This window comes from Pseudomonas vranovensis, assembly GCF_040438935.1.
Lineage (GTDB): Bacteria > Pseudomonadota > Gammaproteobacteria > Pseudomonadales > Pseudomonadaceae > Aquipseudomonas > Aquipseudomonas vranovensis.
In genome coordinates this window covers 4,043,854-4,272,508 of record NZ_CP159259.1, presented here as the reverse complement: position 1 = coordinate 4,272,508, position 228,655 = coordinate 4,043,854, and the positions used below count along the sequence as shown (strand labels likewise).

The following is a 228,655-nucleotide window of genomic DNA, read 5'->3' as shown; positions in this document are numbered from 1 at the left end:
GAAGCACAGGGCATTGGCGACGATCACCGCGTTGTCACGGGTGATGATTTCCTGCTGCTGCACGTCGAGGATGATGTCTTTGGTCGGCAGACGGTAGGCAACCACGTCGACGTAAGGGATGACGATGTTCAGGCCAGGCTTGAGGGTGCTGTGGTAGCGGCCCAGACGCTCGACGATCCACTCCTCGCCCTGAGGCACGATGCGTACCCCCTTGAACAGGGTGACGAACAGGAACGCGGCGAGCGTGGCGACGACGATGAGGCTGGTCATGGTTCAAGGTTTCCTTTTGATCAGGCCCGGGTAACACGGGCGGTATTGCCTTCGATGGCGGTGATGCGTACGCGCTCGCCGGGAAGAATCTCGGTATCGGCGACGCAGATCCACTCCTCATTGCCGAGGATCGGCTTCTGGAAGCGCACACGACCCTTGTGGAACTCGGAGACCGTGGCAGTGAGCAGGCCGACTTCGCCAATCACGCTGGCGGCCGTCCAGCGGTTATCCGGTTTTTTGCGGAACACCTTGAACCACAGGGCGGTGGTAATGGATGAGAAGATCACCCAGAGCAGGACCTGCATGTCGAGTTGCAGGCTGGGTGCGAGGTAAGCGATGAGCGACACCAGCACGGCGCCAATGCCGAACCAGAGGATGAAGAACGTCGGCAGCATGAGTTCGAGCACGACCAGCGCGAAGCCGAACACCAGCCAGATCCACCATTGCATTTCCATATGGGCGAATTCTTTTGCGGGAGAAAGGGTGCAGTGTAGGGCAGAGAGATGGCGATGGGCTATTGGGGAAGATCTGTGAAAGTTGTAAGGACTATCCCTCAGGAAAACTTGGACGCGGTGAAAGCCGCGTCCAAGCTTAAATGTGTAAACCATGTCTGCGGTTTACTGTGTAAAGGATGTCTCCGGTTCTACCCCCGCGATCAACGCCGCCAATAATTGTCCAGGACTGAAGAACTGTCTGTCGACTTCCGGCAAAACCGGCCGCTTCAGAATCAGCACCGGCACGCCTCGTTCACGGGCAACCTCCAGCTTGGGCTCCGTAGCCCCACTGCCACTGTTCTTGCTGATCAGCACATCGATCTGCCTGCGCTCGAACAGCTCGCGCTCGCCCTCCAGGTAGAACGGCCCGCGCGCACCGATTACTTCGCATCGCTCATTGCCACGGCAGGCTTCCAGGGCGCGCAAGGTCCAGAACTGTTCGGGCGGGATTTCATCCAGGTGCTGCAATGGCTCGCGGCCCAGCGTAAACAGCGGTCGCTTGAACGGCTTCAGGGCCTGGATCAGCGCTGCCCAGTCCGCCACTTCGCGCCAATCATCACCCGGCTGTGGCTGCCAGGCAGGACGGCGCAGGGCCCAGCAGGGAATCGCGGCCAGCTGAGCAGCCTGGGCGGCATTGCGGCTGATCTGCGCCGCGTAGGGGTGGGTGGCGTCGATCAACAGGTCGATGGACTCGCTGCGCAGGTAAGCCGCCAGACCCTCGGCACCGCCAAAGCCACCGACTCGCACCTGGCAGTTCAGGTCGCTCGGCACCCGGCCGATACCAGCCAGGCTATAGACGTGTTCAGGGCCCAGAGTGCGGGCAATGGCCAGGGCCTCGGTGACGCCGCCCAGCAGCAGGATATGTTTCATGCAAACGCTCCCGCATGGCCGACGATGCCGCCTTGCCGGTCGATGGCAAACACCTCCACCTGTACCTGCGCCGGCACCACGCTACGGGCAAAGGCCAGGGCGTGGGCGCACACGGCATCACCCAGGGCAATGCCGGCGGCACTGGCCAGGGCCAGGGCTTGCTGGCTGGTGTTGGCCTGGCGGATGGCGTCTTGCAGGTCGCTGTCGGCGCCGATGGCCGCAGCCCATTCAGCCAGTTGCGGCAGGTCGATGCTGGAGTGACGGCTATGCAGGTCCATATGCCCGGCGGCCAGCTTGCTGATTTTGCCAAAGCCGCCACACAGGCTGAGCTTATCCACAGGCACCTTGCGCAGGTGCTTGAGCACGGCGCCGACAAAGTCGCCCATTTCGATCAGGGCGATTTCCGGCAGGTTGTACACCCGGCGCATGGTGTCTTCGCTAGCGTTGCCGGTACAGGCGGCGATGTGTAGGTAGCCATTGGTCCTGGCAACGTCGATGCCCTGGTGGATGGACGCAATGTAGGCCGAACAGGAGAAGGGCCGGACGATACCGCTGGTGCCGAGGATCGACAGGCCGCCGAGGATACCCAGGCGCGGGTTCATGGTTTTCAGCGCCAGGTTCTCGCCGTCCTCCACGTTCACCGTGACTTCGAAGCCGCCACCGTAGCCGCACTCCGCGGCCAGCTGTTGCAGGTGTTCGGTCATCATTCGCCGCGGCACCGGATTGATCGCCGGTTCGCCCACCTGCAGTACCAGGCCGGGACGGGTCACGGTGCCGACACCATTGCCCGCCACAAAGCGCACACCGGGCTCGGCTTGCAGGCGTACGCGGCTATAGAGCAGGGCGCCGTGGGTGACGTCCGGGTCGTCGCCGGCATCCTTGAGGGTACCGGCCTCGGCCCCATCGTCATGCATGCGGCAGAACTCCAGGCGCATCTGCACCTGCTTGCCCTTGGGCAGGGTGATCTGCACCGCGTCGTCGTGCATGCCCGTCAGCAGCAGTCGCGCCGCCGCAAGGCTGGTGGCGGTGGCGCAGCTGCCGGTGGTCAGGCCGCTGCGCAGAGGGGCGGGTTGTTCCTGGGTCTCGTCACGCATCGAGGGGCTTGACCGCTTCTAGCAAGGTGATCGGCAGGGCCTGGCGCCAGGTGTCGAATTCACCCAGGGGTTGGGCCTGGGCAATGTGGATGCGGGTCAGCTCGCCGCCATGCTGCTCGCGCCAGTTGACCAGCGCCAGCTCGCTTTGCAGGGTCACGGCATTGGCCACCAGCCGCCCGCCAGGGCGCAGTTGTGCCCAGCAGTGTTGCAGCACGCCTTCGCGGGTCACGCCGCCGCCGATGAAGACGGCATCCGGTTGCTCCAGCCCTTCGAGCGCCTGCGGGGCACGGCCGCGAATCAGTTGCAGGCCGGGCACGCCCAAGGCGTCGCGGTTGTGTTCGATCAACTGCTGGCGGCCGTTATCGGACTCGATGGCCAGCGCCCGGCAACTGGGGTGGGCGCGCATCCACTCGATGCCGATCGAGCCGCTGCCGGCGCCGACATCCCACAGCAGTTCGCCCGGCTGGGGGGCCAGGCGGGCGAGGGTGATGGCACGCACGTCGCGCTTGGTGATCTGGCCATCGTGCCGGAAGGCGTTGTCTGGCAGGCCGGCCAAGGGCGACAGGCGCAGCGCATCGGGCGCGGCACGGCACTCGATGGCGACCAGGTTCAAGGCGGCAATGTCGTGGTGTTGCCACTGCTGGGCGGTTCCTTCAAGACTGCGTTCGGCGCTGCCACCCAGGTGCTCGAAGACGCGCATGCGGCTCGGCCCGAAACCACGTTCGCACAGCAGTGCGGCGATGGCGGCAGGACTACTGCCGTCGTTGCTCAGCACCAGCAGGCGCACGCCGCTGTACAGATGGGCATTGAGGGCGCCGAGCGGGCGGGCCACCGCCGACAGCGTCGTCACCTCCTGCAGGGGCCAGCCCAGGCGGGCGGCGGCAAGGGCACAGGAGGACGGCATCGGCAGCACGTTCATTTCATCGGCATCGAGCTGGCGGGCAAGGCTGGCTCCCACGCCATAGAACATCGGGTCACCGCTGGCCAGTACGCACACCGGTTCGCCGCGCAGGGCCAGCAGTGGCGCCAATGAGAAGGGGCTGGGCCACAGCAGGCGCTCGCCACTGATGCAGTGAGGCAGCAGATCCAGCTGGCGCTGGCCGCCAAACACTTTCACTGCACCCAACAGCACGCGCCGGGCGTTCTTGCCCAGGCCACTGAAACCGTCTTCACCGATGCCTACTACTGTCAGCCAGGGCGACATGCATTTTCCTCAATACCAGCAATCCGACCGGCAGGCTTTTCATGCCTTCGGACAAAGCAGGCATAATACCGCGCCTTCTACACTGAAGTGCCTTTTCACGATTGTCGGGTGACCCTTTGAACGAGCCTTTCCCGGCCCGCCAGCCCCATGTTGCGCTCCGCCCCTCGGCTTGCCCGGGGTTGTTGCGTATCGTCCAGGCACTGGACGGCGGCATCTGCCGGATCAAGCTGGCCGGCGGCGCGCTGACAGCCGATCAGGCCGATGCGGTGGCCACGGCAGCCGAGCGCTACGCCAGCGGCGTCATCGAAGCAACCAACCGCGGCAACTTGCAGATTCGCGGCATCAAGGCTGATCGGGCCGGGATGATCGAGCTGCTGTTGGCAGCGGGCCTGGGCCCGCGCGATGCCGCTGGTGACGATGTACGCAACCTGATGCTCAGCCCCGGCGCCGGGCTGGACCGGCACATGCTGTTGGATGCCCGGCCGTTGGCTGACCGGGTGCTGCAGGCGCTGGAAACGACACCGCGCTTTCATCAGCTGTCGGCCAAGTTCGCCTTGCAACTGGACGCCGGGGAAGCCCTGGCGATGCTCGAGCATCCCCATGACTTGTGGCTGTCGGCCCTGATGCTGGATGACGAACCCTGGTTCGCGTTCGGCCTGGCAGGCAGCCCTGGCCTGGGTTCGCCGCTCGGTGCAGTGCCGGCGGCACAAGGGTTCGACTTGGTGATTGCAGTACTCAATCGCTTTCTTGACCTGGCCGGGCCTGACCAGTCACGCATGCGCCATCTGCTTGGCGACGTCGGTCCGCAGGCTTTCATTGACGGGCTGGGCCTGCCGGTGCGCCGTGATGCTGCGGTACTGCAATGGTGTCGTCCGCTGACCCCGTGCAGCCACCTGGGCATTTATCCACAGCGCCAGAGCGGCCTCGGTGCGTTCGGTGCTGCGCCGCCCCTCGGTCGGTTGACCTCGACAATGCTGCGTGGCGTGGCCCAGCTGGCCAGGGAACAGGGCGATGGCAACTTGCGCATGACCCCCTGGCAAAGCCTGTTGTTGCCCAACATTGCACAGCCGCAGCTGACAAGCGTGGCTGCCAGCTGCGCCCGGCTGGGCTTGCTGTGTTCCGCTGCCGAGCCGCTGGCGCGCATGGCCGCCTGTACCGGTTCGGCGGGTTGCGCCAAGGGCCTGGCCGACACCAAGGGCGATGCCGTTCACCTGGCCACCTTGCTGGCCTCGGGCGCCTCGGCCAGTGTTCACCTGAGCGGTTGTTCCCGTTCCTGCGCCGTGGCCCACGTTGCCCCGGCGACTCTGCTGGCCCGAGCCCCGGGCCGTTATGACCTTTATTTGCGCGACGCGCGCCAGGCGGGTTTCGGTGCCCTGCGCGCGTGCGACCTCACACTAGAAGAAGCGGGCGCACTGCTCGATGTCCGCTCACGGAGCACCCTTGATGATTGATTACATCCGCGATGGTCAGGAGATCTATCGCAATTCCTTCGCGATCATTCGTGAGGAAGCGCGGCTCGATCGTATTCCTGCCGACCTTGAGAAACTCGCGGTTCGGGTGATTCATGCCTGCGGCATGGTCGATGCCATCGACGGCCTGCAGTTCTCGGAAGGCGCAGGCACGGCCGGTCGCCAGGCACTGGCCAACGGCGCGCCGATCCTCTGCGATGCACGCATGGTGGCCGAAGGCATCACCCGTGCTCGCCTGCCTGCCAATAACCAGGTGATCTGCACCCTGCGCGACGAGCAGGTGCCGGAGCTGGCCCGTGAACTGGGCAACACCCGCTCGGCGGTGGCGCTGGAGCTGTGGCGCCCGTACCTGGAGGGCAGCGTGGTGGTCATCGGTAATGCGCCAACGGCGTTGTTCTACCTGCTGGAGATGATCGATGCTGGCGCACCCAAGCCTGCGTTGATCCTCGGCTTCCCGGTGGGCTTTGTGGGTGCGGCCGAATCCAAGGCGATGCTCGCGGCCGATAGCCGCGGCGTGCCGTTCGTGATCATGCAGGGTCGTCTGGGCGGCAGCGCCATGGCGGCCGCTGCGGTCAATGCCCTGGCCACGGAGGTCGAATGATGCAGGCTCGTGGACGTTTGCTTGGCCTGGGCGTCGGCCCTGGCGATCCGGAACTGATCACGGTCAAGGCCTTGCGCCTGCTGCGTGAGTCGCCGGTGGTTGCCTATTTCGTGGCCAAGGGTAAGCGCGGCAATGCCTTCGGTATCATCGAAGGCCACCTGCAGGAGGCGCAGACTTTGCTGCCGCTGGTGTATCCGGTGACTACCGAAGCGTTGCCGGCACCGCTCTCCTATGAACAAGTGATCAGCGACTTCTACGACGAGGCCAGCCTCGAGGTCGCCGCGCACCTGGATGCCGGTCGCGATGTCGCGGTGATCTGCGAAGGTGACCCGTTCTTCTATGGCTCCTACATGTACCTGCATGATCGCCTGGCCGAGCGTTACGAGGCCCTGGTGATTCCGGGTGTCTGCTCGATGCTCGGCGGCGCCTCGGTACTGGGCGCGCCACTGGTCTATCGCAACCAGAGCCTGTCGGTACTCTCGGGCGTGTTGCCCGCTGATGAACTCAAGCGGCGCCTGGCCGATGCCGATGCGGCAGTGATCATGAAGCTTGGGCGCAACTTTCCCAAGGTGCGCCAGGTGCTGGGCGAACTGGGGCTTGCCGAGCGTGCGCTGTATGTCGAGCGCGCGACCATGGCCAACCAGAAGATCGTCGCCCTGGATGATGTCGATCCGCAGTCCTCGCCGTACTTCTCGCTGATCATCGTTCCCGGTGAAAGGTGGCAAGGTTGATGACCCGTAAAGCACCGGCCATTGTCATCCTTGGCAAAGGCAGCCTGGCCACTGCCCGCAAGATCCAGCAGCTGTATCCCGACGCGTTGGTCCATGGCCTGGCAGGTCGGGTCGAAGACGTCGACTGCAGCTACCGGGAGTTTGGCGCGACCCTGCGTCAGCTCTATCAGCAAGACACGCCGATCATTGCCCTGTGTGCGGCCGGGATCGTCATCCGCACGCTTGCCAGCGAGTTGCTGGAGAAGGGCGTCGAGCCGCCGGTGCTGGCGGTGGCCGAAGACGGCAGCGCCGTGGTGCCACTGTTGGGTGGCCTGGGCGGGGTCAATGTCATGGCGCGGGAAATTGCTGCAGGCCTTGGGGTGGCAGCGGCCATCACCACCAGCGGCGAATTGCGATTCGGCACCTGCCTGCTCAATCCACCCAGCGGCTATGCCCTGGCGGACCTGGAACTGGGCAAGCGTTTTGTCAGCGACCTGCTGGCCGGTGAAACGGTGCGCATCGACGGCGAGGCGCCCTGGCTGGCCCAGGCACAGCTGCCGCAGAGCGAGCAGGCGCAGTTGGCCATCCATGTTGGCTGTGACGCACGCGCGGTCTCTGACAATGAACTGGTGATCTATCCGCGTTGTGTCATGGTGGCGATCACTGCAGTTTCGGCGCAGTTGGCAACGACAGTGCGTGAGGCGCTGGCCAGCGCGCAGATCGCCGAGCCGGCCCTGGCGTGTTTGCTGGCGAGCGAATCGCTGATGGCGGACCCTGCGTTGCACGCTGCAGCGGCCGAGCTGGGCGTTGCGTTGCGGTTTGCCGTGGATGCCAAGAGCGCCAGCGCACTGGCGGCACAGGCAATGCCACAGTTGTTACCGCCGCAAGCACTCACCGAAAACCTGGCCATCGTGGTCTCCAGCCAACCGATCGATCCCGTGCAGATAGGCCGTGCCCGCGGTCGACTTGCCGTGATCGGCCTGGGGCCTGGTGCGGCCGAGTTCATGGTACCGGCCGTCAAGGCCGAGCTCGCCCGGGCAAACGATATTCTTGGCTACGAAACCTACGTGCGCATGGCCGGACCGTTCCGCGCGGACCAGGTCATGCACTGCACCGACAACCGCGAAGAGATGCAGCGCGCCCGCCATGCCTTCGAGCTGGCTGCCCAAGGGCGTTCAGTGGTGGTGGTGTCGTCTGGCGATCCTGGCGTATTCGCCATGGCCGCTGCCGTGCTTGAGGCCTTGCACGAGTCGACCAACCCGCGCTGGCATGCCGTCGACCTGCAGATGCTGCCCGGTGTTTCCGCATCGCTGGCCACCGCTGCCCAGGCCGGTGCGCCGCTGGGGCATGACTTCTGTGTGTTGTCGCTGTCGGACAACCTCAAGCCCTGGTCGATCATCGAGAAGCGCCTGGACCTCGCCTGCCAGGCGGACCTGGCGCTGGCTTTCTACAACCCGATCTCGCGTTCGCGACCCTGGCAGTTGGGGCGGGCCCTGGAAATCGTTCGCCAGCACCGTACCGCTCAAACGCCTGTCGTGCTTGGCCGCGATATTGGCAGGCCAGGGCAGACGCTCAGGGTGGTCACGCTCGGCGACTTGCATCCTGAAATGGTCGATATGCGCACGATGGTGCTGGTGGGTTCGTCCACCACCTGTCAATTTGCGCGGGCACATGCCGAGCCTTGGGTCTACACCCCTCGGTGGTACCCGGTACAGGACTGAACCTGGCGGGGAAAGCTTTCGATCCTGACTCAGGCACGCCTCTCGAATAGTGTGAAGCCCCCGTCGATGACGTGCGGGCTTTTTCACGAGAAGGATATTCGAGATGACAGCAACCCCTGAAATTATGAGCAACAATACAGCGGCTATCGTCGATCAATCGCTGATGGCGTTTGGCGCGGGCATGTCGTTGCAAAGCCGTACCGACGTAAAAAACGCCTATCACTTCGCTTCGCTGGTAGCGAGCAAACGCTTTGATCAGGAAGGGCAGGGCGAGGAGTGGTTCAAGGCGTTTCTCAAGGTCATGCACGATTGCGGCTGGGTGACTGCACGTCGTTGCTATGAACAGGTGAGTGAAGGCTCGCAGTCCCTCAAGGTCGGTGCCATCGCTGCCAAGGCGGTGAGCAGTATCGGCACTGCATTTCTAGGCGGGCCGGTGGGCGCTGCCCTGAACAAACTGGCCGAAAGTGCGCTTGAAAAGCTTGGCATGGTCAATGAAGCCCAGCAACTGCTCAAGCGCAACCTCACAAACAAGGCCAATGCCTCGGTCGGCCTGGCCTCCTGCATCGAAACCCAAAGTGGCGAAGTGGTCCTGGTCATGAGCGCGGTGCAAGTCGCCGCCGCGACTCACGACCTGGACCTGGCTGTATTCGAATGGAACAGCAGTGCCTTGACGTCCTATACAGGCTCCGCGGCGTTGTCGTTCAACAAGTCCCTGTACGACCATGTCCGCCCCACTATCGAGCTCAAGTTGGGCGAGCGGGCCATCAATAACGTACTCGACTACGACATCTGAAATTACGGGATGGCGCGTTCCTCGCGTCATCTCGTGGTTCTTGAGCACGTCATGTTGGCAGTGGATACGGCGCCAGGAGGCTCCCATGAACAAGCCACAGGCAGCAGTCATCGGCGCGGGGCTGATGTCTTTTTCGTCGGGACTGACACCGGGCCAGCAAGCATCCGTGAAACTGGCGGCCTTGATCGCTGAACGAGACACCCGTGATGCCCTGGATAACCATCTGATCCAGGATTGGTACAGCTACTACAAGCGCAAGCTGATGTTCTACGGGTGGGATGCATTACCGGCCAGTGAGGTGCATTGGCCAGGTCAGGAGAGGCCGGATATTGTTGATAGCGCCCTGCGCACGATATCGGCAACCGCTGGCAGTGAATACGCGACGACAATGGGGCTGGCAATGGCTCGGCTCAAGCTCGCCCCTGCAGCGCTGGCGCATTTCGAGCAGCGAACGAAAGACACCGGGGTTTTCCAGTTGCTGCCCTGTTTGCCTGCTCGCAACGGTTGCATCGACATGGTGCTTTACCATGAGACGTTGGCGCGAGTGGATGTCACTGCCGGCTTTTTATATCGTCAGCGGCGCCAGCTGACCGTCAAGGCTGAACTGGTACGCTTCAATACGCGCCTGTTCGATCAAAAGTTTCGTCAGCGGGTCGAGGCCAATCTGCAGGCGGTAGCCCTGCGCGAAATTCACCAGCTGGTGCTCTAGGGCACCAGATAGCCCTTGATCCCGGTAAGGATGATTTGCGCAGCCAGGGCGCAGACGAACAATCCCATCAACCGGCTGACGATCTGCAGGCCCTGGTCGCCAAGAATCCGCTCGATTCGGTGGGAGAGGTACAGCACCAGCCCGACGGTGAAGCTGGCCAGGGTGATACTGACAATGGCCAGCAACTTGTCGTCCCAATGCGGCTGGCCGACCCCCATCACCAGCAGGGCACCGATGGTGCCGGGGCCGACGGTCAGGGGAATGGTCAGGGGCACGATGGTGACGTCCTGCTGGACGTTGTCGGTCTGCACGGCCGACTTGCCCTGGGCCATGCCCAGCGCTGAGATGAACAGCACGCTGCCGGCACCGATGCGAAAGGCATCGGAGGTGATGCCGAACACGCCGAAGATGACCCGGCCAAACAGGTACAGCAGCACGCTGGAGATCAGTACGGCGATGGCCACTTTCCACGCCAGGTGCTTGCGCTCCTTGCTGGAGTAGCCGCGGGTCAGGCTGATGAAGCAGGAAAGCACGAAGAACGGGCTGTAGAGCACGAGCATTTTCAGGTAGACGCTGAATAACTCATGGAGCATGGTCGGGGCTCGCGACGGCAGGGGAACGTGAAGGAAGTGTATCAGGCGTGCGCGGGTTTACGGGGTGGACACCTGGGTGGACTCGGCCTCGCGACGGGCAACCCAGTGTTCGATCAACTCACGCAGTTGTGACAACTCGACGGGCTTGGCCATGTGGCCGTCCATGCCGGCAAGGCGCGCGCGCTCCTTGTGCTCGGCCAGGATATGCGCGGTCAGGGCGACGACCGGGGTACGCTTGCGGTGGTTGGCAACTTCCCAGATGCGCAGCTGTTGGGTGGCCGAGAAACCATCGAGCACTGGCATTTCACAGTCCATCAGTACCAGGTCGTAGTGGTGGGTCTTCATCGCCTGCAGGGCTTCTTCACCATTGCTTGCGGTATCCGGTTCCAGGCTGAGCTTGCCGAGCATGCCGCGAATGACCTTGGTCGAGATGCTGTTGTCTTCGGCTACCAGGATGCGGAAGTCGCTCGGCAGGTTCAGCGGTGTCGCCAGGCTTACCGGTGCCGGCATGACGGGCTGGCCCTTGCTGCGCTGCGCCAGCTCTTCGGCGAGGGTGGTCTTGAGGGTATAGCCGGCCACGGGCTTGGCCAGGATTCGCTTAACCCCGGCATTGCGCGCGATGACTTTGCTCGGTGCGTTGCTGATGCCGGTGAGCATGACCAGCAGAATGTCATGGTTGAGGCTTGGGTCTTCCTTGATCTTGGCCGCCAGTTGCATGCCGGTCATGCCCGGCATGTTCTGGTCGAGCAGGACCGCATCGAAATAGTCGCGCAGATGTGCCTTGGTGCGCAGCAGGGCCAGTGCCTCCTTGCCCGAAGGCACGGCACTGACGTTCATGCCCCAGGCACTGCATTGCTGTACCAGCACTTTGCGGCATGTGTCATTGTCATCCACCACCAGCACACGGGCGCCGCGCAGCGGGCCATCGAGGTCGGCCGGGGGTTGTTCCAGGCGTTGCGGGTCGAGGGGCAGGGTGAGCCACAGGGTGTTGCCCATGCCATGGCTGGTCTTGATGCCGAACTCGCCTTGCATCAGGCTGATCAGTTGCTTGGCGATCACCAGGCCCAGGTGACCGCCCAGCTTGTTGCTGGAGAGGAAGTGCTTGCTGTGCAGCTCGGCCTGCAGCAGGGCTTCGCGCTCACCCGGGGAAATGGCTTCGCCACTGTCCTGCACGGCGATGCGCAGGCGCGGCGCGCTGCCACGCTGGTCGACCGCCACCACCAGCAGTATTTCTCCCTGCTCGGTGTTTTTCAGGGCGTTTTCCAGCAGGCTCAGCAGTGCCTGGCGCAGGCGTGTGGGGTCGCCACTGATTACCCGCGGCACCTGAGGCTGGGTGAAGCTGATCAGCTCGATGTTCTGCTGCTCGGCCTTGGCGCGGAAAATACTCAGGCAGTCCTCGATCAGGGCATTGAGGTCGAACTGCACATCGTCCAGCTCGATTTGCCCGGACTCGAGCTTTGAAATGTCGAGAATCTCGTTGATCAGCGTCAGCAGTTCATTGCCGGCACTGTGGATCGTCTGAACATAGTCGCGCTGCTTGACCGACAGCGGTGTGCCGAGCAGCAATTCGGTCATGCCCAGCACGCCGTTCATGGGGGTGCGGATTTCGTGGCTGATCTTCGCCAGGAACTCGGCCTTGGCGTTGATCTCGGCATTGCTGGCCGCCAGTTCGCGGCTGGCACTGAAACGTTCCTCACTGATGCGGCGCAGGCGCTCGCTGACGGCAAGGTTGAGCAGCAGGCCGCTGAAGCTGGCCATGCCCAGCAGAATGAACAGCAGCCATTGGGTTGGCGTGCGAGTCAGCCCGAGCAGGGCGGGCAGCACCACCAGGCAACCGATATTGAACGCCAGCATCGACAAGGCAAACAGACGCGCCGGTTCATAGCCCTTGTACCAGTGGTAGCTGGCCGTCAGCAGCATGGTGAGGCTACCAACGGCGAACAGGACGTAGGTCATCAGGTTGAGCGGCAAGGTATCGACGAACAGCAGCAGCAAGCCGCTGAGCCCGACCACGATCATTTCTACCTGTAGCACGCGCGCCAGGCGTGGCTGGCCGCAGGGGCGGAAAAACCGCAGGGTGAAGGTCAGGCCGGCAAGGCTGGCGAGCAAGGCGGTCAGGTAGGCGGCAGGCGTCTGTGCCGAATGCCACATGCTCCACCATGGGCCGCTGAGATTGAGCAGGATCAGCGCACTGAGCAGCATCAGCCCGTGATAGGCCGCCAGGCTCAGGCTGGTGGAGGAACGCGAATAAGCGAAGCGGATCAGGTTGTGCAGCATCAGCATCAGCAGGCAGCCGAACAGCAGGCCGAACAACAATGCCTGGCGCTGGTCGGCGGCTACGTTGACGGCCGGCTCGAGGCTGATGGCCGGGCGTAGTTGATGCTCGGAGACCAGCCGCAGGTAGATATCCAGGGTGTGGGCACTGTTGGGCAGGGCCAGGATGTGATCACTGCTGCGCACGCTGGGAAAGCCGTTTTCCGAGGGGCGGCCGTTGTGCATCTGTTTGACCAACTGGTCGCCATCGAGGGCGTACAGGTCAAGACGGGAGAGGTCGGGCGCGAAGATCCGCAGCAGTTGTTCGTGCTGCCCGGGTTCCAGGCGGTAATGCAACCACAGCGCCTGGTCTGGCGTTGCGGCATTGAGTTGGTCCAGTTCGAGGGGGCTGAACTGGTTGCGGTAGCGTTCGGAACGTACGTCGCTAAGCTGCAGGCTGGCTTGTTCGTCGAGCAAAACTGCCCACCCACTGCCGTGGTCCGCCGAAACCGGGAACAGGCAGAGCAGGGTCAGCAGGCTGACGGTGAGGCCTATGGCGATCCTGAGCCAACGCACGACGAGATCCCTTCTTAGCAAAAGTGCCGAATGTTAACTATGCGCGGCGCGCCAAGGCGAAGGCAAGGCCCAGACGGGCCCTGTCGACGAGCCGGAGGCAGCGCGCCGATGGCGTCGCTGCTTGCGGGCGCTTTATTACTCTTGATGCTCGCCACGTTCACGGGCAATGGCGCGGTAGCCGATGTCCGTACGGTAGAAACTGCCTTCCCAGTTGATTTCGGCAGCCAGGCGATAGGCTTGCTGCTGAGCGGCCTCGACGGTTTCACCCAGGGCAGTGGCGCACAGCACCCGACCACCGGTGGCAACCACGTGGCCGTCCTTGAGGGCGGTACCGGCATGGAACACCTTGCCGGTCAGCTTGGCCGCAGCGTCCAGGCCGTTGATGGCCGCGCCCTTGCTGTAGTCACCAGGGTAGCCGCCTGCCGCCAGGACCACGCCCAGGCTTGGTTGCGGGTTCCACTGGGCTTCGACTTTATCCAGGGCCTTGGCGAAGGCGGCCTCGATCAGCAGGACCAGGCTCGACTCCAGGCGCAGCATGACTGGCTGGGTTTCCGGGTCGCCGAAGCGGCAGTTGAATTCGATCACTTTCGGGTTGCCGGCTTTGTCGATCATCAGGCCTGCGTACAGGAAACCGGTGTAGACGTTGCCTTCTTCGGCCATGCCGCGCACGGTCGGCCAGATCACCTGGTCCATGACACGCTGGTGTACCTCGGCAGTCACCACAGGCGCCGGGGAGTAGGCGCCCATGCCGCCGGTGTTGGGGCCGGTATCGCCGTCGCCGACGCGCTTGTGGTCCTGGCTGGTGGCCATGGGCAGCACGTTCTGACCGTCGACCATGACGATGAAGCTGGCTTCTTCGCCGTCGAGGAACTCTTCGATGACCACGCGCGAACCGGCTTCACCAAAGGCATTGCCAGCGAGCATGTCGCGGACGGCATCTTCGGCTTCACCCAGGGTCATGGCAACGATCACGCCCTTGCCCGCGGCCAGGCCGTCGGCCTTGATCACGATGGGAGCACCTTTTTCGCGCAGGTAAGCCAGGGCCGGCTCGATCTCGGTGAAATTCTGGTAGTCGGCCGTCGGGATCTTGTGGCGAGCCAGGAAGTCCTTGGTGAACGCCTTGGAGCCTTCCAGCTGGGCAGCGCCCTTGGTCGGACCAAAGCAGTCCAGGCCGCGACTGCGGAACAGGTCGACAACACCGGCGACCAGCGGTCCTTCAGGGCCGACGATGGTCAGGGCAACGTTCTGTTCGGCGAAGTCGGCCAGTTGCTCCAGGGCAGTGACGTCGATGTCGACGTTCTCGCACTTGGCTTCGGTGGCGGTACCGGCGTTGCCCGGGGCTACGAAGACTTTCTCGACCCGCGGGTCCTGAGCGACTTTCCAGGCCAGGGCGTGTTCACGACCGCCGCTACCGATAATCAAAACTTTCATGTCAAAACCTCGATGACGCTAATTCGGAGGGCGCGGCTCTTTGTGGGAGCGGGCTTGGCCCGCGATGCGCTGCAATGGATAAAGCGCGATCGCGGGGCAAGCCCGCTTCTACATCAAGCCTGCGCGTATCAGTGGCGGAAGTGGCGCATGCCGGTGAAGACCATGGCGATGCCGGCCTCGTCGGCTGCGGCAATCACTTCGGCGTCACGCATCGAGCCGCCTGGCTGGATGACGGCAGTGATACCCACTTTAGCTGCATTGTCGATACCGTCACGGAACGGGAAGAATGCGTCCGATGCCATGACCGCACCCTGTACCTGCAGGCCCGCATGCTCGGCCTTGATTGCAGCAATGCGAGCAGAGTTCACGCGGCTCATCTGGCCGGCGCCGACACCGATGGTCTGGCGGTTCTTGGCGTAGACGATGGCGTTGGACTTGACGTACTTGGCCACTTTCCAGGCGAAGATCAGGTCGTGGATCTCTTGCTCGGTCGGAGCACGCTGGGTGACCACTTTCAGGTCGCCTTCGGTGATCATGCCAATGTCGCGGCTCTGTACCAGCAGGCCGCCGGTGACGCGCTTGTAGTCCCAGGCAGCGGCACGTTCGGCCGACCACTGGCCGCAGGCCAGCAGGCGCACGTTGGCCTTGGCGGCAACCACGGCGCGGGCTTCTTCGCTGACGCTAGGGGCGATGATCACTTCGACGAACTGGCGCTCGACGATGGCCTTGGCGGTTTCGGCATCCAGCTCGCGGTTGAAGGCGATGATGCCGCCGAAGGCCGACTCGGTGTCGGTGGCGTAGGCCAGTTCGTAAGCCTGGCGGATACCGCCTTCGGCATCCGGGCTTACCGCCACGCCGCACGGGTTGGCGTGCTTGACGATGACGCAGGCCGGCTTGACGAAGCTCTTCACGCATTCCAGCGCAGCGTCGGTGTCGGCCACGTTGTTGTACGACAGTTCCTTGCCCTGCAGTTGGACTGCAGTGGCGATGCCGGCTTCGGCAGGCTTGGACTCGACATAGAACGCCGCGCTCTGGTGCGGGTTCTCGCCGTAGCGCATTTCCTGGGCCTTGACGAACTGGCTGTTGAAGGTGCGCGGGAACTCGCTGCGGCCGGAAGTCGACAGGGTTTCAGCGGCTTGGTTCACGGTGCCCATGTAGTTGGCGATCATGCCGTCGTAGGCGGCGGTGTGCTCGAACGCCTTGAGCATCAGGTCAAAGCGCTGGGCGTAGGTCAGGCCACCGGCCTTGAGGCTTTCCAGCACTTGGCCGTAGTCGCTGGCGTTGACCACGATAGCGACGTCTTTGTGGTTCTTGGCGGCCGAGCGGACCATGGTCGGGCCACCGATGTCGATGTTCTCGATGGCGGTCGGCAGGTCACAGCCTGGCTTGGAGATGGTCGCTTCGAAGGGGTACAGGTTGACGGCAACCAGGTCGATCGGCTTGATGCCGTGCTCGGCCATGATGGCGTCATCAGTGCCACGGCGGCCGAGGATGCCACCGTGGATCTTCGGGTGCAGGGTTTTGACCCGGCCATCCATCATTTCGGCGAAGCCGGTGTAATCGGCAACTTCCACCGCGGCAACGCCATTGTCCTGGAGCAACTTGAAGGTGCCGCCGGTGGACAGGATCTCGACGCCGAGCTGTTGCAGCTCACGGGCGAATTCAAGGATCCCGGTCTTGTCGGAGACGCTGATCAAGGCGCGGCGGATCGGCAGGCGGGTAGTCTGGTCGGTCATTTCAGATTCCATAACGCGGTGGAGTCAGCAAAAAAGGCGACCTCATCGAATGGGAGCCGCCTTTTCTGGTTTGGATGCTGGCTTACAACAAATCGTACTGCTTGAGTTTCTTGCGCAAGGTGCCGCGGTTGAGCCCGAGCAGCTCGCTGGCCTTGGTCTGGTTGCCCTTGACGTAATTCATCACGCTTTCGAGCAACGGCGCCTCGACTTCCGAGAGCACCAGGTTGTACACGTCCGTGACGGCCGCGCCCTCCAGATGGGCGAAATAGTTGTGCAGCGCCTTTTCCACACTGCCGCGAAGGGTCTGACCTTCTTCGCTCGGTGTATTCAGGTGCTGTTTCAAGTTGACGTTGTCGCTCACGGGCGTTGTTCCACTCACTAAAGTCTCGGTCATCATCGTCATGCGGCCACCCCTTGTCCGTCCTCTGTCTCAAGGCTCTGTTCACGTTCGCGGAAAAAACCACGAACGTTGGCGCACTGCGCTTGCGTATCTTCCAAACGATTGAACTGGGCGCGAAACTCCCTGGCGCCCGGAAGCGTTGCCAAGTACCAGCCGACATGCTTGCGGGCAATGCGTACACCCATCACATCGCCATAGAAGGCGTGCAGGGCGGCCAGGTGCTCAAGCAGAATGCGTTCCACTTCTTCCAGCTGTGGCACCGGCAATTGCTCGCCGGTGCGCAGGTAATGCTCGATCTCGCGAAAGATCCAGGGCCGCCCCTGGGCAGCCCGGCCAACCAGCAAGCCGTCGGCTCCAGTCGCCTGGAGTACGGCCCGGGCCTTTTCTGGCGATGTGATATCGCCGTTGGCAAAAACCGGAATCGACACCGCCTGCTTGATCGCAGCGATGGTGTCGTACTCGGCTTCGCCGGTGTACAGGTCGGCGCGGGTTCGTCCATGGACCGCCAGCGCCTGGATGCCCGCCTGTTCGGCAATCTTCGCCACCGTCAGGCCGTTCTTGTTCGCCCGGTCCCAACCCGTGCGGATCTTCAGCGTGACCGGTACGTCCACGGCGGCAACCACCGCGTGGAGGATCTCGCTGACCAAGGCTTCATCTTTCAATAAAGCAGAGCCTGCAGCCTTGTTGCAGACTTTTTTTGCCGGGCAGCCCATGTTGATGTCGATGATCTGGGCGCCCGCCTCGACATTGGCCCGGGCCGCCGCTGCGAGCATCTGCGCGTCACCACCGGCGATCTGTACCGAGCGTGGCTCGGGATCACCTTCGTGAATCATGCGCAGGCGCGACTTGCGGCTGTTCCACAGGCTCATGTCGCTGCTGACCATCTCCGACACCACCAGGCCTGCACCCATTCGTCGGCAGAGCTGACGGAATGGCTGGTCCGTGACCCCGGCCATCGGCGCGAGGATCAGGTTGTTCTGCAGTGTGTATGGGCCGATGCGTACCGCCGACATAGGAGTTCCCTGTTGTGGGGCCGGATCATTAGAGTTCGAAAAAGGGTTGGCATGATACCCGCTCTCGGTGACCGGATAAAGATGGATTTGGATAAAATCTGAACAGCTGCGGCGTTATGCCCGCCAGTTTGGTGGGACGGGCATGCGTGCTCGGGACTATTCGGGGGAGCGGAAGCTGAGGCTGTAGTTAACGGCCTTGGGGCCCGGGTCGAGGATGTCCAGGGCGATGTGGATCGGCACCTGGCTGGGCATTTCACCCTTGCCGGCCAGTTCGCCGCTCAGGTATTCGGCGGGTTTGAAGCGCCGGCTGGCGATCAGTTGGCCGTTGAGGTCGGCAAAGCGCAATTCCAGCAGCGGGAACGGCTGGGTGAACGGTGCCCGGTTGTAGATGATCGCATCGACGATCAGGGCGCCGTTGAAGTCCGGATGGCTGCGGACCACCAGGTTGCTGCTTTTGATGCGGTCGATGTCGACCCGGGACGGGACCTTGCAGCCCACTTGCGGGCACAGCTGCTGGAACCACGGGCGGTACTGGTCCTGGCGGGCGAGTTCGTCGAAGTGGTACCAGATGTACTGGCCGGCCAGGGCCGCGGCGGCCAGCAGCACCAGCAATATCCACAGCAGACGCTTGCCCCAGTGGGCCTTGGGTTTCTGCCAGTCCAGTTGCAGTGGGTCGTCGACCAGATCGAGCAGGGGCTCTTTGCGTGCGGGGCGGCTGGAGGTCGGGCCCAGTCCGGGTTCACGGCGGTCGTCGTCCGCTTGCGGGGCGTCGAAGTCGTCTTCGGGCTCCTTGGCCGACAGGCGCTCCCCTGGTGGCTCATCGAGCTCGACGGCTGCTGGGCGCGTGGCTTGCGCGGGTTCATCGAGGTCTGCGTCCAGCGACTGCAGAGACAGCGAAGGCTCGGTGCGTTCGCCTGGGGCGGGGGCAAGATCCAGCGGCTCTTGCTCGATCAATGGCGGCAAAGGCTCATCCAGCACCTCGCCAGGGGCTTCGCGCTCGTTGGCAGGGGTGCTGAACAGGCTGTCAGGCCAATGCTGGTCGTCGGTTTCCGGTTCGTCGCGGTGAGCGCTGAGGCTGTCCTCGCGGGCGGCACCCGCCTTGAACTCGGTGGTCGGCTGGATTTCGCGCTGCTCGAGCCGAGCCAATTCCTGATCCAGGTCGAGCTGGTCGAGATCAAGCTCGGCAGCGCTCCACTCGCGTTGGCTGGCAGGCGCCGGTTGTAAGGGAGCGGGGGGTTCAACGACCGCAGGCTGGCTGACCGGATTTTGCGCCGCACTTTGTTCCAACAGCTGCTTGGCGGCGTTGAATACCTGGAGGCAAGCGCCGCAACGCACCACGCCGCGGGCCACGCTCAACTGATTGTGGTTGACGCGAAAGCTGGTCTGGCAATGCGGGCACTGGGTGACGAAACTGTCGGTCATGCGGCGGTCCGGGTTGTGCAGAAGGTTATTCTAGGCCCACTTAACGGCGGCGACCACTGATGCGTACCCAGCCGTCACGGACGGTGATCGGGTCCAGGTCGAAGTCCTTGGCATAGGCTGCGGCCACTTCTTCGCCCTGTTCGGCGAGGATGCCCGACAGTGCCAGCAAGCCGCCCGGGCGAACCAGGGTGGACAGTTGCGGGGCGAGGGCTACCAGCGGACCGGCCAGAATGTTGGCCACCAGCACATCGGCCTGCATCGCCGGCATGTGTTCGGGCAGGTACAGGGCAAAGTGCTCGTCGGCGATGCCGTTGCGTCCGGCGTTGTCGCGGGAGGCTTCCAGCGCTTGCACGTCGATGTCGGTGCCGACCGCTTCGCGGGCGCCGAGCAGCAGGGCAGCGATTGCCAGGATGCCCGAGCCGCAACCGAAGTCGAGCACCTGGGCGTCGTTCAGGTCCTGGCCGTCCAGCCATTCCAGGCACAGGGCGGTGGTGGGGTGGGTGCCGGTACCAAAGGCCAGGCCCGGGTCGAGCAGCAGGTTGACTGCCTCAGGCTCGGGCGCGGCGTGCCAGCTCGGCACGATCCACAGGCGTTGGCCAAAACGCATTGGCTGGAAGTTGTCCATCCAACTGCGTTCCCAGTCCTGGTCTTCGATGACTTCGGCCTGGTGTTCCGGCAGCTCGGCGCCGGTCAGCAGTTGCAGGTGGGCGAACACGGCGGCGGCATCGGTATCGGCCTCGAACAGCGCCAGCAGGTGGGTGTGCGACCACAGCGGGGTGGTATTGAGGTCCGGTTCGAAAATCGGTTGGTCTTCGGCGTCCATGAAGGTGACCGAAACCGCGCCTACTTCGAGCAGGGCATCTTCATAGGTTTCGGCTTGATCCGGGCTGATGGCCAGACGTACTTGCAGCCAAGGCATGGTGGGCACCTTTGGGAAAATCTACAGGGGCAGCCCAGGGCTGCGAGAAGCCCGCCAGTTTACTTGAGTGCGAGGGGTTTGTGGGAATGGTTCGTGGGGGCTTTGGGGATGCATCTCGGGTGCGGCCCGCTCCTGCGGGGAGCAAAAAAAGACCCCGGCATTGGCCGGGGTCTTTTTGCATCACTGTGGAATCACTCCTGGTTGGCCAGTTTGTGTTCCAGATAGTGAATGTTGACGCCACCTTTGCAGAAACCTTCATCACGCACCAGGTCACGGTGCAGCGGGATGTTGGTCTTGATACCGTCGACGACGATTTCGTCCAGGGCATTGCGCATGCGCGCCATGGCTTCGTCACGGTCCTTGCCGTAGGTGATCAGCTTGCCGATCAGCGAGTCGTAGTTCGGTGGAACCGCGTAACCGCTGTACAGGTGCGAGTCGACGCGAACGCCGTTGCCACCCGGGGCGTGGAAGTGCTTGACCGTGCCTGGGCTCGGAATGAACTTCTTCGGGTCTTCGGCGTTGATCCGGCACTCCAGCGAGTGACCGCGGATCACGACGTCATCCTGGGTGAACGACAACTTGTTGCCAGCGGCGATGCTGAGCATCTCCTTGACGATGTCGATACCGGTGACCATCTCCGAAACAGGGTGCTCCACCTGAACACGGGTGTTCATTTCGATGAAGTAGAAGCGACCGTTTTCGTAGAGGAACTCGAAGGTGCCAGCGCCACGGTAGCCGATCTCGATGCAGGCATCGACACAGCGCTTGAAGACTTCCTGGCGGGCTTTTTCATCGATGCCCGGGGCCGGCGCTTCTTCCAGTACCTTCTGGTGGCGGCGCTGCAGCGAGCAGTCGCGGTCACCCAGGTGGATGGCGTTGCCCTGGCCGTCGGACAGTACCTGGACTTCCACATGGCGTGGGTTGGTCAGGAACTTCTCGAGGTAGACCATCGGGTTGCCGAACGCAGCACCGGCTTCGGTACGGGTCAGCTTGGCCGAGGAGATCAGGTCTTCTTCCTTGTGCACAACGCGCATACCGCGACCACCACCGCCACCGGCGGCCTTGATGATCACCGGGTAGCCGACTTCGCGAGCAATCGCCAGGGCGGTTTCTTCGTCTTCAGGCAGCGGGCCGTCAGAACCCGGTACGGTCGGTACGCCGGTCTTGATCATCGCGTCCTTGGCCGAAACCTTGTCGCCCATCAGGCGAATGGTGTCGGCTTTCGGGCCGATGAAGGCAAAGCCGGAGTTCTCCACCTGCTCGGCGAAGTCGGCGTTTTCAGCGAGGAAGCCGTAGCCTGGGTGAATGGCGGTAGCGCCGGTCACTTCGGCAGCGGCAATGATCGCCGGGATGTGCAGGTAGGAATCCTTGGACGAAGCAGGACCAATGCAGACCGACTCGTCTGCCAGGCCCAGGTGCATCAGTTCGCGGTCTGCCGTGGAGTGCACGGCGACGGTCTTGATGCCCAGCTCTTTGCAGGCACGCAGGATCCGCAGGGCAATTTCCCCGCGGTTGGCGATCAGGACTTTTTCCAGCTTCGCAGACATCGTTGGCTCTCCGCGGTTCAAACGATGGTGAACAGCGGCTGGTCGAACTCAACCGGCTGGCCGTCTTCTACCAGGATGGATTCGATCACACCGCTGGCTTCAGCTTCGATGTGGTTCATCATCTTCATGGCTTCGACGATGCACAGGGTGTCGCCTTTCTTCACGGTCTGGCCGACTTCAACGAAGGCTGGGGAGGAGGGCGAGGCCTTGCGGTAGAAGGTGCCGACCATTGGCGAGCGGGCAACGGTGCCGTTCAGTTTCGGTGCGGCGGCTTCGGCAGCAGGTGCGGCTGCAGCGGCGGCAGGCGCCGGGGCTGCGACAGGAGCGGCGACTGGAGCCGGAGCGTAGTACTGCTGGGCTGGGGTCTTGCTGTGACGGCTGATCCGTACGGATTCCTCGCCTTCCTTGATCTCCAGCTCGTCGATGCCAGATTCTTCCAGCAGTTCGATCAGTTTCTTGACTTTACGGATATCCATTAATCATCAACTCCCAAGGTTCGGTCAGGGGCGTAAATATAAAAACGTGTTTTCTAACGTTTCTTGTGAGCCCCGGCCTGCTGGCCAGGTGCTCGGTATCAGGGTTTGGCGTTGGCAGCCAGGTGTTCCAGGGCAGACTCCAGGGCCAGGCGGTAGCCGCTGGCACCCAGGCCGCAAATCACCCCTACAGCGACATCGGAAAAGTAGGAGTGATGGCGAAACGGCTCACGCTTGTGCACGTTCGACAGGTGCACTTCGATGAATGGGATGCTCACTGCCAGCAATGCGTCACGTAATGCGACGGATGTGTGTGTGAAAGCGGCCGGATTGATCAGGATGAAGTCGACGCCTTCGCTGCGCGCGGCATGGATGCGATCGATCAATTCGTACTCGGCGTTGCTTTGCAGGTACTGCAGGTGATGGCCGGCGGCGCGAGCGCGCTGTTCCAGGTCCTGGTTGATCTGGGCCAGGGTGACGGCGCCATAGACGCCCGGTTCGCGGGTACCGAGCAGGTTCAGGTTGGGGCCGTGCAGCACCAGTAGCGTTGCCATCTGTGGTTCCTTTTATCGTTAGGCACAAACGTTGCGCGGCGACTATGCCGTAAACCGGCGGGCAGTGTCCAGTTGCCGACAATAGCCAGCACGATGACCGAGATTCACGCCAAATATGTGACTAATTTATTAATTTCGGTCATCGATAATGACTTTTTGGCGGGCAGAAGAAGTTATAGACCCAGATCGGCGCGAATGCGCGTCAGATGCTCGGCAAATTCGCCGGCGTTTGTCTCGCCAACCACCCGGGCGCTGGCTTTTTCGCTGCCGTTCGCGGCAAAGAACAAGAGCGCAGGAGGACCAAACAGTTGATAGCGGTCGAGCAGGGCGCGCTGTTCGGCATTGCTTTGGGTGATGTCGAAACGCAGCAGCTTGTAGCCAACCAGCTGGCTTTTGACCGCAGGCGCAGCCAGCACTTCGTGCTCAATGACCTTGCAACTGATGCACCAGTCGGCATACCAGTCCAGCACCACAGGTTGCCCGGCGGCCTTGGCCTGGGCCAGGGCGCTGTCGAGGGCGGCCGGGGTGGTGATGGTTTGCCAGTCGCTTTGTGTCGCGCTCACGGGCTGGGCGCCAGAGGTTGGCGGCGGCAGGGGACGCAGCGCGTCGCTCTGGCCGCTCAGTGCGCCGTACCAGCAGGCCAGGGCATAGACCAGCAGGGCCAGGCCAAGCAGTTGCGCCAGGCGTTGCAGCGGAGTTTTCACCGTGAACTCCAGGGTGCCGAGGAACAACGCCACGCCGGCGCTCAACAATCCGACCAACAGCAGGGTCACCGGCCCTGGTAGTACCCGGCTGAGCAGGCCGATGGCCAGGCCCAGCAACAAAACGCCAATGGCATTCTTGACGGTGACCAGCCAGGGGCCGCTTTTTGGCAGCCAGGCCGCGCCGCCGGTGGCGACCAGCAACAGCGGGGCACCCATGCCCAGGCCCAGGGCAAACAGCTTCAAGGCCCCGCCCACGGCATCACCGCTGGCGCTGATATACAGCAGTGCGCCGGCCAAGGGTGCAGATACGCAAGGCGAGACCAGAAGGCTGGAGAACACCCCCAGGATCGCTGCGCCAATCAGCGAGCCGCCCTTGGTCCGGCCCACCAGCCGCTCCAGGCGCTGGCTGATGGCGTGGGGCAGTTTCAGCTCGAACAGGCCGAACATGGCCAGGGCGAAAACCACGAAAAACAATGAGAACGGTACCAGTACCCAGGCGGATTGCAGCCGCGCCTGCAGGTTCATGCCTGCACCAAACAGGCCCATCAGCGCACCCAGCAGAGCGAAACAGGCGGCCATCGGCAGGACATAGGCCAGCGACAGGGCAAAACCACGTAGCCCACCGACCTGGCCACGCAGCACCACACCGGAGAGGATCGGCAGCATCGGCAGAACGCAAGGGGTAAAAGTCAGGCCGACACCTGCGAGGAAGAACAGCAGCAGTTGTTTCCAGGTCCACCCCTGTGGGGCTGCAGGTGTATTGGCATCCGCCGCCGCAGCGCTGCCGTCGATGCTCAGGCGTACCGTTTCTGGCGGGTAGCACAGGCCTTTGTCGGCGCAGCCCTGATAACCCACGACCAGGGTAAACGCTCGGGGGTCGTTGGCTGGACGGGGGATATCGATATCGACAATGCCGTGATAGACCTCGACGTCGCCGAAGAACTCATCATGCTTGGCTTCGCCCGGCGGAATCTGCGCAGCGCCCAGGGCAATGTCGGCAGGTTCGGCGCGGAACTGGAAGCGGTGGCGATACAGGTAATAGCCGTCGGTAGCGACGAAGCGCAGCTTGAGGGTCTGGGCGTCGCTTTGTACCAGGCTCAGCTTGAAGGCTTCGTGTACGGGCAGGAAGTCTGCACTGTTGTTCAGTGAAGGCGCGCCCAGGGTGGCGCTGGGACGGTTGTCGAGCAGGCCGGCGCTGGCGGCGGGCAAGGCCAGAAGCAGGAACAGAAGGCAAAGCAGGCGGCGCATGGCGGTCTCGCAGTACAGATGTGGCTGCATGATAGCGGACTTTATGGCCATCGCGGGGCTGACGGGCATAACTGCCGTAGCCGCTGCCGCGAGGCTGCGATCGACTGCAAAGCAGTCGCCATGCCCCCTCCACGAGGGCTATGCGCCGATCGCCGCCGGGCGGCAGCGTCTACGGAGCGATGGGCTTCAAAGCCGAAACGCCCGTACTGCGGTGTTCAGCGCGCCTCCCAGCCTGAGTAACTGCTCGCCCTGTTCGCGGCCTTCGCCAATGCGCTGGAGGTTGTCTTCCCCCAGGTCATGAATCCGCTCGCTGTGATCGCGAATCTCGCTCACCGCACCACTCTGCTGGGCCGTCACATCGGCAATGCGCACGGCGGTGGCCGAGATGGTCTGGATCGCCGCAACGATCTCATCCAGCGCGCCGTCGGCGGCCTGTGCCTTGTCGGCGGTGGCTTCGGCATGTTCAAGCTGGGCGCGCATGCCTTCCACCGATTCGCGGGCGGCCTGCTGCAGGCGCCCGATCAGGGTCTGGATCTCGCCGGTGGCACCGGTAGTGCGCTGGGCCAGGGAACGCACCTCTTCGGCGACCACGGCGAACCCGCGGCCCATTTCGCCAGCGCGGGCCGCTTCGATCGCGGCGTTGAGGGCCAGCAGGTTGGTCTGTTCGGCAATCGAGCGGATCACCGTGAGCACGCCTCCGATGGTGGCTGACTCTTCGGCCAGTTGCTCAATCATCTGGGCATTGCCCTGGACTTCATCGACCAGTGTGCGCAGGCCGGTCAGGCTCTGGCCGATCACCGCCTGCCCCTGTTCCACGGCGCGACCGGCGTCGCGGCTGGCATCGGCGGCCTGGCTGGCATCGCCGGCCACCTGCTGGATTGTGGCCTCCAGCTCACCCAGGGCATCGCGGATCTGTGCGGTGTCGCCTGCCTGGCGTTCGGCGCCGTCGTGCAGGGCGCTGCTCATGCCAGCCAGGGCATGGCTGCTGCCTGCCACCTGTTCGGCATTGTTGCGGATGGTCCCCACCAGCTCCACCAGATAGCGTCGCAGACGATTGAGCGAATCCTGGATGTCGTGCATTTCGCGGTTGCTCTTGCCCAGCGAGATGGCTTCGGCGAAATCGCCCTCGGCCCAGCGCGACAAGGCCGGTGCCAGGTTGGTCAGCACCCGGGCGAGGCGGCGTTGCAAGGTGTCGATTAGCAGGGCGATCAGCAGGATCAGACCGATCATCAGGCCCTGGAGAATCCGCACCTCGCCCTGGATGGTCGCGTGCTGGCTGCGCACCGCCGGTTCCAGGGCGGCAATGGCCTGTTGCACGGCGTCGATCTGCTGGTGGGTGCTGTCGGCCAGTTCGCTGCGACGCTGGATCTGCTCACGGGTGCGTTGCAACTCGGCGGGATAGCGATTGAGCAGGCTGTTGAGCTCGCGTTTGAGGGCGATCCCGGTGTCTTCTACAGCCTGGCTGGCTTGGGTCTCGAGGCCCATGAGGGCGGCAAAGTCGTCGGCATTGGATTCGCGGGCAGCCGTTACGCCGAGCAGGGGCAGGCCATCGAGTACCTTGGCCTGGTCGACGATCAGTTGCAGTTCGCGCTCCACCTCATCGGCCAGCGCGCTGCGTCCGCTGCTGACCAGTTTGTCGCGGGCCAGGGAAAGCCGTGACAGGTGCAGTGCCGCCTTGAACAGCACAAGGCTATAGCGGTCGGCCTCCGGGTTGCCGCTGGCCTGGGCGTAATTGGCCAGTTGCTCCAGGCTTGCGCCCAGTTCACGCTCGGCCTGCAGCAGCAGTGCCTGTGGGTCGCCGGCCGACTTGCCGGCTGCCAGCAGTTCATTGCCGGCAAAGCGTTGCAGGTTGTCCAGGCTGGGGCGCAGGGGCGCGGCAAGCTCATCAGGCAGTTGTTTGAGGGCCTCCTGCAAAGTCGCCGTCGCCTGCACCGCGGTGGCATGGCGCAATGCGTCGCCGCTGCTGAGGTAGTCGCCGATATTGCGTGCCGCCTGGTTCTGGAACTGCTGCGACAGCGACAGGTAGCGCTCCATCATTTGATAGGGACGCTCCAGCGCACGCTGCGACCACCACAGGGTGGCGCCCAGTGCGATGCAGACGGTTACCAGCAACAAGGTATTGAAATTGGTGAGCAGCTTCAGGCGCATGTGCAGGGTCTACCAACGGCCGAACGGTAAGCGCCTGAAGTTATTGCGTTTTTATGACCGGGTTATGACGAGGGAGGTCGTCCTGTCAAAAAAAGTGGCACTTTGCCTTGATCAGTCGGCGCGCAGCACACAGTTGCGTCCCGCGCCCTTGGCCCGGTACAGCGCGACGTCTGCGGCGGTGGCCATGCTCAAGGCGTCAAGCCCATCCTTGAGTTGCACCACGCCGGCACTGAAGGTGCAGAACAAGTCCCGGGGCTGGGCGGGGTAGTGGATTTCAGCGAAGCGGCGGCGAATTTCATCCAGCACTTTTTGCGCGGCGCCAAGGTCAGTGTTGGGCATGACGATGGCGAACTCTTCTCCACCGTAGCGGCCAATGAAGTCGGTCTTGCGCAGGCGTTGCTTGAGAAACAGGGCCAGGCTCTTGATCACCCGGTCGCCCATGGGGTGGCCGTGGCTGTCGTTGACTTTCTTGAAGTGGTCGATGTCGAGCATGGCAAAGCTCAGCGGCTGTTCTTCGCGCCGTGCGCGAAAGCTGCAGTCCTCGAGCAGTTGCAGGATGTGGGTGTGGTTGTACAGCCCGGTCAGGCTGTCGCGCACCATCCGCGCCTTGAGATTGCGGGCGCGGGCAGCGCGGTTGCGCACGGTGGTGATGAGGTGGCGCGAGCGGATCGGCTTGGTCAGGAAGTCATCGCCGCCTTCGCTCATGGCGTCGAGTTGTTTGTCCAGGTCGTCTTCGGCCGACAGGTAGATGATCGGCACGCTGACGTAGCGATCGTTGTGGCGGATGACCTTGGCAAGCTCAGTGCCGGTGCAGTCAGGCATGTACATGTCGAGGATGATCAGGTCGGGCTGGAAATCCGCAAGCTCGGCCATGGTGCGGATCGGGTCGGTCAGGGTTCGGGTAACGATACCGGCACTGTTGAGCAGGCGCTCGGTGTGCATGGCCTGGGCCCGGGAGTCATCGATGATCAGCACTTTGAACGGCTCGTACTGGGTGACGCTGGTCAGCAGCTCGACCTTTTCCAGCAGGCTGGAGGCTTCCAGGGTGCCGGTGAGGAACTCCAGGCCGCCGGCGCGCACTGCGGCCAGGCGTGTTGGCGTGTCGGTTTCATCGAGGCTGAAGAACAACAGCGGTACCCGCTGCTCAAGGCCTTGCTGGGCCTGGGCCGCCAGATGCAAGCCGACACCCGTGCCGGTGAAATCGACATCCATGACGATGGCCGACGGCAGCCGTTCGATCATCGAGGCGCGAAAGGCATCGGCGCTGTACAAGGCTTGTACACCCAGGCCGAAGAACTCCAGCTGCTGGGCCAGGCGCTCGGCCCGATCGTGATCCTGGAGCATGATATACACGGGTTTGCGCAGCGGCGGCAAAGGCACTTGCTCAAGCTGGTCGCCCTGGCGCAGGCCCGTGCGTGACAGGCGCTGCATCAGGCGATTGAGTTCGCTGATCAGCGGGCTGCTCAGGCGCGCGCTATTGGCTTCGACCGCTGCCAGGGTCTGGCCGATGGCTTCAGCCAGCAGGCTGTGCTCCGGTTGCTCGAAACGCTCGGCATAGCGCTGCAGGCGCAGGTTGGCTTCGCACAGTTCACCCAGGTCACTCGTCGACCACTCGCTGCGCTGCAGGCGTTGCCAGATCTCGAGTATCTGCCGAGCCTGATGAATGACCCGCTGGGCAAAGTGTTGCTTGAGGCGCTCACGATTGGGGTCTTCTGGCTCGGTCATGTCCTGACTACTTATAAGAGGGTGAGGCAGTTCGAGTGATGGCTCTATGCTAGCACCACTTGCTGGACAATCGAGTGCCTTGTATCAATTTACTGTACAAGTCTGTTTATTCAGTTGCCGACCCGCTAGTCGCTTATGCGAACCGGCGCGCTTGATTTATAGTGCTGCGATACTTGCCCACCCCGGCAGGCGGCGCGCTGCACAAAGCTCGCATAGCGCTGGCACGAAGCCCGGGGGTTGCGGTCGAACCCCTTGAACCGACGTGACATAAAGGACAACGCCATGCTGGACTGGAAAAACCGTACAGGCAAAGCCGAGGCGCGCGAGCGGGTCGAACCCCGCGGTGCCGCTACCCGCAGCTATTTCGGCGGGTTGTTTTTCAGCCGCGCCCTGGGCTCGCTGATCGGCATCTACCTGCTGGTGTGCGTGGGCCTGGGGTGGTACTGGAGTGCAGAGCCTGACCTGTTCCCGGTCCAGCAGAACGCGCAGATCGCCGCCGAACAGACCGGCAAACAGATGGTAGTGGGCTACACCACCGTCGAAACCCTCAAGACCGTTGCCGGCACCCTGCTGCACAAGCCGGGCGGCTACATTTCCAACGACCGCTTCCCGCCGGGCCTGTGGATGGACAACATGCCCAGTTGGGAATACGGCGTGCTGGTCCAGGTGCGCGACCTGAGCCGTGCCATGCGCAAGGACTTCGCTCGCTCGCAGTCGCAGTCCACTGAAGACGCCGACCTGGCCAAGGCCGAGCCGCGCTTCAACTTCGACAACAAGAGCTGGATCCTGCCATCGAGCGAGTCCGAGTTTCAGGAAGGCATCAACTCCCTGACCCGCTACCAGAACCGCCTGGCCGCACCGGACCAGCCGGGTGCGCTGTTCTATACCCGGGCCGACAACCTCAACAACTGGCTGGGCGATGTCGCCACCCGTCTGGGTTCGCTGTCGCAGCGCCTGTCGGCCAGCGTTGGCCGGGTCAAGCTCAACAGCACCCTGAAAACCGAAGTCGTGGTTGCAGGCCAGGCGCCGCAGCTGGACGAGGAAGTGGTCGAAACGCCATGGCTGCAGATCGACAACGTCTTCTATGAAGCCCGCGGCCAGGCCTGGGCCCTGTCGCACCTGCTGCGTGCCATTGAAGTGGACTTCGCCGACGTGCTGGCCAAGAAGAACGCCACTGTCAGCGTGCGCCAGATCATTCGTGAACTGGAAGCGTCCCAGGAGCCGCTGTGGAGCCCTATGGTGCTCAATGGCAGCGGCTTTGGCATGTGGGCCAACCACTCGCTGGTCATGGCCAACTACATTTCTCGCGCCAACGCTGCAGTGATCGACCTGCGCCAGCTGCTGTCCCAGGGCTGATTGATGGCCATCTCCAAGCAAGAGGCGGCGCATCGCGCTGCCTCCGACGCCGAACTGATCGCCTGGGTAGACGAACACGACCAGCCGCTGGGGGCCTTGCCCCGGGTCGAGTTGCGCGAGAAGGGCCTTATCGGTCGCGGGACCTACATCCTGTTATTCAATCCGGTCGGTGAGCTGTGCGTACACCGGCGCACGGAAAGCAAGGCGATCTATCCGGGTTATTGGGACGTAGCCGCCGGCGGCATGGTGCAGGCCGACGAGAGCTTTGCCGAGTCGGCTGCCCGGGAGCTGGAGGAGGAGCTGGGCGTGGCCGGGGTCGAACTGACCTTCCATGAGCGGTTCTTCTTCGACCAGCCTGGCAACCGACTCTGGTGCGCGGTGTTCTCGGCCGTCTGGGACGGCCCTTTGCGCCTGCAGCCAGAGGAGGTCAGCGAAGCGCGCTTCCTGCCGCTCGAACAGGCCCTGGCCGACAGCCGGCAGCAGCCGTATTGCCCCGATTCGCTGGCTGCCCTGCAGCGCTACATCGACCGTCAAGCCTGACGTCGCTAAACCTGTGCAAAATGGCGCAGTTTTGTACTTAGCAATCGCGGCATTTATCGTTACACTGCGCGGCCTTTTAAGGCTGCCGCACCCTGGTGTGGCAGTTGCGCTGCCCCTGCCAGAGTGGGGCTTCGCGGTCGGTACCCTGCCCGGGGCGTCGACCAGTTTTTGTCCTCACCTTACGAGGATCAAAAGTGGCCAAGAAAGCCGCATCATTCGCCGCCCTCGGTGGCCTGGTGTTCTCCACTGATGCAGGTCGGCATTGTCCGGACTGCAGCAAACCCATAGATGCCTGCATCTGCAAACAGACGCTCATCCCCGAAGGCGATGGCATTGCTCGCGTGCGCCGCGAAAGCAAAGGCCGTGGCGGCAAGACGGTGACGACCATCAGCGGTGTTCCGCTGCCCCTGGAACAGCTCAAGGACCTGGCCAGCACGCTCAAGCGCCGCTGCGGTACCGGCGGCGCGTTGAAAGACGGGGTCATCGAAATCCAGGGCGATCACGTCGAGCTATTGTTGGCAGAGCTGATCAAGCAAGGCTTCAAAGCGAAAAAGTCCGGCGGCTAGAGACCGCATCGCGATTTTTTGCAATTCGCTTTCTAAACTCGTTCCCGTAGGAAGGGTCTATCCCTGAACACGGAAAATCGTCATTTCCAGGTTTTACACTGCGCCCGCCGATTGCTGGCCGGTGTTTTTCGACTTTTTATATAGGGGACTTCAATGTCCGTACGACGCACACGCAAAGACGATGGCAGCCAATGGACAGTTGCGGACAGCCGCAGTGTTTACGGGATTCGCCATTGGGGGGCCGGTTACTTCGCAATCAACGAGGCCGGCCGCGTCGAAGTTCGCCCCAACGGGCCAGGCAGTGCGCCGATCGATCTGTTCGAGCAGGTCGACGAGCTGCGCAAGAGCGGCCTGTCGCTGCCGCTGCTGGTGCGTTTCCCGGACATCCTGCAAGACCGCGTGCGCCAGCTGACCGGCGCCTTCGATGCCAACATCGCGCGCCTTGAGTACCAGAACGTGTACACCGCCCTGTACCCGATCAAGGTCAACCAGCAAGAAGCGGTGGTGGAAAACATCATCGCCACCCAGAACGTGTCTATCGGCCTTGAGGCCGGCTCCAAGCCCGAGCTGCTGGCCGTACTGGCCCTGGCACCCAAGGGCGGCACCATCGTCTGCAACGGTTACAAGGACCGTGAGTTCATTCGCCTGGCGCTGATGGGCCAGAAGCTGGGTCACAACGTATTCATCGTCATTGAGAAAGAGTCGGAAGTGGCGCTGGTGATCGAAGAAGCGGCCGAGCTGAAGGTCAAGCCGCAGGTCGGCCTGCGCGTGCGCCTGTCGTCGCTGGCGTCGAGCAAGTGGGCCGACACGGGTGGCGAGAAGTCCAAGTTCGGCCTGTCGGCTGCGCAGCTCATCTCGGTCGTGCAGCGCTTCCGTGATGCCGGCCTGGACCAGGGCATTCGCCTGCTGCACTTCCACATGGGCTCGCAGATCGCCAACCTTGCCGACTACCAGCACGGCTTCAAGGAAGCGATCCGTTACTACGGTGAGCTGCGTGCCTTGAACTTGCCGGTCGATCACATCGACGTCGGTGGCGGCCTGGGTGTCGACTACGACGGTACCCATTCGCGCAACGCCAGCTCCATCAACTACGACATGGACGACTACGCCGGTGTCGTGGTCGGCATGCTCAAGGAGTTCTGCGATGCCCAGGGCCTGCCACATCCGCACATCTTCTCGGAAAGCGGCCGCTCGCTGACTGCCCACCACGCCATGCTGGTGGTGCAGGTGACCGACGTCGAGAAGCACAACGACGAAGTGCCGGTGATCGAAAACAAGGAAAGCCTGCCGGAAACTGTGCAGTGGCTGGCTGACCTGCTGGGCCCGACCGACATCGAGATGGTCACCGAGACTTACTGGCGCGCCACCCACTACATGAGCGACGTGGCAGCCCAGTATGCCGACGGCAAGATCACCCTGGCCGAAAAAGCCCTGGCCGAGCAGTGCTACTTCGCGGTCTGCCGCCGCCTGCACAACTCGCTCAAGGCCCGCCAGCGTTCGCACCGCCAGGTGCTGGATGAGCTCAACGACAAACTGGCCGACAAGTACATCTGCAACTTCTCGGTGTTCCAGAGCCTGCCGGATACCTGGGCCATCGGCCAGGTACTGCCGATCCTGCCGCTGCACCGCCTGGACGAAGAGCCCATGCGCCGCGCCGTGCTGCAGGACCTGACCTGTGACTCGGACGGCAAGATCAACCAGTACGTCGACGAGCAGAGCATCGAGACCAGCCTGCCGGTCCACGGGATCAATGAGGGTGAGGACTACCTGCTGGGGATCTTCCTGGTGGGTGCCTACCAGGAGATCCTGGGCGACATGCACAACCTGTTCGGTGATACCGACTCGGTGAACATCTACCAGAACCCCAACGGCAGTGTTTACCACGCAGGCATCGAGACCCACGATACCATCGAGGACATGCTGCGCTACGTGCACCTGTCGCCGGAGGAGTTGATGACGCACTACCGCGACAAGTGCGCCAGCGCCAAGATCACTGCGCGTGAGAAGACTCAGTTCCTGGATGCGTTGCGCCTTGGGCTGACCCGCTCGTCCTACCTGTCGAGCTGATGTGATCGGGGCTGGTGGGCATCTCCATTTTTGTGGTGATGCCACTGGCCATCGCGGGGCAAGCCCGCTTCCACCGAGGATGGATAGATTCGGTGGAAGCGGGCTTGCCCCGCGATGCTTTTCAGCGCTTCACAAACCACCCATCGATCCGCTGCAGCCGCCACCCCATCAGCGCCAGTGTCACTGCCCTCAGCGCCATGAACAGCAAGAATGCCATCCACAGCCCATGGTTGCCCAACCCCGTGGCCAGCCAGGCGAACGGCAAGGCGATGGTCACGCTGATCAGCATGCCGTTGCGCATTTCCCGCGCCCGTGTCGCGCCAATGAACAAACCATCGAGCAAGTAGCTCCAGACCGCCACCAATGGCAACAGCGCCAGGTACGGCAGGTACTGGTACGCCGTTTCGCGCACGCTGGCGATATCGGTCTGCATATTGATGAACAGGTGTCCGCCAAACAGGAACAGTACGGCAAAGCCGCTGCTGGCCAGCAACGACCAGCCGCAGGCCACGGTCAATGAGCGACGCAATGCCTGGCGATCCCCGGCGCCGATGGCGTGACCGCACAAGGCCTCGACCGCATGGGCCAGGCCATCGAGGGCATAGGCGGTGAGCAGCAGGCCATTGAGCAGCAGTGCATTGGCCGCAACCGTGGATTCGCCCAGCCGCGCACCTTGCACGGTGATTAGGAAGAACACCGCTTGCAGGGCCAGGCTGCGAATGAAGATGTCGCGGTTGACCGCCAGCAACGGCCGCCAGCTCTGCCAGCGAGTCAGCAGGGCCCAGGCGATGTGACCGGGGTAGGCGCGCAGGGCTGGGCGGGTGAGGGCCAGGCCCAGCAGGGCAGCGCTCCATTCGGCGATCACCGAGGCACGGGCCGAGCCCAGGACGCCCCAGTCCAGGCCCAGCACGAACCATAGGTTCAGGGCGATGTTGAGCAGGTTGGTGGTCAGCAGTATGGCCAAGGGGGCCCGGGCATTCTGGGTACCGAGGAACCAGCCCACCAGGGCGAAGCTGGCAAGCGCTGCCGGCAGGCCCAGCAGGCGGGTCTGGAAGAAGTCCTGGGTGGATTGCTCCAGCGCCGCCGACGGTTGCATCAATTGCAGCGCCAGGTGGCTGAAGGGCACGGCCAACAAACCCAGCAGCAAGGCGAACAGCATCGCCAGGATCAAGCCCTGCACCAGCACCTGACGCAATGCAGCGCCATCGGAGCGCCCGGCCGCCTGGGCGGCGAAGCCGGTGGAACCCATACGCAGAAAACCCATCACCCAGGCCAGGAAGGTGTACAGGCTGGCGCCCACGGCCACCGCCCCAAGCTGGTGGGCATGGGGCAAGTGGCCGATGACGGCGCTGTCGACCAGGGCCACCAGCGGTACGGAAATATTCGAAAGAATCATTGGCGCGGCCAGGGCCCAGACCTTGGTGTGGGTCGGGCGGTCGCGCCAGTCGCTCAGCAATCGGGACATGTCGGCTCCAGGCAAGCCGCACATTGTAGCCGCTACGGGCACCAAATCATCGGATTGCGGTCTGAGCCGGGTTGCCACGCTCGGATGCGGCGTGGGTGATATATAGTTCTTCCTTCAGATCTGCTGCCAAAGAGTGATTTCCATGCTCAACAAAGGATTGTTGCTGGCCTGCGCGCTGGCCTTGCTCAGTGCCTGCGACTCGTCTGCGCCGGACAAGCCCGCCACTGCGCCAACGCCCACCCTGACCCAGGAGGCCGCACCGGCACCCAAGCCTGCGCGGGAAAGCGCCGAAACCCTGGCCAAGCGTTATGCCGGTCGTGAGTTGAGCGTGGTGGATGTTTCCGAAGTCCAGGTCGATGGTGCCAGTGCATTGTCTCTGACCTTCTCGGTGCCGCTGGATGCCGAGCAGAATTTTGCCGACCGAGTGCACCTGGTCGACACCGTCAAAGGCAAGGTCGATGGCGCCTGGGAACTCTCCGACAACGGCATGGAACTGCGCCTGCGCCACCTTGAGCCGCAACGCAAGCTGGTGCTGACGGTCGATGCCGGCCTGCAGGCCGTCAACGGCAATCGCTTGGCGGCAGAATCGGTGAGCCGTCTGGAAACCCGTGACATGCAGGCCACCATCGGTTTTGCCAGCCGTGGCTCGCTGCTGCCGACCCGCCTGGCCGAAGGCCTGCCGGTAATCGCGCTGAACGTCGACAAGGTCGATGTCGAGTTCTTCCGCATCAAGCCAGAATCGCTCGCCACCTTTCTCAGCGCCTGGGGCCGCAACAGCAGCCTGTACTACTACCAGTCGAAAGAAACCCTGGACATGGCCGAGCTGGTCTACAGTGGCCGTTTTGACCTCAACCCCGCTCGCAACACCCGCGAAACCGTGTTGCTGCCGATCGCCGGCATCAAGCCGCTGCAGGAGCCGGGGGTGTACCTGGCAGTGATGCGCGCCTCCGGCACTTATGACTATTCGCAACCGGCGACCCTGTTCACCTTGAGCGACATCGGCGTGTCGGCCCACCGCTACCACAACCGGATGGATGTGTTCACCCAAGGCCTGGAAGGTGGCAAAGCCCTGAGCGGCGTTTCCCTGGAACTGCTCGATGCCGAAGGCCGGGTACTCGGCCAGGGCCAGACCGACAGCGACGGCCATGCGCAATTGCCGATGCCACCCAAGGCCGACGTATTGCTGGCCCATCAAGGCGTACACACCACGATGTTGCGCCTGAACAATGCGGCACTGGACCTGGCCGAATTCGACATCACCGGCCCCCAGGCCAATCCCCTGCAGTTCTTTGTGTTCGGCCCGCGCGACCTCTACCGTCCGGGTGAAACCGTGCTGCTCAATGGTTTGCTGCGCGACCAGGATGGCCGTCCGCTCAAGCCACAGCCGGTGACTGTGGAAGTGCGCCGACCGGATGAGCAGATCAGCCGCAAGTTTGTCTGGGAACCAGGCAGCAACGGCCTGTATCAATACCCGCTGCAATTGGCCAGCGAAGCCCCGACTGGCCGCTGGCAGCTGCTGTTCGACCTGGGCGGTGGCAAGAAGCAGATCTATGAGTTTCTGGTCGAAGACTTTCTGCCCGAGCGCCTGGCGCTGGAGCTCAAGGGCAGCGATGCACCTCTTGGACCGGAGCAGGCCGCTGAAATCGAAGTGAATGGCCGCTACCTCTATGGCGCCCCGGCCTCGGGCAACCGCTTGAGCGGCCAGGCCTATCTGCGTCCGCTGCGTGAGGCGGTGCCGGCGCTGCCGGGCTATCAGTTCGGCTCGATCACCGAGCAGGAGCTGAGCCAGGACCTGGAGCTGGAAGAAATCACCCTGGATGCCGAAGGCAAGACCACGCTGAGCATCGAGAGCAAATGGGCCGAGGCCCGCTCGCCGCTGCAACTGACCGTGCAGGCCAGCTTGCAGGAGTCCGGCGGCCGCCCGATCACTCGGCGCCTGGAGCAGCCGATCTGGCCAGCCGAGCGCCTGCCGGGGGTGCGCGGGTTGTTCGATGGAGAAGAAACCGACAGCGATGGTCCGGTGGAATTCGAAGTGCTGGTCGCCGATCGCGACGGCAACAAACTGGCTGCCGACAACCTCAAGGTGCGCCTGATTCGCGAGCGCCGTGATTACTACTGGAACTACTCCCAGAGCGACGGCTGGAGCTACAACTTCAACGAAAAATTCCTCACCCAGAGCGAAGAGACCGTCAGCGTCAAGGCGGGCGGCACCGCACGGCTCAACTTCCAGGTCGAGTGGGGGCCGTACCGCGTCGAGGTCGAAGACCCGCAGACGGGCCTGGTATCCAGCGCCCGCTTCTGGGCCGGCTACCGCGCCCAGGACAACGCAGACGGGGGGGCGGTACGGCCGGACCAGGTCAAACTGGCGCTGGACAAACCCTCCTATGCCGATGGCGCAACGGCCACTATCACCGTGACCCCACCTGCGGCCGGCACGGGCTATCTGATGGTCGAGTCCAGCGATGGGCCGCTGTGGTGGCAGGAAATCGACGTGCCGGCCGAGGGCAAGACCTTTGCCGTGAAGCTCGACCCGAAATGGGCTCGCCATGACCTGTATGTGAGTGCCCTGGTGATTCGCCCGGGCGAGCGCAAGGTCAATGCCACACCCAAGCGCGCCGTGGGCGTTCTGCACCTGCCGCTGGACCGCGCCGAACGCAAGCTGGCCGTGACGCTTGCCGCGCCGGAAAAAATGCGACCCAAGCAGCCGCTGACCGTCAAGGTACAGGCGCGCAATGCCGACGGCAGCGTGCCCAAAGAGGTCCATGTGCTGCTGGCGGCGGTGGACGTGGGTATCCTCAATATCACCGAATACCCGACCCCGGACCCGTTCACCGGCTTGTTCGGGCGCAAGGCCTATGGTGCCGACCAATTGGACATTTATGGCCAGTTGATCGAAGCCGGGCAGGGCCGTCTGGCCAGCCTGGCATTTGGTGGCGATGCGGCCATGGCCAAGGGCGGCAAGCGTCCCAATACCAGTGTCACCATCGTTGCCCAGCAGAGTGCCCCAGTGACACTCAACGAAAATGGCGAGGGTGAAGCCACTGTCGACATTCCCGACTTCAACGGTGAGCTGCGTCTGATGGCCCAGGCCTGGACCGATGAGCGCTATGGCGTTGCCGAAGGCAAGACGGTAGTTGCCGCCCCGCTGATTGCCGAACTGTCGGCGCCGCGCTTCCTCGCCGGTGGCGACCGCACCACCCTGGCGCTGGACCTGTCGAACCTCTCGGGGCAGGCGCAGAAACTCACTGTGCGCGTAAGCACCGAAGGCCAACTGAGCCTGTTGGGCGCCGCCGAGCAGAGCCTGGATCTGACCCAGGGCCAGCGCGTCACAGTGCTGGTACCCGTGCAGGCCAATGGAGGCCTGGGGCAGGGCAAGGTCAAGGTCGAGGTCCTGGGCCTGCAACTGCCGGGCGAGCAGGCCGCAGCCTTCAGCCGTGACTGGACCCTGGGCGTGCGTCCGGCCTATCCGGCGATGCTCAAGCAGTACCGGGTAGCGCTCAAGGATCAGCCCTGGAGCCTGCCCGAGGGCGATCTGGCCGCGTTCGAGCCGCAAGGTCTTGAAGCCATGCTGGCGTTGTCGAGTCGGCCACCGCTGAACCTGGCCGAGCAGATCCGCGCCCTGGAAGCCTATCCGTATGGCTGCCTGGAGCAGACCGCCAGCGGCCTGTACCCCTCGCTCTACGCCGATGCTGCAACGCTCAAGCGCCTGGGCATCACCGGCGAGCCGGCCGAGGTGCGCAAACGCAAGATCGAAATGGGCATCGAGCACTTGCTGGGCATGCAGCGCTACAACGGCAGCTTCGGCCTGTGGAGTTCGGATGACGAGGAAGAGTATTGGCTGACGGCCTATGTCACGGACTTCCTGCTGCGTGCCCGCGAGCAGGGGTATGCCGTGCCGGCCGATGCCTTGAAAAAAGCCAGCGAGCGTCTGCTGCGCTACCTGCAGGAGCGCAACCTGATCGAGGTCAGCTACAGCAAGAATGCCGAGCACAGCCGCTTTGCCGTGCAGGCCTATGCCGCACTGGTGCTGGCGCGCACGCAACAGGCGCCGCTGGGTGCGCTGCGCAGCCTGTTCGAGCGGCGCAGCGATGCCCGTTCCGGCTTGCCGCTGGTACAACTGGCCATCGCCCTGGACAAGATGGGCGACAAGCCACGGGCCGAACAGGCCTTGCAGGCGGGCCTGGCGGTCAGCCGCAGCAGCGACGACTGGCTGGGAGACTATGGCAGCCCGGTGCGTGACCAGGCGTTGATCCTGGCCTTGCTCGAAGAGAACAACCTGGCCAGCAATACCCTCGATGCGCGGTTGTTCGAACTGTCGGATGAGCTGGCGGCCAATCGCTGGCTGTCGACCCAGGAGCGCAACGCGCTGTTCCTTGCCGGCCGTGGCCTGCTGGGGAAGCCGGAGGGTAAATGGACGGCACGCCTGGATAGCGCGGGTGAAGTGCGGGAACTGGATGCGGCGCAATCGGGATTGAAACTCGAAGGCCCGCTGCTGGCCTCGCCGCTGACCGTGCAGAACCAGGGCAGCGACACACTGTTCCAGCAACTGACCGTGTCTGGCTACCCGCGTCAAGCGCCGGCGGCCAGCAGCAACGGTATGACCATCCGCCGTGAATTCCTGGGCATGAATGGACAGGCGCTGGACCTGCGTACTCTCAACAGCGGTGACCTGGTGCTGGTGCATCTGGCATTGACGTCGACAACGCGGGTGCCGGATGCCCTGGTGGTCGACTTGTTGCCGGCGGGCCTGGAGCTGGAAAACCAGAACCTGGCGCAAAGCGCGGCCAGCCTTGAGAACGCCAGCAGCGCCGTGAAGCAGTGGCGTGAATCGATGCAGAACGCCAACGTGGTGCATCAGGAGTTTCGTGATGACCGCTACGTGGCGGCGCTGAACCTTGAAGGCTATGGCACCACGCACCTGCTGTACCTGGCGCGAGCCGTTACGCCGGGCACCTACCGGGTGCCGCCGCCGCAGGTGGAGTCGATGTACCGACCGAATGTGCAGGCGGTGGGTGAGACAGCGGGAGAGTTGGTGGTCAAGGCCCGCTAGCGCGATATAGCTGCTGCCGTCAGGCTGCGATCGGTCGCGAAGCGACCGCAAATGGCGACTGCTATGCAGTCGATCGCAGCCTTGGGCAGCGGCTACGGGTAGTCAGTCGTTCCCGGCGATCAGTGAATGATCCAGCTCAACACCCACAACCCCAGCAGCAACCAGATAATGCCGAGGATGATCGAGGCGCGCATGAAGGCACGGATGGCCGAATACAGCAGCATCAGGCCGATGATCAGGGCGATGATGCTGACCAGTGAGGTGTCCATGCCCAAGGTCTGCGCCAGGCCATCGATGAAGTTGCCCCCGGCGTTGGCCAGCAGGTTGAACAACCCGCTAAGACCATCGACGACAAAGCGGATCAGCGCCCCCAGTGCCTGGCCAAGCCACTCGAAAAAACCTTCTACATGCATAGTTGCTTCCTGATGATCGATTCGGCGAGTCTGCCGTTGCCAAGCCTTTGGCCATTCACTGGCCAGGTCAGTTCCCTGTTCACTGTCAGTCACAGGGTTGCCCGATGCACATCTTAGCTTGCCCGCGCAGTCCGATGGCAAAACGGCTGAGTGCTGTGGCAGGTGCCGTGTTGCTGGTGTGTGCCGTGCTGTGGGGCGCTGATCGCCTGTGGCCATTGCCCCTGCCGGCTGATGATCTGGCGCGGGTGGTGCTCGCGGAGGACGGCACGCCCCTCTGGCGTTTTGCCGATGCCGAAGGCGTGTGGCGTTACCCAGTGAGCAGCGATCAGGTGTCGCCGTATTACTTGCAGGCGCTGCTCACCTACGAGGATCGCTGGTTCTATCACCACCCCGGGGTCAATCCCCTGGCCCTGGGCCGGGCAGCCTGGCAGAACGTGCGCGGTGGACGCGTGGTGTCGGGGGGCAGCACGCTGTCGATGCAAGTGGCGCGCTTGCTCGATCCGCACTCGCGTACCTTGCCCGGCAAACTGCGCCAGTTGTGGCGCACCGCGCAGCTGGAATGGCACCTGTCAAAGGCGCAGATTCTGGAGATCTACCTCAATCGCGCGCCTTTTGGCGGTACCTTGCAGGGCGTGGCTGCCGCCAGTTGGGCCTACCTGGGCAAGTCGCCGCTGCACCTGACCCCGGCAGAGGCAGCGTTGCTCGCGGTGTTGCCCCAGGCACCGAGCCGCTTGCGTCCTGATCGCCATCCGGCGCGCGCGCAAGTGGCCCGCGACAAGGTGCTGCAACGTCTGCTCGACTACCAGGTGTGGCCACAGCAACGGGTGGCCGAGGCGCTGGAGGAACCCTTGCTGCTGGCGCCCAGGCAAGAGCCGGCTCTCGCCCCCTTGCTGGCCCGGCGCCTGAACAGACCACACAGCCCACCGCTGATCCGCACCACCCTCGATGCTTCGTTGCAGCGCCGCCTGGAGGACCTGCTGCTGGGCTGGCGGGCGCGCCTGCCGGAACGCACCTCGGCGGCGATCCTGGTGGTGGAGGCACAGAACATGGCGGTGCGAGCGTACCTGGGTTCGGTCGATTTGAATGACGAGCGCCGCTTTGGCCATGTCGACATGATTACTGCACTGCGTTCGCCGGGCTCCACGCTCAAGCCCTTCCTTTACGGCATGGCCATGGACGATGGCCTGATCCACTCCGAATCCCTGCTCCAGGATGTGCCCCGACGCTATGGGGATTACCGGCCAGGAAATTTCTCCATGGGGTTCAGTGGCCCGGTGGCGGCCAGCTCGGCCTTGGCGCTGTCATTGAACCTGCCGGCGGTGCAGTTGCTTGAAGCCTATGGGCCCAAGCGCTTCGCCGCGCAGATGCGCAGCGGTGGTGTACCTCTGATCCTGCCGCCCCTTGCCGAGCCCAACCTGTCGCTGATTCTCGGTGGTGCCGGCAGCCGCCTTGAAGAATTGGTAGCCGGTTACGGTGCCTTGTCGCGGGGCGGCCTGAGTGCGCCGATCCGGTTGCAGCCGGGCGCGCCATTGGCCGAGCGCCGATTGTTGTCAGCAGGCAGTGCCTGGATCATCCGGCGCATTCTCAGTGGTCAGGCGCGGCCGGATCGCGACCCCCATGCCGAGCTGGTGCAGCGCCCGTTGCTGGCGTGGAAGACCGGCACCAGTTATGGCTTCAGGGATGCCTGGTCGATTGGTGTCGGGCCGCGTTACCTGATCGGTATCTGGATCGGCCGGCCCGACGGCACGCCGGTGCCCGGGCAGTTCGGCCTGGCTTCTGCGGCGCCGCTGATGCTGCAGGTTCACGACGTGTTGAGTAACCGCGACAGCCAGCGCGGCATTGCCGCTCCGGTGGCGGCGGTACCGGCCAATGTCGGCGTGGCGGCGATCTGCTGGCCGTTGGGGCAACCGCTGGCGCGGCAGGACACCAATTGCCGGCGCCAACGCTTTGCCTGGACCCTGGATGGCACCACGCCGCCCACCCTGCAGGCGGCCGATCAGCCCCTGAGCGTTGGCCTGCGTGAAACGGTCTGGGTCAACGCCCAGGGGCTGCGGGTCGATGCCAGTTGTGCAGGTGCCGCGGCCCGGGAGATTGCCCTGTGGCCCGCGCCACTGGAGCCCTGGTTGCCACGGGTGGAACGGCGTGAAGTGCGCCTGCCCAGGGTCGATCCCGCTTGCCCACCGCACGTGCCGGCCAGTGCGCCACCGTTGTCGATAGTCGGCGTTCGCCAGGGCGATGAACTGCGCCGTCCAGCCACCAGCAGCGAGCCGCTGCGTCTGGAGGTGTCGGCACTGGGGGGCAGCGGCAGGCGCTGGTGGTTCCTCAATGGCGCGCCGCTGGGTGAATCGGTTGGTCAGGAGCGCCTGAGTGCGCGTTTCGAGCAGGCCGGTCGGGTCGAGTTGAGTGCGCTGGACGAGAGCGGGCAAACCGCCCGGGTCGAGTTCCAGATCAATGAATAAGGGGCCTGATGCCCCTTCAATTAGTGATAGCGCCAAAGTGGAGTGTGCCTGGATGCTGCCTTTCGGCTCACCCAAGTCATTGATTGGATGGCCGATATTTTTACCGGCTAAAGGTATAGAAGGGGTTAATACCAAGTTCTGGATTGTTTGCCGTCGGTGCCCGCGCTCAGATGTTCGTAACGGAGAATGGCGCTGCGTGTGTCGTTCTCTTACAACGAGCAGCGGCAACGGAGTCGCCCATGAAATCTCAAGCGTGGAAAGCAAGTACAGCCCTGGTCCTGGCCCTGGCGGTCAGTCTTGGTGGCTGTAGCAGCGGCGGCGGTGGCTCCAAGAGCCATGTCGACAGCTCGACACCCACCGAAGCCGGCACCGACGCTGGAACCGGGGGCAGCGGTGATGGCAGCGCAGGTGGCGGCACGGGCGGCACGGGCGGCACCGGGGATGGCGGCCTAGCGGGTGGCGGCGCGGGTTCAGGCGGAACCGGCGGTACGGGAGGCACTGGAGGTACAGGTGGGACGGGAGGGACAGGTGGCACCGGCGGCGGCGAGGGTGGCACCGATCCGGGCACCGGAAACCCCGGCACCGGCAATCCCGGCGGTGGCGATCCGGGCAGCGGTGCGACCACACCTCTGGTCACCGGCCAGGTGGTCGATCAGGTGGGTAACGCCGTGGCTGGTGTCGGCACTGGCGTTGCAGGCGTAGGGACGGCCGTCGATACCCTGCCCGTAGTGGGCAGCACTGGTGCCGGAGGCCTGGTGACCTCGACAGGCAACGCGGTGAACAGCATCGGCACCGGGGTGAGCGCCGGCCTGGGCCAGTTGGGTACCGGCAACAATGCCCTCGGCACCACGGTGGCCGGTGTTGGCAACGGTGTGTCCGACCTTGGCGGCGGCGTCCAGCAATTGGGCGGCAGCGACTTGATTGAACACATTCCGGTGGTGAACACCGTGGTAGGAAATGTCGGGCAGGCCGTGACCATGCTCGGCGATACCCTGAGCACCCAGAGCACCACCGGCCCCTTGGGCAGTCTCAACGACAAGTTGAGTAACCAGGTATTGGTACCGGTGGTCTCGCTGGTAGAGACCACTACCGGCAATCTCGGCAACCAGACCAAGCTTGGTGGCCCGCTGGATTCAGTACTTGGCAAGGTGGGCGGCACACTCGATGGCGTGGGTGACAAGGTCGCCGGCGCTGGCGGTGGCAATCCGTTGACCACTGCGGTAGGTGGACTGGTCAGCAATGTCGGTGGCGCGGTCGACACGTCCGGCGGCCTGGTGAACGGTCCTGGCGGCAAGCCGGGCCTTCTGGAAACGGTGGGCGGCGCGGTGGCTGGTGTCGGCACTGGCCTTGATGCAGGCAGCAACAATGCCTTGCTCGGCACCACGGGCGGTGCTGCGGTGGCGGTGGGCAACACCGTGGCCTCAGTGGGCACGCTCGTGGGTGGCAACGGCGTAGCCAGTGCCGGCGCGGCTGTGCCGACAGCGGCACTGACCACCAACGTAGGCGCTGCGGTCACGCCTGTGGTGAGCAGCGTCGCCAGCGTTACCGGTCAAGTCGGCGCGGCCACCGGTATCGGTGCGCCGGTCGACAACCTGGTGAGCAAGGTGGGTGGGGCGGTGAGCGGCCTGGGTACCCAGGTGGATGCGGCCAGCAGCAACCCGGTGGTCAGCACCGTGGGGGCTACCGTCAACGAAGTCGGTAAGACAGTCGATCAGGTGGGCGGCTTGCTCACCCCAGGTGGGCAGCAGGGCGGAGGCCTGGGCGGAGCACTCAATGGATTGGTTGGCGGCCTCAAGAATGGACTGACCGGGGCGCAACCTTGAAGCACCCGCCTTCATTAGACGATTGTTCGGGCAACACCTACGCTTGAGTCTGACGAGGGAACCACTTGGGTTCCCTCGTATTTTCGGGATCATGGAGCGTCCAATGCGTCCATTGGTGGTTGCGATTCTGGGGTTGTCCTGGGCAAGCGTGCTAAGTGCCGAACCCCTGCCAAGCTTCCTCAACAGCAACGATGTCGAACGCAGCCTGCCGGCGCCCAACCTGCCCGCCGATGCCTTTCGGCCCTCGACGCCTGACCTGCAAACGCCAGCGCCCGTGCCCCAGCAGCAACCGTTGCTGATGAGTACCCGGGTGATGGTGCGCAAAGTGCGCATCGAGGGCGGTACGATCTACCCCTTGAGTGACCTGCGTGACAACTACCGGGACCTGGTCAACCGCGAAGTCACCCTGGCCGAACTGATCGAGGCGACCCGCCGTCTGACGCAACGTTACCAGCACGATGGCTACCTGCTTTCGTATGCCTACCTGCCCCCTCAGGATTTTGCCGATGGACGTGTGCGGGTGGTGCTGGTCGAAGGCTATATTCGTGACTTCGAACTGCGCGGCGATATCGGCCCGGCATCGGCGTACCTGGACAAACTGTTCAGCAAGCTCAAGGCCGAGCGCCCCCTCACGCGCCAGTCGTTCGAGCGCTACACCTCGTTGATGAGCCGGGTACCGGGCATCACCTTCCAGGCGCAAGTGCCGCCGCCGGCAACCACCGATGGCGCGACCAAACTGGTTGCCCAGGCTTCACGCAAGCCGTTCACTTCGACCCTTAACCTGACCGACGGCAGCCGCGAGGACATTCAGGCGCTGCTGGGGGTGAGCAGCAACGCCCAGACCTCACTGGCCGAGCAGGTGAGTTTCAGTGCCCTGTTCCCGCCGGGAGATGATCACGAACACTACTATCGCCTGGACTACGCCCAGTACCTGGACAGCGAGGGCAGCCAGTTGACCCTGTCGGCCTCGCAGTACCGCAGCGACCCCAGTGCCCTGGTGCGCCTGAACAACGGCATCAACCTGAAGCAGCACCGCGAGAACGATCGCTATTCGATTGGCCTTGGCCAAACACTGATTGCCTCGCCCAACGAATGGCTCAGCGTTGCTGCACGCTTGTATGCCGTCAATGACAACACCGATTACCGAGTCGTCGGCTTCCCGCTCAAGATCAGCAGCCGCACCGACTTGAGGGCCCTGGCCTTCGAGGGGGACTGGCGCGTGGCGGATGCCCGGCAACTGCGCATCGTCAGTGTCGGAGCCTATCAGGGGCTGGATTACCTGGGGGCCAAGACCGACAGCGACATCGACCTGGATTTTTTGCGCCTGCGCCTGTCGGGGGTGCAGAGTGACCGGTTTTTTGACAACTGGCAGGGCGTGGCCTCGGCAGCGTTGTACTGGAGCGGCGACAGCCTGCCGGACAGCGAGCGGGCAGTGTTCGGTGGGCAGAGTTTTGGTCGTGGATATCCCAGTGACCAGGCGTCGGGCGACAAGGGCTGGGGGGCAGCCTATGAGGTCAACTACAGCTTCAAGCGTGAGGGCGACTGGCTGAAGATCCTGCAGCCTTATGTGGTGCTGGATGCGGCGCGCAGCTGGTTCAACGAGCTTGAGGTGCGCGATTCGAAGCTGTCGTCGGCGGCGCTGGGGTTGAGGTTTGGTGATGCCCGTTACTACAACATCTCGCTGGAGGCGGCCAAGCCGATGTCGGACATTGCACTGGACAGCTTCAACCGCCGGCCGCGGTATACCTTGAGTTTCAGTTACCAGCTGTAATTGCGATAGGGATCACGACCGCTGCGCGGCCGATCGCAGGCTATCGCCAGCGGCTACAGGGCCTGCAACCTGTAGCCGTCATCAAGGCAGAACTGGCCAACGCGGGGCAAGCCCGCTCGTGCCGGGGAGGGGGACCCGGTAGGAGCAGGCTTGTCCCGCGATGAAGGCTTGGTCAGTTCACCAGGTGCAGGCGTGGTTGAGGGAAGAGGTTGTCGAGGGTTTCCAGCAGGCGGGTGTGGTAGATGGGCTTGCGGAACAGGTCCAGCACCTGCAGGCGCAGCAGGTCGCTGATGTCGTCCATGTCGGCATGCCCTGAGGTGACGATCACCGGCAGGTGCTGGCGGGCAGTGTGCTCGCGCAGGCGCTTGATCAGTGAAATGCCACTCTCTTCGGGCATGCGCAGGTCGGTGATCACCAGTGCCACGTCCGGGTGGCGGGTGAGTTGTTGCAGGGCGAGTTTCACCGAGGTAGCCGTGTAGCAGCAAAAACCCTCGCCCTCCAACAGTTCGGCCAGTTCCAGCAAGGCATCCTGTTCGTCATCCACCAAGAGTATCTGTTGACGTGACATTGACATGGTCATTCCTTTGGCGGTGGTGGATGTGGTTAACACAGCCTCATCGTACGATTACGCACCACCACTAGGAGCAGGAGTAGGCTTGAGAGATGTTTCGATTGTTTCGAACGTCGTTTTGACATGTCCGGAGATATCCCCAACGAACCCCGCCAATACCACCGCAACCATCGCTGCAATGATGGCGTACTCGATACCGGACGCCCCGTCCTTGCGATAGAAGAATTCTTTGCAGCTCTTGAGAATCCGGGATACACGCATGGCACTTCTCCTTGCGCACAAGGGCGCAGATGGCAGGGGCGGGTCGATGATTCCCCTTTGCCATCACAGCATCGTCAACCGCTGAAAAACCAGCAAATGTAAGAAGGCATTAATACGAAAGTGATAGTGCGGAAACTGACGCCAGTAAGTCGTTGATTCAGAGGGTTGTCAGTATTACGACGGAAAAAATTCTGGCGGGTAATGGCGTTTTGTCTTCGCTGCGCTACCTTCAAATAGCGAAATAGTTGCTTTCAGGGCAACGCTGTTGGCCGGTTCAAAGGCGGTTGCAAGGGACGGGCAGTGCAAAAGGAGTACCGGCATGGGCAGTCGCTTAACCATCATTCTTGCGGGACTCTTTTTGCTCGGCGCTTTGCTGGCAGGCTATTGGGGGCTGGAACTCAGCCGTCCTGCCCAAGCCCCTGTCGCAGCCCCCGTTACGGCCCCTGTGGTGCAACAGGTCGTCACCAGCGCCACGGACGAAATGCGTCAACCCGTGGTGGTCCTGCGTCGCGATGTGGCGCCCTATACCCCACTCACTGCCGACGACCTGCTGCTGGAGCGCTTGCAGGTAGCACCAGCGGGCAGCTTCCAGACTTTCGAGCAAGTGCTGGGGCGCAGCAGTTGGCGGGCCCTGCCAGCCGGTACCTGGCTGGAGGCGGGCAGCTTCGAGGCCGGCGGCCCGCTGGCCCGCATGATCCACCCGCATGAACGTGCGCTGGCCGTGGCGGTTGACGAGGTGGTCGGTGCCGCCGGCCAGTTGAGCCCGGGCGATTACGTCGATGTACTGCTCTATCTGCGCGAAGCGGAACATAATCCCCAGGCCACCGCCCAGGTGGTACTGCCCGCCCTGCGCCTGCTCAGCGTCGGCACACAATTGGGGTTGGCCAATGACGGCAAGCCGGTCAATCCACCGGTCGATGAAAAGGCGCGCCAGGAGCAACAACGCAGCGCCGCCCGCACCGTGGTCCTGGCCGTACCCGAAGCATTGGCCAGCCGTTTGATGCTCGCCGCGCAGACTGGCAGCTTGCGCCTGGCGGTACGCAGCGCCGAAGAAAAACTGCTGGCGCGCTACGGGTCCGATCCACAAAGCCGCGTGGCGGAGATGGACAAAGCCAACCGCGAACTCTACCGCTTCAGTCAGTTGGCCCAGGCACCGGTGCCTCAGGCTGTTGCCGGTACCTCGGCGCGTCGCGGCATGGAAATCATCCGAGGCAATCAATCCGGCCAACCTACTCCCTGACTCAACCAGCTAGGATGCCCTTCAATGAGCAGTCGTTCCGTGCGGGTAACTCAACAAGTGCTGTGCGTGTGGCTGTGTGCCGCCGCGCTGGTTTCTCAGGCCCGGGCGGCCAACACCGGGTGTGCAGCGATCGAGCGGCTGCCGGCAGCGATCGAGATCGACCAGGGCCTGCAACAAGAGGTGCGGGTGCCGGTGCATATCACTCGGGTGGCCGTGGGTGATTCGAAAATCGCTGATGTACAGGCCAGTGGCGACGACGCTGTTCTGTTGACGGCGCTCAACCCCGGTGCCACCAGTCTCATGCTCTGGACCGCCTGTTCGAAGGCCCCGCGCCAGGCCATGGTGTTCGTCAAGGGCGTGGCCACCGCCGACATGGCCGAGAGCGCCTTGCCGCCGTCGCAAGACCCTGCATTGCCCAGTCAGGTGCAAGCGGATATCCGCTTTGTCGAAGTCAATCGCACCAAGTTCAAGGAAGCGGGGGCGCGACTGTTTTTCAAAGGCTCCAATAATGCCCTGTTCGGCTCGCCGGGCACGGTGCCCAATACCTTCGTCAGGCCCGACCATGTGCCGGGGGTAATGACCGCACCTGGCCAGTACGCCGACATACGCCCGGGTATCCCGCTGGACAACGATGTATTCAACATTGTCTTTGGCGGCGGCAGCAGCCGATTTCTCGCCGCCATCAATGCCCTGGAAAACAGCGGCTTTGCCTACACCCTGGCGCGTCCCAGCCTGGTAGTGCTCAGCGGTATGACCGCAAGCTTTCTGGCCGGCGGCGAAATACCCATTCCGGTGCCCAGCAGTGGCAGTGACAGCGTGTCGATCGAGTACAAGGAATTTGGTATTCGCCTGGCCTTGTCGCCCACGGTGATCAGCCGCGACCGTATCACCCTCAAGGTGGCGCCAGAAGTAAGCGAGCTGGATTACGGCAAGGCAGTCAACATTGCCGGCACCCTGGTGCCGGGGCTTACGGTACGACGCACCGACACCAGTATTTCCCTGGCTGATGGCGAAAGCTTCGTGATCAGCGGCCTGATCAGCAGCACTACGCGCTCGGCGGTCGACAAGTTCCCGGGACTGGGCAACCTGCCGATCATCGGGGCGCTGTTTCGTCAGTCGTCTGTGGCGCGCGATGAAACCGAATTGCTGATGATCGTCACCCCGCACCTGGTTCAGCCCCTGGCGGCCAATGCCCAATTGCCGTCGTTGCCGGGCGAAGGGCTGCGCAATTACGACCCGAGCTGGGGCCGGCTGTTCTTTCTGGAAAACGGCGACTTTGAAGGTCGCAGCGGGTTATCCCAATGAGCGAAAGCCTGAGCCAGACGTTTATTGCCATCACGCGAAACGACGAAGACCTGCAGTGGTTGCAAGGCGCCCTGGCGCCGCTGGGGCAGGTGGTCGGTACCGGCCGTGGCAGCCTCGATGAGCTGTTGGCGCTGATCGACGTCACCTTCGCCAACCTGATCTTCGTGGGCCTGGACCGCGAGCAGGTGGTCAATCAGTGCGCCTTGATCGAAGGGGTGCTGGAAGCCAAGCCGATGCTGGCGATCGTCGCTCTGGGCGATGGCATGGACAATCAACTGGTGCTCAACGCCATGCGCGCCGGCGCCCGGGACTTTGTCGCCTACGGCTCGCGCTCAAGCGAAGTGGCCGGGCTGGTGCGGCGCCTGAGCAAGCGCTTGCCGGCGGTTGCCAGCAACCCGAGCCTGGGTGGCTTGACCGTCCTGTATGGCAGCCAATGTGCCTCCGACGGTGCCTTGCTCACCACCCACTTGGCGCGGGTGGTGCAGGGCAGCGGCCAGCAGACCTTGCTGCTCGACCTGGGCTTGCCCCGGGGCGACAGCCTGGCCCTGCTGGGACTTGAAGCCTCGTTTCATTTTGGCGATGCGTTGCGGCATTTGCGGCGCCTGGACAACACCCTGATCGACAGTGCCTTCACCCGGGAGAGCTCGGGCCTGCGCCTCCTGGCCTACGGCGAAACCGACGAACCGCTTGAGCGCACCAGCGCCGCCGAGCTGTACATGTTGCTCAGTGCCTTGCGCCAGCATTTTCAGCACATTGTGGTGAACCTCACCGGCCAGTCCGATTGCGAGGCCCTACGTACCTTTGTCAGTCATTGCGACAAGCTGGTCTGGTACACCGACCAGAATGTCATGGAGTGCAGGCGCAACCTTGATGTGCTGACCCTGTGGCGGGAAAAAGGCATGAAGCTTGAACATGCAAGCTTGCTGGTGGACCGCTACCTCAAGGGTGTGGCCCCGGATTCCGAAGCCTTGAGCAAGCGCTATGGCCTGCCGCTGCTGGTGGTGTTGCCCTACAGCCCCGAGGTGCGCCTGAATGCCAAGAACCAGGGCCTGACCCTGTTCGAACTGGCCCCGCGGGAAAGCCTTACCCACCACCTCAAGGCCCTGGGTGAGCGGCTGGCCCGGCGCTCGGAGCACAGCAAACCACCCTCGGGGAGCTGGCTCAACAGACTCTGGGGGCAAAAATGAGCACGGCTGATGAGCTGTTCGGTGGCGCCCGGCATAACCTGGGCAATGACCCTCAGGGGCTCAAGCGCGCCTTGCACCGCTTCATCATCGATGCCATCGAAGACAGCGGACGCAATCTGCTGGAAGGGTCGCGCCCGGCGCTGGCGCAGTTTGTGGTGGAGCAGGTGGGTGACTACATCGCCCGGCTGCACCTGGCGCTGTCACGCTACGAGATGGAGCGCCTGGCTGAAGAAATCGTCGATGAGCTGACCGGCTTCGGTCCGCTTGAGGTGCTGCTGCGCGATGCCAGCGTCACCGAAATTCTGGTCAACGGTCCGCACCGGGTGTTTATCGAGCGGGCCGGGGTGCTGCAGCAGACGGACCTGCGTTTTATCGATGCCCACCATGTGGAGCGGGTGATGCAGCGCATTCTTGCGCCCCTGGGGCGGCGCCTGGATGAGTCCTCGCCGATGGTCGATGCACGCATGCCCGACGGCAGCCGGGTCAACGCGATCATCCCGCCGGTAGCGCTGGACGGGCCTTGCCTGTCGATTCGCAAATTCCGCAAGGACATGCTCAAGAGCGCCGACCTGATCGCTACCCGCACCATCGATGCAGACATCCTCGACTTCATTCAACTGGCGGTGTCCAAGCGCTGCAATATTCTGGTCAGCGGCGGCACCGGCACCGGCAAGACCACCCTGCTCAACATACTCAGCCAGTTGATCACCCCCAATGAGCGGTTGGTGACCATCGAGGATGTCGCCGAGCTGCAGCTGGACCATCCCCATGTGGTACGCCTGGAAACCCGCCCACCCAATGCCGAGGGGCATGGCGAGATCAAGGCCAGCGAACTGATCCGCAACGCCCTGAGGATGCGTCCCGACCGTATCCTGCTGGGTGAGATCCGCGGCGTCGAAGTGCTCGATGTGCTGACGGCGATGAACACCGGTCATGACGGCTCGATGAGCACCGTGCATGCCAACTCCGCTCAGGATGCCCTGTTGCGCCTGGAGACGCTGGTGGGCCTGACGGGTCGCCAGGTGGCCGAGAAAACCCTGCGCCAGATGATCTGCGCAGCCCTGGATGTGGTGATCCAGCTGACCCGGCTCGCCGATGGCCGTCGCTGTGTCAGCGAGGTGCTGGAAGTGGTCGGGGTGCGCGACGATGTGTACGTCACCAACACCTTGTTCCGCTTTGACCGGCGCACCGGCGAAGGTTTTGTTCGTGAGGCACCGAACCCGGCCAGCGCCAAACTGCGGCGCGAATTTTCGGAGCCTCATCCGTGATCGCACTGGTGCTGGCTTTGATCTGCCTGGCCTTGCTGGGGGTATCGGTTCGTTTGTTCTACGCCGGTATGCGCAAGTCGGCGACCGAGCGCATCCTGCAACGGCTTGGCCAGGCACAGGATGTGTCGTCTGCGGTGACGGCGCCTCGGCGCGACTGGCTCGACAGCCTGCTGCAACGCGCCGGTCTCGAGCGGCACAACGAGCGACTGTTATCGTGGCTGGCGATCTGGGCGCTGCTATCGCTGATGGCGGGCCTGGCACTGAGCTGGGTGGCGGGAGTGGGGTTGCTGCTGCTCGGGCCGCTGCTGTTTCGCCTGTACCTGGGCTGGCGCTATCACCGTCGGCGCCAGCGCATGATCGAACAGCTGCCGCAGTTGCTCGACCATAGCGTGCGCAGCCTCAAAGCCGGTCGCACCCTGAGCGATGCTGTGCTGGGGGCGATAGATGCCGCCAGGCAACCCTTGCAGGGTGTCATGCAACGGGTTCGGCGCAACGTGCAAATGGGCGTGGGCCTGGACGACGCCGTGCAGGACTTGGCCGAGCTGTACGACCAGGACGAACTGCGTTTGTTTGCCCTGGGCCTTCGGATCAACCACCGCTATGGCGGCAATGCCAGCGAGCTTTTGGAAAACCTCATCAAGACCATCCGCGAGCGCGAGCAGGGCGCCCGGCAATTGCGCGCCATGACCGGAGAAACGCGCATGACTGCCGTGGTGCTCGGGGCGTTGCCGGTGAGCATGGCGGCCTACTTTCTGTTCAGTAATCCCAAGTACCTGTTGAGCATGTGGCAAGACAGCAGTGGCCAGATCATGTTGATCAGCGCCTTTGCCTTGCAGGTGTTCGGCTGCCTGGCGCTGTGGCGCATGTTGCGGAGTCAATGAGATGGCCTTGATGCTCTGCGCCGTGCTGTTCTTCGCCGCCTTCGTGCTGTTGTGCGGGCACCTGCTGCGCCAGCAACGCCGGCAACGCCTGGTGGCGCAGCGGCTGCAGGGGCAGTTGGCCCGGGACAATCGTCTGGACAACTGGCTGCATCAACTGGGTAGCAGTCACCTCGCGCAACGGCTGCAGACCCTGGACGGCGAAACCCGGCAATTGCTCGATCGCATCGGCTGGCGTCGCAGCCGCCAGCGGGCGGTGTTCGCCGCCTGCCAGGTGGGCGTGCCGTTGCTGGCGCTGGGCATTGCCGTGGTGGTCGAAGAAACCTTGTACCGCGACAGCCCCACGGCCTGGCTGGTGATGCCGATATTTGCACTGGGTATCGGCTACCTGTTGCCCAAACGGTTGTTGGCATGGGCGGCGTCCAGGCGCCAGCAACAGGTTGCCCGCGAGGTGTCCACGTTTATCTCCTTGCTGCGCATCCTCTTTGAATCGGGCCTTGCGGTAGAGCAAGCGCTGCGGGTGCTGAGCCAGGAAGGCCGGCAATTGCTGCCGGCGCTCAGTGAAGAATTGCGCGGCGTTTTACTGCGGGTCGACTCGGGCCTGGCCCTGGTGCCGGAGCTTGAGAAAACCTCGCAGCTGCTGGCGGTGGATGAGTTCAGCGACACCTGCGTGATCCTCAAGCAGTTGCTCACCCAAGGTGGCGGGGCAATGAAGTCGCTGCTGGCACTCAAGCAACTGCTCGATGATCGGCGCCTGACGGGGATGCAGGAACGTGTCTCGAAGATGTCCGGGAAAATGTCGGTGGTGATGATGGTGTTCTTGTTTCCGGCCTTGCTGATTGTGCTCGCCGGTCCCGGTCTTACGGCATTGGCCAAGGCCTTGGCTTCGTCATGAAGGGAGATGCATGCATGAAAGCAGTCGTGGTGATCATCAGCCTGATGGTGCTCGGCGGTTGCGCCACGGCCGGCCGCGCGCCCTGGTCGGCCCTTGCCGGGAACACGGCCAGTTGTGCCAAGCTCGATTCGAGCCAGGAGCTGGCATTGAGTATGGCCGACGAGATGCTCGGCGAAGGCCGGCCCCATGCCAGCCTGGCGCATCTTGAGGCCTTGCCCGCGGACATGGCCCAGGTGCGTCTGCGCAAGGCCAAGGTGTGGCGTCTGCTCGGTCGTAGCGAGGCCGAGCCCTTGTACCGCAGCTTGCTGGGCAGTTGCCTGGCAGCCGAAGGCGAGCATGGCCTGGGTCAGCTGGCTTCGGCACGCGGTGACAACGTCCAGGCTGAGCGTCATTTGCTGCGGGCGGTACGTCTGGCACCGACCGATGAGAAAATGCGCAACGACCTGGGGGTGGTCTACCTTGACCTTGGCAACGTCGAACAGGCCCGCTTCGAGTTCCTGACTGCCATCGAGCTCAAGGACAACAACTCCCTGGCGGCGGTCAACCTGGTCAGCCTGCTGCTGTACCAGGACAAGTGGCAGCAGGCTGCAGACCTGGTCTCGCGCTTCAAGTTGAGCCCGGCGCAGTTCAGCGAGGCGAAGTATCGTGCCGAGCAGCTCAAAAAGCCAAACACGTCAGCGCCGGCCAGGATCGATCAGGTCGCGGCGGTACAACAGTGAGGTGGGTATGAAACCTGGATGGATACTACTGCTGGCATTGATCAACCTGCCCTTGGTTGCACAGGCCATCGAAGAAGGACCGTCGTCGCAGGCGCAGAAGGGGACTGAAACCTGGCTGCAACTGCAGGCGCGCAATCAACAGGCATCGAAGATACCGCAGACGGCAACACCCAAGGAGCGCGAGCGCAGCATGCAGCGCTGGCTCGACAGCTACAAGTATGAAATTCCAGAACACTTTGACTACGACAGCATAGGCGCGGGCGACAAATAGCGGCGCGTGTCAGTGTGCCGTCAGCCGCTGGTGCTGCGGCGCATTGCCCGGCGAAAGGGCCAGCGCCAGCTGGGTGCGGTTGCGCATGTGGGTCAAGCGCAGCACCTGGGACACATAGAGCTTGACGGTGTTTTCGGTGATACCCAGTTCACAGGCGACCTGGTAATTGGTCTTGCCCTTGCCGACCAGGCGCGCCACGTCCAGCTGGCGTGGCGACAGCTGCTCGAAGATTACTGGAATGGGGTCATTGTCGAGCTCGCCGTCGAAGTCTGTGGCGCGACGCAGCACGCCGTGCCCTCGGGCCTTGCCCAGGTCCTGGCAGAGGTCGTCGATGGACTCGGCCAGGTACTGCAGCTTCTGGTTCAGGTGACCCAGGTGCTGGTAGTTTTCCCGACGTATCTGCAACGCCGCTTCCTGGCGTTGAATGCCTTCAAGCAACTCGTTGAGATCGACCGGTTTCTGGTAGTAATCGGCAAAGCCTTCTCGCAGCGCCTTGATCACGTCCTGCTTGTCGGCGCGCCCGGTGAGCATGATGGCCTCGAAGAGCCGCTGCTGTCCGGCAATGATCTTCAGCGCCCTGACCAGTTCGATGCCGTCACGCTCTGGCATGGACAGGTCACACAGCACCAGGCCAATGGCCGGGTCGGCGGCAAAGCGCTCGATCGCCTGGGTGCTGGACTGGCAGGGGACGCAGCGGTAACCGCTGCTTTCGAGAAATTCGCACAACTCTTCCACGATCAGTGGCTGGTCATCGACGACCAGCACCTTCACTTCGCTCACAGGCTTGTTCACGCGCGACTCCCTGCTTGAAGTGCCCTTGCTTCCGAGGTTTGGACGGCCTGGGCATCGACCGACAACACTGTAGAAAGTAGTCGTACTTGAGCACGATGTACAAGGTTTGTACGCCCGGAAAAGGCACTCAGGCGACTAGTGGACCCATACAGCCGCAAGTAGAAAGCCGGCCAATATGAAGGGGGCAAAGGGTTGTTTTTTTGACGATTCTTCCAGTACTTGCTTGAGTCGGCTCTTAACCTTTTGACTTAGCAGGGACCACAGCCAGCGCCGTGTCGACAGCCACACCAGCACGGCAATACCGGCGCCGATAAAGGTTCCCAGGACGTACATTCGGTCAGTGGCCAGCGCCAGCGCAGCAAGCAGCTTGACGTCACCTGCACCGAAGCGCCCCAGCATGTAGCCGGGCAAGGTCAGCAGCATGACGATGGCCAGCGCCCAGCCACCTTCACTGGCGTCGGCGCCGATCCAGGTGTGTCCGGTCATGAACAGGTAGACCAGCGCGCAGGCTGCGGCGCCGAGGGTCAGGGTATTGGCAATCTGGCGCTCACGCACATCTTGTTCAGCGCATAAGGCAAGCCACAACAACAGGACAATGCTTTGCATCGTGAAATGCATCCCTTTGTGGTGAATGATTCTATGCTGTCAGACAGGTGTCACTGTCAGGGTAGACGCGATCATGAAAGCAAGCCTGTGCAATCGGCAAAAAGGCGCTGCGGCGCTGGAGTTCGTGGCGGTATTCGTGATCTTCTTCGCAGTGTTCTATGGTGTGGTCAGTTATGCCCTGCCCATGCTCATGTTGCAGTCCTTCAACCAGGCCAGCAGCGAAGCGGTGCGTCGTTGCGTGGCACTGGACCCCACCAGCAAGACCTACGGTGCCGACGTCGACACGCTGGCCAGGCAAGTGCTGAACCAGCAGCTGGCGTGGATGCCCAATTCCCTCGGTTTCGAGGCCAGCGACGCCACGGTGACGCTGTCGCCAACCCATCTGTTGACCGTAAAAATAGATTACGCCCGAGACAAACTGACCTCCGTGATACCGGTACTCAACCTGCCGGTGATCGGCCAGGTACCGCGATTGCCGACCAGCCTCAAGGCTGAAGCGAGCCTGCAACTGTGAGTGTGGGGCAGCGCTTGTTGGCGCTTTGGGGCGGGCGTGCCGCCACCCCCCCGGAGGCGGAGCCAGAACCCTTGGCTGTACCCGTCTCGGGGTTGCAGGTGTGGCTGGATGACAACGCCCGGGTGCTGCGCCTGGCCGGTCCCTTGCGCTCGGCCCTGGCTTTGCCTGCGCAAGCCCAGGGGCGCCTGCAGGATTATGTGCAGCCCTGCAGCCTGCTGGTACTCGAAGGTGAGCCCATGGACTGGCAGGGCCAGCCCCTGGACCTGGACTTCAAGGCCGCCGGTGGCACTACCTTGCATACCCGTGGCTGGCTGCAGCAGCACGCCGGGCAATGGTTGCTGCAGGTGTTCGATGTCGGCGACCTGTTGCAGCATCGCCAGCAATCACTCATCGCCGAGCGACAGCGTCACCTGACCAGCCACCTGGCCTGTGCGGTGCGTGACTGCAGCATCGAATGCCTGGAGGCGGTGGCAAAGGAGCAACTGCAATGGCTGGCGCGGCATTGGCAGGCCTCAGCCGTACAGGTTTTGCTGCAGGGGGCCGAGGGGTGGCAAACCTATGTCGCCAGCGGCGAGATCGTACACGGGATTGCTGACTCGGTACTGAGCCCGCTGCTCGACCACATGGCGCCGGGCCAGGTGTATTCAAGTGCCGCGCATCCGGACTTGCACCTGCTGTTTGCAGCCAGGCCAGCGTCGTTTGTGCCCTATGCCTCCGGGCTGCAGGTCAAGGCCTGGCTGTTATGTGGCGGGCCCGGTGCGCCGCTGGTGGGGGCCGAGGCATTGAGCATTTTTGGCGCTTACGCCGAGCCGCTGGTGAGCCGGCTGGTGGCGTTCGAGCTGGAACAGCAGAGCGAGCGTCTGGACAGTCTGCAAGTACAGTTGCGCGCCGGGTGGTGGCAGTGGCGATTGATTACCCCCAACTTGCAGTTGGACCCAGGATTGGCCCAGCGTCTTGGCGTGCCTGCGCAATTGACCCTTAGCCAGTGGCTGAGCCGGGTACACCCCGCTGATCGCGAGGCAGCGCAATTGGCCCTTGGGCAATTGCAGTGCGAGGGGCGTGACCTGGAGCTGACCCTGCGCTTGCTCGACAACAATTTGCAAGCCAACCCGCGTTGGTATCGGTTGTGCGGGCAAGTGCGCGGCAACGGGCCACAGCGTCGCCTGCAAGGGTTGATGCTCGACATCAGCGACAGCAAGGCACAGCAACTTCAGGCCGCTGCCGCCCAGGCCCGGCTGGAGAACCTGATCGCCAGTTCTCCCGCCGTGATCTACATCCAGCGCTACAGTGAGGGCGCGCTGTACGCCGAGTTCTTCAGTGCCAGCCTGCAGCCGATGCTGGGTTGGGAGACCCCACAAGAAGGTGTGTTGCAGCCTGGGCAATGGGTCCACCCGCAGGATCAGTCGCTGTGGCTGGAGCGCACCCGCACCTTGTTGCGCGAGGGGCAGGTGCGCAGCCGCTACCGTTTGCGTGACCGCCAGGGCGACTACCACTGGGTGCTCGATGAAGCTCGACTACTGCGTGATGACCTGGGTTTGCCGGTGGAAGTGGTGGGTATCTGGCTGGATGTCAGCGAGGCCACTGAAGCCGCTGAAAAAATGCGTGAGAGCGAGGAGCGCTACCGGGTGCTGGTGGAGGATTCCCCGGCGATGATCTGCCGCTACACCCCCTCGCTGGAGCTGGTATTCGGTAACCAGCCGCTGGCCGATTACCTGGAGTGCAGCCCGGCACAATTGCCTGGCATCAACCTTGGGCAATGGATGTCGCAGACTCAACGTGTGGCGTTTGTCGAGCGCCTGGCCAGCCTTACGCCAGAGCAACCCGTAAGCACGGCCGAGATCTGCCTGCAGCTACCTGGCCGCGAGCATGCGTGGTGGGTGTGGTCCGACCGCGGTTTGTTCGATGAGCACGGCAAGTTGCTGGAAATCCAGGCGGTGGGGCGCGACAACACCCAGGTACGGCGTACCCGTCAGCAACTGGTGCAGAGCGCGAAAATGGCTACCCTCGGCGAGATGGCCACCGGACTTGCCCATGAGATCAACCAACCCCTGAACGTGATGCGCATGGCCGTGGTCAACGCTCTGAAACGCCTGGAAAATGGCGAGGCGCAGGTGGACTACCTGCAGGAAAAGCTCACCCGCATCGATGCCCAGGTGCAGCGTGCTTCGCGGGTGGTGGAACACATGCGTGTGTTTGGCCGCCGCTCGGAGGTCGATCAGCAATTGTTCGCGCCGTGGCAGGCGGTGGAGGGTGCCTTGTCGCTACTTGCCGACGGCTTGCGTGGCAAGGGCGTGGACCTGCGCGTCGATGCCCCGCAGGAGCTGCTGCAGGTCAGCGGTCATCAGGATCAATTGGAGCAGGTGCTGATCAACCTGCTGGTCAATGCCCGTGATGCCTTGTTGGCGCGTCGTGAGGGCGGGTTGCTGGAGCCCTGGATCGCATTGCGCCTCGAGCAGGATGAGCGCCAGGTTCGCCTGCTGGTCGAAGACAATGGCGGCGGTATCGACCCTCGCCTGCTGGAACGGATTTTCGAGCCGTTCTTCACCACAAAGCCGGTGGGCGTCGGCACGGGCCTGGGCTTGTCGGTGAGCTACGGGATCGTGGACGCCATGGGCGGTTGCCTGAGCGTGGAGAATGCCGCCGAAGGGGCGCGCTTCTGCATCGAACTGCCGGTTCACAGCACCAGTTGAGCGCGGGTGCTGGAGCAGGTCAGGTTGGCGCTGACTTCGGTGGTGTTGAGGTCGATGCCCAGGACTTTGAGGAGTGAGTTGATCAGGGGGTCGACCAAGGGGCTGAGCAGGTTTTTGATCATCGGTTTGAGAATCTTGGTTACGTCGGCCAATACGCTTGCAGCGACGTCTAGCACGCCCCCCAGAATGTCGCCGTTCTGAGGCTTGTAGACGTGAAGGGGTAAGGTGTCGATGGTGGTATTCAGGCTCGCGATGATGTTGTTGGGTTGCATGGCGAGGTAGGGCGAGGACTTTCCGACCTCCAGCAGGTTGGCGCCCTGGAAAAGCATGTCTTCGTGGCGCGCCAGTACTACCAGTGGATCAGGTTTGATACCCACGCCTCCGCCAACGAAGGGGACGCGGGTGCCACAGGTTTTGCCAAGTCCCAGAAGGCTGCTGCAAATATTGGTGCCGATATCGATCAGTGGAATCGGGTTGATTGCGCCGGTGCCGTCATTGAGAAATGCGTTCGGCGAGTCGATTTTGCCAATGGATATCTGCGCGCCTGCGCTGTCAGTTGCAGCGGTCAGTTGTCTGTCGGGCGTACACCTGAAATCGCTGACTCTGCTGGTCGCCTTGACGGTACTGACACTGATAGTGAATTCCGCCGCTTGGTCGAGCGCTTTGATATCGCTGACTTTGCAGGGTACGCCGAGTGCACAGAGCAATGAGTCGACGGTCCCTTTGAGGTTCAGGTGCAGGAGGTTGTTCAGGATATTGGTCAGTGGCTCCGCCAGTTCTGCTACGGCATTGACGATACCGGCCAGGCTTTTGATCACCGGCGAATTGACCGACACCATGGTCCTGATCTGCGCCGTTTGCACGCTGATGTCGTCGGTCTGAGGGTTACCTATAGCAGAGACTTTCGGCGGCTCGATGACCTTGATCTGAATCTTTCCATTGACCAGGCCCAAGAGCTTGATCGGCAACTCGACCACCGCCGCATTCTCCTTGTTCGACAGCAATATCACCCCTTGCACCAATTGCAGCAGCTGCAGGCTGGTGTCCAGCCCGGCCTTGGGCGTACCCGCATTCACCTGAAGGATATCGGCAAGCTTGAGCACTCGGTCGTCGTCGGTCGCAACGGTGAGTTTGGCCAGGTTGCTGGCGACATCCAGGACTTTGTTGCTGCCGTTCTTCATGACCTCGGCTGCCGCCTCGATCAGGTCGGTTGCCGAGACGTTGGTGTTCAACAGCTCATCGTAATTGCCGGCCTGCACGCCGACCTCGATCGCCAGTTGATCCAGGTATTCAAGCAGGTTGATGTCGGTATTGGCCAAGCCTCGCCATCCCAGTACATCCAGATTTATCCGGGCACCCAAGGGGTCGGCCAGCGCATTGAGCAAGGCGGATTTTTGCGAGTCGATGGTTGCCAGTGTGGTGCGGATCCTCAGCATGGCCAGCGGCGGCCTGGGTGTTGCCGCCACGGCTGTGGCAGTGAGGGTGACGGTGGTGGGCAAGTCGTTGCCTTTGGCCAGGGCCAGCACGCCGGCTGCAACGCTGGTGGCCACATCGCGGTGGACGATCACTCGGATGGCTTCATTGCGGGTGGCATCGACACTGAAGCGGCGCAGGCTGTTGGCGCCGGTCTGCAAGGTGCCGCAGGCGGTCTCAAGACGCCCGGCCGCATCGAGCCCGTTGCGTTTTGCCCCCAACTTGGCCAGTGCATCGGCCGACGGCCCGACGCCATTGCAGGTGCCCAACTGCCCCGCGGCTTCCAGCGCCGACATATCGGCGACCCGTTGCAGCTTTCGCTGCTCCAGATACAGCCTGCCGCTGTCGACCACCATCAACAGAAACAGCAGCCCCATGCCCAGGGTCAAGGCCGCCATCAGTCCGATTGCACCGCGTTGCCGTGCGGGAAAGCGTGAAGACACGAGCACTCCTTTGCTGCCCATGGCCACGCAGGGCAACAGCTGCAAGAAGTGTAGACAAGATAATGGCCAGTCGCCTTCAAGGCGACCGGCCATGGCAGGGATCAGTGTGGCGGGTAGTTGGCCAGCACTTTGGCCACGGTGTTGCGGATCGCCGTGTTGCGCTCTTCCGGGCTTGGCGGGTAGTTGTTCATGATTTGTTCGGCACTGCCGCGCCATACCAGCTTGCCGTCGCGGCTGTCGAACAGGTCGACCTGGATGGTTGCCACCTTGTAGTCGACACTGCGGGTTTCGTTGTACATCGGCCCGCCCCAGTAGTTGCCCCAGTAACCGCCCCAGGCACCACCATAGTTGGTGGTGATCTGCTGCTGGCGGTTTTCGACGATCAGGTAGGTCTGCACTTTCAAGTCAGCCGGGGTGTTGCCCTGAGCCGGGCGCAGGCCGCGTTGATCGAGCTGCCCGGCCACGGCCTGGCGAATGCGCTGTTCAGTCAGGTCGCTCTTGATCCGCGGATCATCCGGGCGGTATTGCAGCGCCGGCTCCTGCCACACCCAGCTGCGGTAGCCGGCAAAGTCGCGGCTGGCATCGAAGTCCTGGGTCGCGTTGTTGCTTGAGCAGGCGCCCAGCAACACCACCATTGAGAGTACAGCGAGACGGCGCAACATGATGGATCTCCAATTGCCTTTAGCTGGGAGGATAGCCGTTGAGGGCTTTTTTAACGGATTCGCGCAGGGCATCTTCGCGCTCGCCCTGGGAGCCCTGGCTACTGGTCTCGGCGCTGGCGCTCCACACCGGTTGGCCGTCGCGGGCGTCATACAGGTCGACCTGTACCACCATCACCTCGACTTCATAGGTGCGTATCAGCGGCACGCTGGCGTACGCCCCGTAGCCGTTGCGGTAACCGCCCACGCCGCCATAGGCGCCATAGCCTCCATAGGGATAGCCGCCATAGGGGTAAGCGCCGTAGGGGTAGTAGTCTTCGCGCACCTGGCGCAAGCGACGCTCCAGGCTGAGGTTGGCAGTGACCAGCAGATCGCCCTGGCCATTGCGCGCCGGTCGCAGGCCGCGCTGGTCCAGGGCGTTGCTGACTGCATCGGCCAGCTGTGCAGGTTCGGTCAGGGCGACACCCGACGGCAACTGACCGTCGCGCCAGGTCCAGCTGCGGTAGCGTCCATAGTCGCGAGGCGGTGCCGGGTAGGCGCTGGCGTCGAACGTAGTCGCCGCCTGGGGCGGCGCCGGTGGCAGCGGGAGGGAGCTGGCGACATACGGGTTCGGGCTTTGGCACGCCGCCAGGCTCAGGCACAGCAGGCCCAGGGTCAAACGGTACGGCATGTCACCCTCCAGGCAGGTGTCAGCGGGGTCGGCAGATCCAGTGCAGGTAGCGCCCAAGGCCGGCAAAGGCTGGATGACGCCGATGGGCCAGCTCCATTTCCAGCAGGTCGAGCAGCTCGGCCCTGGCCTGGAACTCACTGGGCATGTAGTCGTGGAAAACGCGCACGCCGCTCTCTGTTTCGACCTGCCACAGATCTTCAAGTTGCGCCCTGAGCGTGCGCGGATCAAGTGGTTTTTGCGGGGTCAGGCTCTGCTTTTCGCCGGCCATGTCGTTGCGCCGCAATTTGCGGAAATGGCCCTTGAGCAGGTTGCGGTAAACCAGTGCATCGCGATTGTAGAAGGCCAGTGACAGCAGGCCATCGCTGCGGGTCAGCTGGTGCAGCACAGGCAGGATGGTTTCAGGTTCGGCCAGCCATTCCAGCACGGCGTGGCACAGCACCAGGTCGTAGGGCTCGGTCAGCTGCCCGAGCAGTTCCTGCCAGGGCGCCTGGATGAAGATCGCTGGCTGACCGGCCTGGGCGAAGCGCTCGCGGGCACCGGCGAGCATGGGCTCGGCAGGTTCGGCCAGCGTCACCTGATGCCCGCGTTCGGCCAGCCACAGGGCCATGTGGCCCAGGCCGGCGCCGATATCCAGGACCCGCAGGGGACGGTCGGGAAGGGCTTCGGCGAGGTCCGCCTGCAGGACCGCGAGGCGGATGGCACCCTTGGCGCCGCCGTAGATCTTTTCTGCGAAGCGGGTGGCCAGGGCATCGAAGTGACGGTCGTTCATCGGGCAAACCGCCGTTCATTGTCGGCCAGCTTGCTGCGTACCACCTGCTCCATGTCCAGGCCCAACTCACTGCACAGCAGCAACAGGTACAGCACCACGTCACCGACTTCCTGGCCGGCGTGCTCCAGTTGCTCGGGGGCAAGCGTGCGCGATTGGTCTTCGCTCAGCCACTGGAAGATCTCGACCAGCTCGGCCATTTCCACACTGGCGGCCATGGCCAGGTTCTTTGGACTGTGGAAGCCACGCCAATCGTTGTTGTCACGGATGCGGTGCATGCGTTGGGTCAGTTCGTGCAGGTTCATCAAGACTCTCCTCAAGTCGCATAGCTTCAGGCGGGCGCCGTCGCAACGCAAGAGGGCCTTGTCAGTCCAGCCGCCGCCAGGTTCCGCGCATGTGCTGCAGGTCACCGTGGCCGTCCAGTTGCAGCTGTCCTTCGGCTGCAGTCGGGCTTGCGTTGAGGATGACTTCACTGGGCAGGCGCACGGGTTTGAGGAAGTCCACGGCAATCTCGTAGCCGCTGACCGGCAAGTGCCCGCGCAATGCGGCCAGGGTCATGGCTTTGCTCCACATGCCATGGGCGATAGCTGTAGGGAAGCCGAACAGTTTTGCGCTGGTGGCGCTGAGGTGGATGGGGTTGTAGTCGCCGCACACCTTGGCGTAGTGCCGGCCGATATCGCTGTCGGCGTACCAGCGGGTCAGTTCGCTCAAGGAAGGAGTGGCAGGTTCGACATCCGCTTCGGGCTCGCCCGTCAGTTTCAGCCCGCGGCACAGCATGCGGCTGGTCTCGGCCCAGATCAGCCCCAGGCCGTCCGAGGCTTCGGTGACCAGATCGAAAGTGCCCCCCTTTTCATGGGGCTGCAGGTTCTGCACATGTACGCTGAAGCGCAAATGGCTGATACCGCCCAGCGGCCGCACCACACGGATGCTGTTGTGCAGGTGGACGAGGCCAAGCAAGGGGAAGGGGAAATCCTTGTCGGTCAGCAGTTGCAACTGCAGGGCGAACGCCATCACATGGGGGAAGGTGGGCGGCAGGCGCCCATCGTCACTGAAGTGACAGAGCTTGCGGTAGTCCTCGAGTTGCTTGGGGTTGACCTCAAGGTAACTGCGCAAGCCCTGTTCGGGCAGCGTATCGCCGGTGATCTTGCGTTTGCGTGCCGCGCGCAGGTACAGGCCGGACAACGCAGCGGTGCTACTCAGATCGTGCCACTGTCGTGTCATGTTCAAGCCCCCATCACGGCCTGGCCACATACCCGCAGCACCTGGCCATTGACTGCACCGGTACCGGGTTGTGCCAGCCATGCCACGGCTTCGGCGACATCCTGGGGCAAGCCACCCTGGCCCAGGGAGCTCATGCGCCGCCCGGCTTCGCGCAGGGCAAAGGGAATGGCGGCGGTCATGCGCGTCTCGATGAAACCGGGGGCCACGGCGTTGACGCTGCCGCCGCGTTCGGCCAGCTTCGGTGCCCAGGCCTGAGCCAGGCCAATCAGCCCGGCCTTGCTGGCGGCATAGTTGGACTGCCCGCGGTTGCCGGCGATGCCGCTGATCGAGGCCAGCAACACAATGCGCGCGTTGTCGTGCAGGGCGCCGCTGTCGAACAGGGCCTGGGTCAGGAGCTGGGGGGCCTTGAGGTTGACCGCCAGGACCGAATCCCAGTATTCCGGGGTCATGTTCGCCAGAGTCTTGTCGCGGGTGATGCCGGCGTTATGGACCACGATGTCGATGCCATCGGGCAGCCCTTCGATCAGTTGCGCCGGGGCATCGGCGGCGCAGATGTCCAGGGCCAGGCTGCGACCGCCCAGGCGCGCGGCCAGGGCTTCGAGGTCGGCCTTGGCCTGGGGTACATCGAGCAACACCACCTCGGCACCGTCGCGGGTCAGGGTTTCGGCAATAGCCGCACCAATGCCACGGGCGGCGCCCGTGACCAGGGCCTTGCGTCCGGCCAAGGGGCGGGTCCAGTCCTGGACGCTGCTGGCGCACGCGCCAAGGCGCAGCACTTGCCCGGAGATAAAGGCGCTCTTGGGCGACAGGAAAAACCGCAGGGCGCCTTCGAGCTGGTCTTCGCCGGTGTCGCTGATGTACAGCAACTGCAGGGTGGCGCCCGCTCGCAGTTCTTTGGCCAGGGAGCGGCTGAAACCTTCGAGGGCGCGTTGGGTCACCTGGGCCAGCGGGTCATCGAGCTGTTCCGGTGGCCGTCCAAGAATCACCACATGGGCGCTGGGTGCCAGGCTGCGCAGGAGCGGCTGGAAGAACTCGCGTAATTGCTTGAGCTGGTCGGTGTCTTCCAGTTCGCTGGCATCGAACACCACGGCCTTGAGTTTGGGGCCAAGCCCGGCAACCCATTCGGTCGCGCCCAGCTCGGGACTGGCGAAGCTGTAGACGTCGTCGGTCAGGCGCTGCGCGAATGCCTCGACCCTGTTCGCCAAAGGCCCGCCTCCGAGCAGCAGGGCGCCGTCCACAGGCCGCAGGCGACCGGCCTCCCAGCGTTCCAGGCGCGCTGGGCTGGGCAGGCCCACGGCCCCCACCAGGCGCCGGCCGAGGTCGGAGTTGGCGAAGTCGATATAGCGGTCGCTCATGTGCGCGTCTCCCTGAAATAAGCTTCAAAGTGTGGACCATGATTGGCCGTTGGTCGTTCGACCGCGCAAAAAACACCTACGCTGTAGCGGACTGTTTGCTGATAAAGAGGACATTACGCATGCGTTCATTGCGCCGGGTCGCGATCATTGGCGGCAATCGGATTCCCTTCGCCCGTTCCAACGGCGCCTACGCCACTGCCAGTGACCAGGCGATGCTTACCGCAGCCCTCGAAGGGCTGATCGAACGCTATGGCCTGCACGGCCTGCAACTGGGCGAGGTGGCGGCCGGGGCTGTGCTCAAGCACTCCCGGGACATGAACCTCACCCGTGAATGCGTGCTCGGCTCGCGTCTGTCGGCGCAAACGCCCGCCTACGACCTGCAACAGGCTTGCGGCACAGGGCTTGAGACGGCGATACAGGTGGCCAACAAGATCGCCCTGGGGCAGATCGACAGCGGGATTGCCGGTGGTGTCGACACCACTTCAGATGCGCCCATCGCCGTCAACGAGGGCTTGCGTCGCATTCTGCTCCAGGCCAATCGCGGCAAGACCACGGCCGACAAGCTCAAGGCCTTTCTCAAGCTGCGCCCGGGTCACCTCAAGCCCGAACTGCCACGCAACGGCGAACCGCGCACTGGGCTGTCGATGGGGCAGCATTGCGAGCTGATGGCGCAGACCTGGCAGATTCCCCGCAACGAGCAGGACGCACTGGCGCTGCTCAGTCACCAGCACCTGACGGCCGCCTATGCCGAAGGCTGGCATGATGACCTGCTCACCCCGTTCCAGGGCCTGACCCGCGACAACAACCTGCGCGCCGACCTGTCCCTGGAGAAACTCGTCAGCCTCAAGCCAGCGTTTGAGCGCAGCGAAAAAGGCACCCTGACGGCGGGCAACTCCACGCCGCTGACCGATGGTGCCTCGGTGGTGTTGCTGGGCAGCGAAGACTGGGCTCGTGAGCACAATCTTGAGGTGCTGGCGTATCTGGTCGATGGCGAAACTGCGGCGGTGGATTTCCTCAAAGGTCAGGAGGGGCTGTTGATGGCGCCGGCCTACGCGGTCCCCAGGTTGCTGGCGCGCAATGGCTTGAGCCTGCAGGATTTCGACTACTACGAGATCCACGAAGCCTTCGCTGCCCAGGTGCTGTGTACCCTCAAGGCTTGGGAAGACCCCGACTACTGCCAGCGCAAGCTGGGCCTGAGCGAGCCACTGGGGGCCATTGATCGCAGCAAACTCAACGTCAAGGGCAGCTCACTGGCAGCCGGGCATCCGTTCGCTGCCACCGGCGGGCGCATCCTGGCCAATATGGCCAAGCTGCTGGCCACTGCAGGCAAGGGCCGTGGTCTGATTTCTATCTGCGCCGCCGGTGGTCAGGGCGTTACGGCGATCATCGAGCGCTGACCAGCGCTGGCTCTTCGACCGTGGCCGGGCGATTGGCATAGTGCTCGGCCATGATCGAGCAGACGATCAGTTGCAGCGGGTGGTAGATCATGATCGGCAGCAGGATCAGGCCCAGGCCCGGGTGGGCACCGAAGATCAGCGCAGCCATCGGCGCACCGGCGGCCAGGGACTTCTTGCTGGCACAGAACACCGCGGCCACTTCGTCGGCCGGGCTCAAGCGCAGGGCTCGCGCGGTGCGGGTGGTCATCCACAGAATCAAGGCCAGCAGCATGGCGCTGCCCACGAACGCCGTGACCAGCACCCCGTTGCCTTGCTGCTGCCACATGCCCGACACCATCGAGTTGCAGAACGCGGCATACACCAGTAGCAGGATCACCAGCTTGTCCATGATATTGGTGTAGCGCTTGTGCCGAGCGAAGAAGCGGCCCAGCCACGGGCGCAGCAGCTGGCCTAGCAGTAGCGGCAACAGCAGCAGGGCGCAGAGGTCGAGCAGGGTGGCGGCCAGGTCGATGCCGCCGCTGCCGCTGCCCACTACCAGGCTGACCAGCCAGGGGGTGATGAAAATGCCGAGGACGCTGGACAGGCTGGCATTGAGAATCGCCGCCGGCACATTGCCGCCTGCGCTGCCGGTAAGGGCCACCGAGGATGAGATGGTCGAGGGCAGGGCACACAGGTAGAAAAAGCCCAGCATCAACAGCGCTGGGACCTGGCTGCCGAGTACGCGGTCGGCCAGCCACCAGATCAACGGAAAGATCACGAAGGTGAAACCCTGCACCATCAGGTGTAGGCGCCCGTTCCGTAGACCATGGCGAACCTGTTCGCTGGAGAGGTTGATACCGTGCAGGAAGAACACCAGGAATACGCCGGTATTGATGACGTACTCGGCATGCATCGCGCCGCCGCTGCTGCCGAAACTTGGGAACAGCCAGGCCAGGAAAGTGGCGAGGAACATGCCGCATAGGAACCAGTCGGTAACCACGCGTTTGAGGTGCTTGAGCGCTTGCATGGGCGGGCCTTTGAATCATTTTGCAACCAATGAGGCATGAGGCTACCCTGCCCGGAATAATGCCGTCTTGCGATATAAGGCCAACCGATGCCGACAAACGGACAAAGACAGGGCCCTCGTCCGATCCCCGCCCTGACGCAACTACCCAGGCCTGTGTACGCACGGGCCGAAAGCTTGAGCGCCGGTTCCTGGACCACCCGCCACCAGCATGATTGGGTGCAGTTTTCCTATGCGATCAGCGGGGTGCTTGGGGTACGCACTGCCGAAGGCAGCTATTTCGCCCCACCACAATGGGGGGTGTGGATACCGGCGGGCGCCGAGCATGAGGTGGAAACCTCGATGCGGGCCGAGATGCGCAGCCTGTATGTTCACCGCGACGCTTGCCGTTGGGCGCCGGAGCAGTGCCGGGTACTGGAAGTCACCCCACTTGCTCGCGAGCTGATCAAGCAGTTTTGCCTGTTGCCGGTGGACTATCCCGAAGACGACAGCCCCGAGGCGCGGCTGGTCGGCGTATTGCTTGATCAGTTGCAGGCGTTGCCGCAAGTGGGCTTTTCCTTGCCCCTGCCGCAAAACCCGCGCTTGCTGGGGCTGTGCAACGAATTGCTCGCGCATCCCGAGGAGGGGCAAACCCTCGGCCAGTGGGCGCAGCAGCTGAATACCTCGGAAAAGACCCTGATGCGCCTGTTCCAGCGAGAAACCGGCCTGAGCTTTCGTGGCTGGCGCCAGCGCATGCGCCTGTTATCGTCGCTCACTGCCCTCGAAGCGGGACAAAGCGTTACCGACGCCGCGCTGGGCTGTGGCTATGACTCGACATCGGCCTATATCGCCGCCTTCAAGAGCCTGTTCGGCATGACCCCGGGGGGCCTGCGCCTGTGAGTGGCAACGTATTCTGATGATTTTTGTGAACGATTGTGCTCCGAGAGATACAAAAACAATGGCAAGTCGGACGGTTTGTCGTTACAACGCAGAGCGGTCTTGATACAGCGACAATCCGGTGCAGCACCGGTGACCTACAAAAATCCATGTGTCTGGCAGAACAGGACCCCCGACAAAAGCCGATGAAGACTCCAAAACGCATTGAACCACTGGTTGAAGATGGACTGGTCGACGAAGTACTGCGACCACTGATGAGTGGCAAGGAGGCCGCCGTGTACGTGGTGCGCTGCGGTCAGGAACTGCGTTGTGCCAAGGTCTACAAAGAGGCCAACAAACGCAGCTTCCGCCAGGCCGCCGAGTACCAGGAAGGGCGCAAGGTGCGCAACAGCCGCCAGGCCCGGGCCATGGCCAAGGGTTCCAAGTACGGGAAAAAGGAAGCCGAAGACGCCTGGCAGAACGCCGAGGTTGCCGCCCTGTTCCGCCTGGCCAACGCCGGTGTACGAGTGCCGCGGCCCTACGACTTCCTTGACGGTGTGCTGCTGATGGAACTGGTGGCCGACGAGTACGGCGATGCCGCGCCACGGCTCAACGATGTCCACCTGGAGCCAGAGCAGGCGCGCGAATACCACGCCTTTGTGATCCGCCAGATCGTGCTGATGCTCTGCACCGGCCTGGTGCATGGCGACCTGTCGGAATTCAACGTGCTGCTAGGCCCCGACGGTCCGGTGATCATCGACCTGCCACAGGCAGTGGATGCGGCGGGCAACAACCACGCCTTCAGCATGCTGGAGCGAGATGTCGGCAACATGGCGGCCTATTTCGGCCGCTTTGCCCCGGAACTCAAGCAGACCCGCTATGCCCGGGAAATGTGGGCCCTGTACCAGGCTGGCGAGCTGCTGCCAGAGACCGAGCTCAGCGGCCAGTACCAGGACGATGAGCACACCGCCGATGTCGACGGGGTCATGCGCGAGATTGATGCCGCCCGTCTGGATGAGGCCCGCCGGCGTGCCGCCAGGGACGACGCCGAACGGGGCCCCAGCAAGGAAGAGGAGCCCGCGCCGCCCTGGCTGCAGTAATGCTTCAGTGACAGCAACTGCTGCCGGCTGCCAGGTCCTTGAGGATCGGGCAGTCAGGGCGGTCGTCGCCCTGGCAGTGGGCGACCAGCTCGCTCAAGGTATCGCGCAGACTCACCAATTCTTCAATTCGCCGGTTCAAGTCATCAATGTGCTGGCTGGCCAGGGCCTTGACGTCGGCACTGGCACGCTGACGGTCTTGCCACAGGGTCAGCAGCCTGGCGACTTCCTCCAGAGAAAAGCCCAGATCACGCGAGCGCTTGATGAATGCCAGGCTGTGCAGGTCGTCTTCCGAGTACAGGCGATAGCCGCTGTCGCTGCGCAGGGGCGGCTTTAGCAGGCCGATGGACTCGTAGTAGCGGATCATCTTGGCGCTCAAGCCGGAACGGCGAGCGGCTTGTCCGATATTCATGGGGTGTCGTCCTGTGGCGGGGTTTCGGGTTTCCAGGTTTTGAGCATCAGGGCGTTACTGACCACACTGACACTCGACAGGGCCATCGCCGCACCAGCCAGTACCGGGCTGAGCAGTCCGAAGGCGGCCAGGGGAATGCCGATCAGGTTGTAGATGAACGCCCAGAACAGGTTCTGGCGGATCTTCGCATAGGTCTTGCGACTGATCTCAAGTGCGGCCGGTACCAGGCGTGGATCTCCGCGCATCAGGGTGATACCGGCAGCCTGCATGGCCACGTCGGTACCTCCGCCCATGGCGATGCCGATATCGGCGGCGGCCAGGGCCGGGGCATCGTTGATACCGTCGCCGACCATCGCTACCACTCCCGATTGCTTGAGCTCGGCGACTTTCGCCGACTTGTCGCCGGGCAGCACCTCGGCATGCACGTCGGTAATACCCAGGGCCAGGGCCACTACCTTGGCGCTGCCGCGGTTGTCACCGGTCAGCAGGTGGCTGCTGATGCCCCGGTCGGCCAGTTGACGCACGGCCTGGCCGGCACCTGGCTTGAGGCTGTCGCCAAAAGCGAACAGGCCCAGTACACGCGGTTGCGGGCTGCGCTCGATCAGCCAGGACAAGGTCCGGCCTTCGGCTTCCCAGGCATTGGCATCGGCTGCCAGCCCGCCCGGTTGCAGGCCGCTCTCGTCGAGCATCCGACGGTTGCCCAGCGCCAGGTCGCGACCGTCCAGGGTGCCGGCGATGCCGCGACCGGTAAGCGACTGGCTGTTGCTGATGTCGGCCACGGCCAGGCCTTGTTCTTCACAGGCATCCAGCACCGCCTTGGCCAGCGGGTGTTCGCTGCCGCGCTGCAAGGCGCCGGCCAACTGCAACAGTTGGGCCTGTTCACCGACCGCCGCTTTGCTATGGACAATGCGCGGGCTGCCGGAAGTGAGGGTGCCGGTCTTGTCGAATACCACGCGGTTGACGGCGTGGGCGCGTTCCAGGGCCTCGGCGTCTTTGATCAGGATGCCGTGGCGGGCGGCGACACCGGTACCTGCCATGATTGCCGTCGGTGTGGCCAGGCCCAGTGCGCAAGGACACGCGATGACCAGCACGGCGACCGCGTTGATCAGGGCAGTTTCGATCGGCGCACCGGCCAGCCACCAACCCACCAGGGTAATCAGCGCTATCACCAGCACCGCCGGGACGAACACCTGGCTGACCCGGTCCACCAGCTTCTGGATCGGCGCTTTGGCGGCCTGGGCGTCTTCGACCAGGCGGATGATGCGCGCGAGTACTGTTTCAGTCCCCAGTGCCAGGGTACGTACCAGCAGGCGGCCTTCACCGTTGATGGCGCCGCCGGTGACCTTGTCGCCCGGTTGCTTTGGCACCGGCAGGCTTTCACCGCTGATCAGCGCTTCGTCGGCATGGCTCTGGCCTTCTATCACTTCACCGTCGACGGGGAGGCGCTCACCGGGCTTGACCACCACCAGGTCATGCAGGCGCAGTTCGCTGATGGCCACGTCACGCTCCTGGCCATCGACCAGCAGCAGCGCGCGTTCAGGGCGCAGGGCCTCGAGGGCGCGGATTGCGCTGGCGGTCTGGCGCTTGGCGCGGCTTTCCAGGTATTTGCCCAGCAGCACCAGGGCGATCACGACGGCAGACGCTTCAAAGTACAGGTGCGGCGTAACGCCGGGCGCCGCCTGGGCCCATTCATAGAGGCTCAGGCCATACCCGGCGCTCGTGCCGATGGCTACCAGCAGGTCCATGTTGCCGGCACCGGCGCGCACGGCTTTCCAGGCAGCCACATAAAAGCGTGCACCGAGGATGAACTGCACCGGTGTGGCGAGCACGAACTGGGCCCAGGCCGGCAACATCCAGTGGATACCGAATGGCTGCAGCACCATCGGCAGTACCAATGGCAAGGCCAGCAATACGGCCAGCGCCACCGACCAGCGCTCCTTGCGCAGGCGGCGTTCGGCATCGTCCTGGTTGACCTTGGCGCTTTGCGGCAGGGTGGCCGAGTAACCGGCATGGGTGACGGCATCGATCAGCACGCTGCTGTCGACAGCACCGAGCACTTGCACATGGGCGCGCTCGTTGGCGAGGTTGACGCTGACGGTCTGCACCCCCGGCACTTTGCCCAGGGCACGCTCGACACGGCCTGCGCATGAGGCGCAAGTCATGCCGCCGATCTGAAGTTCCAGCGACTGGCTGGGAACACTGTAGCCGGCCTGTTCAACCGCCTCGACGAGGGCCGGCAGGCTATCGGCCGGGGCCTGGATGCGGGCTTGTTCGGTGGCCAGGTTGACGCTGACCTGTTCGGCACCGCTGACCTTGCGCAGGGCGCGCTCGACGCGGCCAGCACAGCTGGCGCAGGTCATGCCGGCAATTGGCAGATCGAACGTGGTAGATGCAGACATGGGCACTCCTCCTTGGACAGGCCATTAGCATCAACCTTGCCATGCGGGTAAGGTCAATAGCCCAGGCCGGCCCTGATCAACGTGAGGCCATTCTGATCGACTGCAATGCGGTATTTATTGATCTGGCCAGCCGCAAGCTGCAAACGAGTGCTGCGCTGGTTCTCGATACCTGGCTGGCAGCCCGGCACTTGTCCGGGCAGGTAGCGCAGGCGCACATCGAGTTCGCCCGGCGGCAAGTTGAACGAGGTGGATTGCTCCTGGAACAGCCGGCCTGCCAGTTGATCATTGATGTACACGCCGATCTCGCACGAAGTCGCCACTTCAAGGCGCTCACGCGAGATGATCAGAATGCTGTAGTCGCTCGGCCCTGCGGCGTGGGCCTGGGGAAGCAGGCCGACAATACCCAACAAGCCAAAAAGGCCGAAAGCTGCCCTGCGCATGAAATGAAACTCCTGCATCGTCAATCATCAGGCTCGCAGCTTGGCCGACACGGTGAATGATTTCCAGCCCGGCAGCGTGGCGAAAGTCTTGACCTTGTCCCGATGGCAAGCTTGAAACTGCGTTCAAACCCACAGGAGGCAAGCACCATGCAAGTGTTCAACGTTCAAGGAATGACCTGCGGCCATTGCGTCAAGGCCGTTACCCGTGCGGTACAGGCTCAGGATCAAGACGCGATTGTGGAGGTCGACCTGGCCCAGAAGCAGGTGAAGGTACAGAGCTCGCTGCAAGCCCCGCAGATTCTTGAGCTGATTCGCGAAGAGGGCTATCAGGCCGAAGCGGCCTGACCCGGTGGCCCGCGCCATGAATGAAGTTTCGTGCGCGGGCCAACTCTTCGCAGCGCAACCCTGGCAGGGCGGTTAGACTAGCAGACTTGCTTAGCCTGCTATGGATTTCCGATGAACCTGCGAACCATCCTGATTCTGGGCGCCCTCAGTGCGTTCGGGCCCCTGGCAATCGACTTCTACCTGCCAGGTTTTCCGGCCATGGCGTTGGCCTTTGGTACCGATGAAAAACACATCCAGACCACCCTGGCCGCCTATTTCCTGGGCTTGTCCATCGGGCAACTGGCCTACGGTCCGGTAGCCGACCGTTTTGGCCGCAGGATTCCGCTGCTGGTGGGGGTTACCCTGTTTACCCTGGCTTCGGTGGCCTGTGCCTTTGCCCCCAATCTCGATGCGCTGATCGTGGCACGCTTCGTCCAGGCCCTGGGCGGCTGCGCCGGTATGGTGTTGTCGCGGGCGATTGTCAGTGACAAATGCGATGCGGTGGCCTCGGCCAAGGTGTTCTCGCAGTTGATGCTGGTGATGGGCCTGGCGCCGATCCTGGCGCCGATGCTCGGTGGGGTAATGGTCAACCTGTATGGCTGGCAGTCGATCTTCCTGGCGCTGACCGTGTTCAGTGCGCTGTGTACCCTGGCGGTCGCCATGGGCCTGCCGGAAAGCCTGCCGGCCAACCAGCCGCGCCAGCCACTGTCCGGCGCGCTGCGCCAGTACGGGCGCTTGCTCAAAGACCGGATTTTCGTCGGCCATGCGTTGACCGGCGGCATTGCCATTGCCGGCATGTTTGCCTATATCGCCGGCTCGCCGTTTGTCTTCATCAAGCTGTACGGCGTGCCCGCCGAACATTACGGTTGGCTGTTCGGCAGCAACGCGGCGGGGTTCATCCTGGTGGCGCAGGTCAATGCGCGGTTGCTGGCCAAGCGCGGGCCGGCGTTCCTTCTGGCACGTACGGTTTGGGTCTATCTGGGGGCGGGGCTGGCGCTACTGGCGGTGACGGCACTGCATCCGGCGGTGCTCTGGCCGTTGTTGATTCCGCTGTTCATTTGTGTGGCGAGCCTGGGCTGCATCATCCCCAATGCCTCGGCCTGCGCCATGAGTGGTCAGGGCGCCCGCGCAGGCAGCGCCTCGGCACTGCTGGGCTGTATACAATTCAGTATTGCCGCCGGTGCGGCGGCTCTGGTGGGGGTGCTGCACGATGGCAGCGCCGTGCCGATGGCCCTGGTCATCAGCCTGTGTGGCCTGGGAGCGGCGGCGGTGGCCATGGGCACGCGTCGCTTGCAGCTCAGCCGGCCCGTTTGAGTGGGTGCGGCGCCTGCAGACGGGTTTGCAAGGTGTTGACGAAGGCGCGGGCTTCGGCCTCGCTACGGAAACTCACCACATGTTGGTCCAGTCGAACCTGCCACGGGCAGCCTGGTTTCTGGCCTGATGCACTGACTTGAATGATCATCGCTGCATACCTGCGATTGGCGTTGGCTGAAGAATTGTAGCGCTGCCTGCCAGCAGGGAAATGACCTGCGTCAGTTGTCGGACTGACGGTCACGCCCACCCCGAAATTGGAGTGGGCGTTTTATTTCAGAACCCTTCAAGGACAATCTTGCCCTTGGCTGCACCGCTTTCCAGCAGGGCGTGAGCACGGCGCAGGTTGGTCGCGTTGATGGTGCCGAAGTGCTCACCCAGGGTGGTCTTGAGGGTCCCGGCGTCGATCAGTTCGGCGACTCGATTGAGCAGCTTGTGCTGCTCGATCATGTCGGCGGTTTCAAACAGCGAGCGGGTGTACATGAACTCCCAGTGCAGTGACAGGCTCTTGCGTTTGAGCAGGCCGACGTCCAGCTGTTTGGGGTCGTCGATGAGGGCCAACTTGCCCTGCGGGGCTAGCGCCTCGACCAGTTGCGCGAGGTGCTGGTCGGTCTGGGTCAGGCTGGCCACATGGGTGACCTGATCGATGCCTTGCGCCCTGAGCGCCTGGGCCAGCGGTTGGCTGTGGTCGACCACATGGTCGGCGCCCAACTGGCGCACCCACGCCTGGGTCTGCTCGCGTGAGGCGGTACCAATCACCATCAGGCCTGTCAGTTGGCTGGCCAACTGGGTGAGGATAGAACCCACACCGCCGGCGGCGCCGACGATCAACAGGCGTTGGCCCAGGTTGTCTTGGCCTTGCACAACCTGCAGCCGTTCGAACAGCAACTCCCAGGCCGTGATAGCCGTCAGTGGCAGGGCAGCGGCCTCGGCAAAGCTCAGGGACTTGGGCATGTGGCCGACGATGCGCTCATCGACGACGTGCAGTTCGCTGTTGCCCCCGGCACGGGCGATCGAGCCGGCGTAGTACACCTTGTCGCCTGGCTGGAACAGGCTGACGTCACTGCCCACTGCCTTGACGATACCGGCGACATCCCAGCCCAGCACCTTGGCTGCGCCCGCCTCCGGCTGGGAGTTCTGGCGCACCTTGGTATCCACCGGGTTTACCGAAATGGCACGGACCTCTACCAGCAGGTCCCGCGCACCCGGCTCGGGGGCAGGCAGCTCGATGTCTTGCAGGGAGGCCGGGTCGGTGATGGGCAGGGAGTGATAGTAGGCAATAGCTTTCATGACGGTCGTCCTCAGGGAGAATGGATGGACGCCATGATTGGTGCTTTCACTCTTGGTTAAAAGCCGATAAAACCACAGATACTTTCAATATTTTTTTGTTAATGGGGGCCGCGGTGCGACTTGATGACGTGCTGTTGTTTGTCCGTGCAGCGGAGCTGGGCAGTTTGTCGGCGGCGGCACGTTTGCTCGACCTGTCTCCGGCAGTGGCCAGTGCAGCGCTCAAGCGCCTGGAGGCGCAATTGGGCGCCCGGTTATTGGCGCGGTCCACCCGCAACCTGCGCCTGACGGCCGATGGCGAAGGCTTTCTTGGGCACGCCCGTGCCGCCCTGGCAAGCCTGGAGGAGGGGCAGCGCCTGCTTGCCCAGGGCCAGGACCAAGTGAGCGGGGTGCTGCAGTTGTCTGCACCGTCGGATTTCGGTCGCAATGTATTGCTGCCCTGGCTCGACGAGTTGCAGCGTGAGCACCCGCAACTGTCGGTCCGCCTGCTGTTGGGGGATCGCAATGCCGACCTGTTTCGCCAGGCCGCCGATGTTGCCGTGCGCTATGGCGCACCGGAAGACTCCAGCCTGGTGGCGCTGCCGATATGTTCCGACAATCGCCGGGTTCTTTGCGCTTCGCCCGCCTACCTGGCGCGTCATGGCGAGCCAAGGGAAGTGGCGCACCTGGCGCAGCACAATTGCCTGCTGTACCAACTGGGTTCTCGGGTGCATGACCACTGGTGTTTTGGTCAGGGCTCAAGCGAAGTAGGCCTGACCGTTCGCGGCGATCGCTTCTGCGACGATGCAGACGTGGTTCGCCGCTGGGCCCTGGCCGGCCAGGGCATCGCCTACAAGTCATGGCTGGATGTGGCGATGGATATCCAGGAGGGACGGTTGAAACTGTTGCTGGGGCATTTGCCGGGTGAGCCCGCGCCCTTCAACCTGATGTGTACGCATCGCGCTCAGTTGGGTAAGCCGGTCCAGCTGCTGCGCAACATGCTTCGGGTGCGTTGCCAGGCCCTGCTTGAACAACGTGCGCGGGCAGTGTGATTGAGGGTGCGGAACTTGCTATTTAGTGTGTGGCTTGTAGTTAAGTTCGTTGTAGGTTTTATCGCTTATTTTTTGATACCAATTATTGGGTGCGCGAAGAATAGATATAGCCGGCGCGGCTCGAGACAGTTTTTTCAGATTAAACATTTTGTGGCCTCGAAGATCAGGGTGTCCGAGGTTTGCAATAACAGGCTTTGTTTGACGTCCCCGGCGTCGGCGGGCTCGATAATCGCACACGTAAAGCGGCTTATAATCGCTGCAGCAGTCATTTCCAGCGAGAGACACTTCCATGCCAAAGGTCGGTAAGTAACGCTACTCACTCGAATACTGTCTGAGCTGCAATACGGGCTGCTTGTTTGGCCAACCGTTCGATTGCTGCACGCGCAGCCGGCGTCTGTAACTTCAACTTCCTGCTGGCATTGGGCACCTCGCAGTAAGTGCTGCTGGCATGGTTATTCAATCGACATCTGTCGTGATCTCTCAGGGAGTTGAGATATGAAACCTGTAACAAGCATCAGCCAGATCGCCAGCCTGCTCGCCGACCCCAAACGCAGCGCAATGCTCTGGGCCTTGATCGACGGCATGGCGCGGCCGTCCGACGAGCTGGCGAACCTGGCCGGACTGACCCCCTCTTCGGCGTGCGCTCACCTGGCCCGACTGTCAGCCAGCGGTCTACTAAAGCTCGAACCTCGGGGGCGAAAGCGTTACTTCAGGCTGGCCGGTCCGGAAGTCGGCGCTGCTGTGGAGGCCCTGGCCAGTGTTCAGGTGACTTCACGGGAGGCCAGCCTGGAGCAGGGCGTGACCGGCATACCGCTGTCCATGCGCAGGGCACGATTGTGCGGCGATCATCTTGGGGGAGAGCTGGCCGCGGACCTTTACCTGCGGTTGTTCGAGGCCGGGTGGCTGGAGGGGCTGGAACAGCAGATCGAGGTGACACTGGAGGGGCGGGCCCAGTTTGCCCGCTACGGCATCTACATCGAGGCGCTGGCCCAGCATCAACGCCGAAGCTTCAGCAGTTGCCGTTGTTGCAGCGAGTGGAACGATCACCGTCCGCACCTGGGCGGTGCGCTGGGCAGCAGCTTGTTGAAGCTGTTCATGCAATCGAGCTGGATTCGCGAGAGCGAAACTTCGCGCATGCTGCACATTACTGCGATCGGCTTGCACCAGATCAACCGGATCGCCGAACCGAGGGCGCTCAAAACCGCCGGCTGAAACCCGCAGGAGCGGGCTTGCCCCGCGATGCGACTATTGCATCGCGGGGCAGGCCCGCTCCTGAATTGGGGTCTACGGTTTGACCAAGCGCGCATCCAGGCTGTTCTGGGCCAGGCGTCGGGCCTGGTCCTGGGTCATGCCCAGATGGGTATGCAAGGCATGGAAGTTCTCGGTGACGTAGCCACCGAAGTAAGCCGGGTCATCGGAGTTCACCGTCACCTTCACGCCGCGCTCGAGCATGTCGAGGATGTTGTGCTGGCTCATGTGGTCGAACACGCACAGCTTGGTGTTGGACAACGGGCACACGGTCAATGGAATTTGCTCGTCGATGATGCGCTGCATCAGACGCTCATCTTCGATGGCGCGGACGCCATGATCGATGCGCTGAATCTTGAGCAGGTCGATGGCTTCCCAGATGTACTCGGGCGGGCCTTCTTCACCGGCGTGGGCAACGGTCAGGAAGCCTTCGCTGCGGGCGCGGTCGAACACGCGCTGGAACTTGCTCGGCGGGTGTCCCATCTCCGAGCTGTCCAGGCCGACGGCGATGAAGGCGTCGCGAAACGGCAGGGCCTGGTCGAGGGTCTGGTGTGCTTCATCTTCGCTCAGGTGGCGCAGGAAGCTCAGGATCAGGCCGCTGCTGATGCCCAGTTGCTGCTGGCCGTCCTTGAGGGCGCGGCTGATGCCGTTGAGCACGACTTCGAAGGGGATGCCACGGTCGGTGTGGGTCTGCGGGTCGAAGAACGGCTCGGTATGTATCACGTTCTGCGCCTTGCAGCGCTGCAGGTAGGCCCATGTCAGGTCATAGAAGTCCTGCTCGGTGCGCAACACGTCGGCACCCTGGTAATACAGGTCGAGAAACTCCTGCAGATTGTTGAACGCATACGCCGCGCGCAGGGCTTCGACGTCGTTCCAGGGCAGGGCGATCTTGTTGCGTTCAGCCAGGGCGAACAGCAGTTCGGGCTCCAGCGATCCTTCCAGGTGCAGGTGCAATTCTGCCTTGGGCAGCGCGTTCAGCCAGTCGTACATAAAGTCTGTTTCTCATCAGGTGCGGATGGCGCCATTCTACAGGGTTGCCGGGAACTGGCGCACAAAGCAGACCAGCCGGACCGGCGCCGAAACCTTCTACAGTGACTACAGTCTCCTAGCCTCTAGCCAATGGATGCAACCTGCCGATGCTTGCCCTGATCAACCAGGAAAAACCCCTGTTGCTCGCATTGCTGCTGGCGATTGTGGCCTGGCCGCTGCAGGCGCAACTGCTGGGCCATGGCCATGCGGTGGCGCTGTTGTCGGGCATGGTGCTGGTGGCGGCGATCATCTGTGCGTCGATGCGGGTGGCCCAGCATGCCGAGCAACTGGCGGAAAAGGTTGGCGACCCCTACGGCACCATGATCCTGACCCTGTCGGCGGTGATGGTCGAGGTGCTGGTGCTGGCCATCATGATGAGCAACCAGCCGTCGCCCACGCTGGTGCGTGACACCATCTATTCGGCGGTCATGCTCGATATCAACGGTATTCTCGGGCTGGCTGCCTTGATGGGCGGCCTCAAGCACGGCGAGCAGCCGTACAACGATGACTCGGCGCGCACCTACAGCGTGATGATCATGACGGCCATGGGCGTGTCGATGGTGGTGCCGGAGTTCATCCCGCGCGCCGACTGGAAGCTATATTCGGCCTTCACCATTGCTGCGATGTTGCTGCTGTATGCCTTGTTCCTGCGTATGCAGGTTGGCCCCCACAGCTATTTTTTCAGTTACAGCTATCCGCAGAAAAAACGCCGCAATCCCTTGTTGGTGCCGGTGAGCAAGTTCCGCTCGATCTTCATTCTGGTGGCCGGGGTGGTGATTATCGGGGTACTGGCCGAAACCATGTCGCATCCACTGGGGTACGGACTGGAGGGCAGTGGCGCGCCACCGGTATTGATGGCGATTGTGGTGGCGGCGATTTCTGCCGCACCGGAGATTCTCACTGCGTTGCGTGCGGCGCTGGCAAACCGCATGCAGTCGGTGGTCAATATCGCCCTGGGAGCGTCGCTGTCGACGGTGATATTGACCGTCCCGCTGATGGAGGCAATGGCGTTGTACACCGGCCAGCCCTTTCAGATGGCCATGACGCCGGTGCAAACGGTGATGATCTTCATCACCCTGATCGTCAGCGCCATCAACCTCAACGATGGCGAAACCAATGCCATCGAGGGGATGACGCATTTTGTCCTGTTCGCCACTTTCATCATGCTGGCGGTGCTGGGCCTGTGAGGGCTTTACCAGATCAGCGTTTCGCCCTTGTAGTTGATGAACGCCAGGCCACCTTTCCCGGCTTGGGCCTTGACCTGTTCGAGCATGCCGCGGGTGCTGGTGGCCACATCAATGTCGGCGCCGTCGCCGCCCATGTCGGTTTTCACCCAGCCCGGGTGCATGGCCAGTACCGTGAGATCAGTTTCGCCAAGTTGCACGACAAAACTGTTGATCATTGAGTTGAGCGCCGCCTTGCTGGCTTTGTACAGGGCCATTTCCGGGGCATCGGGGATAGTGATGCTGCCCAGTACCGAACTCATGAAGGCGATCACGCCGCCCACCGGATTCACCTGCGAAGCAAAGCGCTGGGCAACACGAATCGGCGCCACGCTGTTGGTCATGAACAGGTCGCCGACATCGGCCAACTGTGCATTTTCAGGGTTTTGATCATTCGGGCCCTTGACCCCGGCGTTGACGAACAGCAGGTCGAAGGTCTGGCCGGCGAGTTGCTGTTGCAGAGTGTCGAGTTGTTCGGTGCTGTTCATTTCCAGTGTCTTGACCTCGACCCCTGGCACTGCCGCCAGTGCGGGTGCTTTTGCCGGATCGCGGACCGTGGCCACGACATCCCACCCGTCGTCGCGCAGGCGTTGCACCAGTCCAAGCCCGAGGCCGCGTGAGGCGCCGATGATCAGGGCGGTTTTGTTCGAGGGCATGGGGGAACTCCTTTCAGTGGGTGACTCATTGATCAAAGAATAACCAGTCTAGCCAAGCCGTGGCCGAATGGGGCGCTGGCACAGGGGTGCACGGCTTATCCACAACTTGCTCCACAGTTATTGTGAGCAAGCGTTGGGTGTGGATATAAACACTGGAGGGTTACTTTTCGCGGGCTATGAATGGGGATAACTGACTGATTTTCGGGCAGTTCGAGCGCTGTCATCAAATCTTGATCAAAATATGATCGTTTGCCTGGAACCCACGGATTCAAAGGCGTGCAGGCGAATGCCCAGAGCTTATCCACAGCCGGGCCCACAGTGAATGTGGGCAATTGATCAGCGCCGCTCCAGCAGGATCCGCCCACGGCTCAGATCGGCCAACTGCCGTTGCAGCGGCTCGATCTGTTCTTCACCCAGGGCCAGGCGTAAATCGACGCCATTGGCGGTGAAGTCTTCCGCCAACACCAGGCCATCGGCTTCGGCTACCCGAAGCTTGAGCAGGGCCAGTTCACTGAAGCTGCAACTGCAACTGATCTCGGTGCGGCTGACCAGCAGGCGTTTTTCCGCCTGCTGCAGGCATTTGTTGGCGCCGCCGCCATAGGCGCGGGCAAGCCCACCGGTACCCAATTGAATTCCGCCATACCAGCGAATCACCAACACCACGACCTGATCGCAATCCTGGGCCTCGATGGCCGCCAGAATGGGTCGCCCGGCGGTACCGCCAGGCTCGCCGTCGTCACTGCTGCGGTACTGCGCGCCGATCTTCCAGGCCCAGCAGTTGTGGGTGGCAGCCAGGTCGCTGTGCCGGTCGATGAAGTCCATGGCCTCGGCGGGGCTGTTGATTGGCGCCGCCAGGGTGATGAAGCGGCTCTTGCGAATCTCTTCGCGAAACTCGCAGGTGTCGAGCAGGGTAAAAGGCATAAACGCAGGTTCAGTCGGGAAGTTTCAGGCCACAGCCTTTGAGAATGATGTGGATAAGATTGTTGCTGGCATCTTCCATGTCTTGCTTGGTCAGGCGGCTACGGCCGGTGACCTGGCAGATCTGGGTGGCGAAGTCGGCGTAGTGCTGAGTGCTGCCCCAGAGCAGGAAAATCAGGTGCACCGGCTCGACCGGGTCCATCTTGCCGGCGTTGATCCAGGCCTGGAATACGGCGGCGCGGCCCTTGAACCAGTCGCGGTAGTCCTGGCTGAAGTAATCGCTCAGGCACTGGCCACCGCTGATGACCTCCATGGCGAAGATCCGCGAGGCCTGGGGGTTGCGCCGGGAGAACTCCATCTTGGTGCGGATGTAGCTGCTCAAGGCCAGGGCTGGGTCGTCCTCGACGCTCAAGGCGTTGAAGGTGCTGTCCCACAACTCGATGATGTTGCTCAGTACCGCTACGTACAAGCCAAGCTTGTTGGTGAAGTAGTAGTGCAGGTTGGCTTTGGGCAGCCCGGCCTTGAGGGCGATGGTGTTCATGCTGGTGCCCTTGAAACCGTGCCGGGCGAACTCGTCTTCGGCGGCCTGGATGATGGCTTGTTCGTTCTTCTGACGAATGCGGCCGGCGGGCTTGCCCGGGGCGTTGAGGCGATGCGCAGGGACTTCAAGGGACATGGACGGTTCCAGACAAGGCAATGGGTATCACTTGTGACTGGCTAACCTACCAGCATTAGTGCTCAGCGAGTAGCCGCCAGGGCTTCGAGAAAACTCTCCAGCACCAGATGCGGGCGGCGACCCTTGCGCGTAACCCAGCACAGACTCAGGTCGTAGAAACGCTGCGCGGGCTTTAGCGCGCGCAACCGGCCCTGTTGTACCCAGAAACTGGCGTAGTGGTCGGGCAGGTAGCCGATGTAGCGACCGGTCAGGATCAAAAAGGCCATGCCCTCGCGGTCCGAGGCACTCGCGGTACAGTTCAAGGCCTGGTAGTGGGCCTGGACATCGGCCGGCAAGCGGAAGGTCGGGGCGATGGCGTCCTGGGTATTGAGGCGTTCATCGTCGAGTTGGCGATCGTCGGCATAGAACAAGGGGTGGCCGACAGCGCAATAAAGCAGCGAGCGTTCGCTGTACAACGGTTGGTACTCCAGCCCCGACAGTGGGCTGGTCTGCGGTACCACGCCAACGTGCAGGCTGCCGTCGAGCACGCCTTGTTCGACCTGGCTGGGGGCGATCATGCGGATCTGGATGCGCACATCCGGGCCACGGTCCTTGAGCTGGGCCAGGGCGTGGGTGATGCGCATGTGCGGGAGGGTCACCAGGTTGTCGGTCAGACCGATGTTCAGCTCGCCCCGCAGATGCTGGTGCAGGCCGTTGACCTCGGTGCGAAAACTCTCGATGGCACTGAGCAGTTGCAAGGCCGAGTGATACACCTCGCGGCCTTCCTCGGTGAGCGAGAACCCGGCGCGCCCCCGTTGGCACAGGCGCAAGCCCAGGCGTTGCTCCAGGTCGCTCATTTGCTGGCTGATGGCTGAACGGCCAATACCCAGGACGTTTTCCGCCGCCGAGAAGCCGCCACACTCCACCACGCTGCGGTAAATCTTCAAAAGGCGGATGTCAAAATCGCTGACTTGGGCCAGGGGATCGGGACGACGGCTCATAGTTTAGTGATCGCCTATCTGAAGATTAGAAAAGTTGAGTTTTCCAGACTTTATCGCCGTGACAACTTAAGCACAACAACAACGGTTGCTGCTCAATTGCCACGCGAGGACTTGTCCGATGAATCTGCCTGAAAACGCTCCTGTCGGTCTGGCCAGCCAGCTCAAGCTGGACGCCCACTGGATGCCTTACACCGCCAACCGCAATTTTCAGCGCGATCCACGGCTGATCGTCGCCGCCGAAGGCAGCTACCTGACCGATGACAAAGGTCGCAAGATTTATGACGCACTGTCTGGCCTGTGGACCTGCGGCGCGGGCCACACCCGCAAGCAGATCCAGGAAGCGGTGTCGCGTCAGCTCGGCGTGCTCGATTACTCGCCAGCCTTCCAGTTCGGTCACCCGCTGTCGTTCCAGCTGGCCGAGAAGATCACCGACATGACGCCGGGCAACCTCAATCACGTCTTCTATACCAACTCCGGTTCCGAGTGTGCCGACACCGCGGTGAAGATGGTTCGTGCCTACTGGCGCCTGAAAGGCCAGGCCACCAAGACCAAGCTGATCGGTCGTGCCCGTGGCTATCACGGTGTGAACATCGCCGGTACCAGCCTGGGCGGCGTCAACGGCAACCGCAAAATGTTCGGCCAACTGCTCGACGTCGACCATATCCCGCACACCCTGCTGGCCAGCAATGCGTTCACCAAGGGCATGCCGGAGGAGGGGGGTATTGCCCTGGCCGATGAAATGCTCAAGTTAATCGAACTGCACGATGCCTCGAACATCGCCGCATTGATCGTTGAACCGCTGGCAGGCTCGGCAGGTGTGCTGCCACCGCCGAAGGGTTATCTGAAGCGTCTGCGCGAAATTTGCGACCAGCACAACATCCTGCTGATTTTCGATGAAGTGATCACCGGCTTCGGCCGCATGGGCTCGATGTTCGGTGCCGACGCGTTCGGTGTGACCCCTGACCTGATGTGCATCGCCAAGCAGGTTACCAACGGTGCCATCCCGATGGGGGCCGTGATTGCCAGCAGCGAGATCTACCAGACCTTCATGAACCAGCCGACGCCTGAGTACGCCGTGGAATTCCCGCACGGCTACACCTACTCGGCTCACCCGGTTGCCTGTGCTGCGGGTATCGCCGCGCTGGATCTGCTGGAGAAGGAAAACCTGGTGCAGGCCGCCGCGGAACTGTCGCCGCACTTCGAGAAAGTGCTGCACGGAGTCAAGGGCGCGAAGAACATCATCGACATTCGCAACTACGGCCTGGCCGGTGCGATCCAGATTGCTGCCCGTGACGGCGACGCCATCGTGCGTCCGTACGAGATCGCCATGAAGCTGTGGCAAAAGGGCTTCTACGTGCGCTTTGGTGGCGACACCCTGCAGTTTGGCCCGACCTTCAACAGCCAGCCGCAGGAACTTGACCGCCTGTTCGACGCTGTCGGCGAAGCCATCAACCAGGTCGTTTGATTCCTACCTATATATAAGCAGCGGACGCGAGGGCTCTTGCGTCCGTGTACAACCTCTTACTGGAGTTCTGCATGAGCACTGTTCAACACCTGATCAACGGCGAGTTGATCGCTGCCGACGCACGCACTGCCGATGTCTTCAACCCGTCGACCGGGCAGGCCATCCACAAGGTCGCACTGGCCAGCAAGCAAACCGTGCAACAGGCCATCGACTCGGCCAAGGCTGCATTCCCGGCCTGGCGCAATACACCACCGGCCAAGCGCGCCCAGGTGATGTTCCGCTTCAAGCAACTGCTGGAGCAGAACGAAGCACGTATCTCCCAGCTGATCAGCGAAGAGCATGGCAAGACCGTCGAAGATGCTGCCGGTGAGCTCAAGCGCGGTATCGAGAACGTCGAATTCGCCTGTGCTGCGCCAGAAGTGCTCAAGGGCGAGTACAGCCGCAATGTCGGCCCGAATATTGATGCCTGGTCCGACTTCCAGCCGCTGGGCGTGGTTGCCGGTATCACCCCGTTCAACTTCCCGGCCATGGTGCCGTTGTGGATGTACCCACTGGCCATCGCTTGCGGTAACTGCTTCATTCTCAAGCCGTCGGAGCGTGACCCGAGCTCCACCTTGCTGATTGCCCAGCTGTTGCACGAGGCCGGCCTGCCCAAGGGCGTGCTGAACGTGGTTCACGGTGACAAGGAAGCCGTGGACGCGCTGATTGAGGCGCCAGAGGTGAAAGCGTTGAGCTTCGTGGGTTCGACTCCGATTGCCGAATACATCTATGCCGAAGGCACCAAGCGCGGCAAGCGCGTTCAGGCCCTGGGCGGCGCGAAGAACCATGCGGTATTGATGCCTGACGCTGACCTGGACAACGCAGTAAGCGCACTGATGGGCGCGGCCTATGGTTCGTGCGGCGAGCGTTGCATGGCCATCTCGGTTGCCGTGTGTGTGGGCGACCAGGTTGCCGACGCGATGATTGCCAAGATCGAACCTCAGATCAAGGCGCTGAAAATTGGTGCCGGTACTTCCTGCGGCCTGGACATGGGTCCTCTGGTTACCGCAGCTGCGCGTGACAAAGTGGTCGGCTACATCGACGACGGCGTTGCCGCAGGTGCGAAACTGGTGGTGGACGGCCGTGGCTACCGTGTCGCCGGTAACGAGGATGGCTACTTTGTCGGTGGCACCCTGTTCGATCGCGTGACCCCGGAAATGCGCATCTATAAAGAAGAGATCTTCGGGCCGGTACTGTGTGTTGTTCGGGTCAACAGCCTGGAAGAGGCCATGCAGCTGATCAACGATCACGAATACGGCAACGGCACCTGCATCTTCACTCGTGATGGTGAAGCCGCGCGTCTGTTCTGTGATGAGATCGAAGTGGGCATGGTTGGTGTCAACGTACCGCTGCCGGTACCTGTTGCCTACCACAGCTTTGGTGGCTGGAAGCGTTCTTTGTTCGGCGACCTGCATGCCTATGGTCCGGATGGTGTGCGCTTCTACACCCGTCGCAAGGCAATCACCCAGCGCTGGCCGCAACGCGCCAGCCATGAAGCCTCGCAGTTCGCCTTCCCGAGTCTGTAAGGGCGGTAGCGGCAAGCTATAAGCTGCAAGAAGCAGGGGGCGCGTAGCGCCCCCTGCTTTTTCTTGCCGTTTGAAGCTTGCTGCTTATAGCCAAATTGCTTCTTCTGAAACAAAGTTGAAATAAGTCCTTGACGCCCCTGTGGATCTGTCTATAATTCGCCCCACTTCCGGCGTAGTCGGAACCGAAAACTCCTTGAGTTTCAAAGAGTTAGCGGTTTCAGGTGGTGCTGGAAGTGCTTCGGTCGAAAGATCGGCAGCGGTGAAAAAGGTGGTTGACAGCGAATTGAAACGCTGTAGAATTCGCCTCCCGCTGACGAGAGATCGCAGCGAGTTAAGCGGTTGAAGTTGAAAGAGAAATTCTGAAAAACTTCAAAATAAACGCTTGACACACTCTGAGGAAAGCGTAGAATGCGCGCCTCGGTTGAAGCGAAAGACTTCAGCCAACGCTCTTTAACAATCGAATCAAGCAATTCGTGTGGGTGCTTGTGAGCTCAGACTGATAGTCAAAAAGATTATCAGCATCACAAGTGACTGCACGAGAAGTCGAAAGACTTCGAATAAGTCATTTGAGATTGCTGAGCCAAGTTTAGGGTTTTCTCAAAACCCAAGCAGTATTGAACTGAAGAGTTTGATCATGGCTCAGATTGAACGCTGGCGGCAGGCCTAACACATGCAAGTCGAGCGGATGAGAAGAGCTTGCTCTTCGATTCAGCGGCGGACGGGTGAGTAATACCTAGGAATCTGCCTGGTAGTGGGGGACAACGTTTCGAAAGGAACGCTAATACCGCATACGCCCTACGGGGGAAAGCAGGGGACCTTCGGGCCTTGCGCTATCAGATGAGCCTAGGTCGGATTAGCTAGTTGGTGAGGTAATGGCTCACCAAGGCGACGATCCGTAACTGGTCTGAGAGGATGATCAGTCACACTGGAACTGAGACACGGTCCAGACTCCTACGGGAGGCAGCAGTGGGGAATATTGGACAATGGGCGAAAGCCTGATCCAGCCATGCCGCGTGTGTGAAGAAGGTCTTCGGATTGTAAAGCACTTTAAGTTGGGAGGAAGGGCATTAACCTAATACGTTAGTGTTTTGACGTTACCGACAGAATAAGCACCGGCTAACTCTGTGCCAGCAGCCGCGGTAATACAGAGGGTGCAAGCGTTAATCGGAATTACTGGGCGTAAAGCGCGCGTAGGTGGTTCGTTAAGTTGGATGTGAAATCCCCGGGCTCAACCTGGGAACTGCATCCAAAACTGGCGAGCTAGAGTAGGGCAGAGGGTGGTGGAATTTCCTGTGTAGCGGTGAAATGCGTAGATATAGGAAGGAACACCAGTGGCGAAGGCGACCACCTGGGCTCATACTGACACTGAGGTGCGAAAGCGTGGGGAGCAAACAGGATTAGATACCCTGGTAGTCCACGCCGTAAACGATGTCAACTAGCCGTTGGAATCCTTGAGATTTTAGTGGCGCAGCTAACGCATTAAGTTGACCGCCTGGGGAGTACGGCCGCAAGGTTAAAACTCAAATGAATTGACGGGGGCCCGCACAAGCGGTGGAGCATGTGGTTTAATTCGAAGCAACGCGAAGAACCTTACCAGGCCTTGACATGCAGAGAACTTTCCAGAGATGGATTGGTGCCTTCGGGAACTCTGACACAGGTGCTGCATGGCTGTCGTCAGCTCGTGTCGTGAGATGTTGGGTTAAGTCCCGTAACGAGCGCAACCCTTGTCCTTAGTTACCAGCACGTTATGGTGGGCACTCTAAGGAGACTGCCGGTGACAAACCGGAGGAAGGTGGGGATGACGTCAAGTCATCATGGCCCTTACGGCCTGGGCTACACACGTGCTACAATGGTCGGTACAGAGGGTCGCCAAGCCGCGAGGTGGAGCTAATCTCACAAAACCGATCGTAGTCCGGATCGCAGTCTGCAACTCGACTGCGTGAAGTCGGAATCGCTAGTAATCGCGAATCAGAATGTCGCGGTGAATACGTTCCCGGGCCTTGTACACACCGCCCGTCACACCATGGGAGTGGGTTGCACCAGAAGTAGCTAGTCTAACCTTCGGGAGGACGGTTACCACGGTGTGATTCATGACTGGGGTGAAGTCGTAACAAGGTAGCCGTAGGGGAACCTGCGGCTGGATCACCTCCTTAATCGACAGACATCAGCTGTCTCATGAGCTCCCACACGAATTGCTTGATTCATTGAAGAAGACGATATCGGTAACAGCTCTTAACTGGGTCTGTAGCTCAGTTGGTTAGAGCGCACCCCTGATAAGGGTGAGGTCGGCAGTTCGAATCTGCCCAGACCCACCAGTTTCTTGTTGGGGCCATAGCTCAGCTGGGAGAGCGCCTGCCTTGCACGCAGGAGGTCAGCGGTTCGATCCCGCTTGGCTCCACCACCCCCTTGCTACCGTGTCAAAGCTTAGAAATGAATATTCGGCTCGAATATTGATTTCTGAACTTTTTCAGAATCGTTCTTTAAAAATTTGGGTATGTGATAGAAAGATAGACTGGACAGCACTTTCACTGGTGCCTGTTCAGGCTAAGGTAAAATTTGTGAGTGACTCTTAAGAGTTTTGCGAATTTTCGGCGAATGTCGTCTTCACAGTATAACCAGATTGCTTGGGGTTATATGGTCAAGTGAAGAAGCGCATACGGTGGATGCCTTGGCAGTCAGAGGCGATGAAAGACGTGGTAGCCTGCGATAAGCTTCGGGGAGTCGGCAAACAGACTTTGATCCGGAGATCTCTGAATGGGGGAACCCACTCAGCACAAGCTGAGTATCTTGTACTGAATACATAGGTGCAAGAGGCGAACCAGGGGAACTGAAACATCTAAGTACCCTGAGGAAAAGAAATCAACCGAGATTCCCTTAGTAGTGGCGAGCGAACGGGGACTAGCCCTTAAGTGGCTTTGAGATTAGCGGAACGCTCTGGAAAGTGCGGCCATAGTGGGTGATAGCCCTGTACGCGAAAATCTCTTAGTCATGAAATCGAGTAGGACGGAGCACGAGAAACTTTGTCTGAATATGGGGGGACCATCCTCCAAGGCTAAATACTACTGACTGACCGATAGTGAACCAGTACCGTGAGGGAAAGGCGAAAAGAACCCCGGAGAGGGGAGTGAAATAGATCCTGAAACCGTATGCGTACAAGCAGTGGGAGCCTACTTTGTTAGGTGACTGCGTACCTTTTGTATAATGGGTCAGCGACTTATATTCAGTGGCGAGCTTAACCGAATAGGGGAGGCGTAGCGAAAGCGAGTCTTAATAGGGCGTTTAGTCGCTGGGTATAGACCCGAAACCGGGCGATCTATCCATGGGCAGGTTGAAGGTTAGGTAACACTGACTGGAGGACCGAACCGACTACCGTTGAAAAGTTAGCGGATGACCTGTGGATCGGAGTGAAAGGCTAATCAAGCTCGGAGATAGCTGGTTCTCCTCGAAAGCTATTTAGGTAGCGCCTCATGTATCACTGTAGGGGGTAGAGCACTGTTTCGGCTAGGGGGTCATCCCGACTTACCAAACCGATGCAAACTCCGAATACCTACAAGTGCCGAGCATGGGAGACACACGGCGGGTGCTAACGTCCGTCGTGAAAAGGGAAACAACCCAGACCGTCAGCTAAGGTCCCAAAGTCATGGTTAAGTGGGAAACGATGTGGGAAGGCTTAGACAGCTAGGAGGTTGGCTTAGAAGCAGCCACCCTTTAAAGAAAGCGTAATAGCTCACTAGTCGAGTCGGCCTGCGCGGAAGATGTAACGGGGCTCAAACCATGCACCGAAGCTACGGGTATCACTTAGGTGATGCGGTAGAGGAGCGTTCTGTAAGCCTGTGAAGGTGAGTTGAGAAGCTTGCTGGAGGTATCAGAAGTGCGAATGCTGACATGAGTAACGACAATGGGAGTGAAAAACTCCCACGCCGAAAGACCAAGGTTTCCTGCGCAACGTTAATCGACGCAGGGTTAGTCGGTCCCTAAGGCGAGGCTGAAAAGCGTAGTCGATGGAAAACAGGTTAATATTCCTGTACTTCTAGTTATTGCGATGGAGGGACGGAGAAGGCTAGGCCAGCTTGGCGTTGGTTGTCCAAGTTTAAGGTGGTAGGCTGAGATCTTAGGTAAATCCGGGATCTTAAGGCCGAGAGCTGATGACGAGTTGCCTTTAGGCGACGAAGTGGTTGATGCCATGCTTCCAAGAAAAGCTTCTAAGCTTCAGATAACTAGGAACCGTACCCCAAACCGACACAGGTGGTTGGGTAGAGAATACCAAGGCGCTTGAGAGAACTCGGGTGAAGGAACTAGGCAAAATGGCACCGTAACTTCGGGAGAAGGTGCGCCGGTGAGGGTGAAGGACTTGCTCCGTAAGCTCATGCCGGTCGAAGATACCAGGCCGCTGCGACTGTTTATTAAAAACACAGCACTCTGCAAACACGAAAGTGGACGTATAGGGTGTGACGCCTGCCCGGTGCCGGAAGGTTAATTGATGGGGTTAGCTAACGCGAAGCTCTTGATCGAAGCCCCGGTAAACGGCGGCCGTAACTATAACGGTCCTAAGGTAGCGAAATTCCTTGTCGGGTAAGTTCCGACCTGCACGAATGGCGTAACGATGGCGGCGCTGTCTCCACCCGAGACTCAGTGAAATTGAAATCGCTGTGAAGATGCAGTGTATCCGCGGCTAGACGGAAAGACCCCGTGAACCTTTACTATAGCTTTGCACTGGACTTTGAATTTGCTTGTGTAGGATAGGTGGGAGGCTTTGAAGCGTGGACGCCAGTTCGCGTGGAGCCATCCTTGAAATACCACCCTGGCAACTTTGAGGTTCTAACTCAGGTCCGTTATCCGGATCGAGGACAGTGTATGGTGGGTAGTTTGACTGGGGCGGTCTCCTCCTAAAGAGTAACGGAGGAGTACGAAGGTGCGCTCAGACCGGTCGGAAATCGGTCGTAGAGTATAAAGGCAAAAGCGCGCTTGACTGCGAGACAGACACGTCGAGCAGGTACGAAAGTAGGTCTTAGTGATCCGGTGGTTCTGTATGGAAGGGCCATCGCTCAACGGATAAAAGGTACTCCGGGGATAACAGGCTGATACCGCCCAAGAGTTCATATCGACGGCGGTGTTTGGCACCTCGATGTCGGCTCATCACATCCTGGGGCTGAAGCCGGTCCCAAGGGTATGGCTGTTCGCCATTTAAAGTGGTACGCGAGCTGGGTTTAGAACGTCGTGAGACAGTTCGGTCCCTATCTGCCGTGGACGTTTGAGATTTGAGAGGGGCTGCTCCTAGTACGAGAGGACCGGAGTGGACGAACCTCTGGTGTTCCGGTTGTCACGCCAGTGGCATTGCCGGGTAGCTATGTTCGGAAGAGATAACCGCTGAAAGCATCTAAGCGGGAAACTTGCCTCAAGATGAGATCTCACTGGAGCCTTGAGCTCCCTGAAGGGCCGTCGAAGACTACGACGTTGATAGGTTGGGTGTGTAAGCGCTGTGAGGCGTTGAGCTAACCAATACTAATTGCCCGTGAGGCTTGACCATATAACACCCAAGCAATTTGCGTCGAATGACCAGATTGCGGTGTTGTGAAGACGAAACGAACCGAAAGTTTGCAGCTCACAATCATCACATACCCGATTTGCTGGAGTGTCGAAAGACGGTCCGGTACACAGAATTTCTTGACGACCATAGAGCATTGGAACCACCTGATCCCATCCCGAACTCAGCAGTGAAACGATGCATCGCCGATGGTAGTGTGGGGTTTCCCCATGTGAGAGTAGGTCATCGTCAAGATTAAATTCCGAAACCCCTATCTGCACACGCAGGTAGGGGTTTTGTCTTTTATGGCCCTGCAGCCGCAGCGCCGCTCCCTCATGATATCGTTTCCCCCTGCCCGCACGCTCAAGGATGTCCAATGCCGCACGTAAATCCATTGCTTCCAGGATTCATGGTGGTCCACGGCAATCGCCTGGACGAATTGCGCAGTCTGGTTGTCAGTTGGATGCGGCGCTACCCTCTCAAGCCGCTGGAAAACGAGATTGCCCTGGTGCAGAGCAACGGCATTGCCCAGTGGCTGAAACTGGCCCTGGCTGAAGATCCCGAAGACGATGATTCAGGCGGCTGCGGTATTGCGGCAGCCATCGAAGTGCAACTGCCTGGTAGCTTCATGTGGCAGTTGTACCGCCGAGTGCTGGGGCGCGACGAGATCCCGGAAGTTTCCCTGCTCGACAAAGCCCCCCTGACCTGGCGCCTGATGCGCCTGCTGCCGGAAGTCATCGACAAGCCGCATTTTGAACCCCTGCAGCGCTTCCTCAATGACGACACCGATCTGCGCAAGCGCTATCAGTTGGCCGAGCGCCTGGCCGACCTGTTCGACCAATACCAGGTCTACCGGGCCGACTGGCTGAAGGATTGGGCTGCTGGCCGGCATGTGCTCAATACCGCCCGGGGCGAGGCCAAGCCACTGCCTCTCGCCAACTGCTGGCAAGCCGAGCTTTGGCGAGCACTGTTGGTGGATGTCGGGGAAGAGGGTATGGCCCAGAGCCGTGCCGGGGTACACCAACGGTTTGTCGAACGCATCAACAGCCTCGAAACAGCCCCGCCAGGGCTTCCTTCACGGGTGATCGTCTTTGGGATTTCATCGCTGCCGGCACAAGCGCTGGAAGCGCTGGCTGGCCTGGCCCGTTTCAGCCAGGTGCTGCTCTGCGTGCATAACCCCTGCCGTCACCACTGGGCCGACATCGTTGCCGACAAAGACCTGCTCCGCCACCAGTACAAACGCCAGCAGCGCAAGCAAGGCATGCCCAACCTGATCGACGCCCAATCCCTGCACCAGCATGCTCACCCGCTGCTGGCCGCCTGGGGCAAGCAAGGGCGCGACTACATCAACTTGCTCGACAGCTATGACGACCCCGGCAGCTACCGCGCAGCTTTCAGCGAAGGTCGCATCGACCTGTTCAGCGACAGCGACCCCAAGACCCTGCTCAATGAGTTGCAGGACGACATCCTGGAGCTACGTCCGCTGGCCGAAACCCGCGAGCGCTGGCCAGACGTCGATCCTGCCAAGGATCGCTCGGTACGCTTCCACATCGCCCATAGCCCGCAGCGCGAGGTCGAGATTCTTCACGACCAGCTGTTGGCTCGCTTCAGCGCCGACCCGCACCTGCGGCCTCGCGATGTCATCGTCATGCTGCCGGACATCAACACCTACGCGCCGCACATCCGCGCCGTGTTCGGCCAGCTGGAGCGTGATGACGCCCGCTACATTCCTTACACCCTGACTGACCAGGGCCAGCGCGGGCGCGATCCGTTGCTGATTGCCCTGGAGCACCTGCTCAAGTTGCCGGACAGCCGCTTCTCGGTCAGCGAAGTGCTCGACCTGCTCGACGTCCCCGCCTTGCGGGCTCGGTTCGCCATCAAGGAAAGCGATCTGCCGACCCTGCATCGCTGGATCGAAGGGGCCGGCATCCGCTGGGGGCTCAATGCCGAGCAGCGGGCAAGCCTTGGCCTGCCTTCGGACCTGGAACAGAACAGCTGGCGATTTGGCTTGCGCCGCATGTTGCTGGGCTATGCCGTCGGTGTTGGCGAAGCCTGTGACGGTATCGAGCCCTACGATGAAATCGGCGGTCTGGATGCGGCATTGATCGGCCCGCTGGTGGCCTTGCTCGATGCCCTTGAAGTGGCCTACCAACAGCTCTCTGTACCGGCCACAGCCAGCCAGTGGGGCGAGCGCCTGCATGCCCTGTTGCAAGTGTTCTTCCTCGCCGAGAATGAACACGACGACTACCTGCTGGTGCAGCTGCACACCCTGCGCGAAACCTGGTTGCAGACCTGCGAGTCGGTTGCACTGCAAGACCAGTTGCCGCTGACAGTCGTGCGGGAAGCCTGGCTGGCCGGGCTGGATCAAGGACGCTTGTCCCAGCGTTTCCTGGCCGGCTCGGTCAACTTCTGCACGTTGATGCCGATGCGGGCGATTCCGTTCAAGGTGGTGTGCCTGCTGGGCATGAACGATGGCGATTACCCGCGCGCGCAACCGCCGCTGGACTTCGACCTGATGGGCAGCGATTACCGCCCTGGTGACCGCTCGCGCCGCGAGGACGATCGCTACTTGCTGCTCGAAGCGTTGCTCTCGGCGCGTGAGCAGCTGTATGTCAGTTGGGTCGGACGCAGCATTCGTGATAACAGCGAGCGACCGGCTTCCGTGTTGATCGGGCAGTTGCGCGACCACCTGGCAGCCGGTTGGCGTCTGGCCCGTGCCGATGCCAGCAGCAAACTCGATGCGGGTGAGCAACTGCTCCACGCACTGACCGTCGAACATCCACTGCAGCCCTTCAGCAGCCGCTACTACCTCAAGGGCAGCAACCTGTTCAGCTATGCGCGCGAATGGCATTCACTGCACCAGCCTGGCGAGGACAAGGTGAAGCCGGAAGATGAGCTGCCGCCTTATGTCGGTGACGAGGCGTTGAGCCTGAACCTGCTGCAGGACTTTCTGCGTCGTCCGGTGCAGCACTTCTTCAGCCAGCGCCTGAAAGTCTTCTTTGAATCGGCCCAGGCCCCGCTACCCGACGAAGAACCTTTCGTGCTTGATTCCCTCGAGCGCTACAGCCTCAGCGCAAGCCTGCTCGATGCCGCACTGGCAGCACCGGACGATGCAGCTCAGGCGTTGCACGCCCAGGCTCGCCGCTTGCAGGGTAGCGGCATGCTGCCTCTGGCAGGTTTCGGTGAGTGCCTGCAGGCAGAGTTGATCGAGCCCCTGCCAGACCTGCTGCAGCGCCACCAACAGTTGTTGCGCCAATGGCCCACGCCGTTGGACAGCGCCTTGCCGATTCGCTTCGAGCACCGCCAGCTTACGCTTGAGGGGTGGCTTGGCCGGGTATACCAGGGGGACGATCAGTCCTTGTTGAGTATTACCACCGTTCCCAACACCATCAGCAGCGGCCGGACCCGCAAGTGGCATCGGCTGACGGCCACCTGGGTGACACACCTGGCTGCCTGCGCCGTGGGCCTGCCACTGCATAGCGCCGTAGTGGCGACCGACGTCACCTTGCTGCTTCCCCCTCTCGAGCAATCGCAGGCCGCCGAATTGCTGGGTTACTTGCTGTTGGCCCGCCAGACCGGGATGTGCGCGCCGTTACCGGTGGCGGTCAAGACGGCCTTCGCCTGGCTGGCCCAGAGTGATCCCGACAAAGCGCAGGCGGCAGCGCTCAAGCAATACGAAGGCGATGGTCGCAACAGCGCCGGCGAGCGTAGCGAAAGTACTGCGCTGGCCCGTCAGTTCCCCGATTTTGCCGCCCTGAGCGCCAGCGAAGAGTTCGAAGGCTGGTGTGAGGCGTTGTACCGTCCGATGTTCGATGCGCCCTGGCAGACCTTGGGCAATGAGGAGGCCGGCCAATGAGTCGCGCAGCACCCCTGGCACTGACCTTTCCCCTGCATGGCAGCCAGTTGATCGAAGCCAGCGCCGGTACCGGCAAGACCTTCACCATCTCTGCCCTGTACCTGCGGCTGGTGCTCGGCCATGGCGGCGAACAGGGCTTTGGTCGTGAGTTATTGCCGCCGCAGATTCTGGTGGTGACCTTCACTGATGCCGCGACCAAGGAGCTGCGCGAGCGTATCCGCACCCGCCTTGCCGAAGCGGCGCGGTACTTTCGCGGCGAGTTGTCGGAAGCCGATCCGCTGCTCCAGCAACTGCGCGACGATTATTCACCCGAGCTCTGGAGTGCCTGCGCCAATCGACTGGACGTGGCGGCCCAATGGATGGATGAAGCCGCCGTATCGACCATTCACAGTTGGTGCCAGCGCATGCTGCGCGAACATGCGTTCGACAGCGGCAGCCTGTTCACCCAGCGTCTGGAAACCGACCACAGCGAGTTGCTCGGGCAGGTCATGCGCGATTACTGGCGCCGGTTCTGCTACGGCATGCAAGGTGAGGCACTGGCCTGGGTTCGCGCCCACTGGGTCAGCCCCCAGGACTTGCTGCCGCGAGTGCGTGCGCTGTTCGGCCGCCAGCGCGTCCTGAGCAACGATGAAGAACCCCAGGCCTTGATCGAAGCGGTCTTGCAGCAACGTGCGGAGCAACTGCGCGCGCTCAAGGCACCCTGGGCCAAATGGTCGGATGAGTTGCTGCAGATTTGCCGTGACGGCGTGGCCACCAAGCAGGTCGATGGCCGCAAGATGCAGGCACGCTTCTTCGAGCCCTGGTGCGAAAAACTGGCGACCTGGGCAACGGATGAGCAAGCGCTGGATCTGGACCTGGGCACAGGCTTCACCCGCCTGACCCGCGCCGGTATGGCCGAGGCCTGGAAGGGCGGGCCGCCCGAGCACCCGGCATTGCAGGCGATGGAAGGCCTTGCCCAGCAACTCCAGGGCTTGCCAACGGCAGACGCCTGCCTGCTCGAACATGCGGCGGTCTGGGTCGGTGCGCGCTTTGAAGCGGAAAAGCGTCGGCGCGCCGAAATGGGCTTCGATGACATGCTGCTGCGCCTGGATCACGCCCTGCACAGCGACACCGGTGAGCGCCTGGCAGGCTTGATTCGCGAGCAGTTCCCGGTGGCCCTGATCGATGAATTCCAGGACACCGACCCGGTGCAGTACCGGATTTTCCAGCGTATCTATCGCATCGAGGAAAACCTACACGACACCGGCCTGTTCATGATCGGTGACCCCAAGCAGGCGATCTACGCCTTCCGTGGCGCCGATATCTTCACTTACCTGGGCGCTCGCCGCGCCACCGCCGGGCGCCTTCACAGCCTGGACACCAACTACCGTTCCAGCCAGGCCATGGTCACGGCCGTCAATCACGTGTTCATGCAGGCCGAGGCCCGGGCGCTTGGGCGTGGCGCATTTCTGTTCCGGGAGGGGGATGACAACCCGGTACCCTTTGTCGAAGTCAAGGCCAAAGGCCGTAGCGAGCACTTGCAGATCGACGGGCAACCGGTCGCGGCGTTGAATCTCTGGCAGCTGGCAAGCGAAGAGCCGGTGTCCGGTGCGGTCTACCGACAACAGCTGGCCGCCAGCTGTGCCAGTCAGATCGTTGCCTTGCTCAATGGCGGGCAGCAGGGCCGCAGCGGTTTTGTTCAGGCCGATCAGACCGTGCGTGGTTGCCTGCCGTCGGACATCGCCATTCTGGTGCGCGATGGTCATGAAGCGCAGTTGATTCGAGCCGAACTGGCGGCGCGCGACGTGCGCAGTGTGTACCTCTCGGACAAGGACTCGGTGTTCGCCGCCCAGGAAGCCAGGGACCTGTTGAGCTGGCTCAAGGCCTGTGCCGAGCCGGATGCCGAGCGCCTGCTCAAGGCCGCGCTTGCCAGCGTCACCCTCGACTTGCCGCTGACCGCCCTGGAGCAACTGAATCAGGATGAGCGGGTCTGGGAGCGCTGGGTCATGCAGTTTCGCCAGTACCGGATGATCTGGCGCAGCCAGGGTGTGTTGCCGATGTTGCGCCACCTGCTTCACGATTTCGACCTGCCTCAGGTGCTCATGGCTCACAGCGACGGTGAGCGTGTGCTGACCAACCTGCTGCACCTGGCCGAACTGCTGCAGCAGGCAGCCACCGAGCTTGATGGCGAGCAGGCATTGATCCGTCACCTGGGCGAACACCTGGCCAACGCAGGTCAGGCAGGTGAAGAGCAGATTTTGCGCCTTGAAAGCGATGAGCAGTTGGTCAAGGTAGTGACCATCCATAAGTCCAAGGGCCTGGAATACCCGCTGGTGTTCCTGCCATTCATCTGTTCCAGCAAGCCGGTGGATGGCCAGCGCTTGCCCCTGGGCTGGCATGACAGTGACGGCCAGGCACACCTGACCCTTACCCCGGATGCCGAACAGATCGCCCTGTCCGATGACGAGCGTCTGGCTGAAGATCTGCGCCTGCTCTATGTCGCCCTGACCCGTGCCCAGCACGCCTGCTGGCTGGGCGTGGCCGACCTCAAGCGCGGCAACGTAAAAGGCTCGGTGCTGCACCGCTCGGCTCTGGGCTATCTGCTCGGAGGGGGCGCGCCACTGGCGTCCTCGGAGCAGTTGAGTGACTGGCTGAAAACCTTGCAAGCCAATTGCCCGGCCATCGCCAGCAACGTCATGCCCGATGCGGATGACCACGTCTTCTGCGCCACGGCCAATACGGCTGAGTTGCTGCCTGTACGCCAGCCGAAACGCCGGGCCGCCGAAAACTGGTGGATCGCCTCCTACAGTGCGTTGCGTATCGGTGAAGAGTCACTGCCGCTGACCGCCGACAGCTCCCAGGCGCAGCACCTGCTCGACGACGAGCGGCCTGACCCGCAACAGCTGCGCGAAGTGGCGCCTGGCAGTGGTGATATCCACCGATTCCCTCGCGGCCCGAATCCCGGGACCTTTCTGCACGGCCTGCTTGAATGGGCGGGGCACGAAGGTTTCGACCCGGTGACGGCCGACCCGGAAAAACTGCAGCGCACCGTCGGCCAACGCTGTAACCGCCGAGACTGGACAGGCTGGATCAATACCTTGACCTCATGGCTGCAGGCGCTGTTGGTGCAGCCCATGAGCCTGGCGCCGGACAGTCCGCCAGCGGCCCTGAATCAATTGTCCGAGTACCAGATCGAAATGGAGTTCTGGTTCGCCAGCCACAAGGTCGATGTAGGCCAGTTGGACCGATTGGTCTGCGAGTTCACTCATCAGGGCATGAGTCGGGTCGCTGCTCAACCGGCCCAGCTCAATGGCATGTTCAAAGGCTTCATCGACCTGGCCTTCGAGCATGACGGGCGCTATTACGTGGCCGACTACAAGTCCAACTGGCTAGGGCCGGATGACCTGGCCTACAGCGAGCAGGCGATGGAAGCGGCGATCCTCGCCCACCGCTACGACCTGCAATATGTGTTGTACCTGCTGGCCCTGCACCGCCAGTTGCGGGCGCGCCTTCCGGACTACGATTACGACCTGCATGTAGGCGGGGCACTGTTCGTGTTTCTGCGCGGCGTGCATGCGGCGTCGGGCGGCCTGTACTTCGTCAAGCCGCCACGGGAGTTGATCGAACGCCTCGATGACCTGTTCCGCGGCGCGAGCACCTTGCAACAACACGACCTGTTCCTGGGAGATGCATCATGAGTCGTACCCTCGACGACCTGCTGCCTACACCGTTGGATGCCCGGCATCTGGCGGCGCTCGAGCCGTTGAGCAACAGTGCCGACCTGCTGTCCCTGCTCGATCGATGGGTCGAGCGAGGTTGGTTGCGGGCACTGGACCGCGCGTTTGTCGGCTTCTTGCAGGAGCGCGAGCCGGGCAGTGATTCGCTGGTACTGCTGGCCGCTGCCCTGGCCAGCCATCAGTTGGGCCATGGGCATGTATGCCTGGACTTGGGAGAAACCCTGGCCGAGCCGGATTTTGCCCTGTCCTTGCCGCCGGAAGGCGATGCCCTGGCCGGCCCGTTGCTGCTGCCCTCGCAGTTGCTCGAACGCCTGGTGCTGGGCACCTGGTTGCAACGGTTGGCCAACAGCGGCCTGGTAGCCGACGCGGATCACCCCACACAGGCCTCGAGGCCCCTGGTGCTCAGCGGCCAGCGCCTGTATCTGCGTCGCTACTGGGCCTACGAGCGCAGTATCGACCAGGCCCTGCATCAACGCCTGGAGCAGGTCGAACCCAGTCCGGCGGACTTGCCGGTGCGCCTGGCGCAATTGTTTGCAGGTGGCGGCCCGGCGGGGCAGGTGGACTGGCAGAAGCTCGCCTGTGCCCTGGCGACCCGGGGGGCGTTCAGCATCATTACCGGCGGGCCCGGGACCGGCAAGACCACCACCGTGGTGCGCTTGCTGGCCTTGCTGCAGGCCCCGGCCGTGGAGGCCGGGCGTCCTTTGCGCATTCGCCTGGCGGCACCCACCGGCAAGGCGGCGGCGCGCTTGACCGAGTCCATCGGCCAGCAGGTGGAACGCCTGGCGGTTGACACTCAAGTGCGCGAAAACATTCCTACCGATGTGTCCACTGTTCACCGTTTGCTCGGCAGCCGCCCGGGTTCACGGCATTTTCGTCACCATGCCGGCAATCCATTGCCCCTGGATGTGCTGGTGGTCGACGAAGCGTCGATGATTGACCTGGAGATGATGGCCAACCTGCTGGCAGCGCTACCGCCCCATGCGCGCCTGGTGCTGCTGGGTGACAAGGACCAGTTGGCGTCGGTGGAGGCCGGCGCGGTACTGGGCGATCTGTGCCGGGATGCCGAGGCCGGGCGCTACAGTGCGCAGACCCAGGCGTGGCTGGAGCAGGTCAGCGGCGAAACCTTGACCGGTAGCGGGCTCGAAGCGGGTACGGCCGAGCAATACCCGTTGGCCCAGCAAGTGGTGATGTTGCGGTTTTCCCGGCGTTTCGGTGAAACCAGCGGTATCGGTCGGCTGGCGCGCCTGGTCAACCAGCAAGATGCCGAGCAGGCGCGGGCTTTGCTCAAGGACAAACTGGACGATGTGTTCGGCTTGAGCCTGCGCGGCGAGCAGGATCGCGCCCTGGATCGCCTGCTGCTGGAAGGGTTGGGCCGTGGGGAGCAGGGTCCTCAGGGCTATCGAAGCTACCTGCAGATCATCGGTCGGCAGCGCCCGCCCGTGGGTACTGCTGCCGATGATCCACGCTGGGAAGCCTGGGCCATGGCGGTGCTGCAGGGCTTCGAGACCTTCCAGCTGCTGTGCGCGGTGCGCAAGGGGCCGTGGGGGGTCGAAGGGCTTAACGCGCGGGTCGGCCGGGTGTTGGCGGCGGCCGGCTTGATTCCGGCTGACCAGCCCTGGTACGAAGGCCGTCCGGTGCTGATGACACGCAACGACTATGGCCTGGGGCTGATGAACGGCGATATTGGCATCGCCCTGCGCCTGCCGGACGAGCAGCATCCCGGGCACACTGTGCTGCGCGTCGCCTTTGCCCGCAACGATGGTCGTGGTGGCGTGCGCTTTGTACTGCCGAGCCGGCTCAACGAGGTGGAAACGGTGTATGCCATGACCGTGCACAAATCCCAGGGCTCGGAGTTCACCCATACCGCGCTGGTACTGCCCGATGCGTTGAATCCGGTGCTGACCAAAGAGCTGATCTACACCGGAATCACCCGTGCCAAGACCTGCTTCACGTTGATCGAGCCACGCCAGGGTGTGTTTGAAGACGCTGTGCGGCGCAAGGTCAAGCGGATCTCAGGGTTGATGCTCAAGCAGGTATAAGCGTGGCGGTCCGGTAAATGACCGGACCGCCCCCGGCTTGCCCCCTCGCTGGCAAATCGCCCATTGTGCTATCGTTGCGACAGTATCCTGCAGTACTCCAAGAGATTTCCTTCATGAAAGTGGCCGCCCCGACATCGGGACGTGTGACGAACCGGGGGCGTTCGCTGCTGGTCGCGTTGCCGTTGATGTTCGGAGCGCTGGCCCATGCCGGGACGGATTCAGCCTCGACCCTGGCAGAGCAACGCGCCAAAGCCGTGACCGAAGTGGTACTCGGCATCCTCAGTTATGCGCGTTGGCCGGTGGAGCCCGAGCAACTGCGCCTGTGCCTGGTCGGCCCTACCGAATACGCCGACGACCTGGTTAAGGGCACCACCCAGGCCAGCGGACGCCCGGTGGCAGTGCGCCGACTGCTGGCCAACGACCCACGAATCGTCACCGAGTGCGACGCCATGTACCTGGGGCAACTGAGCCAGGATGAACGTACACAGCTGTTCAGCGCTGTGACGGGCCACCCGGTGTTGAGCATCAGTGAGGCCAATGATCCCTGTACGGTCGGTAGCGTGTTCTGCTTGCGGGTCAGCGACCAGCAGGTGGCCTTTGAGGTCAACCTCGATTCGGTGGCGCGCAGCGGCGTGCGCATTCACCCCAGCGTGCTGCAGTTGTCGCGGCGTCGGGCGGCGCAGCCATGATGGGCCTTAAATGGGTGCGCCAGCGCCCCACCCTGCGATCTGTCCTGGGCCGCCGACACTTGAGCGTGGCGCTGTTGGCGGTGGGTCTGGCCGGCATCTCGCTGACCGTACTCGGCGTACTGGCGCTGCGGGTGTATGCCAACCACAACTTGCACCTGATCGCCCGATCGATCAACTACACCGTCGAAGCCGCCGTGGTGTTCAATGACAGCAGCGCCGCCAATGAAGCCCTGGCAATGATTGCCTCGACCGAAGAGGTGGCCGACGCCAAGGTATTCAACCACCGTAATCAACTGCTGGCCCGCTGGCAGCGCAGCGAAGACACCTTGATGGCTCAGATCGAGCAACAGGTAGCCCGAGCACTGTTGGAAGAGCCGATCATCCTGCCGGTATTGCACCAGGACCGACAGGTCGGGCGCATCGAGTTGGTGGGGCAGGGCGGCAGTCTGTTGCGCTTCATGCTCAGTGGTCTGGCCGGCATCATGCTTTCCACGGTGTTGAGTGCGTTGGGGGCGTTGTACCTGTCGCGGCGCCTGTTCGGCGATATTGTCGGGCCGTTGCGCAGCCTGGCCACCGTGGCCCATGCGGCACGCCGCGAGCGCAGTTTTGACCGGCGCGTGCCACCCGCACAGATCGCCGAGCTCAATGAACTGGGCAACGACTTCAATGCCTTGCTCGACGAACTTGAAAGCTGGCAGAACCACCTGCAGAGCGAGAACGAGAGCCTCGCCCACCAGGCCAGCCACGACAGCCTCACCGGGCTGCCCAACCGGGCCTACTTCGAAGGTCGGCTCAACCGCTCCGTGCGCAACGCCAACAAGCACCAGGAGCACCTGGCGCTTTTGTTCCTCGACAGCGACAACTTCAAGGACATCAACGACAACTACGGGCATGCGGCCGGCGATGAAGTGCTGGTCAGCGTCGCCGCGCGGGTGCGTTCGCAACTGCGCGAAAACGACCTGGTCGCGCGTCTGGGCGGTGACGAATTCGCTGTATTGCTGGCTCCCCTGCACAGCCGCGAGGATGCCCAGCGCATCGCCGAGAAGATCATCATCAGCATGCGCCAGCCCATCGGCTTGGCCGAGGGCAAGAGCATCGTCACCTCATTGAGCGTCGGCATCGCCTACTTCCCGGATGACGGCCGCAATCCCGCCGATTTACTCAATGCCGCCGATGCGGCGATGTACCAGGCCAAGCGCACTGCGCGCGGCCAGTGGCAAACGGCAGAGACGGAGTGCTCTGCCCATCAAAAAAACAGGAGCTGAACCGTGACACACTTGAGTCGATACCTGCGTTTTCACTTTACCTTCCTGGTCTTGGCGTTGTTGGCCTTGACCGGTTGCCAGAGTGTGCCGCCCAAAGGACTGACGGCTGAGCAGATTGCCGTACTCAAACAGGAAGGCTTTCGTCTGACCGACGAGGGCTGGGAATTCGGCCTGTCCGGCAAGGTGCTGTTCGGCAGCGACCTGGACTCGCTCAACAGCCAGAGCCAGGCCATTGTCGAACGCATTGGCAAGTCGCTGTTGTCGGTGGATATCCAGCGCGTACGGATCGACGGTCACACTGACTCCACCGGCAAGGCAGCCTACAACGAGCAACTGTCGCTGCGCCGGGCCAACAGCGTGGCCAAGGTCCTGACCTTGGTTGGCATGCGCCCGGAAAATGTCGAAACCCGAGGCCTGGGCAGCAGTGAGCCGGTGGCCAGCAACGCCAGCCGTGCCGGGCGCATGGAAAACCGACGGGTGGCCATCGTCGTCGCCTCCGACTAATCGGCAAAACTCATCGAGCGCGACGTGCCCATCAACAGGGGCGCGTTGCGCTCGGTGACGTTGCGGATGTAATCCCACAACAGGGTGATCCGCTTCAACTTGCGCAAGTCCTCGCGGCAGTACATCCAGAACTGCCGGGTAATCTCCACTTCCTCCGGCAATATCGCCACCAGGCGTGGATCCTGCGCGGCCAGAAAACACGGCAGAATCGCCAGGCCACGTCCCTGCTGAGCCGCCACGTACTGGGCGATCACGCTGGTGCTGCGCAGGTTGGCGCTGGCTGCCGGTATCACATTGGCCAGGTACAGCAGTTCGGAGCTGAAGGCCAGGTCGTCGACATAACTGATGAACTGATGTTGGGCCAGGTCGCTGCTGCGAGTGATCGGCTCGTGGTTGTCCAGGTAGTCCTGGGTGGCGTAAAGCCGCAGGCGGTAGTCGCACAGTTTGCAGCACACATAGGGCCCGTGTTCCGGACGCTCCAGGGCGATGACGATGTCGGCTTCGCGCTTGGACAGGCTGATGAAGTGCGGCAGCGGCAGGATATCCACCGAGATGGCCGGGTAGGCATCGACGAAGTGGCTCAACTGCGGAGTGACGAAAAAGCTGCCAAAGCCCTCGGTACAGCCCATGCGTACATGCCCGGACAACGCCACGCCAGACCCCGACACCTGCTCGCACGCCATGTGCAGGGTGCTTTCGATGGACTCGGCATAACTGAGCAAACGCTGGCCCTCGGCGGTCAGGACAAAGCCGTTGGTCCGTGATTTTTCAAACAGCAACGTTCCCAGCGACACTTCCAGTGAACTGATGCGACGCGACACTGTGGTGTAGTCCACGCCCAGGCGCTTGGCGGCTGCGCTGGCCTTGCGGGTACGGGCCACTTCGAGGAAAAACTTGAGGTCGTCCCAGTTCAGCGACCCCAGCGAGGTGATGTTTTTTTGCATGTTGGTCCGGTTTTTATGTGCGTTCTTATTGGATCTTTGCACATCTATACTCCAAAACAAGCCCCAGACCCAAGCGTCCGTCGTGGCAAACCCGGCGGCGTTCTCTTCCTAACAACAATTTCAGGAGAGCCCACATGAACGCATCCCTCACTCCCGGCCAGACCAAGGTCGAGCAGGTCAAGCTGCTGATCGACGGTCAGTGGGTCGAATCGAAAACCAGTGAATGGCGCGACGTGGTCAACCCGGCGACCCAGCAAGTGCTGGCCCGTGTACCGTTCGCCACCGCCGAAGAAGTCGATGCCGCTATCGCCGCCGGCCAGCGTGCGTTCAAGACCTGGCGCGACACCCCGATCGGCGCCCGCATGCGCATCATGCTCAAGCTCCAGGCCCTGATCCGTGAACACTCCAAACGCATCGCCGTGGTGCTCAGCGCCGAGCAGGGCAAGACCATTGCCGACGCTGAAGGTGACATTTTCCGTGGCCTGGAAGTGGTCGAGCACGCCTGCAGCATCGGCAGCCTGCAAATGGGCGAGTTCGCCGAGAACGTCGCAGGCGGTGTCGACACCTACACCCTGCGCCAGCCTATCGGCGTGTGCGCGGGCATCACCCCGTTCAACTTCCCGGCGATGATTCCGCTGTGGATGTTCCCGATGGCCATCGTCTGCGGCAACACCTTCGTGCTCAAGCCGTCGGAGCAGGACCCGCTGTCGACCATGATGCTCGTCGAGCTGGCCCTGGAAGCCGGTGTGCCAGGCCGGCGTGCTCAACGTGGTACACGGCGGCAAGCAGGTGGTCGATGCCCTGTGTACCCACACCGACATCAAGGCGATCTCGTTCGTCGGCTCCACCGAAGTAGGCACCCACGTCTACAACCTGGCCGGCCAGCACGGCAAGCGCGTGCAGTCGATGATGGGCGCCAAGAACCACGCGGTGGTGCTGCCTGATGCCAACCGTACCCAGACCCTCAACGCCCTGGTTGGAGCAGGCTTCGGCGCGGCTGGCCAGCGCTGCATGGCGACCTCGGTAGCAGTGCTGGTGGGCAAGGCCCGCGAGTGGCTGCCAGAACTCAAGGAGCTGGCCTCCAAGCTCAAGGTCAACGCAGGCAGCGAGCCCGGCACCGACGTCGGTCCGCTGATTTCCAAGCGTGCCAAGGAGCGTGTCCTGGGCCTGATCGAGAGCGGCATCAAGGAAGGCGCCACGCTTGAGCTCGACGGTCGCGAGGTGAGCGTGCCGGGTTATGAGCAAGGCAACTTCGTTGGTCCGACCCTGTTCTCCGGGGTGACCACCGACATGCAGATCTACACCCAGGAAATCTTTGGCCCGGTGCTGGTGGTACTGGAAGTCGACACCCTCGATGAAGCCATCGCCCTGGTCAACCGCAACCCCTTCGGTAATGGCACTGGCCTGTTCACCCAGAGCGGCGCGGCGGCGCGCAAGTTCCAGAACGAGATCGACGTCGGCCAGGTCGGTATCAACATCCCGATCCCGGTACCGGTTCCTTACTTCAGCTTCACCGGTTCGCGCGGCTCCAAGCTTGGCGACCTGGGGCCGTACGGCAAGCAAGTGGTGCAGTTCTACACTCAGACCAAGACCGTCACCAGTCGCTGGTTCGATGACGACAGCGTCAACGACGGTGTGAACACCACCATCAGCCTGCGCTAAGGAGCTCAACATGCGTATTGCATTCATCGGCCTGGGCAACATGGGCGCGCCCATGGCGCGCAACCTGATCAAGGCCGGGCATCAACTGAACCTGTTCGACCTGAACAAGACCGTTTTGGCCGAGCTTGCCGAACTGGGCGGGCAGATCAGCAGCTCGCCACGCGATGCCGCGCAGCAGAGCGACATGGTCATCACCATGCTGCCGGCCGCCGCTCATGTGCGTGGTGTGTACCTGAGCGAAGACGGTGTGTTGGCTGGTGTGCGCAAAGGCACGCCGGTGGTGGACTGCAGCACCATTGACCCACAGACCGCCCGCGATGTATCGGTAGCAGCGGCCAAGCAAGGTGTCGACCTGGCCGATGCGCCGGTATCCGGTGGCACCGGTGGTGCAGCGGCCGGCACCCTGACTTTCATGGTCGGCGCCAGTGACGAGCTGTTCGCCACCCTGCAGCCGGTGCTGGCGCAGATGGGCCGCAATATCGTCCATTGTGGTGCGGTAGGTACCGGGCAGATCGCCAAGATCTGCAATAACTTGCTGCTGGGCATCTCGATGGTCGGAGTGTCTGAAGCCATGGCCCTGGGTAACGCCCTGGGCATCGACACCAAGGTACTGGCCGGGATCATCAACAGCTCGACCGGCCGCTGCTGGAGTTCGGACACCTACAACCCGTGGCCGGGCATTATCGAGACGGCACCGGCCTCACGCGGCTACACCGGCGGCTTTGGTGCCGAGCTGATGCTCAAGGACCTGGGGCTGGCGACCGAAGCGGCGCGTCAGGCGCACCAGCCAGTGATCATGGGCGCCGTGGCCCAGCAGCTGTACCAGGCGATGAGCCTGCGCGGTGACGGCGGCAAGGACTTCTCGGCGATTGTCGAGGGCTATCGCAAGCCGGAGTAACACCGCATCGCGGGGCCAGCCCGCTCCTACCGCAGGAGCAGGCTTGCCCCGCGATCAACTCACTCAAGCAAAGACAAAATACTTGCGTACCGTCTCCACCACCTCCCAGGTCCCCTTCATCCCCGGTTCGATCACGAACACATCCCCCGCCTTCAGATGCACCGGCTGCTCACCTTCAGGGGTGATCACGCAGTAGCCGTCGAGAAAGTGGCAGTACTCCCATTTTTCATAATTGACCTCGAACTTGCCTGGCGTGCAGATCCAGGTGCCCATGATCTTGCTACCGTCTTCGGACAGGTAGGCGTTGAGGTTCACGGTGTGCGGGTCGCCACCGATGCGTTTCCACTGGGTCGCGTTCAGCACGGGGGTTGGGCAGGTGTCTCGCAGCACGGTGATGAAATCAGACATGTGAACTCCATGGGATCGGCTCAAAGGTCCGTCACCATAGGCCCGATCTACGGGGTGGAGTTGTCTGGGTTCGACGTCGAGCGCTCGATCTGCGCCTTGCAGTGGTACACAAAAGCGCTAACCTGCTCGAGATCATCAGCCAGGCTGTTTTCGACATGGCCAAGGTAGGCATCGCGCGCCTGTCTCAATACGGCCTGTTGCTCTGGAGGCAGGCGCTCCAGCACCCAGGTCGCGGCCACGTCCTTGGGCGCAATGGCGCCAGTCTCCATGCTGTACCAGATACGCGCCAACGCCAGAACCACAGTCAGTTCATCACCCCGCCAGTCGTCGGGTGTCTGCCATTGCGCAAGCGTATCGGCGAAGGCCTGGGCCAGGTCTGCCTTTGGTACAGGCTCGAACCAGGCCGCCGCCGCCACTCCCAGCAGGCAGAAGCTGTGCTGTCGGGCCTTGGTCAGCAGGATTGCCAGGTCCGGGTCGAGCTGGGCGGGCTCGATCTGGCCGGCCAGCACCTGGTCGCGCAGCCATTCGCCAAACTGCAGTTCGCGCCGTGGCGGGTAGTGCCAGGGCCGCACATCAACCTTGGCCACAACCGTCACTTCCAGGGCGCGTACCGGGCCACCGGGTGGCGCCGAAACTGCGAGCAAGGCAGACATCAACGTCCGCCTGAGTGGCTCGGGCAGCGGCGCACTTACGGTAACCAGCAGGTCAAGATCGCTGGCCGGCTTGAGCCCGCCAACGGTAGCCGAGCCGTACAAGTGAACGGCTTGCAGGGTATCGCCGAGGTGGCGTTCGAGTACAGCGCAGGCCGCTGCCAACTGCTCTGCAACAGCGCTGGAAAGGCTGGCTGGGAAGGTGAAGTCCACTGTCGTTCTCCTAAGGGCGCAGGTGTTGCACCAACGCCAGGCCATGGCCCGGCAAGGTGCTGAAGTCGCGGGCGCACAACAGCAGTTGGCGCTGGCCCCAGGGTTCCTTGAGGGCCACGTTGTGCAAGGCCAGCACGCCCTGCCAGCGGTGTACCGCTGCCAAGGGCACCACGCCCAGCCCGGCGCCATGGGCGACCATGCGGATCATGCCGTCGAAGCCTTCGGCCCGTACCCGGATCTGCAAGCGCCGCCCCAGGTGCAGGGCTTGTTCTTCCAAGTGCAGGGTCAGGGCACTGTCGCTCGACAAGCCGACAAAACCATAGTCCAGGGTGTCTGCGAAGCGCAGGTCGGTGCGCGTCGCCAGTGGGTGCGCTGGCGGCATGATCAGCACCAGCGGGTCGTCGTGAAAGGGCAGGGTCTGCAGGTGCTCGCTGGTGACAGCGGTGGAGATGATGCCGATGTCCGCCGCGCCCTGGGTGATGGCCTGGACGATGCGCAGGCTGGGCAGCTCCTGGATGTCGAGGGTGATAGCCGGGTAGTTGGCGAGGAAACCTGCCAGCCGTTCGGGCAGGTATTCACTGAGGGCTGCGGTGTTGCACAACAACCGCACCTGGCCTTGCAGGCCCTGGGCATGCTGGGCCAGGTCGAACTGCAAGCGTTCGACCTGCTGGCCGATCAGGCGTGCATGCTGCAGCAACGCCTGGCCGGCCGGAGTTGCCTGCACCCCGCGGCGGTTACGTTCGAGCAGGGGCGTGCCGAGCGATGCTTCCATGGCGCGGATACGCGCGCTGGCGGCGGGCAGCGAGAGGTGGCTGCGCTGGGCGCCGGCGGTGATATTGCCGCACTCCAGGGTGTGCTTGAACAGTCGCAGGTCGATCAGATCAAAATGCATGAGCCTCTGCCTGGGCAATAGTCTGGCTCAGTATATGGCAGATTTTCAGCCACCCGCATTGCAGGCAGCATGGGCCCATGACGACCTTACTCGGCTTTTATCAGGATATCGGTCCGGCGCTGACGCTGCTGGTGGTGTTCACCTTTTTGCTGGCGGGGGCGGTGAAGGGCGTGATTGGCCTGGGCCTGCCGACCATCGCCATGGGCCTGCTCGGGCTGGCTATGGCCCCGGCGCAGGCTGCAGCGCTGCTGATTGTGCCTTCCACCCTGACCAACCTCTGGCAACTGGCGGCCGGCGGGCACTTGCTGGCCTTGTTGCGACGGTTGTGGCCGATGTTGGTGATGATCTTCGCTGGCACCTTGCTGGGCAGCGTGTGGCTTGGGATCGACAGCGGTCAGTGGGCGGCACATGCCTTGGGTGGCGCGCTGCTGGTGTATGCCGTCTACGGACTGTGCGGGCCTGGGCTGCGACTGGCGCCGGGCCGGGAGTCCTGGCTCGGGCCGTTGTGTGGGCTGGTCACCGGGGTGGTGACGGCGGCCACCGGAGTGTTCGTGATCCCGGCGGTGCCCTATCTGCAGAGCCTGGGCCTGAACCGTGACGAAATGGTCCAGGCCTTGGGCCTGTCGTTCACGGTCTCGACCCTGGCCCTGGCGGTCGGCCTGGCCGGTCAGGATGCGCTTGGCGCCGAGGCGCTGGGGGCATCACTGCTGGTGCTGGCGCCGGCGCTGTTGGGCATGCTGTGCGGCCAGTGGCTGCGTCAGCGCATCAGTGCGGTGCTGTTCAAACGCTGCTTCTTTATCGGCCTGGCGGTGCTCGGTGCGCACTTGTTGCTCAACGGCTAGCCGAGGACGGGCTGAGCATCTCGACCAACTGGATGTCGAAGTCGCGCTCCAGGTACTCCATGCGCGTTTCGAAAAACTGCTGCATATGGGGCAGGGCCGAGTGTATGTCCAGTGCGGCCTTGCTGGCCCAGATTTCGTAGAACACGAACAGGCTCGGGTCTTCCTTGTCGCGCAGCATGTGGTATTCGATGCAGCCGGGTTCGGCACGGCTAGGCTCGACATAGGCACGAAACAGCGCCTCGAACGCTTCGGCTTTTTCCGGGCGGGTCTTGGCTTTGAGAATGAAGCCGTAGGGTTCGCTCATGAGGTGGACCTCTGGTAGGGAAGCCTGATTTTATTTCAATAATGAGTGCTAGATTCGTGCTTTTTAGTCAAAAGCCTTTTGCCTGCGAGGTGGTTTTTCCAACGCTCGCGAACCCCTAATCTGCCGCCATCCAAATTCACCCGATCCCAGCCGCCATGAGACAGCAACGGATCGAACGACAGATGAGGCAAGTGATGAAAAAGGTCCTGTTGCTCAACGGCGGTAAAAAATTCGCCCACTCCGACGGTCGCCTGAACGAGACCCTGCACGAGGCCGCACTGGCGTTCCTCGACCGTGCAGGCTTCGACGTCAAGACCACCTATATCGACGGTGGCTACGACAATGCCGAAGAAGTGCAGAAATTCCTCTGGGCCGATGTGATCATCTACCAGATGCCCGGCTGGTGGATGGGCGCGCCCTGGACCGTCAAGCAGTACCTGGACGAAGTCTTCACCGCCGGCCACGGCAGCCTGTACGCCAACGATGGCCGCACCCGTTCCGATGCCTCGCAAAAGTATGGCAGCGGCGGCCTGATCCACGGTAAGCAGTACATGCTGTCGCTGACCTGGAACGCGCCGCAGCAAGCCTTTGACGACCCCAGCGATTTCTTCGAGGGCAAGGGTGTGGATGCGGTGTACTTCCCGTTCCACAAGGCCAACCAGTTCCTCGGTATGAGCGGTTTGCCTACCTACCTGGCAGTGGATGTAATGAAGCGCCCGAACGTCGAGGCCGCCGTGGCCGCCTACGAGCAGCACCTGGCCCGGGTTTTCCAGACACCGGCCTGATGAGTCCTTGCGTTGGCCGCGCCAAGCGGCTATCTATCACGGCTGTTGCTCACCCCAAGGTACAGCCGTGAAAGCCAGGTCCGATGAATTGCAGGTGTTCGTCTCGGTGATCGAGTGCGGCTCGATCTCCGCTGCCGCCGAGCAGGGCGGGCAGACGCCTTCGGCAATCAGCCGGACCCTGTCGCGCCTGGAGACCAAGCTGGGCACCACGCTGATCAACCGCACCACCCGGCGCATGGACCTGACCGAAGAGGGACGGTTTTTCTTCGAACGGGCCAAGTCGATCCTGCAGCAGATGGACGAACTCGAAGAGCACCTCTCGGTGCACCACCAGACACCTTCCGGCCGCCTGCGCATCAATGCTGCCTTGCCTTTCATGCTGCACGCCATTGTGCCCTGGGTGGGCGAGTTCCGTGCGCTGTATCCGCAGATCCAGCTGGAGCTCAACACCAGCGACCTGATCATCGACCTGATCGAGCAGAGCACCGACGTCGCCATTCGTATCGGCGAGCTGGCCGACTCCAGCCTGCATGCCCGCTCGCTGGGATGCAGCCCGTTGAATGTGCTGGCCAGCCCCGCCTACCTGGCGCACCATGGCACACCCGAGCGGGTCGAAGACCTGCAGGCGCATGCGCTGCTTGGTTTCACCCAGACCGAAACCCTCAACCACTGGCCGCTGCGCCATGCCGAAGGTGACCGCTTGCTGATACGCCCGAGCCTGTCGGCGTCCAGCGGCGAGACCCTGCGCGAACTGGCCCTGGCCGGTGAGGGCATCGCTTGCCTGTCGCACTTCATGACCCATGAAGACATTCGCGCCGGCGGCCTCCAGGTGGTGCTCGGCGAGTACAACAGCGGCTATCGCCAGCCGATCAATGCGGTGTACTACCGCAACTCGCAGTTGGCGCTGCGCATCCAGTGCTTTCTCGATTTCATCCAGCACAAACTGGCGGTCTACGCCTGCTGACTACTCCGGCTGCGACAAAACCTGCCTGCCTGCGGCGCATTTTCTTGCGGTGTTTGATTAGTTTTCGGACATAAGCCTTAATGGCTGTTCAACGAAAACAACACCAAGGAAGCTCTCATGCGCGTTGTGATGTTCCGAACCCTGGGCCTGAGTGCCGCGATAATCGCCAGTTCATCGGCTTACGCCGTGACGCTGGAAGGTGGCGCGGTAGCCGCACCTGATCAATATGGTGCACAGGTGGCCGCCGAAATCCTGAAAAAAGGTGGCAACGCGGTCGATGCCGCTGTAGCCACCGCGTTCACCCTGGCCGTGACCTATCCCGAAGCCGGCAACATCGGCGGCGGCGGTTTCATGACCTTGTACATGGACGGCAAGCCGTACTTCCTCGACTACCGCGAAGTGGCGCCAAAAGCCGCCAGCCGCAACATGTACCTGGACGAAAAAGGCGAGATCATCGAGAACCTGAGCCTGGTCGGCGCCCGCGCCGCCGGTGTACCGGGTACAGTGATGGGCTTGTGGGAGGCGCATCAGAAGTTCGGCAAGTTGCCCTGGGCCGAGCTGATCACCCCGGCGGTGGGCTACGCGAAGAACGGCTTCAAGATCGCTGAAAAGCAGTACCAGTACCGCGAAGATGCCCTGGGCCTGTTCAAGGACAGCACCAACTTCAACGACTACTTCGGCAACATGAAAGTCGGCGAGACCTTCAAGCAGCCGGAGCTGGCGCAAACCCTGGAGCGCATTGCCGACAAAGGTGTTAGCGAGTTCTACCAGGGCAAGACCGCCGACCTGCTGGTGGCGCAGATGCAGGCTGACAAAGGCCTGATCAGCAAGGAAGACCTGAAGGACTACAAAGCGGTATGGCGTGACCCGATGGGTATCGAGTGGCGTGGCAACGTGGTCTACACCGCACCGCTGCCAAGCTCTGGCGGCGTGGCCCTGGCCCAACTGCTGGGTATCAAGGAAAACCGTGCGGCCGACTTCAAGGGCGTTGACCTGAACTCGGCGCGCTACATCCACTTGCTGGCCGAAATCGAAAAGCGCGTGTTCGCCGACCGTGCCGACTACCTGGGCGACCCGGCATTCTCCAAGGTGCCTGTGGATAAGTTGATCGCCAAGGATTACCTGGCCAAGCGTGCCCAGGAGGTCAACCCGACAGCCATTTCCGAAACCGAGAAAGTCCGCCCGGGCCTTGAACCACACCAGACCACCCACTTCTCCATCGTCGACAAGCAGGGTAACGCGGTCAGCAACACCTACACCCTGAACTGGGACTACGGCAGTGGCGTGGTGGTCAAGGGCGCAGGCTTCTTGCTCAACGACGAGATGGACGACTTCAGCTCCAAGCCAGGTGTCGCCAATGCCTTTGGTGTGGTGGGCGGTGATGCCAACGCCATCGAGCCGGGCAAGCGCATGCTCTCATCCATGGCCCCGACCCTGGTCACCCGTGACGGCAAGGTCACCCTGGTGCTGGGGACGCCGGGTGGTTCGCGGATCTTCACCTCGATCTTCCAGGTGCTGAACAACCTGTACGACTACAACCTGCCACTGGAGAAAGCCGTGGCGGCGCAGCGGGTTCATCACCAGTTGCTGCCTAAAGACACTATCTACTTCGATGCCTATGCACCGCTCACCGGCAAGGTGGCGGACGAGCTGAAAAAGATGGGCTACACCCTGGAAGACCAGGGTTGGGAGATGGGTGACATCCAGGCGATCCGGGTCAATGGCACGGCGCTGGAGACGGCATCCGACCCGCGTGGGCGGGGAGTGGGACACGTCGTTAAATAAACACTGGCGGTTGATCGCGGGGCAAGTCGCACCGCCGCTCCACAGGTTTTGTGTAGGAGCGGCGGTGCGACGTCTCGACTTGCCCCGCGATGCGTTTACACCCGGAAGTGGCTGACCATGGTCTGCAGCTGGTTGCCCAACCGGGCCAGCTCGACACTGGAGGCCGCAGTTTCGTCACTGGCCGCCGCGGTCTGTTCCGACACATCGCGCACGTTGAGGATGCTGCGGCTGATTTGTTCGGCCACTGCGCTCTGCTGTTCGGCCGCAGCGGCAATCTGCTGATTCATCGACTGAATGTTCGAAACCGTGCGAGTGATGCTTTCCAGCGAGGCGCCAGCCTTGCGGGTCAGTTCGACGCTGCTGTCGGTCAGGTTGCGGCTGCCGAGCATCACATTGGCCACTTGCTGGGTACCGCTCTGCAGGCCGGCCACCAATTCTTCGATCTCTTCGGTGGACTTTTGCGTGCGCTGAGCCAAGCCCCGGACCTCGTCGGCCACCACGGCAAAACCGCGTCCGGCTTCACCGGCCCGGGCCGCTTCGATGGCCGCGTTCAGGGCCAGCAGGTTGGTTTGCTCGGCCACTGACTTGATCACGTCCATGACGCTGCCGATCTTCTGGCTTTCTTGCTGCAGCAGCCCCATGGCCTCGGTCGAACGGTGTACTTCTTCGGCCAGGCGTTCGATCTGGCTGATGGCTTCGGCGACGACCTGATCACCGGCACGGGCTTGCGAGTCGGCATCGGTGGCGGCGGCCGAGGCATGTTCGGCGTTGCGCGCCACTTCCTGCACGGTGGCGGCCATTTCGTGCATGGCGGTGGCGACCTGGTCGGTCTCGACTTTCTGGCTGTTGACCCCGGCGCTGGTTTCTTCGGTCACGGCCGAGAGTTCTTCGGCGGCGCTGGCGATCTGGGTGACGCCGTCGCGGATGCCGCTGATCAGGTCACGCAGGGTCTCGCCCATGCGCTGGATGCCTTGCTGCAATACGCCCAGTTCGTCGCGGCGAGTAACGCGCAGGTTGTGGGTGAGGTCGCCGGCGGCGATTTTTTCCACCACGGCCAGGGTCTCGCGCAGCGGACGGGTGATCTGGCGGGTGATGACCACCGCAGCCAATACACCCACCAACAGTGCCAGCAGGGTGGCGGTCAATTGCAGGGTACGGGCCTGGGCGCTTTCGCTGTCGCGGCGTTCGAGCTGGATCTTGTACAAGGCGTCGCTGATCTTGACGATGGTGGCGCCTTGTACGGTCATTTCCTGGCGGGCCACGGCAACGTCGGCGGTGGCATCGCGGAACTGACGCACGGCATCGCGGTAGGCCAGCACTGCGCTTTCAAACTGCTGGATGCGAGCGGCTTCGTGCGGCATCTGGCGGTTCAGGCTGGCAATTTCGGCCAGGGCGCCATCGAGCTGGCGCAGGGCCAGTTGCTCGGCTTCGCTGCTGATGTCGGCAATGTAGCTGCGCACGGCCAGGCGCACCTGGAACAGCTGCTCCTTGGCCTGGGTGATGGTGCGGAATTGCTCCAGACGGCTGGCGTCGCCTTCGGGCAGGGCAAGGATGTCGCGGTTGATCGCCTCGACCAGGTCGATGGCGCGCGCGGCGGCCAGGTTCATCGCATCACGGGCGGCCAGGCTGGTTTTGTAACCGGCGCGCATCTTGTTGATCGACACCTGGTATTCGCTGATGGTCTGGCCCAGTTCCTGAAGCAGCTTGACGTTTTCCGGGCTCTTGAAGTTCTTGAGCAGCTTTTGCTGTTGTTCGCTGAAGGCATTGAGCTTGACCTGCACGGTGCCAGCGGTGGCATCGTCGCCGTTGGTCAGCATGTATTGCAGGCGCGTGATGCGCAGGTTGGTCAGGTCGCTGTTGAGCTGGGTGATGTCGCTCATCCAGTTGCTGCGGTCGATCAGCCCACCCATGCTGTTCCAGCCGGTCAGGGCCAGCAGGCTGGTGAGCAGCAGCACCAGGCCGAAGCCCAGGCCGAGTTTCAGGTTGACGCTGATGTTGGCAAACCAGCTATTCATGCAATCCCTCCAGGAACGTTGTGCGTCTTGATCCGTATCGCTGGAAGGTTGTTGTTGTAGCCAGTCGATGTACTTGAGCACGGGTTATCGGCGGCTCGGCGCGGAGCTGAAACGCTTTTTCGGCAAAAATGACCGGCGGTCGTAACCAGGTATGTAAACGGCAGCCTGAAGGGGCTGCCGTGCATCAGGGACGAGTGTTCAGAGGGCGCGGCTGGTAAAGGTATCGCACTGGTTGATGTCGCCCTTGGCGAAGCCGGTCTTGAACCAGCGCACGCGCTGTTGCGAGGTGCCGTGGGTGAAGGAGTCCGGCACCACCCGGCCTTGGCCTTTCTGCTGCAGCCGATCATCGCCGATGGCATTGGCAGCGTTCAGGGCCTCTTCAATGTCTCCCGGCTCCAGCCAGTTCAGGCGTTGTTGCGCCTGGTAGGCCCAGACGCCGGCCAGGCAATCGGCCTGCAGTTCCTGGCGTACCAGCAAGCCATTGTCGCCTTCCATGCGTTCGCCCCGCTGGCGTGCCGCCTGGACCTTGGCCGACACGCCGAGCAGGGTCTGCACATGGTGGCCGACTTCGTGGGCAATCACGTAGGCCTGGGCGAAGTCGCCGGCGGCGGCGAAGCGCTGCTCCATTTCACGAAAGAAGCTCATGTCCAGGTAGACCTTCTGGTCGGCTGGGCAATAGAACGGCCCGACCGCCGAGGAGGCGAAGCCGCAGGCCGAATTGATCTGGCCGCTGAACAGGGTCAGGGTCGGGTCTTTGTATTGGCGGCCGGCCTGGGCAAAGATCGCCCGCCAGGTGTCTTCGGTATCGCCGAGGATCGAGGCAACGAACTCGGCCTGCTCATCGTTGGCCGGAGGTGCCTTGGCAGGGCCCGTGCTGACCGGAGCACTTTGCTGGTCCATCTGCCCGGCCAGTTGGCCGAGAATCTGCAAAGGATCTTGCCCGGTGATCCAGCCGATACCGACGATCAGCAGGATCGCACCGATGCTCAGGCCCTTGCCACCGCCGAAGCGCATGCCGCCACCGCCCTCGCCTCGGGCATCGACCACATTGTCGCTACGCCTGCCTTTTCGCCATTGCATGAGTGCTCTCCCGAGCTTGGAAACATGAGCTCAAAGATTAGTTCACCGGGCCTCGCTCTGTCAGATTCCTGATGCTCACATAACCATATGGTTATGATTGTGAGGGCTCTTTTCAATATCGCCGATGCCGGACATGCCGGAAACTGCAAGCTCGCCTGCCACGCCCAGGTGTTCCAATAATTCCAAGACAGGAGAACGGCATGTCTGCACAAGACAACAGTCGCTTCGCTATCCGTGATCGCAACTGGCACCCCAAGGCCTTGACCCCGGACTACAAAACCTCCATTGCCCGTTCGCCGCGCCAGGCACTGGTGAGCATTCCCCAGTCGATCAGTGAAAGCACCGGACCGGACTTCTCGCACCTGAAATTCGGCGAGCATGACCACGACCTGCTGCTCAATTTCAACAATGGCGGCCTGCCGATCGGAGAGCGGATCATCCTTGCCGGCCGTGTGTGCGACCAGTACGGCAAGCCGATCCCGCATACGCTGGTGGAGATCTGGCAGGCCAACGCCGGTGGCCGCTACCGCCACAAGAACGACCGCTACCTCGCCCCGCTGGACCCCAACTTCGGTGGTGTCGGCCGTGCTTTGACCGATAGCGATGGCTACTACAGCTTCCGCACCATCAAGCCGGGCCCGTACCCATGGCGCAACGGCCCCAACGACTGGCGGCCAGCGCATATTCACGTGTCGATCAGCGGCCCGTCGATTGCCACGCGGTTGATCACCCAGCTGTATTTTGAAGGCGATCCGTTGATTCCGATGTGCCCGATCGTCAAGTCGATCGCCAATCCCGAGGCGGTGCAGAGCCTGATTGCCCGGTTGGACATGAGCAACGCCAACCCGATGGACAGCCTGGCCTATCGCTTCGACATCGTGTTGCGCGGCCAGCGCAAGACCCACTTCGAAAACCGCTGAGGAGGTGACTATGCCCATTCAATTGCTGCCGGAAACCCCTTCGCAGACGGCCGGCCCGTATGTTCACATCGGCCTGGCCCTTGAAGCTGCCGGCAACCCGACCCGTGACCAGGAAATCTGGAATCGCATGGCCCGCCCGGATGCGCCGGGTGAGCACATCCTGGTGTTTGGCAACGTCTACGACGGCAATGGCCACCTGGTGCGCGACTCGTTCCTGGAGTTCTGGCAGGCCGATCACAATGGCCAGTACCAGGGCGACTTCGACCTGGAGCAGCCATTCAACAGCTTTGGCCGTACGGCCACCACCTTCGATGCCGGTGAGTGGACGTTGAACACCATCAAGCCTGGCGTAGTGTGCAACGCGGCCGGTGTGCCGATGGCGCCGCACATCAATGTCAGTCTGTTTGCGCGGGGGATCAACATTCACCTGCAGACGCGGCTGTACTTCGATGACGAGGCGCAGGCCAATGCGCAGTGCCCGGTGCTCAACCTGATCGAGCAACCGCAGCGTCGCGAGACGTTGGTGGCGACACGGTGTGAGGTGGATGGGAAGCTGGCCTATCGCTTTGATATCCGGATTCAGGGGGAAGGCGAGACGGTGTTCTTCGATTTCTGAGTTGATGCACTCTTGCTCTTGGTAGGAGCGGGGCAAGTCGAGACGTCGCACCGCCGCTCCTACAGCCATCATTCGTATTCGGTAACTCCCGCAATATGCCGTCCGGCGATGTAGCCGAAGGTCGCCGCCGGGCCCAAGTTGATCCCCCCCGCCGGGTAGTACCCACCCATGATGCTGGCCATGTCGGTACCCGCCGCGTACAACCCGGCAATGGGCTGGCTCTGGTTGTCGAGCACTTGCGCATGCTCGTTGGTCTTGAGCCCTGCAAAGGTGCCAAAGCATCCCGGCTCCACCTTCACTGCATAGAAAGGCCTCTGTTCGATGGGTGCAACGCAAGGGTTCGGCCCATGCAGGGCATCGCCCTGTTTGCGGTTGTACGGCGTTGAGCCGCGGCCGAACGCCGGGTCTTCGCCCAGGCGGGCGTGGCGGTTGTATTCGGCCACGGTGTCGCTCAAGCCCTGCGGGTCGATTCCACACGCTTGGGCCAGGGCTTCGAGGGTGTTGCCGACCTTCAAGTAGCCCGAGTCGATAGAAGGTTGCAGCGGCAGCGGGAAGGGCCGGGAAATGCCCAATCCATAACGACGCTGGAAGACATGGCTGCAGATCAGCCACGAGGCCACCTGCTCGCCCGGCGCCTGGGCGACCATGGCACTGACGTAGTCGTAGTACCCGTCGGCTTCGTTGACGAAGCGTTTGCCGCTGGCCAGCACGCCGATGATGCCGGGCTTGCCACGTTCGATGATGTGCGGGAAATGCCCGAAGGTGCCGTCCTTGTACGGCACCCGCGACACCGGCGCCCAGGCCACCGGGCTGTGCAGGTCGTCCGCCACCTGGCCGCCGACGCTTTCGCCCAGGCGCAGGCCATCGCCGTTGGCGCCCAATGGCGGCAAGGCCAAGTGTTCATGCCCGGTGGGCGTGCGTGGAAACAGCGCCTTGCGCCGCTCGATGTCGTTGGCAAAGCCACCGGCCGCCAGCACCACCGCCTTGCGGGCATGAATGGTGACCGGGCCGCGGACAGTGTCGACCACGGCGCCACTGACCCGGCCCTGTTCATGCACCAATGATTTGGCCGGGGCCGACTCCCACAGCAGTACGCCCAGGTCTTCTGCCGACTTGGCCAGGCGTGCTACCAGCGCTACGCCATTGACCAGCTGCAGGGCGCGGCCATGCACGGCCAGGTCGAGCAGGTGACGGCTGACGCGTTTACCCACATGCCACAGTGAGCGCCACGAGCGGGTGAGGGTGAGGAAGGCGCCGAGGTCTTTGCCTGCCATGATCGGCATGCCGACAAAGGACGTTTCGCGCAGGGTCTTGCGCAACCGCTTGATCAGCTTGCCCACCTGGCGGCCGTCATAGGGCGCGGCGATCACCGAGCGTCCGCCGGTGCCGGCACCCGGTGTCTGCCCATGGATGTCGGCGATAGCGTTGCCGTCGGCAAACTGCAGGGCGGTGTGGCGCTCGAAGAACGACACCATGCGCGGCGCGGCGTCGAGAAAGGCGTCGATCATCGGTGCGTCGAAACGCTTGCCCAGTTCGTGTTCAAGGTAGGTGCGCGGTTGCGAGCGGTCTTCGATGATGCCGGCCCGTTGCGCCAGCGGGTTGCACGGCACCCACATCCAGCCGCCCGACCAGGCGGTGGCGCCACCGAACACGGCCTCCTTTTCCACTACGATGACCTTCTGCCCATGCCAGGCGGCGGTTACCGCCGCCGACAAACCGGCAGCACCGGAACCGATGACCAGTACGTCGCACTCCACGCGGAAGGACGTGGGGGGGGTGGGCAGCCATGGCAGTGTCTCCTCGAACAATGGGTTTTGTTATATTCTGGAACTTGATTCTATATTCTATGATTCGAGGTCGCTCGTGGCCAAGGGGTCGGGCAGACAAAGTGGGCGAAGATCGGACAGTGATTTGCGCTTTGCCCGTGGCTCTTTAGAATCGGCACAATTTTCAGGGACCGTGACCATGGCCGGCAGTCAGATCGAACGCGCGTTCAGCCTTGTTGAACGCCTTACCAGCGAACCCCGCGGCCTGCCGTTGCAGACCCTGGCCGACGAGCTGGCTATCCCCAAAAGCGCTACCCACCGCATGCTCGCCGAGCTGATGCGCCTGGGCTATGTGCGCCAGAACCCGGAGAGCAGCCGCTATCACCTGAGCACGCGGCTGGTGGCCATGGGCTTTCGCTACTTGGCCAGCAGCGGTGCCGACGTCGTTCAGCCGATCCTTGATCAGTTGGCGCAACAGACCGGTGAACTGGTGCGCCTGGGGGTGATCGACGGTGACCGTCAGACCTGGATCGCCAAGGCCCAGGGCGCCCGTTCGGGCCTGCGCTACGACCCGGACATGGGCCGTGATGCGCCGCTGTTCTATACCGCCTCCGGGCATGCCTGGTTGTCGAGCCTGAGCGATGCCCAGGCCCTGGTGCTGGTGGAGCGCCAGGGCATTGCCCGGCGTGAAGACTTCGGCCCCAACGCCCCAGCCTCCAATGCCGAATTGCTCGAACGCCTGCGTTTGGCGCGTGAGCACGGTTATGCCTGGGTGGTGGAAAGTTCGGCGGTGGGTACTTCGGCATTGGCAGCAGTGGTGCGCAACCCCGTCGATGGCCATGCGGTAGGCGTGCTCAGCGTGGCCGGGCCCAGCGCGCGGATGAGCGAGGCGCGCATGCATGAGCTGGCGCCGGTGCTGCTGGCGGCGGCGGCGGAGTTGTCGGCGGCGAGTCCTGCTTCCGAGTTGTTTGTTTGATTGTCTCGACGTGCTCGGCGATGCTTTTTATTTTTCTTGCATTAAAAATGGAACTTGGTTCTAAATAATCAAAACCCATTCTGCGAGATAACAACAATGAGTCAACGCGTGATGTCCCTGGCTGCCCTGACAGTGCTGGAGCTGTCACCCGACGCAATGGTCGAGGTCGCCGCCCGGGCCGGCTACAGCCATGTGGGCCTGCGCCTGGAGCCCGCTACCCCTGAGGAGCATCACTTTCCGCTGGTGGCCGACGCCGGCCTGCGACGCCGCACCGCCGCCCGCTTGCGCGACACCGGCATCCAGGTGCTGGACGTGGAAATCCTGCGGCTCACGCCAGACACCTGTGTAGCCGATTTTGAAGCCTTGCTGACCGTTGGCGCCGAGTTCGGTGCCAGCGAATTGCTGGTGGCCGGCAACGACCCTGACGAGCGACGCCTGACGGATAACTTCGCCGCCCTGTGCGACCTGGCCTTGCAGTACGGCTTGCATCCGCACCTGGAATTCATGCCCTGGACCGACGCGAAGAACCTTGCCCAGGCCCTGCGCATCGTCGAGCAGGCCGGGCGTGACAACGGCTGTGTGCTGGTCGATGCCTTTCACTTCGACCGCTCGGCGTCGTCGCTGGATGAGTTGCGTCGGGTCGCGCCTGCGCGTCTGCGATATGCTCAGCTGTGCGATGTCGCCGGCCCGCGGCCTGACGACATGACCGAGATCTTGCGTCAGGCCCGCAACGAGCGGCGCTTTCCGGGCGACGGTGATTGCGACCTGGGTGAGCTGCTGAACAGCCTGCCGGCGTCGATCCCCTTGAGCCTGGAGATCCCCACCCGGCAGTTGTATGAACAGGGCGTGAGCGCCCTGCAACGGGCACAGATGGCCCTGGACAAGACCCGTCAGCTGCTTGTGCAGCACTAACCTGCGAGCCGATTACATGCCCCGTCCCACCGCGCTTACCGATGCCAGCCAGCCATTGCGGGGCATTTTGCTGGTGGTGCTGGCCACCTTCCTGTTTGCCAGCCACGACGCCCTGTCCAAGTACCTGGCCGGGTTCTATCCGATTCTCTGGGTGGTCTGGGCACGGTACCTGGTGCACACCCTGTTGATGATGGCGATCTTCCTGCCGCAGTCGGGGCTGCGGGTGTTGCGCACCCGCCGACCAGGGCTGCAGGCGCTGCGGGCGTTGTGCCTGCTAGGTACGAGCCTGCTGTTCACCACCGCGCTGCAATTCATCCCGCTGGCCGAAGCCACGGCGGTGAACTTTCTCGCGCCTTTGCTGGTGACGGCACTGTCGCTGCCGCTGCTGGGCGAAAAGGTCACCCGCGGGCAGTGGGTGGCGGTGCTGGTGAGTTTTGTCGGCGTCACGGTGATCATCCATCCAGGCGGTGCGTTGTTCACCCCGGCGGTGCTGCTGCCGTTCGGTTCGGCGTTGTGCTTCTGCTTCTACCAACTGCTGACCCGCAAGCTCAGCGGTATCGACAGCCCGACCACCAGCAACTTCTTCACCGGCGTGCTCAACACGCTGATCATGAGTGCCATCGTGCCGATGTTCTGGCAGACCCCGACCCTGGTCCACGGCCTGATGGCCGTGGCGCTGGGCACCTGCGGAATGACCGCACACCTGTTCTTGACCCAGGCCTTCCGCCATGCGCCGCCGGCGATGCTGGCGCCATTCAGCTACTGCCAGATCGTGTTTGCCGGGGTGCTTGGCCTGGTGCTGTTCGGACACAGCCCGGACATGGCCGGGCTGGTGGGGATTGCGCTGATCTGCCTGAGCGGGCTGGGCGCTGCCTGGTTGCAGCGCAAGCCTTAGGCTTCGACCTTGGGCACTTTGCAGGGGGCCATCAGGTACATCCAGACCAGGGCGATGAAGTACATGGCCGGAATCATGGTGAACAGCAGGGTGTAGTTGTTGTTGGTGGTGGTCAGGATGTAGCCCACCAGCTGGGTCATGAACATCCCGCCGATGGCCGCGCACATGCCGCCAAAACCGAACACCGTGCTCATCATGTGCTTGGGCGTGTAGTCCATCACCAGGCTCCAGATGTTGGCGGTCCAGGCCTGGTGAGCCGCGATGGCCAGCGAGATGGCCAGAACCGCGACCCACAGGCTGCTGGCACCGGCAGCGAAGATCACGCTGACGATGGTGGCGGCGAACAGCAGCATCGACAGCAGGCGCGCCTTGACCGGGGCCATGCCACGGCCGATCAGGAACGAAGAGAGAATGCCGCCGCCGACGCTGCCGAAGTCAGCGCTCAGGTAAATGACGATCAGCGGGATGCCCATCTGGGTGACACTGATACCGAGGTTGTACTGCTGGTTGAGGAACGGCGGCAGCCAGTACAGGTAGAACCAGAACACCGGTGCGGTGATTGAGTAGGCCAGGGCGAAGGCCCAGGTGCCACGCATGCGCAGGATCCGCGAGAACGGCATGCGGGCCTGCTCCGGTTCCACTTCACTTTGCACATACGCCAGCTCTTCCTTGCTGACGCTTGGATGGCTCTCGGGGTTGTAGTACTTCAGTCCCCAGAACACTACCCACACCAGGCCCAGTGCCGCCATGCCCATGAAGGCCGCCTGCCAGCCCCACACGGTGAGGATCAGCGGCAGCAGCATCGGGGTGAACATCGCGCCAACGTTGGTTCCGGCGTTGAAGATGCCGGTGGCCACCGCTCGTTCTCCGGCCGGGAACCACAGGCGTGTGGTCTTGACGCAGGCGGGGTAGTTGGCCGCTTCGGTCAGGCCGAGGATGAACCGGCAGACCATAAAGCCCACCGCCGAAGTCGCCAGGCCATGGGCGCCGGTGGCCAGGCTCCAGAGCAATACGGCGCAGAAAAACACGCGCTTGACGCCGATACGGTCGATCAGCCGGCCCTGGAGGACGAAGCCGATGGCGTAGCCCACCTGGAACCAGAAGTTGATGTTGGCGTAATCCATCGCCGTCCAGCTCATTTCCTTGGCCAGGATCGGCTGCATCACGCCCAGGGCGGCGCGGTCGATGTAGTTCAGGGTGGTGGCGAAGAACACCAGGGCAAGCATGACCCAACGGGTCTTGCCCACCGCCATGGCGCCACGGATCTTGTCGCCGATGCCGGCGTGCGGGGTGTTGGCCAGCGGCTGGGCCATGCGGGTGCTTTGTGAATGGATCATGGGAGGGTTACCCGTATTTTTATGTTTATGGGTCAAGCCTTGGGTCACGCAACACTACGGTCGCCGGGGTGCTCGGCGGTCGATTCAGCGGCAGGGGTCGATGGGCTTTTGGCCGGAGCAACACTGCCTGGTGTCGAAATGGTGCGCCTGTGGTCAAAAAAGGGTCAATTCGTAGAACGCTATTATGGGCGATAATCGAACACAAAACTAACCGGTTCGTACATATTGCGTTGAGCATTTTTTGTTCACCGCCAATACTTGCAGCATCCGGGTTTTGCCTGCCCATCGGAGCGAATAAAAATGCAGCGTTCGATTGCCACTGTGTCCTTGAGCGGTACCTTGCCTGAAAAACTCGAAGCCATAGCCGCCGCGGGTTTCGACGGGGTCGAGATCTTCGAGAATGACTTGCTGTACTACGCCGGCAGCCCGCGGGAAATCCGCCAGCGCTGTGCCGACCTGGGCCTGGCAATCACCCTGTTCCAGCCGTTCCGCGACTTCGAGGGCTGCCGCCGTGACCGCCTGGCCCGCAACCTGGACCGCGCCGAGCGCAAGTTCGACCTGATGCAGGAGCTGGGCACCGATCTGGTGCTGGTGTGCAGCAACGTTGCCGCCGACTCCCTGGGCGAGCGCCAGGTATTGGTCGACGACCTGCGCCTGCTGGCCGAACGGGCCGGGGCACGGGATCTGCGCATTGGTTACGAGGCGCTGGCCTGGGGTCGTCATGTGAACACCTGGGAGCAGGTCTGGGATATCGTCAAGGCGGGCGATCATCCAAGCCTGGGCATGATTCTCGACAGTTTCCACACCTTGTCGATCAAAGGTGATCCGCGCGGTATCGCCCAGGTTCCGGGCGACAAGATCTTTTTCGTGCAAATGGCCGATGCACCCGTGCTGGCCATGGATGTGCTGGAGTGGAGTCGGCACTTCCGTTGCTTCCCCGGGCAAGGCGAATTCGACTTGGCCGGGTTCCTGGCGCCGATCCTGGCCAGTGGTTATCGCGGGCCGTTGTCGCTGGAGATCTTCAATGACGGCTTTCGCGCTGCGCCGCCACGGGCCAATGCCGCCGATGGCCTGCGCTCGTTGTTGTACCTGGAAGAGAAGACCCGCCAGCGTCTTGAACTGGATACCCCGCAGCCGCTGGACGACCTGCTGTTCGCCCCACCGGCCGCCAGCGCCTACGACGGCATCGAGTTCCTTGAGTTCGCCGTGGACGACGCCCTGGGCGCCAAGCTGGGCAACTGGTTGGAGCGCCTCGGTTTTACCCGCGCCGGTGCGCACCGCTCGAAGAACGTCAGCTTGCTGCGCCAGGGGGATATCAACCTGATCCTCAATGCCGAGCCCTATTCGTTCGCCCATAACTTCTTTGAAAGCCATGGACCGTCGCTGTGTGCCACGGCTATACGGGTCAAGGACAGCGCCCAGGCCCTGGCCCGGGCAGTGGCCTATCACGGCCAGCCGTATCGCGGCCTGGTCGGGCCCAACGAACGTGAATTGGCCGCCGTGCGTGCGCCGGATGGCAGCCTGATCTACCTGGTCGATCAGGACGCCGAAGGCCGCACCATCTATGACACCGACTTCAGCCAATTGCAGCCGTCGGGCAACAGTCTGGGGCTCAAGCGTATCGACCACATGGCCCTGGCGCTGCCGGCCGATGGCCTGGACAGCTGGGCGCTGTTCTACAAGAGCCTGCTGGACTTCACCGCAGACGACGAAGTGGTGCTGCCCGACCCTTACGGCCTGGTGAAAAGCCGTGCACTGCGCAGCCGTTGCAGCTCGATCCGGCTGCCGCTGAACATCTCGGAAAACCGCAATACCGCCATTGCCCACGCGCTGTCGCACTATCGTGGCTCGGGTGTGCATCACATTGCGTTCGACTGCGACGACATCTTCGCGGCGGTCAAGCAGGCCAAGGAGGCGGGCGTGGCGTTGCTCGACATCCCGCTCAACTACTACGACGACCTGGCCGCGCGGTTCGACTTCGATGACGAATTCCTCAGCGAACTGGCCTACTACAATGTGCTCTACGACCGTGATGCCCAGGGCGGCGAGCTGTTTCACGTGTACACCGAGCCGTTCGAGGAGCGCTTTTTCTTCGAGGTGCTGCAGCGTCGCAATGGCTACAGTGGCTACGGCGCGGCCAACGTGGCCGTGCGTCTGGCCGCCATGGCCAAGGCGCGGGCAGGAGCGCCGGCGCAGGCGCGTTTGTAGGCAGGCTTTCTTCCTTATCCCCCGGGGCTCATAATCACCGGGTTAACCGTTGGCCACGAGTCCCGTATGACGACTACCTCAGCACTTTTCGCAGCCCCGGAACCGGCGGTGCGCAAAGGCCGCAAGAACAACCCGGAAAAAACCCGCGAGAACATTCTTCAGGCGGCGATCAGCGAGTTCGTCCAGCAGGGGCTGGCCGGGGCGCGGGTCGATGCGATCGCCGAGCGCACCCAGACCTCCAAGCGCATGATCTACTACTACTTCAACAGCAAGGAGCAGTTGTACGTCGAGGTGCTTGAGAAGCTCTACGGAGATATCCGCAACACTGAAAGCAGCCTGAACCTGGCGGAGCTGGAGCCGCGCCAGGGCATTCGCCGGTTGGTGGAGTTCACCTTCGATCACCATGATCGCAATGTCGATTTCGTGCGCATTGTCTGCAACGAGAACATGCACCACGGCGAGTACGTGAAGTGCTCCTCGACCATCCGCTCGATGAACAAGACGGTGCTTACCGCGCTGGACGAGATCCTCCACCGCGGCGCCGAGCAGGGCCTGTTCCGCCAGGGTCTGCAGGCGCTGGACGTGCATTTGTTGATCAGTTCGTTCTGTTTTTACCGGGTATCGAACCGGCACACCTTTGGTGAGCTGTTCCAGGTCGATTTCGAGGACGAGGCGATCAAGGATCGCCATCGCGAGATGATCTGCGAGTCGGTGTTGCGGTACCTGCAGGCCTGATCGCGGGGCAAGCCCGCTCCTGCAGGATTTTTGCCAATCTGTGGGAGCGGGCTTGCCCCGCGATGCTTTCAGCCGCCCAGGCTGTTGAAGTGCGCGATCATCCGTGAAGCGTCCGGTGTTACCCCGCTGAACAACTCGAACGCCTTCACCGCCTGGAACACCGCCATGTTCGACCCATCCAGGGTCCTGCACCCCAACGCCCGTGCCTCGCGTAGCAGCTCGGTTTCCAGCGGGAAATAAACAATCTCCGCCACCCACAACGCAGGGCGCAGCAATGCCTTGGGTACCGGCATGCCCGGAAGCTTGGCCATGCCCATTGGCGTGGTGTTGACCAGCCCGTCGGTGGCGGCGAGGGCACTTTCCAGGTCATGGCCGACGCGGGCGCGGCTACCGTTGAAATGCTGATTGAGGTTATCCACCAGTGCCTGCGCTCGGGCTGTTTCGACGTCGAACACCGTCAGTTGTTCAACGCCTTCGGCCAGCAGTGCGTGGGCTACCGCAGCGCCTGCACCACCGGCGCCCATCTGTACCACCTCGGCACGCGGCGCATCGGCCAGGCCCCGGCGAAAGCCTTCGGCAAAACCCAGGCAGTCGGTGTTGTGGCCGATGCGCTTGCCGTCCTTGAGCACCACGGTATTGACTGCACCAATGCCCCGCGCTTCAGCCGAGAGATCGTCCAGCAACGGCAGGATCGCCTGCTTGCACGGGAAGGTAATGTTCAGGCCGGTGTAACCCATCGACTCGGCTGCGGTGAGCAGTTGCTCCAGCGCGGTGCTGTCCAGTTGCAGGCTGTCCAGGTCGATCAGCCGGTACAGGTAATTCAAGCCTTGGGCACGGCCTTCGTGCTCATGCAGCGCAGGGGTGCGCGAGGCCTGGATGCCTGCGCCGATCAGGCCGGCGAGAATACCGCCGGAGGTGGCCGGATTCATGGGGGGACTCCATTGTTGTTCTTGGAAATGGCGTTCAGTGAAAATGTACCGTTTGGTTAACAAGGTCAATTGTCGGAACCGAAGCCCCGTGCTTTTCTGTGCGCTGATCGCACAGCCTGTGCTACACCTGTTGTTTTGACCTGCCTGCGGAGGGAGACATGGCAATGCCGTTCAACGACTCACAGTTGATGGGTGAAACCTGGCCGGGGCTGGCCAGCCTCACTCAGTCGATCTTCGCGGGCCTGGGTGGACAGGGCTTTCGCAACAGCTTTCACCTCGACCGCTCGCAGGCTGCCTGCCTGCTGCTGATCGACGGCCTGGGCTGGAACCTGTTGCAGGCACATGCCCGCCACGCTCCGTTTCTGGCTTCACTGGCGCAGCCGGACTCCCGATTTCGCGTTGGCTTTCCCGCGACCACCGCAACCAGTCTGGCATCGGTCACTTCAGGGTTGGGCAGTGGTGCCCATGGCATTGTCGGTTGCAGCTTTGCCCTTGATGAACACAGCGAGCTTTCGCCGCTGCAGTGGGCCACCGCTGCACTGCAGCCCGGCGCGCAGCCTTGTGAGGCCCCGGCGCCCGGGTCGTTCATCGTGCCACCCGATGCCTGGAGCCTGGCCGCTGAACAGGGTATCGCCATCAGCACGGTGATGCTCGGGCGCTTTGCCAATTCGGCGTTCAGCCAGGCGATCTACAAGGCCGGGCAGATATTGCCTGCGCCGGCCTATGACGCCTATCCCGCGCTGGTAAACGCGGCGCTGGACGCACCGGGGCCGGCGTTCTGCTTTGCTTATTTTGGCGACCTGGATTTTGCCGGGCACTTGTTCGGTCCGGGGTCGGACGGCTGGATCAATCAGCTGCAGATTGCCGATCAACTGGCCCAGGCCATTGCTCGCAGGTTACCGGAACGCGCCCAACTGATGATCATCGCCGACCACGGCATGCTGGCGCTGGACAGCGAGCAGGTGCGGGACTTCGATCTCGAACCTGCCTTGCAGGAAGGTGTACGCGCCATCGCAGGCGATATCCGGGCGCGCTACCTCTACACCCACGAGCACCAGCAGGACCGCGTGCATGAACGCTGGCAGAACCGCCTTGGCGACGACTACCGGGTATTGAGCAAGGCCCAGGCGATTGCCAAAGGGTTGTTTGGGGATGTAATGCTGAGCCAGGCCGAGGCGCGGATCGGCGACCTGATCGTGGTGCCGAACGGGGCAGGGGGGATTATTCGCAGCGAGGTGGAGAAGCATGCCAGCCAGTGGCGTGGGCACCATGGGGCGTTGACCGATGAGGATCAGTTGGTGCCGTTGTTGATGTACAAGTGAAGCTGTTGCCGGTGTAGCCGTTGCCGCCAGGCTGCGATCGACTGCGCAGCAGACGCCTTGGCTTTTTACGACCGCTTCGCGGCCGATCGCAGCCTGGCGGCAGCGGCTACACCGATGGTTTCAGCGCCGGACCAGCAACACCCCACTCTCCATGTGATGCGTGTACGGGAACTGGTCGAACAATGCACACCGCTCGATACGGTGGGTGTCGTGCAACTGGGCGATGTTGGCTGCCAGCGTTTCCGGGTTGCAGGAGATATACAGGATGTTGTCGAAGCGCCGGGTCAGTTCGCAGGTGTCCGGATCCATGCCGGCGCGCGGCGGGTCGACGAACACGCTACCGAATTCATAGCTCTTCAGGTCGATGCCTTCCAGACGGCGGAACGGACGCACTTCGTTCAGCGCCTCGGTCAGCTCTTCGGCAGACAAGCGAACCAGGCGCACGTTATCCACACCGTTGTCATCGAGGTTGTGCAGTGCGGCATTGACCGAAGTCTTGCTGATCTCGGTGGCCAGCACCTTGCGCACCCGGGTTGCCAGCGGCAGAGTGAAGTTGCCGTTGCCGCAGTACAGCTCCAGCAGGTCGTCCTGGCGCTCGCCAAGGGCCTCGTAGGCCCAGTTGAGCATCTTCTGGTTCACCGTGCCGTTGGGCTGGGTGAAGGCGCCTTCCGGCTGGCGGTAGCGGAAGCTGCGTCCAGCAACCTGCAGCTCTTCGACCGCGTAGTCGCGACCGATCACCACGCGCTTGCCCTTGGAGCGGCCAATGATGCTCACGCCCAGGTCGCTGGCCAGTTGTTGCGCAGCCGCCTCCCAGTGCTCGTCCAGGGGACGGTGGTAGCACAGGGTGATCATCGCGTCGCCCGCCAGGGTGGTGAGGAACTCCACCTGGAACAGCTTGAAGCTCAGGGCTGAGCTCGCCATCCAGGCGGCCTTGAGGCGTGGCATCAGTTCATTGATGCGCAGGCTGGCGATGGGGAAGTCTTCGATCAGGATCGGCGTGTGCTTTTCGCCCGGCGCGAACATGGCGTAGAAGCGCTGCTCGTTCTCGCGCCACAGGCGAAACTCGGCGCGCAGGCGATAGTGCTCGCGCGGCGAGTCGAACACCGCAGGTTCCGGGGCATCGAACGGCGCCAGCAGCTCACGCAGGCGGGCAGCCTTGGCGTCGAGCTGCTGGGTATAGGACGAAGGATCGAGGACAGCACTCATGCGTTGAACCAGCCCAGCTTGATGACGAACAGGATCGAGAGGATCACCAGTGCCGGGTTCAGGTCACCACGACGGCCGGAGATCAGCTTGATCGCGGTCCAGGAAATGAAACCGAAGGCGATGCCGTTGGCGATCGAGTAGGTAAGCGGCATGGCCAGGGCAGTGATAACCACCGGTGCGGCTTCGGTGACGTCGTCCCAGTTTATTTCTGCCAGGCCCGAGGCCATCAGCACGGCGACGAACAGCAGCGCCGGGGCCGTGGCGAAGGCCGGCACGCTACCGGCCAGCGGGGCGAAGAACAGCGCCAGCAGGAACAGGATAGCCACCACGATGGCGGTAAGGCCGGTGCGCCCGCCCGCACTCACGCCGGCTGCCGACTCGATGTAGCTGGTGGTGGTCGAGGTACCCAGCAGGGAACCGGCCATGGCCGCGGTACTGTCGGCGATCAGGGCGCGGCCCATTTTCGGCATGTGGCCATCCTTGCGCATCAAGCCGGCGCGTTTGGCAACGCCGATCAGGGTGCCGGAGTTGTCGAACAGGTCGACGAACAGGAAGGCGAAGATCACGCTGATCAGGCCCACATCCAGCGCACCCTTGATGTCCAGCTGCAGGAAGGTTGGCGCCAGCGATGGCGGCATCGAGACCACGCCGGCGAACGGAGTGAAGCCCAGCACGATAGAGGTCACGGTCACGGCCAGGATGCCGATCAGTACCGCACCACGGACCTTCAGGGCCTCCAGCGCGACGATCAGGAAGAAGCCCAGGGTGGCGAGGATGGGTGCCGGTTGCTTGAGATCGCCCAGGCCCACCAGGGTCGCCGGGTTGTCGACCACGATACCGGCATTGTGCAGGGCGATCAGCGCCAGGAACAGGCCGATACCGGCAGCAATGGCCGAACGCAGCGGCAGGGGGATGCTGTTGACGATCCACTCACGAATTCGAAAGATCGACAGCAGGAAGAACAGCACCGCCGAGATGAACACCGCCCCCAGTGCCACCTGCCAGGTATGCCCCATGTGCAGGACCACGGTGTAAGTGAAGAAGGCGTTCAGGCCCATGCCCGGCGCCAAGGCGATCGGGTAGTTGGCGATCAGGCCCATGGTGGTCGAACCGATGGCCGCTGCCAGGCAGGTGGCAACGAACAGCGCGCCCTTGTCCATGCCGGTCTCGCCGAGAATGCTCGGGTTGACGAACAAGATGTAGGCCATGGCCAGGAAGGTGGTGACGCCCGCGAGAATCTCGGTACGCACAGTGGTGTTGTGTGCTTTTAGTTGAAACAGCCTTTCCAGCATGCCTGCTCCCCGTGGCGCGCCCCGGCGCCGTGAATGTATCGACCCCATCAGCAAAGCACAGACCGTACCGGGTGGTGTGTGCAATTTGAATGAGCCGGAAAAAAGCCGCGCATCATACCAGCATGCTCGCCGAGCGGTAATTAATGTGTGGATACACTGCAGATGTACGCAGTTTCAGGGCGTTTTTCCGATCAACTACGCTTGAAAGATACTCACAGGAGAACGCCCATGAGCCATAGAGCCCTGATCGTTGTTGCCGAAGGCGTTGACGACCTGCAGTGCGTGACCTTGATCGATGTCTTGCGCCGGGCCGAGGTAGAAGTGGTGGTAGCCAGTATCGAGGGCAGGCGGATGTTGACCTGTGCCCGGGGTACACGCCTGACCGCCGACGGCATGTTGGTGGACATCCTCGCCCAGCCCTTCGACCTGATCGTGTTGCCAGGGGGCGAGAAGGGCGCGCAGCATATGGCGGCGCATCAACCGCTGGAGCAGCAGGTTAAGGACCAGGCCAAGGCCGGAAAGTTTTTTGCCGCTATCGCCGAGGCTCCCGCGCTGGCCCTGCAGGCATTCGGTGTTTTGCGCCAGCGCCGCATGACCTGCCATGTCGATGTCAGTCAACAGCTTTCCGGTTGTACGTTTGTCGACCAGCCGGTGGTGGTGGACGGCAATTGCATCACGGCGCAAGGGTCGGGTGCGGCATTGGAATTTGCCCTGGTGCTGGTCGAGCAGGTGGTGGGCAGGGCCGCTCGCAAGCGAGTGGCGGGGCAGTTGGGCGTCTAGGTATCGCGGGGCAAGTCGAGACGCCGGTGCGACGTCTCGACTTGCCCCGCGAAGAACGCTCAAGACCGATGCATATGATCCCGGCCCGCCAGCGTCGGAAACAGCTTGATCCACACCCCGGTCACCACCAGCGTACCTACCCCGCCCAGCACCACCGCCGGCACCGTACCGAACCAGTGCGCCGTCACCCCGGATTCGAATTCCCCCAACTGATTCGAAGCACCGATGAACAACCCGTTCACCGCGCTCACCCGCCCGCGCATTTCATCCGGGGTTTCCAGCTGCACGAAGGCACCGCGGATCACCATGCTGATCATGTCGGCCGCACCGAGCACGGCCAGTACCGCCAATGAGAACCAGAACGAAGTCGACAGGCCAAACGCGATGGTGGCCACGCCAAAGACACCGACCGCGGTAAACATCACCCGGCCCACTTTGCGCTCCACCGGAAAGCGCGCCAGCCACAGTGACATCAGCAATGCGCCCACCGCGGGCGCCGAACGCAACAAGCCCAGGCCCCAGGGGCCGGTGAGCAGAATGTCCTTGGCGAATACCGGCAGCAGTGCCGTGGCGCCGCCCAGCAATACGGCGAACAAGTCCAGCGAGATGGCGCCAAGGATGTCCGGGCGGCTGCGGATAAAGCGAATGCCGGCCAGTAGCGAGTCCAGGCTGGCGCGGCCGGTCTGTGGCACTTGCGGCCGGACGCTGAGGCTCAGGGTCAGCAGGCAGGCGGTCACGTACAGCAGGACCGTCGGACCATAGACCCAGACACTGCCAAAGGCATAGAGAAAGCCACCCACCGCCGGCGCGACGATGGTCGCCGACTGCATTGCCGAGGCCGAGGCGGCCACGGCACGGGGGAACAGCCCCGGTGGCACGACGTTAGGCAGCAGCGCCTGGGTGGCGGGCATTTCAAAGGAGCGGGTGGCGCCCAGCAAGAAGGCCAGGATAAAGATCATCTCGCGGCTGACGTTGTCGGTGCTGCTGCCGATCACCAGTGCCACCGCGATCAACGCCTGGATGCTCTGGCACAGCGCGGCGACCCGGCGGCGGTCATAGCGGTCGGCGACGTGGCCGGTGTGCAGCATGAACAACACCCGTGGCGCGAACTCCACCAGGCCGACCAGGCCCAGGTCGAGCACGTTGCCGGTCAATTGGTACAGGTGCCAGCCGATGGCCACGGTGAGCATCTGGAAGCCGCTGGCGGTACACACCCGGGCCAGCCAGAACTTGAGGAAGGGACGGTGGTGGCGCAACAGCTGCGGTTGGTCTGACATCGGCGAAACAGAGCCTCGGCGAGGGGAGCGGGGGAGCAGATTATCATCAGTTTGTAACAACAGGTTGCAGGGATGGCGGCTGTTGGGCGGTCAGCGCACCGTTTGGGAGCGTCGTAAAGGGGGTGAGACAACCGGTCACGCGGCAATCAACCACACAACTGCGCAGGGCTTTCAGGACTATCCTTTCTGGCAACCGTTGATCTGGATCAATAGTTTCATTTGCAACGGTTGGGCCGTACGGCCGAATTCCCTGCGATGTGATGTTTTTAGAACAATTCCAACCAGCCGCACTCAACTACCGTGGGGGCAGTTGGCGCCAAGGCGCGTTGCCTGACGCCGGATTACCTGACAGAGGAAGCACTATGTTCGGATTAGAGGCTCTAGATCTCGCCCGAATTCAGTTCGCGTTTACCGTGTCGTTTCACATCCTGTTTCCGGCCATCACTATTGGCCTGGCGAGCTACCTGGCGGTACTTGAAGGGCTGTGGCTCAAGACCAACAACAGTGTCTACCGTGACCTTTATCACTTCTGGTCGAAGATCTTTGCCGTCAACTTCGGCATGGGGGTGGTGTCCGGTCTGGTCATGGCGTACCAGTTCGGCACCAACTGGAGCAAGTTCTCCGACTTTGCCGGCTCCATCACCGGCCCGTTGCTGACCTATGAAGTACTCACCGCCTTCTTCCTCGAGGCCGGTTTCCTCGGCGTCATGCTCTTTGGCTGGAACCGTGTAGGCCGTGGCCTGCACTTCTTCGCGACAGTCATGGTGGCCATTGGCACCATCATTTCCACCTTCTGGATTCTTGCCTCCAACAGCTGGATGCAAACCCCGCAGGGCTACGAGATCGTCAATGGCGTGGTAATCCCGGTGGACTGGTTCGCCGTGATCTTCAACCCGTCGTTCCCTTACCGCCTGGCACACATGGCCACTGCCGCGTTCGTGGCCACCGCGTTCTTCGTGGGTGCTTCTGCGGCCTGGCATTTGCTGCGCGGGCGTGACAACCCGGCCATTCGCAAGATGCTTTCGATGGCCATGTGGATGGCCTTGATCGTTGCCCCTATCCAGGCGGTGATCGGCGACTTCCACGGCTTGAACACCCTCAAGCACCAGCCGGTGAAAATTGCCGCGATCGAAGGGCACTGGGAAAACGTCCCGGGCGAGGCGACGCCGCTGATCCTCTTCGGCATTCCCGACATGGAAGCCGAGACCACCCGCTTCAAGCTGGAAATCCCGGCCCTGGGCAGCCTGATCCTGACCCACAGCCTGGACAAGCAAGTGCCGGCGATGAAGGAGTTCCCGAAGGAAGACCGGCCAAACTCCACCGTGGTGTTCTGGTCGTTCCGGGTCATGGTCGGACTGGGGATGCTGATGATCTTCGTCGGCTTGTGGAGCCTGTGGCTGCGCAAGAGCGACAAGCTCTACAGCTCGCGCCCCTTCTTGTACCTGACCTTGTGGATGGGCCCCTCCGGCCTGATCGCGATCCTGGCCGGCTGGTTCACCACCGAGATCGGTCGTCAGCCGTGGGTAGTCTATGGCCTGATGCGCACCGCCGATGGCGTCTCGAACCATAGCTACACCCAGCTGGGCGTGACCCTGGTGATGTTCGTGGTGGTTTATTTCGCCCTGTTTGGCGCGGGCCTTGGCTACATGATGCGCCTGGTACGCAAAGGGCCGAAAACCGGCGAGGGTGACGAAACCAACCCCGGTGGTCCTGGCCAGAAACGTACGCCTGCACGGCCGCTGTCGGCTGCCGGTGACGATCATGACGATGGCGAGCACGCCAGCCTGAGCAAGGGGAACTGAATCATGGGTATTGATCTTCCACTGATCTGGGCCGTGATCATCATCTTCGGCATCATGATGTACGTGGTCATGGATGGCTTTGACCTGGGCATCGGCATTCTCTTTCCCTTCGTCAAGGCCGAGCAGGACCGCGACGTGATGATGAACACCGTCGCGCCGGTCTGGGACGGTAACGAGACCTGGCTGGTGCTGGGGGGCGCGGCCTTGTTCGGCGCCTTCCCGCTCGCCTATGCCGTGGTGTTGTCGGCGCTCTACCTGCCGCTGATGCTGATGCTGATCGGCTTGATCTTCCGGGGCGTGGCCTTCGAATTCCGTTTCAAGGCCAAGGCCGACAAGCGTCACCTCTGGGACAAGGCCTTCATCGGCGGCTCGCTGGCAGCCACTTTCTTCCAGGGTGTGGCCCTGGGCGCCTTCATCGAAGGCTTCAAAGTGGTTGACCGCAGCTATGCAGGCGGCTCCCTGGACTGGCTGACACCGTTCAGCCTGTTCTGTGGCGTGGGACTGATCGTGGCTTATGCGCTGCTCGGCTGCACGTGGCTGATCATGAAAACCGAAGGCAAGCTGCAACTGCAGATGCACGACCTGGCCCGCCCGCTGGCGCTGGTGCTGCTGGCGGTGACCGGTATCGTGAGCATCTGGACGCCGCTGGCGCACCCGGACATCGCCACCCGCTGGTTCAGCCTGCCTAACCTGTTCTGGTTCCTGCCGGTGCCGATCCTGGTACTGGTGACCCTGTACGGTCTGCTCAAGGCTGTGGCCCGCAATGCCCACTACACCCCGTTCCTGCTGACCCTGGTACTGATCTTCCTTGGCTATAGCGGCCTGGGCATCAGCCTGTGGCCGAACATCATCCCGCCGTCGATCTCGATCTGGGACGCTGCCGCACCCCCGCAGAGCCAGGGCTTCATGCTGGTGGGGACGCTGTTCATCATTCCGTTCATCCTTGGCTACACCTTCTGGAGCTACTACGTGTTCCGCGGCAAGGTGACCCATGAGGACGGCTATCACTAGGAGCCCTGGCGATGACTGGCAAGCACACGTATGACGAAGAGAAAAAGCCGCTCTGGCAACGGCTGGGCTGGCTGGCGGTGATCTGGGCCGGCAGCGTGGCGGCCCTGGGCATCGTGGCCTGGCTGATGCGCATGTTCATGGCGGCAGCCGGCCTGAGCACCCACTGACTGACATTCCCATCCCGCCTCGCGGCGGATTCTGCGCCCTTCGCAACCTCGGTCGCGAAGGGTTTTTTTTTGCCTGTGGAGGAGCGGCGGTACGACGTCTCGACGTGCCCCGCGAAAGCGTTCTGTCAGCCACGCCGCATCCTGGGGCAAGCCCGCTCCTATTGTGTGGCGGCTATTTACGGGCCTTGAGCACCACGAACTTGGGGGTGGCCGCCACTTGCTCGACGCCCCGGAACAGGCGCGCCAGCTTGCTGTGGTAACCCAGGTGGCGGTTGCCGACGATGTACAGCGAACCCCCCACCACCAACGCCTCACGGGCCTGCTGGAACATGCGCCAGGCGAGGAAGTCGCCCACCACTTGCTGCTGGTGGAAAGGCGGATTGCACAACACCACATCCAGCGATTGCGCCGGTTGTCCGGCCAGGCCATCGTCGGCACGCACCGTCATTTCACGATCCCCCAGTGCCGCCTGCCAGTTTTCCAGGGCCGACTGGGTGGCCATGTAGGATTCATCCACCAAGGTGTAGTGCGCCTGCGGGTTGTTCAGGGCGCTGGCAATGGCCAGCACGCCGTTGCCGCAGCCAAGGTCGGCGACCCGGGCCGTGCCCAGGTTGGTTGGCAGGTGGGGCAGGAAGGCGCGGGTGCCGATATCCAGGCCTTCGCGGCAGAACACGTTGACGTGGTTGACCAGCTCCAGGCGCGGCGCCTCCAGCAGGTAGCGGGTTGGGTACGGGGAGGTGAAGGTGCCTTTGTCCTGGACGGTGGCAATCAACAGACGGGCCTTCTTCCGGGCCAGCGAGGCTTGCACCGGGCCGATGTATTTCTCCAGCAAGTCGCCGGCGGCGCGTGGCAGGTGCTTGATCATCGCCCCGGCGATGACCTGGGCACCTGGGGCCAGGTGTCCCTGCAGGCGGATCAATTGCTCTTCGAGCAGGGCCAGGGTCTTGGGTACACGTACCAGCACTCGGTCGAATGGGCCCTGCCATGGGCTGTTGGCCGGAATGAAGGGTACTGCGTCGAACGGCTGGCCGTTGCGCACCAGGTTCTTCTCCAGCGCCAGGTGAGCCAGGTGCGAGTCACCGCTGCTATGGAGCGGGAAGTGCCGGTTCAGGCTGATCGCCAAGGCCCCGAAACTGTCATTGAGTACCAACACCCGGGTCGAGGCAGCCGCTGCCTGCTCGGCCAGGTGTTCCAGCAAGTATTCGTCGGCGGCGTCGAACGCTTGCAAGGGATCGTTGGCTTGCTCGGGCTGGCGTAGCAGGTCGAGTTCGGCAAAAGGGCTGGTCAGCAAGGGCATGGTGTAAGGCTCTGGGGCAATGGCGCGCCGTGCATTCGACGGCGAGTGACAGGGTGGCAATTCTACAAGGGTTTTGCCGGCCAGGGGATGTCACTACAATCCTGCGGTGTTTATCCGGGCCTGTTTGCGCGACACTGGGCACATCTGTTCTATGGAGTAAGTCATGACTGCCAGCGCTGAAAAGTTCACTCGCCAGACGTTGCTCGACGTCCAGCCGCTGACCCCCAGCCTGTTCAGCCTGCGTACCAGTCGCGATTCGGGGTTTCGCTTCCGGTCCGGCCAGTTCGCCCGCCTGGGTGTGACCAAAGCCGACGGCAGCGTGGTCTGGCGCGCCTATTCAATGGTTTCGGCGCCCCATGACGAGCATCTGGATTTCTTTTCCATCGTGGTACCGGGCGGTGAATTCACCAGCGAGCTGAGTCGACTGCGCGAGGGCGATAGCCTGCTGATCGATCGCCAGGCGTTCGGCTTCCTGACCCTGGATCGCTTTGTCGATGGTCGTGACCTGTGGTTGCTGGCCACCGGTACCGGCATTGCACCGTTCATGTCGATCCTGCAGGACTTCGAGGCGTGGGAGCGTTTCGAGTCGATCAAACTGGTGTACTCGGTGCGTGAAGCCAATGAGCTGGCCTACCTGGACCTGATCGCAGGCCTTGAGCAGCGCGACTACCTGGCCGAGTACGCGGGCAAGTTGCAGTTCATTCCGGTGGTCACCCGCGAGCAGCACCCGGGAGCCCTCAACGAACGCATCACGACCCTGATCGAGAACGGCGAGCTGGAGCGGGCGGCTGGGCTGGAACTGACACCGGAGCATTCGCGGGTGATGCTGTGTGGCAACCCACAGATGATCGACGACACGCGTCAGGCGCTCAAGCAGCGGGGTTTGAACTTGAGCTTGAGCCGCCGGCCGGGGCAAGTGGCGGTAGAAAACTACTGGTAGATCTGGCTTTGTGGGCGCTACCGCTACACCGCGAAGCGGGCGTCATACGGCTAGGGCGACTGCTATGCAGTCGATCGCAGCCTGGCGGCAGCGGCTACAAAAACGGCGCCCATTGGCGCCGTTTTTTTGTTCCGAATTCAGGGCTGCCGATTCTGTGTCTTGAGCAGGTCGCGGATCTCGGTGAGCAGTTCTTCTTCCTTGGTGGGGACCGGTGGCAGGCTGGGAGCCTCGGCTTCTTCACGTTTGAGACGGTTGATTGCCTTGACGCCCATGAAGATTGCGAACGCGACGATGATGAAGTCCAGCACGGTCTGGATGAACTTGCCGTACGCCAGCACCACGGCCGGGATGTCACCTTCGGCCGCCTTGAGGGTGATCGCCAGGTCACTGAAGTCCACGCCACCGATCAGCATACCGATTGGCGGCATCACCACATCGCCTACAAAGGATGAAACGATTTTGCCGAAGGCTGCGCCGATGATGATACCGACGGCCATGTCGACCACGTTGCCTTTGACCGCGAAGGCCTTGAATTCGTTGAGCACGCCCATGGTTTATTCCTTGTAACAGATGAGGTTGGTGAGCGAAGTGTAAATCAGCTAGGCGCTTCATGCTCCGCGCTGCTGCAACAGACTGCAGTTATATCCAATAGTTTTGTCGATTTCTGTGGCGATCCAGGTCACCCCGGTCGGCTATCATGGTCCCTTTTCCAGAGGACCGTCCCCATGGCCAAGGCCAAGCGCATGTACGGCTGCACTGAGTGCGGCGCCACCTTTCCCAAATGGGCCGGGCAATGTGGCGAATGCGGGGCCTGGAACACCCTGGTCGAGACCGTGCTGGAAAGCGGCGCAGCCGCGGCGCCCAGCGGTCGTACCGGCTGGGCCGGGCAGCAGGCGCAGATCAAGACCCTGGCCGAGGTCAGCATCGAGGAAATTCCGCGCTTCAGCACCGCCAGCGCCGAGCTCGACCGGGTGCTCGGCGGTGGCCTGGTGGACGGTTCGGTGGTATTGATCGGCGGTGACCCAGGCATCGGCAAGTCGACGATCCTGCTCCAGACCCTGTGTGCCATCGCCACGCGGATGCCGGCACTGTACGTCACCGGCGAGGAATCCCAGCAGCAGGTGGCCATGCGCGCACGGCGCCTGGGGCTGCCCCAGGACCAGTTGCGGGTCATGACTGAAACCTGCATTGAAACCATCATTGCCACGGCACGCGTGGAAAAGCCCAAGGTCATGGTGATCGACTCGATCCAGACCATCTTTACCGAGCAGCTGCAGTCGGCGCCGGGCGGGGTTTCCCAGGTGCGGGAAAGCGCGGCCTTGCTGGTGCGCTATGCCAAGCAGAGTGGCACGGCGATCTTCCTCGTCGGCCACGTGACCAAGGAAGGCGCGCTGGCTGGCCCACGAGTGCTGGAGCACATGGTCGACACCGTGCTGTATTTCGAGGGCGAATCCGATGGCCGCCTGCGGTTGCTGCGGGCGGTGAAAAACCGCTTCGGCGCGGTCAATGAACTGGGCGTGTTCGGCATGACCGACCGTGGCCTCAAGGAAGTTTCCAACCCTTCGGCGATCTTCCTCACTCGCGCCCAGGAGGAAGTCCCCGGCAGCGTGGTCATGGCCACCTGGGAAGGCACCCGACCGATGCTGGTAGAAGTCCAGGCGCTGGTCGACGACAGTCATTTGTCCAACCCCCGGCGCGTCACCCTTGGCCTGGACCAGAATCGCCTGGCCATGCTGCTGGCGGTATTGCACCGCCACGGCGGCATTCCGACCCATGACCAGGATGTGTTCCTCAACGTGGTGGGCGGGGTCAAGGTGCTGGAGACCGCCTCGGACCTGGCGTTGATGGCGGCGATCATGTCCAGCTTGCGCAACCGTCCGTTGGACAACGGCCTGCTGGTGTTTGGAGAGGTGGGCTTGTCTGGCGAGGTGCGCCCGGTGCCCAGTGGCCAGGAACGCTTGAAAGAAGCGGCCAAGCACGGCTTCAAGCGGGCCATCGTGCCCAAGGGCAACGCTCCCAAGGAGGCCCCGGCCGGTCTTCAGGTGATTGCCGTGACCCGACTAGAGCAGGCCCTCGACGCGCTGTTTGAATAGTCGCTTGTATCGCATGAACAAAAAGGGCCGGTGATGCGCACCGGCCCAGCTTCAACGGCCTTGGGAAAGATCAGTGTTCCGAGATGGCCTCTCGGCGCACAGGTGGCTCCCCGTGCTCTCCTTCACCCATCACAGGCACTTCCTTGCCTTCGGCATTGAACAGCTTGCCATCCTCGAAGTAGTCACCATCGCGCAGGGCGGAGATGTCCGAGTAATGAATGGTGCGTTCGTAGGCAGCGGCGAACACCGATTGCTGATCCGAGTTGCCGGCCGTGAAGTGGTTGAACACCAGGTTCAGGACAATGGCCATGATGGCTGCCGAGCTGATACCGGAGTGGAAGATGGTCTCGAACCAGTTGGGGAACTGCGCGTAGAAGTTCGGTGCGGCGATCGGGATCATGCCGAAACCCAGGGAGGCGGCGACGATGATCAGGTTGACGTTGTTCTTGTAGCTGACCTTGGACAAGGTACGGATACCACTGGCAGCCACGGTGCCGAACAGGACGATACCGGCACCACCGAGTACCGAAGTGGGTACCGCGGCAATCACCCGGCCCATGATCGGCAGCAGGCCGAGCACCACCAGGATCACACCCCCGGTGGCGACCACGTAGCGGCTCTTGACCCCGGTCACGGCGACCAGGCCGACGTTCTGGGCGAAGGCGCTCTGGGTGAAGGAGCCGAAGATCGGAGCCAGGATGCTGGACGCCATGTCGGCACGCAGGCCGTTGCCCAGGCGCTTGGAGTCGACCTTGGTGTCGATGATTTCACCAACGGCGAGAATGTCGGCCGAGGTTTCCACCAGGGTGACCATGATCACGATGCACATCGACAGGATCGCGGCGATGTGGAAGGTCGGCATGCCGAAGTGGAATGGGGTCGGGAAGGCTACCAGCGGGCCTTCGAGCACCTTGCTGAAGTCCGCCATGCCCAGCGACCAGGCGATCAGGGTACCGATGACCATGGCCAGCAGGATCGACAGGCGCGAGATGGTCGCACTACCCAGTTTGCTCAGCACCAGGACGATGACGAAGGTCAGCGCCGCCAGGCCGATGTTGGCCATGCTGCCGAAGTCCGGAGCGTTGCTGTTGCCACCCATCACCCAGCGTGCGGCGACGGGCATCAGGGTCAGGCCGATGGTGGTGATGACGATACCGGTCACCAGCGGTGGGAAGTACTTGGTGATTCGTGAGAACACCGGCGTGATCAAAAACCCGAGGAAGGATGCTGCCATCACCGCACCCAGTACGCCGGGCAGGCCGCCACCGCCTTCACTGCTGAGAATCGCACCCATGGTCGCCACACCGGCGAACGAGACCCCTTGCACCAGCGGTAGCTGACAACCGAAGAAAGGCAGGCCGAGGGTTTGCAACAGGGTTGCCAGACCACCGGCAAACAGCGATGCGGCGATCAGCAGGCCGATTTCCGCCGGTGTCAGGCCTGCGGCCTGTCCGAGGATCAGGGGTACGGCAACGATGCCGCCATACATGGTCAGAACGTGTTGCAGGCCGTACGCCAGGTTTGCACCTAGGCCCAAGTTTTCGTCTTCGGGACGTGGGGCTGAAGACGTGCTAGGGGAGGACGTATTCATGGGGCAGGGTCTCTGTGTTTTATTTTTGTGGGGCTACTGTAGACATTTCCTACATCCGAAAGCCAGCCTAATTGTATACAATTTTTAGATTGGCGTAGGAACAGTAAGGCTATCCGTTTGGGTCCATTACTGAATGCAGGTATCGTTCCAACGCCCGCACGCAAGCTTCGCAAGGTTGCGTGAAAGGTGACATTCGGTGGAAAAAAGCTGTCCAGGTGGACAGAAAAACAAAGAAACCTGCCAGGAGGGAAAGTAAGTAGCAGGCTAATAGATTCTAAACTTCGATCAATTCTCGCAGTTCACGCATCATTTCGGTGCTGTCGGCCAGGTTCAATTCCACCAGACGGTGCAAGTGGGTCATCGAATCTATGTCGATGTGCAGGCAGATGAAACCGAGCTGATCCGACTCTTCATGGCGCAGTTCAACCTGCATGCGCACCTTTTCCAGGTCGCCCAGATGAACAATGGCCTCGAAATCCTGGGTCAGGTCGGCATCCCAGGGCTCGGGGCGCTCAACCAGCATGCCCTTGAGCGAAAGGTCGATCAGGGTCACGGGCCAGCAGCGCTCGCCCTGGCACAATTCGGTGGGCGCATCGAAGGCCACACGCTGGAAACGTCGACGTTCTTGGTGGTCGCTCATGATCAGGCACTCCGGGGTTCTTCCTGACTATAGCTCAGGCCTTGCCAAGGCCTGTGCATGGGCGCATAACAACAGCTTCCCGTACCGCGTTGAGGGCTCTAGACCAACGTGGGGGCTGGCCTTTCCTGCCAGTATCGCTAGACTCCAATGGCTGTCTTTTATCCACCAGTGGAAGCAAACCATGAACAACAATAATAGCCTGCTACGCCACATTCCGTGGCTGGCGCTGGCAGTCATAGGAGCCTGTGCGCTGGGTGTGGTCGCCCTGCGCCGTGGCGAGGCCATCAACGCCTTGTGGATCGTGGTTGCGTCGGTCGCCATCTACCTGGTCGCCTATCGCTACTACAGCCTGTTCATCGCCACCAAGGTGATGCAGCTGGACCCGCGTCGGGCCACCCCGGCGGTGCTCAACAACGATGGTCTGGACTATGTCCCGACCAACAAGCACATTCTTTTCGGTCACCACTTTGCCGCCATCGCTGGCGCCGGCCCCCTGGTCGGTCCGGTCCTGGCTGCGCAAATGGGCTACCTGCCCGGCACGCTCTGGCTGATTGCCGGCGTGGTGCTGGCCGGTGCGGTACAGGATTTCATGATCCTGTTCCTCTCCACCCGCCGCAACGGTCGCTCCCTGGGTGACATGGTGCGTGAGGAAATGGGCCGTATCCCGGGCACCATCGCCCTGTTCGGCTGCTTCCTGATCATGATCATCATCCTCGCGGTGCTGGCGCTGATCGTGGTCAAGGCCCTGGCCGAGAGCCCGTGGGGCATGTTCACGGTCATGGCGACCATCCCGATCGCGATGTTCATGGGCATTTATATGCGCTACATCCGCCCGGGCCGGATCGGTGAGATCTCGATCATGGGCGTGGTGCTGCTGTTGCTGTCGATCTGGCTGGGGGGCCAGGTTGCCGCCGATCCGGTCTGGGGCCCGGCATTCACCTTCACCGGTGTGCAGATTACCTGGATGCTGGTGGGCTACGGCTTTGTTGCCGCTGTACTGCCGGTATGGCTGGTACTGGCGCCGCGCGACTACCTGTCGACCTTCCTCAAGATCGGCACCATCGTCGGCCTGGCCATCGGTATCCTGATCATCGCACCCGAGCTGAAAATGCCGGCGCTGACTCAGTTCACCGACGGCACCGGACCGGTCTGGAAGGGCACCCTGTTCCCGTTCCTGTTCATCACCATTGCCTGCGGCGCGGTGTCGGGCTTCCACGCGCTGATCTCCTCGGGCACCACGCCCAAGCTGCTGGATAACGAAACCAACGCCCGCTACATCGGTTACGGCGGCATGCTGATGGAGTCGTTCGTTGCCATCATGGCCATGGTTGCCGCGTCGGTGATCGAGCCAGGCGTGTACTTCGCCATGAACAGCCCGGCTGCGGTCGTCGGTTCCGATGTGGTCACAGTGGCCCAGACGGTCAGCAGTTGGGGCTTCGCCATCACCCCGGACGCCCTTGAGGCGGTCGCCAGGGACATCGGCGAGCACACCATCCTGGCCCGTGCCGGTGGTGCACCGACCCTGGCGGTGGGTATCGCGCAGATCCTGCACCAGGTGCTGCCGGGTGAAAACACCATGGCGTTCTGGTACCACTTCGCGATCCTGTTCGAGGCGTTGTTCATTCTTACCGCCGTGGACGCCGGTACCCGTGCCGGGCGCTTCATGCTCCAGGACCTGCTGGGCAGCTTCGTCCCAGCCCTCAAGCGTACCGAGTCGTGGGGGGCCAACCTGCTCGCTACCGCAGGTTGCGTGACCCTCTGGGGCTACCTGCTGTACCAGGGCGTGATCGACCCGCTGGGGGGTATCAACACCTTGTGGCCGCTGTTCGGTATTTCCAACCAGATGCTGGCCGGTATCGCGTTGATGCTAGGTACCGTGGTCCTGATCAAGATGAAGCGCCAGCGCTACATGTGGGTCACCCTGCTGCCGGCGGTATGGCTGCTGATCTGCACCACCACGGCGGGCTTCATCAAGCTGTTCGACCCGAACCCGGCCGTCGGCTTCCTGGCCCTGGCCAACAAGTACAGCACCGCGCTCGACGCCGGTCAGGTTCTGGCTCCGGCCAAGGACATCGGCCAGATGCAGCACGTGATCTTCAACGCGTACACCAACGCAGCCCTGACCGGCCTGTTCCTGCTCGTGGTCTTCAGCATTCTGTTCTTTGCCCTCAAGGTCGGCATCGCCGCCCTGAACAAAAAAGAGCGGACTGACAAAGAGTCCCCGTTCCAGGCCCTGCCGGATGCGTAACCTTCGAGGAATGCAGTGATGTTCAACGATCTCGGTCGACTGGGTAAGTACCTGGGGCAGGCAGCCCGCCTGATGGTCGGTATGCCCGACTACGACAACTACGTCGAGCATATGCAGACCAAGCACCCGGACAAGCCGGTGATGAGCTACGAGGCGTTCTTCCGCGAGCGCCAGGAAGCCCGTTACGGCGGCAAGGGTGGGCCCAAGTGCTGTTGAACCACAGCCACTGACGGCGCTACACCCTGTGGGAGCCCGGCTTGCCGGGCTCCCACAGTCATTTTCAGTTCAGGAGATTTTCCGTTTGCACGCGCCCATACCCGTAACAGTACTCAGCGGTTTTCTGGGGGCCGGCAAGACCACCTTGCTGCGCCATCTGCTCAAGGCCGAGCACGGCCTGAAGATCGCCGTGATCGAGAACGAATTCAGTGACGCCGGTATCGATACCCAGTTGCTGGGCGACGAGCCGGTGCAGGTGATGACCCTGGCCAACGGTTGCGTGTGCTGCAGCATCCACAGCGACTTGACCAAGGCGCTGGTGCTGCTGCTCGAACGCCTGGACAGCGGCGAGATCGCCTTCGACCGCCTGGTGATCGAATGCACCGGCCTGGCCGACCCTGCGCCTGTGGCGCAAACCTTCTTCATCGACGAGGAACTGCGTGATCGCTACATCCTCGACGGCATCATTACCCTGGTCGATGCCGCCCACGCCGAGCAGCACCTGGCCCAGGCCATCGCCCAGGCGCAGGTGGGGTTCGCCGACCGCCTGCTGGTGAGCAAGACCGACCTGGTCGATGCCGACAGCTTCCAGGCATTGAGCGAGCGCCTCGGGCGGATCAACCGCCGGGCACCGATCCGGGTGGTCGAGCACGGTCGCATTGATCTGGCCGAACTGTTGGACGTGCGCGGTTTCAACCTCAACGCGGACCTGGGCGGTGGCTTGAGCTTGCGTCCGGTTTCGCAGCCTGCGACCCCGGATCGTATCTCCAGCCTGGTGCTGCGCACCGAGACGCCGCTGGACATCGACCAGCTCAGCAACTTCATGAACCAGTTGCTGGAAGACCATGGCAAGCAACTGCTGCGCTACAAGGGCGTACTCAACATTGCTGGCGAGGACCGTCGCCTGGTGTTCCAGGGTGTGCTCAAGCTCTATGGCTTTGACTGGGATACCGAGTGGGCAGAAGGGGAAGCGCGCGAGAGCGTGATGGTATTTATTGCCGACGAGCTGCCGGAAGAAAAGATCCGCGCGGGGTTCGAGGCATTGACCCTGTAGGAGCGGCGGGGCGACGTCTTGGCTTGCCCCGCGACAGCGATAGTGGCCGTACCATCGGTTCGCGGGGCAAGCCCGCTCCTACAGAAGGCACAAAAAAGCCCGGCTATTGAGCCGGGCTTTTTCACATCAGGCCTGCAATCAGTTGCCGTAGACCGGCAGCTTGGCGCAGATGGCCTTGACCTTCTCACGAACGGCATCGATCACCGCTTCGTTGTTCAGGTCGGCCAGGATGTCGCAGATCCAGCCAGCCAGTTCCTTGCACTCTGCTTCCTTGAAGCCGCGAGTGGTCACTGCCGGGGTGCCGAAGCGCAGGCCGGAGGTGACGAACGGGGAGCGAGGGTCGTTAGGCACCGAGTTCTTGTTGACGGTGATGAAGGCGCGACCCAGGGCGGCGTCGGCGTCTTTGCCGGAGATTTCCTGCTTGATCAGCGACAGCAGGAACAGGTGGTTCTGAGTACCACCGGACACCACGTCGAAACCGCGCTCGATGAACACGCCGGCCATGGCCTGGGCGTTCTTCACCACTTGCTGCTGGTAAGCCTTGAACTCAGGCTGCAGTGCTTCCTTGAAGCAGATGGCCTTGGCGGCAATCACGTGCTCCAGCGGGCCGCCCTGGGCGCCTGGGAAAACGGCGGAGTTCAGCTTCTTCTCGATGTCGGCGTTGGCGCGCGCCAGGATCAGGCCACCACGTGGACCGCGCAGGGTCTTGTGGGTGGTGGTGGTGACCACATCGGCGAATGGCACCGGGTTCGGGTACACGCCTGCAGCGACCAGACCGGCAACGTGGGCCATGTCGACGAACAGGTAGGCACCGACCTTGTCGGCGATTGCGCGGAAGCGCGGGAAGTCCAGGATCTGCGAGTAGGCAGAGAAACCGGCAACGATCATCTTTGGCTTGTGCTCGACAGCCAGGCGCTCGACTTCGTCGTAGTCGATCAGGCCGTTGGCATCGATACCGTACTGGACAGCGTTGTACAGTTTGCCCGAGGAGCTGACGTTGGCACCGTGGGTCAGGTGACCACCGTGAGCCAGGCTCATGCCCAGGATGGTGTCACCGGCCGACAGCAGGGCCAGGTAGACAGCGGCGTTGGCCTGGGAACCGGCGTGTGGCTGGACGTTGGCGTAGTCGGCGCCGAACAGTTCCTTGGCACGGTCGATGGCCAGTTGCTCGACCACGTCGACGTATTCGCAACCGCCGTAGTAGCGCTTGCCTGGGTAACCTTCGGCGTACTTGTTGGTCAGCACCGAGCCCTGGGCTTCCATGACAGCCGGGCTGGTGTAGTTTTCCGAAGCGATCAGCTCGATGTGCTCTTCCTGGCGCTGAGCTTCTTGCTCCATGGCGGCAAAGAGATCGGCGTCGTACTTGGCAATGGTCAAATCACGGCTGAACATGGCGGTCCTCAAGGATCGTGCTGAAATAGGCGGGCATTCTACCCCATCAGAAATTGTCTGGCATATGAAAGGGCATCATGTCGCAGACAAATGGGGCTCATGAGCGACAAGCTGCAAACTTCAAGCGGCAAGAGGGGCGTAAATTGTTGAGCGCCCCGGTGCTGTCGCCAGCAGTTGCTACTCGAACATGAAGAGCGTTTCGTTGCTGAACTGCGCCTCGAACTGGTTGGCCGGCATGGGCCTGCCGAACAGGTAACCCTGCACTTCGTCGCAGTCGTGCTCACGCAGGAATTCAAGCTGTTCATGGGTTTCCACGCCCTCGGCGATCACCGCCAGGTTCAGGCTGTGAGCCATGGCGATGATGGCCCGGGCGATCTGAGCGTCCTGTTCGCCTTCGGGCAGGCCGTCGACGAAGGTGCGGTCGATCTTCAGTACGTCGATGGGGAACTGCTTGAGGTAGTTGAGCGACGAGTAGCCAGTGCCGAAGTCGTCGACCGCGATGCTCAGGCCGAGGTTCTTGAGGCTGTCGAGAATTACCATCGCCTCGTTCACCTCGCGCATCAGGATGCTCTCGGTCAGCTCCAGCTCCAGGCACGCCGGCGGCAGGCCGGTGTCTTTGAGGATGGTGGCGATCCGCGTGCCCAACTGGCCATCGGAGAATTGCCTGGCGGAAATGTTCACCGACACCTTGGGCACCCGCACCTTGTCCTGGTGCCAGGCCTTGAGCTGGCGGCAGGCCTCCTTGATGACCCAGTCGCCGACATCCACCACCAGGCCCAACTCTTCGATGACCGGGATGAAGTCACCCGGCGGCACCAGCCCGCGCCGCGGGTGGCGCCAGCGCAGCAAGGCCTCGGCACCGGTCAGGCGCTTGCCGTCGCCGCTGAACTGCGGTTGGTAATAGAGGATGAACTCGTTCTGCTCCAGCGCGTGGCGCAGGTCACTTTCCAGTTCCAGGCGCTCCAGTGCGCTGGCGTTCATGTCGGCCTGGTAGAACTGGAAGTTGTTCTTGCCGCGTTCCTTGGCGTGGTACATGGCCGTGTCGGCGTTTTTCATCAGTTGGCTGAGTTCGCTGCCGTCCTGCGGGCTCAGGGCGATGCCGATACTGGCCGTCACGAAGAACTCGCGGTTTTCCAGCACGAACGGTCGCACCAGGCTGGCGAGAATTTGCTCGGCTACATGGATGGCGCGATTGAGTGCCATCTCGCGGGAGGACCGTGGTTGCAGCAGCAGGGTGAATTCGTCACCGCCCATGCGTGCCACGGTGTCGTCATTGTCGACGCAGTCGAGCAGGCGCTCGGCCATGTCCTTGAGCATACGATCACCGGCGGCATGGCCGAGGGAGTCGTTGATCGGCTTGAAGCGGTCCAGGTCCAGGAACATCAGCACCACCCAGGCCTTTTGCCGCTCGGCCTGTTGCAGGGCCGTGTGCAGGCGGTCCTGGAACAGGGTGCGGTTGGGCAGGTGGGTCAGGGCGTCGTAGTAGGCCAGGCGGTGGATGCGCTGTTCGCTGGCCTTGCGCTCGCTGATGTCGGTAAAGAAGCACACATAGCTGGCCAGGTCGCCTTCATCGTCGAGCACGGCAGTGATGCCGACCCAGGCCGGGTAGTGCTCGCCGCTACGGCGCTTGAGCCACACTTCGCCTTCCCAGGTGCCGCGCTGGTTGAGTTGCTTGAGCACGTAGCGCAGGTGCGCTTCCTGGTGCTCATCGACGGTCAACATGCCGGGCAACTGGTCGAGCACATCGGCCACGGCATGGCCGCTGACCCGGCTGAACGCCTCGTTGGCCTGGACAATATAGCCGGCCGGATCGGTGATCAGGATCGCCGAAGTCGAGTGCTCGAACACCGTGGCCGCCATGCGCAGGTCTTTTTCGGCGCGGCGTTGCTGGCTGATATCGCGGCCGACGCCGAGGATGCCCTCGAAGCGTTCCTGGTCGTCCCACACCAGCACCAGGCGCAGTTCGATCGGGATCTTGCGGCCATCGGCGCGCAGGCAGTCGAACAGGAACAGTTGGGTCGGTAACTGGGTGCGCAACTGTTCGAGCTGCGCGGGGTCGCCCAGGGCGCGGTTGACCCGTTCGACCAGGCTGTAGATGCCGGTCAATTGTGCGGGGTTGGCGATGGTCGACTGCCAGCCGTTGTCGAAGATCCACTGTACGTCGTAGCCGAGTACGGCGTGTACCGACGGGCTGACATAGTTGAGCTGCAGCTGGTTGTCGGTAGAGAAGATCACGTCGCTGATGCTTTCGGCCAGCATGCGGTAGCGCTGCTCGCTGTCGCGCAGGGATTCGCTGGCTTCGATCTGGTCGGTGACGTCCTTGCCCACGCCGATGATGCGGGTCACCTGGCCCGCGCTGTTGCGGGTCAGGGCCTGTTCGCGGATATCGAAGCGCCGCCAGCTGTTGTCGTGATGACGGAAGCGCAACTGGCAGTGCAGTTGCTGGACGTAGCCGGATTCTCGTTGTTGCTGGCGCATCTTCAGGTACAACTGGGCATCATCGGCGTGCAGCAAGCGCTCCCAGAACTGCTCGCCCAGCTGAGCCAGCTCGGCACGGTTGTAGCCCAGGGTCTGGCCCAGGTTGCGGTTGCTGAAGATCATCCGCTGGCTGCTTACATCCTGCACATAGAGTTGGTCAGGTACGGTACGCACCACGTCCGACCAGAAGCTTTCGCGCTCCAGCAACGACAGCTCGACCTGCTTGCGGCTGGTGATATCGCTGATGCTGAGGATCACCGCTTGGTAGTCGCGACGGTCCTCGGGGAAGCGCACCATCAACCACAAGTGCATCACCTGGCCATCGACCAGCGGCAGACGGACTTCCAGCTCCAGCTGCTGCTGGTTGTCCAGCACCGCTTCAAGCAGTTGCACACCGATACTCTCGACGCCGTTCCCGGTGCCTTCGATCAATCGATGCCAGGCGCCGTTGCTGCACTGCACGCCCAGCAGTTGCAGGGCGACCTGGTTCACTTCGGTGACTTTCAGCTCCTGCAGCAGCATTCGGCGCAGCGGCAGGTCGAAGCCCAGGCGTTGGGCAAGCGCCTGGCGGCTGGGCAGGCGGTGGCGCTCCAGCATCCCGGGCAGGCCGGAGAGATCGAGCACGCACAGGGCAACCCCGGTGCCTTCGAAGATGTCGTGATAGCGCCGACGGCTTTCCTGCAGCATGCGATGGCGCCGGCGCATGTTGATCAGCGCCAGCAGCGGGATCAGAGCGCAAAACAGGCCCAGTACACATTTGCCGATCAGTGCCGGCAGCAGTTGCTGGCGGGCAAGGCCCGCATCGAACAGGCCGCGCAGTTGCCAGGTACTGTTGTCGAGAAACGCCAGCATCACGCTTTGCAGCGGTTTGTCACTGCCGGGTGTTGGCGGGTGGCGGTTGATGATGTTGCCGGTGCGGCTGTTTTCCAGCAGCCACAATGGATGGTTGGGTCGGTCCAGGTGTGAGGTCAGATCGCTGTAGAAAGTTGAATCCAGGCGCAGCAGCCAGTACCCAGGCACATCGCCTTGTTGGTGAAGCAGCAAGTAGATGAGTTGGTTGTCTGGGGTGTTGCTGTAGTAATAAGGGCGGCCCTGGTTCAGTTGCCAGAGGGCCAGCAGGGCATCCCGGTCGGGTGTATCGCCAAGGCTGTCGGTCAGCACTGCGCCGCTTGCATCGATCCAGGCCAGGCTTTGCAGGGCGGGTAGCCGGGATTGCAACTGCGCGAGCGTTTCGGGCAGATGTTTGGCATCAATCGACGAGCGGTAAGGCTGTACCAGATTCAGGGCCTGCTGGGCCTTGAGCGACATGTTCAGGGACAGGTGATCGGCAAGCTCGGCACTGGCATTCAGGCTGTGCTGGTGCTGGTCGGCCTGGGTGTGGCGGTATTGGTCGACCAGTTGCCAGAGCAGCAGGCCAAGCAACAGGAATACCAGCAGGGCCAGGGCGCTCTTCAAGGAACCGCGCAATGGTGAGCCGGACGCGCTGGACGGTATGCGCAAGGATGTCGGCTGAGTGAGATTGGTCAAACGATGATCCTGCGGTATGGCTGGATGGCAGGTTTAGAGCTGCTGGGGGGCAAGCACCGCGGTCCTGGCGGCTACTCCGGTTTCGCACTATAAGCCCGACGCCCGAAGGGCGGTTAGCATGCCCGCAAACGTGGCAAAGTGCCAGCCCTGTTCGTCGGCGGTTTGCCCAACCTGGCGCATTACGGTAGCTTTGGCCCTTTCCTGGGGGCTGCGGCTCCCTTCATCTGTTTCGCGCTTATTTTTTCGTCTCTGACGCTAGGTTTTTCCATGGCTCAATACGTCTATACCATGCATCGGCTGGGCAAAGTTGTCCCGCCGAAGCGGGAAATCTTGAAGAACATCTCCCTGTCGTTTTTCCCAGGCGCCAAGATCGGCGTGCTTGGCCTGAACGGCTCGGGTAAATCCACCCTGCTCAAGATCATGGCCGGTGTCGACAAAGAGTTCGACGGCGAAGCCCGGCCGATGCCCGACCTGAACATCGGCTACTTGCCGCAGGAACCGCAACTGGACCCGACCAAGACCGTACGTGAAGTGGTCGAGGAAGCAGTCAGCGTGATCAAGGACGCCCAGGCGCGTCTGGACGAAGTCTACGCCGCCTACGCCGAGCCGGATGCCGACTTCGACAAGCTGGCCGCCGAACAGGCCAAGCTTGAAGCCATCCTGCAGGCCAGCGACGGCCACAACCTGGAGCGCCAGTTGGAAGTGGCGGCCGACGCCCTGCGCTTGCCGGCCTGGGACGCCAAGGTCGAGCACCTGTCCGGTGGTGAAAAGCGTCGTGTGGCCCTGTGCCGCCTGCTGCTGTCGGCTCCTGACATGCTACTGCTCGACGAACCGACCAACCACCTGGACGCCGACTCCGTCGCCTGGCTGGAACACTTCCTCCACGACTTCCCGGGTACTGTGGTCGCGATTACCCACGACCGTTACTTCCTGGACAACGTTGCCGGCTGGATCCTCGAACTCGACCGCGGCGCCGGTATTCCATACGAAGGCAACTACTCGGGCTGGCTTGAAGCCAAATCCGATCGTCTGGCCCAGGAATCCAAGCAGCAATCGGCTCATGAAAAGGCCATGAAGGAAGAACTGGAGTGGGTGCGCAAGGGCGCCAAGGCACGTCAGTCCAAGTCCAAGGCCCGTCTGCAACGCTTTGAAGAAATGCAGTCGCAGGAATTCCAGAAGCGCAGCGAAACCAACGAGATCTACATCCCGGCCGGTCCTCGCCTGGGTGACAAGGTTATCGAGTTCAAGAACGTCACCAAGGGCTATGGCGATCGCGTCCTGATCGACAACCTGTCGTTCAGCATGCCCAAAGGCGCCATTGTCGGTGTGATCGGTGGTAACGGTGCCGGTAAATCGACTCTGTTCCGCATGCTCATGGGCAAGGAGCAGCCAGACTCGGGCAGCATCGAAATCGGTGAAACCGTGCAACTGGCTTGCGTCGACCAGAGCCGCGAGGACCTGGACGGCAGCAAGACCGTGTTCCAGCAGATCTCCGATGGTTCCGACCAACTGCGCATCGGTACCTACGAGATTCCGTCGCGGACCTACGTGGGGCGCTTCAACTTCAAGGGTGGCGACCAGCAGAAGTTCGTCAAGGACCTCTCCGGTGGTGAGCGTGGCCGTCTGCACCTGGCCCTGACCCTCAAGGAAGGCGGCAACGTCCTGCTGCTCGACGAACCGTCCAACGACCTCGACGTTGAAACCCTGCGTTCGCTGGAGGAAGCCCTGCTGGACTTCCCGGGCGCCGCCATCGTGATCTCTCACGATCGCTGGTTCCTTGACCGTGTGGCCACCCACATCCTGGCGTACGAAGACGACTCGCAAGCCGTGTTCTTCGAAGGCAACTACACCGAGTACGAAGCCGATCGCAAGAAGCGTCTTGGCGAAGCTGCCGCCCAGCCGCATCGGGTACGGCACAAAAAACTGGCATAACCTTACCGGTTTGCACAAAAACGGGGCCTTCGGGCCCCGTTTCTGTTCGGGGGGAAAGCCCCTGTACGAGCGGGCTTGCCCGGCGACAAAACTGTATACACTTATACAAACGCACCATTTAATTTCATAAAAACGACATTTCGCCCTGTTGCGGTGCGAGTGGTTCTTGGTAAAGTTCTGAAAAAACTAATAAGTCCCACACTATCTGGTGAAATGTCTCATGTCTGAATCCGTCGAAGACTTCCTCGCTCGTCTAAAACAACGCGACCCAGCCCAGCCTGAATTCCACCAAGCCGTGGAAGAAGTGTTGCGCAGCCTCTGGCCCTTCCTTGAGGCCAACCCCCACTACCTGCAGGCCGGCATTCTCGAGCGTATGGTCGAGCCTGAGCGGGCGATCCTGTTCCGTGTCTCGTGGGTCGATGATGCGGGCAAGGTCCAGGTCAACCGCGGCTACCGTATCCAGATGAGCAGCGCCATCGGCCCGTACAAGGGCGGCCTGCGCTTCCACCCGTCGGTGAACCTGGGCGTGCTCAAGTTCCTGGCTTTCGAGCAGGTATTCAAGAACTCCCTCACCTCGCTGCCCATGGGCGGCGGCAAAGGCGGCTCGGACTTCGATCCGAAGGGCAAGAGCGACGCTGAAGTCATGCGTTTCTGCCAGGCCTTCATGAGCGAGCTGTATCGCCACATCGGCGCGGACCTCGACGTACCAGCCGGTGACATCGGTGTGGGCGCCCGCGAGATCGGCTTCATGTTCGGCCAGTACAAGCGCCTGGCCAACCAGTTCACCTCGGTACTGACCGGCAAGGGCATGACCTACGGCGGTAGCCTGATCCGCCCTGAAGCCACCGGCTACGGCTGCGTGTACTTCGCCGAAGAAATGCTCAAGCGCCAGGACCTGCGCATCGACGGTCGTCGCGTGGCGATCTCCGGTTCCGGCAACGTGGCCCAGTACGCTGCACGCAAGGTCATGGACCTGGGCGGCAAGGTGATCTCGCTGTCGGACTCCGAGGGCACCCTGTACTGCGAAGCCGGCATGACCGACGCGCAGTGGGATGCACTGATGGAGCTCAAGAACGTCAAGCGTGGCCGTATCAGCGAGCTGGCCGAGCGTTTCGGCCTGGAGTTCCGCAAGGGCCAGACGCCCTGGAGCCTGCCGTGCGATATCGCCCTGCCGTGCGCCACCCAGAACGAACTCAATGGCGAAGACGCCCGCACCCTGCTGCGCAATGGCTGCATCTGCGTGGCTGAAGGCGCCAACATGCCCACTACCCTCGACGCTGTGGATATCTTCATCGAGGCCGGCATCCTCTTCGCACCGGGCAAGGCATCGAACGCCGGCGGCGTTGCGGTCAGTGGCCTGGAGATGTCGCAGAACGCCATGCGCCTGCTGTGGACCGCCGGTGAGGTGGACAGCAAGCTGCACGCGATCATGCAGTCGATTCACCACGCCTGCGTACACTACGGTGAAGAGAACGGCCGCATCAACTACGTCAAGGGCGCCAACATCGCCGGCTTCGTCAAGGTTGCCGACGCCATGCTGGCCCAGGGCGTGGTCTAAGGCTCGGGTGTGATGGCGACGATCTCGATCTGCTGATCCCCTGCCGGTCGTCGCCACAACACTTCATCACCGGGGGCTGCACCCAGCAGCGCCCGGCCCAGTGGTGAACCCCAGTTGATCAGGCCATGGGCGGCATCGGCCTGGTCTTCACCGACCAACTGCACCTGGTGCTGCTGGGCGTGTTCATCGACGTAAGTCACCCGACTCCCTATCTGCACTTTGTCTTCAGCGGTTGCCTTGGGCACCACCTGAGCGCTCTGTACGCGAGCGTTGAAGTAGCGCAGGTCGCGCTCGGTATCGGCCAGGCGTTGTTTATCAGCGTGCTCGCCCTGGGCCTGCAGTTCGCTGCGCAGGGCCTTGAGTTCGCCGAGCCGTTGCTGCAGCTGGGCCAGGCCCCGGGCGGTGACATAGTTGGGTTGCTCACTGACGCGGCGCTCTACCGGCTGGTCGGCCTGGGTGGCAGCCTGGTCCTCGTTGACGAATGCTCGGCTCATGATTGCCTCCTTTCAGAGGAGACCATGCTGACAGGTTGGCGGTTTCATTGGCTGTCTGTTTGCGACCTACTGGCGTCGGCAGGCACGTGCGGCGTCGCGGTCTTTCTGATGACTAGCTGCTATCGATTGAAGTCGAACCGTGGTAGCCGCTGGCGCCAACCTGTGATCGGCCGCGCAGCGGCCGTGGGACTCAATAGTGATACCACTTCAATTCAAGCATCACCTCGTTCTGCGCCGTCGACAGCTGGCTGAATTCACGCTTGGCACTCAGGCGCAGCCCCAGGTTCTGTGACAGCTCCCATTGCTGGTTCAGGCTCAGGGTGCGGCGTACCTCGCCGTTGGTGAAGTAGTCACCCTTGGCTTCGAGCGTCATGTTCCCCAGCGGATTGCGCCACAGCAGGCCGGTGTTGAAACCGGCCGCCGGGGCGATGAACTGGGCGAAGTCGTTGTTGTGCTCCACCCGCACGGTGCCCAGGGCAAAGCCAAGCATGCCGTCGGCCAGTTGCCAGGTGCCGCCGGCGCCGCCATTGATGTGGCTGACCAGTACATCGTCCTCATGTTTGCCCAATACACGCTCAAGGCCCCCGGTGACTTGCCACGACCAGGGTTGCAGCAAGGTATTGCGTGGCGTCAGCGATCGGATCGTCGCCAGGTCCAGGCGCTGCACCTGCCAGTCGTTGTTCTCGTACTGGCGCAGCTTGAGCTGAAGGATCTCGATCTGTGCGCCCAGGGGAAAGCCATAGGCATTGTCGTTGAGGTCGTGGTAGGCCATGCGCAGGCCGTACTCGGCGAAGGCTCGGTCTTCTCGGGTGCCCACGCCGAGCTGCCAGGTGCGTGATTCGTGGCCGTCTTCAGGCAGGCCGGGGCGCGCGATGTCCAGCTCTGGCGCCGGATTGCGGTTGATTGCCCGCAGCAGCTCGAAGCTGCGTTTGGTGCGCGCCGGATCACGCTCCTGGCCGTTGGCGCGGTAGCGCTCCAGCCGGTACGCCGCGTCCTGGATCAACGCCTGGCGCTCGCGGGGCAGGGCGGTGAATTCGGCGCTCTGCAGTAGGCCGGTGTCGGCGCTGACCGCCAGCACTTGCTGTTGTTCATCGGCATCCAGCGGCTTGGCCCGCTCCAGCAGCTCTCGTTCGCGGGAGGGACGATAGTCGATTCGCTCCACCAGGCCCGACTGCTTGACAGCCTTGACGGTGTCGGTAGGGATCGCCGTCAGCGGGAACTGCGACGTGAGGTCCAGGCCCGGGCGTGCCACTTGCAGCAGTTCAAGCAGGCGGTAGGAACAGTTCTCGTCGAAGAAGAAGTAATCGAACTGGATCTGCTTGAGTTCCCAGATGTGCTCGACCATGCGCCCGGTTTCCTCGGGCGTCAGGTTCAGCCGGTATTCCCACAGGTCGCGGTTTTCCAGGCTGCGGTACTCGGAGAGCTTTTCCTGATAGGGCACCAGGGCGAACAGGCCGGGGTAGCCACCCATCAGGCCCTTCCAGGCATAGAGAATGCTGTTGTCGTTGCCTTCGATGTAGGCGCCGAAGTTGATCGCGTAGCTGAGCAGGGCCGTCTCGTTGCTCTGCACGTCGGCCTGGTCGATGCGCAGTAGGGTATGGCCGAACATCGAGGAGGGGCTGTTGAGGTAGGCGGCGGGGAAGATCATCACTGCGCTGTGCGGCGACACATCCTTGAACCACTGGGTGTACTCCTTGCATTCCGGCGCCGGCAGGTCATCGAGCTGGAGCTGCTCGCGCAGCCAGCGGGTGCGTGCCGGGAATACACACTGCGCATGCTTGTCGCCGCGGTTGGCCGGTGCGTAGAGCGCCTGCACCGTGGCGCGCAGTTCCTGGTCCGGATGGTGGGCGCCGTCCTCGGCCAGGAAGAAACGACGGTCGTCGACGTAGCTGCGCCAGCCGCCGAGCTTGGCGGTTTCGTAGTGGCCCAGGGCGATCCAGTAACGGTCTGCAGCCAGTTGCGCAAGGCGCGCGTCATCGAACGAAGGGGCAGCATGCAGCGGGGCGCAGGCACAGAGCGCCAGGTAGGCAAGGCGTTTGAGCATGTCGGGCAACTAAGTCTGAATGATGCCGATAGAGGCGGAAAACAACCCGCCCCGGTAAAGGGGCGGGTGGCCGAGCTTAAGCCTGGGTCGCGTATTTGGCCAGGCGTGGATCGCTTTTGAGAATGGCCAGCGTGTTGGTGTGGACATCTTCGGCGGTTACATCCGCGGTCTTGAAGATTTCCTGGAAGTGCTGGTGGGTGACTGCCGCGAAGTGGGCGCGGTCTTCCGGGGCGACACCGAGTACCACGGCATAGGTGGTCAGCGCTTCGCCCTGGCCCTTGGCCATGTCTTCGGAGAGCTCGTTCATCATGCCGTTCATGGCGAACCAGGATTTGCCGCCATAGGTCAGAGCAGCGTTGGTCGAGCAGCCGTTGGTGCCCGAGGTCATGCCGAAGGTGGCGTTGCCGGAAGTGCCGTTGGTGGTGGAAGCGAGGAAGTGGGCCGGTGTGCCGCGTTGGCCCTCGAACAGCATGTTACCCCAGCCGCAGTCCGGTCCGCCTGGCGCCTGGGCCATTGCATTGAGGGAAACCGCGGTGAACAAAGTACCCAGAAGAATCCGTTTCATAGCGTTGTTCTCGTTCTAGTCGTACATACCAAAGGTCAGGGTTGTCTGGCATGGCTTTGGGAGCGGTAGCCAGGGGCGGGTCGGTTGTTTACCCAGCCGCGCAGTTATGGAGTTTAGGCACGATCTAAGGGTTCCGTGATTTATTGCGAATAATTGGCTTGAAACATTGACGTAGCACGGGTTTTCGACCCTGCGACATATTGTGCCGATGAGCCTTGCAAGGCGCGGGCAGGCGGCGCCAGAATGCCGTCATCTGCCCCGCCGAAGTAAGGAAGCCCGATGCCCGATCCTGTCGCTGCGAGTCTGCGTCTTGCGCCTGAAGCCCTGACCCGGCCGTTTTCCGCCGAACAGTTCGCTTTTTCCACCACCAATGATCTGGAGCCTTTTCGCGGTGTGCTAGGCCAGGAACGTGCCGTCGAAGCCTTGCAGTTCGGCGTCGCCATGCCACGTCCCGGCTACAACGTGTTTGTCATGGGTGAGCCCGGCACCGGGCGTTTCTCTTTCGTGAAGCGTTACCTCAAGGCCGAAGGCAAGCGCCTGCACACGCCGTCGGACTGGGTCTATGTCAATAATTTCGACGAGCCCCGCGAGCCGCGGGCCCTGGAGCTGCCGGCCGGCAGTGCCGGTGCGTTCATCAGCGATATTGGTGGCCTGATCGACAACCTGCTGGCCACCTTCCCGGCGGTCTTCGAGCACCCGTCCTACCAACAGAAAAAAAGCGCCATCGACCGCGGTTTCAACCAGCGCTACGACCGTGCCCTGGATGTGATTGAACGTGCCTCGCTGGAAAAGGACGTGGCCCTTTACCGCGACAGCAGCAACGTCGCCTTTACGCCCATGGCCGACGGCAAGGCGCTGGACGAGGCGGAGTTTGCCCAGTTGCCGGAAGCCGAGCGCGAACGCTTCCATGACGATATCTCCGCCCTGGAAGAGCGCCTCAACGAGGAACTGGCGAGCCTTCCGCAGTGGAAGCGAGAGTCGAACAATCAGCTGCGTCAGCTCAATGAGGAGACCATCACCCTGGCGCTTCAACCCCTGTTGGCGCCGTTGTCGGAGAAGTACGCGGAAAATGCGGCCGTGTGTGCCTACCTGCAGGCCATGCAGGTGTACCTGTTGCGCACGGTGGTCGAGCAACTGGTCGACGACAGCAAGAGCGATGCCCAGGCGCGCAAGCTGCTTGAAGAACAGTACGCACCGAGCCTGGTCGTCGGTCACCACGCCAGTGGCGGCGCACCAGTGGTATTCGAGCCGCACCCAACCTACGACAACCTGTTCGGCCGTATCGAATACAGCACCGACCAGGGCGCGCTGTACACCACCTATCGGCAGCTGCGCCCGGGTGCCTTGCACCGTGCCAATGGCGGTTTCCTGATTCTGGAAGCCGAGAAGATGCTCGGCGAGCCCTTCGTCTGGGATGCACTCAAGCGCGCGCTGCAGTCGCGCAAGCTGAAGATGGAGTCGCCGCTGGGTGAATATGGTCGCCTGGCCACCGTCACTCTCAATCCGCAGATGATCCCGTTGAACATCAAGGTGGTGATCATCGGTTCGCGCCAGTTGTACTACGCACTTCAGGACCATGATCCGGACTTCCAGGAAATGTTCCGGGTGCTGGTGGACTTCGACGAAGACATTCCCATGGTCGACGAGAGCCTGGAACAGTTCGCCCAGTTGCTAAAGACCCGTACCAGCGAGGAGGGCATGGCGCCGCTGAGCGCCGATGCGGTCGCCCGACTGGCTACCTACAGTGCCCGCCTGGCCGAACACCAAGGGCGCCTGTCGGCACGTATCGGTGATCTGTTCCAACTGGTCAGCGAGGCGGACTTCATCCGCCACCTGGCCAACGATGAGATGACCGATGCCGGGCACATCGAACGGGCACTCAAGGCCAAGGCCACGCGAACCGGCCGGGTGTCGGCGCGAATCCTCGACGACATGCTGGCCGGCATCATCCTGATCGACACCGAAGGCGCAGCAGTCGGCAAGTGCAACGGCCTGACCGTGCTGGAAGTGGGCGACTCGGCCTTCGGTATACCGGCGCGGATTTCTGCCACGGTCTATCCCGGTGGCAGCGGCATCGTCGATATCGAGCGTGAGGTAAACCTCGGCCAGCCGATCCACTCCAAGGGCGTGATGATCCTTACCGGTTACCTGGGCAGTCGCTACGCCCAGGAATTCCCCCTGGCGATCTCGGCAAGTATCGCCCTGGAGCAATCCTACGGTTACGTGGATGGTGACAGTGCGTCGCTGGGAGAGGCCTGCACATTGATCTCGGCCTTGTCGAAAACCCCGCTCAAGCAGTGTTTCGCCATCACCGGATCGATCAACCAGTTCGGTGAAGTGCAGGCAGTGGGCGGGGTCAACGAGAAGATCGAAGGCTTCTTCCGCTTGTGCGAGGCACGCGGCCTGACCGGTGAGCAGGGCGCGATCATCCCCAAGGCCAACGTCGCCACGCTGATGCTCGACGAGCGGGTGCTGCAGGCGGTGCGTGCGGGCATGTTCCACGTCTATGCGGTCAGCCAGGCCGATGAGGCGCTGAGCCTGTTGGTAGGGGAGCCGGCCGGTGAGCCCGATGCCGAGGGCGAGTTCCCCGAGGGCAGCGTCAACGCCCGGGTGGTGGAGCGCCTGCGGGTGATCGCCGAAATGATCAGCGAGGAGGACCTCAAGGAAGCCGAGAAGGAGCAGGCCGAGCAAGCCCTGGCCCAGGTCAAACCGTCCTGAGTCAAATAATCGGCGCCGCAGCGGGTCTGACCGCTGGGCGCCGGTTTTTCCACGCACTATCGGAATTCTTCTATCCTGATAAACAGGGAGTGTAGTCGCTAAAGGATCGAAACAGCCTTGCCCGCAAGGCTGAACAAGGGTTTACCGAGGGACGTCGCCATGCCGCGCAACCTCAGCCTCACCCGCCAATGCCTGGGCCTGGTGACCCGCATTGAATGCAGTATCCGCCCACTGGCCGGCGACAACGGCATGTGGACCCTCCTGTTTGCCGCCGGCATGGCTGGCGAGCAACCTTCGGCCATCAAGGCCCAGGGGCCGTTTCATGGGCCCTTCGTGGCCGAGTCGGTCCTCAGTGCCATTGTCGACAGCCTCACCCTGCACGGTTATCAAGTGGCCGACGATCCACAGATCTGGTGCGTGCACCTGCAAGCCCAGCTACGCCGGATCAATGGTGAACGGGTCCATCACGTCGGCGACTTCCAGTTCCATCCGGAAACCTGAGCCGTCTGGGCGTCACGCCTGTGGCAGCGTGCCACGGGCTTTTTCTGTCATGGCTGGCTGTTATACTCGCGCTCGCTTTTTGGCCACCTGACGAGTTTTCAATGGAACGTATTATCGAAAATGCGATGTATGCCTCGCGCTGGCTGCTCGCCCCGATTTATTTTGGTCTGTCGTTGGGCCTGCTGGCGCTGGCGTTGAAGTTCTTCCAGGAGATCTTCCACGTCCTGCCCAATGTCTTCGCCCTGGCCGAAGCAGACCTGATCCTGGTGCTGCTGTCGCTGATCGACATGGCACTGGTGGGTGGCCTGTTGGTGATGGTGATGATCTCGGGTTACGAGAACTTCGTCTCGCAGCTGGACATCGACGAAGACAAGGAAAAGCTCAACTGGCTGGGCAAGATGGACTCTTCTTCGCTGAAGATGAAAGTTGCAGCCTCCATCGTGGCGATTTCCTCGATTCACTTGCTGCGGGTGTTCATGGACGCGCGCAATATAGAGACCCAGTACCTGATGTGGTACGTGATCATCCACATGACCTTCGTGGTATCGGCCTTCGCCATGGGTTATCTGGATAAGCTGACCAAGCACTGATTCAGAGGCTTGGCGCAGTTCCAGACCGCCCGTCCGTTGCAAAACGGACGGGCGGTTGCGTTTTTACCTTGTGCTTTGCCTCGTGCTGTACGAAAAATGAACGGTCACTCGAAGTGCCAGTCACGAGGTATCGCAATGAACCTTCTACAACTGAACACCGAGGCCAGGGCTGGTCATGTCGAAGAGCTCAACCTGATCGCCATCGAAGGCGGTGATTACATTCTCGAAGCTCGCGTAAAAGGCCATGCGCATCCCCTGTCGGATACCCGCGGCGAGCGCCTTAAAGTCCATTCGGTAGTCGATGCGCAGCGCCTGCTCAATGGTTTGCCGGCCGTGCCGTTGCACCTGGTGCATTGGTCGATGGACGACGAGATGTGCGGGGGAGACGTCACCGGTGACGGCGACCTGAAAATACCGATGCCCCGCCGTTCCGCCTGGTAGCTGATCTGCTTTGCCGCAGTGTGCTAGGCTGCTCGCCCTTTTCATAAAGGGCGCGGTTGTCGTGCGCCCTGCTGCGGAGCAAACAAATGTCCGAAATCAACCTGTCTACCGACGAAACCCGCGTCAGCTACGGCATCGGCCGTCAACTGGGTGGTCAACTGCGTGACAACCCGCCACCGGGCGTGAGCCTGGAAGCCATCCTCGCCGGTCTGACCGACGCCTTCAACGGCCAGGACAGCCGCGTCAGCGAAGCCGACCTGTCTGCCAGCTTCAAGGTCATTCGTGAAATCATGCAGGCCGAAGCCGCCGCCAAAGCCGAAGCGGCTGCTGGCGAAGGCAAAGCTTTCCTGGCCGAGAACGCCAAGCGTGACGGCATCACCACCCTGGCATCGGGCCTGCAGTTCGAAGTGCTGACCGCTGGTGAAGGCGCCAAGCCAAGCCGCGACGACAGCGTTCGCACCCACTACCACGGTACCCTGATCGACGGCACTGTATTCGACAGCTCCTACGAGCGCGGCCAGCCAGCCGAGTTCCCGGTCAGCGGCGTGATTGCCGGCTGGACCGAAGCCTTGCAACTGATGAACGCCGGCAGCAAATGGCGCCTGTACGTTCCGAGCGAGCTGGCCTACGGTGCTCAGGGCGTTGGCAGCATTCCGCCGCACAGCGTTCTGGTATTCGACGTCGAGTTGCTGGACGTCCTGTAATACCTGATCGCGGGGCAAATTCGCTCCTACCTGTAGGAGCGGGTTTGCCCCGCGGTTTTTGTATCAGTTCCACTCGGTCCCACCTCCTGGGCGCAACGCCCGGGCATAGCAGAACAGGAACAGGTTCCTCACCAGCTCCTTGAGCACGATTGGCTCACTCGAATTCAAGCCGTTGAGATCCAGGTCGCCCTGGTCGCGAAGTTCGTCCAGTGCTTCTTCTTCAAGCACGGCACAGACCTCGCCGGTTTCCCGGTGCAGGATGCGCAGGTATGGATGGGGGCGGTCAAGCCAGGCGTCTATCAGATAAGTCATGGCTATTCTCCTTGGAAGCGCCCAATGAGAATAATTCTTATTATCAAAATAGCAAGTGCCTATTGGCAGAAAATTGCCGCCGTGTGCTTGCGCGGCGCTTCGAGGCTGGAGGCCAGCCCCGAAACCATTGGGGTTCAGACCTTGCGGACGAACTCCGACTTGAGCTTCATCGGGCCGATGCCATCGATCTTGCAGTCGATGTCATGGTCGCCATCGCACAGGCGGATGTTCTTGACCTTGGTGCCGACCTTGACTACCAGCGACGTGCCCTTGACCTTCAGGTCCTTGATCACGGTGATGGTGTCGCCGTCCTGCAGGACATTGCCCACCGAATCCTTCTTGACCGCTTCGTCGCTCACTGCTTCGGCGTCACCGGCGGCAGACCACTCGTGGGCGCATTCGGGGCAGATCAGCTGGGTGCCGTCTTCGTAGGTGTATTCGGAGTTGCATTTAGGGCAGGGTGGCAAAGTGCTCACTAGGGTTCCTCAAGACGTACAGGTACAAAGCCTACATTGTATAGGGTTTTGTCCGTCAGAGGTTAGTCGGGCCCATCGAGCGATGGGCCACAGGGCAGGCTCAGTGGGTACGGGCGACAGCGAATTCGCTCAATTCCACCAGGGCGTCGCGGTATTCGCTGGCTGGCAGCACGTCCAGGCAAGCGATGGCACGGGCCACGTAGTCGCGTGCCAGTTGCGCGGTGTAGTCCAGGGAGCCCGAAGCTTCAACCGCAGCGCGGATGCTTTCCAGGTCTTCGATACCACCTTTCTGGATCGCCTGGCGAACCAGGGCGGCCTGTTCGGCAGTACCTTCACGCATGGTGTAGATCAGCGGAAGGGTCGGCTTGCCCTCGGCCAGGTCGTCGCCGACGTTCTTGCCCAGGGTCTGTGCATCGCCCTTGTAGTCGAGCAGGTCGTCGACCAGCTGGAAGGCCACGCCAAGGTGGTCGCCGAACGTGCGCAGGGCTTCGCTCTGCTCAGTTGTGGCCTGGGCCAGGGCAGCGGCGCTGTGGGTCGAGGCCTCGAACAGCATCGCGGTCTTGCCGCGGATGACGTCCATGTAGACTTCTTCGGTGGTGCTGGCGTCGCGGACCTTGGACAGCTGCAGGACTTCACCTTCAGCGATGACCCGGGTGGCCTTGGAGAGGATCTGCATGACCGGCATCGAGCCCAGTTCGACCATCATCTCGAACGAACGCGAATAGAGGAAATCACCGACCAGTACGCTCGGCGCATTGCCCCACAGGGCATTGGCGGTGGAGCGACCACGGCGCATGCCCGACATGTCGACCACGTCGTCGTGCAGCAGGGTGGCAGTGTGCAGGAATTCGATGGTGGCGGCCAGCAGGCGCAGGTCATCGCCTTCGCGGCCCAGTGCCTTGCCGCACAGCAGCACCAGCAGAGGGCGCAGGCGCTTGCCGCCAGCCGAAGTAATGTAGTCGCCGATTTTCGATACCAGCGGTACACGCGAAGTCAGCTGTTTCTTGATAATCTCGTCAACGGCGCTGAAGTCGTCCGCTACCGCGCGGTAGAAAGCTTGGGGTTGCATCGGCCACAGGTGCTCCATAAAGGTTGCGCGGCATGCTAGGTCGCGGGTCCCGGCCTGTCAAGGCGCGGTCCCGGCGGGCCGGGGGCGGGACTTGCAAGGGGCGGGCGGCTTGCGTACAATCGCGCACCCTGAACTTCCTGGGCAGCACCTGCCTTACGCAATTGCACTGGGCCGTTCCAGCCCTATGCAGCCATGCCAGCCAATACTCTTCCTATAAAGAGCTGGGTGAGCAGGATTATCGGAGAAATACCATGTACGCAGTAATTGTTACCGGTGGCAAGCAGTACAAAGTCGCCGAAGGTGAATACCTGAAAATCGAAAAACTGGAAATCGCCACTGGCGAATCCGTGACTTTCGACCGCGTTCTGTTGGTTGCCAATGGCGACGACGTGAACATCGGCGCTCCAGTCGTTGCTGGTGCCAAGGTTGTTGCTGAAGTGATCTCGCAAGGTCGTCACGACAAAGTGCGCATCATCAAGTTCCGCCGCCGTAAGCACCACATGAAGCGTATGGGCCACCGCCAGTGGTTCACCGAAATCAAGATCACCGGTATTTCGGCGTAATCGCCTAAATCCCATTTCTGGAGAATTGAACCATGGCACACAAAAAAGCTGGTGGTAGTACCCGTAACGGTCGCGACTCAGAAGCCAAACGCCTTGGCGTGAAGATGTATGGCGGCCAGGCTATCATTCCTGGCAACATCATCGTCCGTCAGCGCGGCACCCAATTCCACGCTGGCTACGGCGTTGGCATGGGCAAGGATCACACCCTGTTCGCCAAGATCGCGGGTAAGATCAAGTTTGAAGTAAAAGGCGCCTTCGGTCGTCGTTACGTGAGCGTTGTCGCCGAGTAATCGCGCGAACGCTGGAAAAGCCCTGTCTCGCGACGGGGCTTTTTCGTTTGTGGGGTGAGTCTCTTGCAAAGCTGTTTGTATGGGCTGCCGGCGCTGGTGTTTCGGTCGTTGACGGGGGCCGCCGCGCTCACTTTTGCAAGAGCCTTATGTCTTTGTGTCACTCAGCTCGTCCAGCTGACGAGAGGCGGTTTTTATGAAGTTTGTTGACGAAGTATCGATCCGGGTCAAAGCCGGTGACGGCGGTAACGGTTGCATGAGCTTCCGCCGCGAAAAATTCATCGAGAACGGCGGTCCCAACGGCGGTGACGGTGGCGACGGCGGCTCGGTGTTCATGGTCGCCGATGAAAACCTCAACACCCTGGTCGACTACCGCTACACCCGACATTTCGAGGCCCAGCGCGGCTCCAATGGCGGCAGCACCGACTGCACCGGCAAAAAAGGCGACGACCTGATCCTGCGCGTGCCAGTCGGCACCACCGTGATCGACTCCGCCACCCAGGAAGTCATCGGCGACTTGGTCAAGCCAGGCCAGAAGCTGATGGTGGTCCAGGGCGGCTGGCACGGCCTGGGCAACACCCGTTTCAAATCCAGTACCAACCGTGCGCCACGCCAGACCACCCCGGGCAAACCCGGCGAGCAGCGTGACCTGAAGCTGGAAATGAAAGTACTGGCCGACGTTGGCCTGCTGGGCTTGCCGAACGCCGGCAAGAGTACCTTCATCCGCTCGGTATCGGCCGCCAAGCCGAAAGTCGCCGACTACCCGTTCACCACCCTGGTGCCGAACCTGGGCGTGGTCAGTGTCGATCGCTGGAAAAGCTTCGTCATCGCCGACATCCCCGGCCTGATCGAAGGCGCTTCCGACGGTGCCGGCCTGGGTATCCGCTTCCTCAAGCACCTGGCCCGTACCCGCCTGTTGCTGCACCTCGTCGACCTCGCGCCGCTGGATGAAAGCAGCAGCGCCGACGCGGCTGAAGTGATCGTCAACGAGCTGACCCGCTTCAGCCCGTCGCTGGCCGAACGTGATCGCTGGCTGGTACTGAACAAGACCGACATGCTGATGGACGACGAGCGTGACGAGCGCGTCAAGGAAGTGGTCGAGCGTCTGCAGTGGGAAGGTCCGGTCTATGTGATTTCGGCCATCTCCAAGCAGGGTACCGAGCAGCTCAGCCGCGACATCATGCGCTACCTCGAAGACCGCGCCGACCGCCTGGCCAACGACCCGGCCTACGCCGAAGAGCTGGCCGACCTGGATCAGCGCATCGAAGACGAGGCCCGTGCCCAGCTGCAAGCCCTGGACGATGCCCGTGCCCTGCGCCGCAGTGGCGTCAAGAGCGTTCACGACATCGGCGACGACGATGACGACTGGGATGACGACGACGAAGACGGTCCGGAAATCATTTACGTGCGCGACTGATTCGTTGCAGTACACTAAACGCCGCTCTCTGGAGCGGCGTTTTAGTATCTAAAGATCTCTATAGGTTGGAAGAAGATGCGGAGCAAGGTGACGGGTGCGCAGCGCTGGGTGGTGAAGATCGGCAGTGCCCTGCTGACAGCAGATGGCAAGGGGCTCGATCGTACGGCCATGGGCGTCTGGGTCGAGCAGATGGTGGCGTTGCATGAGGCGGGTGTCGAGTTGGTACTGGTATCGTCCGGGGCGGTTGCCGCCGGGATGAGCCGCCTGGGTTGGTCCAAGCGACCGAGTGCCATGAATGAGCTGCAAGCGGCAGCCTCGATTGGCCAGATGGGCCTGGTGCAAGCCTGGGAGTCGAGTTTCGCCGAGCATGACAAGCACACCGCGCAGATTCTCCTGACCCACGACGACCTGTCGGATCGCAAGCGCTACCTCAACGCGCGCAGTACCCTGCGCACGCTGGTGGAGCTGGGCGTGGTGCCGGTGATCAACGAGAACGACACCGTGGTGACCGACGAGATCCGTTTCGGCGACAACGACACCCTGGCTGCCCTGGTGGCCAACCTGGTCGAAGCCGACCTGCTGGTGATCCTCACCGACCGCGATGGCATGTTCGACGCTGACCCGCGTAACAATCCCGATGCCCAACTGATCTATGAAGCCCGTGCCGACGATCCGAGCCTGGATGCGGTGGCGGGCGGTACCGGTGGCGCACTGGGCCGTGGCGGCATGCAGACCAAACTGCGTGCTGCGCGTCTGGCGGCCCGGTCCGGTGCCCATACCATCATCGTCGGTGGTCGCCTGGAGCGCGTACTCGATCGCCTCAAGGCTGGCGAGCGCCTGGGTACCTTGCTGTCGCCCGAGCGCGGCATGTTGGCCGCGCGCAAGCAGTGGCTGGCCGGGCACCTGCAGACCCGCGGCACCCTGGTGCTCGACGCCGGTGCCGTGCAGGCCTTGCGTCAGGCCAACAAGAGCCTGCTGCCGGTCGGCGTCAAAACCGTGCAGGGCAGCTTTCGCCGTGGCGAAATGGTCGTTTGTGTCGGCCCGGATGGCCTGGAAGTCGCCCGTGGCCTGGCCAACTACAGCGCCCTTGAAGCGCAGAAGATCATCGGCCAGTCCTCCGAGGCCATCGAAAGCCTGCTGGGCTACATCGCCGAGCCTGAGCTGGTTCACCGCGACAACCTGATTCTGGTCTGAGGAAACAACCGTGTTCAAAGGGATGATTGCAGCGGCGCTGCTGGCATTGCCGGCAGTGGCTGCGGCCGAGGAAATCGGTCAGGTGTCGACCGTGTTCAAGTTCGTCGGGCCAAACGACCGCATCGTGGTCGAGGCGTTCGACGATCCGAAAGTCGAGGGTGTGACCTGCTACCTGTCCCGTGCCAAGACGGGCGGAGTGAAGGGCGGCCTGGGCTTGGCCGAAGACCGTGCCGAAGCCTCCATTGCCTGTCGCCAGGTAGGGCCAATTCGCTTCAAGGAGCAGCTCAAGGACGGTGACGAGGTGTTCAAGGAGCGCACCTCGCTGGTGTTCAAGACCATGCAGGTGGTGCGCTTCCTGGACAAGAAGCGCAACACCCTGGTCTACCTGGTGTACTCGGACCGGCTGATCGAAGGCAGCCCGCAGAACGCGGTGACGGCGATTCCGATCCTGCCCTGGCCGCAGCAATAATCATCGCGGGGCAAGCCCGCTCCTACTGGTGTAGGAACGGGCTTGCCCCGCGATTGCGTTAGACCGAAGCCGCTTCCTCTTCCTCGCGCACCACCGCCTTCACCTCATCCAACCGGCTGATGAACTTCCAGTCGGCCTCGTCGATGTAGATGCCGTTCGGCCCGCTACCGCCTTCCAGGTCGATGGCGACATGCGCCGAGACCTGCGGCTTCACACTCGCCAGAATCGGCACGAAGCCCAACTGCAAGCTGGTTTCCAGCAGGGCGGCCTGGTTGCGTTCGTCGATGTCTGCCGCTTCGTCCAGGTAGTACGGCAGGCGCACGCGACCGGCGAGGTCGCGGTCCATCAGGTGCAGCAACAGGTACATGTTGGTCAGCGCCTTGATGGTCATGGTGGTGCCGTTGGACGCCGCACCGTCGATGTCGGTGTGGATCACCGGCTGACCGTTGACCTTGGTGATCTCGAAGGCCAGCTCGAACAGGTCCTTGAGGCCCAACTGGTTGTGGTTGGCCGCTACCAGTCGCGCCAGGTACTCCTTGGCTTCCTCGTTCTTGTTGTCCTGCTCGGCACTGGCGCTCAGGTCGAACACCGACAGGGTCTCGCCTTCTTCGTACTGTCCGGCGCTGTGGATGATCTGGTCGATGTGCTTGAGGGCTTCCTTGTTCGGTGCCAGCACGATGCGGAAGCTCTCGAGGTTGGACACCTGGCGCTTGTTGATCTCGCGGTTGAACAGCGCCAGCTGGTGCTCGAGGCTGTCGTAGTCGCTGCGGATGTTGCGCAGGGTCCGGGCGATGTCGGTGACCGCCGCACGGCGCGCCTTGCCCAGGGTCAGGGCTTCGTCGGTGCGGTGCGCGTAGGCGTTGATCAGCAGCTGCAGGCGGCGCTCCATGTCGTCTTCGCTGTCGAACTTGGCCACGCCCTTGAGGCGAACCTGGGCGTACAGCGCCTCGATCTGGCCATCGACCCGCAGCAGGCCCTGCCAGCTGTCCTGGTAGTCGTTGAGCAGGGGCAACAGGTTGTCCATGGAGTCGTCCACCGGCTCCATGAACGGCGTACCGAACGGCAGGTCGGCCGGCAGCAGCTGGCGGCGGCGCAGGGCGTCGTCGAGGGTGCGCTGCTTGGCTTCCATGTCGGCGATCTGGCGGCCAACCAGTTGCAGCTTGGCCGACAGTTGCTGGACGCGTTCGGTGAAGGCATCGCTGGAACGCTTGAGCTCGTCCTGGGCGGCTTCCATCTGTGCCAGCTGTTCGAGCTTGTCGCCTTCTTCGGCAGACAGTGTCTGGGTGCGACGGAAGTCTTCCAGGGCCTTTTGCGCGTCCAGTACCTGTTGGTACAGGGTTTCGGTCTGGGTCTTGCTCGCGGCGCGGTCGGCGACCACGGCCTGCTGGGTCTTGAGCTGCTTGAGCTCCTTTTCCAGGCGCTCCTTCTGGTCGCGCAGGGCGGCGCGGTCGGCCAGGGCCTGCAGCGCTGGCGGCTCGATGTGCGAGAGATCGATCGACAGCCCCGGAGCCTCGAAACGCTCGCCCTTGAAGCCGTCGAGCACGGCCTCCAGGGATTTGACCCACAGGTCGCTGTCGTCCAGCTCGATGCCGCGCTCACCCAGCGGCAGGCTGAACAGCGCGCCGTTGAACAGGCGCATCAGGCGCTCGACATCCTGCTGGGAGAATTCTTCGCGCAGGCGGGCATAGCTGTTGTTGTCAGCATGGTCGAGCTGCTGCTTGACCGACTTGAGGCGTTTCTCCAGGTCGCGCAGGCGCTCTTCGAGGTCTTCGGCGCTGAACTGGCGAGACTGCGCCAGGGCACCGGCCAGTTCGTCGTGGGCATCCTTGGCGGCCAGCAGTTGCTGCTCCAGCACCTTGACGTCATCGACCAGGGCGAAGCGGTGCTTGAGTACCGACAGCTCGCCGAGCCAGCGCTGGATACCAGTGATTTCGCGCTCCAGGCGCATCAGCTCCTGGGTGCCGCCACGCTGGTCGTTCTGCAGGCTGTCCTGTTCGTTCTTGTAGTGCTCGGCCTGGATTACCAGCTCTTCCTTGCGGGCGCTGGCGTAGTCCTGCCAGGTGCCCAGCAGCGAGTCGAGCAGCGGCGACAGGCGATGCAGCTTGCCGCGCAGGATGTCGCGCTGGGCCACGCCGTTGGCCAGGGCCTCGACCAGCGGGCCGGCAGCGACCAGGGAGTTGTAGTCCTGCTCCATGCGGCGCACGTCGCGGAAGGCCTCCTCGCAGGCGGCGATGTAGTCGACGCTGCCCGAGCGCAGGCTGTGCTCGAAGGCATCGAGGAACAACTGCTTGAGCTTGGCCGCGGTGATCTCGCGCATGTGCAGCAGGTTGATGAACAGTGCGCGGAAGGTCTTCAGGCTCTGCTCGCTGGTGGAGCGCAGCGGGATCAGGGTCAGGTCCAGCGGGATCGAGGTGTGGCCACCGACCAGCAGGCGACGCAGCTCGTCAGGTTTGAGTTCGTAGGCCTTGAGGCCGTTGCGCTCCAGGTTGCTGAACAGCTCTTTCTGGCGCAGGCAGGTGTCGTTCTTCTGGTAATGGGCCAGGTCCAGTTCGCCGGCATAGGCGAAGAACTGGTGGCCGAAGCCGCCACCCGGGCCGCGGCCGACCACGCCGATCACGTGCGGGCCGTGGGGCAGGTTGACCTCGCAGAGGATGTAGCTGGTGTCGCTGGCAAAGTAGAAGCGCCGGGACTGTTCCAGGCTGTACTTGCCGAAGCTCATGTCCGACATGCGCGCCAGGATCGGGAACTGCAGGGCGTTGATCGAGGCGGATTTACCCAGGTTGTTGGCGCCGTAGACCGACAGCGGGTGTTCCAGCGGGAACAGGCCCAGGCTGTAGCCGGCGGTGTTGAGCAGTGCAAAGCGGCGAATGCCGTAGCGTTCCTGGCTCATGCATCAATCTCCTGTTGCTCTTCGGCGATGGCGCGGGCCAAGGCGTCTTCTTCACTTTCCTCGAACGGGCTCAGGTCGAGCGGGTCGTCGGTCCGGTTCAGCACTTCGGGGCTTTCTTCTTCGACCAGTACTGGCGTTGGCAGCGGCAGGGTGCTGTGCAGGCTGGCGGCGAGGTCGCGGTCCTGCTGCACCGACAGGCACACGTCGAGGAAGCGGTGCATTGGGGGCAGGAAACGGTAGATACCGTTCTCTTCGTGGGCAAAGCCCAGCTGGGTCATGCGGCGCATGATCTTTTCTTCCAGCTCGTCCGGGGTCTGCACCTCGGCCTGGATGAACAGGTCGCGGTACTTTTCCAGCATCGAGGGCAGCTCGTCACGGCCCAGGCTGCCACCGTCGAGCACCGACATCGGGTCGCGGCCCTGGTCGGCCAGGTGCTCCACCAGGATGAAGGTGAACAGCGACAGGCGCTGGGCTGTCTTGTTGACCTGGGCGGCGGCCTGGTCGGGAACGAAGTAGTAGAAGCCGCGGGTGTCGCACACCAGCTCAAAGCCCAGGGCCTTGAACAGGCCGCGGTACTGGTCCTGGAAGTTCGACAGCTGGCCGTACAGTTCCGGGTCGCGGCGACTGATGTGAAAGCCCTTGAACAGCTCGCGGAAGATCGGTGCGAGCTGGGACAGTTCGGAAAGATCAAGATGCATGGGCAGGGCTCGCAGTTGGTTCAGGCGATGGTTCGCGGCTGGATGTCAGGGCGAAGGAACGCAGGCTGACCAGGTGTTCGCGGGTGGTGTATTCGCGGCGCTCGAGGCGTTCGCGGGTAAAGCGTTTTTCCCGCGACAGGCGCGAGAACCAGTACAGCAATTCGTCGGTGGCGCCGTCGGGCTCCTGGTCCAGCAGCCAGACCATCAGGTCGGGCAGTGGCAGGGCGCTTTCGCAGCGCTGGAGCATTTCCTTGACCGTGCGCGGCGCTTTCGGGCTGTCGCCACGGTTGCTCTTGTGGGCCTTGGGGAACTGCGCAGGCTTGGGCTCGAAGCGGGCCAGTGCATAGACGTAGGCCTCGACCTGGCTGGCGCTGCCCAGGAACGTGCTTTGCGGGCGGGTGAACATTGGCATGGCCGCTTGCGGTACGGCGTCCAGGCCCTTGCGGCGGATCACCGACAGGGCCAGGGCGGCGCCACGGGTCACGGCGTTGTGGCGGCGGGCTTCTTCACGCAGCGGCAGCAGCAGTTCACGGGCATGGCGCAAGGTCAGCTGGGCGCTGGTCTGCATTTCAAGGATGCGCGCGTGGGTGCGCAGGAGCATGTCGTCGTCGACCAGATGGCCCAGGCGCGCCTGTTCGCCCAGCAGGCGCAGCAGCACGGTCTCGACCTTGCGCACGCCTTGCTCGAAGGCGCCGTCGGCGTTCACCAGTTGGATCATCGGTTCGACGTACTCGTCCCAGGTCGCCAGTACTTCGGCATAGCGCTGGCGCAACGGAATCTGCCGGTCGCTGGTCTTGGCCCGTTCGGCCACGGCGACCAGGGCCTGTTCGTCGTTGTCGAGTTTTTTCAGCACGTCGCGCACGCGCATGTCGAGCAAGCGCAGCTGGCGGGCCAGGTCGTTGCTGTCACGAATCTCGAAGGCGTCCTGGATATGCCCGGCCAAACGCTCCAGGTGGCGCAGGTAGGCTTCGATCTCAAGGCACAGGCCCAGGCGGTGTTCGCGGCGCAGGTAGGCGAGGAAGTCGTGGATCTGCGCATTGAGCTCGAATCGGTTGGGGCTCTTGGCCACCGGCACCAGGATATCGAGGCGAATCCAGACGTCGAGCAGGCTGGTGATGTCCTGGGGCGTGCTCTCCAACTGCTGGTTGGCCAGTTGCTGGCGCAGTTCGCCGAGGCTCAGGGTGCCTCCGTCGAAGCGCTCGCACAACGGCTCAAGCAAGGCCCAGTGTTCGGCTAGGGCGCGCAGGACGCGCTTGGGTTCGATCATTGGCGGGTCGACTCGTTGCCAAATAAAAGCGCCGATTGTACTGCATCAAGTGCCTGTCGATTCACCCCCTGATCGATTCGCGCGGCATCCCGGCGGATTTGTGCCGATCAACAGCGGCGCAGCGCGGCGAACAACGTTAGAATGTCGCCCCTGACTTATCCACAGATGGCCGACCCTTCTTGTTAATCGAGTCCCGCCGCCGCGCTTACCTCAACGCCATGCAAGTGGTGCACTGGCTGCCACGTGCCGAACTGCCGTTCGCCGCACCGTCGCGTCTGGAGCTGTTGCAGCCGGTGGCGCCGCTGGACGAGCCGGCGCTCGAGCCGCAGGTGCAGGTGCCCGCTGCGCAGGTCGCAGTGCCCAGCGCACCGGCAGCACGCACGGGCGAGCGACCGAAGATCGAGATTCCGCGCCCTGGCACCACGCCCAAACTGGCCGGCAAACCGGTGGAGGAGGCCGAAAAGGCACCCGCTCCAGCGCGTCCGGCCCCGGTACCGCCACCGCGATTCGCACTGCAGCTGCTGCGTGCCGGCAACTGCCTGCTGCTGGTGGAACTCGCCACCGGCGAGCCATTTCAGAGCCGCGACCCGTCGTACCTCCTGCTCAAGGACATGCTGCGCGCCGCCGGGTTGCCCGACAGCCCGCAGATCATCGGAGAGCCGGTGCGTTGGCCGTTGCTGGTGCGTGGCAACCTCGACCAGGGGCCCCAGGCGGCCACCGATTTCGTCCAGGGCTTTATCCAGGCCCGGCTCGAAGAGTCGCCCTGTGTCTGCCTGTGGCTGGTCGGCCTGCCTGCCGTGCGTTTTGCCGGCGAGGCGGATGCCGAAAGTTATTACCGCGAGCTGCCGGTCGAGGGCCTGGGCACTGCCTGGGCCTTGCCTGGCCTCGAACTGTTGATGGACGAGCCGCAACGCAAGGCGGACGTCTGGCAAGCCATGCGCCGGCTGATGGCGCGCTGGAAACCAAGCGATGAGTGACACAATCAGCTTCCGCCGGATGACCGAGGCGGATCTGGATGCCGTACTGAAGATCGAATACGCCGCCTTCAGCCACCCCTGGACTCGCGGGATTTTCCTCGACGGGCTCAAGTCCTATGAAATCTGGCTGATGTTCGAGGGCGAGCAACAGGTAGGCCACGGCGTGATCAACGTGATCATCGACGAAGCCCATCTGCTCAACATCACCGTCAAGCCCGAAAGCCAGGGCCGTGGCCTGGGCTTGCGCCTGCTCGAAGAGTTGATGAGGCGTGCCTACGCGCTCAACGGCCGCGAGTGCTTCCTCGAGGTGCGGGCCAGCAACCAGTCCGCCTATCGCCTGTACGAGCGCTACGGCTTCAACGAGATTGGTCGTCGCCGCGACTACTACCCGATTGCCGGTGGCCGTGAAGACGCACTGGTCATGGCCTGCACCCTGTTCGAATAACGCCTTAGCGCTCGGGCTTGCCGTCCAGCGGGTCGCGCCGGGCAAGCTCGGCTTCATCCAAGCCGTTGCCGCCGCCAATGTCGTCTTCATCGACCAGGCTCAGGTCCCAGTCGGCGGGGTTGTCTTCGCCGGCTTCAGTGGCCGAGCGGGCCCCGTCTTGGTGAATCAGGGTCTCCGGGCTCAGGTCATCGTCGGTGGGTGCGTGGTCATCGCTTGATGCGCCGGTCATGCCGGCTTCGCGTACGCGCTCGGCGGGCATCAAGTGCTCGCGCTCCTGATCGGGAATCAGGTCGCCGATTTTTTCGCTGGGCGTATCATCGTCGAAGTCCAGGCTTTCCATTGAACCCATGCGGTCTTCGTTGGTGTCGATGGGCGCGGGTTCCGGGGCGTGGGGTGGGCGTCTTGATTCGTTCATGGGGGCTATTCTCCTGCGGGTGCCTGTCTTTCGGTGGACCGGGCCCCGGCGGGAAGATTCAAAGGCGTGACCCGGACGGGGCCATGCCTGTCACAAGATGCGCATCAACCATGAGGCTTGAACATGCACGACCTACAAGAACTGATTGATAACAACGCGCGTTGGGCTGATGCAATCAAGCAGGAAGACCCGGATTTCTTCGCCAAGCTTGCCCGCCAGCAAACCCCTGAATTCCTCTGGATCGGCTGCTCCGATGCCCGTGTACCGGCCAACGAGATCGTCGGCATGTTGCCCGGTGATCTGTTTGTCCATCGCAACGTGGCCAACGTGGTGCTGCACACCGACCTCAATTGCCTGTCGGTGATCCAGTACGCGGTGGACGTCCTCAAGGTGAAACACATCCTGGTGACCGGCCACTACGGCTGCGGCGGGGTGCGGGCATCGATGCAGGACCGTCAGCTGGGCCTGATCGATGGTTGGCTGCGCTCGATTCGTGACTTGTATTACGAAAACCGGGTAGAGCTGGGCAAGCTGCCCACCGAAGAGGAACGTGTCGACCGCTTGTGCGAGCTCAATGTGATCCAGCAGGTGGCGAACGTCGGTCACACCACCATCGTCCAGAATGCCTGGCACCGTGGCCAGAGCCTGTCGATCCACGGGTGCATCTACGGCATCAAGGATGGTCGCTGGAAAAGCCTCAACGCGACCATCAGCGGCCTGGACCAGTTGCCCCCGCAATACCGCCTGCGTCCGCAAGACTGACCCGTAGCCGCAGCCTGACGGCAGCGGCTACGATGTCATGAGGACAAGGGGGGAAGGGATGATGAACCTGTGGAGCAAGGTCGGACTCGGCACTGGCGTATTATTGGCTGGGCTGTGCAGCGCCCATGCCGACCCGCGCGATCTGTACATGTTCGCGCAATGGGCCGGCGACCATGAAACCCGCGCCTTTCGCGAAATGCTGGTGGATGCACGCCTGTACGGGGTGGTGCCGATCTACCAGTTGCTGCGCTCGGCCAGCGACTGGCGGCTGTGTCGCGCCGAGCCCTTTGCCGTGGCCCCCGCGAGCCAGTGGCCAGCGGTGCGCTCCACGGTGCAATTGCTCAAGACCCTGGGGGATCAGGGTATCTTGCGCCAGTTCGAGGTGGTCTCGGCCTATCGCGACCCGCAGCTCAATCGCTGTGCTGGTGGTGCGCTGGCCAGCGCCCATACCCGGGCCTTCGCCGTGGATGTACTGCTGCCGCGCTGGACCGATCCCACGCCGCTGTGCACTTTCTGGCAAGCCCACGGCAAGGCCTGGAACATGGGCCTGGGGCGCTATCCGTCGGGCCGCATTCACATCGACACGGCGGGGTTTCGCACCTGGGGCGGGGACTTCAGTGCCAACTCTTCGTTCTGCGCCTTGCCGGTGGCGGGCAAGCCTCAGAGCAAGTGAGCCAGGCAGGCCTGCGCTTCTGCGCTGACCCACTGGGCAAAGCGCCGGCAGGTGTCGTCGGCCAGGATCGGTCGCGGGCACAACAGGACGTAGCCCGATTGATCCTGCACAAAGCTGCGCGGTGCCTGCAGCTGGCCGCTGTCGATTTCATCCTGGACCATCAGGAACGAGGCCATGGCCACGCCCAATCCTGCCACGGCCGCCTGGATGCACAGGTAGAAGTGTTCGTAGTCGGTGCGGCTGGCGCCATTGGCCGACTCGCCACTCAGACGCAGCCAGGTGTTCCACGCCCCCGGGCGTGAGGCGCTGTGCAGCAGGCGCTGCCCGTCGAGGCTGGTGTCGGGCAGGGGCAGGTTGACGCTGCACACCGCCCCCACCCATTCATCGCAGATCTTCAGGCTGTGCAGGTCGGCATCCCAGCGAAAGTCATCGCGGCGCAAGGCCAGGTCGACGCCGCTGCGCGAAAAGTCGATGGGCCCGCCAGCCGCCACCAGGTGCAGGTGAATATCGGGATGTGCGGCATGAAAGGCCGGCAGGCGCGGAATCAGCCATTTCATGGCGATGGTCGGTTCGCACGACAGCACCAGCACGTTCTCCCGCGCTTGTTGCTGCAAGCGGTACACCGTGCCTTCCAACTGCTCGAAAATCGACTGGGTGGTGCCGTGCAGGGTGCGCCCGGCTGCCGTCAGGAAGATCGCCCGGTTGCGCCGTTCGAACAGTTGCACGCCCAGTGATTCTTCCAGCAGGCGCACCTGGCGGCTGACCGCACCGTGAGTGACGTTGAGCAGTTCGGCAGTGCGCACGAAGCTCTGGGTCTGGGCGGCGACGTCGAAGTAACGAAAAGCGGTGAGTGCAGGCAGTTTCATATCTGTGAGAAAAACTAGCGGATTTCCTACACTATAAATCGCTTTTGGCCAGCCACTGAGCTTTCGATAATGGGCATGCACGGTGCTATCTGTGCAATTGCCTAGCAGATCGAGGAGCTTTTCGTGAATGAACTCATAGCCGTTGCCCTGTTCACCATCCTGGCGGTGATCAGCCCCGGCGCCGACTTTGCCATGGTCACCCGCAGCAGCTACGCCTTCGGCCGCCGCGCCGGGCTGTCGGCCGCGCTGGGCATTGCCCTGGGCGTGCAGGTCCATGTGCTGTACACCGTGTTTGGCATCGCCGTGATCATCAGCCAGACACCGGCGTTGTTCATGGCGATGAAGGTGCTGGGGGCAGGGTATCTGGTCTACCTGGGCTACAAATCGCTGACCAACACCACGCGAATCTCGCTCGATGACAACGATGGCTCAAGCCGGCTGGGGGTAGTGGCGGCCTTTCGTTCGGGCTTTTTGACCAACGCCATGAACCCCAAGACTATGTTGTTCGTGGTCAGTGCCTACACGCAGGTGGTGCAGCCCGGCAGCTCGCTGGCCAGCAGCCTGGGCTACGGCCTGTTCATGTCGTTGGCGCATGGGGTGTGGTTCAGCCTGGTGGCGATCTTCTTCTCGTCGCACGGTTTGCGCCGGATCATGCTCGAGCGTCAGATCCTGGTCGACCGGGTGATCGGCGTGGCGCTGATCGGTTTGGGCCTGGCGGTGGTGATGGCGAGCGTGCGCTAAGCGTTTCGCGGGGCAGGCCCGCTCCCACTGTATTGAGGTGGGAGCGGGCTTGCCCCGCGAAAAATCAACGCATAAAAAAAGGGCCTACCTTTCGGTAAGCCCTTTTTCAGTACTTGGTGGCTACACAGGGACTTGAACCCCGGACCCCAGCATTATGAATGCTATGCTCTAACCAACTGAGCTATGTAGCCAAGTGGCGCGCATTATTCGCTCGAAACGAAGTTGTGTCAACACCTCTTTCAAAAAATTTTACGCATGATCAACCGCTTAGCCGATTACCGGGTCAGAAGTCGTATTTGAACGTGGTCATCAGGTTACGCGGCGCGCCGTAGTTACCGTATGACGAGGCCATGGAGAAGTACTCGCGGTCAAAGGCATTGTTCAGGTTGACGGTGGCGCTGAGGTTTTTGCTGATGTCGTAGCGCGCCATCAGGTTGACCAGCGCGTAGCTGCCTTGATCGAAGCTGTGCAGGTCCTGCCCCACTTTGCTCTGCCAGTTCACCCCGCCGCCTACGGTCACCTTGTCGAGCATGCCCGGCAGGCGATAGCTGGTGAAGGTCTTGAGGCTGTGGCGCGGCACCACGGTGGCGATGCGCTCATCCTGGTTGTCGGTGGTCAGGGTGTAGGTGTAGCCCGCCGATGCCTGCCAGCCTTCGGCCAGTTCGCCATTGAGCTCCATCTCCAGGCCCTTGGAGGTGGTGTCCTGCTTGGCTTCGTACACGTTGTCATGCAGCCAGATCGCCAGGTTGTCCTGTTCGAGCTTGAACAGCGCCAGGCTCGAGTTCAGCGTGCCGTCGAAGTGACTGCCCTTGACGCCGACTTCATAACCCACGCCCTCCATCGGATCGAGCGGCTGGTTGTTGGCATCGGTGACCCACGAAGCCTGCGGGTTGAAGATCTTGGTGTAGCTGGCATAGAGCGCCCAGGTCTCGTCCAGGTCATAGACCACGCCGGCATAAGGGATGAAGACGCCAGTCTCCTTGCGATTGACTTCGGTGGTGGCCCCACCGTAAGGGCGATCTTCGGTGTCGCGTTTCCAGTCGATCACCCGGCTGCCGAGGATCAGGTTCAGGTCGTCGGTCAGGTGCAGGCGTGAGGTGAGGTAGGCCGCGTACTGGGTTTCCTCCATCGAGGACTTGCCACTGATGGTCCAGTCCGGCTCGGGCTGTCTGCCGTTCCAGTCGAAAATGTTCTCGACCGATGCCCCTGGCGTAGCATTGTAGTCGTAGCGCCAGCCGCCCCAACTCGGCACGTTTTCGTTGTATCTGGACAGGGTTACGCCGCCGATCAACTCGTGTTCACGATTGAACAGGCTGAACGGCCCGGTCACGTACACATCGAGGTTGTCCTGGCGCGGGGTGCCGGAGAAACGCACCGGCAGTTGGCTCAGGCCACTGCCATCGGGCTGCAGGTCACCCATGAGAAAGCCGAACACTTCGTCGAACTGGTTCTCGGAATGGCTGTACTCGACCTTGCCGCTCCAGCCGTTGCCCAGTTGCTGCTCGATGGAGGTGAAGAAGCTGGTCTGCTCGTGGTCGTTGTACGACCAGGTCGGCGCCATGTTGATCGAGCGCTTGAGGTCGGAACGTTCGCCTGTGCTGAAGCGGGTGGGCAAGCCGGTACGCAGGGGCGAGTCGACATCGGTGCGCTGGTAGCTGAAGCCCAGGGTCAGCAGCGTGTCTTCGCTCAGGTCGAATTCGCTGATGCCGTAAAGCAACTGGCTTTCCATCTTGTAGCGGTCGACCCAGGCGCCTTCGGTCTTGTAGTCGGCGACCAGGCGGCCGCGGATGTTGCCGGTTTCGGTCAGCGGCCCGGACACATCAAAGCCGGTGCCGTAGCGGTCCCAGGTGCCGGCCGAGCCGCTGACACTGGCCTGGGCGTCGGCGGTGGGACGCTTGCGGATCAGGTTGATGGTCGCCGACGGGTTGCCCATGCCGCTGATCAGGCCGCTGGCGCCGCGCACGATCTCGATGCGGTCATACATCGCCATGCTCTGGGTGTAGTTGTCCATGCGCGAGACGGTCGGCACACCATCGATCTCGTAGTTTTGGATTACGAAGCCGCGCGAGTAGTAGGTGTCGGTTTCCGCGCCCAGGCCGTCGCGCACCACGATCACGCCCGGCGTCGCTTCCAGGGCATCGCTGAGGTTGGTCAGGCGCTGGTCGTCCAGACGTTGGCGGGTCATCACCGTCAGCGACTGCGGGGTTTCCTGGGGTGTCAGGTTAAGGCGCGTCGAGCTGCTGGAGGAGTAAGTGGTGTACAGCCCGGTGCCTTCGGTGGTGGAACCCGGCGCCTTGCCGGAAATACTCAGGACATCCAGTTGCAGTGCGCCGCCCCGTTCGATGGGCAGATCGATCACGAAGCTGCTGGCATTGGGTTGGCTGAGGTGCGCATTGCTACCGGCGATCAGGGCCCGGAGTGCCTCTGCCGGGTTCAGCTTGCCCTGCACGCCGGGCGAGCTGTGGCCGGCCAGCTGGCTGGCGTCGTAGATCACCTGCAAGCCGCTCTGGGCGCTGAACTGGTCCAGGGCATCGGCCAGTGGCTGGGCCTTGATGTTGAAGTCCAGGCGCTGGGCCTGGCTTTGCGCGGCGGCAGGTTGGGCCGCCTGGGTCGCCAACGGCAGTGCCGAGAGCAAGGTGGTTGCAAGAATGGCGCTGGCCAGTGGCAAGCGGGCAAAGCCGAAATCGCGTGGGTACTGCATGTGTCCTCCCCCAGAAAGTGCAAATGCTAATGCTTCTTATCCGAGGTGTGACGCAACAGCGCTTGAAATTACCGCAGGCCGCGTAAATTATTTACCAGGCCCTCAGCGTACGATGATCAACTGCCCGGCCAGATTGTTGATGCTCAGGTTCTGGCTCTGGGCCAGGGCATCGAGCGCGCTGTCGGCCTTGTCGAGGTTGAAGCTGCCACTCACCAACCGGCGTCCGAGCTGCTCGTCGAGCAGTACCAGGCGAGCGCCGTGATAACCCGCCAGTTGTTCGAGCACCTGGCGCAGTGGCACTTCGCGAACGCGCAACTGTCCATCGCGCCAGGCGGTCAGGCGTTCGGCATCGACAGCCTGGACCGCGTCCAGGCGCTGGCCGCTGAAGGTCACGCGCTGACCGGGGTCGAGCATGCGCTTCTGGCCATTGTTGCTGACTTCGACCTTGCCCTTGAGCAACACCACTTCGTCATGATCCTTGGTCCGGCTGACCGAGAAGCGCGTACCCAGCACCTGGACCTGTGCGTCATCGACATCGACGACAAACGGCCGGCCATCGTGGGTCACGTCGAGGAACAACTGCCCCTGAACCAGGCGGACCTTGCGCACAGGCCCCCGCAGGTCGACATCCACGGCGCTGGCGCTGTCGAGCACCATTAGCGTGTCATCGGCCAGGCGCAGGTGGCGGCGTTCGCCGGCCGAGGTGGCGTAGTCACTGTTCAGGCGCTCCAATACGGGCAATTGCAGTACCAGCAGGCCACTGACCAGCATGACGCACGCGGCCACCGCCAAACGCCGCCAAGGGCGTCTGGCTGGTCGGTGTTCAGCGCGGCGCACCCGGCGCGCCGGCAGTTCCACCTGTTGCCAGAGCAGTTCGATTTCGGCAAAGGTCCGGGCGTTTGCCGGCGCCAGGCGCCACTGCGCAAAGGCGTGCTGCTCGGCGGCGCTCAGGTCGTGGGCGCGCAGGCGGGTGAACCAGTCCAGGGCTTGTTGTTCCCGGTCGCCCGGTTCGATCGATGAGGTTGTTTCAGGCGATGGGTTCATGGCGAGACATCTTTGTGTTGGGCATGAAGTGCTGCCGCGGCGCAATGGCTCAGGGCTTTGTTCAGGTGACGCTCGACGGCGCGCGGGTCCAGCCCCAGGCGCGCGGCGATGTCCTTGTAGCTCAGCTGTTCGACCCGGGCCAGCAGGAACACCTCGCGGGTAGGCGAGGGCAGGCCGTCGATCAGGCGCTCGAGATGGTCGAGGGTATTGCCGGCCACCGCGCTGCGCTCCGGCGAGGTTTCGTTGAGCAGAAGCCCCAGCGCCTGTTCGTCGTTGACGCCACGTACCTGGGTGCGACGGGCATGGTCGATGCTCAGGTTGTTGGCGATGCGGTAAAGGAAGGCACGCAGGTTGCCCACCTCGCCACGCTCGCTGTGCATCAGGCGGACAAAGGCATCCTGGAGCAGATCGAGCGCGGTCTCCCGGCAACGCACCCGACGTGTGAGGAACGCCAGCAGTTCGCTGCGATGACGCTGGTAGAGCAGCGACAGGTTGCGTTGATCCTGGTTGTCGGGCATGGCGTGTGCGGCCTCTAAACAGGCGGGCAGTGGGGTTACATGTTTTGGCGATGCTAACGTTATTGAGAATTATTAACAAGTACGCCTGTCGGTTGCCGTGGAAAAGAGATAGTGCGCTTGCTAACGAATTCTGGATAATTGGATCCCGCCTACCGGATGGATGTTTTTGTCATGGCTGTGAGCAGTGCCTCGTCGACTTCCCCCGCCAGCACCGCGACTGCCCAGAGCAGCCCGTTGGTCATGCGCATCATTGCCGCCTGCGCCCTGGCGCACCTGATCAACGACTTGATTCAGGCGGTATTGCCGTCGATCTACCCGTTGCTCAAGGCCAACTACGGGCTGAGCTTCGCCCAGGTGGGCCTGATCACCCTGACCTTCCAGATCACTGCCTCGCTGCTGCAACCCTGGGTGGGGTTCTACACCGACCGCAAACCGATGCCGAACCTGCTACCCCTGGGCACCCTTTGCACGCTGGTGGGGATCGTCATGCTGGCCTATGTCGGCAGCTTCCCGATGATCCTGCTGGCGGCGGCGCTGGTGGGGATTGGTTCCTCGACCTTCCACCCCGAGACTTCACGCATTGCGCGCCTGGCCTCGGGCGGTCGCTTCGGGCTTGCACAATCGACCTTCCAGGTGGGTGGTAACGCCGGCTCGGCGTTCGGTCCGTTGCTGGCGGCGGCGATCATTATTCCCTTCGGCCAGGGCAACGTGGTGTGGTTCGGCCTGTTCGCAATCTTCGCCGTGCTGGTGACCTACGGTCTGAGCCGCTGGTACAAGGAGCACCTGAACCTGTTCAAGGCCAAGCAGGGCCAGCGCGCCACCCACGGCCTGTCGCGCCAGCGAGTGATCGGAGCGCTGGTGGTACTGGGCCTGCTGGTGTTCTCCAAGTACTTCTACATGGCCAGCTTCACCAGCTATTTCACCTTTTACCTGATCGAGAAGTTCGACCTGTCGGTGGGCAGCTCGCAGCTGCATCTGTTCCTGTTCCTCGGCGCAGTGGCGGCCGGCACCTTTTTCGGTGGGCCGATCGGTGACCGGATCGGCCGCAAGGCGGTGATCTGGTTCTCGATCCTGGGCGTGGCGCCGTTCACCTTGTTACTGCCTTATGTGGACCTGTTTTGGACCAGCGTCCTGAGTGTGATCATCGGCTTTATCCTGGCCTCGGCGTTCTCGGCCATCGTGGTGTATGCCCAGGAGCTGGTGCCGGGCAATGTCGGCATGATCGCGGGAATTTTCTTCGGACTGATGTTCGGTTTTGGCGGTATCGGTGCGGCGCTGCTCGGCTACCTGGCCGACTTCAAGGGCATCGAGTACGTCTACAGCCTGTGTTCCTACCTGCCATTGTTCGGCTTGCTGGCGGTCCTGCTGCCGTCTACCGGCAAGCGCTGAAGGCTCAAGCACGGGCTATTGACGGGTGGCATGGGTTCTCCTAGAGTGCCGCCCGTCCTTTACTGCGTAGCCGACGAATGAATCGCTCCAGCCTCCCTTGCCAGTACTGCCAGCCGGTTATCCTGACCCGCTGCTGCGATTGGCCGAGCGATACCGTCCTCAAGCGTCGGCGCAGCGTGCTGTTCGCCTTTACCTTCTCCCCTCCCCGTCACACCCTCTGACAAGGCCGTTGCACGCCCGGCGCCTTGCCGTGGCCCGGCCTTGATGCACCTGAATATTTTATCGGTCGTGTAGACCCGGCCCGGGGCGCGAAGTCGCGTCTGCGCCGGGAGTGGAGTTGTGATGAACAAGCGTTTTCTGGCGGGCCTGTTGTTCGCCGTGTCGGTGGTCGGTTTCAGCCTTGGTGCGAGCCTGCCACTGGTGTCCCTGCGTCTGCTCGAAGCGGGCGCCAGTACCCTGCAGATCGGCGTGCTTTCGGCCATTCCGGCGGCGGGCATGATGCTCTCGGCATTCATGGTCGATGCCTGCTGCCGGCACCTGACCCGGCGCACCATTTACCTGCTGTGCTTTGGTTTGTGCACCTTGAGCATCGGCCTGCTGGAATGGGCGTTCTCTTCGATCTACCTGCTGGGTCTGTTGCGCCTGGGGCTGGGGATCGGCATGGGCATCGCCATCATCCTGGGTGAGTCGTGGGTCAACGAACTGAGCCCGGAGCACAACCGCGGCAAGATCATGGCGCTGTACGCCACGGCCTTCACTGGCTTCCAGATGCTCGGCCCGGCGATGCTGGCGTTGGTCGGCGCGCAGAGCACATCGGTGACCGCCGTGGTCACGGCCTGCTATGGCCTGGCGCTATTGTGCATCCTGCTGACGGTGCCCAACGATCATGTGGAGCATGGTGAAGAGGGCGAAAAGAGCTTCTCGCTGGCGGGCTTTTTCCGCGTCGCGCCGGCGCTGTGCATGGGCGTGTTGTTCTTCTCCTTCTTCGATGCGGTGATCCTTTCGTTGATGCCGGTGTATGCCTCCAGTCACGGGTTTGCCGTGGGGGTGGCCGCGTTGATGGTCACCGTGATCCTGACCGGCGACATGCTGTTCCAGCTGCCGCTGGGCTGGCTGGCGGACCGCAGTGAGCGCACCCTGGTGCATCTGGTGTGTGGTGTGGTGGCGATGCTGATCGGCATCGCCTTGCCCTGGCTGCTGCAGGTGCAGTGGTTGCTGTGGCCGGCACTGGTGTTGCTCGGCGCGGTGGCGGGCGGGGTGTATACCCTGGCGCTGGTGCTGATCGGGCAGCAGTTCAAGGGGCAGGACCTGGTGACCGCCAATGCCAGTGTCGGCTTGCTGTGGGGCGTGGGTAGCCTGGTGGGGCCGTTGGTCAGTGGTGCGGCGATGGATGTGGCGCCGCATGGCCTGCCCATGGCGCTGGCGGTGATGGCGGCGCTGTTCGTGTGCTTTGCGCGCAACGCTAATCGCAAGGCGTACCGAGTCAGGGCAGAGGCGCCGTAGCCACTGCCGTGAGGCTGCGATTGGCCGCGAAGCGGCCAGCGCTTCTGATGCATGTGATCGTACAACTGATTGCGCTATGATCCGGGTTAAAGAATATTCGGGACAGATGTTCGATATGAAAGACCAGAGCGCACTGCCACGTGCCCGCAGAAAGCCCCGTAGCCTGGCCCAGGAGCTGGTGACCGTGCTCACCGAGCGTATCCGTGATGGCCACTTGAAGCGCGGCGACAAGCTGCCGACCGAGTCGGCAATCATGGAAGAGCAGGGCGTCAGCCGCACCGTGGTGCGCGAGGCGATCTCGCGCCTGCAGGCGGCCGGGCAGGTGGAAACCCGGCATGGCATCGGCACCTTTGTGCTGGATACACCGAGCCCGAGTGGTTTTCGTATTGATCCGGCGACCATCGTCACCTTGCGAGAGGTGCTGGCGGTACTGGAGCTGCGTATCAGCCTGGAGACGGAGTCGGCAGGGCTTGCTGCGCTGCGCCGCAGCCCGGAGCAACTGGCGGCGATGCGTGAGGCGCTGGATGCGTTGAACGAAAGCGTGGCCCATGCCAGTGATGCGGTGGCTTCGGACTTTCAGTTCCACTTGCAGATTGCCATGGCGACGGGCAATCGCTACTTCACCGACATCATGACCCACCTGGGTACCAGCATCATCCCGCGTACTCGGTTGAACTCCGCCCGGTTGGCGCACGATGATCAGCAGCATTACATGAGCCGCCTGAGTCATGAGCACGAGGCGATTTATGAGGCTATTGCGCGTCAGGATGCCGAGGCGGCGCGGGCGGCGATGCGCCTGCACCTGACCAACAGCCGGGAGCGGTTGCGGCTGGCCCATGAAGAGGCCGAGGCGCAAGGGAACAAAACCAACTGACGGCGGGGCTCTGTGGGAGCGGGCTTGCCCCGCGATGCGATCTGCCTGACGGTACGTTTTCGCGCGGCAAGCCCGCTCCTACAGAAATCCGCTATGCCCTGCGATCTTTGCCGATCAGCCAATCGATTCAACCGACCACTCGCCATTGACCAGGCGCTTCAACCCCAGCGGGTTGCTGTTGCGCAAGGCCTCGGGCAGCAATGCCTCGGGGTAGTTCTGGTAGCACACCGGCCGCAGGAAGCGGTCAATCGCCAAGGTGCCCACCGAGGTTCCACGGGCATCGGAGGTCGCAGGATAAGGCCCGCCATGAACCATGGCATCGCACACTTCCACACCGGTCGGGTAACCGTTGACCAGGATACGGCCCACCTTCTGCTCCAGCACCGGTACCAGCCACTGATACCCCTGCAGGTCTCCCGGCTCGCCAATCAGGGTGGCGGTCAGTTGGCCGCGCAATCCCTGCAATGCTGCCTTGAGCTCGGCATCGTCGCGGGCTTCGACGACGATGGTGGTTGGGCCGAAAACTTCTTCCTGCAGCAGATCGTCGCCGTTCAGCAGCAGCTCGACATCGGCCTTGAACAGTTGCGGTCGGGCCTGGTTGCCTTCCTGCGGCTGGCCGGCCAGGTGGCTGATGCCAGGATGGCTGTGCAGGTGCTCCAGCCCTTTGCTGTAGCTGCGCAGGCCCCCGGCATTGAGCATGGTCTGTGGCGCCTGGGCAGCCATTTGCTCCTGCAGGTGCGCCTGGAAGGCGGCGAAGGCTGGCGAACGGATGCCCAGCACCAGGCCAGGGTTGGTGCAGAACTGGCCGCAGCCCATCACCACGGAAGCGGCCAGTTCGCGGGCTACGGTTTCACCTCTGGCGGCCAACGCCTCAGGCAACAGGATGACCGGGTTGATGCTCGACATTTCGGCAAACACCGGGATCGGCTGCGCCCGCTCGGCCGCCATCTTGCACAGGGCATTGCCACCGCTGAGCGAGCCGGTAAAGCCTACCGCCTGGATCGCCGGGTGCTTGACCAGCCATTCGCCGACGCCAGCGCCGAAGATCATGTTGAACACACCTTTGGGCATGCCGGTACGTTCGGCGGCGCGAACAATGGCGCAGCCGACCAGGTCGGCGGTGGCCATATGGCCGCTATGGGCCTTGAACACTACCGGGCAACCGGCCGCCAGGGCCGCAGCGGTATCGCCGCCGGCGGTGGAGAAGGCCAGCGGGAAGTTGCTGGCGCCAAACACTGCCACCGGGCCGACGCCAATACGCATCTGGCGCAGGTCGACACGCGGCAATGGCTTGCGCTCAGGCAGCGCCAGGTCGATGCGCGCACCGACAAAATCCCCGCGCTGCAAGACTTGGGCAAACAAGCGCATCTGTCCGCTGGTACGCGCACGCTCTCCCTGGATGCGGGCCGCGGGCAGGGCGGTTTCCTGGCAGACGATGGCGACGAAATCATCGCCCAGGGCATCCAGTTCATCGGCAATGGCCAGCAGGAATTCGCTACGGCGTTGCGGGCTCAGCTGGCGAAACTCGATGAACGCTGCTTCGGCCGCACGGGCGGCGCTGTCCACTTCGCTTTCGGTGGCCTGGATGAAGCTGTACGGCAGGGCTTCACCGGTACTGGCATCGAGGCTTTTCAAAGTCTGGCTGCCTGCGGCGCTGCGCGCACCGGCAATGAAGTTGTGACCCAGAACGGTTGGCATGGGGAGCTCCTGGTTCGAGTTTAAGGATGAAGGACGTCGGATGACTTGAAAGGCAGTAACGCAATCACCTCCAACACCGCGTCGGGTGCGGGAGGTGACGACGCTCAGGTAATGGGTGCAGGGTTGAACAGGGTGATGTCGTTGTGCAGCCTGTAGCGTTCGGCCCAGGTCTGCTTGCGGCCGCTGGCTACGTCCAGGTAGTAGTGGAACAGTTCCCAGCCCAGCTCTTCGATGCTGGCGCGGCCGGTGGCAATGCGCCCCGCGTCGATGTCGATCAGGTCGGGCCAGCGTTCGGCAAGCTCGGTGCGGGTCGACACCTTGACCACCGGCGCCATGGCCAGGCCATAGGGCGTGCCGCGCCCGGTGGTGAATACATGCAGGTTCATGCCGGCCGCCAGTTGCAGGGTACCGCAGACAAAATCGCTGGCCGGCGTGGCGCAGAACACCAGGCCCTTGCTGGCAACGCGCTCGCCAGGGCCGAGCACGCCATTGATGGCGCTGCTGCCGGACTTGACGATCGACCCAAGGGACTTCTCGACAATGTTGGACAACCCGCCTTTCTTGTTGCCCGGCGTGGTGTTGGCACTGCGGTCGGCCTCGCCGCGTTGCAGGTACTGGTCGTACCAGTCCATCTCGCGCACCAGGGCCTGGGCCACTTCCGGGGTTTCGGCGCGGGAGGTGAGCATGTAGATGGCGTCACGCACTTCGGTGACTTCCGAGAACATGACCGTGGCACCTGCGCGAATCAATAGGTCCGATGCATAGCCCAGCGCCGGGTTGGCGGTGATGCCGGAAAACGCATCGCTGCCACCGCACTGCATGCCCAGGATCAGTTCCGAGGCCGGTACGGTTTCGCGGCGGCGCTGGTCGAGTTTTTTCAGGCGTGTTTCAGCCAGTTCCATGATCTGCTCGACCATTTCGGCAAAGCCGTGGCTGGCATCCTGCAGGCGGTAGAGCCAGGGCTCGCTCAGGTCGACCGAGGCGTCGCCCTCGTGCATCACCTGGCCTGCCTGCAGCTTTTCGCAGCCCAGGCTGATGACCAGTGCTTCGCCGCCCAGGTTGGGGTTGCGGGCCAGGTTACGCACGGTACGGATCGGAATATAGGCGTCGCGGGCGTTGATCGCTACACCGCAGCCATAGCTGTGGGTCAGGGCCACCACGTCATCGACGTTGGGGTACTTGGGCAGCAACTCGTCGCGGATGCGTTTTACCGCATGGTCAAGCACCCCGGTCACGCACTGTACGGTGGTGGTGATGCCCAGTATGTTGCGGGTGCCGACTGTGCCGTCGGCGTTGCGATAGCCCTCGAAGGTGTAGCCTTCAAGCGGCGGCAGCGCGGCGGGCACGGCGTCCGACATCGGCAGGCTGTCCAGTGGCGGTGCCGACGGCATGGCCAGTTGAGTTTCCTTGACCCAACTGCCCTGGGGCAGGTCTTGCAGCGCGTAGCCGATGATCTGGCCGTAGCGCACTACCTGCTCACCCTTGGCGATGTTCACCAGGGCCACCTTGTGGCTCTGTGGAATGCCTTCGGTCACCGTCAGGCCATCGGCAAAGCGGCTGCCTTCGGCAACACCCTGATCATTCACCACGACAACGACGTTGTCCTGTTCATGCAGGCGCACGTAGCGGGGTGAGTCGGCGTGTTCGATCATGTGCATGGGTTGGCCCTTCTTGTACTGTATTCAGGCTGATCAACACGCCTGCGGCCAGGGCCGCAGGCGCTTCACTCAACGACGGGTTTCGGCCAGCGCGCCCGCAGTTGGCTGCGTTTGGGTGTTGCCGTTCTTGCTCGGGTCTTCACGCAATTCGATCCGCTTGATCGGGCCGACGATCACCAGGTAGCTGAACACCGCCACCAGAGCGTTGGCACCCACATACACCAGGGCCCACTTGAACGAGCCGGTGGCGCTGATGATGTAGCCGATGATGATCGGCGTGGTGATCGAGGCGATGTTGCCGAAGGTATTGAACATGCCGCCGGACAGCCCGGCGATCTGCTTGGGCGAGGTGTCGGACACCACCGCCCAGCCCAGCGCACCCAGGCCCTTGCCGAAGAATGCCAAGGCCATGATGCCTACCACCATCCACTCGGCATCGACGTAGTTGCAGATGATCATCGAGGTCGACAGCAGCAGGCCGATGACGATGGGCGCCTTGCGGGCGAAGGTCAGCGAGTTGCCACGGCGCAGCAGGTGATCGGAGATGATCCCGCCCAGCACGCCGCCGATAAACCCGCAGATTGCTGGCAACGAGGCGATGAAACCGGCCTTGAGGATCGACATGCCACGCTCCTGCACCAGGTACACCGGGAACCAGGTCAGGAAGAAATAGGTAATGGCGTTGATGCAGTACTGGCCCAGGTAGATGCCGAGCATCATGCGGCTGCTGAGCAGCTGTTTGATGTAGCCCCATTTCGGCCCGCTCTTGCCGGCCTGCCTGGGTTTGTCCATGTCCACCAGACCGCCGTTCTGCTCGATGTGCTCAAGCTCGGCAACGCTGATCATCGGGTGTTCCTTGGGGTTGTAGATCAGCTTCATCCAGGCAACCGAGAACAGGATGCCCAGCACGCCCATGACGATGAACACATGCTCCCAGCCCCAGGAATGGACGATCCAGCCCATCAGCGGTGCGAACAGCACAGTGGCGAAGTACTGCGCCGAGTTGAAGATGGCAGAGGCCGTGCCACGCTCGGCCGTCGGGAACCAGGCCGCGACGATACGGGCGTTGCCAGGAAAGGAGGGCGCTTCGGCAAAGCCGACCAGAAAGCGCAGCATGAACAGGGCGATGATCGCGTTGGCCACTGGCAGGTAGCCGACAAAACCTTGCAGCACGGTGAATGCCGACCAGGTGAAGATGCTCAGGGCGTAGACCTTCTTGGAGCCGAAGCGGTCGAGCAGCCAGCCGCCAGGGATCTGCCCCAGCACATACGCCCAGCCAAACGCCGAGAAGATGTAGCCGAGGGTGACGGCGTCGATGCCCAGGTCCTTCTGCAGGCTTGAGCCGGCAATGGAAATGGTGGCGCGGTCGGCATAGTTGATCGTGGTCACGATGAACAGCATGAACAGGATCAGATAGCGCACATGCGTCTTTTTAGTCGCTTGCATGCAGGTGTACTCCCACTAATTATTTTTGTGCGGGGTTCTGTTTATTGTGGAGCCGAAGGGGTCAGGCTTCGGCTCCGGCGACCTGCGGTCGTCAGGTGTTACTGCGCACCCTGTTTGTCCATCAGCGCGGCGAGCATTTCGTATTCTTCAGCGGTCAGGTCAGTGAGCGGCGTGCGCACCGGGCCTGCGTCGTAACCGGCGATCTTGGCACCGGCCTTTACGATGCTCACGGCATAGCCGGCCTTGCGGTTACGGATGTCCAGGTATGGCAGGAAGAAGTCGTCGATGATCTTGGCCACGGTGGCGTGATCGTCCCGGGAGATCGCGTGGTAGAACTCCATCGCGGTTTTCGGGATGAAGTTGAACACCGCCGAGGAATACACCGGTACGCCCAGGGCCTTGTAGGCCGCCGCGTAGACTTCGGCAGTCGGCAGGCCGCCGAGGTAGGTGAAGCGCTCGCCCAGGCGACGGCGGATCGACACCATCAGCTCGATATCACCCAGGCCGTCCTTGTAGCCGATCAGGTTCGGGCAGCGTTCGGCCAGCTGTTCCAGTTGCACGGCATTTAGACGGCAGACGTTGCGGTTGTAAACCACCACACCGATATCCACCGACTTGCACACTGCCTCGACGTGGGCGGCAACGCCGTCCTGGCTGGCTTCGGTCAGGTAGTGCGGCAGCAGCAGCAAGCCTTTGGCGCCCAGGCGCTCGGCCTCTTGCGCGTATTCAATGGCCTGGCGGGTCGAACCGCCGACACCGGCCAGGATCGGCACGCTGGTGGCACAGGTGTCGACGGCGGTCTTGATGATTTCCGAGTATTCACTGGCCGCCAGCGAAAAGAACTCACCGGTGCCACCGGCGGCGAACAGGGCGCTGGCGCCGTACGGGGCCAGCCATTCCAGGCGTTTGATGTAGCCAGCGCGGTTAAAGTCGCCCTGGGCGTTGAAGTCGGTGACCGGGAAAGACAACAGGCCGCTGGAGAGGATGGTTTTCAGTTCTTGTGGATTCATTGTTGTAGAACACCCTGTAAGACACATGGAAAGACGCAGTGGTACTCGAGTAGAGATACGTTATCGTACAACTTAAAAAGTGAATAGCCCCACCGGTCCTCTTTTTTCGCGAACCCCGCCCAACCGGCCACCCACTCCACGTGGGTGGGGGCTTGCTGCCTGTTGGCACACTAGGCTGCATACGTCGTCAAGCACTGGCCTGCCCGGTGCGCGAATTGCCCGAATTGAAGAGGTACGCGTTGTGAACCGGAGTATTTCCACGCTCTCCAGCGGCAGCCGCACGCTCGATGGCGGCGTCATGTTTGGCGCTACCCCACGAAAAGACTGGGCAGCGTTGATAAAACCCGACCACGAAAACCTGGTGCAGTTGCCCTCACGCGCCCTGCTGGTGCAGCAGGGCGACAAGAACATCCTGGTACTGGCCGGCACTGATGCGCTGCTGGCGCCATTGCCGCGCACCTGTCGCTGCCAGAAGCACACCCACGGCCTGCTCGACAGCCTGGCCCGCCACGGCCTGGGCGAACATGACATCCACGCGGTGGTGCTCACCCACCTGCAAGCCCTGGTGTCGGCCGAGCTGCGCCACGCCATCGAGGATGGCGACACCCCGCGTCTGCTGTTTCCCACCGCGCGCTATCTCACCGGCAGGCGCCATTGGCTGCGGGCATTGCGGCCGCATCCGCGCGATCGTGCGTTGTTCATCAGCCCGATCCTGGGCCAATTGCAAGTCAGCGAGCGCCTGGAACTGCTCGATGAGACCAGCGAAGACGTGCTGGGCAGTGGCTGGCGCTTTCATTTCAGTGATGGCCATACCCCCGGCCAGTTGTTGCCTGAAATCGACCTTCCCGGCGGTTGTGTGGTGTTTGCCGGCGATTTGATTCCCGGTACCCACTGGCTGAGCCTGGATGCGGGCAGTGGCTTTGATCGCAACCCTGAATGCCTGGCCGACGAGAAGGAGCGTCTGCTCGATCACCTAGTGGCCAAGCGCGGCCGACTGGTGCTGGCGCGTGATCCTGCCGTGGCGATGATCAAGGTGATGCGTGATCGCAAGGCACGCTACGCCCCCTATGACCAGTACGCGCGCTTGCGGTCCTTCGACAACTGACCTCTGTGGCCGCCTTCCGGGTAGCCGCGGGCTTGCTCCAAGATAAACCAGGCCCGCCCACTCGCTACGGGTGGGGTGCCCCGGCCATGCGCTCTGTTCTACTCGCACCCTCAAAAGCCCTGCCCGATACGAGTATTGAGCCATGAGTGAATACACCGCGCCGCTGCGCGACATGCAGTTCGTCCTCAACGAACTCGGCCATCTTGACCACGTCCGCCGCCTGCCTGGCTGCGAAGAGCTGGGCAGCGACCTGGTCGACGCCATCCTCAACGAAGCCGGCAAGTACGCCCAGGGCGTGCTCTCGCCACTCAACGTCAGCGGTGACCGCGAAGGCGCGCGCTGGGTCGATGGCCAGGTGATCACCCCCAAGGGTTGGCGCGAAGCTTACGAACAGTTCGTCGAGGGCGGCTGGAATGCGCTGTCCTGTGATACCACGTTCGGCGGCCAGGGTTTACCACGGTTGATCTCGGCCCTGGTCGAGGAAATGTGGAACGGCGCCAACGTCTCGTTCGGCCTGTGCCCCATGCTCACCCGTGGCGCCATCGAGGCCATCGAACTGCGCGGCGGCGACCTGCTCAAGCACACCTACCTCGCCAAGATGATCAGCGGCGAGTGGACCGGCACCATGAACCTCACCGAGCCCCAGGCCGGCTCGGACCTCGCCGCCGTGCGCAGCCGCGCCGAGCCCCGGGACGATGGCACTTACCGGGTGTTCGGGCAGAAGATTTTCATCACCTATGGCGAGCACGACCTGACCGACAACATCGTCCACCTGGTACTGGCCCGGGTGCCCGGCGCACCGGAAGGGGTCAAGGGCATCTCGCTGTTCGTGGTGCCCAAGTTCCTGGTCGAAGCCGACGGCAGCCTGGGTGAGCGCAACGATGTGCGCTGCGTGTCCATCGAGCACAAGCTGGGCATCCATGCCAGCCCCACGGCGGTGCTGGCCTTTGGCGACAAGCAAGGGGCCACCGGCTGGCTGGTGGGCGAAGAAAACCGTGGCCTGGAATACATGTTCATCATGATGAACGCGGCGCGCTTCTCGGTTGGCATTGAAGGCGTCGGCCTGTCCGAGCGCGCCTACCAGCGGGCCCGCAGCTATGCCCGCGACCGGGTCCAGGGCACTGAAGTCGGGGTAAAGAGCCGCGACAAGGTGGCCATCATCCGTCACCCCGACGTGCGACGCATGCTCCTGTCGATGAAGGCCCGCACCGAAGCCATGCGCGCCCTGGCCTGTACCGTGGCCGCGGCGATGGACAGCGCCGAGCGCAACAGCGACCGGCAACAGCGCGAGCTCGACCAGGCGTTCGTGGACCTCATGATCCCGGTGGTCAAAGGCTGGAGCACCGAGCAATCGGTGGACATCGCCTCCCTTGGCGTGCAGGTCCACGGTGGCATGGGTTTCATCGAAGAAACCGGCGCCGCCCAGCACCTGCGTGATGCGCGCATCACCACCATCTATGAAGGCACCACCGGTATCCAGGCCGCCGACCTGATCGGCCGCAAGATCGCCCGTGACCAAGGGCGAGCCATCGGTTGGGTAATCGAACAGATGCGCCAGGTGACCCATCAACTGTTGGCCGCCGACGACCCGTCGCTGACCGCCATCGCCGCTTCCCTGGGGCAGGGTGTCAGGGCCCTGGAACAAGCGGTCGCGTTCATCGTTTCGAACTACGACAGTCGGGTAGCGGCGGTATCGGTCGGGGCAGTACCGATGCTGGAGCTGTTTGGCACCGTGGTCGGGGGCTGGCAACTGGCACGCTCGGCGCTGGTGGCGCAGCAGTGCTTGAAGGCTGCCAGCTTTGAGCAGGACTTCTACAGCGCCAAGCTTGTAACCGCACGCTTCTACGCCGACCACGTGCTGTCCCGCGCCCCGGGCCTTGCCCACACGTTGATTCAGGGCGGTGATTCGGCCCTGGCGCTTGGCGACGATCAGTTCTAGAACTCGCTGCGTGCTGATCGGGTCAGCACGCGGCAGTGACGCAGTGTCGGTGACGGTGGGTTCGTCGGCCTGCGCCCTTTGGGCTGTCCAAGTGACGGCCCTTTTTTATCTGTTAGCGCGGGCTTGTCCCGCGATACGATGGCGGCGTCACTATCGCTAACGCGGGACAAGTCGAGACGTCGCAGCGCCGCTCCCACCAGGCGGCGGTATGCGCGAACAGGAGTCATAGGTCATGAATCAGGAACGCCAATCACTGAACTACCCCTGTGGCCCCGCGCCGATGCCAGGCACCGCGGTTGAGGTTGCCCCGGGAGTGTTGTGGCTGCGCATGTCGCTGCCGATATCGCTCGATCACATCAACCTGTGGGCGGTACGCGACGGTCAGGGCTGGGCGATCTTCGATACCGGCATGCATACCCCGGACACCCTCGATGCCTGGCAGGCCTTGCTCGCCAGCGACGGGCCGCTGGGGGGGCTGGGTATTACCCGGGTGTTCGCCACCCATATGCACCCCGACCACATCGGCATGGCCGGCTGGTTGACCGAGACCCTGGGGTGCGCGTTGTGGATGACGTTTGGCGAGTACATGAATTGCCGAGTGTTGGTGGCCGATTGTGGGCGCGCAGCACCCGCGCAGGGCGTCAACTTCTATCGACGTGCCGGATGGGATGCCAAGGCCATCGAGAACTATCGCGTGCGCTTTGGTGGTTATGGCCGCTATATCTCGCCACTGCCCCAGGGTTATCGGCGCCTGCGTGATGGCGACAGTTTGCGCATTGGTGAGCATGACTGGCAGGTGGTGGTGGGCGAGGGGCATTCGCCGGAGCATGCATGCTTTCATTGCCCGGCGCTGCAGTTGCTGATTTCTGGCGACCAGGTGCTGCCGCGTATTTCTTCCAACGTGTCGGTGTTTCCTACCGAGCCTTATGCCGACCCGCTGGCACTGTGGCTGGCATCGCTGGAGAAACTCAAGCGCCAGATCCCCGATGATGTGCTGGTGTTGCCGTCGCATAACGAGCCGTTCAAGCCATTGCATGCCAGGCTCGATCAGTTGCATGACAGCCAGCACCGCGCGGTCGAGCGGCTGCAACAGGCATTGCTGGATGGGCCCAGGCGGGCGGTGGACCTGTTCAGTGTGTTGTTCAAGCGCACCATTGATGATGGGCTGCTGACCATGGCGACCGGGGAGTGTCTGGCCAATCTCAATTACCTGCTGCACCGGGGGGTGGTGCGGGTGACTGAGGATGATGAGGGTGTGGCGTGGTATTGCAGTGCCTGATGTTTGGGGTTGATCCGTTATCTTGGTTGACGCTGCCGGCCCCTTCCGCCTTTACGGCAGGCTACTTTTCCCAAGAGAAAAGCAGGCCGCCGTAAGGGCGGAAGGGGCCGGCAGCATCACCACCACGACTGGATAGGCTCACCCAGGCGCCCAACCACCCACCGCCCATCTCTCAGTTGGCCTCTTTCACCGCACTCAGAAACGCCCGCGTCCGCTCCTGCTGCGGATTCTCGAAGATCTGCTTGGGCGTACCCTGTTCATGAATCTGCCCCTTGTAGAAAAAGCACACCCGATCAGCAAACTCGCGGGCAAAGCCCATCTGGTGGGTAACCATGAGCATGGTCAGGTTGTGCTCGCTGCCAAGCGTGCGGATCACATTGAGCACTTCGCCGCACAACTCCGGGTCCAGCGCCGAGGTGACCTCGTCAAACAGCATGACCTTTGGCCGCATGGCCAGCGCCCGGGCGATGGCCACCCGTTGCTGTTGCCCACCCGACAACTGCGAAGGGTAGTGATCGAACTTGCTGCCCAGGCCCACCAGTTCCAGCAATTGCGCGGCGCGCTCGCGGGCCTCGGCAGGCTTGACCCCCAGTACCTGCACCGGCGCTTCGATCACGTTCTGCAGGGCGGTCATGTGCGGGAACAGGTTGAAGCTCTGGAACACCATGCCGATCTTGGCGCGCACCTTGCGCACGTGACGGTCGTTGGCCGGCACCAGGATGCCGTTGCGGTTGCGCATGTGGGTCAGGGAGTCGTTGTCGACCTCGATCATGCCTTCATCGATGCCTTCAAGGGTCATCAGGACCCGCAGCAGGGTCGATTTGCCCGAGCCGCTGGGGCCGATGATGGCGACTTTCTCCCCCGGCGCAACACTGAGGTTGAGGCGGTCCAGTACAGTGAAGCTGCCATAGCGCTTGGTCACGTCGTTGAAACTGACGATCGACTGGGCACTGTCCACGGCAGGCGTTGCTACCTGCTGCAGCGGGTTGGTGTTGACGGCAAGGGTCGAGACGGGCGCGATCATTAGCGTAACTCCAGGCGCACTTCGAGGCGCCGAACCAGGTAAGCCAGAGCAACGCTCAGGGCCAGGAAGAACAGGCCGACCAGGGTGATCGGCTCCAGGTAACGGAAGCTCTCGGAGCCCACGTTTTTGGCTTGCTGCATGATTTCCACCACGGTGATCGCCGACAGCACGGGGGTGTCTTTGAGCATGGCGATCAGGTAGTTGCCCAGCGGCGGCAGGATTGGCCGGATCGCCTGGGGCAGGATGATGGCGCGGTAGGCGGTCCAGGGCGCGAAGTTCAGGGCGATGACCGCTTCCCACTGGCTGCGCGCCACCGAGTCCAGGCCGCCGCGATACACCTCGGCGATGTAGCAGGCGTAGTGCAGGCCGATGCCGAGGATCCCCGCCTGCATGGCCGTGAGATTGACGCCGTAGTTGGGCAGTACGTAGTAGAGGAAGTACACCTGGATCAGCAGCGGCGTGCTGCGGATGAACTCGATCAGCAGGGTCACAGGCCACGACAGCCAGACCTTGCGGCTACGCCGGCCGATGGCCAGAAACAGCCCCAGGACGATGGCGATCATGAAGCCCACCAGGGTGATACCCAGGGTGTTGAGCGAGGCACGCAGCAGTTCGGGAAGAATCTGCCAGACGTAGTTCCAGTCCCACAGGTTCATGACAGACCTCCACGCAGACGACCACGGCTCAAGCGGCGTTCAAAGCCACGCATGGTGAAGTTGATGACCTGGGCCAGGACGAAGTACATCACCAGGGCCAGGCTGAAGATCTCCAGGGTCTGGAAGGTTGCCTGGTCCAGTTGGCGGGCCCGGAAGCTCAAGTCCGACAGGGTGATCAGCGACACCAGCGAAGTATTCTTGAGCAGCTCGATCAGCAGGTTGGTGCCCGGTGCAATGGCCGCGAGCAGCGCCTGGGGCAGGATGATCCGCCGAAAGCGCGTACGCGATGGCATGTTCAGGGCGATGGAGGCTTCGTACTGGCCCTTGCCGACCGAACTGATGGCGCCGCGCATCACCTCGGCACCGTAGGCGCCGATGTGCAGGCCCAGGCCGACGATGGCCACGGTGTAGGAGCTCAACTCGATGTTGAAGGGCGGCAGGGGCAAGACGAAGAACAGCCAGAACAACTGCACCAGCAATGAGGTGCCACGAAACAGTTCGATGTAGGCCACGCAGAACCAGCGTAGCGGCCGCCAGCTGGAGAGGCGCCCGAGGGCTGCGAGGATCGCGGCCACCACGGCCAGGATCGAGCCGAAGAAAGTGACCTGGATGGTGATCCAGGCCCCCTGCAGTAACAACGGTATCAATTCACCCATGGTTCGACCTGACTATTCAGACTACGCAGGGAACGGCATGGCAGGCGCCATGCCACCTCGACTCACTGGGCGCAGAGCTCGGCAGCGGTCTTTTTGGTCACGTTGGACTTGTCGAAGCCAAAGGGCTCGACGGCCTTGAGATGCTCTTCGCTGCCCAGCCACTTCTGCAGCTCGGCGTTGACCGCATCACGCAGGTCCTTGTCTTCAGGGCGGAAGGCCAGGGCGCCGTAGCCGGTGTGCGACGGGTCGTCGGTGAAATCGCTGATGGCCTCGACCTTTTCACCGCCTTTCTTGGCCAGGCCCTTCATGGTCAGCTGGGTGCCGACGGCGGCGTCGGCGCGACCGGCGCGTACGGCCTGCAGTTGTGCGGTGGTGTCGGGCACCTGGAGGATCTGCGCCTCTTTGACCCCGGAATCGCGGGCATAGGCCAGATTCACCGTGCCGGCCATGATCGCCAGTTTCACGTCGGGATTCTTGGCGACATCGGCGTAGCTGTGCAGGTTTTTCGGGTTGCCTTTGGCCACCAGCAGGGTATCGGGCAACTGGTATTGCGGGTCGGTGAAGATCACCTGCTTGCAGCGCGCCGGGGTGATGTACATGCCCGCGGCAATCACGTCGAAGCGTCCCGCACGCAGGCCCGGGATCAGCGAGCCCCACTCGGTGAGCACGCCATCGACTTTCTTGATGCCCATTTTCTCGAAGATGATCTTGGCGATTTCCGGCGACTCGCCGGTAACCCGGCCGTCGGTTTCGGTAAAGGCGAAGGGGGTTTCGTTGGCATAGCCGATGCGGATGCTGTTGTTCTGCTTGATCGTTTCCAGCGTGGTTGCCGCCTGGGCGCTGGCCATCAGGCCGAAGGCTGCGCAGGCAAGCAACAGTTGCTTGAACGGTGTTGCTGCGTTCTTGAACGTTGGGCTCATCGTTGAAATCTCCTGTTTGTTATACGTCCGTCGTTGACGGCACTGTGTTAGGAGGCAGTGGAGCAAGAACTTCAAACGTGCAGGGCCGTTCCATTTTGGAGCGGGCAAACGGTGGATCCGTTCCGGCACCGGTCGAGTTGGCTATTGTTGACGCCGGCGAACCGGGCGAATGATCGACCTTGGACCGAGCATACAAAAGCTGCGCCAGCGATTGCATTGCACTAGGACAATTGCCTGCAATCACTTCCCGGGCGATGCTGTGCATCCCGTCAGTACTAGCGGTGCGATCACTATGGAAAGCTGGAAAACGGCCCTCGGCGCGGCGCGTATCGGCGAGTCGAAGTACAAGATTCTGGTGCAGGCCATCACCCGCGAAATAGAGCAGGGCGACCTGGTCAACGATCAGCGCCTGCCTCCCCAGCGCCAGGTCGCCGATGCCCTGGGCATCAGTGTGCAGACCGTCACCAATGCCTATAAGGAGCTGGAGCGCCAGGGCCTGGTGCGCTGCGAGATCGGCCGTGGCAGCTTTGTCACCCGGCGCATGAGCGACCGTGTGGCCAACGACATTCTGGATACGCCTGAACGGGCTCTGGTGGACTTCTCCATCACCCGCATCCTGCACACCCAGGAGCATGAACGGATCTGGCGCGACACCTGTGCCGAGTTGAGCGTTGAAGAAGACCAACCGTGGATTCATGCCTTTCGGCCCATCGCGGGCTTCGAGGCACACCGCGAGGCAGCCGCGCAGTGGGTGCGCGGCCTGGGGCTTGATGTGGCGCGCGAGGATGTGTTGATCACCAACGGCGCCGCCCACGGGATTTTCCTGGCGCTGGCCTCGCTGGCCGGCCCTGATGATGTGGTGTTGTGCGAAGGCCTGACCGACCACGGCGTGATTGGCAATTCCCAGGTGTTGGGCTTCACCCTCAAAGGCCTGGAACTGGATCGCGACGGGATTGATCCGGAGCATTTCGAAGACATGTGCAGCAACGAGCGCATCACCGCGCTGGTGTGTACGCCGAACCTGAATAACCCCACCACCAGCCTGATGCCCGATGCCCGTCGTCGCGAAATTGCCGCGATTGCCCGGCGCTTTGGCGTGCATATCATCGAGGATGATGTGTACGGGCCGTTGCTGGGCGAGCGCCACGCACCACCGCTGAGCCATTACGCGCCGGAGCTGTCGTTCTATTGCACCAGCATGACCAAGTCGGTGCTCACGGGCCTGCGCGTGGGTTACCTGGCAATGCCCAAGCGCCTGGCGCTGCGCACCGAAAGCATCTTGCGGGTCAACAGCTGGATGGCCACGCCCATGGTCTCGGAGATCGCCAGCCGCTGGATCCGCGACGGGCGAGCCGAGACCCTGGTGCAGTTGCAGCGCAAGTTGCTGGGCGCGCGTCAGGCCATGGTGCGCGAGTACCTTGATGAGTATCTGCTGGGGCACCACCCTCAGGCACTCAGTGCCTGGCTGGGCATTCCTGCGCACTGGGAGGTGGACAGCCTGGTGCGGGCACTGCGCCACCGGCACATTGCCGTGACACCACCCGAACCGTTCCTGGTACGGGGCACACCACGTCCGCGTGCAGTGCGCTTGTGTGTGGGCGCCGAGTGCAGCGACAGGGAAATGCGCCAGGCGTTGGCCGGCATGCGCGAGCTGTTCGGGCAGTATCCGCAGATACACGACTTCTGATTGCACAGCGAAAATAAAAATCCCGGCAAATTGACCTAGTACATTCATCACGACAATTTGCCGCTCTTACACTCCGCCCAACACCAGACCTTCTGTTGGGATTCGGATATGTCAGCGCTTTCGCTAAACGCTATCTACCTCGCCCGCCAGCGTATCGCCGGCCTCGTGCGTACAACGCCGATGGAGCATTCGCCGAGCTTGTCGAAGCTCATGGGCGTGGCGGTCTACCTCAAGCTCGACTCCCAGCAGATTACCGGCAGCTTCAAGCTGCGCGGTGCCAGCAATGCCATTGCTCAACTCGATACCGACAAGAAGGCCCGGGGCGTGGTGGCCGCGTCTACCGGCAATCATGGCCGGGCGCTGGCTTACGCCGCTGCGCAGTTGGGGGTTCGGGCCACGATCTGCCTGTCGCAGTTGGTGCCGGCCAATAAGGTTCAGGCGATTCGCGATTTGGGCGCCGAGGTGTGCATCGTCGGCCATTCCCAGGATGACGCCCAGTGCGAAGCCGAGCGTATCGCCGCCGAGCAGGGCGCCACCTTGCTGCCGCCGTTCGATCACCCCGAGATCATTGCCGGCCAGGGCACCCTGGGCCTGGAGATTCTGGAGCAACTTCCACAGGTCGCCCAGGTGCTGGTGCCGCTGTCGGGCGGTGGCCTGTTTGCCGGCGTGGCGCTGGCACTCAAGAGCACCAACCCGGCCATCACCCTGCACGGCATCAGCATGCGTCGTGGTGCGGCCATGCACGCCAGCCTGTTCGCCGGCCAGCCGGTGGACGTGCAGGAGCTGCCCACCCTGGCCGACTCCCTGGGTGGCGGCATCGGCCTGGACAACCAGTACACCTATTCCATGACCCGCGAGCTGTGCGACCAGGTACACCTGCTCGATGAAGCCTCGATTGCCGCCGGCATGCGCCACGCCTATCGCCAGGAGCGGCAGGTGGTGGAGGGCGCGGGCGCGGTGGGCATCGCGGCCCTGCTCGACGGGCTGATCCCGGCGCGGGGTCCGATCGTGGTGGTGGTCAGTGGCCGCAATGTCGACATCGAACAGCACCTGCGGGTGATGAACGGCGCCGAAGCCTGAGACGGTTTCCAACGGAGGATATGTGATGCCTGCTACTACCTTGCTCAGCGAAGCCGACCTACGTGCCTGCGTCAGCCTTGACCCGGCGGCGGTCGATGCCATCGAGCATGCCTTTGTATTGCTGGCGACGGCGGCGGTGGCCATGCCACCGATCCTGCGCCTGGATGTGCCGGAGCATAACGGCGAGGTCGACGTAAAGACTGCCTACCTGCCAGGTCTCGAGCGTTTTGCAATCAAGGTCAGCCCGGGTTTTTTCGACAACCCCGCGCTGGGCTTGCCCAGCCTCAACGGCATGATGATGCTGCTGTCGGCTCGTACCGGCCTGCTCGAAGCCTTGCTGCTCGACAACGGCTACCTGACCGCGCTGCGCACTGCCGCTGCCGGCGCTGTGGCTGCCCGCTGGCTGTCCCGTGAAGACAGCCGCAGTGTGGCCCTGATCGGCACGGGCGAACAGGCGCGCCTGCAGCTGCAGGCCTTGCGCCTGGTGCGTCCGATCGAGGCGGTGCGAGTGTGGGGGCGGGACGCCGAAAAGGTCGCGGTCCTGTGTGACGAGCTGGGCTGTGATGGCCGCCTGCAGGTGCTGGCCTGCAGCTCGGTCGATGAGGCCATGCACGGGGTGGACATCGCCGTCACCACGACGCCGAGCCGTGAGCCATTGATCGAGGTACGCCACCTTCAGCCGGGCCTGCACATCACCGCCATGGGCTCGGATGCCGAGCACAAGAATGAAATCGCCCCGGCCGCGCTGGCCGCGCTGGCCGCGGTGGACTGTTATGTGGCCGACCGCCTGAGCCAGACCCGCGTGCTGGGCGAGATGCATCACGCACTCAAGGCTGGCCTGGTCAGCGAAGAAAGCGGTTTCAGCGAGCTGGGCCAGGTGATTGCTGGCCAGCGTCCGGGGCGCAGGGACGCCCGCGATATCACCCTGTGCGACCTGACTGGCACCGGCGCCCAGGACACCGCCATTGCCAACCTGGCCTTCGAGCGTGCGCTCAAGGCGGGCAAGGGATTGCAGTTCAACAGCTGATCACTCCGATTACTCACCCAACGAGGGTATTTGCATGTCTGAGGTCGTCGTCAATCTGCCGTTCAGTCGGCAGGAGTATGCGCAGCGCCTGGCCAAGACCCGCGCCGCGATGCAAGCGCAAGGCATCGAGTTGCTGCTGGTTACCGACCCGTCGAACATGGCGTGGCTGACGGGCTATGACGGTTGGTCGTTCTATGTGCACCAGTGTGTGTTGCTGGCGCTGGACGGCGAGCCGGTGTGGTATGGCCGCGGCCAGGACGCCAATGGCGCCAAGCGCACGGTGTTCATGCGCCACGAGAACATCGTCGGTTACCCGGACATCTACGTGCAGTCGCGCGAGCGTCATCCCATGGATTATCTCTGCCAGGAGGTGATCGCCGCCCGGGGCTGGAGCACGCTGAGCATCGGCGTTGAAATGGACAACTACTATTTCAGCGCCGCCGCCTTCCTGTCGCTGCAAAAGCATTTGCCCAAGGCACGCTTCAGCGATGCAGCAGGGCTGGTGAACTGGCAGCGGGCGAACAAGTCGAGCCAGGAAATCGAGTACATGCGTATTGCTGCGCGCATTGTCGAGAACATGCATGCACGGATTCTGGAGCGCATCGAGCCGGGCATGCGCAAGAACGAGCTGGTGGCCGAGATCTACAGCAGCGGCATCCTCGGTGCCGACGGTCATGGCGGCGACTACCCGGCCATCGTGCCCTTGCTGCCTACCGGTGCCGACGCCAGTGCCCCGCACCTGACCTGGGACGACACCCCGTTCGAGAAAGGCGCCGGCACCTTCTTCGAGATCGCCGGCTGCTACAAGCGCTATCACTGCCCATTGTCGCGCACGGTGTACCTGGGCAAACCGCCGCAGCACTTTCTCGATGGCGAGAAGGCCGTGGTCGAAGGCATTGCCGCTGGCCTGGAGGCGGCACGTCCCGGCAACACTACCGGTGACGTGGCCAAGGCCTTTTTCAAGGTGCTGGAGAAGTTCGGCATCCACAAGGACAGCCGCTGCGGCTACCCGATCGGTATCAGCTATCCGCCAGATTGGGGCGAGCGCACCATGAGCCTGCGTCCAAGCGACACCAGTGTGTTGCAACCGGGCATGACGTTTCACTTCATGCCGGGCCTATGGATGGACGACTGGGGCCTGGAGATCACCGAAAGCATTCTGATTACCGACACCGGCGTCGAAACGTTATGCAACGTACCGCGCCAACTGTTCGTGAAGGATTGAGCCATGAACGCACCTCTGCCTGAAGCCACGCTGGCGGTGAACCCGATCAGCAGCACGGTCGACTTCGAACGCGACGGTGTACAGCACGGTTTTCTCAAATTGCCCTATTCGCGGGACGACTCGGCCTGGGGCGCGGTGATGATCCCGATCACCGTGGTGAAGAATGGTACAGGCCCCACGGCGTTGCTCACCGGCGGCAACCACGGTGACGAGTACGAGGGGCCGGTGGCCTTGAGCAAGCTGGCGCAACGGCTTGAGGCCGGCCAGGTAAGCGGGCGGGTGATCATCGTGCCGTTCATGAACACCCCGGCGTTCCATGCCGGTCAGCGCACCTCGCCGATCGACAAGGGCAACATGAACCGCAGCTTTCCCGGCAAGCCCGACGGCACCGTGACGCAGAAGATCGCTGATTACTTCCGGCGCACGCTGCTGCCACTGGCCGACATCGTACTGGATATCCATTCCGGTGGCCGCACCCTGGACTTCCTGCCGTTTGCCGCCTGTCACGTGTTGCCCGACAAAGCCCAGCAAGCGCGCTGCGAGGCCGCCATGCGGGCCTTTGCCGCGCCCTACAGCATGCGCATGCTCGAACTGGATGCGCAGGCCATGTACGACACCGCCGCCGAGAGCCAGGGCAAGGTGTTCGTGACCACCGAACTGGGGGGCGGCGGCTCGTCCACCGCCCGGAGCGTGGCCGTGGCCGAGCGCGGAGTGCGTAACGTGCTGGTACACACGGGAATCCTTGAAGGCGAAGTACTGCCCGGCGACTCGATCATGCTCGACATGCCGGGTGACGACTGCTTCGTGGCCAGTGAGCACGACGGTCTGCTGGAGATGTGCCGCGACCTGGGCGAGCGGGTCGAGCAGGGCGAGGTGATCGCCCGTATCCACGATATCAAGCGCAGCGGTGCCACGCCGGTCGAGTACCGCGCCCGGCGCAGCGGGTTGCTGGCTGCGCGGCATTTTCCGGGGCTGGTGCAGTGTGGCGATACCCTCGCGGTAGTCGCCGAGGTCCTGCAGTAGCGCATTACCCACACGGTTTGGAGAACTCGATATGCCACACAAGCATGCGCTGACGTTCAAGACCCTCTGTCATGTGGACGGCCAATGGCTGCACAGCGCCTCGGGCAACAGCATTGCCGTGCACAACCCAGCCACCCGCCAGGTCATTGGCCATGTGCCAATGCTTGAGCACGAACAGATCGTTGCTGCCGTCGACGCCGCCCAGCGTGCTTTCGGAGCGTGGCGCGCCCGGAGCCTGGAAGAGCGGGCGACGCTGCTGCGCCGTTGGGCCGAGCTGATCCTGGATCATCAGGAAGAGCTGGCGCGGATCCTCAGTGAAGAGCAGGGCAAGTCTCTGGTCGAGGCACGGGGCGAGATCGCCTACGCGGCCAGCTTTATCCCCTGGTTCGCCGAAGAGGCGCGGCGCCTGTACGGCCAGACCATCCCCAGCCATATCCCAGGTGCTCACCTGGGGACGGTGAAGGAACCGGTGGGCGTCTGCGCCTTGCTTACACCGTGGAACTTCCCCAGCGCGATGATTACCCGCAAAGCCGCTGCCGCGCTGGCCGCTGGCTGTACCGTGGTGGTCAAGCCCGCCCATGAAACACCGTTCTCGGCCCTGGCCCTGGCCCAGTTGGCAGAAGAGGCAGGTTTTCCCGCCGGTGTCTTCAACGTGGTGATCGGCGAACCACAGATGACCATGGAAACCCTGGTGCGTGATTCCCGGGTACGCTCGGTCAGCTTCACCGGCTCCACCCGGGTGGGCAAGCTGGTGCTGCAGGCCGCCGCGCAGGACGTGAAGAAAGTAGCCCTGGAATTGGGTGGCAATGCCCCCTTTATCGTCTGCGCCGATGCCGACCTGGAGCTGGCGGTGAAGGTCGCGGTGGCGGCCAAGTTCCAGACCTCGGGGCAGGATTGCTGCGCCGCCAACCGGATCATGGTGCAACGACCGCTATACCCGGCCTTCGTCGCCCGCTTCGCCGAAGCGGTGCGGGCGTTGCGTGTGGGGCCGGCGATGGTGGGCGGCGAAGAGATGCCGGTGGATGTCGGCCCACTGATGCACCAGGGCGCGTTCGATGCCACCTGCACCCGGGTCGAGGACGCCATTCACAAAGGTGCCCGTTGCCTGGTGGGCGGTGAAGGGCACGCACTGGGCGGCTGGTTCTATCAGCCCACCGTGCTGGTCGATGTGAGCCCGCAGATGCGCATTTACCAGGAAGAAAACTTCGCCCCGATTGCCGGCGTCATGCCGTTCGACACCCTCGATGAGGCGGTCGCCATGGCCAATGACACCGAGTACGGGCTGGCGGCCTATATCTGCTCCAACCGCCTTGACCAGGTGTACCCGCTGATCCGGCGGCTGGACCACGCAATGGTCGCGGTCAACGGCGTGAAATTCACTGGCCACCCGATCCCCTTCGGCGGCATGAAGGCTTCGGGCCTGGGCCGCGAGGGCGGTAGCGAAGGCTTTGAGCCCTTTATCGAAACCAAGTACTTCTGCCTGCACCACCAAGGTCAACTTTAAGGAGCGTTGCCATGAGCCAAGATTTCAGCCAACTGTTCGAACAAGACCGTGCCCATTTCATGCATCCGTCAACCCACGCCCATGATCACGCCAGCGGTGCGCTCAAGGGCCGAATCATCACCGGCGCCGAAGGTATCCGCCTGCGCGACCACGAGGGCCGCGAGCTGATCGACGCCTTTGCCGGCCTCTACTGCGTGAACATCGGCTACGGCCGCACCGAAGTAGCCGAGGCGATCTACAAGCAGGCCAAGGAGCTGGCGTACTACCACACCTATGTGGGCCACTCGACCGAGGCGATCATCGAGCTTTCCAGCCGCATCATCGACTGGGCGCCCGAGGGCATGAAAAAGGTCTACTACGGGCTCTCCGGTTCCGATGCCAACGAAACCCAGATCAAGCTGGTGCGTTACTACAACAACATCCTGGGCCGCCCGCAGAAAAAGAAAATCATCTCCCGCGACCGCGGCTACCACGGTTCGGGGATCATGACCGGCAGCCTCACCGGCCTTGCCAGTTTCCACCAGAATTTCGACTTGCCGGCCGAAGGCATCAAGCACACTGTCTGCCCGCACTGGTACCGCAAGGCCCCGGCCGGGATGGATGAAACCGCGTTCGTGCAGTACTGCGCCAACGAGTTGGAAAAGATGATCCTGGCCGAAGGTCCCGACACCGTGGCGGCGTTCATTGGCGAGCCGCTGATGGGGACCGGCGGCATCATCGTGCCGCCCAAGGGCTACTGGGCGGCGATCCAGGCGGTGCTGAACAAGTACGACGTGCTGCTGATCGCTGATGAAGTGGTGTGTGCGTTCGGTCGCCTGGGTTCGAAAATGGGCAGCCAGCGCTATGGCATGAAGCCCGACCTGATCACCACCGCCAAGGGCCTGACCAGCGCCTACGCGCCATTGTCGGCGGTGATTGTCGGTGAGAAAGTGTGGAGCGTGATCGACCAGGGCTCGCAGAAAGAGGGCGCCATGGGCCACGGCTGGACCTACTCCGGGCACCCGGTATGCGCCGCGGCGGCACTGGCCAACCTGGACATCCTGGAACGAGAAAACCTCACCGAGAATGCCGAGGTGGTGGGGGCCTACCTCAACCGCGCACTGCGCGAAGCGCTGGAAGGTCACCCGCTGGTGGGCGAAGTGCGCGGCGACGGCATGCTCGCGGCGGTGGAGTTCATGGCCGACCGTGAAGCACGCACGCCATTCGACCCGAGCTTCAAGATCGGTCCGCAAGTGTCCGCTGCCTGTCTTGAGCGTGGCATGGTCGCCCGGGCGATGCCTCATGGTGACATCCTGGGCTTCGCACCGCCGCTGGTGCTGACCCGCGAGGATGCCGACCTGATCGTCGCCATCACCAAGGATGCGGTCGACGAGGTAGCAGGCAAAGTGCTGGGCTAAACCTGCCGGCGTCCCCTGAAAAGGCAAAACCCCGTCTCGGCAACCGAAGACGGGGTTTTGTATTCATGGCGCTGGTCAGAAGCGTTGGGGAATCTTCCGGAACGGGTAGTCGATGCTCTTGTACTGGCCGATCTTGCCGCGCTTGGGCAGCTTGATCTTCTCGTCCTGGGTGATGTCCTTGTAGGGAATCTGCTTGAGCAGATGGCTGATGATGTTTAGCCGCACCCGCCGTTTGTCTTCGGAAGGTGCCATGTACCACGGGGCCCAGGAGGAGTCGGAGGCGGCGAACATCTCGTCGCGGGCGCGGGTGTAGTCGTCCCAGCGATTGAACGACTTGAGATCCATGGGCGAGAGCTTCCAGATCTTGCGGCCATCGGTGATGCGCTCTTCCAACCGGCGCTGTTGCTCTTCGGGGCTGACCTCAAGCCAGTACTTGATGACAATGATGCCGGACTCCACCAGCATCCGTTCGAACAGCGGTACGACGTCGAGGAATTTCTTCGCCTGGTCTTCAGTACAGAAGCCCATGACCCGTTCGACGCCGGCGCGGTTGTACCAGCTGCGGTCGAAGATCACTACCTCGCCTGCCGCAGGCATGTGCTCAAGGTAGCGTTGGGAATACATCTGGCTCTTTTCCCGCTCGGTCGGCGCCGGTAGCGCCACAACGCGGAACACCCGCGGGCTGACCCGTTCGGTGATGGCCTTGATGGTCCCGCCCTTGCCGGCGCCGTCACGGCCTTCAAAAATGACGCAGACCTTCAGGCCCTTGGTCACGACCCACTGCTGGAGCTTGACCAGCTCGACGTGCAGGTTCTTGAGTTCCTTTTCGTAGTCCTTGCGAGGTAGTCGTTCTGCGTCACGGGCCTTGTCTTTTTTCTTGCTCATGGAGGTTGCCTGGTCAGTGAAAGTGGAATTGAGTATAGGCAGGGCTGTGCCGCGCGCACTGACCAGGGGCAATGGAAAAGCAGCGGGCGTCAGCACGATGACGCGCTACAAACCTTGCCTAATACGATTAGTCCGGTCCCGTCACTTGGACTGTGCCCATGGCTTCGAGAACAGTTACGTTCAACAACGCATGTAATTGAAGCCGGCGGGAGTGCCTTGCTCAGGGCTGACACATCAGCCGCTGGCGTTCATAGTTCAATGCCTTGTCCCGCTCAGGTAAGCTGTAAGTCGCGCTGCACTGGCGCTCACCCCACTTCACCGTCAGGCTGCCTTGGTCTTCTTCAAGTAGCACCAGCGCCTTGCCGTTGGGGTCGGAAATCGCCAGCTGCTTACCGCTGGCATCTTCCAGCGAGGCGCCGAACGGGATCATCCCACCCTGTTCATCGAACAATTCGAACTGCACCCGCCGCCCGCTCTTGCCGGTGTAGCGGGCCACCACTACGGCGCCGCGGCGCGGCACCAATTGCTGGGTGGCGTTGTCGATCTCGATATCGCCGCCCAGCTCGCGGGTGTCCAGGCTAATCCAGTTGACCCGGTAAGGCTGAGCGTTGGGGATTACCGCGTAGCCGTTGCGCCCGGTTTCGACGCCGCTGTAGCTGCTGATCTTGGCGCCTTTAACGCCTGGTACCTGGGCCAAGGCGAAGGTTTCGCTGACGGTCTGGCCAAGGTTGATGCCGCCTTCGTGGGCGACCACCGAGCCCGACACGTTGAGGTTCTGCGAATCGTAGCCGCGGCCCTGACTGTAGCCCAGGGTGATCTCGGCCACCGAGGTGCGGGTGCTGAGGTTGGCCGAGGCGGAGTTGCCGCCGGAGCTACTATTGCCACCCTGGATCGAATAGAAGGTGTCGCTGGTCTCCGACAGGTAGCCGTTGACGCCAAGCTGGGTGCTGTCGCCGCCTTTTTGCGTGCTAGTGGTGATGAATGCACGTGGCGCGCGGACACGACTGCCCAGCGGCAAGGACAGCGACAGGTTGAACTGTGTATCGCTGCTGGAGCCGCCGTAGCCGTCTCCCAGGTCCTTGGTACGGGTGGCACCAATGTTGTAGCTGACTTCGCCCCAGTTGTTGCTATAGCCGGCCGAAAAGCTCTGCGAGCCGCCGCGGTTCCAGTAGCGCTGATCGCTGGCGTTGACGTACAGGCTGCCGAGCTCGCGATTTCGGCCCATGCTCTGGTTGATGGTCAGGTCGGTGCGGGTCTTGGAGTTGCCCGGGCGTTGCTCCGGGTTGCGGCTCAAGTCCTGGACATGGTCAGTCAGGCTGCGAAAACCTTCGGTGGAGTAGCGGTACGCGGCCAGGGTGAAGTTGGTGTCGGTACCGGTGAAGGTCTTGGCGTACAGGGCGCGTGCACTATTACCCTGGGAGGTTTGGCCCTGTGCGCGGCTGCTCGAATGGGTGACGTCGAACGACACGGCGCCCAGCGAAGTGTTCCTGCCGGCACCCAGCGACAGCGCTTTGTAGTTGTCGCTGGCCTGGACGCCGATGATGCCGGTAAGGTTGCTGCTGATGCCGTAGGCCAGGGTGCTGCTGAGTATGTTCGGCGTAGCCATGCCGTCGGTGTTGCTGTTGTACTGGCCGGCCGAAGCGCTGTATTTGATCTGACCTTCACGGACCATGATCGGCAGGCTGGAGAATGCTTGGGTGGTAACCCGGCGACGGCCGTCAGCCTCGATGATAGTGATTTCCAGGTCGCCGTTAGAGCCGGAAGGGTAGATGTCGCTGATCTCGAATGGCCCCGGCGGCACACTGGCGGTGTACAGAATGTAGTTGTTCTGACGGATCTCTACAGTAGCGTTGGTCTGCGCTACGCCGCGGATGACCGGCGCATAGCCACGCTCGCTGTCGGCGCGCATGCCTTCATCGGAAGCCAGTTTGACCCCGCGATAGCGCACGCTGTCGAACAAGTCGGTGTCGCTAAAGATATCACCGGCGCTGAACTGGCCCTTGATAGCAGTGACGTCATGTTGCAGGTAGCTGCGGTTGCTTTTGAAGGTGCTTGGGCGACCGGTGCTGCTGGTGAAGTTCGACTCGTTGCGAAAGCGCCAGCCGCCAATGTTGATGCCGTTGCGCAGGCCCAGGTTTTTGGCAATGCGCGTCTCGGCATCGCCGGCGCTGCGGCTGCTGTTGAATTGGTAATTGATAAACGCCGCCGGCACGCCGTCATCCCACAAGGCAGAGTCGACATAACCACGGATGCCTCGCTGCATCGCTACTTGCGGCACACTGGCCGCCAACTGCAGGCGCGCGGCGTCGTAGCGCAGGCTGGCCTGGTCGATCAGCGTCGAAAGGTCGTAGCAACTTTGCGGGGCGTTCGGGTCGAACTTGCCTTGGGCCTGCAGTTTGTTCAGGTCGATGCCCAGTTGTTGCAGCAGTCCCAGGGTCATGCACGGTTCGACGCGGCCGGTGGCCGGGTTGCGGTTGAAGTGGATGTCCCGCCGACCTACCAGCACTTCGTTGCTGTACAGGTCGACCCGATAGTTGCCTGGCAACACGCTGTTGGCGGACAGCAACAGTTGCAGGTCAACGGACGAGGACGCGCCGTGCAGGAAAGTGGTGTTGAAGGCTTCCCGTTGTTGCCCTTCAATGGCGTCCTGCTCGGCCAGGGCCGGTAGCGCGGCAAACACGGCCAGCGACAGGGCGCTAAACTTTAACAGGCTGGCAGTTGCAGTGTGAGTGCGCACGTGTTGACCGGTGCAATGAGTTGGCCTGTTACCGGAAGAAAAAGACATGCGAAGGAACCTGTATCATCCCGAATAACGACTGGATGCGGCGAGGGCGTAATCACACGCGGAGTTAACCTTGTGGCATTAACCGTTATTGTTTATTCGGCGCTTCGGTGGCGGTGCTTGTTTGGCCACTGGACAGTGTCGTGGTGTACTTGTTTTGCGCACCGTAATCATTGATGCTGAAGAAACTCAGGCGCACGTTGTTGTCGGCCCCCAGGGTTTTAATCGGGAATGTTTTTACTTCACCAGGCGCTACCATGGTCGAGTCCACTGCCAGTTCACTTTGTTTAGCCGTCTCAAGTTTTATATCGGCCATCGAAACGTGATACAGGCTCGGGTTCTTGACCTGCAACAGGGGCCTCCCGCTTTGCTGCAGGAGTTGCCATTGCAGTTCGGTCGGCGCCATCAGGGCATTGCCCGGCAAGCCGGCAGGGCGGAAGAAAATCTTGATGCGCTGGCGCACGGCCAGTTGCAAGGTATTGGCGGCGGCCGCAGCCTGGGGGATTTCCTGGACGTTGAGCCAGACCATCGATTCTTTGTCGACAGGCACGCCAGCACCCTCGTACAGCACCCGCAGCAACTGCTGCTCACGGGCGAACACCCGTGCAAGCGCCGGGGTGACGGCAAAAGGTATGCTGCGCTGGGCATCGCTGTGGTCGACCCAGGATTGAATCAGCACATCCTGGTTGCCATTGCGCACGGTGACGTTGGCTTCCTTGTGATTGCCATCAAAGACAATTCGCGTGGCACTTAGAGAAATACTGGACATGGCCTGGCCGGCCATGAGCATGCCGAGCACCCCCAGACATGCGGGAATAGAGCGACGCAACATGGTGTGTACCGTTTAGGGGATTTACTACAGAGTCAATGGCGAGGCCTGGCGGCCTCGCACAACGCAACTAAGGTGCTACGAGTTATTCGTACTGCAGGATGAACGGCAGGGTGGCGTCACCGCGACCGGCAGTGGCGGTGCCCGCAGCGCCAGTGGTGACGTAGGCGGCGGAGAAGTTCAGGATCGCGTCACCACCGGCAGCGCCGGTACCGTGCATGTCGCTCTGGATCTTGGCGGTGCTTTTCGAGCTCAGGTCGATCAGCGCGCCGTTGCTGTCGAGCAGGGCGATACCGACGTTGGCCGCAGTGCCGGTGCCTTTGGTCAGGGCCAAGACTTTCTTGCCGGTGACCAGGCCCGAACCGCCACTGGCAGCGTCAAAGATCATCGAGACTTTGGTGCCCAGGTTGCAGTTGACGTTGAGGTTGAATTCTTTACCGGTTACACGGCCCGAAGAGGGGCTTTCAGCGGTGCCCATATCCTTGATCGACACAGTGCCCATGTCCACGGAGATCACGCGGTCAGCGTTGGCGCCGTCTACCGAGCAGGCGTCGTTGTTGATTACACCGGTGAATGTGATCTTGCCGCTGCCACCTTGAACGGGCGTCGGATCCTCAGCCAGGGCATTGCCGGAAGCGGCAATGACGGACAGGGCGATAAGGGCCAGTGAGAACTTCTTCATGGTGATGTCCATTTGTATTGGTTGGAAAGTGCTGCATGAAAAATGCAACTCACAATAGGACGCGGCGTGGTTGCCGAACATCAGACGATTCTTATAAGGTCTGTGCGCAACAAAGGGCGGGAGATTGTGCAGTAAAGCCACGATCGGCGAATGATTCTTTTGTCACACGGCTTAGTTGAAAATACTGCGTTCCAGGCAATAAGCCAATAAGTCCTGGTCGCTAGTAACATTAAGTTTTCGCATTGCCGATATCTTTTGTGCGCTGATGGTCTTGGCACTGCGGTTCTGGCTGCGGGCAATATCACTGACACTTTTTCCGGCGATAAACAGTCGCAGTATTTCAAACTCCTTGGGTGACAGGGTGGCGAATCGATCTTCGATGCCCGCGGTGGTTTCGACGACCGAAGTTTTCGCCGGTTCCAAGCTTCGATATTGGTCGCGTTGGGCTACCGCCTTGAGCGCCAGCTGGATTTCGGTGTGCAACTGGCTCTTCTGGATCACCCCGACCACGCCCAGTTCATGTAGGCGAGTAAGAATCAAATGGTTGGAGATCATCGTCAGGATCAGAAGCTGCAAGTGCGGAAAGTGCCGCTTCAGGTAATCGACCAGCTTCAGGCCGTCACCATAGGGCGAATCGGCCGGCATGTTGTAATCGGTGATTACCAAGTCCACTGGTTGTTGCTCAAGCAGCTCGACCAGCCCTTTCGAACACACGGCCTCGCCGACCACGCAAAAACGTTTGTCACGTTCTACCAGTTCGCGCACGCCGAGAATCACGATAGGGTGATCGTCCGCAATGATGACTTTGAGTTTGTCCATAGAGGCTGTCCGTAGCGCCGGTATAGAGGGTAAAGGTGTGTCCATACGGCCGCAGGTTAGCCTGATTTGTTATTGCTCGAGCGCATCCACAACAGCGGCAAGTCGGCTCAGTATCTGCTGCACTTCAAGGCGCAGGGAAGCATCGACATCTCCGCCTGCCAGACGCCACTCAAGCGCCGTACAGTGCTCGGCCAGGTCGATGGCCTGTACCGCGCTCAGGGCGCCGGCGATGCAGTGCAGCCTTTGGGCGACGATTCTACCCTCACTTTGCTCCAGCGCAGAGCAGATCAGTTGAAGGTCGTCACGCATGGTGCTGATGAACAGCGGGCGTATTTTCTCTGAAAGCTGGAGGTTGTCCGTGGCTTGGGTGGCAGCGGCAGCGTTGAGGGTGTCTGGCTCGACCCGCACTGCTACGCTTTGCAAGGCCGGGTGGCAGAGCTTGAGCAGGTGGCCACGCAGGGTTTGCAGGTTCAACGGCTTGACGATCCAGGCGTTCATGCCCGCGGCAATACAGCGCATGCCTTCTTCGTACATAGCGTTGGCAGTAACACCAACTATCGGCAGTTGAGGGTCACACTCGCGCAGCGCGTGAGCTAACTCATAACCGTTCATGATTGGCATGTTGACGTCGGTCAACACAAGGTCAAACACCTCGGGCTGCCATAGTTGCAGAGCTTGCTCACCATTCTTGGTAACCACTGCAGTACAGCCCAAAGCCTCAAGTTGTTCCTTGATGATGGCTTGGTTGATCGGATTGTCCTCTGCCACCAAGATGCGCAACTGCAGATTGCCTGCTTGTAGTTCCAGTCCCTTCGGGGAAGCTTTTGATCGTCCGTCTAGGGCCATGCCAACCGCATGGGCGATTGCCCGAACATTGTGTAAATCGACCTCCCATCCTGTCGGTGTATCCTGCGCGGGCGTAAAACCACCCGGGGTACACAAAACCCGCGGACCCGCCCAGGTGAGGCTACCGCTTCCAGGCAGCGCCTCGACAAGCACTGTTAGCGGCTGCATGGCTTCCTGTAATGGCGGTGCTAGAACAGCATTTATACCTAGGCGTACTAGCCAGTCGATCAGCGATTGAGCTAACTCATACTCAGGGGCGCGGACGTAAACCACTGGCGCGGCAGCGATGCTTGCCTTGCTTGCGGGTAGCGGACTCATCGACACCGGCAGAGTTAATTTCAGAGTAAATTTACTACCTAAGCTAGGCTCGCTTATCACGCTTAGGTCCCCGCCCATTTTTTCACTGAGCCGCCAGCATATCGACAGGCCTAACCCAGCCCCACCTTGACCACAAACATCCTGAACTTGGTAGAAACGTTCGAACAGCTTGGCCTGCTGCGCCGCCGAGATGCCGATACCGGTGTCGGTGACCTGCCACTCCAGGCTTATCGTATCGTCCTCGCGCGACAGCACCCGGGTGCGCAGGACCACACGCCCGATGTCAGTGAACTTGATGGCGTTGCTCAACAGATTATTGAGAATCTGGCGAATGCGCATCGGGTCGCCGAGCAGTCGTTCGGGCAGGGCTGCGTCAGTGCAAGCGTAGAGCTGCAGGCCCTTGCGCTGTGCGAAGGCGGCATAGGTATGCAGGGTGTCTTCGATCAGATCCAGGGGGCAGAACTCGATGCACTCGATGGCCATTTGTCCGGACTCGATTTTGGACACGTCGAGCACGTCGGTGATCAGCTGGAACAGCGTTGCCGATGAACGCTGGATGGTTTGCAGGTATTCGTGCTGGCGCGTCTCCAGGCGGGTTAGGCCAAGCAGTTCGAGGGTGCCGAGGACACCGTACAGCGGGGTGCGGATTTCATGGCTCATGGTGGCCAAAAACAAGGTCTTGGCTTCGTTGGCGGCATCGGCAGCGCGCCGTGCTTCTTCCAGTGCCGCGGCATCCTCGATGTGCCGGGTGACGTCGTTGAAGGCATACAGCCGCACATCCTGTCCCTGGTAACGGGTCGAGACAAAGCCCACCTGTAGGTGCCGGCCGTCGATTTCGAGGTAGGTCTCACCGCTCTGGCCCTGGTCAGTGCGGCACTCCAGGGCATTGATCAACTTAGCGCTGCCCAGCGATTGCTGGGCTCTCTGGTTTTCCATCAACACCTGGTTATCGACGCGGCGCACCACGCACAGGCCCGTGGGCGCAGTATCGATCACGACGCGGCTGAACGCCTCGCTCTCAGCGATACTGGCATGGGCCTCGCGGGCCGGCAGGATCACCTGACGGCGGTACCAGCGATTGGCGCCCCAGCCCATGGTAATGACCCCGAAGAGCAAAGCGCCAAGGCTTGCCAGCGGCCACAGGGCATAGCGGAACAAGCTGCGGTAGTTGATGGCATAGACTGCCGTCCACGCCGGGCCATGGTGGTTGACCAGCTTGAACACCAGGCCTTCGGACTTGAAATTGATCCCTTCATGCAACGGCGATTCAGGCCACAGAGCGCCGACCAGCACCTGGCCGGAAGGCGCGACCAGGGTGAAACTATCGTAGATCGACCATTTCATTGTGCGTTCGTAATCATTTGCTCGCGACAGGTCCAACAGGGTGGCTACCATTACTTGAGCGTGGGCATCCTGAATTAATGGATTTTCAGTGGTAAGCTGAATCTCTATCAATGCCAACAGGTATCCTAGATTGGAGCTTTCGGCCATAGGCTCAACAAGATGTTGCCATTGGACCTGGCGGTTGTTTACTGTGCCATCTTCGCGGCGCTGACTTTGAGCCACAGCATTTACCATGTCAGTAAACGCTCCATTTTTCAGAACGGTTCTGTCCCATGAAAGCCCAGACGCTGGCACGGCCACGTCGAACTTTCCTTGTCGCTCGAAAAGAAACACATAGGGCGATTGATAATGCGATGTTGACCAAAAAACACTGTAATAGGTCGCTAGGTGCGCACCGTATGAGAAGATTTTAACATATTCGCTTTCTGCTATTTTGCGAGGGTCTACTTTTGCACTAAACGGCATCGAGTAGGGTGATTCTTGGCCTTGATAAATATTGGTTCCGGCCTCTGGAAGTTCTATTAATGAGCTAAGGCCAATACTGTTGCCTTGAAGTAGCCTTCCAACGTTGGCTTGCTTGGCTAAATCCAACAAAAAACATTCTTGCTCACGCATATTCTCATTGAGGCGAGCGAAATGAAAATGCACGCTGCCGTATTGCTCGTCAATTAAGCGCTGAAGTGACCAATAACTAACGCCTATCATTATTAGCGCCAGCCCCGATGTGGCGAAAACTCCTTGGTTTAACAGCGAAGAGGTGCGTGATAGTCGTTCGAAAATAGCGCTCTTGTATTTCATCGGCTTGCTGGCGTAGTTGATGGTTGTGAGAGGGTGTTATATAGCTCTAATTTTAAATTTGCAAGTACCGTAACCGTTGACATGCAACGCCGCTTAACTATATTCAAGACGGTTCGGCTCTTCGCGGGTCGGTACGATTCCTGATGCTCTATTACAGCCTAGGATGCCTATCGGCTAGCTAAGTAGGTTGAGCGCTTGCGGCTAGGCTATATCGCTGTAGCAGGCGGTCATCCAATACCCCCTGTGCATTGGGCGTCGAAAGCGCGACACACATCTGAGTCGGCCTGATTAGTTCAGCCCCTTGGTTGCGCAAATTTATAACTGCACATGCTTCTAGGATTGCGCTGTCGAACCCAGTCCATTAGAAATACTGCAATTGAGGCCGCCTGAAAATACCGTCGTCATTTTTACGGTCATTCGTAAGTAATAATATATGTAACACTGCTGTTGGCTTTACCGGCTCTGATCGATTCAGGGCTACGATAGTAACGGGCCTTGAGCGAGATTGTGAATTGACCGGTGCTTTGCTGGGTGCCCATGTCTAAGGGCTTTCCGTAAGCTACTGGGGTTTCGTTTGACAGGACTTGAATCTTGACACCTTGAGCCGTATCGATTGAGGCGGAATCTGAGAGGTTGAGCAAACCATTTGCATTATCGTAAACACCGGCACTTCCTGGTTTAAGAGTTAATTTAACTTTGGTTCCTGTATCACAACTAAGTGGTATGGAAAACGCTTGCTCAGCAGCGGTATTTCCCGTGACGTCTAGTTCTTCCATGCCTACATCACCTAGCGGCACATTAATTTGCGCACTATTGACAAAGCAGCCGTGAGTGATGACGGTGAAGGCAGACGAGCTAACCCTTGGTTCTGGATGCTGCCAGGTGTTTTTGTTAGTCCGTAATGCGAAGCTTCCAACTTGTTGGCTTTGTCGCTTTCCAGGAGTGATTGTCCCTATTTTGTAAAACACCAACTTCATTGCGCCTTGGATAGGTTGTCCTGAAAATACTCCATTGATCGAGCACAACCTCTGCGCATCTTTACCGCCAATTGGACTAGTACCGGCAACCGGGCGAAACCCTCGACACGTTCCTACAGACTCTCCGTATACGGCGTAGCCAATGCCGGAGTCGTCGGAACCCAGTTTATAAATATTTATGCCATTAATTTGCGCGGCAGCTTGCCCCGCGCCTTTTACGAAAAACTCTTGGAAGGTGAATCCCTGGGTGCAAGCAAAAGTGTTGATTGGTGAAGTGATAATGGAAGTACCAATTTCGCTGCCAATAGCAGCGTCATTCCGAAGCGTTAAGGTAGGAATGTTAATTAGAGTATCCGCTGTGGCGGTTTCGCAGGAGGGGGCGGCGCCGATGACTGATGAGGTATAGAGTAGGGCACACGCGCAAAGGGTTATGAAAGCGCCGTTTGGATAATTGAGGAAGGCCTTCATAGAGATTGGATCCCCATGAATACCCGATGATAATCGGGGTGTTGAGGTTCTAGCTTTTCATAAGTTTTAATGCGTGGTGGATTAATGTTATTTCTATGTGGTGGCAACATGATGGCGCATACGCAGATTGAAGTTAATGTGCTTTCAAATAATGCGAACTTGGCAATATAAAGGCCTGTTTGCCTGGCGCTAATTTCAGTTTTTTATCTTCATAATTCATTGCAAGATTCATGCGGGCTGAAGGGAATCTTTGAAACTACCTTTTGCTTCACCCAATCGACATCAGACGATTCTCATTTTGGCCACAAAAGTAAGCTGGACGATCATCTGCGGCGGTTGAAAGTGCATGGGCAGACGCTGAATGACAGCGGTGAGCAGGGTTTGCATGAGGGGTTCAGTACATTGCTCGAGCCGTTGCGTGGGCTGGACAAGGAAGGGCGCCAGCGGCTGGAAAAAATCATGGTCGTGACCGCGGGCCAGCACCGCACAGCCGCACAGCCGCGCAGCATGTCGCCTTGGCGCAGGACCAGCATGTGCAGGCCTTGTGGGCCGAGCAGGCGAATACACTGCGCTCCCAGCATGAGGCCTACCTGCAGTCATTGGCTGAACTCCACCGGAGTCAGCAGGCGCAACAGGCCTGCACGGAGGCGTTGAAGTCTCAGTTGGAGGCCAGCCACAAGCAGCTCAAGCGTGTGCTGTACGGTTGCGCGGGGATGGTGTTCGCAGGTGTTTGCGCCGCGATGTATCTGATATTGCTCGCTCGATAGCGCTACCCGAATCCTGATGGAAAAGAAAAAACCCTTGAGGCCTAAATCCTCAAGGGGTTTTCTGTGCAGCGGAAGCGGCTTAGACGTTGAAGCGGAAGTGCATCACGTCACCGTCCTTGACGATGTAGTCCTTGCCTTCCAGGCGCCATTTGCCGGCTTCTTTCGCGCCGCCTTCACCCTTGTACTGGATGAAGTCGTCATAGGCGACCACTTCGGCACGGATAAAGCCTTTCTCGAAGTCGGTGTGGATCACACCGGCCGCCTGTGGCGCGGTAGCGCCGACGCGTACGGTCCAGGCGCGTACTTCCTGAACGCCGGCGGTGAAGTAGGTCTGCAGGTTGAGCAGGCCGTAACCGGCGCGGATCACGCGGTTCAGGCCTGGTTCTTCCAGGCCCAGGGCCTCTAGGAACATGTCCTTTTCTTCGCCTTCGTCGAGCTCGGCGATTTCCGCTTCGATCTTGTTGCACACCGGCACGACCACTGCGCCTTCTTCTTCGGCAATGGCACGCACGACGTCCAGGTGCGGGTTGTTGTCGAAGCCGTCTTCAGCAACGTTGGCGATGTACATCACCGGCTTGCTGGTCAGCAGGTGGAAGCCGCGGATCAGTGCCTTCTCGTCGTCTGCCATGTCCTTCATCAGGCTGCGCGCAGGCTTGCCTTCGGTGAAGTGCGGGATCAGTTTCTCGAGGATGGCTTTCTGCGCCAGGGCGTCTTTGTCACCGCCCTTGGCGTTGCGCGCAACCTTTTGCAGTTGCTTCTCGCAGCTGTCGAGGTCGGCGAAGATCAGTTCCAGGTCGATGATCTCGATGTCACGCTTGGGGTCGACGCTGTTGGAGACGTGAATCACGTTCTCGTCTTCGAAGCAGCGCACCACGTGGGCGATGGCGTCGGTCTCGCGGATGTTGGCAAGGAACTTGTTGCCCAGGCCTTCACCTTTGGAGGCGCCGGCGACCAGGCCTGCGATGTCGACGAATTCCATGGTGGTCGGCAGCACGCGGTTTGGCTTGACGATGGCGGCCAGGGCATCCAGGCGTGCATCAGGCATTGGCACGATGCCGCTGTTCGGCTCGATGGTGCAGAAGGGGAAGTTCTCTGCCGCGATGCCGGATTTGGTCAAGGCGTTGAACAGGGTGGACTTGCCGACGTTGGGCAAACCGACGATGCCGCAATTGAAACCCATGGTGAATCCCTCTTCGTGGAGTCAGGCCTTCTGGCTGTGCAGCTCTCTCATCGCACGCGTCCAGTCGCCGGCGAGGATGTCCGGCAGCACGCCGAGGGCAAAATCGATACTGGCATCCAGTTTTTCCTGTTCGGCGCGTGGCGCCTTGCCCAGGACAAAGCCGGAGACCCTGCTGCTGTCACCCGGGTGGCCGATGCCAAGCCGCAGACGGTGAAAGTCGTTGTTGTTGCCGAGTTGCGCAATGATGTCGCGCAAGCCGTTGTGCCCACCATGGCCGCCGCCCTTTTTGAGCTTGGCGACGCCTGGGGGCAGGTCGAGTTCGTCGTGGGCCACCAGGATGGCATCTGGCGGGATGCGGAAAAAATTCGCCAGTGCAGCAACGGCCTGGCCGCTGCGATTCATGTAGGTGGTGGGGATCAACAGACGGACGTCGTTGCCCTGATGGCTGAATTTAGCCGTCAGGCCGAAATACTTGCGATCAGCAGTCAGGTTGACACGCTGGGCGCTGGCAATGCGTTCTACGAAAAGAGCCCCTGCGTTATGCCGGGTCTGTTCGTATTCGGGGCCGGGGTTTCCCAGGCCGACGATCAGTTGGATGGCGGTCACGTCAGGGGCTCTTCCTTGGAGTTGGGGGCTACAGTGCGGGGCACTGTAACCCGATCAACGCCGGCGTGCCGAGTGGATTACTCAGCAGCGCCTTCTGCAGCTTCAGGCGCAACACGCGGAGCGTGAACGTTGGCAACAGCTTTGTCATCACCGTGGGCCAGAGCTACGAACTCTACGCCTTTAGGCGCTTTGAGGTCCGACAGGTGGATGATGGTGCCGACTTCAGCCTTGGCCAGGTCAACTTCAATGAACTCAGGCAGGTCTTTGGCTTCGCAGGAAACTTCGATCTCGGCCACTACGTGGGAGATTTCGCCGCCTTTCTTGACCGGTGCTTCTTCGTTGATGAAGTGCACAGGAACAACAGCGGTCAGTTTCTGGCCAGCTACAACGCGGACGAAGTCAGCGTGCATGATGAACTGCTTGGACGGGTGACGTTGCAGAGCCTTGACGATAACGTTCTGCTTGGTGCCGTCGACGTTCAGTTCGATAACGTGGCTGAAGGCAGCTTCGTTGTCGAACAGCTTGGTGATTTCCTTGGCCAGGATGGTTACGGATTCAGCGGCTTTGCCACCACCGTAAACAACAGCAGGAGTGTTGGCGGAGTGACGCAGGCGGCGGCTCGCACCTTTCCCCAGGTCAGTACGCGCTTGAGCGTTCAGAGTGAAATCAGTCATTTTGTATCTCCAAAATAGCCATTCCCGAGTGGCGTTTGCGACCAGCGCCAAAGCGGGATGGGCAAAAAAGCCCCGCCCCAACAACAAGTGTTGGGGCGGGGCGCTTTACGTCAACGTGATGTTCGCGAGGGCAGGGCCCTCAGCGGAACATTGCGCTGATCGATTCTTCGTTGCTGATGCGGCGAACCGCTTCAGCGACCACCGGTGCGATATCCAGTTGGCGGATACGCGCACAGGCTTGTGCAGCAGCGGACAGCGGGATGGTATTGGTAACCACCAGTTCGTCCAGCACGGAGTTCTCGATATTCTCGATCGCCCGACCCGACAGGACAGGGTGCGTGCAGTAGGCGTAAACCTTGGCAGCGCCGTGTTCTTTCAGGGCTTTGGCCGCGTGGCACAGGGTGCCGGCGGTATCGACCATGTCGTCGACGAGAATACAGGTACGTCCTTCGACGTCGCCGATGATATGCATCACTTCGGAGTGATTGGCCTTTTCACGGCGTTTGTCGATGATACCCAGATCGACACCCAGCGACTTGGCAACAGCACGTGCACGCACGACGCCGCCAATGTCCGGGGACACGATCATGAGGTTCTCGAAACGCTGGTCTTCGATGTCATCCACCAGAACGGGGGAGCCGTAGATGTTATCTACCGGAATATCGAAGAAACCCTGGATCTGGTCAGCGTGCAGGTCGACGGTGAGAACACGGTCGATACCAACGACGGTGAGCATGTCAGCGACGACTTTGGCGCTGATAGCTACACGCGCCGAACGCGGACGGCGATCCTGACGGGCATATCCGAAGTAAGGAATCACGGCAGTGATTCGGGACGCTGAGGAGCGGCGGAAGGCATCGGCCATCACTACCAGTTCCATCAGATTATCGTTGGTTGGCGCGCAAGTCGGCTGAATGATGAAAACGTCTTTACCGCGGACATTTTCATTAATCTCAGTGCTGATTTCGCCGTCGGAGAATTTACCGACAGAAACATCACCCAGTGGGATATGCAGCTGACGTACGACACGCCGAGCCAGATCGGGGTTGGCGTTCCCCGTAAAGACCATCATCTTGGACACGCGCAGTACCTGAAGGCTGAGGGTATACCTGGATGAGTATAAGGAAAATGGCAGGGGCGGCTGGATTCGAACCAACGCATGGCAGGATCAAAACCTGCTGCCTTACCGCTTGGCGACGCCCCTGTATCTGTTGCTGCGAGTACCTTGTACTCGATTCCTAGTGCAGACTTTGCAACGTTCGGTGCAACATTGAGATGTTGCTGCCTTTGGCTACAAATCCTGTTTGGGTATCTGCAAGAAGGGCCAAAACTTTATCAGCTTCAGCTTTGCTTGGGAAGGCCCCAAACACACAACTTCCAGTTCCGGTGAGTCTTGCTTCAGTGAATTTGCTTAGCAAATTCAGTGAGTTACGTACTTCTGGGTAACTCTGCTCAACTACCGCTTGACAGTCATTACGACTGTTTCCCTTGGGAACGGGGCGCATCTTAAGGGGCAAAGAATCACGTGTCAACTGCGGGTGTGAAAAAATTTCTGCTGTACTAACAAATACTTGTGGAACGAGCACCAGGTACCAAGGCTCTTCGGGGTCGACCGGGGTCAGCTTCTCGCCCACGCCCTCGGCAAATGCTGCGTGGCCACGCACGAAAACCGGTACGTCGGCGCCCAGGCTCAGGCCCAGTTCAGCGAGTTGATCTTCACCGCAGTCCAGCTTCCACAGATGGTTCAAGCCCAGCAGGGTAGTAGCGGCATCCGAGCTGCCGCCGCCGATGCCGCCGCCCATGGGCAGGATTTTTTTCAGCCAGATGTCGGCGCCCAGCGTGCAGCCGGTGAGTTGCTGCAATTTGCGCGCGGCCTTGACGATCAGGTTGCTGTCGTGGGGGACCTCCTGGAGGTCGCTGTGCAGGTGGATCTGGCCATCATCGCGTACGGCGAATTCGAGTTCGTCGGCATAGTCGAGGAACTGGAACAGCGTCTGCAACTCGTGATAGCCGTCGGGGCGACGGCCGAGAATGTGCAGCATCAGGTTGAGCTTGGCGGGCGCTGGCAGGGTCAACCGGGTCATGTCAGTGCCCCAGCTGGCGTGGCTGCCAGTCCTTGACCACTACCGTCACATCAATATTCTGGCCGTGCAGCTTGAAGCGCTCGGGCAACCAGTAGCCGTTCTGTTCGGTGTAGCTCAAGTACTGCACGTCCCAACCATCCTGCTTGAGGCTGGCCAGGCGGCTGTCGCTGCCAAGGGTCAGCTGGCTCTTGCTGTCGGGGGCAGGCAAGCCGCGCACCCACCAGACCAGGTGCGAAACCGGCAGTTCCCAGCCAAGTTGTTCTGCCAGCAGGGCCTCGGGGTTCTTGGCTTCGTAGCGGCCCTGGTTGGCCACTTCCAGCACCACGCCACCGGGGCGACCGGTCAGTCGGGCTGCACCACGACCCAGCGGGCCCGACAGGCGAATGTCGTAGTAGTCCTGGCGCTGCAGCCAGAACAGGGTGCCGCTGCCGGAGTCTTTGGGTGCGCGAATACCGACCTTGCCGTTGATCTGCCAGCCGTCCAGGGTGCTGAGTTGCTGTTTGTGTTCACGCCACAGTTGCGGGCTGCCTTGGCCCTGGAGGGCCTCGCGGGAGCCGAAGCCGGCGCAACCGGCAAGCAGGGCGATCAGGCTGAAGGTGATGCAGTGGCGCAAAAACATAGGCTTAAAGAGTCTCGGATCCGGTCAGGCGCAGAACAGTCTTGCGCAGGATGGGGCTGTCGGGTTGGGTCTCGAAGGCCTTGGCCCAGGTTTGTCGGGCCTCGCGGCGCTTGCCGTTGGCCCACAGCACTTCACCCAGGTGCGCGGCGACTTCGTGGTCGGGAAAGCGCTCGAGCGCCTGGCGCAGCAGGCGCTCGGCTTCGTCGAGGTTGCCCATCCGGTAGTTGACCCAGCCGAGGCTGTCGAGCACGGCGGGGTCGTCCGGGGTGATCTGGTGGGCTTTCTCGATCAGGGCCTTGGCTTCGGCATAGCGTGTGGTGCGATCGGCCAGGGTGTAGCCCAGGGCATTGAGGGCCATGGCGTTCTCCGGCTCGCGGGCGATGATGCTGCGCAAGTCCTTTTCCATCTGGCCCAGGTCATTGCGCTTTTCGGCCAGCATGGCGCGGGTATAGAGCAGGTTGTTGTCGTCCGGATACTGCTTGAGCGCTGTTTCGAGCACGCCCAGGGCCTGGGCATCCTTGTCGTTGTTGCCCAGGGCCTCGGCTTCGATCAGGTACAGCTGGATGGCATAGTCGGGCTGGACATCGCGGGCCATGG

191 protein-coding genes, 4 tRNA genes, 3 rRNA genes and 1 pseudogene (2 of these 199 running past the window's edge) are annotated in these 228,655 nt (G+C 62.2%); 99 read left to right on the top strand and 100 right to left on the bottom strand.

Annotated elements, in window-relative coordinates:
* The 5 genes from ABVN19_RS19880 to cbiE form a co-directional block, all read right to left on the bottom strand.
* Positions 1–270 carry the 5' end (the start) of an SPFH domain-containing protein gene (locus tag ABVN19_RS19880; protein ID WP_028945735.1) on the bottom strand. Its footprint begins 588 nt before the window's first position, so the window shows 270 of its 858 coding nt (coding positions 1–270); the start codon lies at positions 268–270; its stop codon lies off the left edge, out of view.
* Between the two features lie 20 nt (positions 271–290).
* The gene (locus tag ABVN19_RS19875; protein ID WP_028945736.1) at positions 291–725 is read right to left on the bottom strand and encodes an NfeD family protein; all 435 of its coding nucleotides are present in this window, start codon (positions 723–725) and stop codon (positions 291–293) included.
* 162 nt (positions 726–887) lie between these two features.
* Positions 888–1,634, bottom strand: coding sequence for a cobalt-precorrin-6A reductase (locus ABVN19_RS19870; RefSeq protein WP_028945737.1), 747 nt, complete (start codon positions 1,632–1,634; stop codon positions 888–890).
* Positions 1,631–2,728, bottom strand: a complete 1,098-nt coding sequence (locus ABVN19_RS19865) for a cobalt-precorrin-5B (C(1))-methyltransferase (protein WP_105642400.1) — start codon at positions 2,726–2,728, stop codon at positions 1,631–1,633. The genes ABVN19_RS19870 and ABVN19_RS19865 overlap by 4 nt, the downstream gene beginning before the upstream one ends.
* Entirely contained in the window at positions 2,721–3,932 is a 1,212-nt protein-coding gene (gene cbiE / locus ABVN19_RS19860) for a precorrin-6y C5,15-methyltransferase (decarboxylating) subunit CbiE (protein WP_105642399.1), read from the bottom strand. The genes ABVN19_RS19865 and cbiE overlap by 8 nt, the downstream gene beginning before the upstream one ends.
* A gap of 116 nt (positions 3,933–4,048) precedes the next feature.
* Between cbiE and cobG the strand changes: the two genes are divergently transcribed.
* The 6 genes from cobG to ABVN19_RS19830 all read left to right on the top strand — a co-directional run bounded on the left by cobG (position 4,049) and on the right by ABVN19_RS19830 (position 9,935).
* On the top strand, positions 4,049–5,383 hold the full coding sequence (gene cobG, locus ABVN19_RS19855; protein ID WP_084168031.1) for a precorrin-3B synthase: 1,335 nt from the start codon (positions 4,049–4,051) through the stop codon (positions 5,381–5,383).
* Positions 5,376–6,002, top strand: a complete 627-nt coding sequence (locus tag ABVN19_RS19850) for a precorrin-8X methylmutase (protein WP_028945741.1) — start codon at positions 5,376–5,378, stop codon at positions 6,000–6,002. The genes cobG and ABVN19_RS19850 overlap by 8 nt, the downstream gene beginning before the upstream one ends.
* Positions 6,002–6,733, top strand: coding sequence for a precorrin-2 C(20)-methyltransferase (locus ABVN19_RS19845; protein WP_028945742.1), 732 nt, complete (start codon positions 6,002–6,004; stop codon positions 6,731–6,733). Before ABVN19_RS19850 ends, ABVN19_RS19845 begins: the two co-directional genes overlap by 1 nt.
* Positions 6,733–8,433: a precorrin-3B C(17)-methyltransferase gene (gene cobJ / locus ABVN19_RS19840; protein WP_028945743.1), complete on the top strand. Its 1,701-nt coding sequence runs from the start codon at positions 6,733–6,735 to the stop codon at positions 8,431–8,433. The genes ABVN19_RS19845 and cobJ overlap by 1 nt, the downstream gene beginning before the upstream one ends.
* A 103-nt stretch (positions 8,434–8,536) precedes the next feature.
* Positions 8,537–9,226, top strand: coding sequence for a hypothetical protein (locus tag ABVN19_RS19835; RefSeq protein WP_028945744.1), 690 nt, complete (start codon positions 8,537–8,539; stop codon positions 9,224–9,226).
* A gap of 85 nt (positions 9,227–9,311) precedes the next feature.
* Positions 9,312–9,935 (top strand): hypothetical protein, encoded by a 624-nt coding sequence (locus ABVN19_RS19830; RefSeq protein ID WP_028945745.1) that lies wholly within the window; start codon positions 9,312–9,314, stop codon positions 9,933–9,935.
* Here the strand turns inward: ABVN19_RS19830 and ABVN19_RS19825 are convergent.
* The 14 genes from ABVN19_RS19825 to ABVN19_RS19760 form a co-directional block, all read right to left on the bottom strand.
* Entirely contained in the window at positions 9,932–10,528 is a 597-nt protein-coding gene (locus ABVN19_RS19825) for a MarC family protein (RefSeq protein WP_028945746.1), read from the bottom strand. The two genes, ABVN19_RS19830 and ABVN19_RS19825, sit on opposite strands and share 4 nt — an antisense overlap.
* Before the next feature lie 57 nt (positions 10,529–10,585).
* Positions 10,586–13,357: a hybrid sensor histidine kinase/response regulator gene (locus tag ABVN19_RS19820; RefSeq protein WP_105642396.1), complete on the bottom strand. Its 2,772-nt coding sequence runs from the start codon at positions 13,355–13,357 to the stop codon at positions 10,586–10,588.
* A 135-nt stretch (positions 13,358–13,492) separates the two neighbouring features.
* Entirely contained in the window at positions 13,493–14,788 is a 1,296-nt protein-coding gene (gene purD / locus ABVN19_RS19815) for a phosphoribosylamine--glycine ligase (RefSeq protein ID WP_105642395.1), read from the bottom strand.
* Positions 14,789–14,916: 128 nt separating this feature from the next.
* Positions 14,917–16,524 (bottom strand): bifunctional phosphoribosylaminoimidazolecarboxamide formyltransferase/IMP cyclohydrolase, encoded by a 1,608-nt coding sequence (gene purH / locus ABVN19_RS19810; protein ID WP_028945749.1) that lies wholly within the window; start codon positions 16,522–16,524, stop codon positions 14,917–14,919.
* Between the two features lie 82 nt (positions 16,525–16,606).
* Entirely contained in the window at positions 16,607–16,927 is a 321-nt protein-coding gene (gene fis / locus ABVN19_RS19805) for a DNA-binding transcriptional regulator Fis (RefSeq protein WP_003186237.1), read from the bottom strand.
* A complete protein-coding gene (gene dusB / locus ABVN19_RS19800; RefSeq protein ID WP_028945750.1) occupies positions 16,924–17,937 on the bottom strand; it encodes a tRNA dihydrouridine synthase DusB in 1,014 nt (337 codons plus the stop codon). Before dusB ends, fis begins: the two co-directional genes overlap by 4 nt.
* 156 nt (positions 17,938–18,093) lie before the next feature.
* A complete protein-coding gene (locus ABVN19_RS19795) occupies positions 18,094–19,359 on the bottom strand; it encodes a DUF3426 domain-containing protein (protein WP_105642393.1) in 1,266 nt (421 codons plus the stop codon).
* Positions 19,360–19,399: 40 nt separating this feature from the next.
* Positions 19,400–20,278, bottom strand: coding sequence for a 50S ribosomal protein L11 methyltransferase (gene prmA / locus ABVN19_RS19790; RefSeq protein ID WP_105642392.1), 879 nt, complete (start codon positions 20,276–20,278; stop codon positions 19,400–19,402).
* 191 nt (positions 20,279–20,469) lie between these two features.
* A complete protein-coding gene (gene accC / locus ABVN19_RS19785) occupies positions 20,470–21,825 on the bottom strand; it encodes an acetyl-CoA carboxylase biotin carboxylase subunit (protein WP_105642391.1) in 1,356 nt (451 codons plus the stop codon).
* A gap of 17 nt (positions 21,826–21,842) precedes the next feature.
* Positions 21,843–22,301: an acetyl-CoA carboxylase biotin carboxyl carrier protein gene (gene accB / locus ABVN19_RS19780; RefSeq protein WP_028945754.1), complete on the bottom strand. Its 459-nt coding sequence runs from the start codon at positions 22,299–22,301 to the stop codon at positions 21,843–21,845.
* A 98-nt stretch (positions 22,302–22,399) separates the two neighbouring features.
* Positions 22,400–22,852 carry a type II 3-dehydroquinate dehydratase gene (gene aroQ, locus ABVN19_RS19775; protein ID WP_028945755.1) on the bottom strand — a complete coding sequence of 151 codons (453 nt, stop codon included), beginning with the start codon at positions 22,850–22,852 and terminating at the stop codon, positions 22,400–22,402.
* Positions 22,853–23,025: 173 nt separating this feature from the next.
* Positions 23,026–24,804: a protein-disulfide reductase DsbD gene (locus ABVN19_RS19770; protein WP_353632817.1), complete on the bottom strand. Its 1,779-nt coding sequence runs from the start codon at positions 24,802–24,804 to the stop codon at positions 23,026–23,028.
* Positions 24,805–24,990: 186 nt separating this feature from the next.
* Positions 24,991–26,952: a methyl-accepting chemotaxis protein gene (locus tag ABVN19_RS19765; RefSeq protein WP_353632765.1), complete on the bottom strand. Its 1,962-nt coding sequence runs from the start codon at positions 26,950–26,952 to the stop codon at positions 24,991–24,993.
* 111 nt (positions 26,953–27,063) lie between these two features.
* Complete coding sequence (locus ABVN19_RS19760; protein ID WP_105642389.1) at positions 27,064–28,677, bottom strand: PleD family two-component system response regulator; 1,614 nt, start codon at positions 28,675–28,677, stop codon at positions 27,064–27,066.
* Positions 28,678–28,959: 282 nt separating this feature from the next.
* Between ABVN19_RS19760 and ABVN19_RS19755 the strand changes: the two genes are divergently transcribed.
* The 4 genes from ABVN19_RS19755 to speA all read left to right on the top strand — a co-directional run bounded on the left by ABVN19_RS19755 (position 28,960) and on the right by speA (position 33,206).
* Entirely contained in the window at positions 28,960–30,033 is a 1,074-nt protein-coding gene (locus ABVN19_RS19755) for a DUF2333 family protein (protein WP_028945759.1), read from the top strand.
* 3 nt (positions 30,034–30,036) lie between these two features.
* Positions 30,037–30,573 carry an NUDIX hydrolase gene (locus tag ABVN19_RS19750; RefSeq protein WP_105642388.1) on the top strand — a complete coding sequence of 179 codons (537 nt, stop codon included), beginning with the start codon at positions 30,037–30,039 and terminating at the stop codon, positions 30,571–30,573.
* Between the two features lie 194 nt (positions 30,574–30,767).
* Positions 30,768–31,139: a translation initiation factor Sui1 gene (locus ABVN19_RS19745; RefSeq protein ID WP_010221702.1), complete on the top strand. Its 372-nt coding sequence runs from the start codon at positions 30,768–30,770 to the stop codon at positions 31,137–31,139.
* A 153-nt stretch (positions 31,140–31,292) separates the two neighbouring features.
* The gene (speA, locus tag ABVN19_RS19740) at positions 31,293–33,206 is read left to right on the top strand and encodes an arginine decarboxylase (protein ID WP_028945761.1); all 1,914 of its coding nucleotides are present in this window, start codon (positions 31,293–31,295) and stop codon (positions 33,204–33,206) included.
* Between the two features lie 121 nt (positions 33,207–33,327).
* On the opposite strand, the gene ABVN19_RS19735 is transcribed toward speA, so the two are convergent.
* Positions 33,328–34,671: an MATE family efflux transporter gene (locus tag ABVN19_RS19735; protein ID WP_105642387.1), complete on the bottom strand. Its 1,344-nt coding sequence runs from the start codon at positions 34,669–34,671 to the stop codon at positions 33,328–33,330.
* A gap of 142 nt (positions 34,672–34,813) precedes the next feature.
* On the opposite strand from ABVN19_RS19735, the gene ABVN19_RS19730 reads away from it, so the two are divergent.
* Positions 34,814–39,721: an alpha-2-macroglobulin gene (locus tag ABVN19_RS19730; RefSeq protein ID WP_105642386.1), complete on the top strand. Its 4,908-nt coding sequence runs from the start codon at positions 34,814–34,816 to the stop codon at positions 39,719–39,721.
* A 119-nt stretch (positions 39,722–39,840) separates the two neighbouring features.
* Here the strand turns inward: ABVN19_RS19730 and ABVN19_RS19725 are convergent, their stop codons facing one another.
* A complete protein-coding gene (locus tag ABVN19_RS19725) occupies positions 39,841–40,134 on the bottom strand; it encodes a hypothetical protein (protein WP_105642385.1) in 294 nt (97 codons plus the stop codon).
* Positions 40,135–40,268: 134 nt separating this feature from the next.
* Between ABVN19_RS19725 and pbpC the strand changes: the two genes are divergently transcribed.
* The 3 genes from pbpC (at position 40,269) to ABVN19_RS19710 (ending at position 46,187) form a co-directional block, all read left to right on the top strand.
* Positions 40,269–42,593, top strand: coding sequence for a peptidoglycan glycosyltransferase PbpC (pbpC, locus tag ABVN19_RS19720; protein WP_245219122.1), 2,325 nt, complete (start codon positions 40,269–40,271; stop codon positions 42,591–42,593).
* 239 nt (positions 42,594–42,832) lie between these two features.
* Positions 42,833–44,416, top strand: a complete 1,584-nt coding sequence (locus tag ABVN19_RS19715) for a collagen-like triple helix repeat-containing protein (RefSeq protein ID WP_105642384.1) — start codon at positions 42,833–42,835, stop codon at positions 44,414–44,416.
* 103 nt (positions 44,417–44,519) lie between these two features.
* Entirely contained in the window at positions 44,520–46,187 is a 1,668-nt protein-coding gene (locus ABVN19_RS19710; RefSeq protein ID WP_105642383.1) for a POTRA domain-containing protein, read from the top strand.
* A gap of 172 nt (positions 46,188–46,359) precedes the next feature.
* Here ABVN19_RS19710 and ABVN19_RS19705 read toward each other — a convergent pair whose 3' ends face one another.
* Positions 46,360–46,767, bottom strand: coding sequence for a response regulator (locus ABVN19_RS19705; RefSeq protein WP_028945768.1), 408 nt, complete (start codon positions 46,765–46,767; stop codon positions 46,360–46,362).
* Positions 46,768–46,812: 45 nt separating this feature from the next.
* Positions 46,813–47,019 carry a Flp family type IVb pilin gene (locus ABVN19_RS19700; RefSeq protein ID WP_028945769.1) on the bottom strand — a complete coding sequence of 69 codons (207 nt, stop codon included), beginning with the start codon at positions 47,017–47,019 and terminating at the stop codon, positions 46,813–46,815.
* 319 nt (positions 47,020–47,338) lie between these two features.
* Between ABVN19_RS19700 and cpaB the strand changes: the two genes are divergently transcribed.
* Genes cpaB through ABVN19_RS19660 form a run of 8 tightly spaced genes read left to right on the top strand, consistent with a single transcriptional unit; the run spans position 47,339 to position 54,782 of the window.
* Complete coding sequence (cpaB, locus tag ABVN19_RS19695) at positions 47,339–48,259, top strand: Flp pilus assembly protein CpaB (protein WP_105642382.1); 921 nt, start codon at positions 47,339–47,341, stop codon at positions 48,257–48,259.
* A 24-nt stretch (positions 48,260–48,283) separates the two neighbouring features.
* Positions 48,284–49,564, top strand: a complete 1,281-nt coding sequence (locus ABVN19_RS19690) for a type II and III secretion system protein family protein (protein ID WP_028945771.1) — start codon at positions 48,284–48,286, stop codon at positions 49,562–49,564.
* Positions 49,561–50,751: a pilus assembly protein gene (locus tag ABVN19_RS19685; protein ID WP_028945772.1), complete on the top strand. Its 1,191-nt coding sequence runs from the start codon at positions 49,561–49,563 to the stop codon at positions 50,749–50,751. Before ABVN19_RS19690 ends, ABVN19_RS19685 begins: the two co-directional genes overlap by 4 nt.
* Positions 50,748–52,019 carry a CpaF family protein gene (locus ABVN19_RS19680; RefSeq protein ID WP_036990356.1) on the top strand — a complete coding sequence of 424 codons (1,272 nt, stop codon included), beginning with the start codon at positions 50,748–50,750 and terminating at the stop codon, positions 52,017–52,019. Before ABVN19_RS19685 ends, ABVN19_RS19680 begins: the two co-directional genes overlap by 4 nt.
* The gene (locus tag ABVN19_RS19675; protein WP_256585906.1) at positions 52,016–52,900 is read left to right on the top strand and encodes a type II secretion system F family protein; all 885 of its coding nucleotides are present in this window, start codon (positions 52,016–52,018) and stop codon (positions 52,898–52,900) included. The genes ABVN19_RS19680 and ABVN19_RS19675 overlap by 4 nt, the downstream gene beginning before the upstream one ends.
* A gap of 1 nt (position 52,901) precedes the next feature.
* Positions 52,902–53,792, top strand: coding sequence for a type II secretion system F family protein (locus ABVN19_RS19670; protein ID WP_028945775.1), 891 nt, complete (start codon positions 52,902–52,904; stop codon positions 53,790–53,792).
* 14 nt (positions 53,793–53,806) lie between these two features.
* Positions 53,807–54,511 carry a hypothetical protein gene (locus tag ABVN19_RS19665; RefSeq protein ID WP_105642381.1) on the top strand — a complete coding sequence of 235 codons (705 nt, stop codon included), beginning with the start codon at positions 53,807–53,809 and terminating at the stop codon, positions 54,509–54,511.
* A gap of 7 nt (positions 54,512–54,518) precedes the next feature.
* Complete coding sequence (locus ABVN19_RS19660; protein ID WP_028945777.1) at positions 54,519–54,782, top strand: DUF3613 domain-containing protein; 264 nt, start codon at positions 54,519–54,521, stop codon at positions 54,780–54,782.
* Between the two features lie 9 nt (positions 54,783–54,791).
* Here ABVN19_RS19660 and ABVN19_RS19655 read toward each other — a convergent pair whose 3' ends face one another.
* Positions 54,792–55,574 (bottom strand): response regulator transcription factor, encoded by a 783-nt coding sequence (locus tag ABVN19_RS19655; RefSeq protein ID WP_028945778.1) that lies wholly within the window; start codon positions 55,572–55,574, stop codon positions 54,792–54,794.
* Between the two features lie 135 nt (positions 55,575–55,709).
* Entirely contained in the window at positions 55,710–56,180 is a 471-nt protein-coding gene (locus tag ABVN19_RS19650) for a prepilin peptidase (RefSeq protein ID WP_028945779.1), read from the bottom strand.
* 73 nt (positions 56,181–56,253) lie between these two features.
* Here ABVN19_RS19650 and ABVN19_RS19645 point away from each other — a divergent pair, with 73 nt between their 5' ends.
* A complete protein-coding gene (locus ABVN19_RS19645; protein WP_028945780.1) occupies positions 56,254–56,694 on the top strand; it encodes a TadE/TadG family type IV pilus assembly protein in 441 nt (146 codons plus the stop codon).
* Positions 56,695–56,765: 71 nt separating this feature from the next.
* The gene (locus ABVN19_RS19640) at positions 56,766–59,384 is read left to right on the top strand and encodes an ATP-binding protein (protein ID WP_256585904.1); all 2,619 of its coding nucleotides are present in this window, start codon (positions 56,766–56,768) and stop codon (positions 59,382–59,384) included.
* Here ABVN19_RS19640 and ABVN19_RS19635 read toward each other — a convergent pair.
* The 7 genes from ABVN19_RS19635 to ABVN19_RS19605 all read right to left on the bottom strand — a co-directional run bounded on the left by ABVN19_RS19635 (position 59,369) and on the right by ABVN19_RS19605 (position 65,971).
* A complete protein-coding gene (locus ABVN19_RS19635) occupies positions 59,369–61,300 on the bottom strand; it encodes a pilus assembly protein TadG-related protein (protein WP_028945782.1) in 1,932 nt (643 codons plus the stop codon). The genes ABVN19_RS19640 and ABVN19_RS19635 overlap by 16 nt on opposite strands.
* A gap of 101 nt (positions 61,301–61,401) precedes the next feature.
* A complete protein-coding gene (locus ABVN19_RS19630) occupies positions 61,402–61,962 on the bottom strand; it encodes a DUF4136 domain-containing protein (RefSeq protein WP_028945783.1) in 561 nt (186 codons plus the stop codon).
* 19 nt (positions 61,963–61,981) lie between these two features.
* Positions 61,982–62,629 carry a DUF4136 domain-containing protein gene (locus tag ABVN19_RS19625; protein ID WP_028945784.1) on the bottom strand — a complete coding sequence of 216 codons (648 nt, stop codon included), beginning with the start codon at positions 62,627–62,629 and terminating at the stop codon, positions 61,982–61,984.
* A gap of 19 nt (positions 62,630–62,648) precedes the next feature.
* On the bottom strand, positions 62,649–63,398 hold the full coding sequence (locus ABVN19_RS19620) for a methyltransferase domain-containing protein (protein ID WP_028945785.1): 750 nt from the start codon (positions 63,396–63,398) through the stop codon (positions 62,649–62,651).
* On the bottom strand, positions 63,395–63,700 hold the full coding sequence (locus ABVN19_RS19615) for a MazG-like family protein (protein ID WP_028945786.1): 306 nt from the start codon (positions 63,698–63,700) through the stop codon (positions 63,395–63,397). Before ABVN19_RS19615 ends, ABVN19_RS19620 begins: the two co-directional genes overlap by 4 nt.
* 61 nt (positions 63,701–63,761) lie before the next feature.
* A complete protein-coding gene (locus ABVN19_RS19610) occupies positions 63,762–64,616 on the bottom strand; it encodes a MaoC/PaaZ C-terminal domain-containing protein (RefSeq protein WP_105642379.1) in 855 nt (284 codons plus the stop codon).
* Between the two features lie 2 nt (positions 64,617–64,618).
* Entirely contained in the window at positions 64,619–65,971 is a 1,353-nt protein-coding gene (locus ABVN19_RS19605; RefSeq protein ID WP_028945788.1) for a 3-oxoacyl-ACP reductase, read from the bottom strand.
* A gap of 119 nt (positions 65,972–66,090) precedes the next feature.
* On the opposite strand from ABVN19_RS19605, the gene ABVN19_RS19600 reads away from it, so the two are divergent.
* Entirely contained in the window at positions 66,091–67,368 is a 1,278-nt protein-coding gene (locus ABVN19_RS19600) for an acetyl-CoA C-acetyltransferase (protein ID WP_105642378.1), read from the top strand.
* Here ABVN19_RS19600 and ABVN19_RS19595 read toward each other — a convergent pair.
* Positions 67,355–68,374: a bile acid:sodium symporter family protein gene (locus ABVN19_RS19595; protein WP_105642377.1), complete on the bottom strand. Its 1,020-nt coding sequence runs from the start codon at positions 68,372–68,374 to the stop codon at positions 67,355–67,357. The two genes, ABVN19_RS19600 and ABVN19_RS19595, sit on opposite strands and share 14 nt — an antisense overlap.
* A gap of 87 nt (positions 68,375–68,461) precedes the next feature.
* Between ABVN19_RS19595 and ABVN19_RS19590 the strand changes: the two genes are divergently transcribed.
* Both ABVN19_RS19590 and ABVN19_RS19585 read left to right on the top strand, forming a co-directional pair.
* On the top strand, positions 68,462–69,250 hold the full coding sequence (locus tag ABVN19_RS19590; RefSeq protein WP_028945791.1) for a helix-turn-helix transcriptional regulator: 789 nt from the start codon (positions 68,462–68,464) through the stop codon (positions 69,248–69,250).
* Positions 69,251–69,432: 182 nt separating this feature from the next.
* Positions 69,433–70,326: a PA4780 family RIO1-like protein kinase gene (locus ABVN19_RS19585; RefSeq protein WP_028945792.1), complete on the top strand. Its 894-nt coding sequence runs from the start codon at positions 69,433–69,435 to the stop codon at positions 70,324–70,326.
* A gap of 4 nt (positions 70,327–70,330) precedes the next feature.
* On the opposite strand, the gene cueR is transcribed toward ABVN19_RS19585, so the two are convergent.
* The 3 genes from cueR to ABVN19_RS19570 are packed head-to-tail and all read right to left on the bottom strand — an operon-like array spanning position 70,331 to position 73,574.
* The gene (cueR, locus tag ABVN19_RS19580; protein WP_028945793.1) at positions 70,331–70,735 is read right to left on the bottom strand and encodes a Cu(I)-responsive transcriptional regulator; all 405 of its coding nucleotides are present in this window, start codon (positions 70,733–70,735) and stop codon (positions 70,331–70,333) included.
* A complete protein-coding gene (locus ABVN19_RS19575; protein ID WP_105642376.1) occupies positions 70,732–73,134 on the bottom strand; it encodes a heavy metal translocating P-type ATPase in 2,403 nt (800 codons plus the stop codon). Before ABVN19_RS19575 ends, cueR begins: the two co-directional genes overlap by 4 nt.
* A 53-nt stretch (positions 73,135–73,187) precedes the next feature.
* Entirely contained in the window at positions 73,188–73,574 is a 387-nt protein-coding gene (locus ABVN19_RS19570; protein ID WP_028945795.1) for a hypothetical protein, read from the bottom strand.
* A gap of 147 nt (positions 73,575–73,721) precedes the next feature.
* Here ABVN19_RS19570 and ABVN19_RS19565 point away from each other — a divergent pair, with 147 nt between their 5' ends.
* The gene (locus ABVN19_RS19565; RefSeq protein ID WP_028945796.1) at positions 73,722–73,919 is read left to right on the top strand and encodes a cation transporter; all 198 of its coding nucleotides are present in this window, start codon (positions 73,722–73,724) and stop codon (positions 73,917–73,919) included.
* 111 nt (positions 73,920–74,030) lie between these two features.
* A complete protein-coding gene (locus tag ABVN19_RS19560; RefSeq protein WP_028945797.1) occupies positions 74,031–75,212 on the top strand; it encodes a multidrug effflux MFS transporter in 1,182 nt (393 codons plus the stop codon).
* On the opposite strand, the gene ABVN19_RS19555 is transcribed toward ABVN19_RS19560, so the two are convergent.
* Together ABVN19_RS19555 and ABVN19_RS19550 are read right to left on the bottom strand one after the other, a co-directional pair.
* Positions 75,196–75,360, bottom strand: a complete 165-nt coding sequence (locus ABVN19_RS19555; protein ID WP_167332139.1) for a hypothetical protein — start codon at positions 75,358–75,360, stop codon at positions 75,196–75,198. The genes ABVN19_RS19560 and ABVN19_RS19555 overlap by 17 nt on opposite strands.
* Before the next feature lie 125 nt (positions 75,361–75,485).
* A complete protein-coding gene (locus tag ABVN19_RS19550) occupies positions 75,486–76,499 on the bottom strand; it encodes a zinc-binding alcohol dehydrogenase family protein (protein WP_028945798.1) in 1,014 nt (337 codons plus the stop codon).
* Between the two features lie 113 nt (positions 76,500–76,612).
* On the opposite strand from ABVN19_RS19550, the gene ABVN19_RS19545 reads away from it, so the two are divergent.
* Positions 76,613–77,527: a LysR family transcriptional regulator gene (locus tag ABVN19_RS19545; protein WP_028945799.1), complete on the top strand. Its 915-nt coding sequence runs from the start codon at positions 76,613–76,615 to the stop codon at positions 77,525–77,527.
* A 495-nt stretch (positions 77,528–78,022) separates the two neighbouring features.
* The gene (locus ABVN19_RS19540; protein WP_028945800.1) at positions 78,023–78,739 is read left to right on the top strand and encodes a helix-turn-helix domain-containing protein; all 717 of its coding nucleotides are present in this window, start codon (positions 78,023–78,025) and stop codon (positions 78,737–78,739) included.
* A 72-nt stretch (positions 78,740–78,811) separates the two neighbouring features.
* On the opposite strand, the gene ABVN19_RS19535 is transcribed toward ABVN19_RS19540, so the two are convergent.
* Entirely contained in the window at positions 78,812–79,765 is a 954-nt protein-coding gene (locus tag ABVN19_RS19535) for an adenosine deaminase (protein WP_028945801.1), read from the bottom strand.
* Positions 79,766–79,911: 146 nt separating this feature from the next.
* Here ABVN19_RS19535 and ABVN19_RS19530 point away from each other — a divergent pair, with 146 nt between their 5' ends.
* Positions 79,912–80,991, top strand: a complete 1,080-nt coding sequence (locus tag ABVN19_RS19530; protein WP_028945802.1) for a calcium:proton antiporter — start codon at positions 79,912–79,914, stop codon at positions 80,989–80,991.
* Positions 80,992–80,996: 5 nt separating this feature from the next.
* Here the strand turns inward: ABVN19_RS19530 and ABVN19_RS19525 are convergent, their stop codons facing one another.
* The 4 genes from ABVN19_RS19525 to ABVN19_RS19510 form a co-directional block, all read right to left on the bottom strand.
* Entirely contained in the window at positions 80,997–81,683 is a 687-nt protein-coding gene (locus ABVN19_RS19525; protein WP_028945803.1) for an SDR family oxidoreductase, read from the bottom strand.
* Positions 81,684–82,019: 336 nt separating this feature from the next.
* Positions 82,020–82,604, bottom strand: a complete 585-nt coding sequence (locus ABVN19_RS19520) for a YigZ family protein (RefSeq protein WP_105642375.1) — start codon at positions 82,602–82,604, stop codon at positions 82,020–82,022.
* A gap of 10 nt (positions 82,605–82,614) precedes the next feature.
* Positions 82,615–83,277: a TetR/AcrR family transcriptional regulator gene (locus tag ABVN19_RS19515; RefSeq protein WP_353632764.1), complete on the bottom strand. Its 663-nt coding sequence runs from the start codon at positions 83,275–83,277 to the stop codon at positions 82,615–82,617.
* Between the two features lie 62 nt (positions 83,278–83,339).
* Positions 83,340–84,257 (bottom strand): LysR family transcriptional regulator, encoded by a 918-nt coding sequence (locus ABVN19_RS19510; RefSeq protein WP_105642374.1) that lies wholly within the window; start codon positions 84,255–84,257, stop codon positions 83,340–83,342.
* Between the two features lie 118 nt (positions 84,258–84,375).
* Here ABVN19_RS19510 and ABVN19_RS19505 point away from each other — a divergent pair, with 118 nt between their 5' ends.
* The 13 genes from ABVN19_RS19505 to ABVN19_RS19445 all read left to right on the top strand — a co-directional run bounded on the left by ABVN19_RS19505 (position 84,376) and on the right by ABVN19_RS19445 (position 104,880).
* Positions 84,376–85,722 (top strand): aspartate aminotransferase family protein, encoded by a 1,347-nt coding sequence (locus ABVN19_RS19505; protein ID WP_028945807.1) that lies wholly within the window; start codon positions 84,376–84,378, stop codon positions 85,720–85,722.
* A 71-nt stretch (positions 85,723–85,793) separates the two neighbouring features.
* Entirely contained in the window at positions 85,794–87,287 is a 1,494-nt protein-coding gene (locus tag ABVN19_RS19500) for a CoA-acylating methylmalonate-semialdehyde dehydrogenase (RefSeq protein WP_028945808.1), read from the top strand.
* Between the two features lie 616 nt (positions 87,288–87,903).
* A 16S ribosomal RNA gene (locus ABVN19_RS19495) occupies positions 87,904–89,440 on the top strand.
* A gap of 85 nt (positions 89,441–89,525) precedes the next feature.
* A tRNA-Ile gene (locus ABVN19_RS19490) sits at positions 89,526–89,602 on the top strand.
* A 10-nt stretch (positions 89,603–89,612) separates the two neighbouring features.
* Positions 89,613–89,688 (top strand) — tRNA-Ala (locus tag ABVN19_RS19485).
* A gap of 235 nt (positions 89,689–89,923) precedes the next feature.
* Positions 89,924–92,814: ribosomal RNA gene (locus ABVN19_RS19480) — 23S ribosomal RNA — on the top strand.
* A 136-nt stretch (positions 92,815–92,950) separates the two neighbouring features.
* A 5S ribosomal RNA gene (gene rrf / locus ABVN19_RS19475) occupies positions 92,951–93,066 on the top strand.
* The 16S, 23S and 5S rRNA genes sit together here with 2 tRNA genes alongside, the layout of an rRNA operon.
* 121 nt (positions 93,067–93,187) lie before the next feature.
* Positions 93,188–96,667, top strand: a complete 3,480-nt coding sequence (gene recC / locus ABVN19_RS19470) for an exodeoxyribonuclease V subunit gamma (RefSeq protein WP_028943990.1) — start codon at positions 93,188–93,190, stop codon at positions 96,665–96,667.
* Positions 96,664–100,344 carry an exodeoxyribonuclease V subunit beta gene (recB, locus tag ABVN19_RS19465; protein WP_105641677.1) on the top strand — a complete coding sequence of 1,227 codons (3,681 nt, stop codon included), beginning with the start codon at positions 96,664–96,666 and terminating at the stop codon, positions 100,342–100,344. The genes recC and recB overlap by 4 nt, the downstream gene beginning before the upstream one ends.
* Entirely contained in the window at positions 100,341–102,422 is a 2,082-nt protein-coding gene (gene recD / locus ABVN19_RS19460) for an exodeoxyribonuclease V subunit alpha (RefSeq protein WP_105641676.1), read from the top strand. Before recB ends, recD begins: the two co-directional genes overlap by 4 nt.
* A 113-nt stretch (positions 102,423–102,535) precedes the next feature.
* A complete protein-coding gene (locus ABVN19_RS19455; RefSeq protein ID WP_028943993.1) occupies positions 102,536–103,111 on the top strand; it encodes a YfiR family protein in 576 nt (191 codons plus the stop codon).
* Positions 103,111–104,376 (top strand): diguanylate cyclase, encoded by a 1,266-nt coding sequence (locus ABVN19_RS19450; protein WP_028943994.1) that lies wholly within the window; start codon positions 103,111–103,113, stop codon positions 104,374–104,376. The genes ABVN19_RS19455 and ABVN19_RS19450 overlap by 1 nt, the downstream gene beginning before the upstream one ends.
* Before the next feature lie 3 nt (positions 104,377–104,379).
* Positions 104,380–104,880 (top strand): OmpA family protein, encoded by a 501-nt coding sequence (locus ABVN19_RS19445; protein WP_105641675.1) that lies wholly within the window; start codon positions 104,380–104,382, stop codon positions 104,878–104,880.
* Here the strand turns inward: ABVN19_RS19445 and ABVN19_RS19440 are convergent.
* Positions 104,877–105,824: a LysR family transcriptional regulator gene (locus tag ABVN19_RS19440; protein WP_105641674.1), complete on the bottom strand. Its 948-nt coding sequence runs from the start codon at positions 105,822–105,824 to the stop codon at positions 104,877–104,879. The genes ABVN19_RS19445 and ABVN19_RS19440 overlap by 4 nt on opposite strands.
* Before the next feature lie 134 nt (positions 105,825–105,958).
* Between ABVN19_RS19440 and ABVN19_RS19435 the strand changes: the two are divergent.
* Positions 105,959–107,486 (top strand): annotated as a pseudogene (locus tag ABVN19_RS19435) (CoA-acylating methylmalonate-semialdehyde dehydrogenase).
* A 10-nt stretch (positions 107,487–107,496) separates the two neighbouring features.
* Positions 107,497–108,384, top strand: coding sequence for a 3-hydroxyisobutyrate dehydrogenase (gene mmsB, locus ABVN19_RS19430; protein ID WP_028943998.1), 888 nt, complete (start codon positions 107,497–107,499; stop codon positions 108,382–108,384).
* A 63-nt stretch (positions 108,385–108,447) separates the two neighbouring features.
* Here the strand turns inward: mmsB and ABVN19_RS19425 are convergent, their stop codons facing one another.
* Genes ABVN19_RS19425 through ABVN19_RS19415 form a run of 3 tightly spaced genes read right to left on the bottom strand, consistent with a single transcriptional unit; the run spans position 108,448 to position 110,547 of the window.
* Positions 108,448–108,792 (bottom strand): cupin domain-containing protein, encoded by a 345-nt coding sequence (locus ABVN19_RS19425; protein WP_028943999.1) that lies wholly within the window; start codon positions 108,790–108,792, stop codon positions 108,448–108,450.
* A 47-nt stretch (positions 108,793–108,839) separates the two neighbouring features.
* Complete coding sequence (locus tag ABVN19_RS19420; protein WP_256585811.1) at positions 108,840–109,655, bottom strand: aminoglycoside adenylyltransferase family protein; 816 nt, start codon at positions 109,653–109,655, stop codon at positions 108,840–108,842.
* 10 nt (positions 109,656–109,665) lie between these two features.
* A complete protein-coding gene (locus tag ABVN19_RS19415) occupies positions 109,666–110,547 on the bottom strand; it encodes a LysR family transcriptional regulator (RefSeq protein ID WP_105641672.1) in 882 nt (293 codons plus the stop codon).
* A 77-nt stretch (positions 110,548–110,624) separates the two neighbouring features.
* Between ABVN19_RS19415 and ABVN19_RS19410 the strand changes: the two genes are divergently transcribed.
* Positions 110,625–111,389: a sulfite exporter TauE/SafE family protein gene (locus ABVN19_RS19410; protein ID WP_105641671.1), complete on the top strand. Its 765-nt coding sequence runs from the start codon at positions 110,625–110,627 to the stop codon at positions 111,387–111,389.
* Here ABVN19_RS19410 and ABVN19_RS19405 read toward each other — a convergent pair.
* Positions 111,379–111,693 carry a putative quinol monooxygenase gene (locus tag ABVN19_RS19405; RefSeq protein WP_028944003.1) on the bottom strand — a complete coding sequence of 105 codons (315 nt, stop codon included), beginning with the start codon at positions 111,691–111,693 and terminating at the stop codon, positions 111,379–111,381. The genes ABVN19_RS19410 and ABVN19_RS19405 overlap by 11 nt on opposite strands.
* A gap of 194 nt (positions 111,694–111,887) precedes the next feature.
* Between ABVN19_RS19405 and ABVN19_RS19400 the strand changes: the two genes are divergently transcribed.
* The 3 genes from ABVN19_RS19400 (at position 111,888) to ggt (ending at position 115,227) form a co-directional block, all read left to right on the top strand.
* The gene (locus ABVN19_RS19400) at positions 111,888–112,478 is read left to right on the top strand and encodes an NAD(P)H-dependent oxidoreductase (RefSeq protein WP_028944004.1); all 591 of its coding nucleotides are present in this window, start codon (positions 111,888–111,890) and stop codon (positions 112,476–112,478) included.
* Between the two features lie 67 nt (positions 112,479–112,545).
* Entirely contained in the window at positions 112,546–113,442 is an 897-nt protein-coding gene (locus tag ABVN19_RS19395) for a LysR family transcriptional regulator (RefSeq protein ID WP_105641670.1), read from the top strand.
* A 117-nt stretch (positions 113,443–113,559) separates the two neighbouring features.
* Complete coding sequence (gene ggt / locus ABVN19_RS19390; protein WP_028944006.1) at positions 113,560–115,227, top strand: gamma-glutamyltransferase; 1,668 nt, start codon at positions 113,560–113,562, stop codon at positions 115,225–115,227.
* A 95-nt stretch (positions 115,228–115,322) separates the two neighbouring features.
* Here ggt and ABVN19_RS19385 read toward each other — a convergent pair whose 3' ends face one another.
* Both ABVN19_RS19385 and ABVN19_RS19380 read right to left on the bottom strand, forming a co-directional pair.
* Positions 115,323–117,242, bottom strand: a complete 1,920-nt coding sequence (locus tag ABVN19_RS19385) for a methyl-accepting chemotaxis protein (protein WP_028944007.1) — start codon at positions 117,240–117,242, stop codon at positions 115,323–115,325.
* A gap of 198 nt (positions 117,243–117,440) precedes the next feature.
* Entirely contained in the window at positions 117,441–118,322 is an 882-nt protein-coding gene (locus ABVN19_RS19380) for a neutral zinc metallopeptidase (RefSeq protein WP_028944008.1), read from the bottom strand.
* 200 nt (positions 118,323–118,522) lie between these two features.
* Here ABVN19_RS19380 and pcaH point away from each other — a divergent pair, with 200 nt between their 5' ends.
* Together pcaH and pcaG are read left to right on the top strand one after the other, a co-directional pair.
* Positions 118,523–119,242 carry a protocatechuate 3,4-dioxygenase subunit beta gene (gene pcaH, locus ABVN19_RS19375; RefSeq protein WP_028944009.1) on the top strand — a complete coding sequence of 240 codons (720 nt, stop codon included), beginning with the start codon at positions 118,523–118,525 and terminating at the stop codon, positions 119,240–119,242.
* A gap of 10 nt (positions 119,243–119,252) precedes the next feature.
* Positions 119,253–119,858 carry a protocatechuate 3,4-dioxygenase subunit alpha gene (gene pcaG, locus ABVN19_RS19370; RefSeq protein ID WP_028944010.1) on the top strand — a complete coding sequence of 202 codons (606 nt, stop codon included), beginning with the start codon at positions 119,253–119,255 and terminating at the stop codon, positions 119,856–119,858.
* A 68-nt stretch (positions 119,859–119,926) separates the two neighbouring features.
* Here the strand turns inward: pcaG and ABVN19_RS19365 are convergent, their stop codons facing one another.
* The gene (locus ABVN19_RS19365) at positions 119,927–121,615 is read right to left on the bottom strand and encodes an FAD-dependent oxidoreductase (RefSeq protein WP_256585810.1); all 1,689 of its coding nucleotides are present in this window, start codon (positions 121,613–121,615) and stop codon (positions 119,927–119,929) included.
* Positions 121,616–121,823: 208 nt separating this feature from the next.
* On the opposite strand from ABVN19_RS19365, the gene ABVN19_RS19360 reads away from it, so the two are divergent.
* The 3 genes from ABVN19_RS19360 (at position 121,824) to ABVN19_RS19350 (ending at position 124,407) form a co-directional block, all read left to right on the top strand.
* Positions 121,824–122,600, top strand: a complete 777-nt coding sequence (locus ABVN19_RS19360; RefSeq protein WP_028944012.1) for an IclR family transcriptional regulator — start codon at positions 121,824–121,826, stop codon at positions 122,598–122,600.
* Between the two features lie 96 nt (positions 122,601–122,696).
* Positions 122,697–123,512, top strand: a complete 816-nt coding sequence (locus ABVN19_RS19355; protein WP_028944013.1) for a sugar phosphate isomerase/epimerase — start codon at positions 122,697–122,699, stop codon at positions 123,510–123,512.
* 16 nt (positions 123,513–123,528) lie between these two features.
* Entirely contained in the window at positions 123,529–124,407 is an 879-nt protein-coding gene (locus ABVN19_RS19350; protein ID WP_028944014.1) for a DMT family transporter, read from the top strand.
* On the opposite strand, the gene ABVN19_RS19345 is transcribed toward ABVN19_RS19350, so the two are convergent.
* On the bottom strand, positions 124,404–125,744 hold the full coding sequence (locus ABVN19_RS19345) for an MFS transporter (RefSeq protein ID WP_105641669.1): 1,341 nt from the start codon (positions 125,742–125,744) through the stop codon (positions 124,404–124,406). The two genes, ABVN19_RS19350 and ABVN19_RS19345, sit on opposite strands and share 4 nt — an antisense overlap.
* 300 nt (positions 125,745–126,044) lie before the next feature.
* Between ABVN19_RS19345 and quiC the strand changes: the two genes are divergently transcribed.
* Both quiC and ABVN19_RS19335 read left to right on the top strand, forming a co-directional pair.
* Positions 126,045–127,952 carry a 3-dehydroshikimate dehydratase QuiC gene (quiC, locus tag ABVN19_RS19340; RefSeq protein ID WP_105641668.1) on the top strand — a complete coding sequence of 636 codons (1,908 nt, stop codon included), beginning with the start codon at positions 126,045–126,047 and terminating at the stop codon, positions 127,950–127,952.
* 66 nt (positions 127,953–128,018) lie between these two features.
* Entirely contained in the window at positions 128,019–128,687 is a 669-nt protein-coding gene (locus ABVN19_RS19335) for a TetR/AcrR family transcriptional regulator (protein ID WP_028944017.1), read from the top strand.
* A gap of 68 nt (positions 128,688–128,755) precedes the next feature.
* Here the strand turns inward: ABVN19_RS19335 and ABVN19_RS19330 are convergent, their stop codons facing one another.
* Entirely contained in the window at positions 128,756–129,616 is an 861-nt protein-coding gene (locus ABVN19_RS19330) for a shikimate dehydrogenase (RefSeq protein ID WP_028944018.1), read from the bottom strand.
* A 158-nt stretch (positions 129,617–129,774) separates the two neighbouring features.
* On the opposite strand from ABVN19_RS19330, the gene ABVN19_RS19325 reads away from it, so the two are divergent.
* On the top strand, positions 129,775–130,938 hold the full coding sequence (locus tag ABVN19_RS19325) for an alkaline phosphatase family protein (RefSeq protein WP_028944019.1): 1,164 nt from the start codon (positions 129,775–129,777) through the stop codon (positions 130,936–130,938).
* A gap of 120 nt (positions 130,939–131,058) precedes the next feature.
* Here the strand turns inward: ABVN19_RS19325 and trmA are convergent, their stop codons facing one another.
* A complete protein-coding gene (gene trmA / locus ABVN19_RS19320) occupies positions 131,059–132,144 on the bottom strand; it encodes a tRNA (uridine(54)-C5)-methyltransferase TrmA (RefSeq protein ID WP_028944020.1) in 1,086 nt (361 codons plus the stop codon).
* Positions 132,141–133,436: an NCS2 family permease gene (locus ABVN19_RS19315; RefSeq protein WP_028944021.1), complete on the bottom strand. Its 1,296-nt coding sequence runs from the start codon at positions 133,434–133,436 to the stop codon at positions 132,141–132,143. The genes trmA and ABVN19_RS19315 overlap by 4 nt, the downstream gene beginning before the upstream one ends.
* A 228-nt stretch (positions 133,437–133,664) precedes the next feature.
* Between ABVN19_RS19315 and ABVN19_RS19310 the strand changes: the two genes are divergently transcribed.
* Positions 133,665–134,216: a DJ-1 family glyoxalase III gene (locus ABVN19_RS19310; RefSeq protein ID WP_028944022.1), complete on the top strand. Its 552-nt coding sequence runs from the start codon at positions 133,665–133,667 to the stop codon at positions 134,214–134,216.
* A gap of 59 nt (positions 134,217–134,275) precedes the next feature.
* Here the strand turns inward: ABVN19_RS19310 and ABVN19_RS19305 are convergent, their stop codons facing one another.
* Entirely contained in the window at positions 134,276–135,493 is a 1,218-nt protein-coding gene (locus ABVN19_RS19305) for an MFS transporter (protein ID WP_028944023.1), read from the bottom strand.
* A gap of 362 nt (positions 135,494–135,855) precedes the next feature.
* Between ABVN19_RS19305 and ABVN19_RS19300 the strand changes: the two genes are divergently transcribed.
* Genes ABVN19_RS19300 through ABVN19_RS19290 form a run of 3 tightly spaced genes read left to right on the top strand, consistent with a single transcriptional unit; the run spans position 135,856 to position 138,473 of the window.
* Positions 135,856–137,295 carry a cytochrome ubiquinol oxidase subunit I gene (locus ABVN19_RS19300; protein WP_028944024.1) on the top strand — a complete coding sequence of 480 codons (1,440 nt, stop codon included), beginning with the start codon at positions 135,856–135,858 and terminating at the stop codon, positions 137,293–137,295.
* A gap of 3 nt (positions 137,296–137,298) precedes the next feature.
* On the top strand, positions 137,299–138,306 hold the full coding sequence (gene cydB, locus ABVN19_RS19295; protein WP_028944025.1) for a cytochrome d ubiquinol oxidase subunit II: 1,008 nt from the start codon (positions 137,299–137,301) through the stop codon (positions 138,304–138,306).
* An 11-nt stretch (positions 138,307–138,317) separates the two neighbouring features.
* Positions 138,318–138,473 carry a DUF2474 domain-containing protein gene (locus ABVN19_RS19290; RefSeq protein WP_036989853.1) on the top strand — a complete coding sequence of 52 codons (156 nt, stop codon included), beginning with the start codon at positions 138,318–138,320 and terminating at the stop codon, positions 138,471–138,473.
* Between the two features lie 172 nt (positions 138,474–138,645).
* Here the strand turns inward: ABVN19_RS19290 and ABVN19_RS19285 are convergent, their stop codons facing one another.
* On the bottom strand, positions 138,646–139,770 hold the full coding sequence (locus ABVN19_RS19285; RefSeq protein ID WP_105641667.1) for a methyltransferase: 1,125 nt from the start codon (positions 139,768–139,770) through the stop codon (positions 138,646–138,648).
* A gap of 163 nt (positions 139,771–139,933) precedes the next feature.
* Here ABVN19_RS19285 and ABVN19_RS19280 point away from each other — a divergent pair, with 163 nt between their 5' ends.
* Positions 139,934–140,710 carry a ferredoxin--NADP reductase gene (locus ABVN19_RS19280; protein ID WP_028944027.1) on the top strand — a complete coding sequence of 259 codons (777 nt, stop codon included), beginning with the start codon at positions 139,934–139,936 and terminating at the stop codon, positions 140,708–140,710.
* A 137-nt stretch (positions 140,711–140,847) separates the two neighbouring features.
* Here the strand turns inward: ABVN19_RS19280 and mscL are convergent, their stop codons facing one another.
* Complete coding sequence (gene mscL, locus ABVN19_RS19275) at positions 140,848–141,261, bottom strand: large-conductance mechanosensitive channel protein MscL (RefSeq protein WP_028944028.1); 414 nt, start codon at positions 141,259–141,261, stop codon at positions 140,848–140,850.
* Positions 141,262–141,435: 174 nt separating this feature from the next.
* On the opposite strand from mscL, the gene radA reads away from it, so the two are divergent.
* On the top strand, positions 141,436–142,803 hold the full coding sequence (radA, locus tag ABVN19_RS19270; RefSeq protein ID WP_028944029.1) for a DNA repair protein RadA: 1,368 nt from the start codon (positions 141,436–141,438) through the stop codon (positions 142,801–142,803).
* A gap of 70 nt (positions 142,804–142,873) precedes the next feature.
* On the opposite strand, the gene ABVN19_RS19265 is transcribed toward radA, so the two are convergent.
* Both ABVN19_RS19265 and ABVN19_RS19260 read right to left on the bottom strand, forming a co-directional pair.
* Complete coding sequence (locus tag ABVN19_RS19265; protein WP_036989856.1) at positions 142,874–144,394, bottom strand: nucleobase:cation symporter-2 family protein; 1,521 nt, start codon at positions 144,392–144,394, stop codon at positions 142,874–142,876.
* A gap of 274 nt (positions 144,395–144,668) precedes the next feature.
* Positions 144,669–145,034, bottom strand: coding sequence for a PilZ domain-containing protein (locus ABVN19_RS19260; protein ID WP_028944031.1), 366 nt, complete (start codon positions 145,032–145,034; stop codon positions 144,669–144,671).
* 181 nt (positions 145,035–145,215) lie between these two features.
* Here ABVN19_RS19260 and ABVN19_RS19255 point away from each other — a divergent pair, with 181 nt between their 5' ends.
* The 3 genes from ABVN19_RS19255 (at position 145,216) to yjiA (ending at position 148,552) form a co-directional block, all read left to right on the top strand.
* The gene (locus tag ABVN19_RS19255; protein ID WP_028944032.1) at positions 145,216–147,282 is read left to right on the top strand and encodes a carbon starvation CstA family protein; all 2,067 of its coding nucleotides are present in this window, start codon (positions 145,216–145,218) and stop codon (positions 147,280–147,282) included.
* A gap of 18 nt (positions 147,283–147,300) precedes the next feature.
* Positions 147,301–147,498, top strand: coding sequence for a YbdD/YjiX family protein (locus tag ABVN19_RS19250; protein ID WP_028944033.1), 198 nt, complete (start codon positions 147,301–147,303; stop codon positions 147,496–147,498).
* Positions 147,499–147,583: 85 nt separating this feature from the next.
* Positions 147,584–148,552: a GTPase gene (yjiA, locus tag ABVN19_RS19245; protein ID WP_105641666.1), complete on the top strand. Its 969-nt coding sequence runs from the start codon at positions 147,584–147,586 to the stop codon at positions 148,550–148,552.
* Positions 148,553–148,690: 138 nt separating this feature from the next.
* Here the strand turns inward: yjiA and glyA are convergent, their stop codons facing one another.
* Both glyA and ABVN19_RS19235 read right to left on the bottom strand, forming a co-directional pair.
* Positions 148,691–149,944: a serine hydroxymethyltransferase gene (gene glyA, locus ABVN19_RS19240; RefSeq protein ID WP_028944035.1), complete on the bottom strand. Its 1,254-nt coding sequence runs from the start codon at positions 149,942–149,944 to the stop codon at positions 148,691–148,693.
* A 177-nt stretch (positions 149,945–150,121) separates the two neighbouring features.
* The gene (locus ABVN19_RS19235) at positions 150,122–153,949 is read right to left on the bottom strand and encodes a bifunctional diguanylate cyclase/phosphodiesterase (protein ID WP_105641665.1); all 3,828 of its coding nucleotides are present in this window, start codon (positions 153,947–153,949) and stop codon (positions 150,122–150,124) included.
* A gap of 267 nt (positions 153,950–154,216) precedes the next feature.
* Between ABVN19_RS19235 and ettA the strand changes: the two genes are divergently transcribed.
* Positions 154,217–155,881, top strand: a complete 1,665-nt coding sequence (gene ettA / locus ABVN19_RS19230; RefSeq protein ID WP_028944037.1) for an energy-dependent translational throttle protein EttA — start codon at positions 154,217–154,219, stop codon at positions 155,879–155,881.
* A 220-nt stretch (positions 155,882–156,101) separates the two neighbouring features.
* Complete coding sequence (gene gdhA / locus ABVN19_RS19225) at positions 156,102–157,439, top strand: NADP-specific glutamate dehydrogenase (RefSeq protein WP_028944038.1); 1,338 nt, start codon at positions 156,102–156,104, stop codon at positions 157,437–157,439.
* Here gdhA and ABVN19_RS19220 read toward each other — a convergent pair.
* From ABVN19_RS19220 to ABVN19_RS19210, 3 genes are all read right to left on the bottom strand, one after another.
* Positions 157,436–157,933 (bottom strand): GreA/GreB family elongation factor, encoded by a 498-nt coding sequence (locus tag ABVN19_RS19220; RefSeq protein ID WP_028944039.1) that lies wholly within the window; start codon positions 157,931–157,933, stop codon positions 157,436–157,438. The genes gdhA and ABVN19_RS19220 overlap by 4 nt on opposite strands.
* A gap of 190 nt (positions 157,934–158,123) precedes the next feature.
* On the bottom strand, positions 158,124–159,977 hold the full coding sequence (locus ABVN19_RS19215) for a DUF4105 domain-containing protein (RefSeq protein ID WP_028944040.1): 1,854 nt from the start codon (positions 159,975–159,977) through the stop codon (positions 158,124–158,126).
* 76 nt (positions 159,978–160,053) lie between these two features.
* Positions 160,054–160,542, bottom strand: coding sequence for a DUF3015 domain-containing protein (locus ABVN19_RS19210; protein ID WP_028944041.1), 489 nt, complete (start codon positions 160,540–160,542; stop codon positions 160,054–160,056).
* Between the two features lie 279 nt (positions 160,543–160,821).
* Here ABVN19_RS19210 and ABVN19_RS19205 point away from each other — a divergent pair, with 279 nt between their 5' ends.
* The 5 genes from ABVN19_RS19205 to ABVN19_RS19185 all read left to right on the top strand — a co-directional run bounded on the left by ABVN19_RS19205 (position 160,822) and on the right by ABVN19_RS19185 (position 165,496).
* On the top strand, positions 160,822–163,260 hold the full coding sequence (locus ABVN19_RS19205; RefSeq protein ID WP_028944042.1) for an ATP-binding protein: 2,439 nt from the start codon (positions 160,822–160,824) through the stop codon (positions 163,258–163,260).
* A gap of 159 nt (positions 163,261–163,419) precedes the next feature.
* Positions 163,420–163,761: a hypothetical protein gene (locus tag ABVN19_RS19200; RefSeq protein WP_028944043.1), complete on the top strand. Its 342-nt coding sequence runs from the start codon at positions 163,420–163,422 to the stop codon at positions 163,759–163,761.
* A 101-nt stretch (positions 163,762–163,862) separates the two neighbouring features.
* Positions 163,863–164,351: a TIGR00645 family protein gene (locus ABVN19_RS19195; RefSeq protein ID WP_028944044.1), complete on the top strand. Its 489-nt coding sequence runs from the start codon at positions 163,863–163,865 to the stop codon at positions 164,349–164,351.
* 135 nt (positions 164,352–164,486) lie between these two features.
* Positions 164,487–164,792, top strand: a complete 306-nt coding sequence (locus ABVN19_RS19190; protein ID WP_105641664.1) for a DUF6482 family protein — start codon at positions 164,487–164,489, stop codon at positions 164,790–164,792.
* Positions 164,793–164,878: 86 nt separating this feature from the next.
* On the top strand, positions 164,879–165,496 hold the full coding sequence (locus ABVN19_RS19185; RefSeq protein ID WP_028944046.1) for an FKBP-type peptidyl-prolyl cis-trans isomerase: 618 nt from the start codon (positions 164,879–164,881) through the stop codon (positions 165,494–165,496).
* A gap of 63 nt (positions 165,497–165,559) precedes the next feature.
* On the opposite strand, the gene ABVN19_RS19180 is transcribed toward ABVN19_RS19185, so the two are convergent.
* From ABVN19_RS19180 to ABVN19_RS19170, 3 genes are all read right to left on the bottom strand, one after another.
* On the bottom strand, positions 165,560–165,808 hold the full coding sequence (locus ABVN19_RS19180; protein ID WP_028944047.1) for a hypothetical protein: 249 nt from the start codon (positions 165,806–165,808) through the stop codon (positions 165,560–165,562).
* A gap of 134 nt (positions 165,809–165,942) precedes the next feature.
* Positions 165,943–166,284 carry a zinc ribbon domain-containing protein YjdM gene (locus tag ABVN19_RS19175; protein WP_028944048.1) on the bottom strand — a complete coding sequence of 114 codons (342 nt, stop codon included), beginning with the start codon at positions 166,282–166,284 and terminating at the stop codon, positions 165,943–165,945.
* Between the two features lie 100 nt (positions 166,285–166,384).
* Positions 166,385–167,353 carry a polyprenyl synthetase family protein gene (locus tag ABVN19_RS19170; RefSeq protein WP_028944049.1) on the bottom strand — a complete coding sequence of 323 codons (969 nt, stop codon included), beginning with the start codon at positions 167,351–167,353 and terminating at the stop codon, positions 166,385–166,387.
* A 251-nt stretch (positions 167,354–167,604) separates the two neighbouring features.
* Here ABVN19_RS19170 and rplU point away from each other — a divergent pair, with 251 nt between their 5' ends.
* The 5 genes from rplU to ABVN19_RS19145 all read left to right on the top strand — a co-directional run bounded on the left by rplU (position 167,605) and on the right by ABVN19_RS19145 (position 171,283).
* A complete protein-coding gene (gene rplU / locus ABVN19_RS19165) occupies positions 167,605–167,916 on the top strand; it encodes a 50S ribosomal protein L21 (RefSeq protein ID WP_010225695.1) in 312 nt (103 codons plus the stop codon).
* Between the two features lie 32 nt (positions 167,917–167,948).
* Complete coding sequence (gene rpmA / locus ABVN19_RS19160) at positions 167,949–168,206, top strand: 50S ribosomal protein L27 (protein ID WP_010225698.1); 258 nt, start codon at positions 167,949–167,951, stop codon at positions 168,204–168,206.
* Between the two features lie 193 nt (positions 168,207–168,399).
* Positions 168,400–169,620, top strand: a complete 1,221-nt coding sequence (cgtA, locus tag ABVN19_RS19155; protein ID WP_028944050.1) for an Obg family GTPase CgtA — start codon at positions 168,400–168,402, stop codon at positions 169,618–169,620.
* 75 nt (positions 169,621–169,695) lie between these two features.
* Positions 169,696–170,814, top strand: a complete 1,119-nt coding sequence (proB, locus tag ABVN19_RS19150; protein ID WP_028944051.1) for a glutamate 5-kinase — start codon at positions 169,696–169,698, stop codon at positions 170,812–170,814.
* Between the two features lie 22 nt (positions 170,815–170,836).
* Positions 170,837–171,283 carry a CreA family protein gene (locus tag ABVN19_RS19145; RefSeq protein WP_105641682.1) on the top strand — a complete coding sequence of 149 codons (447 nt, stop codon included), beginning with the start codon at positions 170,837–170,839 and terminating at the stop codon, positions 171,281–171,283.
* Positions 171,284–171,341: 58 nt separating this feature from the next.
* On the opposite strand, the gene mksF is transcribed toward ABVN19_RS19145, so the two are convergent.
* The 3 genes from mksF to mksB are packed head-to-tail and all read right to left on the bottom strand — an operon-like array spanning position 171,342 to position 176,138.
* Positions 171,342–174,173, bottom strand: a complete 2,832-nt coding sequence (gene mksF, locus ABVN19_RS19140) for an Mks condensin complex protein MksF (protein ID WP_105641663.1) — start codon at positions 174,171–174,173, stop codon at positions 171,342–171,344.
* A complete protein-coding gene (mksE, locus tag ABVN19_RS19135) occupies positions 174,170–174,871 on the bottom strand; it encodes an Mks condensin complex protein MksE (protein ID WP_028944054.1) in 702 nt (233 codons plus the stop codon). Before mksE ends, mksF begins: the two co-directional genes overlap by 4 nt.
* On the bottom strand, positions 174,861–176,138 hold the full coding sequence (gene mksB / locus ABVN19_RS19130; protein WP_028944055.1) for an Mks condensin complex protein MksB: 1,278 nt from the start codon (positions 176,136–176,138) through the stop codon (positions 174,861–174,863). The genes mksE and mksB overlap by 11 nt, the downstream gene beginning before the upstream one ends.
* Positions 176,139–176,317: 179 nt before the next feature.
* On the opposite strand from mksB, the gene ABVN19_RS19125 reads away from it, so the two are divergent.
* Positions 176,318–177,115 carry a hypothetical protein gene (locus ABVN19_RS19125; RefSeq protein ID WP_028944056.1) on the top strand — a complete coding sequence of 266 codons (798 nt, stop codon included), beginning with the start codon at positions 176,318–176,320 and terminating at the stop codon, positions 177,113–177,115.
* Positions 177,108–177,560 (top strand): ribosomal protein S18-alanine N-acetyltransferase, encoded by a 453-nt coding sequence (rimI, locus tag ABVN19_RS19120; RefSeq protein WP_028944057.1) that lies wholly within the window; start codon positions 177,108–177,110, stop codon positions 177,558–177,560. Before ABVN19_RS19125 ends, rimI begins: the two co-directional genes overlap by 8 nt.
* A 4-nt stretch (positions 177,561–177,564) precedes the next feature.
* On the opposite strand, the gene ABVN19_RS19115 is transcribed toward rimI, so the two are convergent.
* On the bottom strand, positions 177,565–177,975 hold the full coding sequence (locus ABVN19_RS19115) for a hypothetical protein (protein ID WP_028944058.1): 411 nt from the start codon (positions 177,973–177,975) through the stop codon (positions 177,565–177,567).
* A gap of 123 nt (positions 177,976–178,098) precedes the next feature.
* Here ABVN19_RS19115 and can point away from each other — a divergent pair, with 123 nt between their 5' ends.
* Both can and ABVN19_RS19105 read left to right on the top strand, forming a co-directional pair.
* Positions 178,099–178,737 (top strand): carbonate dehydratase, encoded by a 639-nt coding sequence (can, locus tag ABVN19_RS19110; protein WP_028944059.1) that lies wholly within the window; start codon positions 178,099–178,101, stop codon positions 178,735–178,737.
* Between the two features lie 58 nt (positions 178,738–178,795).
* Positions 178,796–179,410, top strand: coding sequence for a D-Ala-D-Ala carboxypeptidase family metallohydrolase (locus ABVN19_RS19105; protein ID WP_245219071.1), 615 nt, complete (start codon positions 178,796–178,798; stop codon positions 179,408–179,410).
* Here ABVN19_RS19105 and ABVN19_RS19100 read toward each other — a convergent pair.
* The gene (locus ABVN19_RS19100; RefSeq protein WP_105641662.1) at positions 179,398–180,276 is read right to left on the bottom strand and encodes a LysR substrate-binding domain-containing protein; all 879 of its coding nucleotides are present in this window, start codon (positions 180,274–180,276) and stop codon (positions 179,398–179,400) included. The genes ABVN19_RS19105 and ABVN19_RS19100 overlap by 13 nt on opposite strands.
* A gap of 123 nt (positions 180,277–180,399) precedes the next feature.
* On the opposite strand from ABVN19_RS19100, the gene ABVN19_RS19095 reads away from it, so the two are divergent.
* Positions 180,400–181,017: a LysE family translocator gene (locus ABVN19_RS19095; RefSeq protein WP_028944062.1), complete on the top strand. Its 618-nt coding sequence runs from the start codon at positions 180,400–180,402 to the stop codon at positions 181,015–181,017.
* A gap of 114 nt (positions 181,018–181,131) precedes the next feature.
* On the opposite strand, the gene ABVN19_RS19090 is transcribed toward ABVN19_RS19095, so the two are convergent.
* From ABVN19_RS19090 to ABVN19_RS19075, 4 genes are all read right to left on the bottom strand, one after another.
* Positions 181,132–181,208 (bottom strand) — tRNA-Met (locus ABVN19_RS19090).
* Positions 181,209–181,300: 92 nt separating this feature from the next.
* Positions 181,301–183,718, bottom strand: a complete 2,418-nt coding sequence (locus ABVN19_RS19085; RefSeq protein WP_036989861.1) for a TonB-dependent receptor — start codon at positions 183,716–183,718, stop codon at positions 181,301–181,303.
* 102 nt (positions 183,719–183,820) lie between these two features.
* Positions 183,821–184,762 (bottom strand): FecR family protein, encoded by a 942-nt coding sequence (locus ABVN19_RS19080; RefSeq protein WP_105641661.1) that lies wholly within the window; start codon positions 184,760–184,762, stop codon positions 183,821–183,823.
* Entirely contained in the window at positions 184,759–185,280 is a 522-nt protein-coding gene (locus tag ABVN19_RS19075) for an RNA polymerase sigma factor (RefSeq protein ID WP_051270537.1), read from the bottom strand. Before ABVN19_RS19075 ends, ABVN19_RS19080 begins: the two co-directional genes overlap by 4 nt.
* 171 nt (positions 185,281–185,451) lie before the next feature.
* On the opposite strand from ABVN19_RS19075, the gene ABVN19_RS19070 reads away from it, so the two are divergent.
* The 3 genes from ABVN19_RS19070 to ABVN19_RS19060 all read left to right on the top strand — a co-directional run bounded on the left by ABVN19_RS19070 (position 185,452) and on the right by ABVN19_RS19060 (position 189,046).
* The gene (locus ABVN19_RS19070) at positions 185,452–186,669 is read left to right on the top strand and encodes an MFS transporter (RefSeq protein WP_028944065.1); all 1,218 of its coding nucleotides are present in this window, start codon (positions 185,452–185,454) and stop codon (positions 186,667–186,669) included.
* A 342-nt stretch (positions 186,670–187,011) separates the two neighbouring features.
* On the top strand, positions 187,012–188,172 hold the full coding sequence (locus tag ABVN19_RS19065) for an MFS transporter (protein ID WP_028944066.1): 1,161 nt from the start codon (positions 187,012–187,014) through the stop codon (positions 188,170–188,172).
* Positions 188,173–188,287: 115 nt separating this feature from the next.
* Positions 188,288–189,046 (top strand): FadR/GntR family transcriptional regulator, encoded by a 759-nt coding sequence (locus ABVN19_RS19060; protein WP_028944067.1) that lies wholly within the window; start codon positions 188,288–188,290, stop codon positions 189,044–189,046.
* A 114-nt stretch (positions 189,047–189,160) separates the two neighbouring features.
* On the opposite strand, the gene ABVN19_RS19055 is transcribed toward ABVN19_RS19060, so the two are convergent.
* The 4 genes from ABVN19_RS19055 to kdgD all read right to left on the bottom strand — a co-directional run bounded on the left by ABVN19_RS19055 (position 189,161) and on the right by kdgD (position 194,858).
* Positions 189,161–190,744, bottom strand: a complete 1,584-nt coding sequence (locus ABVN19_RS19055) for an aldehyde dehydrogenase (NADP(+)) (RefSeq protein ID WP_028944068.1) — start codon at positions 190,742–190,744, stop codon at positions 189,161–189,163.
* Positions 190,745–190,848: 104 nt separating this feature from the next.
* Entirely contained in the window at positions 190,849–192,402 is a 1,554-nt protein-coding gene (gene garD / locus ABVN19_RS19050) for a galactarate dehydratase (protein ID WP_105641660.1), read from the bottom strand.
* 69 nt (positions 192,403–192,471) lie between these two features.
* Entirely contained in the window at positions 192,472–193,848 is a 1,377-nt protein-coding gene (locus ABVN19_RS19045; protein WP_105641659.1) for an MFS transporter, read from the bottom strand.
* 98 nt (positions 193,849–193,946) lie between these two features.
* Positions 193,947–194,858 (bottom strand): 5-dehydro-4-deoxyglucarate dehydratase, encoded by a 912-nt coding sequence (gene kdgD, locus ABVN19_RS19040; RefSeq protein WP_028944071.1) that lies wholly within the window; start codon positions 194,856–194,858, stop codon positions 193,947–193,949.
* Positions 194,859–195,099: 241 nt separating this feature from the next.
* Here kdgD and ABVN19_RS19035 point away from each other — a divergent pair, with 241 nt between their 5' ends.
* The 3 genes from ABVN19_RS19035 (at position 195,100) to ABVN19_RS19025 (ending at position 199,181) form a co-directional block, all read left to right on the top strand.
* Positions 195,100–195,963 (top strand): MBL fold metallo-hydrolase, encoded by an 864-nt coding sequence (locus tag ABVN19_RS19035; protein WP_105641658.1) that lies wholly within the window; start codon positions 195,100–195,102, stop codon positions 195,961–195,963.
* 142 nt (positions 195,964–196,105) lie between these two features.
* Positions 196,106–197,902, top strand: a complete 1,797-nt coding sequence (locus ABVN19_RS19030) for an acyl-CoA dehydrogenase (RefSeq protein ID WP_105641657.1) — start codon at positions 196,106–196,108, stop codon at positions 197,900–197,902.
* A gap of 232 nt (positions 197,903–198,134) precedes the next feature.
* On the top strand, positions 198,135–199,181 hold the full coding sequence (locus ABVN19_RS19025; RefSeq protein WP_028944074.1) for an MBL fold metallo-hydrolase: 1,047 nt from the start codon (positions 198,135–198,137) through the stop codon (positions 199,179–199,181).
* 172 nt (positions 199,182–199,353) lie between these two features.
* Here ABVN19_RS19025 and ehuA read toward each other — a convergent pair whose 3' ends face one another.
* The 4 genes from ehuA to ehuB all read right to left on the bottom strand — a co-directional run bounded on the left by ehuA (position 199,354) and on the right by ehuB (position 202,437).
* Positions 199,354–200,205, bottom strand: a complete 852-nt coding sequence (ehuA, locus tag ABVN19_RS19020; protein WP_028944075.1) for an ectoine/hydroxyectoine ABC transporter ATP-binding protein EhuA — start codon at positions 200,203–200,205, stop codon at positions 199,354–199,356.
* The gene (gene ehuD / locus ABVN19_RS19015) at positions 200,205–200,861 is read right to left on the bottom strand and encodes an ectoine/hydroxyectoine ABC transporter permease subunit EhuD (protein ID WP_028944076.1); all 657 of its coding nucleotides are present in this window, start codon (positions 200,859–200,861) and stop codon (positions 200,205–200,207) included. The genes ehuA and ehuD overlap by 1 nt, the downstream gene beginning before the upstream one ends.
* The gene (ehuC, locus tag ABVN19_RS19010; protein ID WP_028944077.1) at positions 200,858–201,517 is read right to left on the bottom strand and encodes an ectoine/hydroxyectoine ABC transporter permease subunit EhuC; all 660 of its coding nucleotides are present in this window, start codon (positions 201,515–201,517) and stop codon (positions 200,858–200,860) included. Before ehuC ends, ehuD begins: the two co-directional genes overlap by 4 nt.
* A 62-nt stretch (positions 201,518–201,579) precedes the next feature.
* Complete coding sequence (gene ehuB / locus ABVN19_RS19005) at positions 201,580–202,437, bottom strand: ectoine/hydroxyectoine ABC transporter substrate-binding protein EhuB (protein WP_028944078.1); 858 nt, start codon at positions 202,435–202,437, stop codon at positions 201,580–201,582.
* Positions 202,438–202,729: 292 nt separating this feature from the next.
* Between ehuB and ABVN19_RS19000 the strand changes: the two genes are divergently transcribed.
* From ABVN19_RS19000 to ABVN19_RS18970, 7 genes are all read left to right on the top strand, one after another.
* A complete protein-coding gene (locus tag ABVN19_RS19000) occupies positions 202,730–204,124 on the top strand; it encodes a PLP-dependent aminotransferase family protein (RefSeq protein ID WP_028944079.1) in 1,395 nt (464 codons plus the stop codon).
* Between the two features lie 108 nt (positions 204,125–204,232).
* The gene (gene eutB, locus ABVN19_RS18995; protein ID WP_105641656.1) at positions 204,233–205,204 is read left to right on the top strand and encodes a hydroxyectoine utilization dehydratase EutB; all 972 of its coding nucleotides are present in this window, start codon (positions 204,233–204,235) and stop codon (positions 205,202–205,204) included.
* A gap of 25 nt (positions 205,205–205,229) precedes the next feature.
* Positions 205,230–206,231 carry a cyclodeaminase gene (locus ABVN19_RS18990; protein WP_105641655.1) on the top strand — a complete coding sequence of 334 codons (1,002 nt, stop codon included), beginning with the start codon at positions 205,230–205,232 and terminating at the stop codon, positions 206,229–206,231.
* Between the two features lie 34 nt (positions 206,232–206,265).
* Positions 206,266–207,456, top strand: coding sequence for an ectoine hydrolase DoeA (gene doeA / locus ABVN19_RS18985; protein ID WP_105641654.1), 1,191 nt, complete (start codon positions 206,266–206,268; stop codon positions 207,454–207,456).
* A gap of 3 nt (positions 207,457–207,459) precedes the next feature.
* Entirely contained in the window at positions 207,460–208,479 is a 1,020-nt protein-coding gene (gene doeB / locus ABVN19_RS18980; RefSeq protein ID WP_105641653.1) for a N(2)-acetyl-L-2,4-diaminobutanoate deacetylase DoeB, read from the top strand.
* A gap of 31 nt (positions 208,480–208,510) precedes the next feature.
* Positions 208,511–209,983 (top strand): NAD-dependent succinate-semialdehyde dehydrogenase, encoded by a 1,473-nt coding sequence (locus ABVN19_RS18975; RefSeq protein WP_105641652.1) that lies wholly within the window; start codon positions 208,511–208,513, stop codon positions 209,981–209,983.
* 11 nt (positions 209,984–209,994) lie between these two features.
* Positions 209,995–211,380: an aspartate aminotransferase family protein gene (locus ABVN19_RS18970; protein ID WP_028944085.1), complete on the top strand. Its 1,386-nt coding sequence runs from the start codon at positions 209,995–209,997 to the stop codon at positions 211,378–211,380.
* Positions 211,381–211,455: 75 nt separating this feature from the next.
* Here ABVN19_RS18970 and ppk2 read toward each other — a convergent pair whose 3' ends face one another.
* The 7 genes from ppk2 to ABVN19_RS18935 all read right to left on the bottom strand — a co-directional run bounded on the left by ppk2 (position 211,456) and on the right by ABVN19_RS18935 (position 222,128).
* Complete coding sequence (gene ppk2 / locus ABVN19_RS18965) at positions 211,456–212,265, bottom strand: polyphosphate kinase 2 (RefSeq protein WP_105641651.1); 810 nt, start codon at positions 212,263–212,265, stop codon at positions 211,456–211,458.
* 220 nt (positions 212,266–212,485) lie between these two features.
* Entirely contained in the window at positions 212,486–215,002 is a 2,517-nt protein-coding gene (locus tag ABVN19_RS18960; protein WP_177431045.1) for a fimbria/pilus outer membrane usher protein, read from the bottom strand.
* A gap of 133 nt (positions 215,003–215,135) precedes the next feature.
* Positions 215,136–215,879: a fimbria/pilus periplasmic chaperone gene (locus ABVN19_RS18955; RefSeq protein ID WP_105641650.1), complete on the bottom strand. Its 744-nt coding sequence runs from the start codon at positions 215,877–215,879 to the stop codon at positions 215,136–215,138.
* An 82-nt stretch (positions 215,880–215,961) separates the two neighbouring features.
* Positions 215,962–216,558 carry a fimbrial protein gene (locus tag ABVN19_RS18950; protein WP_105641649.1) on the bottom strand — a complete coding sequence of 199 codons (597 nt, stop codon included), beginning with the start codon at positions 216,556–216,558 and terminating at the stop codon, positions 215,962–215,964.
* Positions 216,559–216,729: 171 nt separating this feature from the next.
* A complete protein-coding gene (locus ABVN19_RS18945; RefSeq protein WP_105641648.1) occupies positions 216,730–217,377 on the bottom strand; it encodes a response regulator in 648 nt (215 codons plus the stop codon).
* A gap of 69 nt (positions 217,378–217,446) precedes the next feature.
* The gene (locus tag ABVN19_RS18940) at positions 217,447–220,683 is read right to left on the bottom strand and encodes a response regulator (protein ID WP_105641647.1); all 3,237 of its coding nucleotides are present in this window, start codon (positions 220,681–220,683) and stop codon (positions 217,447–217,449) included.
* Positions 220,684–221,096: 413 nt separating this feature from the next.
* Entirely contained in the window at positions 221,097–222,128 is a 1,032-nt protein-coding gene (locus ABVN19_RS18935; protein WP_105641646.1) for a fimbrial protein, read from the bottom strand.
* A gap of 515 nt (positions 222,129–222,643) precedes the next feature.
* On the opposite strand from ABVN19_RS18935, the gene ABVN19_RS18930 reads away from it, so the two are divergent.
* A complete protein-coding gene (locus ABVN19_RS18930) occupies positions 222,644–222,895 on the top strand; it encodes a hypothetical protein (RefSeq protein ID WP_158259225.1) in 252 nt (83 codons plus the stop codon).
* Between the two features lie 79 nt (positions 222,896–222,974).
* Here ABVN19_RS18930 and ychF read toward each other — a convergent pair whose 3' ends face one another.
* The 8 genes from ychF to ABVN19_RS18890 all read right to left on the bottom strand — a co-directional run.
* Positions 222,975–224,075: a redox-regulated ATPase YchF gene (ychF, locus tag ABVN19_RS18925; RefSeq protein ID WP_028944089.1), complete on the bottom strand. Its 1,101-nt coding sequence runs from the start codon at positions 224,073–224,075 to the stop codon at positions 222,975–222,977.
* Positions 224,076–224,096: 21 nt separating this feature from the next.
* Positions 224,097–224,681 carry an aminoacyl-tRNA hydrolase gene (pth, locus tag ABVN19_RS18920; RefSeq protein WP_028944090.1) on the bottom strand — a complete coding sequence of 195 codons (585 nt, stop codon included), beginning with the start codon at positions 224,679–224,681 and terminating at the stop codon, positions 224,097–224,099.
* 77 nt (positions 224,682–224,758) lie between these two features.
* Positions 224,759–225,355, bottom strand: coding sequence for a 50S ribosomal protein L25/general stress protein Ctc (locus ABVN19_RS18915; protein ID WP_028944091.1), 597 nt, complete (start codon positions 225,353–225,355; stop codon positions 224,759–224,761).
* A gap of 139 nt (positions 225,356–225,494) precedes the next feature.
* On the bottom strand, positions 225,495–226,436 hold the full coding sequence (locus ABVN19_RS18910) for a ribose-phosphate pyrophosphokinase (RefSeq protein ID WP_028944092.1): 942 nt from the start codon (positions 226,434–226,436) through the stop codon (positions 225,495–225,497).
* Between the two features lie 48 nt (positions 226,437–226,484).
* Positions 226,485–226,559, bottom strand: a tRNA-Gln gene (locus ABVN19_RS18905).
* Positions 226,560–226,593: 34 nt separating this feature from the next.
* Positions 226,594–227,439, bottom strand: coding sequence for a 4-(cytidine 5'-diphospho)-2-C-methyl-D-erythritol kinase (ispE, locus tag ABVN19_RS18900; protein ID WP_028944093.1), 846 nt, complete (start codon positions 227,437–227,439; stop codon positions 226,594–226,596).
* A 1-nt stretch (position 227,440) separates the two neighbouring features.
* Positions 227,441–228,058: a lipoprotein insertase outer membrane protein LolB gene (gene lolB, locus ABVN19_RS18895; protein ID WP_028944094.1), complete on the bottom strand. Its 618-nt coding sequence runs from the start codon at positions 228,056–228,058 to the stop codon at positions 227,441–227,443.
* Between the two features lie 4 nt (positions 228,059–228,062).
* Positions 228,063–228,655: the end of a tetratricopeptide repeat protein gene (locus ABVN19_RS18890; protein WP_028944095.1), read on the bottom strand. The gene runs 1,129 nt beyond the window's last position; the window shows 593 of its 1,722 coding nt (coding positions 1,130–1,722); the start codon falls outside the window, past its right edge — the gene reads right to left on this strand; it ends in the stop codon at positions 228,063–228,065.

What these genes read in the sequence shown, in the direction of transcription:
- ABVN19_RS19350 (WP_028944014.1), top strand. Translation starts at nt 123,529, where the DNA reads ATGCCCCGTCCCACCGCGCTTACCGATGCCAGCCAGCCATTGCGGGGC.
- ABVN19_RS19325 (WP_028944019.1), top strand. Translation starts at nt 129,775, where the DNA reads ATGGCAATGCCGTTCAACGACTCACAGTTGATGGGTGAAACCTGGCCG.
- ABVN19_RS18915 (WP_028944091.1), bottom strand. Translation starts at nt 225,355, where the DNA reads ATGACTGATTTCACTCTGAACGCTCAAGCGCGTACTGACCTGGGGAAA.
- ABVN19_RS19615 (WP_028945786.1), bottom strand. Translation starts at nt 63,700, where the DNA reads ATGAACCTGCACGAACTGACCCAACGCATGCACCGCATCCGTGACAAC.
- ABVN19_RS19715 (WP_105642384.1), top strand. Translation starts at nt 42,833, where the DNA reads ATGAAATCTCAAGCGTGGAAAGCAAGTACAGCCCTGGTCCTGGCCCTG.
- ABVN19_RS19795 (WP_105642393.1), bottom strand. Translation starts at nt 19,359, where the DNA reads ATGACCGACAGTTTCGTCACCCAGTGCCCGCATTGCCAGACCAGCTTT.
- ABVN19_RS19185 (WP_028944046.1), top strand. Translation starts at nt 164,879, where the DNA reads ATGTCCGAAATCAACCTGTCTACCGACGAAACCCGCGTCAGCTACGGC.
- ppk2 (WP_105641651.1), bottom strand. Translation starts at nt 212,265, where the DNA reads ATGAGCAAGAAAAAAGACAAGGCCCGTGACGCAGAACGACTACCTCGC.
- ispE (WP_028944093.1), bottom strand. Translation starts at nt 227,439, where the DNA reads ATGACCCGGTTGACCCTGCCAGCGCCCGCCAAGCTCAACCTGATGCTG.
- ABVN19_RS19410 (WP_105641671.1), top strand. Translation starts at nt 110,625, where the DNA reads ATGACGACCTTACTCGGCTTTTATCAGGATATCGGTCCGGCGCTGACG.
- ABVN19_RS19100 (WP_105641662.1), bottom strand. Translation starts at nt 180,276, where the DNA reads ATGAAACTGCCTGCACTCACCGCTTTTCGTTACTTCGACGTCGCCGCC.
- ABVN19_RS19565 (WP_028945796.1), top strand. Translation starts at nt 73,722, where the DNA reads ATGCAAGTGTTCAACGTTCAAGGAATGACCTGCGGCCATTGCGTCAAG.
- ABVN19_RS19055 (WP_028944068.1), bottom strand. Translation starts at nt 190,744, where the DNA reads ATGCCAACCGTTCTGGGTCACAACTTCATTGCCGGTGCGCGCAGCGCC.
- ABVN19_RS19870 (WP_028945737.1), bottom strand. Translation starts at nt 1,634, where the DNA reads ATGAAACATATCCTGCTGCTGGGCGGCGTCACCGAGGCCCTGGCCATT.
- accB (WP_028945754.1), bottom strand. Translation starts at nt 22,301, where the DNA reads ATGGATATCCGTAAAGTCAAGAAACTGATCGAACTGCTGGAAGAATCT.
- eutB (WP_105641656.1), top strand. Translation starts at nt 204,233, where the DNA reads ATGTCAGCGCTTTCGCTAAACGCTATCTACCTCGCCCGCCAGCGTATC.
- ABVN19_RS19515 (WP_353632764.1), bottom strand. Translation starts at nt 83,277, where the DNA reads ATGTCCCTTGAAGTCCCTGCGCATCGCCTCAACGCCCCGGGCAAGCCC.
- purH (WP_028945749.1), bottom strand. Translation starts at nt 16,524, where the DNA reads ATGACCGACCAGACTACCCGCCTGCCGATCCGCCGCGCCTTGATCAGC.
- garD (WP_105641660.1), bottom strand. Translation starts at nt 192,402, where the DNA reads ATGCACATGATCGAACACGCCGACTCACCCCGCTACGTGCGCCTGCAT.
- ABVN19_RS19665 (WP_105642381.1), top strand. Translation starts at nt 53,807, where the DNA reads ATGAAAGCAGTCGTGGTGATCATCAGCCTGATGGTGCTCGGCGGTTGC.
- ABVN19_RS19540 (WP_028945800.1), top strand. Translation starts at nt 78,023, where the DNA reads ATGAAACCTGTAACAAGCATCAGCCAGATCGCCAGCCTGCTCGCCGAC.
- ABVN19_RS19770 (WP_353632817.1), bottom strand. Translation starts at nt 24,804, where the DNA reads ATGCGCCGCCTGCTTTGCCTTCTGTTCCTGCTTCTGGCCTTGCCCGCC.
- cueR (WP_028945793.1), bottom strand. Translation starts at nt 70,735, where the DNA reads ATGAATATCGGACAAGCCGCTCGCCGTTCCGGCTTGAGCGCCAAGATG.
- ABVN19_RS19250 (WP_028944033.1), top strand. Translation starts at nt 147,301, where the DNA reads ATGTTCAACGATCTCGGTCGACTGGGTAAGTACCTGGGGCAGGCAGCC.
- mscL (WP_028944028.1), bottom strand. Translation starts at nt 141,261, where the DNA reads ATGGGCGTGCTCAACGAATTCAAGGCCTTCGCGGTCAAAGGCAACGTG.
- ABVN19_RS19425 (WP_028943999.1), bottom strand. Translation starts at nt 108,792, where the DNA reads ATGTCTGATTTCATCACCGTGCTGCGAGACACCTGCCCAACCCCCGTG.
- ABVN19_RS19290 (WP_036989853.1), top strand. Translation starts at nt 138,318, where the DNA reads ATGACTGGCAAGCACACGTATGACGAAGAGAAAAAGCCGCTCTGGCAA.
- ABVN19_RS19600 (WP_105642378.1), top strand. Translation starts at nt 66,091, where the DNA reads ATGCGTTCATTGCGCCGGGTCGCGATCATTGGCGGCAATCGGATTCCC.
- pcaG (WP_028944010.1), top strand. Translation starts at nt 119,253, where the DNA reads ATGCCCATTCAATTGCTGCCGGAAACCCCTTCGCAGACGGCCGGCCCG.
- dusB (WP_028945750.1), bottom strand. Translation starts at nt 17,937, where the DNA reads ATGTCGGCGGTACGCATCGGCCCATACACACTGCAGAACAACCTGATC.
- ABVN19_RS18950 (WP_105641649.1), bottom strand. Translation starts at nt 216,558, where the DNA reads ATGAAGAAGTTCTCACTGGCCCTTATCGCCCTGTCCGTCATTGCCGCT.
- ABVN19_RS19735 (WP_105642387.1), bottom strand. Translation starts at nt 34,671, where the DNA reads ATGTCCCGATTGCTGAGCGACTGGCGCGACCGCCCGACCCACACCAAG.
- ABVN19_RS19570 (WP_028945795.1), bottom strand. Translation starts at nt 73,574, where the DNA reads ATGCGCAGGGCAGCTTTCGGCCTTTTTGGCTTGTTGGGTATTGTCGGC.
- doeA (WP_105641654.1), top strand. Translation starts at nt 206,266, where the DNA reads ATGTCTGAGGTCGTCGTCAATCTGCCGTTCAGTCGGCAGGAGTATGCG.
- ABVN19_RS19530 (WP_028945802.1), top strand. Translation starts at nt 79,912, where the DNA reads ATGCTTGCCCTGATCAACCAGGAAAAACCCCTGTTGCTCGCATTGCTG.
- ABVN19_RS19825 (WP_028945746.1), bottom strand. Translation starts at nt 10,528, where the DNA reads ATGCTCCATGAGTTATTCAGCGTCTACCTGAAAATGCTCGTGCTCTAC.
- cydB (WP_028944025.1), top strand. Translation starts at nt 137,299, where the DNA reads ATGGGTATTGATCTTCCACTGATCTGGGCCGTGATCATCATCTTCGGC.
- ABVN19_RS19215 (WP_028944040.1), bottom strand. Translation starts at nt 159,977, where the DNA reads ATGCTCAAACGCCTTGCCTACCTGGCGCTCTGTGCCTGCGCCCCGCTG.
- ABVN19_RS19730 (WP_105642386.1), top strand. Translation starts at nt 34,814, where the DNA reads ATGCTCAACAAAGGATTGTTGCTGGCCTGCGCGCTGGCCTTGCTCAGT.
- doeB (WP_105641653.1), top strand. Translation starts at nt 207,460, where the DNA reads ATGAACGCACCTCTGCCTGAAGCCACGCTGGCGGTGAACCCGATCAGC.
- ABVN19_RS19630 (WP_028945783.1), bottom strand. Translation starts at nt 61,962, where the DNA reads ATGTTGCGCCGTCTCGCTGTACTCTCAATGGTGGTGTTGCTGGGCGCC.
- ABVN19_RS19265 (WP_036989856.1), bottom strand. Translation starts at nt 144,394, where the DNA reads ATGAATACGTCCTCCCCTAGCACGTCTTCAGCCCCACGTCCCGAAGAC.
- ABVN19_RS19300 (WP_028944024.1), top strand. Translation starts at nt 135,856, where the DNA reads ATGTTCGGATTAGAGGCTCTAGATCTCGCCCGAATTCAGTTCGCGTTT.
- rpmA (WP_010225698.1), top strand. Translation starts at nt 167,949, where the DNA reads ATGGCACACAAAAAAGCTGGTGGTAGTACCCGTAACGGTCGCGACTCA.
- recC (WP_028943990.1), top strand. Translation starts at nt 93,188, where the DNA reads ATGCCGCACGTAAATCCATTGCTTCCAGGATTCATGGTGGTCCACGGC.
- rplU (WP_010225695.1), top strand. Translation starts at nt 167,605, where the DNA reads ATGTACGCAGTAATTGTTACCGGTGGCAAGCAGTACAAAGTCGCCGAA.
- ABVN19_RS19355 (WP_028944013.1), top strand. Translation starts at nt 122,697, where the DNA reads ATGAGTCAACGCGTGATGTCCCTGGCTGCCCTGACAGTGCTGGAGCTG.
- lolB (WP_028944094.1), bottom strand. Translation starts at nt 228,058, where the DNA reads ATGTTTTTGCGCCACTGCATCACCTTCAGCCTGATCGCCCTGCTTGCC.
- ABVN19_RS18975 (WP_105641652.1), top strand. Translation starts at nt 208,511, where the DNA reads ATGCCACACAAGCATGCGCTGACGTTCAAGACCCTCTGTCATGTGGAC.
- ABVN19_RS19025 (WP_028944074.1), top strand. Translation starts at nt 198,135, where the DNA reads ATGAATCAGGAACGCCAATCACTGAACTACCCCTGTGGCCCCGCGCCG.
- ABVN19_RS19105 (WP_245219071.1), top strand. Translation starts at nt 178,796, where the DNA reads ATGATGAACCTGTGGAGCAAGGTCGGACTCGGCACTGGCGTATTATTG.
- ABVN19_RS19595 (WP_105642377.1), bottom strand. Translation starts at nt 68,374, where the DNA reads ATGCAAGCGCTCAAGCACCTCAAACGCGTGGTTACCGACTGGTTCCTA.
- ABVN19_RS19285 (WP_105641667.1), bottom strand. Translation starts at nt 139,770, where the DNA reads ATGCCCTTGCTGACCAGCCCTTTTGCCGAACTCGACCTGCTACGCCAG.
- ABVN19_RS19335 (WP_028944017.1), top strand. Translation starts at nt 128,019, where the DNA reads ATGACGACTACCTCAGCACTTTTCGCAGCCCCGGAACCGGCGGTGCGC.
- ABVN19_RS19400 (WP_028944004.1), top strand. Translation starts at nt 111,888, where the DNA reads ATGAAAAAGGTCCTGTTGCTCAACGGCGGTAAAAAATTCGCCCACTCC.
- ABVN19_RS19650 (WP_028945779.1), bottom strand. Translation starts at nt 56,180, where the DNA reads ATGCAAAGCATTGTCCTGTTGTTGTGGCTTGCCTTATGCGCTGAACAA.
- recD (WP_105641676.1), top strand. Translation starts at nt 100,341, where the DNA reads ATGAGTCGTACCCTCGACGACCTGCTGCCTACACCGTTGGATGCCCGG.
- ABVN19_RS19560 (WP_028945797.1), top strand. Translation starts at nt 74,031, where the DNA reads ATGAACCTGCGAACCATCCTGATTCTGGGCGCCCTCAGTGCGTTCGGG.
- ABVN19_RS19535 (WP_028945801.1), bottom strand. Translation starts at nt 79,765, where the DNA reads ATGTACGACTGGCTGAACGCGCTGCCCAAGGCAGAATTGCACCTGCAC.
- ABVN19_RS19510 (WP_105642374.1), bottom strand. Translation starts at nt 84,257, where the DNA reads ATGAGCCGTCGTCCCGATCCCCTGGCCCAAGTCAGCGATTTTGACATC.
- ABVN19_RS19625 (WP_028945784.1), bottom strand. Translation starts at nt 62,629, where the DNA reads ATGCCGTACCGTTTGACCCTGGGCCTGCTGTGCCTGAGCCTGGCGGCG.
- ABVN19_RS19255 (WP_028944032.1), top strand. Translation starts at nt 145,216, where the DNA reads ATGAACAACAATAATAGCCTGCTACGCCACATTCCGTGGCTGGCGCTG.
- ABVN19_RS19750 (WP_105642388.1), top strand. Translation starts at nt 30,037, where the DNA reads ATGGCCATCTCCAAGCAAGAGGCGGCGCATCGCGCTGCCTCCGACGCC.
- ABVN19_RS18955 (WP_105641650.1), bottom strand. Translation starts at nt 215,879, where the DNA reads ATGTTGCGTCGCTCTATTCCCGCATGTCTGGGGGTGCTCGGCATGCTC.
- ABVN19_RS19075 (WP_051270537.1), bottom strand. Translation starts at nt 185,280, where the DNA reads ATGCCCGACAACCAGGATCAACGCAACCTGTCGCTGCTCTACCAGCGT.
- cpaB (WP_105642382.1), top strand. Translation starts at nt 47,339, where the DNA reads ATGGGCAGTCGCTTAACCATCATTCTTGCGGGACTCTTTTTGCTCGGC.
- prmA (WP_105642392.1), bottom strand. Translation starts at nt 20,278, where the DNA reads ATGCCTTGGCTGCAAGTACGTCTGGCCATCAGCCCGGATCAAGCCGAA.
- ABVN19_RS19360 (WP_028944012.1), top strand. Translation starts at nt 121,824, where the DNA reads ATGGCCGGCAGTCAGATCGAACGCGCGTTCAGCCTTGTTGAACGCCTT.
- gdhA (WP_028944038.1), top strand. Translation starts at nt 156,102, where the DNA reads ATGTCTGAATCCGTCGAAGACTTCCTCGCTCGTCTAAAACAACGCGAC.
- recB (WP_105641677.1), top strand. Translation starts at nt 96,664, where the DNA reads ATGAGTCGCGCAGCACCCCTGGCACTGACCTTTCCCCTGCATGGCAGC.
- fis (WP_003186237.1), bottom strand. Translation starts at nt 16,927, where the DNA reads ATGACGATGATGACCGAGACTTTAGTGAGTGGAACAACGCCCGTGAGC.
- ABVN19_RS19520 (WP_105642375.1), bottom strand. Translation starts at nt 82,604, where the DNA reads ATGCCTTTTACCCTGCTCGACACCTGCGAGTTTCGCGAAGAGATTCGC.
- ABVN19_RS19345 (WP_105641669.1), bottom strand. Translation starts at nt 125,744, where the DNA reads ATGATCCATTCACAAAGCACCCGCATGGCCCAGCCGCTGGCCAACACC.
- ABVN19_RS19850 (WP_028945741.1), top strand. Translation starts at nt 5,376, where the DNA reads ATGATTGATTACATCCGCGATGGTCAGGAGATCTATCGCAATTCCTTC.
- ABVN19_RS19610 (WP_105642379.1), bottom strand. Translation starts at nt 64,616, where the DNA reads ATGACACGACAGTGGCACGATCTGAGTAGCACCGCTGCGTTGTCCGGC.
- ABVN19_RS19330 (WP_028944018.1), bottom strand. Translation starts at nt 129,616, where the DNA reads ATGAATCCGGCCACCTCCGGCGGTATTCTCGCCGGCCTGATCGGCGCA.
- ABVN19_RS19030 (WP_105641657.1), top strand. Translation starts at nt 196,106, where the DNA reads ATGAGTGAATACACCGCGCCGCTGCGCGACATGCAGTTCGTCCTCAAC.
- ABVN19_RS19575 (WP_105642376.1), bottom strand. Translation starts at nt 73,134, where the DNA reads ATGTCTGCATCTACCACGTTCGATCTGCCAATTGCCGGCATGACCTGC.
- ehuB (WP_028944078.1), bottom strand. Translation starts at nt 202,437, where the DNA reads ATGAGCCCAACGTTCAAGAACGCAGCAACACCGTTCAAGCAACTGTTG.
- ABVN19_RS19440 (WP_105641674.1), bottom strand. Translation starts at nt 105,824, where the DNA reads ATGCAAAAAAACATCACCTCGCTGGGGTCGCTGAACTGGGACGACCTC.
- ABVN19_RS19645 (WP_028945780.1), top strand. Translation starts at nt 56,254, where the DNA reads ATGAAAGCAAGCCTGTGCAATCGGCAAAAAGGCGCTGCGGCGCTGGAG.
- ABVN19_RS19080 (WP_105641661.1), bottom strand. Translation starts at nt 184,762, where the DNA reads ATGAACCCATCGCCTGAAACAACCTCATCGATCGAACCGGGCGACCGG.
- accC (WP_105642391.1), bottom strand. Translation starts at nt 21,825, where the DNA reads ATGTCTGCGAAGCTGGAAAAAGTCCTGATCGCCAACCGCGGGGAAATT.
- ABVN19_RS19385 (WP_028944007.1), bottom strand. Translation starts at nt 117,242, where the DNA reads ATGAATAGCTGGTTTGCCAACATCAGCGTCAACCTGAAACTCGGCCTG.
- ABVN19_RS19070 (WP_028944065.1), top strand. Translation starts at nt 185,452, where the DNA reads ATGGCTGTGAGCAGTGCCTCGTCGACTTCCCCCGCCAGCACCGCGACT.
- ABVN19_RS19280 (WP_028944027.1), top strand. Translation starts at nt 139,934, where the DNA reads ATGACTGCCAGCGCTGAAAAGTTCACTCGCCAGACGTTGCTCGACGTC.
- rimI (WP_028944057.1), top strand. Translation starts at nt 177,108, where the DNA reads ATGAGTGACACAATCAGCTTCCGCCGGATGACCGAGGCGGATCTGGAT.
- ABVN19_RS19115 (WP_028944058.1), bottom strand. Translation starts at nt 177,975, where the DNA reads ATGAACGAATCAAGACGCCCACCCCACGCCCCGGAACCCGCGCCCATC.
- kdgD (WP_028944071.1), bottom strand. Translation starts at nt 194,858, where the DNA reads ATGAATCCACAAGAACTGAAAACCATCCTCTCCAGCGGCCTGTTGTCT.
- trmA (WP_028944020.1), bottom strand. Translation starts at nt 132,144, where the DNA reads ATGAGTGCTGTCCTCGATCCTTCGTCCTATACCCAGCAGCTCGACGCC.
- ABVN19_RS19305 (WP_028944023.1), bottom strand. Translation starts at nt 135,493, where the DNA reads ATGTCAGACCAACCGCAGCTGTTGCGCCACCACCGTCCCTTCCTCAAG.
- ABVN19_RS19755 (WP_028945759.1), top strand. Translation starts at nt 28,960, where the DNA reads ATGCTGGACTGGAAAAACCGTACAGGCAAAGCCGAGGCGCGCGAGCGG.
- ABVN19_RS18940 (WP_105641647.1), bottom strand. Translation starts at nt 220,683, where the DNA reads ATGAAATACAAGAGCGCTATTTTCGAACGACTATCACGCACCTCTTCG.
- ABVN19_RS19760 (WP_105642389.1), bottom strand. Translation starts at nt 28,677, where the DNA reads ATGACCGAGCCAGAAGACCCCAATCGTGAGCGCCTCAAGCAACACTTT.
- ABVN19_RS19865 (WP_105642400.1), bottom strand. Translation starts at nt 2,728, where the DNA reads ATGCGTGACGAGACCCAGGAACAACCCGCCCCTCTGCGCAGCGGCCTG.
- ABVN19_RS19180 (WP_028944047.1), bottom strand. Translation starts at nt 165,808, where the DNA reads ATGACTTATCTGATAGACGCCTGGCTTGACCGCCCCCATCCATACCTG.
- ABVN19_RS19680 (WP_036990356.1), top strand. Translation starts at nt 50,748, where the DNA reads ATGAGCACGGCTGATGAGCTGTTCGGTGGCGCCCGGCATAACCTGGGC.
- ABVN19_RS19195 (WP_028944044.1), top strand. Translation starts at nt 163,863, where the DNA reads ATGGAACGTATTATCGAAAATGCGATGTATGCCTCGCGCTGGCTGCTC.
- ABVN19_RS19220 (WP_028944039.1), bottom strand. Translation starts at nt 157,933, where the DNA reads ATGAGCCGAGCATTCGTCAACGAGGACCAGGCTGCCACCCAGGCCGAC.
- ABVN19_RS19190 (WP_105641664.1), top strand. Translation starts at nt 164,487, where the DNA reads ATGAACCTTCTACAACTGAACACCGAGGCCAGGGCTGGTCATGTCGAA.
- ABVN19_RS19585 (WP_028945792.1), top strand. Translation starts at nt 69,433, where the DNA reads ATGAAGACTCCAAAACGCATTGAACCACTGGTTGAAGATGGACTGGTC.
- mksF (WP_105641663.1), bottom strand. Translation starts at nt 174,173, where the DNA reads ATGAGCCAGGAACGCTACGGCATTCGCCGCTTTGCACTGCTCAACACC.
- ABVN19_RS19525 (WP_028945803.1), bottom strand. Translation starts at nt 81,683, where the DNA reads ATGCCCTCGAACAAAACCGCCCTGATCATCGGCGCCTCACGCGGCCTC.
- ABVN19_RS19845 (WP_028945742.1), top strand. Translation starts at nt 6,002, where the DNA reads ATGCAGGCTCGTGGACGTTTGCTTGGCCTGGGCGTCGGCCCTGGCGAT.
- ABVN19_RS18990 (WP_105641655.1), top strand. Translation starts at nt 205,230, where the DNA reads ATGCCTGCTACTACCTTGCTCAGCGAAGCCGACCTACGTGCCTGCGTC.
- ABVN19_RS19145 (WP_105641682.1), top strand. Translation starts at nt 170,837, where the DNA reads ATGATTGCAGCGGCGCTGCTGGCATTGCCGGCAGTGGCTGCGGCCGAG.
- can (WP_028944059.1), top strand. Translation starts at nt 178,099, where the DNA reads ATGCACGACCTACAAGAACTGATTGATAACAACGCGCGTTGGGCTGAT.
- ABVN19_RS19710 (WP_105642383.1), top strand. Translation starts at nt 44,520, where the DNA reads ATGCGTCCATTGGTGGTTGCGATTCTGGGGTTGTCCTGGGCAAGCGTG.
- ABVN19_RS19660 (WP_028945777.1), top strand. Translation starts at nt 54,519, where the DNA reads ATGAAACCTGGATGGATACTACTGCTGGCATTGATCAACCTGCCCTTG.
- ABVN19_RS19310 (WP_028944022.1), top strand. Translation starts at nt 133,665, where the DNA reads ATGAGCCATAGAGCCCTGATCGTTGTTGCCGAAGGCGTTGACGACCTG.
- ychF (WP_028944089.1), bottom strand. Translation starts at nt 224,075, where the DNA reads ATGGGTTTCAATTGCGGCATCGTCGGTTTGCCCAACGTCGGCAAGTCC.
- ehuC (WP_028944077.1), bottom strand. Translation starts at nt 201,517, where the DNA reads ATGGGTGAATTGATACCGTTGTTACTGCAGGGGGCCTGGATCACCATC.
- ABVN19_RS19450 (WP_028943994.1), top strand. Translation starts at nt 103,111, where the DNA reads ATGGGCCTTAAATGGGTGCGCCAGCGCCCCACCCTGCGATCTGTCCTG.
- ABVN19_RS19690 (WP_028945771.1), top strand. Translation starts at nt 48,284, where the DNA reads ATGAGCAGTCGTTCCGTGCGGGTAACTCAACAAGTGCTGTGCGTGTGG.
- cobJ (WP_028945743.1), top strand. Translation starts at nt 6,733, where the DNA reads ATGACCCGTAAAGCACCGGCCATTGTCATCCTTGGCAAAGGCAGCCTG.
- ABVN19_RS19705 (WP_028945768.1), bottom strand. Translation starts at nt 46,767, where the DNA reads ATGACCATGTCAATGTCACGTCAACAGATACTCTTGGTGGATGACGAA.
- ABVN19_RS19550 (WP_028945798.1), bottom strand. Translation starts at nt 76,499, where the DNA reads ATGAAAGCTATTGCCTACTATCACTCCCTGCCCATCACCGACCCGGCC.
- ABVN19_RS19670 (WP_028945775.1), top strand. Translation starts at nt 52,902, where the DNA reads ATGGCCTTGATGCTCTGCGCCGTGCTGTTCTTCGCCGCCTTCGTGCTG.
- ABVN19_RS19045 (WP_105641659.1), bottom strand. Translation starts at nt 193,848, where the DNA reads ATGCAAGCGACTAAAAAGACGCATGTGCGCTATCTGATCCTGTTCATG.
- ABVN19_RS19620 (WP_028945785.1), bottom strand. Translation starts at nt 63,398, where the DNA reads ATGAACGACCGTCACTTCGATGCCCTGGCCACCCGCTTCGCAGAAAAG.
- ABVN19_RS18970 (WP_028944085.1), top strand. Translation starts at nt 209,995, where the DNA reads ATGAGCCAAGATTTCAGCCAACTGTTCGAACAAGACCGTGCCCATTTC.
- ABVN19_RS19065 (WP_028944066.1), top strand. Translation starts at nt 187,012, where the DNA reads ATGAACAAGCGTTTTCTGGCGGGCCTGTTGTTCGCCGTGTCGGTGGTC.
- ABVN19_RS19000 (WP_028944079.1), top strand. Translation starts at nt 202,730, where the DNA reads ATGGAAAGCTGGAAAACGGCCCTCGGCGCGGCGCGTATCGGCGAGTCG.
- ABVN19_RS19315 (WP_028944021.1), bottom strand. Translation starts at nt 133,436, where the DNA reads ATGCTGGAAAGGCTGTTTCAACTAAAAGCACACAACACCACTGTGCGT.
- ABVN19_RS19700 (WP_028945769.1), bottom strand. Translation starts at nt 47,019, where the DNA reads ATGCGTGTATCCCGGATTCTCAAGAGCTGCAAAGAATTCTTCTATCGC.
- proB (WP_028944051.1), top strand. Translation starts at nt 169,696, where the DNA reads ATGCGGAGCAAGGTGACGGGTGCGCAGCGCTGGGTGGTGAAGATCGGC.
- glyA (WP_028944035.1), bottom strand. Translation starts at nt 149,944, where the DNA reads ATGTTCAGCCGTGATTTGACCATTGCCAAGTACGACGCCGATCTCTTT.
- ABVN19_RS19590 (WP_028945791.1), top strand. Translation starts at nt 68,462, where the DNA reads ATGCCGACAAACGGACAAAGACAGGGCCCTCGTCCGATCCCCGCCCTG.
- mksB (WP_028944055.1), bottom strand. Translation starts at nt 176,138, where the DNA reads ATGATCGAACCCAAGCGCGTCCTGCGCGCCCTAGCCGAACACTGGGCC.
- pbpC (WP_245219122.1), top strand. Translation starts at nt 40,269, where the DNA reads ATGGCAAAACGGCTGAGTGCTGTGGCAGGTGCCGTGTTGCTGGTGTGT.
- quiC (WP_105641668.1), top strand. Translation starts at nt 126,045, where the DNA reads ATGCAGCGTTCGATTGCCACTGTGTCCTTGAGCGGTACCTTGCCTGAA.
- ABVN19_RS19085 (WP_036989861.1), bottom strand. Translation starts at nt 183,718, where the DNA reads ATGCAGTACCCACGCGATTTCGGCTTTGCCCGCTTGCCACTGGCCAGC.
- ABVN19_RS18945 (WP_105641648.1), bottom strand. Translation starts at nt 217,377, where the DNA reads ATGGACAAACTCAAAGTCATCATTGCGGACGATCACCCTATCGTGATT.
- speA (WP_028945761.1), top strand. Translation starts at nt 31,293, where the DNA reads ATGTCCGTACGACGCACACGCAAAGACGATGGCAGCCAATGGACAGTT.
- ABVN19_RS19505 (WP_028945807.1), top strand. Translation starts at nt 84,376, where the DNA reads ATGAATCTGCCTGAAAACGCTCCTGTCGGTCTGGCCAGCCAGCTCAAG.
- ABVN19_RS19205 (WP_028944042.1), top strand. Translation starts at nt 160,822, where the DNA reads ATGCCCGATCCTGTCGCTGCGAGTCTGCGTCTTGCGCCTGAAGCCCTG.
- cgtA (WP_028944050.1), top strand. Translation starts at nt 168,400, where the DNA reads ATGAAGTTTGTTGACGAAGTATCGATCCGGGTCAAAGCCGGTGACGGC.
- ABVN19_RS19500 (WP_028945808.1), top strand. Translation starts at nt 85,794, where the DNA reads ATGAGCACTGTTCAACACCTGATCAACGGCGAGTTGATCGCTGCCGAC.
- ehuD (WP_028944076.1), bottom strand. Translation starts at nt 200,861, where the DNA reads ATGAACCTGTGGGACTGGAACTACGTCTGGCAGATTCTTCCCGAACTG.
- ABVN19_RS19830 (WP_028945745.1), top strand. Translation starts at nt 9,312, where the DNA reads ATGAACAAGCCACAGGCAGCAGTCATCGGCGCGGGGCTGATGTCTTTT.
- ehuA (WP_028944075.1), bottom strand. Translation starts at nt 200,205, where the DNA reads ATGATCGCGCCCGTCTCGACCCTTGCCGTCAACACCAACCCGCTGCAG.
- ABVN19_RS19835 (WP_028945744.1), top strand. Translation starts at nt 8,537, where the DNA reads ATGACAGCAACCCCTGAAATTATGAGCAACAATACAGCGGCTATCGTC.
- purD (WP_105642395.1), bottom strand. Translation starts at nt 14,788, where the DNA reads ATGAAAGTTTTGATTATCGGTAGCGGCGGTCGTGAACACGCCCTGGCC.
- ABVN19_RS19555 (WP_167332139.1), bottom strand. Translation starts at nt 75,360, where the DNA reads ATGATCATTCAAGTCAGTGCATCAGGCCAGAAACCAGGCTGCCCGTGG.
- ABVN19_RS18935 (WP_105641646.1), bottom strand. Translation starts at nt 222,128, where the DNA reads ATGAAGGCCTTCCTCAATTATCCAAACGGCGCTTTCATAACCCTTTGC.
- ettA (WP_028944037.1), top strand. Translation starts at nt 154,217, where the DNA reads ATGGCTCAATACGTCTATACCATGCATCGGCTGGGCAAAGTTGTCCCG.
- ABVN19_RS19210 (WP_028944041.1), bottom strand. Translation starts at nt 160,542, where the DNA reads ATGAAACGGATTCTTCTGGGTACTTTGTTCACCGCGGTTTCCCTCAAT.
- cbiE (WP_105642399.1), bottom strand. Translation starts at nt 3,932, where the DNA reads ATGTCGCCCTGGCTGACAGTAGTAGGCATCGGTGAAGACGGTTTCAGT.
- ABVN19_RS19455 (WP_028943993.1), top strand. Translation starts at nt 102,536, where the DNA reads ATGAAAGTGGCCGCCCCGACATCGGGACGTGTGACGAACCGGGGGCGT.
- mmsB (WP_028943998.1), top strand. Translation starts at nt 107,497, where the DNA reads ATGCGTATTGCATTCATCGGCCTGGGCAACATGGGCGCGCCCATGGCG.
- ABVN19_RS19200 (WP_028944043.1), top strand. Translation starts at nt 163,420, where the DNA reads ATGCCGCGCAACCTCAGCCTCACCCGCCAATGCCTGGGCCTGGTGACC.
- ABVN19_RS19415 (WP_105641672.1), bottom strand. Translation starts at nt 110,547, where the DNA reads ATGCATTTTGATCTGATCGACCTGCGACTGTTCAAGCACACCCTGGAG.
- radA (WP_028944029.1), top strand. Translation starts at nt 141,436, where the DNA reads ATGGCCAAGGCCAAGCGCATGTACGGCTGCACTGAGTGCGGCGCCACC.
- ABVN19_RS19260 (WP_028944031.1), bottom strand. Translation starts at nt 145,034, where the DNA reads ATGAGCGACCACCAAGAACGTCGACGTTTCCAGCGTGTGGCCTTCGAT.
- ABVN19_RS19765 (WP_353632765.1), bottom strand. Translation starts at nt 26,952, where the DNA reads ATGCGCCTGAAGCTGCTCACCAATTTCAATACCTTGTTGCTGGTAACC.
- pcaH (WP_028944009.1), top strand. Translation starts at nt 118,523, where the DNA reads ATGTCTGCACAAGACAACAGTCGCTTCGCTATCCGTGATCGCAACTGG.
- ABVN19_RS19380 (WP_028944008.1), bottom strand. Translation starts at nt 118,322, where the DNA reads ATGCAATGGCGAAAAGGCAGGCGTAGCGACAATGTGGTCGATGCCCGA.
- ABVN19_RS19875 (WP_028945736.1), bottom strand. Translation starts at nt 725, where the DNA reads ATGGAAATGCAATGGTGGATCTGGCTGGTGTTCGGCTTCGCGCTGGTC.
- ABVN19_RS19405 (WP_028944003.1), bottom strand. Translation starts at nt 111,693, where the DNA reads ATGAGCGAACCCTACGGCTTCATTCTCAAAGCCAAGACCCGCCCGGAA.
- ggt (WP_028944006.1), top strand. Translation starts at nt 113,560, where the DNA reads ATGCGCGTTGTGATGTTCCGAACCCTGGGCCTGAGTGCCGCGATAATC.
- ABVN19_RS19725 (WP_105642385.1), bottom strand. Translation starts at nt 40,134, where the DNA reads ATGCATGTAGAAGGTTTTTTCGAGTGGCTTGGCCAGGCACTGGGGGCG.
- aroQ (WP_028945755.1), bottom strand. Translation starts at nt 22,852, where the DNA reads ATGGCAACGCTACTGGTGCTGCACGGCCCCAACCTGAACCTGCTCGGT.
- ABVN19_RS19170 (WP_028944049.1), bottom strand. Translation starts at nt 167,353, where the DNA reads ATGCAACCCCAAGCTTTCTACCGCGCGGTAGCGGACGACTTCAGCGCC.
- ABVN19_RS19685 (WP_028945772.1), top strand. Translation starts at nt 49,561, where the DNA reads ATGAGCGAAAGCCTGAGCCAGACGTTTATTGCCATCACGCGAAACGAC.
- ABVN19_RS19060 (WP_028944067.1), top strand. Translation starts at nt 188,288, where the DNA reads ATGAAAGACCAGAGCGCACTGCCACGTGCCCGCAGAAAGCCCCGTAGC.
- mksE (WP_028944054.1), bottom strand. Translation starts at nt 174,871, where the DNA reads ATGCATCTTGATCTTTCCGAACTGTCCCAGCTCGCACCGATCTTCCGC.
- ABVN19_RS19605 (WP_028945788.1), bottom strand. Translation starts at nt 65,971, where the DNA reads ATGAGCGACCGCTATATCGACTTCGCCAACTCCGACCTCGGCCGGCGC.